A 184,385-nucleotide genomic window follows, 5' to 3' on the forward strand; every position below is an offset into this window, starting at 1 on the left:
GAACAATGTTTTCTCTGGGTGCTTAACTTGTAGTGCTGGCTGGGGTGTGATTTGTGCACTGGCCACGCCACCAAACAGTATTAGCGCACTCGCTATCGTTGTTTTTAACATGCTGAAACTACTCAAATAAAGGTGACAGGTGACGAGAACTCGTCGGAAATACAGAATTGCTAGCGATCTTACGACCGCTAGCAATATTTGGCTAAGAACCAGATTAGCGTTTACCCTCACGGCGCAGCGCACTTTGTGTAAACTCATTATCTTGGAATGACTGACTGAAATCGTACATCTGCTCTTCGTTATCCAAACCAATCGCTAGATAGCGACGTGAATTTAGGTCGTAATAAACGTCCAATGTACTCCAGTGAGTAGGAACTTCATAATAGTTAAGTCCATGAGCCATAGCTACACGATACATTTGGTCGCGGTTGTCATATAGATCCGCAATATGGATCTGCCAGCTATCTTCATCAATGTAGAAAACACGTTTTTTATAGATGTGGCGCGTACCTTCTTTAAGGTTTGCCTCCACAACCCATACACGGTGTTTTTCGTATCTAACATGTTCAGGATTAACATGGCCGGGCTTTAGAATGTCATCATACTTTAGCTTATCACTATGAAGCTTATAGCTGTTGTAAGGAATATATAATTCTTGCTTACCTTTTAATGTCCAGTCGTAACGGTTTGGTGAACCGTTAAACATATCAAAGTCATCTGTAGTACGTAGGCTATCTGAAGCTGTTCCTGGAGCATCGTATGCAACATTAGGAGCTCGACGAACTCGACGCTGTCCTGTGTTATAGGTCCATGCCTGACGTGGCGTCAGAATTTGGTCCATCGTCTCATGAACGAGCAACGCCGTACCTGCTAACCGCGCAGGTTCAGTTACTTTTTGCTTGAACTTAAACAGTACGTTTGACTCTTTTAGCTCTTCAGGTGTTGCATCTGTCGCCGAATATTTCACCAACAGTTTCTCATCAAAGCCTATCAAGTTGTAATCACCTGACTCTGTTGGCATCGCCTGACCACCAAAACGCGCAATAGAAAGACCTCGGTAGCGCAATAGATGGTTCCAGATAGCTTCTAAACCGTCTTTAGGAATCGGAAAAGGAATACCAATTGCCGTATTTTTTATACCGTTACCACCTTCGATAAGCTCCGCCGTAGACGCATATTGTTTTGTAGCATCATAAACGAATTGAGGATACGAGGCACTTCGGCGAGTTGGGTAGATGTTCATTTTGAACGTATCTGGATACGTTTCAAACATCGCTACCTGACCCGGGCTCAAAAACTCTTTGTATTTATCTACGTTTGACTTATCAATTGTAAATAGAATTTTATCATCCGCATACGGATCTGGATGGTGCATACCAGGTTTATAATTCGCTGGCGGCTTTGTAATACCTCCGTCCCAAGCTGGGATCGAACCATCTTTATTACCTGCTTTTTCAGCACCAATTGGAGTTAAGTCAACACCTAAACGTGCAACTTGTTCCGCCGTCATTTTTGCCATCGCGCCTGTTGCCGATAGCATTGTTATCATTGTTGCGGCAATGAGTGTAGGTTTTCTAAACATACTGAAAGCCCTTAAATTGAATACTTGATGTTAAAAGAGACAAAATCACGGTCTGCGAATGTGTTGGTGGCACCGCCACCCCAGAACGTGTTGTAGCCCACGTCAAACGACCACGCATTTTGATAATTGAAATTTAAAGTTACCCCTAACGACTTACGATCCTCGATGAACAAGAACATTGGATCAGGTGTAATACCGTTTACATCGTGGGAGAAAACAACTTTTGGTGAAAAGTTAACGCCTGAAAACAGGTTGTTAAACTCACCCTTTGCGATTAATCGATAACCCCATGCCGATGATGTCGGGAATGGGTTGACCTCAGGACCATTTGAAACAGCTTGGTGCAACAAATCGTAACTCTTACCTGAAATACCTTCAATCGTACCACTACGACCTGTACCAGAGACGTTTAGACGAAGCTGATCATAAGTAGGCATATCTTTGATAGTCACGGCACCTACTTCACCAACAAGTGCCCAGCTATCTGCACCTAATGATGGGCCAAATAGATGAGTCGCGGTAAATTGAGCCTGCAGGGTATCTCTTAAAATATAACCCTGTGCTACATCTCCTGGCTCCACATACGCTACCGTGTCACCTTCACTCAACTGAGATAAGCCTGCAAAGTCATCGCGACGTCCTGCATAAGCTAGCTGTTCTACCATACCGGCATAAAGTAACTCTACATCATCGATTTGAAGAGGTTCGTCTTCACGAAACGCAAATTCACCAGAAAATGCTGTTTCACCTAACGCAGTATTGAAGCTCAAACCGTAAAGTTTAATGTCTTCTGGATAGACAATTTTCGCTTGCGTAAAAGCATTTAGATTTGTGATGTTATCTTCAGTAATCGTATTAGTTGCAATATAAGCAAGGTCTTGCGCGACTCCAGCATTAGTGAAATTCGAAGCCTTACCTGAAATTAGTGGCCTGCGGCTATGATAATTTATGTAATAAAACGCAAACTCGGTATCATTTAGTGCAGGTGAATAGATACCTAAACGCAGACCATATTGACCGCCATCGTCTGGTTCAGTTTTACCCGCGCCTCCTTTGCCCTTAAGAGCTACTTTTGTAGGATAAGCCAGATACATTTGCGCTAACAGCTTTTGTGCTGATTGACTGCTCGTTACTCCCTCTTGCGTCACATCAAGGCCCTGTGCCGTCAATGCACCCAACCAAGTAGCTTGTAAAGCATTAAGCGAATCGCTCAAATGTTGAAGATCAATATCTGGGTTTGAAGTAAAACCTAACTGTACGTTTTGAGAAAAACCATTTGCTGAAGCAAAATCATTGGTAGAAAAGTAGCTCCCCGAAGCTGGCAAGCGTGTTTCATGCCAGTCATATTGGTAAAAACCTTCCAACGTAATATTTTCTGTGATTCCTAGTGATGCCCAAAGCATGCCGACAGGAATAAATGCCTCTTTTACTTCAGAGCCAGGAGCTTTCAAGCGGTCTATGTCAACTGGGTTAACATTAATACCATGACTGATTAGAGTACTCTCACCCCAGTTTACTACCTGCTGACCTAAACGAACTGATAACGGATTTTTACCATCATTAAGATCAAAATCGGCCCACACAAACGCATCTAATAAACGGAAATCTGAACAGACCTGCTCTTTTGTTTCATCGTATGAACATGGATCGACTTTTTTACCCGATACTGGGTTGTTATAAGCGAAATCACCATCTTCCATGGCAAAGTCATAAAAGTACATAAAGCGCGAGAAGAAACCATAGTTATCTTTACTAATCGCTAAATCATGTGTGCCTTTAACAAGCTGTGAAAAGGTCTCGCCTGAATCAAAATTTAAATTACCAGCATCACCATTATTTGAATAAGCACCTGGGTTTGCCCAAACCTCACTTGAGCTATAAACAGTATTCCCAGTCAATGCGTTATAGCCAGACCAATCAAACATAGGGTGATTGCTCTTACCTATATACTGAAAATCTCTATCTTCTACACGAATGCTCTGTCCGTAAGAAAATGTAGAATCAAACGTGATATCAAAATCACCGACTTGAAAGCTTGCAGCAAGTAAAGGTGCACTGCTCATCGACAAAGCAGCTGCACTAAGACCGAGCATGATTTTGTTCTTCACAAAAAGCGATCTTTTTATCATTATTTCTCCCCCTTCTGGCGGGTATTTTCTAATCAAGTTGTTGTTTTTTGTTGTCGTAACGATAGAAGCGAATTATCAAAATTACAAATGGAACGCGTTCAATCGGTGCTTTTTCAGCGTTTAGGGCGCTATTTTACTCTTGGTAAGACGTCCTACCAGATAATTTATAACACGTAATTTAAGTTTATAACAAACCCATTTAACAAAAATACAATGTGACAGTGTTAAATTTTCGGATTAAGCAATTTTTTCAAGCGAAACAAAGCCATTTTGGCCATCTAGACATAACCTAAAGCGCCCTCTTATACCTAGCGATGAAACAAACTTGCGAATGTGTACTGCAGGAAAGCGGATCGTTTTTCCGCCATCCTCGGTAACTTGAATATATTTGTAATAGCCTTTGTAATATTTCATACATTCGTCATAAGTCAGATATATTGAAAAAAAATACTCTTGCATTTGTATGTTTAGCTCAGTGCTTTGTCTACTTTTTCATATAAGTCGTCACTTAGATCGCTCATATCGGCCAAACGCTCCAATTGAGCTTTCATTAATTGCTGACGCCGCGAGTCAAATCGCTTCCATGACATAAATGGCGTTATCATACGCGATGCATTTTGCGGGTTAATAGCGTTGAGCTCAATCAGTAGATCACCCAACAGTTCATAGCCCTTGCCGTCTATACGATGGAATTGTTCAGGGTTACTTCTGGCAAAACTCCCAACCAAAGCTCGCACTCTGTTTGGGTTTGCTTTATCAAAGCATGGGTGTGTATATAAATGGTAAATGTGCTCAATGGCATCGTCACCTTTTCTAGTTGCTTGCAAAGAAAACCACTTATCCATCACTAATAAATCGTGGCGCCATCGCGAGTCAAATTCGGCCATTGCTGTTGCTGAGCTGTCCAATTGCGCATTAAGTACAGCTTTAAGTGCACCTAATACTAAGGTCATGTTATCTGACATTCTATGGGATTCTAGCCACTCATATACTTGCTCATCCGCACATATTGCCAAATAGTAAAGACAAGTATTTTTCAATGCGCGAGCTGATACAGCCTCGTGACCCAGTTCTCCATTTTCTGCACAAGCCATAAATGCATCTTTTAGTGCACTATTTAGCGTGTTGGCAATAGATAGTTCAAACTGAGCTATGCTTTCGTTTAGGGCATCAACTGGTACCTGCTCAAATGCTGTTGCTAACGTGTCAAAACTAGGCACTTTGATCAGCTCGGCCAAAAGGGCTAAATCTCCCTCACGCTCACGTAATAACTTATCGAATGTATCAAGTAATTCTGAGGATAGTATGATCTGCTGACCTTGCTCATGTTTTGTAACAGCTTCCCTCACCTGCAATGTAAACGCCTGCTGTGCCGCTTCCCAGCGCGCATAATCGCTACTTGCATGTGCGATTATATGAATAAGCTCCCCAAGTTGATAATCATAATTGACGATAACAGGCGCGGAGAAGTCTTCAAGTAATACCGCAACAGGACGTTCAGAGATCTTTTCAAAGACGATTGTTTGCTCCTTTTGGGTCAAATTAATGACCTTAGAAACACTCTCGCCATTAACGATAAGTGGTAACGTGTTACCGCTTTTATCCAGTAATTCAATCGCAAATGGAATATGTAAGGGACTTTGTATTGGGTCGTGCTTAGCATTTTGCTGAGTGATCGTACATACATAATGGCTTTGCTCTTCATTGAATGAAGTCACAACTTTCAAGCTAGGTGTACCAACTTGCTCGTACCAAAGCTTAAACTGAGTCAAGTCAGTCTTGCTCGCTTCCTGCATCGTCGCGACAAAGTCATCACAAGTCACCGCCTGACCATCATGACGTTGAAAATAAAGCTGCATACCTTTTTGGAAATTTTGCTCTCCTAATAAGGTATGCATCATACGAATAACTTCTGCACCTTTGTTATAAACAGTAACAGTATAAAAGTTATTCATTTCAATAACTTTATTAGGTCTAATTGGATGCGCCATCGGTCCAGCATCTTCTGCGAATTGGTGCATTCGCATCGCCATGACCGCATCAATTCTGTTTAAGCCGCGCGATCCCAAATCACTGCTAAACTCTTGATCCCTAAATACAGTAAGGCCTTCTTTTAACGAAAGTTGAAACCAATCTCGACAGGTAACACGGTTGCCGGTCCAGTTATGAAAATACTCATGACCCACAATTGATTCTATGGTGTGGTAGTCCCTATCTGTTGCAGTTTGCTGATTCGCAAGTACACAAGCACTATTAAACACGTTCAAGCCTTTATTTTCCATTGCTCCCATGTTAAAGAAGTCAACAGCGACAATCATATAAATATCAAGGTCATACTCAAGGTTGAAGCGTTCTTCGTCCCACTTCATGGCATTTTTTAAAGATGCCATTGCATGGGGCGCTTTTGACAGGTTACCCTTGTCCACAAACAGCACAAGCTCAACCTTCCTGCCAGAACAAGTGATAAATTCATCTTTTAGTTCGTCGAAATCACCAGCAACAAGAGCAAATAGATAGCTAGGCTTTTTGTATGGGTCATGCCAAGTTGTATAGTGACGGCCGTCTTCCCTAGTTCCTTGCGCAATTTTGTTACCATTCGACAACAAGAACGGCATGGACTGATCACCAATGACTGTCACTGTATATACGGTTAAAACGTCTGGACGGTCTAGGAAGTAAGTAATTTTGCGAAATCCTTCAGCTTCACATTGTGTGCAATATGCCCCGCCAGCCAAATAAAGTCCTTCCAAAGCGGTATTAGTCTGCGGTGAGATTTCAGTTACTATTTCTAATTCGAATTCGCTTGGCAGGTTGTTGAGTACTAGCTGTGTGCTATTGGCATGATAGTCATCAAAACTTTTGCCGTTAACTTTAAGAGAAATTAATCTTAAATCAACACCATCTAAGGTAAGGCTTCTTTGTGCTTCGAGTGCAAGATATTTAGCCTGTGCCGTTACTAAGGTTTGTGTTGGGTGTAAGTCAAAGGTAAGTTCTAACTTTTCGACCTGATGGCTAGGTGCTGTGTAGTCTTTTAGATACTTAGCTTGAGGTTTGGTTTCCATAATATGTCCTCAAAAAAACGCCCCGAGCTAGCGGGGCGGTAAAATTAAGCGCTCTGCTCTGCTTGTTTGGGTTCTATGCGTAATATTTTAATGCCTAGATACGCATAAATGACCGCCAGCAAAGGATTTATTAAATTAAAGAATGCATACATCGCATAGTCAAATGGATTAATCAATAAAACACTTTGCATGTATGCACCGCAAGTATTCCAAGGGATCAGTGGGCTTGTTATCGTGCCACCATCTTCTAGGGTACGTGACAAATTTACTGGTTTTAAGCCACGCTTTTTATATTCTTCTTTAAACATACGGCCTGGAACAACAATTGCGATGTACTGATCTGCTGCAATAATGTTGGTTCCAATACAGGTTGCAACTGTTGAGGCAATCAAAGAGCCTGTGCTCTTGGCTACTTTTAGAATACTACGGACAAATATCTCAAGGAGTCCCGTTTTTTCCATAATGGCGCCAAACATCAATGCGGTCATAACTAACCAAGTCGTAGTTAGCATACTAGACATGCCACCACCACTAAGTAAGTCGTCCATCTTGGCATCACCAGTTGTTACTGTAAAACCTTGATAAAATGTAGCCCAAACTAGTTTAAAGTAACCGACTAGCTGACCTTGTGACGCATCAATTTGGCTTTGAATAAGCTCGCCTTGAAATAGCATAGCCCATACGGCTCCGACTACTGCTCCAATTGAGATAGCTGGAAATGCTGGCATTTTCTTAAAAGCAAGTCCAAGCAAGACCAACAGAGGAACCAACATCACAGGGTTGATATTAAAATTTCCTTGTAAAATACTAACTATCTCTTCAATGCGACCTATATCACTATTTACATCTGCACTGAAACCCATAAAAGTAAATATTATCAACGCAATCACAAAGCTCGGTACAGTCGTCCATAGCATGTGTTGAATATGTTCGAAAAGGTCACTTCCTGCGACTGCGGGAGCCAAGTTTGTTGTTTCGGATAGTGGACTTAACTTATCGCCAAAATATGCACCTGAAATGACTGCACCAGCAGTTACAACCTGATCTAACCCTAAACCGGTGGCAACGCCGAGCAAGGCGACACCAATAGTGGCCGCTGTTGTCCAGGAGCTACCTATACTCATCGCAACAATGCCACAGATCAGGCAACTTGCCGCATAAAACCAGCTTGGACTGATGATTTGCAAGCCATAATAAATAAGTGTTGGTACTGTACCAGATAACAACCAAGTTCCTATCAAAGCTCCAACCATGAGTAAGATCAAGATTGCCCCAAGTGATAACGTGATCCCTTTGATCATTGCTTCTTCGAGGGTTTTCCAAGTATAGCCGTTTTTCAAACCTATTAGTGCAGCCGTAAAAGTCGCGAATAGTAAAGCTATCTGGTTGGGGCCGGATGACGAATTATCACCATAAAGATAAACAGCTGCGCCGAGTAAACAGACTAAAACTGATATGGGTAAAAACGCGTCAAAAAATGAGGGTTGTTTAGGTTGCTTCAAACTGAACTCTCCTATGCATGATATTCATGCTTATTATTATTTTACGCACAACCTTAGGTCGTGATAATTGCTATAAATTGTTATTCGTAGATTAACTGGCGTGAATCATAGCAAATTCATCAGCGAAGTCGTAACAAAAAAGGCGCCTAAGCGCCTTTTAACTTCGTGTTGAATAATATTTATACATCATTCTTTGCTAAACGGCCAAAGGAAATTAGGTCTTGGGTTATCAGTGCCGCTTCCTCTAAATAGGGGTCGAGTTCTGAAATCACCTCTGGTAAGTCATCCAGCTTTTCGACTTGCTCTAAACCGAGCCTTTTTAATCTCTCGTTGTTACGAGCTAAAGAGCGCTGTTCAGCTTCATCTCTCTCTTTTAAACGCTCTGCCTCAACCAAAGAAATCTTCTTATCGTCTTTTTGTTCGTTATAACGAGCTATATCATCATAAACATATTTAAACTCTGGCTCACTTTTAACACGCGCTGCGTGCTTAGACTGTATGTACTGAACCACAGGCTTTAGGTTGTCCAAAGTGTTATATTGTGCCTGCTTAATGCTATCCCAAGGTAACGCATTATCTTCTTGGCTTTCTCCCCACTCTTCTGGGTCAATTGCTGAAGGTAGCAGAATATCTGGTACTACACCTTTATTTTGTGTACTTCCACCATTGATTCGATAAAATTTAGCGATTGTGTAAGTGACACTGCCTAGCGCATTGCTGAATAAATCATAATTTTTACTCAACCCGCGGTGCTGCTGGACCGTTCCTTTACCAAAAGTTTGTTCACCAATGACTACACCACGTCCATAATCTTGAATTGCAGCAGCAAAAATTTCTGATGCTGAAGCGCTGTATCTATCTACCAATACTGTCATAGGGCCATCGTAGAACGTAATACCATCTCGGTCTTTTTGCTCTTCAACACGATTATACGCCGTATGGATCTGAACCACTGGTCCTTGGTCAATAAATAGACCAGTTAACTGAGTAGCTTCATATAAAGAACCACCACCGTTTTGGCGCAAGTCAATAACAATACCATCTACTTTTTGTTCTTTTAGTTTGGTCAGCTCTACTTTCACATCTTTAGAGAGATTATTGTAAAAGCTTGGAATTTCAATCACACCAATTTTGCTTGTTAAATCAGAGTATTTAGCTTCGAATATCTCTGATTTAGCTGCTCGGTCTTCTAAACGAATTTTGTCACGAACAATCTCAACGACTTTTGGTGTACCGTGCGTGTCTGAACCCTTGAGGTACTGCAACCTTACCTTAGTGCCTTTTGGACCTTTAATCAGATCTACCACGTCATCAAGGCGCCAACCAATAACATCGACGAACTCTTCTTTGTCTTGAGCCACACCAACAATACGATCATCCGGTTTAATTTTTTCAGACTTATCCGCTGGGCCACCTGGGACTAATGAGCGAATAACTGTGTAGTCCTCATCGTAGCCTAAAACAGCACCGATCCCTTCAAGTTCAAGGTCCATGTCCATTTTAAATTGTTCAGCACGACGTGGAGATAGATAAGATGTATGGGCTTCAACGCTACGCGCAAAAGAGTTCATAACAACTTGAAAAACATCTTCACTATTTGTTTGCACTAATCGTTTCAATGTATTGTTGTAACGCTTAGTAAGAATTTCTTTGATTTCTTTCCATTCTTTACCCGTAAGCTTTAAACGCAGCGCGTCAGATTTAACGCGTTGACGCCAGTACTCATCTAACTCATTTTCAGATTTGGCGAACTCGATATCTTCCCGGTCATATAAAAAAACATCGGGCTTATCAAACTTCATCTCGCTATCGAGCAAAGAAATGGCAAATTGAAAGCGTTCAAAACGACGCTTCATACTTAAATTGAAAAGCTCGTAAGCAAACTCTAACTTGCCATTTTTTATCGCGTCGTCAAATTGCTTACTATATTTTTTATATTGTTCAATGTCGCTTTGTAGGAATACAGAACGGTTATAATCAAGCGAGTCTATATAACGGTCAAATATTTCTTCCGACAAAGCGTCATCAAAACGAAATCGTTTATAGTGTTGTCGAGTAAAATAGTTGGTCACTCTTTTGCTTGCCGTTGTATGTTGGACTTCAGGTGCTAGCACCGGAATATCCTTCTCAGTCACGGTATTTGACGATGCAAATGTAGCTCCAGATAATAACGCGGCGATAACAGGAATGAGTGTCAACTTTTTACTCATACGCACAACTCCTTAAACGATGTATAGGCTATCTGCTTTAGTTTTAACCTGCATGCCAGTTACTAATTCAACGTGAACTTCATCTTTATTCACTTCAGTAATTGTGGCATTAACAAGTGCTTGGCCTAACTTAACTTTTACTTTGTTATTAACCTTGACCTCATTGGCTGGCAATGGTTCAACTTTACCTGAACTGCGTTTAGCCTGTTGTGGTGCTGGTTTTTTGTTAACTCTAGCGTTTTTATCGCTTGAACGGGGATGAGCTGGCCCTTTCTTTTTGTAAGATTTTGTTTCGCCATCCTGACGAGGGCGCTGGGGCTTCTTACGTTTAGCCATTTTAGCTCGGCTTTCTTCAAGCGCTTTTTGAGCATGTTCAATGTGCTCTTGCTCTACTTTTTCAGCATCGTTTCCGTCTAAGTCAATGCGAAATTCGTGTTTGGTAACAGCTTCAAGATAACGCCAGTTAGAAGTATATTTACGTAATGCTTGGCGAACCTGAGTTTTACTCACTTTATCTGAGCCTTCAATGCGCTCAGCGATATCTTTGAAGATACCGACCTTAAGAGGCTTTATGCCGTCTTTTTGTTTAAAACACTGAGGGAATTCTGAATATAGAAAATCCAGTACCTCATTAATATCTTTTAGCTTGTTTGTGGTTTCCATTTTTGAACCTATTTATGACATCTGTTCATCTAAAGATGATTGGATATAGTGTGTTACCCAGTCTGTTAACTCTTCAAACTCAGCTTCTAATAAAGCCAAATCACCACGAAGATGTTCCCATATACCGTTTATCAAATTATCGATGATTTCACATTCGAGATCATCTGGTATTTGCTGCCAAGCAAAATGAATGAGTTCATTCAAGGTCTCAGCAACATGTTCCTCTTCACCTTCCCAGTCTCCCACGTCGGCGATTGAAAATAAGTAATCTTGTACGTTCAGCAAGTCTTTCACGATAATGTCAACTCAAAGCAACTAACTAAAGCTTGCAGACCTTCCCTATCAGCTTCATCGAAACGCGCTAAACTCGGGCTATCAATATCTAAAACGGCAAATACTTCACCATTTTTGAATACAGGAATGACTATTTCTGAGTTCGACGCAGCATCACATGCAATATGTCCATCGAACGCATGTACATCGTCTACCAATTGAGTTTCTTTGGAATGAGCTGCAGTTCCGCAGACCCCTTTACCTACGGGAATGCGAATACACGCAGGATTCCCCTGAAATGGGCCTAAAACCAACTCTTGAGGGCTATCAACGAGGTAAAATCCTGCCCAGTTAATGTCCTCTAAAGAAGTAAACAATAAGGCACTAAGGTTAGCCATATTAGCGATAACATTGCTCTCGCCACTGATTAACGCTTGCGCTTGCTTCACGAGTGACTGATAAAAATCTTGCTTCTGCATTTAATAAATCACGGTTACAACATACAAAAGTCTAAGGTACTCTTTCAGGCAATTAAATGAAACCTTTTCTGGAGAAAAAGTATTAAATATCCGTAAATATAGTGCTACTTGGCTAAATATAGAGCAAGTGGTTATGCAAAACGCCTCAGACCATACAAAAATAGGCCTGCTGCCATTGTTGCCATGATTGAATTAACGACCAACCCTGCGCCGCTCTGAGCTGCAAACAGATAACTAGAAATCGCACCACCGAGCATTCCTAATGTTAATATCGCACTGTAATGGACCTTGTTCACTCTAAAAAGTAATAAATAGCCCGGCACGACAAACAATGCCATAGAGAGGCCGACAATATGAGCATTAACAATGGCGCCTGTAAGTAAACTTAGAAAAACGCCCACCCCTGCACCATGACTTGAAATAGTAAAATATATACCCAGCACGCAGCCGGTCAACAATGGTGACAAGAATGATAGTGCGACACTTTTAGCAAGTTGTTGTTTCATATTTAATAGAGTCTCAATTCATACATCTTGCTTGAGCTTGAAGCATCTATAGATATCTACAAGTGGACTTTGGTCTAACCTGGCCAAACTGAGAACAAAAAAAAGCCGCTGACTAGTCAGCGGCTTGCTATTCATAAGAATAGTGGCGGAGAGATAGGGATTTGAACCCTAGATACGCTATTAACGTATGCCGGTTTTCAAGACCGGTGCTTTCAACCGCTCAGCCATCTCTCCGAATGCGGTTATATAGCAGTTATGCTATATAAAAAATTTAGTGGCGGAGAGATAGGGATTTGAACCCTAGATACGCTATTAACGTATGCCGGTTTTCAAGACCGGTGCTTTCAACCGCTCAGCCATCTCTCCGCAGCGGGGCGAATAATAGGGAATCCTTTCGTCAATGTGAAGCTTTTTTTTCATAAAAGTGTTTAAGTGCTCAAAAAACCTCACATTTGTTCAAATGTAAAGCAATAAAACGCACTAATGGGAACTTTTAAGGATTTATATACTCTATTTGATCGACAATGTTTGCCGAACCATATAACTCTTGGTAATCTTAATCCAGTTTATTTATTGGAACATACGTTCATTAAGGAGTTTAACCATGGCGTTCAATCACTCGTACGATACCGCTAAGCCGGTAATGTCGACCGTTGAAACAAACAAGGTACTAAAGAACACATATTTTCTGCTTGCAATGACACTCGCATTTAGTGCTGTTACAGCAGGAATATCAATGACAATGGCGCTTCCGCGCTTCACAGGACTTATTTGTTCTCTAATCGGTCTTGGGTTAATTTTCGTTATTCACAAGAAGGCAAACTCGTCTTCTGCAATTGGTTTAGTATTTTTATTTACTGGTATTATGGGCTTTGGCTTAGGACCACTGCTTAACCACTATGCGGCAATGCCAAACGGTGGGATGCTAATTACACAAGCGTTGGGGTCAACTGCGTTAATTTTCTTTGGTTTGTCAGCTTACGCTTTAACGACAAAAAAAGACTTCTCATTTATGGGTGGCTTTTTGACAGTTGGTTTAATCGTGGTTGTTATTTCAAGTTTGGTTAACCTGTTTATCGGTAGCAGCATTGCCTTTATGGCATTAAACGCAGCCATCGTGTTATTGATGTCTGGTTTCATCCTTTATGATACAAGTCGCATCGTAAACGGAGGTGAAACCAACTATGTGCTTGCCACTGTTGGCCTATACCTTAATATCTACAACCTATTCACTTCATTGCTGGCTCTTTTAGGTGCAAGTGATGACTAACCAGCAAGTTCTGGTAAACTAAGCCCCATTATGGGGCTTTTTTTATAGGCGTATTTTGAGCAAGTTTGTATTATCTCTTCATACTGGTGTAGCAGATCAGCATTGTTTACAAAACCTATCGCGCTTTGCACACGCCGCTTTGCAAAGCGGCCATCAAGTTGACTGTATTTTTTTGTATCAAGACGCCGTCAGTCATGCATCTGAGCAATTACAGTTAGCAAGCGACGAACTTAACGTGAAAAAAGTTTGGCAAACATTATCAGAGCTTGGGATCCCTTTAATGCTTTGTGTGACCGCGGCTGAAAAACGAGCCATTGATATCAACAATACAGGTTTATTTAAAGTGGCTGGTTTGGCAGAATTTGCCATGCTCAGCGCGAAAGCTGATAAATGGGTGCAATTTAAATGAAAAATGTCCTCATAATTAGTAACGCAAGTCCTTTTGATGGCTTACGCATTCGCGATGCATTAGATACCACACTGATCTATGCTGCTATTGATCAAAACGTTTCATGGTTGCTGCTCGACAGTGCCCTACTTGCACTTAAAAGCGCTCAGTCAGCCGCACACTTAGGGTTAAAAGATTTTTTCAAGACCATTAAAGCCCTTGAAATATATGACGTTGAACAGGTGTATGTATGCGAGCTTGCAATGCAAAAGTACCAGCTTGAGCACCAGCAATTGAGCATTCCTGTCACGGTATTGAGTAAGGCACAGCAACAAGCATTGCTGCAACAACAAGATATGGTCGTTAACCTATGAACATAAATACTGTACATATATTTTCAAAACCACTCTCTTACTATAGTGCTTTACAGTTAGACGGATTGATAGCAGGTAATGACGCACTATTGCTCATTGGCGATGCCTGTTATGACTTCGCGTCGTACAACCACTTGTCGGATAAGCGCTATATGCTTGAAAACTGTGCTTTGGCACGTGCTATCACAGGTAATATCGAATTTAATTTAATCAATGATATTGAATGGGTAGAGCTAATCGATAACGCAAAAAAATCAATTACTTGGTAACATATGCTGGAATTTAATAATCAAATCATAGAAACCGATAAACAGGGCTATTTACTTGACCATACACAGTGGCACAAAGACCTTGCCCCTATCATTGCTGAGCAAGAAGGGATAACGCTTAGCGATGCCCATTGGGAGGTGATCAATTTCGTGAGAGACTTTTACGAAGAATACAATACCAGCCCAGCCATTCGTATGCTGGTCAAAGCAATGGCCAAAGCACTCGGTGAAGATAAAGGCAATAGTATGTACTTATACAAGCTGTTTCCTAAAGGACCAGCCAAGCAGGCAACAAAAATTGCTGGCTTACCAAAACCCGCTCGATGTATCTAACGTCAGTCAATATAAAAACAGCCACTCTTTAAAAGTGGCTGTTCGATTATATAGTTTATAAAAAACGATGTTAACTACTCGACAGCCGTACAGCCTTTAGGCGGCTCATTGCTACAGAATTCAGCAGCGACTGCACTGAATATTAAAGTTAACACCCTGCACACTCACAATGTTAACAAAAGGTTAATGATGCGTAATTATCATTACCTTGTCAATAAGCATTTTCTGATGTTCTAGCTAACTATCCGGCATCATTGTCTAACATGCCAACACCTAAAAACAAAAAACCCAGCACAAGGCTGGGCTTTCAACTCAAAGATACAGTTTAAATTAAAGTTCAACGAGTTACTGTTTTTCTTTACTAATAAAGTATTTACCCAAATTAATCCCAGGGATTTCGACAAACTTATACATTGCGAACGACACTAGAAGAACCAACACAAACAGAATGCTTGAATTTAGCACCCACTGTATAATACCCAAAGTTCCTGCGTCTAAAACTATTGCAAAAAATGGTAGCATGATTATCAAGTGCACGATGTAAACCGAATAGGAAATATCCGCTAAAAACTTATTTAACTTATTGTCTATAACAAACTTTAGCGAAGAAAATACTGGGTTTGATGATGTAGAGTCACTCACACGTAGCCACCACAAACAGAATAAAAATAACGATGCCATAACAAAGTTTTTATTGCATATAACTAAGAACACCAACGAAATAACAACTATATACAGATTATTTCTAACTTTTTCTTTGTTCAGCAAAATATGAGCAAGTGCCATTCCAGCAGCAAAGTTATGGAATTTCAAAACGATTAAGGTTGGCATCTGATATGTGATCCCAAACTTCTTAGTCAATAACCAAACCACCACCATTAATGGCAAAAGTATAGTTAAATATAATGCAAAGTTTTTCCTAAGAAATATGAAGATAAGTGGGAACAGAAAATAAAACTGCATTTCTAAGCCCAAACTCCAATCTGGCAGCGGTGTACTAAAGGCATACGAAGGAAATAAGCCGAATAGAAACGTAACATGCATTAAAAAGTTTTCAATCGGATCTGAAATATAGTACCTTTCCATGCTCGTCATCGTATGAGGCAGTACTTGTGCTATCGCCTCTCTTGATTGGCCTAGGTACTCGGCCAGTACAAGTGCAACCACTAAACACAAGTAATAAGCTGGTGCGATTCTAAAAAAGCGCCTAATTGCAAAGTTCTTAACTCCAGCCCTATTAGATAAGTTCTGATATGACTTGTTAATACTACACTGAAAATATATTAAAAAGCCTGATGCTAACATAAATGCATTTACAGCTTCATGGCCGATTGATCCGGACAGTATACTAGGCCCACCACCGAGTATTGCAGCATGGTGGAAGAATACTAGCAGCGCTGCCCACCCTCTTATAAAATCTAGCAGAGTTATATCATGTCTAATGGTATGTTCCATAATTCCTCTATTAAAATAACTAACCAAATAGCACGGCTACGTCAGGACACTCATCACACTGAAAAAACAGTCTAAATAGTACACATATGGCAAAGTTAACAGTACTTTCTTTGGGAGCTTTTTATCTTATGAGCAGATAACAAAAACGGCCCTTAAAGGGCCGTTTAAACCGAGTTCCATTTTATTCGAATATACTGGTTTGTTACAGTATATTTGACTCAATAGTCAAAAAAATAATGAAGCTCTACCGTATTGAAAATTACAATACGTCCAATAACTCAACATCGAATACAAGTGTTGAGAATGGTGCAATTGCAGCACCTGCGCCACGCTCACCGTAAGCTAGCTCATGTGGGATGTATAGACGCCACTTCGAACCTGCTGGCATAAGCTGTAATGCTTCTGTCCAACCTTTGATTACACCATTTACTGGGAATTCAGCTGGCTGACCACGATCGTATGAGCTATCAAATACAGTACCGTTGATAAGTGTACCGTGGTAATGAACACGTACTTTTGAATCAGCCGCAGGCTTTGCACCTTCGCCTGATGCAATGATTTCATACTGAAGACCTGATTCAGTTACCGTGATTTCAGCACGCTTTGCGTTTTCTTCTAAGAATGCGATGCCTTCAGCTGCTAATACTTTCGCTTCTTCTTCGCGACGAGCTTGAATTTCAGCATTGATTTTTTCAAATGCAGCTTGGATCTCTGGGATCTCAACACGGAACGCGTCTCCAGCGTATGCGTCTTTCATTCCCTCAAACACCGAATGCAAGTTAAGACCTTCGAATGGATTCGCTTTTAGTTGCTCACCCATTTGTAAGCCAATACCGTAGCTTGCTTTTTCAGCATCTGTATTAAATAAATCTGACATAAGTTAATTCACTTTTGTTTCTATTAAAAGACGAGGCGCAGTGTAACATAGCCAAAGACGAGTTTAAACGCGATCAAGTCGCATTATCCTGATGTTGCTTTTTTACTTGTAGGAGAAGAAACGTCGCAAAAGGCAGGCTTAGCGCAAGTCCAATAGCCAGCTCAAAGCTATAATCGACTAGACGCTCTGTGAAATAAAACCCAAAACCCACAACCCCAGTAAGGCTAATGACAATGGCTGCTAACATTGGCCAAAGGGTTTCATATTTTGTAACTAAGTGTGCGGCGAGCAAATTATATAAAAAGGTAAAAGCAAGGGTTTTTAGTAAGGTAGGATCTTGTTGACCATCAATAGCCAAACGCAATGCCATCTCTAGACCACTTAAATAAAAGAAGCCAAATACAATCCACAAACTAGCGTGTTTAACTACTACTGCTGACATAAATGCCCTCCAAACGAAAAAAACCGCCGTTAAGGCGGTTTTGGGAATGAGGTGGCGGAGAGATAGGGATTTGAACCCTAGATACGCTATTAACGTATGCCGGTTTTCAAGACCGGTGCTTTCAACCACTCAGCCATCTCTCCGTTGTTGGCGCGCATATTAGTGGTTTTCGTTGCGACTGTAAAGAGGGAAAGGGAATTTTTTGCTTATTTCAATAATATTGCTTTGGTCGCTTTGCTAACCACGCACAAATTACGCACAAAATAACCACGAAAAATAAAACCAGAGCCGCTTTGAATGCAGCAACTGCAAGTTCATTTAGGGGTAAAAAAATATCCGCCAGTGACGGAACACATGAAATTGCAACGACCAATAATAAAACCTTAAAGGCCCGAAAAAACTCAAAGCGCTTGCTATAACTCATCCAAACAGTAATGAAAACACTTAATAGACTGGGTACAACAAAAGCTAAGTGTTGTTGTTTAGTCGATACGAGTACGTAGGCACTAAGCACACAGCCTATAACTCCCCATATACACCAAACCCACCAACTTTCGCGTTCTTTTAAAAATAAATTCCCCATGACCGCCATCTATTGTTGTTGTTTGAGACATAATTAGCCTAACAAACTTTCACCCAAGATCACAACCATACTAACGCATAACGTTAGGTTGCATAAGCAACAAAAAGCCCCAACCAAGGTTGAGGCTTTTTTTATCATACTTTACATATGGTTATGCTGTTTTTGCTCTTTGAGCTTGTTTCTGAGCTTGTTTAGCTTCTTTACGCTGGCGCAGTACTTCTTGTGCTTCGTGACCAATATGACCTTCACCACGCGCCTGAGCTAGTTGCATTTGCTTTTGACGCTCAGCAAAACGAGCACGCTGTTCATCTGTCAATGAATCATGGCAGTGGTGACATGAAACACCTTCCATATATTCTTCACGCTGCATTTCTTCTTCTGTAATAGGCATACGACAAGCATGGCATTGCTCATAAGAACCTTTTTGCAAATCGTGATCTACCGCAACGCGGTTATCAAACACAAAACACTCACCTTCCCATAACGACTCTTCTTTTGGTACATCTTCTAAGTATTTTAAGATGCCGCCTTCAAGATGGTACACTTCTTCGAAGCCCTGCTCTTTCATGTATGCTGTTGACTTTTCGCAGCGAATCCCACCAGTGCAGAACATAGCTACTTTTTTATGCTTGCTTGGGTCTAAGTTTTCTTTTGCCCATTGCGGGAACTCACGGAACGTTTTGGTATTCGGATCAATTGCGTGTTTAAAGGTACCAATTTCAATTTCGTAATCATTACGAGTATCAACCACCATAACTTCAGGGTCAGAAATCAGCGCATTCCACTCATTTGGTTTTACGTAACTTCCTACAACTCTCAGTGGGTCAACACCTTCAACACCCATAGTAACAATTTCTTTTTTAAGCTTTACTTTGGTGCGATAAAAAGGACACGTCTCGTCAAATGACTCTTTATATACGATATTGTCTAAACCAGGCTGCTTATCAAGCCAAGTTAATAAGGCATCAATACTTTCTCGCTTACCCGCAACGGTACCGTTAATACCTTCTGCGGCTAATAACAAAGTACCTCGTACTTCATTTTGCTCCATAACATTGAGCAATGGTTGACGAATTTCTTCGAAGTTAGGCAGTGACACGAACTTATACATGGCACAAACCACAAATGGCTTAGACATAAAATTTTCCTAATTTTCAGCTTTTACTTCGCTTCGCACGTTAAGCACAACGCTAGAAGCACACAAACCGGACCGTAAATCCGGCGCTAGTGCGCGTATTTTACGGATTTTCCCGTTAATTGCAAAAACCCATTACACAAACCGCTTTATTGCTATCGGAGCAGTACATAGCTTTGCTATAATGGGCGGCTAATCATAAATTAAGTTTTGGAGAAAAACGCTTTGCACTTTACCGAATTAGGCATTGAGGCCCGCCTGGAAAAACAACTTGCTCATCAGGGGATCACACAACCGACGATGATCCAAAGTCAAGCGGTACCTACGGCAATTGCTGGGCACGATGTATTTGCACAATCAAAAACAGGTTCAGGTAAAACTCTGGCTTTCTTATTGCCAGCCGTGCATCGCGTGATGAAACAAAAAGCCCTCAGCAAACGAGATCCACGTGTTTTGATCATTGCCCCAACACGAGAGTTGGCAACGCAAGTATTCACTCAATGTCGATTGTTAATTGCAGGAACAAGTATCAGCGTAGTAAAAGTGCTAGGTGGTGAAAACTTCAATGATCAACTCAAAGCACTGCGAAAAGACCCACAAATAGTGATAGGTACACCTGGACGCGTAGCTGACCATTTAGAACAACGCTCTTTACAGCTTAGCGGCTTAGAGTTGCTGATTTTTGACGAAGCAGACCGTATGCTCGATCTAGGTTTTGCTGAGCAACTCAATAAGATAAACGATGAAGCTAATCACCGTTTACGCCAAACATTGTTATTTTCAGCGACATTAGATCACGCGCAGGTCGAAGTTACTTCTCGCAACCTGCTACGCGCGCCTAAAAAAATCATACTTAGTGATGCACATCAGCAACATGGTGATATCAAACAAACACTCTTTTTTGCCGATCACCTCGATCACAAGGATGCTTTACTGCAACATTTCGTAGCTCAACCAGATGTAGGGCAATGCATTATTTTTACCGCGACACGCTCAGATACTGTTCGAATTAGCGAGCTACTAGCTGCGCAAGGTATAAAAGCCACAGCGTTAGCCGGTGATTTACCACAGAATAAGCGTCTGGATATTATGGATGCATTTAGCCGTGGTTTGTTTAAAGTACTTGTCACCACAGATGTGGCTTCTCGCGGTCTTGATTTATTAAGCGTCACTCATGTTATTAACTTCGACCTACCTAAACAGGCTGAAGAATATGTTCACCGTATTGGCCGTACGGGTCGAGCTGGCTTCAAAGGGACCGCAATCTCTTTAGTCGGGCCCAAAGATTGGAACAGCTTTGTTGCTATAAAGAACTACTTAAATGACGAGCTTGAATTCAACAGTATTGAAGGCCTTGAGGCTAAGTTTAAAGGGTTCAAACCAAGAAAGCCTAAGGCAACGAAGCCTATTATAAACAAGCCTGTAGCAAAAAAAGCAGCTAAGAAAACAACTAAGCCTAAAGCTAAAATTAAAAAGGCTATCCCTGCGCCATTTGACGTAGACGGTAACACACCTCTGCGCCGTAAGCCAAAGCCGAAGCCAACGGAGGAATAATCATGTTAGGTAGTATTAATTCATTAATGATCAGCGAAATATGTGCTGAAGGCGCTTATTTAGATGGCAAAGAGCTAGGCGAAGTATTTTTACCAGCCCAAGAATTAGAAGATCATTTAGAAGCCGGTGACAGTGTTCAAGTATTTATCTTCCAAGACGCACAAGGACACCCAACAGCGACCACCAAAACACCAATAGCCCAAGTCGGCCAGTTTGCATTACTTCGTGCCAAAGCTTTGTCTACCGTAGGTGCTTTTATGGACATCGGTATTGATAAAGATGTCCTTGCACCATTTAATGAGCAAAAACCTAAAATGCGTGAGGGTCACAGCTACCTTGTCAGGTTATATTTGGACAATGCCAGCAAACGCTTGTGCGCTTCAAGCAATTTGAATAAGTTTGTTAACAAGACAGAACCGAATTACAGTAAATTTGAAGAAGTCGACATCATCGTTGCAGCTAAAACCGACCTTGGCTACAAAGTCATCATCAATGAACAACACTTTGGTGTGGTATTTTTCAACACGGTTTATAAACGACTGTTTGTGGGCCAACAACTTAAGGCTTACATAAAGTGCGTGCGAGATGACGGGAAGATAGATGTCGTCTTAGAAAAGCCGGGCATGGGTAAGGTCGTCGATTTAGGAGAGCAAATTTTGCAGGCTCTGACCGAGAACGGCGGACATTTACCTTTAGGTGATAAATCAGACCCAGAACAAATCAAAAAAGCCTTTGCTACCAGTAAAGCCAATTTCAAAAAAGCCATTGGTGGGCTATTCAAACAAGGCAAAATTGATATCGAAGCCAAATCGATTTCATTGAAAAAGTAACAATTGTGGGGAGTTGATCACTCCCCTAAACCGCACTACAACCCCTTATAAAACAAACACTTTACACGTTGCCTCTCTCATATTTATCAGTAGCTATTGTTATTTTTTTCTTAATTGCATAGGATAAAAGAAAAAGGATGATTTTTATGCAAAAAACCTCTCTTATCTACTGTCTCCCTTTTGTATGTGTCACTTCTCAAGCAGCCAATTTATATCATCAAAGCAGTGAGTGTACTGTCAACCCGGACCTCGAAACAATTCGAGTTTCTTCCCTTTATACCGACATAAGAGGAAAATCCCAAAAAACAATTGAAGAAGAAGCGAAACTGCTCACTCTGGAAAAGATCCAAGCGAAAATGAATGAGCATAACAGTGACTACGTGATTAAATATGTTTCTTTTAAATATGATGACAAGGAATTTGTTAATTCGTACGTATCACTGCAGCCAGTTAAGTCATGTAATAATGCTGTTGAGATCAATAGAAAATATGTTCATCGTTTACATAGTAAAATTATCAATTTTCAAGGTAAATTAGACTTAGATACGACTACTACCCTTAAATTAAGAGGGCAACCAAAAGCTATCATGCCGCTTTCAATCAAAGATGTTACTGTGACCCATACAGCTCCTTTTGGCATTGAACTTGGAGCTAGTTATGCCAGCGCAGAGAATAAAGTTGGCCATTTTAGTGCTTTATGGCCTGTTAACAACACCACTAAGATAGCCTTCCTTGGACGACAAAATGCATTCATTTTTCAAAATGACAAACTGACTGGTTATCAGTTTAATCGTTCCTTGTTACCTATTGATTTACGTAATCGTATAGAACTTATTCCACAGCAGCCTATTTTCAGTTTTATCCATAACAAAGAAGACGTCTCGGTAGATAAGTTCATCAATGCCGAGCAGCTAGATTCTCTTAAAAAGTATTACAATAATGTACAAACGGTTAACCTAAAAGTAAGTGATACTTCGGTACGGGCGCAATTAGAAGGCCTGTCAATTGGTACAGAGCTTAGCACCCAACTAAAAGTAAACATGATGCCTTGTTTTGATGGAAAAACCGGTATTGATCAGTTTATTGATGAACATGAATCGTCACTGCTACGGGTGATTGGGTTCGCAAACAAAGTGTCTTACATCACTGGCTGCTCTCAGAGTATACAACTTCATCATTCAGGTAAGGTCCATTCTATGGAACTGTTTGAACCACTCAGCCAAACTAACGGTTTTCTACATGCCCTAAGTAACCTCTTAGCGCCAATGCAAAACTGGTCTTATTCGGGTATAAGTTACGGAGATAGCCAACAAGCATTACGAGATTTCAAGACTAAAATCAAAGACAACGGCGTGATTGAGGTTGATTCTCAAAACTGGGTTGGTGTGTTTAATGTCTATGAGAACACTTTAGCAAACGCAACTCTCTACCCTAAATCCATATTATAATAGGCTTGGGAGGGATTCAGTTTCCTCCCATGTCCTCCAACCTTTACTTAAATCAAAACCTATAACTGACTTGGAAACGCAAATTTCGAGGTGCTTGAAGATATTTTACTGGGGATGTTCCGCGCGATCGAGTGCTTCAACATAACTCCCTCTTACACAAACATTCCCGAGCCTGCTTTTCAAAAACTCAATAAATACCCTTACTTTTCTTGCTACATACTCTCGATGAGGGTAAACAGCATGTAAATCGAACTGCATAATGTCATGTTCAGGTAACAACCTTTTAAGTTCACCTTTCTTAATCGCTTCTTCTACAACAAATATTGGACAGATAACAATACCTCCTCCATTTTTTGCCATCTCTCTAGAAGCACTAGGGCTATTAACACTGAGTCGCGATTTAACTTCAACCAAGTGGTCAGCTTTTGTATGCCGGTGCTTGAAAGGCCATAACGCAGCAATTCTATAATTGCTATCTACTATGCAAGTATGACCAGATAAGTCTTCTGGAGTATGAACTGGCCCATTGGTTTTTAAATAACCTGGCGACGCACAAATCACTAATGGATAACTCGTTATTTTTCTTGCAATTAAGGAAGAATCATTGAGTTGACCAACTCGTAAGCGAACATCTATGCCCTCTTCAACCATATTTACGCTGGCATTCGACATACTAAGCTCAACATTAAGTTCTGGGTGTGCTTCCATAAAATCAGGCATCACTTGTGCTAACTTGGTTTCGCCAAAAGCAAAAGGTGCACTAATTTTTAAGGTTCCACTTAAAGAGCCATGCATCGCTTGAGTGATATCAAGCATCTCTTGATATTGTTCCAATAAAACCACTGCGTGGTTGTAAAACTTTTCTCCAGCTTCTGTTAAATCAACGCGCCTTGTTGTGCGATTAAACAAACGCACATTAGCCTGTTGTTCAAGCTGCGCTATGTATTTGCTTACCAGAGATTTTGAAAGCCCAAGCCGTTCACTTGCGGTTGTAAATGAATGCGTTTGCGCTACAGCAATCATGGTCTTTAAACCATCAATTGTATCCATTATAACTGTCAACATTTTGGAATTAGTTAGTCAACAATATAGCCGTTTATCATCAAAATAGAAATAGTCATAATATTCCTATCGCTCAAAAGCACACTCTACAAAGTCGCTGGTGAGTATTTAAATTAAAAATAGTATAAATAGGATTACGAAAATGACTCAATCAAACAGCTCAACCTTTATCAAACAAGTAAAGAAAAGCATGGTGCTTGCCACTGCTGCGCTTGCAGTAAGTGTGGGTAATGTTGACGCATCCCCTACATTGCACAAAACAATCAAAGTAGACAAACAAACTATTTTCTATCGTGAAGCAGGCGATAAAAGTGACCCGACGATAGTGCTACTTCACGGCTTTCCTACATCTTCTCACATGTATAGAAATCTAATTCCTAAACTTGCAGATAACTATCATGTTATTGCTCCTGACTACCCTGGATTTGGTAATAGCTCGATGCCTTCGGTAAATGAATTTGAATATAGCTTTGACAACCTTGCAAAGATCACCGAACACTTCTTAAACCAAGTTGGCGTCGATAAATTTACTATGTATGTCATGGACTACGGCGCACCAATTGGCTTCAGAATAGCCCAAGCTCACCCTGAAAAGATCGAGGGCTTAATTATCCAAAATGGTAACGCGTATGATGAAGGGCTACGTGATTTTTGGCAGCCTATTAAACAATTTTGGGCAGATAAAAGTGATGCTAATAAACAGGCACTTGCCGAAGCCTTGCTAACTATTGATGCAACTAAATGGCAATACACCAATGGTACTCGTAATAGTGAAGCTATCAGTCCTGATAACTGGATTATGGACCAAGCATTACTAGATAGATCTGGAAACAAAGAAATCCAGTTAGAGCTATTTTATTCATATGGTACTAACCCTGCGCACTACCCAGTTTGGCAAAAATATTTTAGAACATATCAACCGCCTACGCTGCTGGTATGGGGTAAAGGTGATTATATCTTCCCTGAGGAAGGCGCTCACCCTTACAAACGTGACCTTAAAAACATTGATTTCAACATTCTGGATACCGGTCACTTTGCACTAGAAGAAGATTTAGATGTTATCTCGAGTAAAATCCTTTCGTTTATGCAAGAGCGCGTCCATAGCAAAGGAAAATAAATTAGAGCAATTGTAAAAGTTAGCACATGATTTAAAATAGCTGGCAATCTATAAACCTATCGAGCAAGCACTAAAACTTATAACTAAATTGGAAACGTATATTTCTTGGTGCTTGCAAGTATTTTATGGGAGATGCCCCCCTACCATTGCTGTGAAAGTACTCAGTATCAAAAACATTTTCGATATAAATACCATATGAATATCGTTCGGTTTGCTTAAAAAGGTGCATATTCAACGTGGTCCAAGCATCTATCTTTTCAATTCCCGTACCTTTTCCTGCAAATAAATTGGCCTCTGTATAGGTTGCAGCCCAATGATCAGCAAACCCAGCGATCCGCCATGTATCATTCAAACGGTATACCAAACCAAACTTCAATTTATATTTTGGCACATCCAGAATCTGTGATTGTGTGCCGACACGCTCTTCATCGGGCTTAATATATCTATAGCTTAATTGGCCTTGCCAATTATTGGCTTGAAACTTGAGCTGTGTCTCTAAGCCATAAATACGATGTTCACCGGTTATTTCTGTTTGCCATATACCTTTGGTCGGATCGAGTATTTTTTCATAGAAGTTTTCAGCTTTCATATGATAAAGCGCAGCAATACTTGCAAACTTAATGCCTTTGAATACAAAACTCTTACTCCAGTTTAGCTCAGTCATTTGCATCGTTTGAGACTCGAGTTCATCGTCAACAACCAAGTCAAATTCAAATATCGTCGGTGGCCTAAACGCTTCGCCATAGGTTAACTTTATCGCTTGGGATTCATCACTTTGATAAACCAAGCTCGCCCTCGGTAAATAGGCGGAATTAGTGAAATCTTGCTGGTTGTAGCGCAATCCTGCACTCAATTTTAAACTCTTTGTATCCCACATAAATGTTTTAGAATACTGACCGTACACAGCATGCTTGGTTGACTTTTCTTTCTCCTTTGCCCACTCTGGCGGGGTGAATAAAACAATTTCGCCATTAATGTCACGATACTTTATTTTTCTTCCTATTACCGTTCGCCAACCATCATAGCCAAAAATGAAGTCTTCACTTTCATTCACATTATATTGCCATTGGGTCGTGAATCTTACTCGGTCTGACGGACCAATGTCTTCACGCTCATTGTATTGAATAAGATCTTGATATCGTGTTGCACCATCAGGCACTTTAGTGGTCAGCCTGTCCTTCTCTTTGTATTCTCGAAAATAACTTACTTCTACGCTACCTCGCAATGCATCACTGAACTCAACCTGCGTACCAAGGTAATAGTTTTCATAGCCACGTCGAGAATCATCACCTGTTACATAGTCATAAGCGACCGCTTCAATGCCACTGACATTTTTAGAGCGACTAACATTTGCCCCCACATAAAAACCTCGATAATCCAACCTTCCATCTAGCGTATAATTTTGCTCGTCATTCCTGAAATTGGCAGGGTTAAGGTCGCGAACTTTGTCTTTGCTACTACGGCTAAACTCATCGGGGTTCATGACAAACTTCCTCAATTCGTCATAATCTTGGGCACTTTCAAAATAGCTAGCACTTAGCGCCACTGATAGCGCTTCATAGTGATGATTAACAAGTAGATGAGCATGTTTGGTGTCGGCTTCTGCGCCTATAAGTTGTAGTTCATTCTCGCCTTGTCCTAACCGTGTTATGACATTAATAACGCCTTGAGTTGCATTGCCCCCATAAAGTGTTGAGTTGGGCCCTTGCAATACCTCTACTCTCTCAATTCTACTGGCAGGGAAGTTATTCATAATAAAAGCTTCGTTGGCAAGTAGATTTTGCACTTCTCTACCATCTATTAGCATCAAAGTACCAGACATGTTACCAGTAAAGCCACGCTGTCCACCGGGCAACCAGCTCCATTGGTAAAAATAATCCATGTTTGGAATGCTCGCCAGGATCTCCTTTAAATCCCGCCATCCATAATTCTCAATCTCATTTTTCCCGATGACGTACACTGTGCCAGAAGAAGACAACCACGATTCGCTTTTTCTCGCTGCGACCGTAACCTCTATTTGCAATAACTCCTCAACAGGGAGCGAAAATAAGCTCTGCTGCTCGTCAGGATTAGTAGCCCTAACGCTAAAAGGCATAGCAACAAATAAGAATACAAGCGCACAAGGATAGTTCATAGAGCACTGAATTTGAAAAGTGTTGCTAGAGAGTATAGTACATCACCTTAAATGCTAAAGAGTTTGATTGTTTTCATGTTACCCAATCGTTCATGAACTACAGTTAAGTGGCTTAACCAAGCAAGGCTAGAAGTTGGAGCTTTGTCCTATGCCAATTCAAAGGAACTTAACATGTTAAGAACAATTACAAGCCCCACTCTCTGGTTTACACTCTTCTTTAACTTAATCAGTGGAAGTGTATTTGCAACGTTACAACCAACAACACCAGCCGACGACCAAAACACTCCACCTGTGATTAAGTGTCCGACTAATACACATGACTACAATCGGTTTGCTCTATGCGCTACCGCTACATGTTGGACATTAGATGGTATAGCTTATTGCAAATGCGAAGTGCTAAACGAGCCAAGCATTTCTATTAGCTTCGATTATCAAGAAAATGGACAGAACAAAAATATCTGTGACCTACTTTTACAAGGTAAAGATAACCAATTTACTGTGAGCACCTATGCGACCCCAAGACAAATTGAAAAGGACTACGACCCTGAAACTGAAAAATTAGGGCCACCACTTGGTTTTTACACCTGCTCAGGGCAAAGCAGTGAGGCGGCTTACAGTGCGCAATGTGATGGCGGGGTTTGCTTCAATAGTACTCAAGGCACAAATTTCCCAGGACTTGGCCACATTAGCGACAATGAAATTGTGTGTTCCTGCCCACCTAGCCAAAATCCAACCAAGCGATTTCAAATAGCTGGGCCATGGCTATGTAAACCAGGGGCTACCAACGACGATAACGAGTGCTGCGATCAGGATTACTATAACGAAATGTGTTCTGTCAGCAGCATATCTACAACAGGCACAAAACTAGCAGTTGGCGCACCAGCCGGGGGGGCTGCCACCCTTTCGAAACTGCTTGATGGCGCAGTTCCTTCTTTAAATGCCTGCAGATTTAAATAATCGAAAAGCCAGCAGACACAAATTAATGTTTGCTGGCTGTAGGCCTCTATATCATTTCGTCATATATCGATAACTCGTAAGTATTGCTGGACTCATACTTTTTTTCCTTTGCTCACAGCGTGCCAGAATGATTAAGCGCTGATTCTTGTCGGATTTACTCCATGCAAGGATCTCAGCTAAAGTTCTGCCACAACCAAGACATACGTCATGGTCATCAAGGCAACAGTTTCTAATGCATGGGGAGTCAATTTGTGCAGACTCATCAGCAATTCTATCGTTCATAACACACCTCCTATATAACTATAAAAGAGTTAATGAAATTTGAAACCTAACTAAGATGAAGATGCAGTTGAGATACTTTTAATCTAAAAAAGCCCCATTTAAAAAATAAAAAGTTACATTATTTTGATTTATTTATAACATATTTGGATATATAAAAATCTCGAAGCATCTAGTTGTTTCTATTAACTATTTACAATTTAAGGACAAAATATGAACAAGATATTGGCAACTTCACTACTTGCATTAGGGCTATTTTCAACTTCATCGCTGGCTGCAAGCGATGGCTCACTCAAATATTCGTATAGCTATGTCTACCTTAAGTGTCAATCAGCGTCTTGTGATGGCGCGGTGACCCGATGGCACAAAATGGAAGTGTTTTACAAACAGGCTGGCGGGATTCCACCACATAATGAAGTGCGCGTGTACTGGAACAAAAATGAGCCAGCAGATATTGCAGAAGGACGTTATTTTGCCCACACAAACGGCGACTTTTGCCCTGATGGCTCGCGCATGACGGCTAAATGGATTATCGGTAGTGATTTTAGACCAACTGCCGCAATCGCCACCGACTGCTCTGGTCAGGAGCACACGTATTCAGTACACGAGTTTCACTTCTAAACTCAAATAGCTGACAAAAAAACGCCCGTATCTAACGGGCGTTTATATATTTATCGGTTGCATCGAAGTTATTTAATAACTTCTAAGCCACCCATATACGGACGTAGTGCACTTGGTACTACAACACTGCCATCTGCTTGCTGATAGTTCTCTAGAATAGCAACAAGCGTACGACCAACTGCCAGTCCAGAGCCATTTAAGGTGTGCAGTAATTCAGGTTTTTTCTCACCTTGGCGGCGGAATCTCGCTTGCATACGACGCGCTTGGAAATCCCACATATTTGAGCAAGAAGAAATTTCACGGTAAGTGTTTTGAGCAGGCAACCAAACTTCCAAATCGTAGGTTTTAGTTGCACCGAAACCCATATCACCTGTACACAATACCACTTTGCGATAAGGCAACTCTAATGCTTGTAAGATTTGCTCAGCGTGGCCTGTTAGCTCTTCAAGTGCAGCCATCGAGTCTTCAGGTTTAACTAACTGAACAAGCTCCACCTTATCGAATTGGTGCTGACGAATTAGTCCTCTTGTATCACGACCATAACTGCCCGCTTCACTTCTAAAGCAAGGTGTATGTGCTGTCATACGGATAGGTAGCTCTTTTTCGTCAAAGATTTCGTCACGCGCGCAGTTTGTCAGTGGCACTTCTGCTGTTGGAATAAGGCTAAAACCGTCTTGCTCTACACCATCATCACTTACTAAGCCTTTAGTATGAAACAAGTCTTCAGCAAACTTAGGTAGTTGTCCTGTGCCATAAAGACTGTCTTTGTTCACCAAGTATGGAACGTACATTTCTGTATAGCCATTTTGATCGGTATGCGTGTCTAACATCAACTGTACAAGCGCACGGTGCATACGTGCGATACCGCCACGCATAACAGTAAAGCGTGAACCACTTAACTTAACACCCGCTTCAAAGTCCAGCCCTTTACCCAGAGCTTCTCCCAAATCAACATGATCTTTTACTTCAAAATCAAACTGCTTGGGCTCACCCCACTTTAATACTTCAACGTTATCGTTTTCGTCTTTACCTGCAGGCACATCTTCAGCGGGTAAATTTGGCAGTGCCATCGCGATATCATTCAACTGCTCAAGAATGCTGTCTTGCTCAGCTTTAGCTGCGCTCAATTGGTCACCCAAATTAGCAACCGCATCCATTAAAGGTTGTACGTCTTCACCTTTTGCTTTTGCTTGACCAATGGCTTTGGAACGGCTGTTGCGCTCGCTTTGTAATTCTTGGGTTTGTGTTTGTAGTGCTTTGCGCTTCTCTTCAAGCGCGGTAATTGCTTCAACATCCAGATCGAAGCCACGCTTTGCTAAGCGTGCAGCTGCTTCTGCAATGTCTTGACGTAAGTATTTTGAATCTAACATTTGCTATATTTAACCTTTTTGCATGACCAAGCAAAGGCCCAACCAAGCCATAAAAATACACACAACCACGTTGAGTGTGACATTAAGAGCCATTTTCACAATCTGTCCCTGTTGAAGCAACAGAACAGAGTCCATTGAAAATGTAGAAAAAGTCGTTAATGCGCCTAAAAAGCCAATACCGATAAGAGTCTTGGCTGGGCTAACGGAAATAATTTGTTTTTCTATTAAACCGAAAAGAACACCCATTAACAATGAACCGAGAATATTAACGGTCAATGTACCAAAAGGGAATCCCTTACCGAACAGTTTTAACATCATATCATTGATGAAGAATCGTAAACAGGCGCCTGCTGCACCTCCAAGCGCAATTGTGAGATACATTTTAATCATTTTGATATCTTTTTATGTCGCTTTGCAGGTTTTGTTGTTGCAGATACTCTAATTTAGATTTGATCTGTTTTTCAAGGCCTCGATCTGTAGGGTAATAATATTGCCTTTCTTTTATCTGTTCAGGAAAGTAGTTTTCACCGGCTGCAAAAGCACCTGATTCGTTGTGCGCATAACGATACTCCCCACCATACCCGAGTTCTTTCATCAAGGAAGTGGGGGCGTTTCTCAAGTGCAGTGGCACTTCATAATCGAGATCACTGGCCGCATCTTGCTGAGCCTGATTAAAAGCCGTGTAAACTGCATTACTTTTTGCTGCGCTGGCTAAATAAATCGTCGCTTGGGCAATTGCACGCTCCCCTTCACTTGGACCCACTCTTTGATAGATATCCCAAGCATTAAGGGCAACTTGCATAGCACGAGGATCAGCATTGCCTATATCCTCTGTCGCGATAGCAAGCAGTCTTCTTGCAACATAAAGTGGGTCTCCTCCACCAGCCAGTATACGGCTATACCAATACAAAGCAGCGTCCGGACTGCTGCCTCTAACTGATTTATGAAATGCCGATATCAAATCATAATAAATGTCACCACCCTTGTCGTACTTGGCCAAGTGGCGTGGCAACACATGGTTCAATACATTTGAGTCAATGACAACATGGTTTTCATTGCGTTCAGCCAAATCGACAGCTTGCTCAAACAAGTTCAGTGCCTTACGCGCATCTCCTGTACTCGCTTTTGCAATCGCCACTAATGCTTCTTGAGGAATCTTAATCACAAGCTGTTTGAGTTGATCATCATGCTCAATGGCTCTTGTTAACACTCTAACCAGTTCAACTTCTGTGAGCGCCTTTAAGGTATAGACGCGTGTACGTGACAAAATCGCGTTATTTAAAGCAAAACTTGGATTTTCAGTGGTCGCGCCTATAAAGATAAAAGTTCCATCTTCAATATGAGGTAAAAAGGCATCTTGTTGAGACTTATTAAATCGGTGCACCTCATCGACGAATAGCAAGGTCCGGCGTCCTTGAGATAGGCGCTCTTTTGCTTCAACCACAGATTCTCGAATTTCTTTTACGCCAGATGTAACGGCTGACAGCTGGGTCAATTCCGCATTTGCATGATGCGCTATCACTTGGGCTAAAGTGGTTTTACCAACACCTGGGGGGCCCCATACAATTAGGCTATGGCAATGACCTGCTGCGATGGCTTTATATAGCGGCTGTTGAGGGGTGAGAATATGAGATTGCCCGATATACTGCTCTAAGCAAGTTGGCCGCATTCTCGCGGCCAATGGTCTTACATCAGGTGCAAAGTTAAAACCAAGACTCGTCAAAATAATTACTCACCTTGGGTTTGATCATCTACAACCACGCCCTTAGGCACAGTGAAACTAAACAAGGCATCTTCTAATACCTTATTTAATTGACCATCGTGAAAGCTGAACTTTGAAGTTTGTCCAGAGACATCCTTTACGCTTACTGAGTGTAAATCATGCTGCTGTGAAAACTGCACTTCAAGCGTTTCAACTTGTGACTCGACCCCCTCATTTGGCGTTATTAGATAACCCAAATCAGTTTGGCTAACTTGGTACTTAGCCCACTGTTCGTCTGCTCTTGTCGTCAACAGCACAAAAGGCGTTGTATCAACAAGCCCTTGCGAATTCATGACCGTGACTTGCTCGGCAAACATATCATAGTAATAGGTTTTAGCACCATCAGAGACAAAAAGTGTTTCATCCGGCTGGATTTGCTGCCAACGAATTTTCATTGGGTGAGCCAGTGCGATGTTACCAGATCCTTGTTGCAATATATTGCCTTGTTCATCGAATACTTGCTGAGAAAAAGTAGCTTGAAAAGTATTGATATGTGATAGCTTCTCTTTAAGTTCGCTTGAAGCGTCAGCTATTGCAGTAGCGCTAAGGGTTAACCCCAAAACAACTAAAGCCGATTTAGATACATATTTTTTTAAGTTCATTAATTTGCTCCACCTCTTGGTACAAGGACTTCTCGCGCACCGTTATGTCCCGGCGCACTGACAACACCAGAAGCTTCCATTTGTTCTACTAAACGTGCAGCTCGGTTGTAACCGACACGTAATTTACGCTGCACACTCGACACCGATACTTTGCCCGATTCAATTACAAAACCAACCGCTTCATCATAAAGAGGATCGGATTCATCATCCCCACCTTCAGGCGATTCGCCAGGCAATAAAATGTCTTCCGCGGCGTCTCCACAGAGAATTTCCTCAATATAGTTAGGCTTGCCACGTGCCTTCCAATCACTCACCACAGCATGTACTTCATGATCATCAACAAATGCCCCGTGAACACGTATTGGTACACTGGTACCCGGTGGCAGATATAACATATCACCCATACCTAAAAGGTTTTCTGCACCTTGCTGATCTAAAATCGTTCTCGAGTCTATTTTACTAGATACTTGGAACGCCATACGAGTTGGGATATTAGCCTTAATCAAACCGGTAATAACATCAACTGATGGACGCTGTGTTGCCAATACTAGGTGAATACCCGCAGCACGAGCTTTTTGCGCAATACGTGCGATGAGCTCTTCTACCTTTTTACCAACGATCATCATCATGTCAGCAAATTCATCTATCACGACAACAATACTTGGCAACTTATCAAGTTCTTCTGGACCTGAGGCCATTGCGTCTGTGTCTTTAAATAACGGGTCAAGTATAGGGTGACCTGCCGCTTTGGCGTCCAGCACCTTCTGGTTGTATCCTTTAAGGTTCCTAACGCCCAGAGCTGACATTAATTTGTAACGACGTTCCATCTCACCGACACACCAACGCAATGCATTTGATGCTTCTTTCATGTCCGTAACGACCTCGCACAACAAGTGCGGTATCCCTTCATAAACTGACAATTCAAGCATTTTTGGATCGATCATGATCATACGTACATCTTCAGGCGGTGACTTGTACAGCAAGCTTAATATCATAACATTAACGCCCACTGACTTACCTGAGCCCGTTGTCCCCGCAACTAGCAAGTGTGGCATCTTTGCCAAGTCAGCAACCACAGGTTGACCAGCTATATCTTTACCTAACACCATGGTTAACGGTGAAGCATTTTGTTCAAACTTGGGGGCATTAATAACTTCTGATAAGCGAACAATTTCTCGATGCTTATTGGGCAGTTCTAAACCCACATATGTTTTACCTGGAATAACTTCGACTACGCGTACACTAACCGCTGACAGCGAGCGCGCTAAGTCTTTTGCTAGGCCACTTATTTTTGCCACCTTAATGCCAGGTGCCAAATCTAGTTCAAAGCGTGTTACAACTGGGCCAGGGTAAACTCCTACAACACTTGCCTGAATATTGAAGTCGAGTAATTTCACTTCTACAAGACGCGATACCGCATCCAATTCTTCTTTTGAGATTGGATTTTTCTGTTTATCTGGCCTGTCCAGTAAATCCAGCGAAGGCAACGGGTCCATAGGTGGACGTTCTTCAAGCAACGCTTCAAACTTCTCTTTGGCTGTTGGCGGTGGCGTGTAAGTTGAGCTTGGTTGCTCTGGTTTACTCTGTTTTAGAGGTCTTGCCGGAGACACTACGGTAGTCTGTTTAGCTTCAGGCTCAGAAGTAGAGGAAGCTGCAGATTCGTCCAAGGCATTCAGAGCAGACGCCGTATCAAAGCCTTCATCATCAATAGCAGAGAAGTTAATTTCCTGCTCCAAAATGTCATCCAGTTCGTCAAACACGTTTGATTGTGTATGTTGTTGGCTAGGACTTGACTGTGTTTCAGAGTCTGCTTTTTTAGAAAATAGTTTATCTTTTAAACTAAGTAATTTAGGTTTTGGCTCTGATTCAAATGCTTGTTCAGCATGAATGTCAAAGTCTTCATCTTCTATTGCACTATCAACAATACTAGTTGCGTCAGGCTCATGTTGACTTTCAGCAGTTGTACGCGCTTGTCGCTGAGCAATTTTGGCACACACCCAGCGGAAAAACTGAACGACTTTCTCCCCTAGATAATCAACAAATTCAACCCAAGACACGCCCGTTAGTAATGTTAACCCTGCAAAGAAAAAGCACAGTAGTAAAATAGATGTACCAGTAAAATTGAAAGCGGGCATCATCGCCCCCGCGACAACATCCCCAACTACTCCGCCAGAGGACACACTAAAAATATCATCAAAATTAATACTGCTGATAGCACTGGCTGAGGTGACAAACAAGGTTAACCCAATCACGCGTAACCCCAGCGTTGTGTAATCAAGCTGTAGAATTTTATGCGGCTTTTTGAATATCAGATAGCCAAGAATTTGAATCGCAGCTGGAACTAGAAAAGCTAGCCAGCCTAAGCTGACAAGTAAAATATCCGCAACCCAAGCTCCCGCTGAGCCCGTAATATTATTGACCTGAACATATTCACTTGTTTGTGACCAAGCAGGATCAGCAGGGTCAAAGCTAATCAAAGCACACAAAATGAAAATTGCGGCTGCAGTACTAATAATTAACCCAGTTTCAAGGAGGCGTTGTACACCATTTAGACGCATGCTGGCGTTTTCCCCTGTTTTTGTTCTTTTATTAACAATTTATAGCCACACCTTACCAAGAAATGGCTCATGGTGCATAGGGTTTTATCACCTCACCCTCTTCACCTTTAACTTCTTCCATCACCACATAGGTGCGACTCTCACTGACATTAGGTAATTTCAACAAAATTTCACCAAGCACTCCTCGATACTCGGACATATCTGTCACGCGAGTTTTTAGCAGGAAATCGAAGTTACCGGAAACTAGATGACACTCGATTATCTCGTCATGTTGACGTACGGCCTGATTAAAGCGATCAAACACATCCGGTGAATTCTTATTTATAGTGATTTCAACGTAAACAAGTAGCCCTTGTCCAAGCTTAGCAGGATCCACTACCGCTTTATAACCTCTAATAAAGCCTTCACGCTCCAGTTTTTTTACCCGCTCTAGACACGGTGTCGCACTCAAACCTATGCGCCGCGCTAGTTCTACATTAGAAATCCGACCATCTTTTTGTAATTCGACTAAAATTTTTCTGTCGATTCGATCTAATTGTTGATGCATTTAGTATAGTTTTTTCTACTGTTTGACTAGTTATATTAGTTTATATCACTACTGAAACAATGTAAAAAGGTAGGACACACTGGATATGCATATATATAATAGTCGAAAATTTTATCCGTTCTATTTTAGAGGCGATTTATTATGATTATCGGTGTACCTAAAGAAATTAAAAACCACGAGTACCGCGTAGGTATGGTTCCTGCGAGTGTTCGTGAACTAATTAACCACGGCCACCAAGTCATCGTAGAGACTAATGCTGGTATTGGCATTGGTTTTACTGATGAAGATTATGTTGAAGTTGGCGCTACTGTATTGAACACAGCGGCAGAAGTATTTGCTCAAGCAGATATGATCGTAAAAGTAAAAGAGCCTCAAGCTGTTGAACGTGCAATGTTACGTGAAGGTCAAATCCTATTCACATACCTTCACCTAGCACCGGATCTTCCACAAACAGAAGACCTTGTAAACAGCAAAGCAATCTGTATTGCTTATGAAACAGTAACTGACGCTCGTGGTGGTTTACCACTTCTTGCGCCAATGTCAGAAGTAGCTGGCCGTATGTCTATTCAGGCTGGTGCTCAAGCGCTTGAGAAATCTCGTGAAGGCCGTGGTATGTTGCTAGGTGGCGTACCAGGTGTAGAACCTGCTAAAGTTGTTGTTATCGGTGGTGGTATGGTTGGCCGAAACGCAGCGCAAATGGCGGTAGGTCTAGGTGCTGATGTAACTATTCTTGACCGTAACATTGATGTACTTCGCTCACTTAACGCTCAGTTTGGTAGCCAAGCTAAAGCAGTATTCTCAACTGCTGACGCACTAGAAAAGCACGTACTTGAAGCAGACTTAGTGATCGGTGGTGTTCTTATTCCTGGCGCTGCAGCTCCTAAGCTAGTTACGGCTGAACATATCAAAGCAATGAAGCCAGGCGCTGCAATTGTAGACGTTGCTATCGACCAAGGTGGTTGTATCGCAACATCTAAAGCAACTACGCATGCAGAACCAACATACATCGTTGATGAAGTTGTTCACTACTGTGTTGCTAATATGCCAGGTGCGGTACCACGCACTTCTACGTTTGCATTAAACAACGCAACATTACCTTATATCATCAAATTAGCGAATAAAGGCTACAAAGCCGCGCTACTTGAAGACAAGCACTTTATGGATGGCTTGAACGTACTTAACGGTCAAATCACTTGTAAGGAAGTAGCTGAAGGTTTCAATATGGAATATGTTGACCCGCGTACAGCCCTTGAAAATGCTTAATTTAGTAATCTAAAAAAACCCACGCAATTGCGTGGGTTTTTTTATGTTTAAAAGCCAAACTTAACAAATAACCTATCTTTTATTTACTTTCATTTACAAGCCAGCGCAAAATTTATTGCTAATCGTCCTATATTTGTTATGTTTTATGTGTTTATTTTTAAGGGACAAGCATGGATCGCCGGGCGTTTATTAACAAGTTAGCTTTTTTAGGGCTTTTAACGAGCGTTCCTATAGTATCCGCTGCGACGACTCGACAAAAAGCAAACTGGGTCAATAAACCCGGGTTGCCGAAACGATTACAAGAGCTTTATCCTTGTTTGTATGAAAACCACTTAATTGTGGCTGGAGCTCTCGAACAAAGTAGCGCTGATAAAGCTACAATGGGTATTATGAATGCCTCAGAAAATTGCTACTTATTTGATCTTACAAAACAAGTGTGGCATCAGGGTCCCTCCTTACCAGTAAAACGCCACCATCTCGGACTAGTCAGTTGCCAAAAAGGTATAATGGCTATCGGAGGTTTTGCCGCCAGTAAAGCAGACCCTTGGCAAGTTAGAAGTGATACTTTTATTCTTTCTCACTTGAACGACCATTGGCATCAAGCGAAACCACTACCCAACCCACAGGCTGAATCTGGGTATGCAAATATTGCAGGCAATGTGCATGTGATCTCGGGCCGAGGTATCTCCAACGGGAAATTAACGGATGTGGATAACCATGTCTTTTTCGATGGTACTGACTGGCAAAATGCTGCGCCTATCCCTATTGCCAGAAACTCAGGGGCCTGTGTCGAGCTAGATAAAGGCTGCATCTTCATAGGAGGACGTATTCAAGATGAACAGCATGAGAATCAATCTCGCGTCGACTTTTATGACAGCCGAGCTGATAAATGGTTTGAACTAGCTCCCATGCCAAGAGCATGCTCGGGGATTGCAGCAGCCGTGAGAGAGCACAAAGTCTATGTATTTGGAGGAGAGCAATATCAATATACGATTAATCAATTTGGTAAACCTATGATGCATAGCAAAACCTTTGACCATATCTGGCAATATGATTTTGCACTCGATAGCTGGAAAACACTACCACTATCGATGACCAGTACCAGACACGGTTTAGGTGCAGTTACAACTAAGGAAGGAATTTACTTGATAGGTGGTGCAGAGCGCGCTGGTGGCGAAAATACCACCAACGCGGTTGAATTACTTAAATTTGAAATGCTTTGTTAACAATCTTGCGCCTGCGCTAACTCATTTTCCAGCCGTTTAGTTTCATCAGCTCTTGGCTTTGCAAATCGCGCTAGACCCAAATAAATGACGGGAGTCAGGAACAAGGTATAAAATACCGAAATCCCAAGTCCACCAAACACTACCCAGCCAATAGCATTACGCGCTTCTGCGCCTGCTCCGACCGATAATATTAGTGGCAATGAACCTAATAACGTTGAAAATAAAGTCATTGTTATCGGCCTAAAACGGACCATAGCCGCACGTTGAATTGCCGTTCTCACATCATGACCATGATCCCGTAATTGATCAGCAAACTCGACGAGCAATATGGCGTTTTTTGCCAATAACCCGATCAGCATCACCAGTCCTATTTGTGAATAGATGTTTAAACTTGTGCCTGATAACTTCAACGCCAATATGGCCGCTGCAATACCAAAAGGCACTGTTATCATCACAACTATAGCACTGTTTAGACTTTCAAACTGTGCGGCCAGGACCAGTAATACGATAACAAACGCAAGCACATATGTAAGCATCACTTCATTGGCGGTTTCTTCATAAGTTAACGCTTCCCCCTTGAATGCCAAGTCAATGCCAGTGGGTAATTTCTCATGTGCCAAAGAGCGTAATATCTCAACCGCTTCACTCATAGCCATATCTGTTGGTAACTCTAAATCCATTTCAATGGCTCTGCGCTGTGCATAACGTTCAAGCTCTGCCGCTACGCCCTCCTCGCTTAAAGTCGCGACGCTAGCTAATGGAACCAGATTGCCAAAGCGACTGTTAACATATAAGTTAGCCAAATCAGTTGGAGTCTGAACCACATAGTTTTGTGCTTGGAGAATAATTGGGATGGATTGATCACCAATATTCAGATCTGCGACATCATCACCATTTATTGCAGCACGTAAGGTCACGGCGATGTCTTCTAACTCAACACCTAATTCCTCAGCTCTGCGGCGGTCGATGTTCACACGAATTTGCGGCTGAGAGGGTTGATAAGAAATATCAGCCTTACTGAACTGGGGGTAAGCACGTTCAAGCTCTGCACTAAATTGCTCGGCAGCCCTGAAAATATTCAAATAATCGTCACCTAGCAACGCCAGTTCTATACCACCACCTTGGCCACGCAAGTTAAGACTGTTTGAACCAAAAGGGCGTGCTGGTGCGCCAGGAATTTGTCCAAGAGGCCCTCTAATTTTATTAATGATCTGCTGTTGAGAAAACGCTCGCTCAGACCAGTCCTTTAGTGGAACCGTAATGAACACTATATTGGGGTCCCACTGGCCTACGACCGTGTATATCGACTCAATTTCTTTCTGTTCAACATAGGGCAAAAGCACATTCTCCATGGCTCTTGCCTGGCGGTCCATAAAGTTTAACCCCACGCCATCTGGGCCCCGCGCAAAAATACGAATACTTCCCCTATCCTCGTCGGGTAATAACTCACTTTCAATTTGGGTATATAACAAGCCTGAGCCTAACGCGCTTACGAAACATACTAATAAAGTTAGCCATGCGTGCTTGAGCACCCAAGCTATCAGTTTGCCATAAGCTTCCACACTCTTTTGCCCAAAACGACTTAAAAGATTTGCTCTTTGCGTTTTTTTCTTGGGTAAACGAGAAGTCAATGCGGGCACTAAAGACAAAGCGACAAAAGATGAAATAATTACAGCGCCCGCTAGTACCCCGCCGAACTCTCTAAATAAACGGCCCGCAGTAGAGGGCAAAAATGCAATAGGCACAAAAACTGCCACCAGCACTGCTGTTGTAGCAATCACCGCAAAAAATACCTCTCTCGTTCCCAGTACCGCCGCAGCTCGACTTGCTAACCCCTGTGCTTTACGCCTTTGAATGTTCTCGCTCACTACGATGGCATCATCCACAATCAATCCAGTAGCAAGTACTAATGCCAGCAAAGTTAATATATTAATTGAAAACCCAAACAACCATATGATTGCCACCGACCCCATCAAAGACATAGGAATCGCGATAGCAGGAACGATAGTGGCACGCCAAGAACCGATAAATACCCACAGTGTTATCACAACCAACAAAATCGTAATTAATAGTGACTGCAGTACTTCATCAACCGAACCTCGGATAAACTGAGCATCGTCTTGAGTGACGGTAATATCCAGTTCAGGAAAGCGTAATTTTTGTCTTGCGATAAGTTTCAGAACTTCATCAGAAATTTCAATGGTATTCGAGCGTGCCTGACGAATGACCTCGACTCCAATGACAGGCTTACCATTAAGTCTGACCATATTGCGTGGATCCGCAGGGCCAAAATAAACCGACGCCACATCGCCAATCCGCGTACTGTCCTTTATAATCATCGCACTGACTTGCTCAGCTGTCACAGATGTTGCGTCTGCCCTGACGATAAGTTGTTGGTCTTGCGATTTTAAACTACCTGCTGGCACATCAAAGGGAGCTTGTCTTAGCACCCTTGCTACATCCGCCACAGATAATCCATAACTTGTTAGTTTGATTGGTTCTAGTGCAACACGTAATACCCTTTCTCTGTCACCATTCAAACGCACATCAGCAACACCGGGAATAGTCAAAAATTGAGGCGCTAAATCCCGTTCAACTCTCGCTGTAAGGGACTCCAAATCTAGGCTATCACTACTGACGGTTAGACTTACTACAGCTTGCGCATCATTATCAGCTTTGATGATAGAGACTCGCTCTACCTCTTTTGGCAGTTCACGCTGTACTCTACTAACAGCTTCTCGCGTTTCATTCGCTGCATCTTCGATATTAGTACCCGGGCGAAACTCAACCACTATTCGACTCGAATTTTCTTCACTTTGTGCTCTGATCGATTTAACCCCAGACACACGTGCAGCAGCACCTTCTAACTTACTGGTTACTTCGGTATCAACCGTTTCGGGGGAACCGCCAGGAAAAGAAGCTGACACCGTCAGTCTAGGTCTATCGACATCTGGCAATTCACGAACTTCAACACCTCCAAGCGCTGCAATACCAGCAATAATTATCAGTAGATTTAGTACCACTATCAAAACCGGCCTACGAATAGCCAACGAGGGTAAATCAGAGAGCGTATTAGACAACTGTGGAATATTAGACATTAGTTTACCTTCGCCAATTGCGGATTGACGGCTTGCCCCTCGCGTAATCTCTGTACGCCTTCAACAACCAACATCTGTTGCTGTGCAATATTTCCATCTACTAATACATGACTTTTTTGACGTTGAATAACCTGCACATCAACCCGCTTTGCTTTACCCTGCTCGGCAACCCAAATGTAAGGACCTGTGGGCCCCCACATCAGCGCTGCCTCAGGTATAGCGGCATATTGTTGGCCAAAATTCATCAGTGCAACTTTGAAACTCATACCGGGAATAAACCTGTTCTGCTTATTGTTTATTGCGGCTTTTATTCTAATAGTACGGCTTTTACTATCTATCCGCGAATCGACATGAGCTATTTTAGCATCCAAGTGCCCCCCACTGTCATACCAAGGAGATACACGTACATGTGTAGTACCTTTAAGTAAATCAAGTGCCTGCTCCGGAGCAGTAAAATCAATATATAAAACGGAAGGGTCGTCCAATGTCGTTAACTTTGTTTGATTCGTGACCCAATCTCCCGCTTCAATATCCGTGAGTCCTACTACACCAGAGAAAGGAGCTACGACTTTGTGATCCGCAATATCATTTTGAGCTTGTATTAAAGCGACTTCGCCAAGTGCAACTTTAGTTTGTGCGTCATCCAACGCACTTTGCGTTGTTGCGCCATTTTTTATGCTGTTCTTGAGTCTGAGTAAATCGCGTTTAGCATTATCCAAGTGAATTTGAGCCTGCTTTGCTTGCGCCTGCTCCTTCCTGTCATCAAGCTGGAACAGAACATCTCCCTTATTCACTGTTTGAGCGCTATGAAAGTTCACTTTTGTGACTCTATCAGCCACAGCAGGAAACAAAACAACAGAACGGTGCGCTTCGCTTGTGCCAATAGCTTCAATCCTGTCTTGAGTCGCTAGAAATTTGACGGGAGCTGTAATAACAACAGCTGCTGGGCGTTTCTCATTCGCGTGTACCATGGAGGTTTTTGTCAAAATGCAAGAAAATAAAAGCGCTGATAATAAGCGATACTTCATAGTATTCCTTCGTTTAACTTTGCATAGTCGTGTCATTTTGTCTCTAACTTAACGTCGCTAGAGCCATTACTTTGCAAGCTCAAAATGGATTAATACGTAGTGACACGATGATTTAGATCTGTCTGCTAAGCTTTATAGCTGACTAAAGGTTAGCGTAACAATGATTTTTACACTACTTTACAAGCACTAACATTGGCTGCGTAAATAAATAAGCAAAGATAAAAAGAACCCAAAGGCTATCGCATTCTTTGGGTTCTCAAGTAAAGCGAAAGGTAAACTATTTAATTAAGATGCGCTCTCAAATGCCATTGTGACATCGGCACTCACCGCAAGCTCTTTTTGCTGATAAAGAGTGAAATCTGTGTCTTTAACTTCAACATCATCAATATGGCCTAAACAGCTATAACCAATCTGGTAGTTGTCAGCTGGAATAAAGCCTATCGCAAACTCATTGTTTTCGTCCAAAGTAGAGGTCGCTATTGGAGAGTTTGTATCAACAGGTTCCGTTTCAAAGATATCCTCTGGCTGCTCGGCCTGTTCACTGTATAAATAAACCACATGTTTGTACTCTCCTTGCTCAGGCGCAAGTTCAGAACTATCGGTGATACAAGCCTGTTTCAAATCTTCAGCAACTGAACCGGAGACCGTAAATGTGGTTTGGATATTTTCAAGCCTAATTGCCGTGGGTTTTAGATAAACAGTACTGCCATTTTGAGGCGTCACTAATGAACGATTAAGATCAAACTCCAATACAAAAGCGTTGTCTCCTTCGTTTACAACAACATTATTAATTTGAATTTCACCAACACCATCGTTTCCTTTTCGCTTTACATCCAATGCTACTTGAGAGTCATCATTGAATATTAGGTGTGAGCCTAGAGCCAGGTTATCTGCACTCGTACCATTAATAATGTTGGCTCGTAACCACTCATATTCTCCGCTCTCTAGTTCTACGTCAGTCAACAAAGGGAAAATTTCATCGCCCGTATAATCCAGTAGGTTGATTGATACTGGATTCCCATCTTCATCTTTAGTTTTAAACGACAGTTGCTCCTGCCCTTTTTTCAACACGATGCCATCAATTACTATGTTTACCGCTCTGACATTACTTACAGGTGCATCAGAAACCCCCAATGTCATTGTCGTTTTCTCCGAAGCTGTTGGTTGTGAGGTATCGGATCCACTATCTGAGCCGCTACCACCACACGCAGCTACCGCAACGGTGACAGCCAAAGGTAATAAAGTTCTAAATTTAGTCATGGTAACCTCTGTAATTACTGTAAAAAGCACAACAATCTTCAAAGTATAAAGAACCAATCTGAACACACCTTTAATCGGAATTTAGTATCAGTTTCAGCTACTTTGACAGCCCATTACAGACCAAATGAAAGCGAAATACATAAGCCTCTGAGGATAAGAATTCTGCCACTAAGGCGCGGCTGTGAGTATAGATAGCAATACAGCTCTGTATAGAACGTAACAAAGTTATTACAGTAATGTTCAATCGATTGGTAATTAGCTATTTAAAGTTTTGCCATATCTGGTACATTAAACTGAAACTAACATTGCAAGTTTTTGTTAATGTTTTACATTTATATGATGTCGGGTGTTGGAGATGTGCCGTGAAGTTCAAACACAAAATTGTTATTGTATCCTCGTTAGTCTTGTTTCTAGCGCTCAGCGTTTTATCTATTAAGCAATACTTTTCAATCAAAGAGAATCTAGAAGAGCAAGTCAGTCATAATGTAAATGAAATAATCCAAGGGATAAGTAACACTGTAACAGCACAGATGCAGGGCAGCACTGATTTGGCGTCCTTAGCAACTTCGTTGGTCGCAGGCACAGATTCATTACAAGATGCATACCCCATTTTATCTCAACCTAAGCTCACCGAGCAGTTTTTACTTATCGGTTATGGAGAAGAGAGTACCGGTAAATATGTTGCCAGCGACCCATCGTGGAATCCTGGCCCGACTTGGGACCCTCGTAAACGGCCATGGTATACAGATGCAAAGAATGCAGGAAAGCTCATCGTCACAGCACCTTATGCAGATTCAGTCAGTAAAGAAATCGTAGTTTCAATTGGCACACCCGTATCCAAACAAGGTCGCTTTCATGGCGCATTGTTTTATGACGTGAGTCTGGCAAAGCTTGGCAATATGATTAACTCCTTTAATCTTTTCAACGCTGGCTTTGCTTTTATGGTCAGTACCGATGGCACCATCATATCTCACCCAGATGTGTCTCTAAATGGAGATAAAGCTAGCAAGTTCTTGGGCAACACCGTATTCAGTCAACAGTTGCAACACATCACGTTGGATGGCAAAGAATACCTCATAGACTTTCAAAAAGTAGATGGCTTTGATTGGTTAGTTGGTGTTGCACTAGAAAAAGACAAAGTCTTTGCTGCTGTATCTGAGCTGACCCAAGACTCTATTTTGTTCACAACTTTGTTCGTAATCATCAGTATTATCGTATTATCTTTGGTAATAAACTTGCTGCTTAAGCCGCTTGCAGACATCAACGATGCAATGGCTAATATCGCCAAAGGTAACGCAGATTTAACCGTGCGTCTCAATACAAACAGTGACCCAGAGTTTGCGTCTCTTGCAGAAAACTTCAATTTATTCACTGCGCGTTTGCAACAACTCATTGCTGATATACAGGTACTTGGACATGAAATTTTAGAAGATGCGAAGCAAACATCTTCTGGTGCCAATCAATCAAGCAACGCTATTTCTAGACAGCTGGAATCTCTGACTTCCCTAACCGCAGCTACTGAACATATGTCAGAAACCGAACAACGGGTAGCAAACTCAGCACAAGAAGCAGCTGAAGCGATCCAAAAGACAGACAGTGCAGCTGTTGAGGGACAAAAAATTGTCGCACAGACTACAGATACCATCGCTCATCTATCAGAACAAATATCAACCGCTGTTGATGTTGTAAATGATCTGGAAGTCTCCACCAGCGGTATCGAGCAAATACTATCGGTTATCAATGGTATTGCTGAGCAAACGAACCTACTCGCTTTAAATGCAGCCATTGAGGCGGCTCGAGCCGGTGAATCTGGTCGCGGATTTGCTGTTGTTGCTGATGAAGTACGTACTTTGGCACAACGCACACAAGAAGCTACAACAGAAATAAAATCCATGATTGATCAACTACAAGCTGGCGCGGTGAATGCAGTTCAGGTTATGAAACAAAGCCAAAGTGTGGTTGAAAAGACCGTTGGCAAAGCTGATGAAACAAGTGACTCGTTACAAGCGATCCGCTCGGCAATCGAACACATTGTACAACTGAATCTGCAAATAGCAGATATGTTAAACGAGCAGCGACAAGTAGTAAGCGAAGTTAATAATAATGCTATGGAGATCAGAAATATCTCAGATATGGTATTTAATGAGGCAAAAACGGTAGATCACACCATGCAAAGTCAAGTTGAGAAAATCGCTGAACAAGAAAATATGCTCGAGCAGTTCAAAGTATAATTAAGCAATAAATAGCAAGGACGAACTCATCCTTGCTATTTATTCATATCAAACAAATGGGCAAAGGTTAAAATACACGCCGCTACCAATAAATTGAAACCACTGAGCACTAACAATGGCTCGCTGAAAATACCAACATACATCACATAACCGAGGATCCCACAGCCAATCTGCGAGAGCAGAACATGGTATACGCTAATGTTAGGGTAACGCAGTGCAGTAACATTCATCACCAACAATGAAAGTAGCCCTGTTAGAGCTCCTAGCAGGCTAATCAACGCAGAGAAACTGGCATCTAAGTCGCGTAAATATACAAAGACACTTATCAGGCTAACCCCAAACCAGCCGAAGCTGGCAGGCCAAATAAGTAACCGAAGAACATACTTGAAAAACATCACTTTCATTAAAGCTAATCACTTAAGATAAAATCACCAACATGGGTAACATAGCCACTGACAATGGCATCCACAATTTCGCTGCCGACACATTTCAATTCCACCTTAATTTCGCTAGGTCGATCTACAAACCGCCCCTGCCCAATGGAAATATCCGCCTGCGTTGTAAGACCTTGCTGATATAGATATGCAGCGACGGGCCCTGCAGCGCTGCCAGTTGCAATGTCCTCAATACTACCTAAGTTATCCCATGTACGCCCTTCGAAGTTATTAACATCGATAAGATATAGAAATTTGGCTTGATATTGCTCAAGCATTGACTCTAACTGATCCGTATTAAATGAAACTTTGCTCAAGCCATGCTCAATCGGCAAAATTAAATAAGGTAAGCCTGTACTAATCACTTGCGCTGGCAGCTCTTGTGGTTGCAATTGCTCAATCCCTAAGGCTGCATAGAAAGGTTCCGATTGCTTGCTAGTAAGGGTATGAATGAATTCAGGCGCTCCTTGATGCATAGTCGCTAAGAAATGTTTTCCTCGCCAGCGACTGCTCAATTCAACAACCTTTTGATTTAGCTCAATTGACCAAGTGTAAGTTTCATCAGGCACGCCAAACAGCTCATGTAAATGGTAGGCCAACCCAATTAAAGGATGACCCGCAAAATCTAGCTCTTCTTCCATGGTAAAAATCCACGCACGATAAGGCGTGACGCTCGTATCCACGAATATGGATTCAAATTGACGCATCTCTCTTGTCCATGCCTGCATTTGTCTTTTGCTTAATTCTTGGCAATCGTAAAATACTGCCAAACTATTGCCTTGTAACTTTTGCTTGCTAAATACATCGACTAGTTTGCATCGCATCGTTTGCCACCTTTACCGCTTTGCCAGTTCAATCATCAACATTTACACCGTGCCGAATATTTTGTCTCCAGCATCGCCAAGTCCGGGGACAATATAGCCGTGCTCATCTAAATGATTGTCTAACGCTGCTGTATATATTTCAATATCAGGATGCGCATCTAGTGTGGCTTTTACTCCCTCAGGTGCAGCAACTAATACAATTGCTTTGATGTGAGTACATCCTGCTTTTTTGAGCATGTCTATGGTAGCTATCATTGAACCACCGGTCGCCAACATCGGGTCGATAACAAGGCTCAAACGCTGTTCAATTTTCCCCACCAGCTTTTCAAAGTAAGGTACAGGCTCAAGGGTTTCTTCATTGCGCTGTAATCCAACAACACTCACTTTGGCAGATGGAATAAGTTCCATGACACCATCCATCATGCCAAGTCCCGCTCGCAAAATAGGCACTACGGTAATTTTCTTACCCTGCAATTTAAAAACTTTGATATCGTTGCCTTGCCAGCCCTTTATCGAGTGCTCTTGCAAAGGCATATCTTTAGTCGCTTCGTAGGTAAGTAATGTGCCTATCTCGCTCACTAGTTCACGAAAACTTTTCGTACTGATCCCATACTCTCTTAGTAAAGCAAGTTTATGCTGCACTAGTGGATGCTCAATCACGTGTAATGACATAGCTACCTCTTCTTATAAATCACTAAAAAAAGTTTCGGCTTTATGGCGCACAGGTTTTGTACAGGCCACAGTTGGCGTACCTAGGTATAGGTAACCTACAATTTCATCCTGCTCATTTAAACCTAGCAGAGATTTAACTTTTGGACTTTGTGCAAAATAACCGGTTCTCCAAACCCCAGATAAATGTTGTGCAAAAGCGGCCTGTTGCATTGCGAAAACGCTACATGCTGCACTTTCAATTTGCTCAATCCGTGGCACTTTTGGGTGTTCTTGATAAGGGCTGACCGCAATAATAATCATAGGAGCTCTTTGAGTTAACTCTTTTGCTCGACTTATTGTGCGCTCATCCTGATTTTCACTTACCGCCGCTTGATGATAAATTTCACCTAGCTTTTCTCTGCCCTCACCCTGTACCACGATAAACTTCCATGGAGTGAGACCACCGTGATCTGGCACTTTAAGCGCTGCTTTTTTGATAATCTCTAGTTGGTCTACGCTTGGACCTGGAAATGATAGGTTGCTGTCTGATTGACGAGTTGTAAGTAGCTCAATGGCATCCATAAAACCGTACCTTAATTACTATATTTAGTTGCCAGTGAGAATACCATCGTCTGCTCCTATCATCTATCAATGATATGATTTTTTGTTACTTTTCAAGGCACTTGTTTTTTGCATAACGCTTTAGCCAATGATCAACACTGACATACCTTCCACCGCCACTAAAAATTAGGCTAAGTAACATAGCAAAATAGATTGCTGCGAATTCAATACCGTTGTTTAAGATAACCACACTGCCTTTATCATATAAGTAATCTGGATAACCATGAGTTTCAATTAGTGATTTTATCTTATCTAGACGTTCAGCAACCTCGACGCTGTTTTCTAAACTCTCATTTGCTGCGGGTACACCTAGCCAACTAAATACTTGAGCTGCACTGGTTTGTGGGTTAGATGGTGCTACAGAAAACCAACCATTGTCCCAATGTACAGTTGTCGCCGCGACAAACATAGTAAACAGAAGCGGTATTGATACTACTCGCGTGAATAATCCTATTAGCAGTAACCAGCCTCCTAGGAATTCACTCCACCCAGCCATAAATGCCAGAAGATCAGGAAAGGGTAACCCAAGGCCCCATTGTTCATTTCCAAACCAATTGACGACATTTGGGTCTGCCAATAAGTTACTTGGAAAGCTGTGTTGGTCACTGGCTAAGTTGAGTTTGTTGTACCCTGCAACTATCATCACCGGCGCAAGAATGAGCCGAAAGAGTAAGGCTGGGAGAGCGTTGAATATTTGGCTTTTATTAATTAGAGATTGGTAGGAGTTGTGAAGTGTGCAAAGCATAAGCGGCCCTTAAAATAATCCATAGTTACTATAATTATTAGTCTAGACCGCTTTTGAGCTAAGTTTCTTGCAAAGGAAACTAATCAAACAGTTTTATATCAGCCGAGCTGCCTGTAAGGCCTCAAATATGGCTCTTTTTGCATCTATTGCGCTGGCAAGCTTTGCTCCACCTATCACGTGATGATTGTCTGGCAAATCCCCTTTGTCAAATAGCTGGTCATTAGAAACCTGACCGATACACGCGATCACCGTATCAACATCTAACCATTTTTCTTCACCCGCTTGCTTGATGAGTAGGCCTTTATCGGAAAATGCTAGATATTCACATTCTGCGATTTGCTCAACTTGATGCTGCTTAGCTACCTGGCGATGAATCCAACCCGTCGTTTTTCCTAAGTCACTACCAAATCGTCCAGAGCTACGTTTTAGCATGTATAGTTTACGAGGGTCTTTAAGCGGCTGCGCTTCGCATTCAATACCCCAATGATGCTTAAACTCTTCAATTGATTGCTCACTTTTCTCCGCTAAGAACGCCACCATATCGAAGCCTATACCACCAGCACCTAAAATAGCTATCTTGTCACCCAGCTCAACTTCTTTGCGGATCACCTCGTCGTATGCAAACACACGTTTCCCATCACTGCACTCAATGTTGGAGAGTCTTGGGCTTACGCCTGTGGCAAATACCACGTCGTCATACTGTTTAGACATCGCAGCCTGATACTCGGTATTTAGCTGCAATTCAACATTTAGTCGCTTTAACTCTGATAAATAGTAGGCTAGTGTTTTCTTGAAATCTTCTTTACCTGGTATGCGCATCGCCAGGTTGAACTGTCCCCCAGCTTGGGAATTTTTGTCGATGAGTTTAACGTCATGCCCTTTGCTCGCAAGGTAATAACTCGCTGATAACCCAGCAGGACCTGCACCTACGACCAACACGCGCTTTTTCTTATTGGCTGGAAGCAAAGGGTAATCTAACTCAAAACCAGCTTGGGGGTTGACCAAACAGGTCGCTCGTTTGCCTTTAAAGACATGATCTAAACAGCCCTGATTACAGCCAATACAGATATTAATCTGTTCACTTTGCTGGGCAGCATATTTATTAAAAAATTCAGGGTCTGCAAGTAAAGGCCTCGCCATAGAGATCAAGTCTGCTTCCTGATTCTGCAAAATACTATTTGCAATTTCAGGCGTATTAATCCTATTAACCGCGATAACTGGTATATTGACAGCATCTTTCAAGCGTTTAGACGCTTCTTTAAAAGCCCCAGGTGGAACCATGCTAGCGATTGTCGGTACTCTAGCTTCATGCCAGCCTATTCCTGTGTTTAAAATATCAACGCCCGCAGCTTCCAATGCCTTTGCCTGAACGGTGACTTCTTCTGGTGTAGAGCCATTAGGGATCAAATCCATCACCGACAGCCTGAAAATGATAATAAAACTATCTTCTACAACTGCACGTACCGCTTTAACAATTTCCACAGCCAAACGCATACGATTCTCTAAAGAGCCACCGTATTCATCGTCTCGCTTATTGGTGTGGTTAGCCATAAACTCGTTGATCAGGTAGCCTTCTGAACCCATTATTTCTACACCATCGTAGCCGGCTTTTTGGGCTAGTTTGGCTGAATGGGCAAAGTCTTTGATAGTACTTTTGATCATACCCTTTGACATTGCTTTTGGTTTATAGGGATTAATAGGTGCTTTTATTGCACTTGGAGCTACGTTAAAAGGATGATAGGCATAACGACCGGCATGTAATAACTGAAGACAAATCTTCGCACCATGCGTATGAACTGCTTTGGTGTAAGCTTTATGTTTGATTACATCATACAAAGTGTTAAACGAAGACGAAATCGGCGTCAATTTCCCACGCAAATTAGGACTGTATCCTCCAGTGATTAATAATCCTGTGCCTCCTTTCGCTCGCGCTTCATAAAATGCACTTAAGCGCTTACGGTTGTGCCATCCTTCTTCTAGGCCCGTGTGCATCGATCCCATCACCAAGCGGTTTCGCAGCTCAGTGTGTTTTAATTCTAATTGTTTTTCTAACATTACTTGCCCCGACTAACTGGTCTAACCTGTGCAACATTAACAATTTTTTGTGATTTAGCAAGCATCGGTTAAAGTAAATTTTTTGTTTCTTGGCTAACTATCAATGCTAACTTACTCTTTTCATGTGAAAACCGTTCAGTTTTCAGTCTAAATCGTTTTGTTAAATACTTCGTTACGTTTTTGAGGTAACAACCAAATATAAACTGAGTTATGATATTCACATATCATAATTAGCAGTTCGTTCTGATGAGGATTAGTTTTGAATCTGATTGGTAAATTTTTTAAAGCATTATGGCACGGCTTAAACTTTTCACGCCGTTTGCTCTTAAACATCATCTTTTTCATTATCATTATTGCAGCGCTTATCGCAGCATTTAGTGGTAAAGAAGAAATTACAGTCTCTGAAAATAGCGTACTCAGGTTAAACTTGAACGGCTATCTGGTTGAAGAATTGACTTACATCGACCCGTTGGATGCAGCATTGCAAGATCTCAGCGAGTCCAATGATCAGCCTCATGAAATACTGCTAGATGATGTCTTGGAAGTCATTAACAGAGCCCGTAAAGATGATAGAGTTCAGGTTCTTTGGTTAGACCTTGAAAACCTCTATGGGGGCCATCTGGATAAACTTGAAGTCATTAGCCAAGCGATTGATGAATTCAAAGAGGCCGGTAAAAAAGTCATTGCTCATGGCTCTTACTACTCTCAATCTCAGTACTATCTGGCTTCTCACGCTGACACTATTTCACTACATCCTTATGGTGCCGTGAAGATCCGCGGCTTTGCTTCGTACCCTCTTTACTTCAAAGATGCATTAGATAAGTTGAAAGTAACCCAGCATATTTTTCGAGTAGGCACCTACAAATCAGCAATTGAGCCGTTAATTCGCAACGATATGTCTGAGGCTGCAAAAGAAGCCAATCGTCTATGGCTTGGAGAACTTTGGCAACAATACAAACAAGAGATTGCTGATGCTCGCCCATTCGGGATAGAAAATTTTGACGAAACACTCAACGAATATGAAATGAAAATGCATGCGGTTAAGGGTGACTTTGCGCAATACGCATTGAACAACGGTTGGGTCGATGAACTTAAAACAGATCAACAACTACAATCAGAGCTTATTGAACTGGTTGGTTTAGATAAGCTCGGCAAATCTTTCAATCAGATCTCATTTGATGAGTATCTAGAAATGATTAAGCCTCCAGTACAGTTTGAAAACCCTGTAACAGAGAAAGTAGCTGTCATCGTTGCACGCGGCACCATTGTTGATGGAAAACAAAAAGCAGGAAAAATTGGTGGTGACTCAACTGCAGCGCTACTTAAGAGAGCCCGCTTAAATGACAAAGTAAAAGCGGTTGTATTGCGTATAGACTCTGGCGGCGGTAGCATGTTTGCATCAGAAACCATTCGCAATGAAATTCTTGCAATTAAAGCTGCAGGTAAACCAGTTATTGCCTCTATGGGCTCAGTGGCAGCGTCAGGCGGCTACTGGATTGCGGCTTCTACTAACGAAATTTGGGCTGCACCAAGTACAATTACCGGCTCAATTGGCGTGTTCGGAGCAATACTAACATTTGAGAATTCTTTAAAAGAACTGGGTATTTATTCTGATGGTGTATCCACAACAGAGCTCAATGGTATGTCTATTGCCCGCGGTATTGATAAACAACTAGTAGATATTTATCAAATGAGCGTCGAAAACTCTTACGACAAATTTATCTCATTGGTTGCCAAAGAGCGCAATATGACCAAAGAAGCGGTTGATAAAGTAGCTCAAGGCCGCGTCTGGACGGCTACACAGGCTAAAGAGTTCGGCCTAATCGATAACCTTGGCTATAAGAAAGATGCCATAGAAGCCGCTGCAAAACTTGCGAATCTCGACTTCTATGAGGTGATAACGATTGAGCAAGAGCTATCGGAAAAAGAACAGTTAATCCGCGAGTTTTTAGGTTCTGCTATGGTGCAATCTGCCCTCGCAGGGTTAACGCCAAATTCACCGATGGCCACATTGACCAACGGTTACCTGTCGCCTATCACATCTCAAGTTGAGCAAAACCTTCAGTTACTTAACCAGTTTAACGACCCAAATGGTACTTATGTGCGCTGTTTAGTGTGTGAAGTGAGCTACTAAACTGCCAAAGTAACTCAGCAATTGATATACTAAGCCCAGAATATATTCTGGGCTTTTTTTATGAAAAGAAAAAAAATATATATCGCCTATACTGGCGGTACTATAGGTATGAAACAATCTAGTCGTGGTTATATTCCTGCTGAGGGTTACCTGACGGAAACCGTTAAAAACAACGCAGAGTTCACCCGTGAAGAAATGCCTCTGTTTGATATCCATGAATACTGCCCGTTGATAGATTCATCAGATATGTCGCCATTACATTGGCAAATGATAGCCGACGATATACAAGAAAAATACCAGCAATACGATGGCTTTGTTGTATTGCATGGCACTGATACAATGGCATATACAGCATCAGCGCTATCTTTTATGTTTGAGAACCTCACAAAACCTGTGATAGTCACTGGCTCACAAATTCCGCTGTCGCAGTTGCGCTCTGATGGTCAAGTTAATCTACTAAATGCCATGTATTTGGCTGCCAATTACCCTATTGCCGAAGTCAGTTTATTCTTCAACAACAAACTATTTCGTGGTAACCGTGCAACTAAAGCGCACGCAGATGGTTTTGACGCATTTGCCTCTCCGAACCTACAACCCTTGGCCCAATCAGGCATTAATATTCAGCTCAAAGAAGGTAAGTTGAGTCCCTATGTCGACCAAGCGTTGCAAATTACTCCCGTTGTGCAACAGCCGATTGGTATTCTATACCTCTATCCCGGGATTAGCATTGAGATCATCAACAATGTTATCAGTAGCAATATCAAGGCTCTGATCTTGCTTAGCTTCGGGGTGGGTAATGCACCACAACAAGGGGAGTTTCTAGCGGCGCTTAAAGCAGCCAGCGAGCGTGGTGTAGTCATTATAAACCTCACGCAATGTATTCAAGGCCAGGTAAACATGGGCGGCTATGCTACGGGCAACGCATTACTCAACAGTGGAGTACTTAGCGGCTTTGATATGACTCTTGAGGCTTGTATCGCAAAGCTACACTATTTATTTAGTCAAAAACTAGAAATAGAAACGGTACGACACTTAATGCAAGATAATTTACGCGGTGAGCTCACTCGCTAAAAAAAAGCCGGCTAATGCCGGCTTTTTTCATCTATACACGCTAATTAGCGTACTTTTGCCGCTAACTCAACCAAGTCGGTTATATGACATGTCTCACCACTGTGAATCTTAATGCCATGCTCACCAAAGTAGTCACGCTGCGCCTGAACTAAATGTCCGTTACTAGGCGTGCTCAATGTAGCAATATATGTTTGTGTAGAAGACAAAACAGGGAATGCCAGACCACTGGCCACAGCTAGCCCTGTTACCTTGCGAAGTGCAGCACCCTCTTTCTCTAGAGTGTCAATAAACTCAACACCTTGGGCAACATCGTCTAGATAATCAGCACGAATGATACAACCAGCTCTCCAAGTTTGTAATGTTTTGGCTAAGTCAACTTTCCATTGATGTTCACGTGATGCTCCCTTAATAAGCGCCAGACCCTGGCGATAACACAGCAAGCTTGCCATATAGAAGGCATCTTTTAATTCATCAAGATCAACCTCAACTTTTATGGTCGCCTTATTTGCATAAGTCATTTCTTTGGCTGCGTGAGTATCTATGGTATTAGTGAGATGTCTAGCCTGAACAGCTGCAACCAAAGAAGGAACTGCAATACCAAGCTCTAGAGCATTCTGCGCAGTCCACAAGCCTGTGCCTTTTGCCCCGACTTTATTATCGATTAGATCAACCAAAGGCTCAGATTGTTCTGTCTCAAGACTCAGTATATGGCTAGAGATCGATAACAGGTAACTGTTTAGCGTTCCTTGAGACCACTGCTCAAATATCGCTGCAACCTCTTTTGGCGAACGACCTGTCCCATGACGCAATAACTGGTACATCTCTGCGATTAGCTGCATAAGGGCATATTCAATGCCATTATGTACCATTTTTACGAAGTGACCACTGGCTGATTGCCCTACACGCGCGAAACAAGACTCACTGTTGTAGCTTGCTGCCACTTTTTCAAACCACGGTTCAACACGCTCCCATCCGCCCTCAGACCCACTGGCCATCATAGCAGGACCATGACGAGCCCCTTCTGCACCACCTGAGATCCCCATAGTAGCAAACTCAAATTTATTCTGATATTTAAGCTTACGTGTGATTCCATCTTTATAATTACTGTTACCACAGTCGACGATAATATCTTCTTTGGCAACCCCTGCTTCGACTAAGTCAGTGCACACGCGATCAACTAACTCACCTGCTGGTACTAGTAATAAAATCGAACGAGGTGATTCTAGGCGTCGTACCATATCACCGAGATCTGAAACTATGTGTAGACGCTCGGCTAGGCCCAAAGATTGAGCACAGCTAATCAACTCAGCGCCTGCGTCAGGGTTTTTGTCATAGGCAACAAGTGTTAACCCCTTTTCGATAAGATTCAGCGCGAGGTTTTTACCCATCACACCCAAACCAACTAATGCAACCTGCATTTAGTTTCCTCCTCGGTAACTACAATTTAGTGAGTATTTAGACTTCAAAAAACATTATACCTTAGCGCCGATAAGATGCTAAGGGCCAACTATTACACAACACCCTATTGATCTCACATATCAACACAGCAATAATCAGCGACAAGCGACTCAAGTCGACTTATTATAATAACGCATTGCCAACGACTTTCGCCGTATGTGGCATAAAAAAGACTCACAAGTAAACTTTTTGACCACAATATCAGTGATTGACCTGCACTGACACCGGTGTCATAATGATGTCATACAGATCATATAATTTAATCTCGCTGTTAAAAAGAGTTTTGAGTTAAATCTTTCTATTTATAGCGATTAGTTTGCAGCAAATATGCTCACTATATAGGCTTGTTTGCAGACAAATGATCTTATAATTGATTTGCACAAATAACATAACCCTATGGACATAGGCCTACAGGAGCTCCAGATGCTTAGACGCACAAAAATCGTAGCCACACTTGGACCGGCAACGGACAAAGATAACAACCTAGAAAAAATCATCCAAGCTGGTGCCAATGTGGTCAGACTGAATTTCTCCCATGGTGTTGCACAAGATCATAAAGATCGTGCGCAAGCAGTACGTGACATAGCGCAAAAGCTAGGTAAACATGTTGCTATCTTGGCTGACTTACAAGGCCCAAAAATCAGAGTGTCAACTTTCAAAGAAGGTAAAGTTACACTTGACGTTGGTGCACAGTTCACACTTGATGCGAAAATGGAAAAAGGTCAGGGAACCGTAGAAGCCGTAGGTATAGACTATAAAGAACTTCCTCAAGATGTGAGTAAAGGTGACTTACTGCTTCTCAATGACGGGTTAATTCAGCTAACAGTTGACAGTGTAGATGGTCATCTAGTGCATACCACAGTAACCGTAGGTGGCGTTCTATCAAACAATAAAGGTATTAACCGCCTTGGTGGAGGCTTAACGGCTCCAGCATTTACAGATAAAGACAAAGAAGATTTAATCACGGCCGCTGAAATTGGCGTAGATTACATCGCGGTATCTTTTCCCCGTTGCGGCGATGATATGCGTTATGTACGCTCTTTAGCTGAAAAAGCAGGTTCAAATGCGCAACTGCTTGCCAAAATTGAACGTGCAGAGGCCGTAGAAACTCAAGAAGCCGTTGATGATATTATATTGGCTTCAGATGCCGTAATGGTAGCTCGTGGTGATTTAGGTGTAGAAATTGGGGATGCGGCTCTCGTTGGCAAACAAAAGTTGATAATCCGACGTGCACGTTCTCTTAACCGTACTGTTGTTACTGCCACGCAGATGATGGAATCAATGATAGATAACCCAATGCCAACACGTGCTGAGGTTATGGACGTTGCAAACGCGGTATTGGACGGTACAGATGCGGTTATGTTATCAGCTGAAACGGCTGCAGGTGATTACCCCGAAGAAACGGTAGCAACTATGGCTCGAGTGTGCCTTGGTGCAGAGTCACAACCAGAAATACACGTCTCTAAACACCGTTTGGATAGCATGTTCTCAGATACCTCTGAAACTCTGGCATTGTCAGCCATGTATGCTGCAAACCACTTAGACTGCGTCAAAGCCATTGTCGCGCTAACAGAGTCAGGTAAAACAGCCAAACTGATGTCACGTATCAGTTCAGGACTACCTATTTACTCACTATCTAGACACAAGAGCACATTAGGCCAGACAGCTCTTTATCGCGGTGTATATCCAGTATTCTTTGATTCAACAAAGTGCTCGGATCAAAGCATGGTGCGTGATGCCTTAAATACACTCGTTGAAGCAGGCTCGCTTGCAAAGGGTGATACGGTAATTCTCACGCACGGTGATGCAATGGAAACAGTGGGTGCCACCAACACCATGAAAATTGTCACCGTTTAAGTTAAGCATTATGTGGGGTGGCTTTTTAAGCTTCCCCCCTCTTATCTCGGGGTGAGTTGCTCGGTCTAAATAAAAATAGCTACATGCAAGCTTTAAAACGCTCCGTAATATGTAAGTAAGTCACATTTGCTAAGTAAAATCAAACGCCACAAAACATAACTGCAACATAGATAGCCAACTAGCCGACGGAAAAACTTCTCACTATTAATATGTAATGCATACTCCAACAGGTATGGATAACAAAATCAGTAACTTAACTAGTATTTGCTTAAATTTCTATGCTAGCTTGCCAATGCTGCTTTGACCTTATCACGGTAACTGCGGCTTACTTTTAACTCTTGTCCGTTTTCTAATACTAACAAATACTCACCGCTACTTTGAGTGACCAGTTTGCTAATCTGCTTGGTATTAACAATTGCCGAGCGATGGACGCGAACAAATAAAGCTGGATCTAGTTCTTGTTCAAGCTCTTTCATCGTTTTGCGTAAAATGTGTGTTTGACCATCACTACAATGCAAACACATATAATCTCCCGCTGCATCGATCCACTGAATCGTCGCCGTCGACACGCGGATAATTTCGCCCTGCTCTTTTACAGCTAGAGACTCGGGGTATTTTTTATCAACTAAGGTGTCGCCTGTTGCTAGTTTCTTTAAAATCTCTTCGCAGTTGTTTCCTGTGATACCTGCCACGAAGCTAGCCAGCTTTTTCTTATGCACGTTGTCTTGTTGTGTTTTTAAATAACTTTGCACTTTTTCCACCGCCTGTTTTAGTCTGTTGTCATCAACGGGTTTTAAAATGTAATCCAATGCATGAATTTCAAACGCTTGCACTGCGTACTGATCAAATGCAGTCACGAACACAATTGCAGGGAGTGGCTTAATACTCTCGCTCAATGCTCTTGCCACTTCGAAACCGTTCATTCCAGGCATTTGGATATCTAAGAAAACTAAATCTATATCTTGTGTCTGACAAGCATCTATTGCCTGCTGTCCACCACTGCATAACTCTACGACTTCAATTTGCGAAAATGACTGTAAGCGCACAGCCAGGCCTTTTCTTGCCAAAGGCTCATCGTCGACAATCAATGCTTTAATTTTGCTCATTACTTCTTAGCCTTTTCAAAAGGAACACGAATATTCACTTTCAAACCATTTGGTTCATTATGTGACAACACAAATGAATAGTTATTTTCGTAAAGTGTTTTCAATCTATCTATGGTATTTGCAATACCCACACCTTGGGCACTTTTGAGTTGTCCATTATCTAATTCTGCACCAGGACCATTATCTCCTACTTCAAGTAATAGCTCGTTGGCGAAAACTTGTGCTTTTATCTCTAGCTTACCGCCTTCTGCTAAATGGGCAATGGCATATTTAATAGAATTTTCAATAATGGGTTGTAAGATCAAACTCGGTACCATTGCCTGTTTTGCTTCTTCACTCACATCAATATCAATGGATAGACGCTCATCAAAGCGGACTTTCTCAATTTCTAAATATAACTGCAACGCATGTAGCTCTTGCTCGAGTGCTACTTTCTTGATGGGATCAGTATTTAAGGTGTAGCGCAAGAAATCGCTTAATCTGGCGACCATCAAATTCGCGTCCTTATTTTCTTCAACCAATATCAACGTAGAGATAGCATTGAGTGTGTTAAACAAAAAGTGAGGATTTAGCTGATAACGCAACATCTTCAATTGCGCTTCATGAGCCATAGTATTCGCTTTGAGCGCTTTCTGACGTTCGCTTTGTAACAACTGATAGTATTTGATACCAAAATACAAGCCGCTCCAACACAGTACAATGTAGACCGAATCTAGCCCCTGCTGGAGGTAATAAAACCATTCTTCAGGGCGATAACCATGTCGGTATATTTCCCAAAGGTTGAACTTTTGAACTACCGCCCATAACGTGCCCGTTACGTAAGAAGCGCCAAACACTACCAGTATCAACACCCAAGGTGATGCATTCCATATTTTGCGATACAAATATCGCAATGGCACAGTCATAAGGCAGCCTGCATAAGCATTCAGCACGATAACAAACACATAAATATCGCGCATTTCAAATACTTTAGAGCCTATATAATTAACCAGCGCATAACCTAACCAGCCAGCTATTTGTAAGACCCAAAAAAAACGTTGTCGATTATCGACCAGTGCTTGCCATTTCAAAAGCTTATTAAACTCCTCGTGTTCTGCCCCAATTATATCCTAGTGCTGTCAATAGGATCACTGTAAATTGTCTTAGTTTTCTTACTGTCCAGCGCAAATAAAAAAGGCACCTAAGTGCCTTTTTTAATGATTTTCTATGCGAGCTTTATGCAAGTTTATCTGAGGCAACCTTATATTTCGGGTCCTCGATGACATTCACTTCGACAAGATCACGCGCTTTTTCTAACAAATCTAAGCAGTCTTGGCTTAAATGTCTCAAATGAAGCTTCTTGCCGGCTTTCGTATAACGCTCTGCCAAATTATCAATCGCTTCTATTGCACTGTGATCTGCGACACGACTGTGTTTAAATTCAATAATGACATCTACAGGGTCATTGCTAACATCGAACAAATCTGCAAAATTCTTTACCGAACCAAAAAATAGCGGGCCATGAAGTTCATACACTTTTGAGCCTTCTTCATCTATATAGTTGTCAGTATAGATATGTTTTGCGTGTTCCCATGCAAATACCAAAGCCGATACTATCACACCAACACATACCGCAATTGCAAGGTCAGTGGCGACCGTCACACCTGACACTAGTACAATAACAAAAGCATCTGTTTTTGGGACTCGGTTCATTAATCTAAAGCTTGACCATTCAAATGTTCCCAGCACAACCATGAACATTACGCCAACCAATGCAGCAAGTGGAATCATCTCGATAAGACCTGCTGCAAATAGAATGAAACCCAAAAGTAACAAAGCCGCCGTGATACCAGATAGACGACTACGTCCACCTGAATTGATGTTAATCATTGATTGACCAATCATGGCACAACCACCCATAGCGCCAAATACACCACAAGTCATGTTCGCCGCGCCTTGGCCAATGCACTCACGGTTACTGTTACCACGCGTTTCGGTAATTTCATCTATCAGTGTTAAGGTCAATAACGATTCGATTAAACCAATCGCAGCCAGTACTAAGGCATAAGGGAAAATAATCGTGAAGGTTTCCCAATTAAAAGGCACCATTGGAATGTGAAACTGCGGGAAACCACCAGCAATCGTAGCATCGACATTACCTGACATATCCTTGAGATAATCTAATACATTACGAGCATCAAGGTCTAAGCCAATAACCAAACCAGTTACAACTAAAATAGCAGCCAATGAAGACGGTATTGCGGTAGTCACTTTTGGTAAGAAATGGATAATAAACATCGTTAGCGCAACCAGCCCCAACATAATGTACAGCTGCGAACCTTGCATCCACTGCAACTGCCCCAGATCATCAGAGACTTTAAATTGACCCAACTGGGCTAGGAAAATAACAATAGCTAGTCCGTTTACAAACCCTAACATAACCGGATGCGGTACCATCCGAATAAACTTTCCGAGTTTAAATACCCCAGCCAGCACTTGTAGAATTCCCATGAGTAAAACCGTAGCAAACAGGTATTCAACACCATGTTCCACAACGAGGCTTACCATAACAACAGCAAGTGCACCTGTCGCGCCAGATATCATGCCAGGACGACCGCCAAAGATTGACGTAATTAAACCAACAATAAACGCAGCGTATAAGCCAACTAACGGATCAACTTGCGCAACAAACGCAAATGCAACTGCTTCTGGTACCAGCGCAAGTGCGACGGTTAAACCAGATAAGATGTCATTTTTAGCAGAGCTCGGCGCCTTGCTGATTAAATTAAACATTCACATCCTCTTACAACATACAGAAAAGCGCTGGATTTTAACAAAATACAGCGCTTTTAACAAATTGGATTAATACGTATCGCCCAGATTGACGACAGCATCATGACACAGCTTTACTGTGTTTCATTACAACGGTAAAGCTGTCGTTCTTTTCACACACGTCATAGTCACATTCGAATGTACTTCTTGCACGTATTCAAGGTTCAGTAAATTATCTCTAACAAACAGTTCATAACCTTCAATACCACGAGAAATTATCCGTAGCATAAAGTCCATAGTACCTGCCATAGTGTAGCATTCTGTGACTTCATCATAGCTCATTATAAGCTTTTCGAATTCGGCCAGATTGTTCCGTCCATGGTTAGACAAGCGCACATGAGCATATACCAGCATATCAAAACCCAGTTGCTTTTCATCCAATAACGCAACTTTACCCTTGATATAACCATCTTGCTCTAACTTGGCAATTCTTCGCCAACACGGTGATTGAGAAAGCCCAACTTTATCTGCAATTTCTGCTGTTGAAAGGCTCGCGTCTTGCTGTAATAGTGCCAATATTTGGCGATCAACCTGATTTAATGACATTGTTTTTTCTTTAAATTTTAGTCAGTGGAAAAAATTATACATGCAGACAAGTAATTTGTCCGCCCCTTTGCTCACCCAAACTGCCCACTCACAAATGGGTTATTATACTTTTCATAGCCAATTGTGGTGTTCTCACCATGCCCGGATAACACTGTTGTTTCATCGGGTAAAGTAAACAACTGTTCCAGTATAGATTGCTTTAACTGGCTTGCATCACCTTTAGGAAAATCAGTGCGTCCAACGGATCCTTTGAATAACACATCCCCGACAAGAACTTTTGATGAATTAACATGATAAAACACTACATGACCTGGAGTGTGCCCAGGGCAGTGTCGTACTTCCAATTGCAGCTTACCCACGCTAACAGACTCTTTGTGTGATAACCAGCGATCGGGATAAAATGTGACTTTAGGCGCGAAACCAAACATTTGCGACTGCATTGGAAGCGCATCGAACCAAAATTTCTCATCTTGATGAGGGCCTACAATCTCAACCCCAAGTACATGTTTTAGTTCATCAGCAACACCAACATGATCCAGATGTCCATGAGTCAGCAGAATACGTTCTACATTCAGCTGTTCATCTTCAATACATTTTAGGATTTTATCTACGTCTCCACCGGGATCGACAATGGCGCTTTTACCTGTATCTGGACACGTAATTAACCTTGAATTTTGCATAAATGGTGTCACCGGAATAGTTATCACATGCACCTTATTTCTCCTTAAACAACATTAAGATAGGATATTTTAGGTAAGCCTGATCATAGAACGGTGTCTTTGCGTACAACCACTCCATGCGAGCATTGGGATCGTCCGCAAACGCTTTATCTTCACGTATCTTTCTATCAAACTCTAATGCTATCGTTGGGTTCTCTTTTAACATAGAACGAGCAAAAGGCTCTAATGCATAATTTTCAACATACTCAGTACGCTGAAAAATAGTATTAAACTCCCCCCAACTAAAAAATGAATCTGGTGCCTGTGGATGTAACAAATGTGTGGCAAGCTTGCCTCGCTTTTGCTCAGTACTAACCTTATACCAACCGCTAAGCTCAGGTGCTTTTACCTTATCAAAGCTAAAAGATGCCTCAACCATAAAACGCCCTTCAAAAGGTGCTTTAGCAAACTCATAATTGGTTACATTGGCACTTATTAAGGTATCTATCGACTCTGGTGATTGTTCAATTTTAGTCACTTTAATACCATGTAACTGCAACTTTTCTACAATCTCAGGATACGCAGGGGGAATATAGAAAGCATCCGGAACTTCAACCTGAGTTACCACATCTTTTTGCCAATAAATAGGCAGTGCGTCATATTGTATTTTCTCGCCAAGATACTTCGCTTCTGTTTGACCTGAGATAGCACTTTGAAATAGCTTATATGTGATCCCTTTGAACGGGATCGTATCTGGTTGTTTGGCATACGCCCTTTTTACGATCAACTGTTCCGGTCTATTATTTTGTTCTGCTGTGACCGCCTCATCTAACTGTGTCTGATATTTTGACAATGCAGAGATCAAGCCATCGTATAACACATAGGTTCCCAGTACACGCTGCTTGTAAGGCTTCAAAGAGTGGTTCTCAACCAAAATCGTGGGCACTCCCGCTAAATCGCCCCAGCCATTAGAAAAACGTGGTGTAGCAACCCAACCCGCAATGCCTTTTTTAAAGTCACGCTTATCCATTGCAAACACCAATGGGCCTGGAATATGGCCTTGTTGCTCTAACGCCTTATCAATAACGGGCTTAATCTGTGTCTCAAGCACGCGAGCTATGGCTGGTGACTCACTGGCAAATTCTGGATTAAAGCCGTAAGTAATATCGTATTGATAGTCAGCGCCATCAGTAACATGTACGTCCAAGTAAAGATCTGGTTGATACTCATCGATCACCTTTAATATCGCTTGCACTTCTGGTGTATCGAGCTTGGTGTAGTCTCTATTCAAATTCAAGTTATTGGCATTGGTTCGAAAGCCCATTTCCACGGGTCCACGCTGATTGATCCTATTGTACTTGCTACGTCGCTCATGACCATCCACATTTAAGATGGGTATAAATAGGATGTTTACTTTGCTCAATAAATCTCTACGCTTACCCAATGCGATATCTCTGAGCATCATAAATGCAGCATCTTTACCGTCAATTTCCCCAGCATGGATGCCTGCTTGGATAAGTAAAGTTGGCTTGTTATTATTCTTTATCATCGAGGCCGTGAAATGGCTCTGCTCAGAAGCTATTAGCATTTTTACTGCTCGCCCTGAGTTACTATAGCCTATATTTATTGCTTTAAATTGAGTTGGATTTGCGGCGACTAAACGTTCAACAAATGCCATTGTCTGCTGATAGTCGGGCGAGTTCATCCCCTTACTAAGTTCAAAGTCAGTGGTTAAAGGACCTTTCATTTGCATCAACTGCTCACTTTGCCCTTGCCAAGGCGTCAGTGGCGGCAAATGAGCGTCTAATGACAAGCTTGCGGTTAACATAATCATGCTTGTTATCATTTTTATTTCTCAATTTTCAGCCTAGATAGCACAATTATATCAATATTTTAGTTAACATCTTACAATGTGCGGTGATTCAACAAAAATATGCAGCTAATAACATCTCGCTCACACAAATTGAGTTTATTTTTCTTAAGAAGATACTTATGACGACAACAATACTCATTACAGGATGCTCAACAGGGATTGGATACTACTGTGCTCATGCGCTTCACAATGCTGGATTTCATGTGATCGCATCATGCCGAAAGTTGGAAGACGTATATCGACTGACCAACGAAGGACTAACTTGCATTCAACTAGACTTGAATGATGAGCAAAGTATCATCGGTGGATTTGAGCAAGCATTAAAGTTAAGTGACGGAAAACTGGACGCCTTGTTTAACAATGGTGCATATGGACAACCTGGTGCAGTTGAAGATCTGCCTACAACAGTTCTAAAGCAGCAGTTTGAAACGAACTTTTTTGCTTGGCATACTCTAACGAATCTCGCCATTAAACATATGCGCACGCATGGCTCTGGTCGAATTATCCATAACTCATCTGTTCTAGGGCTTGTCGCCTTACCATTTAGAGGGGCGTATAATGCCAGCAAATTTGCACTTGAAGGTTTGACCGACACACTGCGCATGGAACTCAAGGGCACTAATATTCAGATCAGCTTAATTGAGCCTGGCCCCATTGCTTCAAAGTTTAGAGAAAATGCTAAGCAGGCTTTTACTGATAACATTAATATTGAAATCAGCCCCCACAAGAAGGATTATTTGGCTCAATTAGAGAGACTTGCTGCGCGAAATGCCCCCCAACCCTTTACTCTAGAACCGCAGGCTGTATACAAAAAACTTTTACATGCACTGACAGCAAAACACGCCAAGCCAAGATATTACGTTACATTCCCCACCTATCTTATGGGTTATCTTAAGCGTATTCTTAGTACTCGCTGGCTAGATAAGATGTTGATAAGAAATCGTTAAGATCAAAAAAAGGAGCCGTTGGCTCCTTTTTCAGGGAATAAGCTTTATTGCTTATTAAGCAGCTAGACCGTCTTTTGCTTTAGCAACTAGTGCTGCAAAAGCGACTTGGTCGTATACTGCGATATCAGCTAGGATCTTACGATCGATTTCAACAGATGACTTTTTAAGGCCATTGATGAAGCGGCTGTAAGAAAGGCCGTTTTGACGTGCTGCAGCGTTGATACGTGCGATCCATAATTGACGGAAAGTACGTTTCTTAGCGCGACGGTCACGGTAAGCGTATTGACCTGCTTTAGTTACTGCTTGGAAAGCTACGCGGTAAACACGTGAACGTGCTCCGTAGTAACCTTTAGCCTGCTTTAATACTTTTTTGTGACGTGCACGTGCGATAACACCGCGTTTAACTCTTGCCATTTCTGATATCCCCTATTAAGCAAATGGTAACATACGGTCGATAAGACCAATGTCGTTTTTGTGAACCATAGACTTAGCACGTAAGTGTAGTTTACGCTTAGAAGACTTCTTAGTCAGAATGTGACGAAGGTGCGACTGTTTACGCTTATAACCGCCTGAAGCAGTCTTTTTGAAACGCTTAGCTGCGCCTCTGTGTGATTTTAGCTTATAAGCCATTGCAATAACTCCAAATGTATTGCTTTAAACAATGTAAGCAGGCGGATGTAAACATCACTTTAAAGGCCTAACTCACAACCAAATCCGGTGAAGACTCGCGTCTTTCTTTAAAACCGGTTAATACAGGTGACCTTAAGGTACTTTAGACCTGCATTAAATTCGCGCGCATTATGCCGTGTTTATTACTTTTTAGCAATAGGCGACATCATCATGACCATCTGACGCCCTTCAACACGATTTGGGAATGATTCAACAACTGCTAAATCTTCTAAATCGGTCTTAACACGGTTAAGTAATTCGATACCAATTTCTTGGTGAGCCATTTCACGACCACGAAAGCGAATAGTGATTTTAGCTTTGTCACCGGCTTCTAAGAACTTTCTTAGGCTGCGTAACTTAACCTGATAATCACCCTCGTCCGTGCCAGGACGGAACTTGATCTCTTTAATTTGGATCTGCTTTTGCTTTTTCTTTTGTTCTTTTTGTAATTTTGCTTTTTCAAAAACGAACTTACCGTAGTCCATCACCTTACAGACAGGAGGTTCAGCATTGGGACTAATCTCAACTAGATCCACCCCTGCTTCATCAGCAATCGCTTGAGCTTCTTTCAACGACATAATGGTCGCTTCCTGACCTTCTACGCCAGATAAGCGAACTTCTTTCGCAGTTATTTCTTCATTGATACGATTTTTTTGAGCTGTAGTTTGCCCTTTTTTTCCGCCTCTAATGGTACGTTCCTCCAAGAAAATCAAAATATGTTGTGTGTGGCAATCGTAAGTATTTATGCCACACACAGGCTTTATTACTGTCGATGTTTAATTTCTTCACTGATTTTAGCGATAAAATCTTCGACTGAGAACTTACCAAGGTCTTCACCTTTGCGAGTTCTCACTGCTACTTCTTGTTGTTCAACTTCTTTATCACCAACAACAAGTAGGTAAGGTATACGTTTTAAAGTATGCTCCCGAATTTTAAAGCCAATCTTCTCATTTCTCAAGTCAGCACAGGCCCTAATTCCAAGTTTATTTAACTTTTGTACAATTTCATGCACGTAATCAGCCTGTTTATCAGTGATATTCATGATCACTACTTGTTTAGGCGCTAACCAAGTTGGGAATAAGCCCGCATATTCTTCGGTAAGAATACCAATGAAACGTTCGATTGAACCCAAAATTGCACGGTGGATCATTACAGGTGTCTTACGTTCGTTGTTTTCAGCAACATAAGTCGCACCTAAACGACCTGGTAGAGCAAAATCTAGCTGCACGGTACCACACTGCCAAGCTCGTTCCAAACAATCATACAAAGTAAATTCAATCTTCGGACCGTAGAAAGCGCCTTCACCCGGCAAATATTCAAACTCAATGTTATTAGCTTTAAGGGCTTCAGCTAGCGCAAGCTCTGCTTTATCCCACATTTCGTCTTCACCGATGCGCTTCTCTGGACGGGTAGAAAGCTTAACAACGATTTTTTCAAAGCCAAATGTTTCATAGGTGTCATAAACCATTTTAATACAAGCTGACACTTCATCCATGATTTGCTCTTCTGTACAGAAGATGTGCGCATCATCTTGGGTAAAGCCACGTACTCGCATTAAGCCATGTAATGCACCAGAAGGTTCATTACGGTGGCAACAGCCAAACTCAGCCATACGCAGTGGTAAATCGCGGTATGACTTCAAACCCTGATTGAAAATCTGCACGTGTCCTGGACAATTCATCGGCTTAATAGCATATTCGCGCTTTTCAGACTCAGTGGTAAACATCGCGTCTGCGTATTTATCCCAGTGTCCTGACTTTTCCCAAAGCGCACGGTCCATCATCATTGGACCCTTCACTTCTTCATAGTTGTACTCGCGTAACTTTTCACGCACAAAGTCTTCTAACTCACGGTATATGCTCCAGCCATCGTTGTGCCAAAACACCATACCAGGCGCTTCTTCTTGCCAGTGCCACAGATCTAACGCTTTACCAATTTTACGGTGGTCACGTTTTTCAGCTTCTTCTAGGCGCTTCAAGTACGCTTTAAGCTGTTTCTTATCAGCCCAAGCCGTACCATAGATACGCTGCAGCATTTTGTTTTCAGAGTTGCCACGCCAGTATGCACCAGCCACTTTCATAATTTTAAAGTGTTGGCAGAATTTCATATTAGGTACGTGAGGACCACGACACATATCAACATATTCTTCATGATGATAAAGGCCTGGTCTATCATCTTTGTCGATATTCTCGTCTAAGATTTCGATTTTATAAGTTTCGCCACGTGCCGCAAATGCCTCACGTGCTTCTTGCCAAGAAACAGTTTTCTTAACAACATCATAATTTGTTTTCGCAAGTTCAAGCATACGTTTTTCAATCGCATCTAAATCTTCTTGCGTTAAAGAATGGTCTAAATCAACATCGTAATAGAAGCCATTATCGATAGTTGGACCAATCGCCATTTTTACATCTGGAAATAATTGCTTGATGGCGTGACCGATTAAGTGCGCACAAGAGTGACGGATGATCTCTAAACCGTCTTCATCCTTTGCAGTTATAATTTCTAAACGCGCGTCTTCATTAATAATATCGCACGCATCAACGCGCACCCCATTCACTCGTCCAGCAATAGTTGCTTTTGCAAGGCCTGGACCGATATCTTGAGCGACTTGTAACGTTGACACTGGGTTTTCAAAGACACGCTGACTACCGTCAGGAAGCGTAATAATTGGCATGATAAATCCTATTTACAGTGGTGACACCTACGACGCATCACATGTATTAATTAATTAGTTTTTTAAAATGAGTGCCCAACAACGCTTTTACGAATAAGCATTGGCTCCGGCAGCGATTTAGCATACCGTGTGCTTGGGGACTTTCAAACCGACAGGTATTTTGACCGTGCGCGTGACGAAATTCAAGGGAAAGACTAAAATTGATCCAATAAATTGTTAAATTTATATGCCTTAACGCTTCTCACAGTGAGTAAAACATGACGAAACCGACGCGCTACTGCTTTGCTTCTTTAAACCTGTTGAACTTTGCAGCGCCACCTTTTTCATTTTATCAGCTCGATGAGCACTATGACCAAACCCAATGGCAGTCTAAAACTCAATTCGTTACAGGGCTCATTGAACACATCGATCCAACCCTTATTGTATTTCAAGAGGTGTTTAGTATTGATGTACTCAAATCACTTTGTGAGGAGATGGGCTTGCCCTATTTCGCAACCGTTGATACGCCTCAATTAGATGCAATTTACCCCAACGTGCTATTTAATCCAGTTGTGGCTGTGGCTTCTAAAATTCCCTTTCAGCAGACATGTGCATTTGAACCTTGTCCAGAGCTTTTAGAATACCTCAATAATCAACACCAATTTCGTTTTAACCGCACCCCCATCAAATGTTCTATTGAGATTGATGGGTTTGGCCCTATCACCTGTTACGCCGTACACTTTAAATCTCAACGCGTTCATTCAATGGCACACATGATAGATGGCTCAGAGCAAGACGACCCGTTACTTGCATTACTACACAAAACCGTAGGTACCATGCAATCACAAATTTCTCGCTCTCTGGAAGCATCTATCGTGTATTACGACGCACTCAAAACTCAGCGAGAACAACGCCATGCAACTCTAGTCATGGGGGATTTTAACGACCATTTGACCAGCCCTGCGCTCTCGTTTATGACGCAGGCTTTCCCACCTCAAGTTAACACTCATAATCGCTTTGATAGTGTTGGATTATTTGACAGCTTTTCATTTGCAGATAATGCACACACTTTTGCGCAAAAGCCGGCCAGTCACTACTATCAAGGTGCGGGTAATGTCTTAGACTATATCTTGGCATCGCAACAGTTTAACCCAAATAACGAAACACCATCGATCAAATCTCTGACCTATCATAATTACGATGCGCATTTGGACCCCAAGCGCGATGAGGAAGATATTCGCTATTCGGATCATAGCGCGATTGCAATCGAGATTATGTTGTAAGCTTTTGCTTTATCGGTGAGATTGCTATACTGCGTCGATAATTAAATAGATTGGAAATATACAATGAGAACATGTGGCGTTGAGATCGCTGGCAGCGAAGTGCTTTTGTGTCTGCTAACAAAAGAAGATGACGTATTTGATATACGTGATGTACGCCAAACACGCTTTACACTAAACAATGTTGGACAAGAAACGGATCAAATGCGTAAGTTTCAGTTCGACTTTGCAAAATTAATGGCTGATTATCAAGTTGACTCTGTTGCTATTCGTCAACGAGCACCTAAAGGTAAGTTCGCAGGCAGTGCTACCGGATTTAAAATGGAAGCTGCCATACAGCTAATTGAAGGGTTGGATGTGCGTTTGTTATCTAGCACTGAAGTGAAAGAGCAGCTTAAGCGCAACCCCTTACCTATCGACTTTGAAGATACTGGGCTTAAAAAATATCAGGAAAATGCCTTTGTTAGTGCCTATGTCTACATTATGAAGAAAACTTACCGCCCTGACGAATAAGTTTAAATACAGCAATAAAAAATCCGACTCAAGTCGGATTTTTTATTGGGTAGTGATCCACTGCAAACGCATAACATACTTTTATCAAAAATAACGCGCAAACCAACTTATACCACCACTGTACATCTAAGCCACTAACCACGAACAACCCAATAAAGATGACTAATAAGGCAAAGCCTGGCTGCTTTGGGTGTTTAAAAAAGAAGTTTAAAATACTTGAGGCAAGGATCACATACATCCAAAACAATAAAGAAGGTAGTAGTGGCTGCTCGAAAAGTAATGCAACAACCAATAAATGAACATGAATTAAAATAAATATCCGACGTGCGCGGCGACTTCCTGCGTAATATTGATTGGTTCCATGAGTAAAATTCGCGGCACACCCAGCAACAATATCAACGATTATCACTCCTCCAAACAGATATTGCCACCAAACATATGATTTCTCGGGAGTTTGATAATACATTAATAAGAAAACCACTACCGAGCCAAGTAGCATAAAAGCACTTACGCCAAGCAATGCCACTTTACTTTGTCGAGCTCCCAATATTTCGTGCAAATATTTAGGCATATCCATATATTCGAGACTCCATGTTGAGCAAATTAATTGCTAATATTTTTCTAACTCATATAGTCTGTCTGCCAGCACTTCAAAGTGCTGTTCTAAGTGCGATTTTGCATCACCTATTGCTCGGTTATAAACTTGCTTGCCAATTTGTTCAACAAAGAAATCAACCAAAAAAGCCGCATCAAATTGCTCTAAATCCAAATCTAGATTTTTCCTACAGTAACTCTGTGCTTGCAATACCAAGGCATCGTGCTGCTCTGATGTTAAATCAATTTTATGACTCATGTTCTGCCTCTAGCTGATATAATTGGTCTGACACCGCTTTGAGATCGACATTGCCAATAAAATCGTCGCTCAATGTTAAAATAGCATTGAGATTATGAGTCAATTTCTCAGTCTGTAGCTCACCTGGCTTTAATGCTGTCTGTAACAAGTGCAGTGCCATATCAGCCAGCAGTAGCCTCTGCTTATCAGGCCATTCTTTGTCTGTTTTACTAGCGGGATGTCGCAGCACAGCTTGCTCAACTTCATCGTGAATACTCCAGCTGAGCGTTAAAATGTCTTGTCGTTGTTGTTTATCCATATCCTTGATTCCTGAAAATTCTCATATGCGGTACTTTGAATAAAATACCACGCCAATGCAATGGTGAATATTTCAACTTACCCAAGCTTCTATACAAATAGGTTAACTACTTAATGTGTCAGCCTTTGGGTTTTTTGGATAATAGTACTCACCTTGTTGTGCACACAAATTGAACTCACGGGTATTCTTATATGGCAACTTCATAAACCCCGCTACACCCACATCTTCAATACTCATTGCGTACTGCATAATACGGTTCAGCAATGCTTTAAATTGTTCTTCTTTACTGGCATCCAACAGTCGATAGTAATGATGTATCTTAAGACGATTCTCTAACGACTCAAAAATGATACAACCTGTATGGTGAATTTGGTTTAACTCAAATACACACTTAATGATGCTTTTTGGCAACTGCAATTGCTCATCAGGGTCTTTACCATCTTCAAAATAGCTATGTGGTCTTGTCAATTCATTACTAGAAACATCCACCACGGAATATGACAGTTGGGGGAGCTGGTCAAAAATAAATGCGCCTGTTCCATCCCGCTCTAACTGAATGGTTTGCCTAGCATCAAACAAGCAGCATTTAAATAAACCCTTTTGCGTGATCCCCTGTGCGAGCATCACTGTGGCATTGATAGCGTCTGTCAGTGCTTTTTGTAGCTCGCTATCATGTAGAATTAAACTGGATTCTATATATAGTGAGTCTTCTTTCCAATGAAAGCTCAACCCACCTACAACTGGATATTTGGCCAAACGGCTGATTGAAGCAAGAAAGGCTTTTTCAATATCACCCGTATCAAACAAAAACTCTTTATAGTATCTGTCTAACTGTGCATCGTTTACATCGTGTAGCTGTTGATTATGATCGGCACGGCGCAGAAATTCTTTTCGCGAGCTGTACACTACCGTATCAGGTTGCTCATCGGTGTTACTTACCCAAAATGGTATATTTGCTTTAGAGTCTTTTCGCGACAGGCGAGGCAAGTAGGCTCGCGCCATTGCAGGCATATTTCGCATGAAATAATCACCTGCTTGATCTCGTGTATGCTTATCTTTGCTTAACATAGCATCAATCACGGCTGCAAACTCTTTTGGTAGGCCTAGACTTTTAGCAGGAATCACCTGCGCACCAAAACGGCAGGACTGTGCACTGGCGAGCGCATAAATAGTTGATGCAACTCCTTGCTCATCAAAACGCGGCGACGATTGCGCCCCTGACATTTGCTCATCACCAATGAAGTAAACATCTCCCATTCTTGCGTTGGTACTAGCAACATCAGAAGACATTAAGTCCATGATATTACTCGCCACAGGTTCACCATGTTCATCTATCTGTGCATAAACAGAGCTTCCCCAATCCACCAGCGAGAAACATTTAGTCTGTTCATCCCACACTATGTTTGATGGCTTAATATCTCCATGAACTATAGGCTGAGGAGACATACCATTTCGATGAGCACGTAAGTCACGTAATACATTACGCAACTTCAAAGCCAGCGCAACTAGTTCATCCGCATAAAACCGGCCACGCTTAAGGGATATTTTTTCTAAATCTTCCCCTGGGGCACGTTCCATCATTAAAATACCTTGCTTTTTAACACGTTCAAAAGCAAAAAACTTCGGTACCATTGGATTGCGTATTTGTGAAAGCATGTAAGCTTCGTCCTCAAGCCTATCACGCACAGCCTGAGATAAAGTAATACGAGAAAATTTAAACACCCATTGTTGGTTATCAGGACTGACCCCCGCAAACACAAACCCAAATGCCCCTGACCCTATAATATCAACGTCACGATAGCCCAACATAGTGAGTTGCTTTTTACAGATATTCAGCCACTGGCGGTGTTTTTTTGCATCATGATGCGACAACAAATAGATTGATTGTTGCTCATTGATATAGAAGTTATGGATGGACTTGGCGCTTTGTTTAACTGGAGCTGGGTTTTTCATAGTGCCTTTCACTGACGAAAAAAGGCCGAATTAATCGGCCTTTTTAATGATGATTTACTTAGGCGTTTTCAATTTTCGCCCAAGAATCCCTTAATCCCACAGTTTGGTTGAATACCAATTCAGTCGCTTTGCTATCACGGCAGTAATAACCCATCCGCTCAAATTGGAAACCCTGTTCAGCTACTGCTTGAGCCAAAGATGGTTCTAACTTAGCTTGATTGATAATAACCAATGACTCCGGGTTAAGTGTTTGCGTAAAGTCTTCCGCAGCTGCAGGGTTTGGTACGCTAAACAATCGATCATATTGACGCACCTGTGCTTCAACACAATGTGTTGCTGAAACCCAATGGATCACCCCTTTAACCTTACGTCCATCACTTGGGTTTTTCCCTAAAGTGTCAGCGTCATAGCTACAATACAAAGTGGTAATGTTACCCTGCGCATCTTCATCAAAGCGCTCCGCTTTGATGACATAAGCATTACGCAAACGCACTTCTTTACCTAGCACCAAACGCTTGAACTTTTTATTCGCCTCAACACGGAAGTCCTCGCGTTCAATATAAAGTTCTTTTGTGAAAGGCAACTCGCGGGTTCCCATAGACTCATCGCTCGGATGATTAGGCGCTACAAGTTGCTCCACCTTCGCATCTTCAAAGTTTTCGATAACAACTTTAATTGGGTCTAATACAGCCATCGCACGTGGCGCATTTTCGTTTAAGTCATCGCGGATACACGCTTCTAACATGCCCATTTCAACCATGTTATCTTGCTTGGTGATACCGATACGTTTACAGAACTCACGAATTGATGCAGGGGTATAACCACGGCGACGTAAGCCAGCGATAGTAGGCATACGAGGGTCATCCCAGCCCTCTACGTGGCCATTGACAACCAAGTCGTTAAGCTTGCGCTTTGACATTACTGTGTATTCAAGATTTAATCGAGAAAACTCAATCTGCTGTGGATGGCAGCCAATACTAATATTGTCCAATACCCAGTCGTACAAACGACGGTTGTCTTGGAATTCAAGCGTACATAATGAGTGAGTGATCCCCTCTAACGCATCTGAAATACAGTGCGTAAAGTCGTACATGGGGTAAATACACCACTTATCACCCGTTTGATGATGATGAGCAAAGCGAATACGGTAGATGATAGGGTCACGCAACACCATAAATGAGCTGGCCATATCAATTTTTGCACGCAGTACACACTCGCCTTCTTTGAATTCACCTTTACGCATCTTTTCAAATAATGCGAGGTTTTCTTCAACTGGCGTATCACGATAAGGGCTATTCTTACCTGGCTCAGTTAATGTACCACGATATTCACGCGCCTGATCTGGTGACAGAAAACAAACGTAAGCTAAGCCTTTTTCAATCAGTTCTACAGCATAACCATGTAACTGTTCAAAATAGTTAGATGAGTAACAGATATCACCATCCCACTTAAAGCCTAACCAACTAACGTCTTCCTGAATCGACTTCACGTAATTGATGTCTTCTTTTTCTGGGTTGGTATCATCAAAACGTAAGTTACAAAGACCCTTATAATCTTGTGCGATGCCAAAGTTAAGGCATATTGATTTAGCATGGCCAATATGTAAAAACCCATTTGGCTCAGGCGGGAAACGCGTGTGCGTTTGTTGATGCTTACCACTAGCCAAATCAGCATCAATAATTGTTCTAATAAAATTCGTTGGGCGATTTTCGATTTCCGCCATGGGCATGCATTCCTCTGAAATTTAGCACTGAATAACTTCGGCATTATTACAAAATCCACCGTGAACTTACAGCAAATCCTGCTTTAGATCAGAATAATTATTTTTAGGTAGCATAATATTTCAGCACGAACTTTAAAATTTCATGACACTTTTTGTTCTATCGCAATAAAAAAGTCATGAAAGGTATGTATAGTGATCCCATACAGTGATGTAATCCAAGGATAATATAAATGGCTTCAATGACACTTAATCGCGTCTATATTCCAACTAACGCGCGAAACAATCAGTATATCCTCGCAGAGTTCAAACCAACTGATGAATTTTATGATTGCTTTGATGATCTGCAAAGTTGTTACGAACGCTTAGCACGCCAGCTTTTTGCGCTTTGCGATGAGTATGAGCTTCACAACGTTCACTTAATTGCTAATGATAAGTTACCGGTTGTACGTTTTCACGAAGAATCATACTGCCTACAAACTCAAAAGCAGATGCTGTTTTTTTATAACCCTAAGTATCATGAAGCCCATAAGTCTTATTGGGAAGATGGCGTAAAAGCACGCAAAATTACGCTGCTATTCTTGGCCACTGGCAGTGACATTAGAGCCAACGCGGCCCATTTCCATGGCAAAGTCAAACGCACACTAGAAGCCTTATTAGAAACTTCAAAAAACATTGGTGAGAATGCGCTCAGAATTAGAGATCACCAGCACTTAACTTACGACATTTTTGCCAAAGCTAAAGATGTCAAAGAAAGCTATGGCTATAAATTAAGAAGTTTATACCCTAGATATCAGGCTAGAAACTGCTCGTTACCCGATGAGCACTCTGAAATGACCTATGCTACATTTAGTCTACCTGTGACTCGTGCACTAAAAACTGAGTACCAACATCTGTTGCGCCCAGGGGATTATAGTCAGTTTTACAAACATATCGAGGATATTTTCTTCTCTGGATGTGCTGACAAACAACTGTCATTATGTGCGTTCGTCGCCGACGGTCGCCTACCATTAGTACGTAACAGTCAAATTGAGAAAACTAGCGAAAATAGTGAGCTACAAAAACTAAGCTTCGATACAGAAAGTGACAAAGTACAAATTACTTCAGTTTGGGATGGCGACAAACTAGTTGATACCATGAATTTTGTCATCGTTGCACACGCATCCAACAAAAAAGATATGGGCTATGGTCGCTTTATGAACAGTGTAGAAAGCGTGATCCACTCATTTAGCACAAAATTACACATTAACCCGGCTAAACAAGATGTAAATGTACGATTCTTTCAGCACATTAGTTATCAATTTTAATTGACTAGCCCTTGGTGCCAGTTTCAGTTTCTGCGAACTCGATAATTGGCACCTTTATTTTGACCTTAATTCCTTGCTCTAGCTCCGAGAAGCAACGGATCTCCCCTTTCAATAGCTGAGTTACCAAGTTGTAAACTATATGCATACCCAAACCACAACCACCTTGACTACGTTTACTTGTCACAAATGGATCAAATACGGTTTTAAGCATACTTTTTGACATGCCTTCCCCGTTGTCTTGATAATTCATGTACCAGTAATTTTCATCTATCGAAAACTCTATGTTCACCTCTCCACTGTGGCGTTTTTCAAACCCGTGAATAACCGAGTTGTTCAGCAAATTGGTGAGAATCTGATACACAGCCCCTGCATAGGTGTTGATTTCAACATCATCTTTGCCAGCTATTTTAATCTCAATATTTTTCTTTTTGATTAGCGGTTCTAAAGATGTCAACACATCCTGAATATACGTTTTTAAGTTAATGTGCCGACAAATTTCACTAGATTGATCCACAGCCACTTGTTTAAAATTGCATATCAGATTTTGTGCTCTATCTAAATTCCTAAATATTAATTGATACCCTTCAGCCTGTTCTCTCAACGCCTTGCTCAGATCTTTTTGACTAAGCGTTTTGTTTTGCAACTTTTTCTCAATTTTTTGCGCGCTCTCTTCATTGTACGTCAAGGCTGTTAACGCAACACCCAATGGGGTATTTATTTCATGAGCAATTCCTGCAACCAAACTGCCCAAAGACGCCATTTTCTCGCTTTCTATTAATTCATCCTGGGTATGCTTGAGCTCCAACATCGCCTGTTCAAGCTTTTGATTTTTCTTATATAACTCATCTGTGCGTACTGCTACTTTTATCTCTAATTGTTCATTGAGAGCTTGCAGTGCATTTTGATGCTGCTTCAATTCTGCGATGTCTTTAAGCGCTCCTGCAATACGTATTGCCTTGCCATTACTATCGCGTTTTACAACCTTGCCTCTATCAAGTACCCATGCCCAGTGACCATCTAAGTCTTTTACGCGAATTGCTATCTCGTAACTTTGTACTTCTCCATGAATACACAATTCAACTTTATCCTGTAGGTATGGACGATCTTCTGGGTGTACAAACTGCCCCAAATCATCCAATGTCATGCGAGTTTGTGTGACTCCATAATCAACTCGTGGAGAAACACTATGCCGATAAATCGTGTGATCAGTTAAATGCCAGTCCCATAACTCGTCTCCACTGGCCCATAATGACAGTTCAAGTCGCTGCTGTAAGTCTTGCATTTTTTTGTTCGCCCGCACGACTTGGCGATAGCGACGCTGTCTAGCCTGAACAATAAAAAGCACAATCAGCAATATACTCAGCCCATATGCGGCTTTTGAGTAGTTATTCCACCACCAAGGTGCATGAACCTTAATCACAAAGCGATGCTTGGGAGATTGGATATTAAAGCGATTCAACGTATACGCTTCGACTACATAGTCTGAGGGCTCTAAGCGAAGCAAATTAACTTGTCGAACGCCGGAGGCCAACTTAAGCCACTTGTTACTTAAGCCCAATACCCGATAGTAAAACTGCTGCTGTTCCGAGCCATAATCCAAACTTGAGTATTGTAGTGAAATGATATTTTCATCGTGAGCAAGGTTCAGCTCCTTAGCAAGCTCTGCTGAGGTATTCAAATGCCCTTCTGTGCTAGGCAGTAACGCTTTTCCCAGCAGTTCAATATTACTTATGAGAAGTGGTTTTTCAGTTTTATCTATGTCGACTTTTTGTGGGTAAAACTGATTGAAACCTTTTGCTCCGCCAATAAAAACACGTCCATCTGGTGCTAACCACGCCGCGTTATAATTGAATTCATTATCTTGAATACCATCTATTGGTGAAAAATTATGTATTTCAAAATTAGCGGTATGAATTTGGCTCAACCCTCCACTACTGCCCACCCACAGGTGGTCAAAACCATCATAAACAATCGCCCATATTGCGTTATTCGCTAATCCATTCTCTTGTCCAATGGTACGAACTAATTCAAATTCAGCATTAACGAGCGATAGTCCCAGTTCACTAGCAACCCAGACATTGCCGTACTGATCGCGCTCTAGCATAAACACCAGATCTGACACTAAGCCATCCTGAGTGTTGATATTATCTAGTTGACCATTGTTGTATCTGAACAAGCCATTACCGATAGAGCCAAACCACAGTGCACCTTCTATACTCTTCATTGAAGAAACATGACTCGGAGCCTTAATAGTCGGTGAAAAATATGGCTCAATTGCATCTTTATGATCTACATATTTGAGCAAACCAGACGTACGTGAACTAATCAAAATCTCGCCGTTGTGTTTTATTAAACTATTAAAGGTGAGCTCCGGGCCATTACCAAAGTCAGGCTTCAGGTGTTCAACATGACCACTGGTTACATCGAACTTAATAACGCCATTTCCTCTGGTTGTTACCCACATTTGCCCATCAATAAATGTAACTTGTGTAATAAAGCTTTTCTCTATCAAATCAAGCGCGGGGTATAATTGATGAGCGGCAAGAAACCCTTTTCCATCAAATGCGTACAAACCACTCGAAGTGGCAAACCAAAGTCTATCCTGGCTATCTATAGCAAAACTTCTAATGTCAGGGCTTCCTAAAGGAGCTTGCGGATAGCTAAATTGGCTAACATGGCCAAATGACTCGCTAAGTTTACTAAAAAAATGTAGTCCTCGAGTTTCCGTTCCTAACCACAAGTCCTGATTTAAGTCCCGCATCACGGTAATGACATTGTTATCCATAAGCCCACCAGCCTGCAGAGGCCGTTTGTACCAATGGTTTATGAGCTGCCCTTGCCTATCAAGTAAATACAAACCGTTACTACTAGATACCAGCACCTCATCACCATTTACGGTAACATTATGCAAAGTCACACTATTGTCCTTGGTAAAGCTTCTGGACCACAACACCCTTTCGTACAAAGTATCAAAGTAGATCAATTGCTGCATTTTACTGATCAGTACAACGCGTTGCGCCGAGAAACTCATTTTTTCATATTCACCACCCAGCAATAACTGCACTTCGCCTGACTCTTTTAAGAATTTCATTAAGCCTTGATCGCTGAGATAATAGTAACCATCTGGACGTTCAATGACATTACGAATAAAACGCCCAGGCAATAACACTTTACTCGGTATTAACGTGCCCTGATTAATTTGATAAACGACCCCATCTTCAGAAGAAACGACAACATTAGGACCATTACAGTCGAGCGAAATAACCCTGTCTGATGGAACATTTTCATGTTGTTCAGACAAAAATGAAGTAAATGTGCCTTTACCACTGTGATAAACACTGAGCCCTGTGCGAGTACCGATCCAAACCTTATCAGCGCTAATGCACAAATCGGTTACAAAGCCGCCAGCAAGACTACCTGAGTCTTGCTGCTTTGGCGTAAACTGTTTAAATTCATGGCCATCAAAACGGTTTAGACCCGCTTGTGTACCTATCCAAATATAGCCGAATTGATCTTGTGCAAGTGCAGTTACCGTGACTTGGCTGAGCCCACTACTATAGTCGTAATGACGCATGATCTGGGCTGTATCCGTAAATTGCGGTACCGCATGAGCGACATTAAATAGCAGCGCGAAGCATAAACACCATCTGAAATGCATATGATACCGAGTGAGAGGGCTTTTTATAAATATAGCAAAAAGTTATGAGTTATGAAGTGTAGGACTTAATTGCCGCCCCCCATAGCAGTCGTACTTAATCTACCTCTAAAGTAAACTCTCTTACCCTGCCATCATTATGCAACAGCTGATAACGAGCGAGCTTGCCTTGTTCAAGCGTTATTAAACTGATAGCGCTATCTGAAATAAGATAAGGTTGCTTAGCTGACTCAGTCATCAAGGGATGCTTGTTAACCTCCATGTGCCAGCGTTTAGTGAAATAATTCAGAGGGCTCCATGGTGAGTAGAGAATTGAGTCTAGCCTATCCAAGCACTTGATTAATTTCTTTGGGAACTCGTTTTTAATCCCTGATGCTGTCAATTGCCAAATTCTATTGTCGTGTTTACCAAAACGACTTTGTACAGAGAAACAAAAAGAGTAATGTACGTCACCTGAAAGAATGATGGTTTCTTTTGGGGTATCTGCGCGTCTGAATATTTCAAGCAGCTTACGTGCTGAACCTTCATGCGCCATCCAGTTTTCCACATCGACCAATAACGGCTGACCACAGAAATTAAAAATAGATTGAATTGCTTCTATGGATTTTACGCCAAATACCGGTGCGGGTGAGACCAAAATTACTTCTCGTTCATCAAGTAAAGTATCTTCGAGCTCCATAAGCATTTCCCAATCTAACAAGCCACTTGGCTCATTAAAGTTATGCTCATTTCGCCAGCGATGTGTGCGAGTATCTAGCACCACAACCTTGGGCACAGTATTCAAACAATAATGCCAGTTGGTGAACCGATTAAGAGCTTTATCCATCGCTTTAAAATGCCAAGTATCTGCATGCAGGCTTCGCTCAAATTCAGCACATAAGCCACCACTTTGCTCCATGGCATCATTACCCAACCCTTGAAACAGCCAATAGCTCAATAGACCACTGTTAATTATCCTACGACTACTGTTATGTGCCGCTATCGCCTGCTCCCATCGTGCCGTTAGGTTCCAATCATCCGTCACATCATGATCATCGAACATCATCAATGTGGGGACATTAGCAAATAAGCGTTGCGCTTTTGGTAAATCTTCAACAAAGTGCAAAATAGCTTCAAGCTGCGCAGCAAACGATTTTTGGAATTTAGTATTAGTTCCCTGATACTGAAGTTGATCATTATCAATCAATTGCCAGCATGTGGCGCTAAAATTGAGCAAATAACAGGCAATAAACTCCTGAAAGTACACCAAGTGATTACCAGCGCTTAAACTGGTAAAATGTGCCTCCCCCCGTTTAAACCAATAGCTAAAGCTAAACTTAGAGCACTCTTGCCATGGCGTTTTCGGTAAAAAATGTTGTCTGTTATATAGCTGCTGCTGAATATCGTCAGGCAGCTCAGCGATGTGAGCTTCCTCTTTATATAGCCCCAATATTGCGACCAACTGATTGATAGCCAGCAACATTGGACCGGCGACATCATCCGCATAAATTTGATCACCGGACATCAAAAGCAACCCAGGTGTAGGCTTTCCTGTTTTTATATTTCGCGCAAATAAGTCGTCCGCAGCGGCTAATGAATCTCGGCTAGGATGATGAGGGTTGCGACAAGAGCCATGTAATACTTGTTCAAGTTGTACAGGTATCACAAGCTGCGCCGAAGTCCCTGATGTATAGCTAAAGTCTTCGAGCGAATAAACATTATTATCTAGCAATAACTGATAACTCAACGGCGTGTCAGCTTCAAACAACCCGGACATTGGCTTAACTAGGAGTATTTTAAGAAAACAGTGCTCACCAAGCTTTAAGGTTTTTTGCTCGGTAGTGCACTGATAGCCCTCAACTAATACAGTTACGTCATATTGTTTGCTAGTTACTAATTGCAAACAAACTGCCGCTTGCTCAGCTCGCCTAAGCATGGGGCCAAGCAAAACGTTGGGTAGTAACTTATCGTGTTGCATCCGAGCGCGTCGCCAAACTAAACAAGTTATAGAAGTTATCGGTTGTCGCTTCTGCCAACTGGTTGAAACTGATCCCTTTTAGGTCCGCAATATAATACGCCACATCCTGTACATAGGCTGGTTGATTGGTTTTCCCTCGATGCGGAACCGGAGCCAGATACGGAGAGTCCGTTTCAATCAACAACCTGTCCAATGGAATTTTCCTGACCACATCTTTCAATTCAGTGGCGTTTTTAAATGTGACTATACCAGATATTGAGATGTAAAAGCCCAAATCTAAAGCTTGCTTAGCCATTTCCCAATCTTCGGTAAAGCAATGTAGCACACCACCACAGTTTTGGGCATTATGTGATTTCATTAAGTTTATTGTGTCAGCTTTGGCATCACGGGTATGAATAATCAAAGGCTTATTTAATTCGTTAGCGACATCAATGTGACCGACAAAACTATCTTGCTGAACCTTGTGTGTATCTTTAGAGTAATAATAATCTAACCCTGTTTCACCGATAGCTACCACTTTAGGATGAGTAGCCAAAGCACTTAATCTTGCTTTATCTAATACATCTTTCTGGTCAAGTGGATGAACACCACAAGATGCCGACACATCATCGTACATTGAGATAGCCTCTAGCATAGTTGGAAATTGATCCAACGTTACGCTGACGCATAAAAAGTGTTCTACTTGTTTGGCACGAGCTGCTGCAAGGATCTCAGGCAACTGTTGGCCCAGCTTATCAAAATCTAGTCTATCTAAATGGCAATGTGAATCTACAATCATAACTACTCTTACATGGTGTAGGTGGGTTTATCAGAATTTAACGCTGTTCCCAAGTGCTTAATTATTCGGTCATTTACTTGGTCAGGATCATCAACGAAACTTACTCCAGCACCTGGTGGATTAGAGTTTTGTGCGCCTTGTGGAGTAATCCAGACGACTTTACCAGTTATCTGATGCTCCTCGAGTTCATCGGGTAAAGTAACCCGTAGAACTACGCTTTGGCCTAGCTCGAAACGCGCGTTGCTTTTAACAAAAAGTCCACCCTGCTTTAATGTTGCCATATAGCATCGGTATAACTCATCAAGGTCTTGAAGGTCTATGAGCAATTCTTGCACGAGTTTTCCTATTCAATGATATTTTTTATTGTATTCATTAGCTTACTGAGCCCCAGCGATTGATTTAACCCCAATATCTGGCGCGTATCAGCCATAAATTGATTCAAAGCCGTCTGTCCTTTACTATAAGCTTGATACGCAAGTCCCTCTAACAGTTTTGCCTTAAGCCTTTGTTGAATAAACACACAAAACACTTCAAGCAATTCAGGGTGTTCATTTAAAATACCCTGTACCTGATTGAAATTATGACTTGCTTTGATATCACATGCAAATCTGTATAACACATCAACTTTTTCAACTACACCTTCATTGAACCACGCTTCTATCTTTAATGGCTGATGAAAGAAATGTGTTAACCAAGGAAATGCTATTCCGCCAGGAAGCACATCCCGCAACCAATCTTGTGCATATTGAGTATCATTCACTGATACTTGCACTTTACTACAACGGCTCAAAATAGTTGCTGAAAGCTGGCTGATATCATCACTGGTGAGCAATAAGTATCGACCTGCATTTGGTTCTTCTAATGTTTTGAGCAAAGCATTTGCTGCAGAATGTGTCATTTTATGGGCATTTACAATCACAGCGACCTTGCGCCCACCTTGTTGAGCAGAGTGATGCACAAAATCAGCAAGACCCCGAATCACATCAACAGAAATACTTTGCCCTTGTGCAGCGATGAACAACAAGTCAGGATGAGTCTGAGCCACTATTAACGCGCAACTTTTGCAACGACCACACGCTATGAGCTGCTGATGTTGCTCACAGAGTATCGCCTGAGCTAATTGTTTGGCAAGAGGCTGCTTACCGACACCAGATGGACCATGGAGCAACTGAGCATGATGAAAACGCCCCTGCTGTTGGCTTAGTCTGAAGTTCTGCCAAAGCGGTTCATGCCACTGGTACATTATCCGCTTACCTGAATAAAAAACTGCTCCAATGCACGGATAATATCAGCATGAACTCGTTCGATACTCTGATTCGCATTGATTGTTACACAATGTTCGTCCTCTTCAGCTAGTTGCAAATAACGGGTCCTTGTGCGTTCAAAAAAGCTCAATGCTTCTAGTTCTATTCTATCCAACTCCCCTCTACCTTTCGCCCTTGCCAGTCCGACTTCTGGTGGGATATCTAAATACAGCGTAAGATCAGGTTTAAGTCCCTTCAATACTATATTTGCTAAAGAAGATAAAGTGCTCTTTGGCAAGCCACGGCCACCCCCTTGATATGCCTGAGAAGACATATCATGTCTATCTGCTAGCACCCATTGGCCCTTTTCTAATGCGGGGCGAATGACATTATGTAGCAATTGAGCGCGAGCCGCATACATCATAAGGAGTTCTGATTCTGCAGCTACTTTTTCTACATGTTGCTGTTTAATAAGCTCTCTCAAAGACTCAGCTAAAGGTGTGCCCCCAGGTTCTCGGGTTTGCACAAAATCAACTTCATGCTGATGCAAGAATTGTTGACATATGGCCATTGCCGTTGACTTTCCGGCACCTTCAAGGCCTTCTATTACAATAAATTTAGCTGTCATTATTACTCTTTAAAATATACTTTTTTACCGCTTGATTATGTTCGCGTAAACTTTTCGAAAATTGGTGCTGTCCGTTACCTTTTGACACAAAATAATAATACGGTGTCTGCTCAGGTTGCGTTGCAGCATAAATAGCTTCTGCCGAGGGCATTGCAATTGGAGTTGGTGGCAGCCCTTTTATTCTATATGTGTTGTAAGGTGTGTGCTCTTTAAGATGTCGACGCTTTATGTCTCCATCAAATGCATCTCCCAAACCATAAATCACCGTGGGGTCTGTTTGCAAACGCATATTACGATTTAAGCGATTAATAAACACCGATGCGATGGTAGCCCTTTCAGGTGCATACCCTGTCTCTTTTTCAATGATAGAGGCGAGGATCAGTACCTGATAAGGCTCTTTTAAGGGCAAAGCTTCCATACGCTGTTGCCATGCTTGCTGCAACACTACTTGCATTTTTTCTTTTGCTCGGTTCAACACTGAGCTTGCGCTCGTATAAGCTTCGTAATGATAGGTTTCAGGTAACAACCACCCCTCTGGCGCGCTATCCAATTTCATTTCTTCTATGAGTTTTTGCTCATCGTTTGGATATACAACAAATGGACTGTTCTTTAATTTTTTTAAGATATTTTGAAACGTATCACCTGCTATGATTGTAAAACTAAACTGTTTTTGCTCACCACGATGTATTTTGCCAATCGCCTCTAAAACCGTCATTCCTTTTAGTTCATATACGCCAGCTTTTAGGTGAAATAGCTCTGGTACAAATTTAGCGTAAACCTGATATTTAAGGCACGACTCTAGATACCTCTTAACTTGCCAATCTTTGCACAGGCGGTTAAATCCCATTCCCTGAGTGACTTCGTATATTTCGCTTGTTATTGCGAGCGGCTCACTTTTGAGTGTCTGAACACTGTGATAAACATAAGCTGATATTCCTAACAACATCAGTAGGAAAAACAAAAGTAATTTTTTAATCATAATACCCCAGACTCTAATTGAGACTTGAGTGCGCGCGCAAGGGATAAATTAAATAGATGCTCATCTAGAGATCTCACAAATACACAACCCATCAGACTATTACAAACGAACAACGCATCCATTGTTTGTAAATCTTCGCGTCTGAGGTCTACCTTTTCAATATGGTTATTACGTTCAAGGTGCTGTAAATACACTCCTAAAATACCACTATTTTGCAGTATGGGTGTGTACACTTTACCATCTCTCACACAAAGCAAATTCCCGACAGACGTTTCAATTACATTGCCAGCGATGTCTTCAACCAATACGTCATCACAGTCATATTGCTGTGCCTCTTGCTTGATAAGCACTTGCTCTAAACGATTAAGTGTTTTTAGTCCAGCAAGCAAAGGCTGATGACCCAGCCTGGTTTGCGCATACTCTAAGCGGAGGCCACTATTGATTAGCGCAGGATAGTGTTCAGGGTACGGTGACGTCTGAACTATGACCTTGGGCTTTGCATTGTGCGGTGGTAAGTATCCTCTTCCCCCTTCACCACGCGTGATAACAATCTTAAGTACACCTTGGGCTATATTCACACATAGCTTACTGCAATACTCATCAAGGCTCTGCCAGTCTAATTGAGGGAAATTTAGGCGTTGCTGGCAGGTCTGTAGTCTTTGCAAATGCAGTCCCCACAATAAAATTTCACCATGGCGAACATGAGCCGTGGTGAAAAAGCCATCACCGTATAATAGCCCACGGTCGTAACTGGATACCGATTTTTCTTGTGTAATTACCATATCCTACCCACAAAAAAGCCCGGCATCGCCAGGCTCTTTATTATATGCCTAGACGGCATTATACCTTTTTAAATAGCAGTGAGCCATTGGTTCCACCAAAACCAAACGAGTTACATAAAGCATACTCTAGCTTTGCATCACGTGCGGTATGAGGCACATAATCTAAGTCGCACCCTTCATCCGGATTATCCAAATTAATGGTCGGCGCCACTTGCTGATCCACAAGCGATAGTGCGGTAATGATAGACTCAACTGAACCTGCAGCACCTAGCAGATGTCCCATCATAGATTTAGATGAACTCACCATAACTTGTTGTGCCGCAGCACCAAACACAGATTTCACAGCCTGAGTTTCCGCTTTGTCACCTGCGTGTGTCGATGTGCCGTGAGCATTAATATAGCCAACTTGCTGTGCATTAACACCCGCATCATTTAGAGCATTTTGCATTGCTAGCGCAGCACCTGCACCGTCTTCTGGTGGAGATGTCATATGGTAGGCGTCGCCACTCATACCAAACCCAACCAGTTCAGCGTAGATTTTTGCGCCACGAGCCTTTGCGTGTTCATACTCTTCGAGCACCATCACACCTGCACCGTCAGCCAATACAAAACCATCACGGTCTTTATCCCAAGGACGAGAAGCCGCTTGGGGGTCATCATTACGAGATGACAAGGCACGGGCTGCACAGAATCCGCCCATACCAATTGGTGTTGACGCTTTCTCGGCTCCACCTGCGACCATAGCATCAGCATCGCCGTATGCTATCATACGCGCAGCATGACCAATGTTATGTAAACCAGTTGTACACGCAGTAACGATAGAAATATTAGGGCCACGCAAATTGTGCATAATTGAAAGATGACCAGAGATCATATTGATAATGGTCGATGGCACATAAAATGGCGATAATTTTCGAGGGCCACTGTTTAGCAGCTTAATGTGGTTTTCTTCAATTAATGTTAAACCACCAATCCCAGAGCCAACGGCTACGCCGATGCGGTGGGCATTTTCATCAGTCACTTCCAAACCCGAGTCTTGGATTGCTTGCACCCCTGCCGCGATACCATACTGGATAAATAAATCCATTTTTTTGGTTTCTTTTTTAGGCATATACAGGGTTGCATCAAAGTCGTTGACCAGGCCCGCAAATTTGGTTCCGAAAGATGATGTGTCAAAGTGAGTGATGTTTTCGATGCCACTACGGCCATCTAATAAGCCCTGCCAGGTTGACGTTACATCGTTACCCAGCGGCGTCAACATACCCAAGCCAGTTACTACGACTCGACGTTTAGCCACGGTTTCCTCCAAAAAGGGATTATTATTTTATGAGGGGAATAAAAAACTAAGGGCAGCGAGTGCTGCCCTAAGTGTTCGCTAATTACTCAGCGTGAGCAGTAACGTAATCGATCGCTGCTTGAACAGTAGTGATTTTCTCTGCTTCTTCGTCAGGGATCTCAGTATCGAACTCTTCTTCAAGAGCCATAACAAGTTCAACAGTGTCTAGAGAATCAGCACCTAAATCGTCAACAAAAGACGCTTCTGATTTAACTTCTTCTTCTTTAACACCTAGTTGCTCGATAATGATTTTTTTTACGCGTTCTTGAATATCGCTCATTCTTCTTTCCTTTATTAAAACGCATTTGCGTTATTTTCAGATTGCGGCGTAGTTTACGGCGCATAATACTGTGATTCAAGGATTTGCTCAGAATTTTTTGTCTGGTCAAACCTCTTAGCTAATATTTTCTACTTTTATCGCTTATTTTAATAGCAATTTCAAGTATGTTTGCAGCAAGATCACAAAAAATTAAACAACCATTGTGACCTGTACCTGTTTTATACCATGTACATCGCGCCATTTACGTGCAATGTCTCGCCAGATACATACGCAGCTGCATCTGACGCTAAATAACAAACCGCTGCTGCAATTTCTTCTGGCTGACCCAAACGTCCAGCTGGCACATTTGCAAGCGTGGCTGCTTTTTGTTCATCGGTTAACTCGTTGGTCATATCTGTTTGGATAAAACCTGGTGCAATTACGTTAACTGTGATGCCGCGAGAGGCAACTTCACGCGCTAGAGACTTAGAAAAACCAATTACGCCGGCTTTCGCTGCAGCATAGTTGGCTTGCCCAGCATTCCCCATTGTGCCCACAACTGAGCCAATATTAATGATACGACCAGATTTCTTTTTCATCATTGGACGTAATACAGCTTTTGACAAACGATAGATAGAGCTCAGGTTAGTGTCAATAATATCGTCCCACTCACTATCTTTCATGCGCATCAACAAGTTGTCACGAGTAATCCCCGCATTATTAACGAGTACATCGATGTCACCTAAATCGGCTTTGATGGCTTCCAAAGTAGCTGCTATCGAGTCTGCATCGGTCACATTCAGCGCGTAACCTTTACCGTTCGTGCCAAGATAGTCACTGATCTTACCAGCCCCTGACTCACTTGTTGCGGTGCCTGCCACCTTAGCGCCTTGCGCCACCAATGCTTGTGCGACAGCTTTACCTATACCTCGGCTCGCACCTGTCACTAAAACGACCTTACCTTCTAATGAAAATAGTTTACTCATGGTATTTTTCTTCTCTAATTATTTTGCTGCTGATATAGATGCAGTGTCATTAACAGCACTGCACGCAACTGATTTATCAATACGTTTTGCTAACCCAGTGAGTACTTTCCCTGGCCCAAATTCATAAGCCTGAGTGATACCTTGTTTTGCAAGTAATTGTACCGTTTCAGTCCAACGTACAGGGCTGTACAACTGGCGAATAAGTGCATCTTTAATTTCTTGCTCCGTTGCAGCTACGGTAACATCCACATTATTGATAACGTCAAATTTTGCTTCAGCAAAGTTTAAGTTTGCTAAATCCGACGCTAGCTTTTGTGCTGCTGGCTTCATCAATTCACAGTGAGAAGGTACGCTTACAGCAAGTGGCATCGCTCTTTTGGCTCCAGCCTCTTTACAAGCTTCTGAAGCGCGCTCAACAGCTTCCTTATGACCTGCAATCACTACTTGACCAGGAGAATTATAATTAACTGGAGACACAATCTGTTCAGCTGCTGCATTGCGACAAGCAGCTTCAATTGCAGCATCGTCTAAACCAATAATCGCAGCCATTGAACCAACCCCAGCAGGAACCGCCTCTTGCATATATAAGCCACGGTTCTCGACTAATTTAACCGCCTGAGCTAATGACATCACACCAGCACAAACTAAAGCAGAATACTCACCTAAACTGTGACCTGCCATCACGACTTCTTGCTCTTGGTTTTCACTCAACCAGTGGCGATAAATAGCCACACTTGCAGTCAATAATGCAGGTTGCGTACGGTGAGTTTGATTTAACTCTTCTTCTGGACCGTTGGACACCAATGCAGCGAGGTCATAACCCAATGCCTCTGACGCCTCAGCAAACGTGTGTTTTACAATGTCTGAGGACTCTAATAATTCTGACAACATGCCAACGGCTTGTGAGCCTTGGCCTGGAAACAAAAGTGCAATTTTTTGTGACATATTGTGCTCTTCTAGATAATAATTACGCCACGTAAATTCGGTTACGACAACATTGCTATTTGCCGAATGACGATGGCTGATGTTCTGATTTTGCTGCTATCTGTGCAAAAGTTGCTTGAATTTTTTCTGGAATGCGGCGCTCTACTTCTCTGGCAGCTTCCTCAATCGCAGCAAGGAACGCTTTGTTCGTAGCATTTCCATGACTTTTCACTACAATACCCCGCAATCCTACCAGACTTGCGCCGTTATACTGGTCGGGGTTCACCCTTTTATATAGTTTTTTTATCACTGGCCGTAAAGCGAATGCTAATATCCGGTAAAAAGCGTGCTTTTTAAGCGCTTTTGTAAACTTATGCATAATAAGTTTGGCAATTCCCTCGCAGGTTTTTAAAGCAACATTACCAACAAACCCCTCACATACGATCACATCAGCCTTGCCGGAGAACATATCACTGCCTTCACAGTAGCCTTGGTAGTTGATATGTTCGGTGCTTTTCATCATTTTGGCGGCTTGCTTAATGCCTTCATGACCTTTGATGTCTTCTGAACCAATATTTAGTAAGCAAACTTTTGGACGTTCAATAGATAATGCTTGGCCCGCAACAATGGAGCCCATAATGCCGAATTGAAATAGGGTTTCTGCGTCGCAATGAACGTTCGCTCCAAGATCGAGCAAATAAACTGGTTGTTTCTTTTCAGTGGGTACAGAAGAAATTAAGGCTGGCCGCTTAATACCTGGTAGCATTTTTAATACATAATGCGCCATAAAGAACAATGCACCAGTATTACCTGAGCTTACGCAAGCTTGCGCTTCGCCACCTTTAACTAGGTCCAATGCAATACGCATTGAAGACGCTTTTTTATTCCGTAAAGCTAAAGCGGGTTCACAGCCATTGGTAACAACTTCAGGACAATGTTTTATGATCAGACGAGGATGGTTAAGTGAATCTAACTTCGATAAGCCATCTCGGATAACGACTTCGTTACCACAAAGGAGTAGCATTAAGTTGGGATGCTTGTTGACAGCATTGACTGCTGCAGGGATAGATGAACGGGGGCCGTAATCGCCCCCCATCATATCTAACGCTATGGTTAGATGAGTCAGCATAAAGCAATCTCTTATTTAGAAATTACTTTAACGCCTTTGTAGTAACCATCTGCAGTCACGTGGTGACGACGGTGAGTCTCACCTGAAACTTGATCTACAGTTAAAGCTGGTCCACTGATTGCATCGTGTGAACGACGCATGCCACGACGAGCGCGAGACTTTTTGCTTTTTTGTACTGCCATTAGCCTTCTCCTAAGAATCTTTCTTAAGTTGTTTTAAAATTTCAAATGGATTTGGTTTGTTCTCTTGCGACTCTATTTTTCCGAAGCTGGCAGGCTCGTCAGAATAGGCGCATGATGCTTCGTTGTGTGTAGGAACAATTGGAATAGCTAAAATCAATTCGTCTTCAATAAGTTGACGAAGATTGATTTCACCTTCTTCATTTAGCTCCACCACATCGTAGCATTCGGGAAGATCATCCGACTCTGTACCCAATCCAACAGGAGAATAAGCAAAGTCTTGTACCAAATCCAACCCTAATTCATCATTACATCGCTGACAAATAACAGTAAGGTGTGCGCGAATACTTCCGCTAACAACAACTAACCCTTGATCATCATTTTTGCAATGAATGTTTACCGCTATTTCACCTGATTGATCTTGTACAACTTGCTCTAAACGAGAAAGTTCTTCAAGCTGAACAACTCCGTCATAACTTAAACGACGCTGAGCGGCTCTACAAGGATCAAGGGTGATGGGAATTTTCACCTTTTGCATAGGGGCTGCATCATATAGATAGTTAGTAGCTTAGTCAAAATAAAAATCAAACTTTCCTTTGTTTTTCGCGTTATTGCGCCCTATCCTACCGACATTGTTAAATTGACCCGTGAGTATTTATGAAAATACCCCTTATTCTAGCCTCTAGTTCTCCATTTAGGCAGTCTATTTTAAAAAAACTCAACTTACCCTTTAACAGCTTCTCTCCCGATATTGATGAATCACCAATCGGTGACGAGTCTGCTGAGCAACTGGTATTGCGACTCAGTGAACTAAAAGCCAAAAGCGCGCAGCTGCATTTTAAAAAAGGCCTAGTAATTGGATCTGATCAGGTGGCTCTGCATAACAACATGATTTTAGGCAAACCCCACAATAGAGAAAACGCTATCAAACAATTATGTCGTTTTAGTGGCGATAAAGTTACATTTTTAACGGGGCTTTGCTTATATGATATTGAATCTGATAAAGCTACAACTATCGTAGAGCCATTTCACGTGCACTTTAAAATATTAACCAAGGCGCAAATTGAAGCTTATTGCGATGCAGAAGAGCCCTATCAGTGTGCGGGTAGTTTTAAGAGCGAAGGGTTGGGAATTTGCTTATTTGAGAAGCTTGAAGGAGACGACCCTAATAGTTTGATCGGTCTCCCTTTAATACGTCTAAATCAATTATTCGCAGAACACGGTTTCGATGTTTTGAGCTTGCAGCCTAAGCGCTAACTGAGCATAGTCCTCACAAATAGTCAGTGCACAGCTTTGCTCAAGCTGTGCGATACTAGCTGCACCACAACTCATGGCTATGGCATCAATGCCTGCGTTGTATGCCATTTTCATATCTAGTAATGAGTCGCCTATCATTAGCGCATCTTGTGGCTCAACATCAAGTTCGGCTAAAATTTGCTGGATCATATCTGGGTTAGGTTTAGATTTAGCATCATCCGCCGTGCGAGTCGTCACAAAGCAGTCACCTAACCCAGTTTTTGCAAACATATTCTCTAGTCCTGCGCGACCTTTCCCTGTTGCTACAGCTAACAGTACCCCTTGCGCTTTTAAGCTGCGAAGGTAGTCTTGTGCACCGTCAAAAAGTGGTGTCTCTGTATTATCACCATACTTATATTGATGCTGATACGCTTGTGCAAGTGAAGGCCAATGCTCATTGTCATGTGGAAACAAGGTTGCAACCGCAGTATCAAGCGATAATCCAATAATTGCAGCGGCCCTCTCATCACTGGGAACAGTCACCCCAACACTCTTTGCTGCAAGTTTCAACGTGTTGACTATTTTCGGCACAGAATCCATTATGGTTCCATCCCAATCGAAAATAACTAACTTATATTGCATCTACTCTCCCTTTAGGGTCTTTAAACAGTTTATCAGTGCCTTATCCAATGGCGCCTCAACATGTACCGTTGTTTCTGTTTTAGGGTGTAAAAAACGCAAATCATGCGCGTGGAGAAACAACCTGTTTAAGCCTCGTTGTCTCATTTTTGCATCAAATACTTGATCACCATACTTATCATCACAGGCAATTGGATGTCCCTTACACTGAGTGTGAACACGGATTTGGTGAGTGCGTCCGGTCACCGGAGATGCCTGCACTAAAGTACAACCATCAAAGCGTTCTAACACTCTAAAACGAGTGTGTGACTGCTTACCTTGCTCCTCATCCACCCGCACTACTCGCTCGCCTGATTGCAATGTATTTTTGCGTAGCGGCTCGGTGACATTTTTAATCTTTGCAGCCCACTCGCCGCTGACCAATGCCCAGTAGTTTTTTTCCATGGTTTTTTCGCGCAACTGCTCATGAAGCCCCTTCAAAATTGAGCGGCGTTTCGAAATTAATAAACAACCTGACGTGTCTCTGTCCAAACGATGCACTAATTCTAAGCTCTTTTCATCTGGCCTGAGCACGCGCAGAGCTTCAATCAAACCATAGCTTAAGCCACTCCCCCCATGCACCGCCATTCCTGATGGCTTATTTATAACTATCAGATATTTATCTTCAAAAATTATGGCATCTTCCAGTGCCGATATTTTGTCTAAATTGCGTGGTACGAACTCCTCACGTTCAGCTGTTTTGATTGGCGGAATACGCACCTGATCGTCAATTTGTAATCGATACACCGGTTTTACGCGCTTTTTATTGACCCGTACTTCGCCTTTGCGCAAAATTTTATATACAGCACTCTTTGGTACACCTTTTAAATGGGTAAGCAAAAAGTTATCAATCCTTTGACCCTCTTGATCTTCGGTAATTGTAACGAAGCTAACTTTTAAACCGGACTTTTCTGACATTGCCTAATCACTGATTTGAGTAATAATTTAGTTGCTATCACGAGGGTATTAGTGGGATAATCGGCTCGAAATTTTGCGAAACCGCTTTTTTAATCGCAAAATACTAATCGTGAAGCACATCATGGGTGTCAGATCATACAGATTGAAGCTGGGATTTCCAAAGCTTTTGTCACACCCGAGAAAACACGTGCGTTTAACCCCTTACGATGCGCGTAATAGATCGTAAGTGAGATTGAGCACGATTAAAAATAGAAAAAGCAAGAAATAAATATATTTGTCTGATAGTTAGCAACGCCGAGCCATTTAGCCCGTGCGAAAACCAAATGCAAATGCATAGCCCAATACAGAGCAGAGTTTGGCAAAATCCAAATCTGGTATTGCAAGGCAGGTTACTGTGAAATGTTCTTATTTTCCCCAGTCGTGAGACTGCATTAAAACCTATAGAACACTAAATTGGCTCCCGCTGAAACAGTCAGGCTCGACTAAATTTGAAAGTAGAGTAACAATATGAAACGTATGCTGATCAATGCCACGCAGCAAGAAGAAATGCGCGTAGCACTGGTTGACGGCCAAAGGCTATACGATCTTGATATCGAAAGCCCAGGTCACGAACAGAAAAAAGCCAATATATACAAGGGTAAAATTACCCGTATCGAACCCTCTTTAGAAGCCGCCTTTGTTGATTATGGTGCAGAGCGCCACGGTTTCCTTCCTCTTAAAGAAATTGCCAAAACATACTTCCCTAACGGTTATACCTTCAATGGTCGTCCGAATATAAAGGACGTTATTAGAGAAGGTCAGGAAGTCATCGTTCAGGTTGATAAAGAAGAACGTGGTCAAAAAGGTGCTGCATTAACGACCTTTATCAGCGTCGCTGGCAGTTATTTGGTATTGATGCCAAACAACCCTCGAGCTGGCGGTATTTCTCGTCGAATTGAGGGAGATGAGCGTATTGAGCTTAAAGAAGCCTTGAGCCGATTAGAATTACCTAAAGGCATGGGGCTTATTGTACGCACTGCCGGTGTAGGCAAATCGTATGAAGAGCTCGAATACGACCTTAAAGCCCTGCTAGTTCACTGGCAAGCTATTCAAGAAGCCGCGAACAGCGGTAAAGCACCTTTCTTAATCCATCAGGAAAGTAATGTTATTTTCCGCGCTATCCGCGATTATTTACGTCGTGATATCGGAGAAATTCTTATTGATAAAGCACGAGTGTTTGAAGAAGCAAAAGCTCATATCGAACGCTTTAGACCCGATTTTATGAGTCGCGTTAAGCTTTATCAAAATGATGTGCCTCTATTCACGCATTATCAAATAGAAAGTCAGATCGAATCCGCTTTCCAACGCGAAGTGAGACTACCTTCAGGTGGCTCAATTGTAATTGACCCAACCGAAGCACTAACGTCTATCGACATCAACTCCTCTAAAGCAACCAAAGGTGGAGATATCGAAGAGACCGCACTAAACACCAACTTGGAGGCGGCAGATGAAATTGCTCGCCAATTACGTTTGCGCGACTTAGGTGGTTTGATCGTTATCGACTTCATCGATATGACCCCCCCACGCCACCAGCGAGAAGTTGAAAACCGCTTAAAAGATGCGGTTCGCCCTGATCGTGCGCGTGTTCAAATCGGTAAGATTTCACGTTTCGGTTTGTTAGAAATGTCACGACAGCGTTTGCGTCCAAGCCTAGGTGAAGCAAGTCAGCATTCATGTCCTCGTTGTAGCGGTCAAGGAACTATTCGCTCGAATGAGTCCATTGCTCTTTCAATTTTACGCTTGATAGAAGAAGAAGCTATTAAAGACAATACCGCCCAAGTCAATGCGCAAGTGCCTGTGGCTGTCGGAGCATTTCTCCTAAACGAAAAGCGTAAGTCTGTACATCGTATCGAAAAACGTCACAACTGTGATGTGGTGATCATTCCAAATCAACATATGGAAACGCCACATTATGAAGTATTACGCCTGCGTAAAGACGAAACGTCACAAGCGGCAAGCTATGAGCAAATAACTGTACCAGAGCCAGAGTCACTAGACGTTTCTCGTACAATAGCTGTTGTAAAAGAAGAGCCTGTGCTTAAAGGTGTTGTGATGCCTACAGCTCCAGCGCCGGCACCAGTTACTGAAAAGCCAGCTAAACCCGTTGCTACCAAGTCTGAACCTGGGCTACTGACAAGAATTGGTAATTGGTTGAAAGGCTTGTTTAGCCCTGCTTCTGAAGAAAAAGAAACAGAAAAAGAGCAGAAAAAGCCATCTACACATAAGCCTCGCCGTGACAATGACAACCGTCGTCGTGGTCAAAACCGTCGCCGTAGTAATACGAAGAAAAGAGACGAGCAAGCGCCAAGTGGTAATACTGAGCAGGAAACTCGCAGTTCAGATAACCGTTCAGCAAATGACAACCGCGAGAAAGGCGAAGGTCGCAATAAGCGCCGTCGTCAGAATCAGCGCAAGCGTAATGACTCCAATAAGCCTGACTCGCAAAGTAGTAGCGAGCCGCTAAAGGTTGCGAACACTGAAGCTCCTCAAAACGCTGAAGTAGAAACTAAAGAGGTCAAGGTTAAGCCTCGCCGTCAACGTCGCAACTTACGTAAAAAAGTGCGCTTAGACGACCAAGTTGATACTACCAATACCGCTAAAGACGAATCAGCAGTTACAGCACAAGATGCAAAAGCGCTAGAGAAAACGCCTGCTCAAACAGAACCTTCGCAGCCTGAGGTAAATACTTCACAGGCAGACGACTCTGTGGTTCAAAATACTAAAGAACTGGATAAATCAGTTGAAGTAAGCGAACCTGCTGAGCAAGTAGCAAAAGATGAAGAATCGAAAGATGACGCACCAAGAACGCGCTCTCGTCGCTCTCCTCGTCACCTTCGTGCCGCAGGTCAACGTCGTCGTAAACCTGAAGGCGATAAGGAAAATGAACCTGCATTTATACCCGTTGCTGACCAAGCTGCAGCTGAGTATGAAGCCCAATTGAAGGCACAAGAACAACAGACATCAACACAGCATACAGATGTAGCTATTACTTCTGAAACAGAAGTGGATGCAAAACAACAAGCTGATCATGATGCTGTACCAACTGAGGTTACCTCAACTAGTGAAGTAACAGAACAACAGAATCCTGAAACGCAGGACTCTGAAATTGTTTCCGATACTGGTGAAGTGACTGAATCAATAGCTAATGCACATGATGCTGTAGACTCGGATGTTAAAACGCCAACCGCTGAAGCTATCTCAGATAAAGCTGAGTCGAATGTTGAAACACCAACTGCGAAAGCTGTTGCAGATAAAGCAGAAACGGATGTTGAAACACCAACCGCTGAAGCTGTTGAAGATAAAGCAGAAACCGATGCTGAGGCACCAACTGCGGAAGCTGTTGTAGATAAAGCAGAAACCGATGCTGAGGCACCAACTGCGGAAGCTGTTGTTGATAAAGCAGAAACGGCTGTTGAAGCTCAGCCTGCTAAATCAGATACTGACGCTGATGCACAAGCCGGCACGCAAAACGTTGAACATGCTTCAGAAGCTGTGGAAGCAGAAGCTGCTGTTGTTAACGCTGAACAGTCGGAGCTGAGTCAAAGTGCTAAAGCCCAAGAGAAACCTCGAGTACGTTATACTAATAACGCGAGCTCTCCAATGACCAAAGCAAGCAGTGTTGATGAAGCTCTTGAGGTTATCACCCCTTCAGCCATGCCACATGAAGCACGCGAAGTTGTGGCTAACTCTGGTATGTCTGCGGGTTCAAAAGCACCATCAGGCAAAGCAAGCTCAGCAATGGCTTCAACTATGACGAGTACTCCAACGGCGTCATCTGAAGTTCAAGCGAGCCACGCCGAATAGTAATATTCAAAAACGAAAAAGGCCGCGAATGCGGCCTTTTTACTTTATAAAGTGGTGATATGCTCTAGTTAATATCAACCCTGTTTTAATTCACTAGCCTGGTTATTCAAATAGCTAACTCTGTTACCTAAACCGCAACATAGCAGTTTCGCTTTACATTGATTTACAGTAGACACATACAGCTATTGCATTGATTTACAAAATATTTTATTCACTCACCTCAGAAATTTCGATGATATCCGGTACGGATACCAAGTTTTCATTATTGCTATAGTTATAATACTTTATTCTTTAGTGTAAAATTCCAACAAAATGAAGCTTTATGGAATGAAGTGCTTTTAATGTTCGCACTTACCTCAACATGGATTACTCCCTGAAGTCATTAATACACACCTTTGGTTACTTTTTCTTAGATATAAGATAGGAATAATTTAGTTATGTTTGATCATTTGAATACAAACAAAAAACTTGTTTGTATCGCTGTGGCTATGTCACTACTTAGCGCTTGCGGTGGCGGGGAATCTGGCTCAGCAACCCCAACACCTGATACCGAAACAGGTAAGAATACAGAGGTTTCGGAAATTACTTTTCCTCTTCGGGGTGTCGCAGTAAAAGGGCCGCTGCAATTTGCAGATGTAAAAATATATCAGTTTGACAAACTCGCACCAAATGGTCTTGGTAAATTGTTAGGCACCGCCGAGACAGATGCCACAACAAACATTAGAAACCTATCTTTAAAAGGTGAACTACAAGACTTTTTTGTCATCGAATATTCTGCCAATGAAAGAACTGTAGATATCACTTCAGGTAAAAAGCCTGTTTTTGATACCCTACGTGGTATCTTTAGTGCCGCACAAATCAAAGCAAAACAACCATTATACGCAACCCCCTTATCCACATTAACAGTTAAGCTGGCACTAAGTAAAACAATCTCTGGTTTGGGTACTTCACAGGCCATTAATGATGCCGAAAATGAAATAAAATCTCTATTCTCATTCGGTATGGACCAGAATGTTAGTCTTTTAACTACACCTCCACTTTTAACAGATGCAACCGTGGAAAGCATTCAACAGCAGAACGCTTGGTACGTGCGAACTGTCAATGAGATAAATGCAGCTTTAGTGCATCAATTACGCCTAGCTATTGCGGACAATCAACTCTCTGTTGACCGCTTGCTTGATGAACTTGTTTCTGATCTAAAAGATGGTAAGTTAGATGCTCAATCAGATACTGATAGCCTTCCATACAACAAAGACAATATTTCGGTATTACTAACGCCAATTCACACACTAAATATACCGGGCACTGAGCTACAGCTAATGCCGCAACTGGCCCGTGTCATGGCAGAAGAAACAACCGTTACCGGGAATAGTACTTTGGATACATCGGCGATGACTAACCCAGAACTGATGCTACGTCATTCAAATATCTTAATGAGTACAGATATTGATGGCGATGGTATCAACAATGCTAACGATCTAGACAATGACAACGACGGTATCATTGATGATGCTGACGCAGATGATGATAATGATAGCTATAATGACACACTTGATGCTTTCCCATTAGATCCAACTGAATGGTTAGATACAGACTCAGATGGGCTAGGTAACAATACTGATTTAGATGATGACAACGATGGTGTTGCTGACGAACTAGACGCATTTCCTCTCGATCCTTCAGAGTGGCTAGATACCGATAATGATAACATCGGAAACAATTCTGATACAGATGACGATAACGATGGTTATGAAGATGCTGCTGATGCATTCCCGTTGGACCCAGCAGAGTGGCTTGACACAGATGCTGATGGGACTGGTAATAATGCAGATACGGATGATGACAACGATGGTGTTGCTGACGAACTAGACGCATTTCCACTTGATGCTTCTGAATCACATGACGCGGACAGTGATGGAATTGGTGATAACCAAGATCTTGACGACGACAATGATGGCACGCCAGATACGCAAGACCACATTCTGTTAAATGGTGCACAGAGTAGTTATCTTACTGGGGAGCTTATTAATCTAAGAATTAAGGGGTTTGGAGATAATTTTGAGGTATTGTCAGCAAATGACGGTTGGCATTTACAATACTTTACCTATGATCAAGCTTCTCCTAATTCATACCTAACTAAATATATTGATAATGGTTACTACAACGGGGTATTTGACTACAATGCGATGGAATGGGTAGTTTCTTTTCCAGCTGTTGAATATTCAGGCAGTTTCCAAACAAAAGTTTCAGTGTATTGCTCAAAAGAAAATGGCATATGCGGTGATCATCATAATTCTGATGGCTGGCAACAATATATATCTTATACCGTAGAGTGCGCTTCTGGAGGAACTTGTGAATATGAGCCAGATCCAGAACCTGGCGTCAACCTCACTAATCAAACCACTGAAACCTCTTACGCTTCATCTTTAATTACACGTCGTAATGGAGATTTACTCGCACTATACACATCAGGTTTTGGTTACAGTCGCGTAGTAATGAGTACTTCAACAGACAACGGTCAAACATGGTCTGCTGGCCCATCGCCAGCATCTCCACAGAACACATCCAGTAGTGGTGGTTTCTTGTTTGAAGACTCAAGCAACAACCTATTTCTGACCACCAGCTGTAATGTCGCATCGATATGTGTATTTAAGTATGAATATAATAACTGGTCTGCACTTTCGGAGATCGATTTATCTGGATACACAACATGCGAAACTATCGAAGGGTGTATGATCAATACATTTGAACCACGGTCGATGGTTCAACTTCCCAGTGGTAAGTATGTTTTGAGTTATATAGCCGCTCCAGGTGATGACTATCGACAGACCAATGTTTACGTTAGAACGTCTTATGATCTGAGAAGTTGGACTGACGAAAAGTTAGTGGGTGGTTACGAAGGCTCTGACAGCAGAGCACGAACAATACTATTGCCAGATAGCAGAGTACTCATGACCTATTACTCTAGTGACCTTCAGGCAATTATTGTTTCTATTTCAAGTGATGGAGAGCTTTTTTCTGAGATTCAAAGACTTCCGTCTAATGCTCCGTCTAGCCCTTCATTGATTGAGCATAACGGTGTTATAAGATTGTTTTATACAAATTACGATGTTATCTATATGCGTAAATTTAATGACAATGATCAGTTCTCTGATGGTGAGAATATTAAAAATATAGATTCTTTTGCACCACTAATAACTGAGCTTTCAGACGAAACACTTGGTATCATATACAGTAAAAGTCTAAACGAGCAAGTAGATGTTTTTTATGAAAACATTGGCAAACTAGAGAACTAGACCTCAAAAAAACCGGGCAATTAGCCCGGTTTTTTATAATTTCTTAAGCAGATATCTTTCATTGTTGATTTCTACTTCTGAACTTAAATTTCTTGATAAAGTGATTCACGCTCAAGTACACGCTTTAAATAGTGCTTCGTTTCATCATAGGGCAATTCACTTTCAAGCGCTTCTAGCACTCGCTCAGGCGTCATTGAGTTAATAATACGGCTGGCGTTTCGAATATTTCTCGAACCATCACTGTTAAATACTCTGGCCACGTTACCTGCTCCGGTATTATATGCCGCTATCATGCAATACTTCCTACTCAATGGGTCGTTAATATACTTCAAATAGCGCTGATCAAGTATATGTAGATATGCTGTTCCCGCTTCAATATTGTTATTTTCTATATATAAATAGGTACTGGGCATAGGCTCATCGCGACGGTATAAAAAGCGGTTAACGTCTACACCAGCACTGGTGGGCACAATTTGCATAAGTCCATATGCAGGGATTGCTGACTTAGCCAGTGGATTAAAGTGACTTTCAGTGTGCATTACCGAAAAAACAAGGCTAGGTGCAATATCAAAGCGTTTACTCTGCTTTGCTACTGCACCAATGTAAGTTTTAGCTCTAGCTGGACGTTTAGTGGCTTCAGATAATTTAAATGTAAATTCACTTACCTTTTCTTTTGTTGGAGTCGCTTTTGCTAATTCTCTAATATTGGCTTTTAGACGTTCAAGACGCTTGGTCTGTAATAACTCTAACTGTTGTCGTTTTTGTTTAAGCAGTCTTTTAGCCTCAGCTTCTTGCGTGGGCGCTGTAGGTTGTGCAAGTTTGTCATCTAGTTGACGTTCTACCAGCCGGATCTGCTGCTGAGTTTGCTTCTTAATTTGCTGCTTAGCCCGAAGTAAAGATTTAGCTCTATGACCGTTATCTATTTCGTATTCAGTCACAACTTTAAAATCAGCTTGTTTTATCTGAGTAATAAAGTCCTGAAAAAATACCTCCAGCACGGCGTTGTCGATAGCGGGCAAAAGCCTATGAAACTCCTGATAAGCGTCCTCTGAAGTAAGCTTATTTTTATCTGAGTGACGCACACTGATGGTCAGTGTATTGTTCTCAAAATCAATATTCAATCGAGCATTATTTTCTTGATTATAATGCACGAAACGGGCTTGCTCAGAAATTTGTGCCTCTCCCCAACTGGAAATTAGCTCATTCCTAAACCTATCAAATTCAGCGAAATGTTGCTCTACATAGTCATCAAATTGCTGTAAGTGGTTTAATTTGAATTGCTCAAATTCATCCTTGGTAGTTGGGTTTTGATAGCTACTTTGCCACTGTGACATCGCCTCATTCAACTCACTGAATAGAATCGATTGAGATGCTAGTGTCTGCTCACTCATTGTCGCAAAAGCGAGGCAACTGATAGCCCCAAGCATTAGATTTTTATTCACCATTGCTGCTCCTTTTATAGCAATAATGACCACACTGGGTGGCACACAACCATATACTAAGTTACGCTTGCGTGCCCCCTTGAATTTGACTTAATTTGTTAGTCGTTCGATCTCTTTTTCTAAATCTTGTTCTGCTTTAAAAGCTTTAAATTCTTGATACAAGAACTGTTCATCTCGTGGATCGATTGAAGGTTTCGCTGACTTGATCAAATCTTTAAATAATGTTTTGGTCAACTCTGGTGATAAAGTAGTTAACGCACAAAAATAATCTTTTCCTGCTATATCAACTACATCAGCTTTTACTACGCGAGAGCCATTAAGTGTTTGCTTAGTAAGTTGCTTTGATACAGAGCTGAATGTGCTTCCTACCGTCGTCGCGTCATTAGCGTCGGTACGGTTAGCAAAAGTTTTGTCTAGGCCTTCGATACGTACTTCAATTTGCTGTGCCAATGCTAATCGCGCATTTGCTACAGCCATTTTCTGATCGACTGAAATATTACCTGAATATTTAATACAATCCGCTGCAGCAATGCCACTTTCTACAACTGGGTTAAGCACCCAATCAGGAATATTCACTCTTGAGCTTGATGCGCTGTTGTCTTTGGTAGAACTACAGGCTGATAGCATCCCAGCAAGTACAAGGGTAGTGATCAGTGGTTTAATTTTCATTTTCTTTCCTTTTGGCCTGAAGTGTTTATTATGGTGTAATCTAGCAGACTATAATGCACCTAACAGTAATAAATTGTAAAAACGATTTTTAACAATTTATTGCTTTTCAAACGCTTTGAGTTTATTTAAGTTAATTACAATATTTATTCAAATCGTCTCTTTACGACTAAACATAGGATGTGTCATTGAGTGCCCGCATTAAAAAAGCTGTAACATTGTGTATCGTTTTTATTCAAGCTTTCTTACTCAACGCATGTAGTATCACGCAGTTTAACCACCTTTCCCCTGCCCAACTAGCGCAACAAGGTGATTTTGTGCAGGCGAAACAAAACGTTATTAAAAGTTACAGTAAAACTGGTAACGATAGACTACTGTACCATCTTGAAATGGCCAGTCTATTCCATCTTGAAAAAAACTACTTAGCAAGCAACGAGCAGCTCGCAATTGCGATAACATTGATTGAGTCGTTTTACACACAAAGTGTTTCGGAATTGGCGTTAGTACAGCTCAGTGGCCCTACATATTCCACATATAAAGGCAAAGCATTTTACCTGCCGCAAATTCATATTATGAAAGCGCTCAACTATAACGCTCTGGCAAAACTTAGTTCGGACAATGCTCAGTATTACTATGATGCCGCTCTTGTTGAAATGCGTCAGCTAGACGTTTTTTTAAACCAACTAAAAGAGCAAAGCGGTGGATACAATACGGAGCAAGATAACGACTTTCTTGCTAAAAATGTCTACCAGATCCTCAAACCAATTTTTGCCCCTACTGATTTACTGGAAAACATTGACTACAAAGATGATGCATTTGCTCATTTTCTCAGTGGCGTATTATTTGAGCAAAGCGCAGAGTGGGATTCGGCTCGGTTACAGTATGAGCGAGCTATGTTCATGTATGAAAATGGTTTTGCAAAACAATACCAATTGCCTGAACAAATATCTGAACAGGCCCGCTCTGGATTAATCCGGGTGATGCGCAAGGCTGGCGGCTATGAAAATGAATTACGAGCGCTTAAACCAACAAACACAGGCGAAACAACCCAAAGTGCCAATGTGACGTTAGTACAAAATATTGGAATAGCGCCAAAGCGAAAGCAACTCAACTTGATGTTGCGTGCTAACAGTGAATCAAAAGCACTCGTAATGACTCCTATTCTTCTTGGAAACTATAAAGAACGACAAGCACAAATGCGTTGGTTTCAGATGCTCCACGCAGATACGAGCCTATTTGATATAATGCAGAACTATATGCTTGGAGACTTAGGAGATGTTGCGATGGGCGCTCTGACAAAGCGTCTACCTTTGGGGCCGTTATGGGATGACGCAGTTAAATTAGGTATCGTTGACGCACTCCAATTTGGCGCAAGGATCTCTGTTACTTATCTTGAACCATTGGACAATCAGGTAACACATAGTGAAGTGTGGTTAAATGGCCAGCCTCTGACAACCCTACTTCCCTACCACTCTGTGAGTTTATTGACGTTACAAGATGCACTCAAACAGGCAAATGCCGAGATCCATGCTGCGCTTAGTAGAGAAATCATAAAAGCACTGTCTGCCCGAAAAGCGCTAGATAAAGTGGGTTTTGAACAAAATAATTTATTAGGGAACCTAGCAAAGCTCACTACTTCTGTTGTAAATGCTATTACGGCCTCCGCCGATACTAGACAATGGCAAACATTGCCAGCAGAGATACGCGTCGCCCAGGTTTCATTACCCCAAGGTGAACACGACGTTATAATTAAAACCTATTTTCGCTCAGGACATATTATTGAACAAAGTGAGCACATCACCGCCAACAATGTCATGAGCCTTTGGCATACTCGCACCTTTGCGAATGCACCAAGCGAGCAAGCCGCACTCACCAACTCAACCTTGAATATGGAATAATGGTATGAAATATAATCGCAAATTACTGAAGCTAGTCCCTTTTGCGGTGATCTCGACACTTGCACTGAGTGCCTGTCAAAGCACCAAAGTACAGCGAATAGATGCAAACCAAGAAGTCGCGTTGTCTGATAAATGGAATGGTAAAGATTCTCAGCTAGTTTCCGAAGCGATGATCAGCGACATGTTGAGCTTCCCTTGGGTAAATGATCATCTCAAAAAAGAAGGCACTCGTCCCGCTATCATCATTCAATCTATTCGCAATAAGTCGCACCAACATATCGCAGTAGATACGTTTTTAAATGACCTAAAGCGCGCTATCTTACGCTCTGGTCAAGCTGACTTCGTTGCCAATAAAGAAATCAGAGAGGAAATTAGAGACGAGCGAAAAGATCAAGAACTCAACGCCAGCTTGGAAACTCAAAATGAGATGGGACAGGAGCAAGGAGCTGACTACGCGTTATCGGGCACTATCAATTCTTTTGTAGATCAACAAGGTGGCACTCGCGTGACATTTTACCAAGTAGACTTGCGTCTCATTGATATGACCAGCAATCGTGAAGTCTGGAATGGCCAGAAGAAAATTCAAAAATTGCAAGAGCGATCAGGTTATGGCTTCTAAACTAACAAGCATATTATGCATTGGCGCTTTGCTACTTAGTGGGTGCCAAACCACAGCAGACAAGCCCTCTACTACTCAGCCTGCATGGCTGACAGACACACCGAGCTCTGATTTTATGATTTATGGTGTTGGCTATGCAGATAGCGTCGGGGATATGCAAAATGCAAAACTTGCCGCCCAAGAGTCTGCTCGACTCGCCTTGGCTAAACAGCTTAACGTCACCATTTCTGCACACACCACGGTTTCGCAATCTGCAACCGAAAAATCGATGCAATATCATGTTGATGAGTTGATCAGTAGCCGTGTTCCTAATATTTTACTGCAAGGTGTGAAGATAGAAGACGAGTTTTGGCATAATAACACTGCATATGCCTTAGCTTCGTTTAATCGCACAGAAGCGATTATGCAAACAGAGTTGAGTATTAATGCTGTTGATGAAGAAATTATGCAAATTTCATTATCGGATAAAAGCAAGTCGCAACGCCTCAAAAAGGCAATCACATTACGCACCCTAGCAGTGAAAAGACAAAAATTGAATGACTATTTGCAGATGTTGCAAAGCCCCAAGCTACCATTGTCTAAAGATTTAGTATCGCAACTTTCACTCAGCGAGCAAGTACTCAATACACTCAGTTTTAGTATTGTCGCCGACTCCTCAGAACACGATAATATCCGAGATATCATGGCAAGTTCACTAACTAGCAATGGTATTCAGATCACTGCGAATGACGCAGACTTTGAGCTGACCTTTCGAGTTAATTGGCAGCAGATAGTCAAATCTGGCACCCATTACAGCATCGCGGAAAGTTTTATGGTGATCAAAGAACAAGGTATGGAAAAAGCACACTTCAATGACAAGGTAAAAGCGGCTTCTTCATATGCTCAAACAGCAAAGCACAATGCCATGCAAAAACTGGCCGACAAACTGTCACTACAATTGGCGCAGTTTATCGTCTACGGCGGTATATAACCGACCTCCAGTTTAAAATGTTTAGTGCCACAGTTTAGTTAATGTGGCACTAAAACCTTGAAAATATTATTCATTTTCTTCGTAAAAACGTTGTAACTGATCTTTTAGATTCGGTGGGATCCCTTTAATCGTCAAGGTATCACTGCGAGCATCATAAACAACCCTTTCTCCCAAATGCTTACGCTCGAATCCTACACTTACGCCACCTCCTAAACCAGAAAACTTAACCATAGTACTCACTGTTTTCTTATCAACAGGGAAAGACTCAGCAAGATCATAGCCTTGCTCCTTGTAAAAATCTTCAAATGGCGCATCCGAAGACTTAGATAGTGTTTGTGACAAGGATTCGATGTTAGCGTCTTCCCCAGACACAACACAGTCGTTACAATAATCAAATACTTCCTTGCGTAAAGTATCCTTTTCCTGCTTATTATACTGTTGCTCACTCAAGTAGTCTTCCACAGCATTGAGCATCACTTGTGACTGCTGTTTAGGATCGATCCCCTCTTCGCAGCCTAAAAAGTCTAAGAAGAAGTCAGCAACTTTACGCCCTGCTCTGCCCTTAATGAAAGAGATATAACGTGCATCATCAGGCTGTGTATCCCAAGCGGTTAAATCCACGCGAGCAGCTAGTTGCATACGCGATATATCTAAGTGTCGCGAAGCTGATAAATCCAACTCTGAGGTAATCGAGTAATGTTCTTTGATATTAATTAATGCGATTAGAACATAATCTGTCGCCACATACTGATAGTGGCAAAACACTAAATAGCCAACCTCATTAAATGCATATTTATTGAGCTCTTCTTTTAAAACTTCTGTTGCTTGCTGTGTAAAGTGCCAAAACCCCAGTTCATTGTTACGATAGCTCTGCATGGCAGCAGACACTTGACTGTTTTTTTCACCACTGAATGCACAGTACCCCTTACCTGGTTTGCCATTGTAAGCATGATGTAACTGTTCAATGAATACATTTACTTTATCGTTAATTTGCATTTCATCTTCACGTAAATGGATCTGCGTATCTTCATCGTGCTTGTCGACATAATGTACAACTAGCTTATTCACCGCTATGCTCATGTTTGTTTTTCACGCCTCTGGTGTTAAAATGAAAAAATTATAACTCTTTAATATTGAACCAACTGATGCCTATCCAATCTAAATATTCCAACGAACAAGTTGAACAAATTGTTGACCAGCTAATTGATGTGCTCACTCAAGCGCAGGCACCGGTTGATTTGAGTCTTATGTGTTTAGGAAATTCTATCACGCATATTTTAAAAGAACATGTGCCTGAAGCGAAAAGACAAACAGTTGCGGATAACTTCTCTAAAGCGCTCGTACAATCGGTAAAATAACTGGATGAATTTAACCCCACAAAGCCCGTTTTCGTCTAAAGCTAGCCAACTTCTTAGTTGGGGGCACTGGTTTACCTTTGCTAACATAGGCTTAGTCTTACTGATTAGTACTAGCTATTTACTTGCTGACAAGCCACCTGTATCTACGCTGGGTGGTTTTTACATGTTTATTACTTGGCTAAGTCACACTAGCTTTATCACGTTTTGCGCATTTGTTTTAACCATATTTCCTCTGAGTCTCATATTTCCTTACCCTAGGCATATAAGAGGCATGGCAGCACTACTGGCTACCTGTGGGGTGTCAATTCTTTCTCTTGATGCTTTTGTATATTTTCAGCTTGGCTACCATTTAAATATTCAAGCGCTACCAGAGATCATATCGTTACTGTGGGGTAAATTTAGCGGTTCACCATTACTTGTAACTATTTTAGCGGTTGGCTTTATTTTAGCGGTGTTAGTATTCGAGTTACTGGCGGGTAACCGTGCTTGGCGACACCTAGCTGAGTTAAAAACATATCGGTTTCCAAAATACGCCACCGCGATTTTAGTGAGCAGCTTTGCGGCAAGTCACAGCATTCATATTTGGGCAGATGCCAATGCCTATTTTGATGTCACCAAACAAGATAATGTACTCCCACTATCTTACCCTACGACCGCAAAAACTCTGTTAGCTCGCCATGACCTATTAGATATTAAACGATATGAACAAGCACGAGATATTAGTCTAACAAACGTGCAAAGCCAGTTTGCATTTGATAGGCCTCTACCACTATGTCAGCCACAAAAAGTGACACCGGCAACAATCGTTGTATTTGAACAACACTCCGAGTTAACAACTTTTGTAGGCAAATACAAACTGCAGCCAACGGCGCAATTATTACAACCATCTAATCATGAGGATGCAGTTTTTAACTTGGTGTTTGGGTTACCTGCGTATTATAAATCTGCGATGTCGCAAAATTCACAACCTCCTTGGAGTTCAGAAGGCCAGCTTGTAAGTGTAATGGGTTTAAGTTCTATCGTTGATATAGATGTACAATCGGCACCCATAAAAATTATTGGCGCTAATCAACTTGATGATGAAAAAAATATTGAAGGCCCTGTTATTGCATTTTCTCTAGCGCCGAATAGTACCGATGTCATTTACAATAGTGTGTTCTACAGTAACTACTTTGACTCTACCGATCAAATTACGTTTAAGCAATTACATGACATCACACACACACTTGTCGCCAGTCATTTAGGTTGCCCTCAACTTGCCACCAGCACTATGTTAGGTAGAGATCTCAAGCACTCTAACAGTAATGAGGGAGTTAACTATACGCAAGGTGTACTTGTTGCTTTTCGTAAAGACCGCATCACACTAGTTAGTCAGGACGGTAGTTATAAGAACGTTTCAGGCACTGAAGGGTTTGCGATTGATCAGAAGTTAGATATTCCATTTTTAATCAATAATATCAAAGTATTGAAAAAGTTTTCACCACAGAAACACTCTCAGTAATTTGCCATTTCTTAATGTTTGTCTATCTTTGAGTTAGGAGATTTAACAAAAGGAAAACCTATGATACGCGGTATATTTGTTCTGGCACTATTACTTTCCCTTCCTAGCCAAGCTAAAACTATCGTTAACTACTACAAGTGCGTTTCTGAGCGAGGAACGGTTTACAGTCAATTTCCTTGCGCTGGTAATAGCACTCAGCATACTATTACCAATATTGATCCAAAGTCAGGCACCTCATCAGAGCAACATTACAAAGCTCTCAATAAAATTGAAAAGCAGCAAATCATCCGTAATTTGAAAAACGAATTAAGAGCGAAAAAACACCAAGCAGCCATTTTAACTCGTGAACGAGATCAAGATACGCGAGATCAACAGCTACGAGTCAATCGCATTATGGATGACAACGAGCGCAAAGAGACACTTGACGATATCAAACGTCAGCTTAAAGCGATCAACAAGGATTACCACAAACAAGCTAGAAAGCTGAACAAACAAATCGCTCAATTAGAGAAAAAACTAAAGCGCTATGAATGAGTGACACGCACACTAAAAAAAGCTAACCTACAAAGAGGTCATACCACTTAGGGTGTTAGAGTGCATTCTTATACTATCGCAGAGCTGATTTTGGCTGGATTTACTGAGCATTATCAGCGCTTTCAGAGCATTACAAAACAGACTGGACACGCTTTTTCACAACAGGACTGGTCACGGATCCAGCAAATAAGTAAGTCTAGGATCAGTCATTATGACCAGCGGGTTGAAGAAACTGTCGACCGACTAAAAGCCTCTTTACCCTGTACAAAACTTAATGAACCCCTTTGGTATCAAATTAAAAAAGACTATCTAGAGCTGCTTAGTTTCCACCCTCAAGCTGAACTGGCAGAAACCTTTTACAATTCCGTTTTTTGTCGTCTGTTCCACCGACGCTATTTTAATAATGACTTCATTTTTGTTGAGACCACTTTAAAAGATGCACCTGCGCTTCCGGTTGAAGCTGAATATCGCAGTTATTTTCCCGTTGTTTCAGGGCTGAAGCCAACTATAAAGCAGATCATCAAACAGATTGACTTCAAGTGTGACTTTCAAAACTTAAATAGAGATATCAAACTATTAATGAAAGCCTTTATACGTCAGGCACCCGATACACACCACCGAAGTCATATGATGCGTTTTGATATACTACAGGCCCCTTTTTATCGCAACAAAGGGGCTTATATCATAGGTCGTGTCGTTTCAAAAAGTGGTATACAGCCGTTTATTATTTCAGTGCTTCACCATGCAAAAGGTGGGTTATACATAGATGCGCTGCTAACTAACTCATCGCAAATGAGAGTTATCTTTGGATTTGCCCGAGCCTATTTCATGGTGGAAACTCATGCACCTTCTGCTCTAGTTAGGTTCTTGAATCAACTAATGCCTAATAAAACGCCGGCTGAACTTTACAATGCGATTGGTTTTCATAAGCAAGGAAAGACCGAGTTCTACAGAGAGTTCCTGTACCATTTAGAGAACAGCCAAGATCAATTTACCATAGCTCCGGGCACGCCTGGAATGGTGATGATGGTATTTACACTTGAAAACTTTCCCTATGTATTCAAGGTAATTAAAGATAAATTTTCCGAAAGCAAACCTTTTGGTCGAGACACCGTACTTGCACGCTATCAACTGGTTAAAAATCACGACCGTGTTGGTCGAATGGCAGACACAATAGAGTACTCCGACGTTGTTATCCCTAAATCTCGCATTGCTCCTGAACTGCTAACTCAACTACGCAACACCATTTCTGAGAGCTTGTTAGAAGAAGGTGATATGTTGGTTATCAAACATTTGTACATTGAACGGCGTATGACACCTTTGAATCTATACTTGCACAATGCTAGTCCTGAACAAACTGAAATTGTCATGATGGATTACGGTAATGCGATTAAGGAAATGCTCCAAGCGAATATCTTCCCAGGCGATATGCTCCTTAAAAACTTTGGCGTCAGCAAGCATCTACGAGTTATTTTTTATGATTACGATGAGGTTCAGTATCTCACCGACATGAATTTTAGAGACATGCCAAAAACCAACTTATCCGACCTATATTCAGGTATTGACGAGCATTCCGCCGCTCCACAAGACGTATTTCCAGAGCAACTGTGTACATTTGTTCTCACAAACCCTACACTCAGGTCCATATTTGAGAAAGCTCACCCAGAGCTTTTATCAGCAAGTTACTGGCAACAGGCACAGCTCGATGTTAAAAATAAGGTTGTAAAACATATATTTCCTTATCCACAAGAGCAGCGCTTTATCCACTTAGATAAAACCATAAAGGAACGCCGTGAACATTAGTAAAATCGACCTAAACCTATTAGTCTACCTAGATACCTTACTGCGCGAGTGCAATGTTACGCGCGCCGCAAATCAGTTAAGCATCACTCAGCCTGCTATGAGTAATGGACTAAAAAGGCTGCGTAATTTATTTAATGATCCGATTTTGGTTCGCACCAGCGAAGGTATGGTTCCCACTGAACGCGCACTTGAACTGCAACCAGTTATACGCGGTATCCTAATGACGCTAGAAGAAACATTGGCGCCAAATCGTGAATTTGTCGCCAGTCAAAGTAATCGCGTTTTTCGGATCATGGCCAGCGACTACGCAGCTAGCACTCTAGCACCTAAGCTATTGAATAAACTCCATGAAGAAGCTCCTGACACTACGCTTGATATTCTCACGCCAAGTGATGTGACCTTTCATGATGTTGAAAATGGTAAGGTAGACATGGCTATTAACCGTTTTGAAAATTTACCTCAATCGTTTCATCACAAACAAATTTGGAAGGATAGTTTTTGTTGTCTGATAAAATCTGACAACCCTATTATCGACAACTTTAATCTAGATGCATATTTAAAAGCACGCCACATTTGGGTAAGTAAGACCGGTTTTGGCGTCGGTGTGGGTATGGACCCTGCAGATGTACAAAAACTTGGCTGGGTCGATGAGGCGCTGGCTCACTTCGGTAAGCATCGTAATATTGCTACTTTTACCCGTAATTATCACGTTGCAATACATTTAGCAAAAGAGCAAAACTTGGTAGCTACTTTGCCGTCAAAAGCTGCTAATATCTACAAAAATGATCCAACGATAGCAATTTTGGAACCCCCTTTCCCTATCCCACCATTCGAGCTAGATATGATATGGAGTCCACTGTTACACCGTGATGCTAGCCATATTTGGTTAAGACAGAAAATAGCGGAAGTAGCGCAAGAGCTTAAATAGTTTTAGGTAGCCATAAATAGTAGTGTGATACTGAAGGTTTATCAGCATCACACCACGTATATTACTCTTCTGCGGGCCAACCCAACGGAATTACAGGTACACTCAAGCCTCTAGCTGCGATAGCTTCCGGTACTGTCATAGTTGAATCAGTCGGTGTCCATAAGTCATTGGTGAAGGCTAACGTACTGTCTTCTAATGCAATATCTCCAAGAACACCACTGGCGTCTATATCAAACAAAAACGTGCCTAAGCCATCATAGTCGCAGCTTACTGTCGGTGCATATTCAATATTAGCTCGATGGTCAGTCCCCAAATAAATGCTTAAGGTGGAGTCAAACTCAAAAAATTGTCTTTGCGTTTTACTCACCAAGGTATGGTCAGCACCAGGGCCCGCCCAGTTACAAATAAAGCCAGATATAGTGCCGTCAGTGTTGTCGATTGACGCGCCATAGCCAAAATGAGACTCTCCATTATCAAGACTGGCATCGTTAAAACCAATATTAAATACTCGACTGTTTCCATCTCCAGCACCAGCTTGCCAAACGTGAGCATAGTCACCCGCTAAGGTTGTTAGGTCAAAATCTGCGCCATAGATTGAAAAGTTCTCACTCCAACCATCGGGATTCGATACAGCATCATAGATATTATCAACATCAACAATATTATTGCTGTTAAATACATTGGCCACGCCATGACCACACAACGTGCCACTGCGTGATTGCAACACCATATTGTCGCCATCTCTTTGATAAGCTATTGACCCTGCTAAAGTTCTCTCATTTTGCGAGCAATTCATACCGGGAAATTCAATACCTGATACGCCGACCTCACCCTCAACGGTGTATCTTAAATACCCTTCATACTGCTCACTGTCTGAACTCGGAACATGTGTCATATCCAAAGTAATGGCGTACACATCACTGCCTACTTGATAGCTCAGCTCTATTTGATACAGCCATTGTGTGGCTGTTTGCTCGATGCTGGCGTTGCTGAAGGTAACATCAGTAACCCCTGCATCATTCATTAATCCAGTTACATCAAGCGTGCTACCTACCTCAGGAAGGCTACTTCCGTCGGCTGTAGCGGCGGCAACCATACTGGCCAGTGTCATCAGCGACATAGTTGTTTGAGATTCAACACCTTCGAGCAAGGCATTCGTTTGCGCTACAGCACAAGCATCGCCGCTGCTATCTGATGCCAACCAAAGCCCAAGATCTCCACTAGGTAAGCTGCCACTTGCACTGCTAGGGCTAGATGCATCTGGGTGACCACTGTACATGACGACAGGCCCAAAACAACTAGCGTTATGCCCGGTAACATAAAAGGCATTGACATCAAATGTATCACTGATTGAAGTATCGCCTTTTAAAATAGCGTCGATCAGTTCAGTCGCTGAAAAATAACTAGGTACGGTAGCGGTCGTCTCTGTAAGCGAGCCACTAGCAAGACCTTGGTTTTCCTGACGTCTTGAAAAAGGTGAAGTCGTCATAAGTTGTGTTGGAAACACCATTGCTACCTGTGTGTCCGGGTCGGGGTCTGGCTCAGGGTCTGGCTCAGGGTCTGGGTCTGGCTCAGGGTCCGGTTCTGGCTCTGGGTCTGGATCAGGCTCTGGGTCCGGTGTTGGATCAGGTATATCACTATTATCACTAGGTACTTGAGGCTGTTCATTATTGGGCGTGTCATCAGATGAACACGCTACACATAACCAACTTACTAAAAAACAGAGCAATAGCTTCTTCATATGGTTAGTCCCTTTGCAACAGAGTCTTATAGGCTTAGCAAAAGCATTGAGTAAGTGCAAAGTACATTTTGAGGAACAAATCAGAGTGATTTTGTCTAAAACTCTGAATCAATACGCTATCGCTATATAAATTAAGACTATTTTTTGACCTAGCTTGGAGTACAGGCTTGCTCATTACGGCTAAAAAATAACTCATAACAGCTCCTTCACCTCCTAACTGATAAAGATTTGATGAAATACATCAGCTCGTCGCAAGGTCTTCATTAGCAGTAATTAAAATCAGTTACTGATCAACATCCTTAAGGTGGGGAGAAACTACCAATATGAAAGTCACTCTAAGCGTATTCAACATTTTATGTGTCGCTTTTTCTGCACATGCTGAACTGGTTACCTCACTGTCCAGTGAAAGAAGTGAATATAACTTAAATTTTCATCCTTCCTTTAGTCGTGTTGTGTTGGCACGCTCAGAACAAGATTTCGAAAACGCTGAAGTCTGGGAGTATCAGGTACGAAATAGTAGCTTTACACACCCTCATAGAATAAGCCTTGGACCAGCCGAATTTAAATACTCAGATCCAATGTATTCCCCTGATGGGAAAAAATTATTTTTTATTTCTGATAGGCCAATAGAAGGTGAAAAAATTCGCCAAGACTATAATATCTGGCGAGCAACGCTCATGAGCCAAAAGGCTAACGACATTATACCGTTAGCTAAGGACATCAATTCTGCTGACGATGAATTTGGCCCTGAAATCCATCAAGGGACACTTTATTTTTCAAGACGCAAAGAGCGAAATTACATTCTTATGTCTGAAGATAGAAAAACTCACAAAGCCAGGCAATGGACAAACATACCCAAAGCACAAGACATAGAAATGCGCAGTGACCTTAGCCTTTCTCCAGATGGAAAGGTGGCTGTTTTTTGGCAAATATCTAAAACCATCCCCCAAGCTGATATTTATGCGAGTCGCTATATTTCTGGGCATTGGAGTGCACCTATCAAGTTGTTGGCGGATGTAAATTCAGAGCATCATGAGATTAGCCCACAGTTTTCACCCGATGGCAAATGGCTCTATTTTAGCAGTGAGCGCCCAGAATCTGGCTATGCCTTGTTTAATATTCACAGAGTCAGTACCGAACAAGCGTTTCCCAAGAACTGGTATGAGGCGCACTTTGCTCCTAAGCGACTAAATTTATTGGCAGAAATGGCCACTATACAAGACATTGAGCAGTTTGCTTACACGCTCACTTTAAATAGCTCAGGCAAAACAACGCAACAGCATGTTTTGGTTGATTACCAGCCTTTTAGTTTGAAGATCGTTCGAGATCAAACCAAATACGACATAAATCACGAAACAGGCTTAAAAACAGACTTAAATACACAGTACAAAACCACTATGGACAGCAGTGAAATTAACAAGGAATTACGGAGTTTGCGCTTGAATTTCTTAGATTTATTTAAGCAAAAAGACACGCTGATATACAGGCAATATAGTAAAAACAGAAATAATGAACACCTTTATCGTGTAGAGTCACCCGAAATAGAGCCATTTAGTATATTGGTCGACAAAAGTAAACAAAAAATATTAAAGTTATTCTATGATGACTCTAGTTTTGGTATTGAGTCTGATTATCAAAAAATCAATGGGATATGGTGGCCGCATAAGTTCTCATTCCATTCTGACAACAAAGAACTAGCCACTGGATTATTTTCAAATATGTGCATTTACTTTGCGAAAGATAATACCAACAAATGTGCACTTATGGGAGAAGATAAATAAGCTGTAGAGCAGTTTATTCCGATAGATAGGGGTGATGGTGGGTGAAAATTCAAGCTACATAAGTACTGTTTTTATAAAACTATACTTGTGAAAAATGAGAGGCTTGTGCAAAGCCTCTCATATCATATTAGCGAATATATACTCGCGTATAACTAATCGTTCTCGCATATGACGAAGATGGGTAATAGGCTCGATCAAAGGTTATATTAGGCACGATACCCGTGAATATTTTTGAATGCGAACCAGCAGCAGAGCTATTTGATAATACTAATGCAGCACTGTTTGAATATGGTGAACCAAACAAGTTAAGTGTAGCACTATTGGTTTCTAAAGAATCTGCAAGCGAATTTCTGATCTTACTTACACTAATGAAGCTCCGATGCCTAGGTTTTGAGTCAAAAACTCGGTACTCTTCAACCATAATTGAACCCGTGTCGCTCTTCAAGGCTTGCCAATATTCGTCCTCAAGCACCCCTTCACTATCATACTTAACTGAATTAGTAGGATTTAATGGTTTTGACATTCTATCATTTGCAAATAAAGTCCACCCACCTCCTTTGGTGGTCATATCACAATACACAGATATTTCGAAAGCATTACCTGTAGGCCCATCTACATCAATGTGATAGAAACCATCTCCAATGCTTTTGCCAGCATGCAAAATTTCTTTACACGAACTATATTTAGGTTCAGAACTTTGTTTAGCAAACTCAAACTTGGTATTTTGTATCTCACCTGTATCTTCATCAAAGGCTGAGAACACATATTTATAGATCCCCAACCCATATGTCTGCGGCACATTGATGTAGCCATTTGACTTATCAATGCTCTCATTCGGCATTAAGATGGTAGATTTTGGCGCCGAGCGCGTCATTATTTTCCCATCTGGAAAAATAATATAATCGTAGTATTTTACATTTCTAACTTGCTCGCTGTTGTTTTTTAACATGCTGGAGAAATAGAGCCTACCGCCCTCTTCACTTACCACTGGTTTTTGCTCATGTGCAGAAGCCGTAATATTTAATTGTGCAAAAACCCCAGGGCTAGAAAGTAGTAATAAACTAGAAATTGCAATTGCTTTTTTCATATCAAATCCTTTTTTTGATCGTGTTTTATCGCGCAAAGGATTATACATCTTTCTTTTGTAACTAAAAAGGGTACGCTAATATCAAAGAATATTTTTATAATCGTAGGTTGGCAAATTGGGAAGGAGGCCAGAGCCTGTGCTTAACGTACAGGATGGCCTTAGTTGGAGAAAGGAATCGTTGGTAGGGTATTAGAAGAGAGGTACACAAACGAACTGCACAATTATGGTGCGGTTCGTTGGCGTTAAATGGAATTCTCAATAGATGTTATGTTGTTAGCTCAAGTGAGTTGCTCACAAACCAAGTGAGAGCGAAAACCCTGTTTATTGATACAATGCTCAACTTCACAGACAAACCAACTACCGTCCAAGTCACTTTTAGTGTTGGCTATTTTAACAACGCCACCTGCAACGATTTGAGCATTTCCTATGCATGAGATTTGAGTACTGGAACTTGCACGTTTTAGGCGATTGAGTTTAGCCTTTGCAACTCTTGTTGCCATGGCTTTGCCCGCGTACACATAGGGTAATACTACACTTGGACTGCCACTGCCGATTTTTACGGGCACCCGTAATGCGGTGTCAATATCGTAATAAAATGCGGTTACATCACCTACTTCGCGACAGGCATCTTTGTCATATCGCCAACTCAGAATGTCTGCCGGGGTAAGTACAACTTCTTTTAACGCTTGACCAGTTAACGAGCGTCCCGTGCCTCTGGCCATAAAAATCAGTTTGTCATGTGAGATTTTTAAAATGGCATCAAATTGTTCAGCAAGGGATGTAAGCAGTTGAGCGTCACTTTCATTTTGCTCAATATGTGGCAGCTCAATGTTGATAAATGCTGCTCCCACTTTAGCGTCAAGACCGTACTCGCCAGCAATATCAGATACCAGCTCCCCCAGCTTTTTGGGTTTTTTAGGGTCTTCAGGCCAAGAGCGTTGTTTGGGAGCTTTGAGCGCGGTATGCCACAGCAGTTTATTGCCAAATAGCTCCAGTGATCGCACAGGACCTGTTAAGCTAAACTCCCCCACCTCAAACTGGCCAAGAGGGTGAAGTGTAGCGCTTTTGTCTTCATTGCCTTTTTTGTAGCCCATCGCAATCTCGATGATATCCGTAGGCTTTGGTTGTTGAATTGGCGCTACTTCCAAGTTATCAAAACGCACGTAACAACTATCACTGGCCAAGCCTGTTTTGAGCCTGACTGTGACATTAACAACTCGGTCTATCAAACGCTGAGCGACTTCTTTTCCATTCGTTTTGATAGAAAACTGAGGTTGAATATCCATGATTAGCTCCTCAGTCCCAGATATTGATTATGTTCTGCTGTACAGGCTTTTCAATTACCTCGGGGAGAAAAATCGCGATATTTTCTGGATAAATAGCTCCCAATTCAGCTAAACCATGATTTGCTTCAAGCACCATTTCAACCATCGTGCTGCTGCGACCATAATGATGCCAACAGATATTGTCTAGGCAATCGCCATCACGCGTAATATACGTTACCCCGCTCATTGTTCATCTCCTTACTTAGTATTGCCGTCGTAACGATCTAAGGTCATTTGAAATTGGATCTCTCTGGGAATACCATCATTGAGAAATAATGAACGTTCTTCATTGATTGATTTGATGATCCATTTTCCTAAGATCCTGCCCACGGAGGCGTCAGACTTGCCATTAACTTTGACATAGCCAAGCGTGAGTGGTTTTCCTTTGGCAGCTTCAGCCCTCATATTGTCAACCTGATGGAGGCCATCTTTGACGAGCTGAGGGTAAATCGTGCCATCTAAATTGATCGTTTGTGCGCCTACCCCAACAAACTGCTGAACCGGGCTTTTACCTTCTGTTTGAGAATCTTGGGTCTTCCAGCGATACTCTGTCGCATAAGATAATTTGCTAAACGCCGCACTACTCACCGAGAATTTATAGTCCCCCAGCTGCATCATGTGCGACGCGTGACTTACTTTAGCCATTAAGCTACCTCATCAATATATCGCAAGCGTATATCACGCTGCGCTTGCTGTTGTTTTTCCTCAAGAACCAGCTTGATTTGCTCAGCGATTTCCAATGCCGACATATCTGGTGTCGCATTGACCGTAATATTGGCATTAACGGTCACGCTACTATTCACATGCTGCGCTGGTGATTTATCGCTAGTTGTTTTTTGCCCTAGCGCATTAAGCTCATTTGGATTAGCAATCAACACATCATTTTGTTGATCTGTAAGTTGCTGTGCTAAGGCTGATTTTCGATTTACATGTGCTTGCCCTGCCTTTGCGTTTCGTGAACTATCCCCAGCTAGCTCTTTATGCGATCCCCCCAGCTCAAACCTTGGGTCATTCGCCGCGCCACCTAAAGAGGCATCTACATTGGCAATATTCAAAGATTGTTCTGCAGCGGTTTCTTTTACATCACTATCTTCCAGTGAACTGCCGAACCAATCGCCTAAGAAGCCACCTAATGACTCACCTCCAAACGAACCTATTGCGCCACCAATCGCACCACCAATCAATGTGCCAACACCAGGAATGATAGAGCCAATGGCAGCCCCTGCTGCGGCACCTGCAAGCGCCCCACCTGCTCCGCCCGCTGCGGATCCAATTTGTTTCGATTTCTCGCGTTTGCTTAGGCTGTCATCGGCCAATGTACCGCCAATATCCGCAGCGCTCATAATGGTTCTAAGCGGGCCAGTAAAGCGGCCTAATGTTTTAGCTAGCGGGTTTTTCATTAATCTCTTAACAAAACCACCCACTTTAGGCTTTGCTTGTTTGTTGCCACCGAAAATTGGGTCATTCGCGGCAACGCCTTTGCCCAGCTTTGCTTGGTTGGCTGACTGAGACTTGTTCGGCGTAGCGGCTTGCTTAGAGTTATCTTTACGACCTCCATCCAATACCTTCAGTGCGGGTTTTGGTGATTGTGCTAGCTTACCTTTGTGTTTATTGGACGAGGATTTATCAGTGTCATCCTGTGTGTCTTTCACCCATGGCTGGGTATTACTACGCGGCTGAAACTGACGGCTTTTCGCCCCCTTGCGTTTGGCTTTGTTGCGCCTTCTATTACGCTTTTTGTTACGTTTGCTCGGCTTATCTTTTTGCTCTTCTGGCGCGTCTTCAGTGCCTAAGTTCTCAAAGAAATCAGTGGCGGCATCACCTATAGATGATAAATCGCCATTAAGGATCCCTTTGAAATCAAGCTTGCCAATAGCAGACGAGTGCTTTTCAAAAGCTGAAGCCGCATCGTTTAGACCGAAAGAGTTAAGAAGATCTGGACCCGCTTTAACCAATGATTGAAGATCGCCACCCATAATGCCTTTCATGTCTAGCTGCTTTAGAGCAGGCAAGGACTTTTTAAGTGCATCTGCGGGGCCCTGAAAGTTAGCCACTTTGAGTAAGTCTGGACCGACATCTAACAGCGATGACATGTCTCCCGAGGCAATACCTTGCAAATCTAATTGCTTAAGTGCTGGCATCGCAGTTTTCAGCGCTTTGGCTGGGCCTTTTAAATTGGCCGCTTTGAGTAAATCTGGGCCTGCATCTAATACCGAAGACAAGTCTCCCGAGACAATACCTTGCAAATCTAATTGCTTAAGTGCTGGCATCGCAGTTTTCAGCGCTTTGGCTGGGCCTTTTAAATTGGCCGCTTTGAGTAAGTCTGGGCCGGCATCTAATACCGAAGACAAGTCTCCCGAGGCAATACCTTGCAAATCTAATTGCCTAAGTGCTGGCATCGCAGTTTTCAGCGCTTTGGCTGGGCCTTTTAAATTGGCCGCTTTGAGTAAATCTGGGCCGGCATCTAATACCGAAGACAAGTCTCTCGCAGCAATACCTTGCAAATCTAATTGCTTAAGTGCCGGCATCGCAGTTTTCAGCGCTTTGGCTGGGCCTTTTAAATTGGCCGCTTTGAGTAAATCTGGGCCAGCATCTAATACCGAAGACAAATCTCCCGAGGCAATACCTTGCAAATCTAATTGCTTAAGTGCTGGCATCGCAGTTTTAAGCGCTTTGGCAGGGCCTTTGAGATCGGCGGCTTTCAAAAGCTGTGGCGCAAGGTCTAAAATTGAAGCCAAATCCCCTTCAACAGTGCTTTGCACGTTCAACTGATTGACGGCTGGCAGCTTGATAGGTGCCTGTTTTTTAGCAGCCGGATTTTGTGCCAGTACAGTGCCTTGTTCTTTACTGACTCGTTTGTTTTTACCAAGTGGCTTGTCGTGCAGTTTAGTGCTGGTTTTAGATGTTTTAACCTTTTCAAGAATTGGGTTGGCCGGTGTTTTGGCAATCAATTTATTCACAGAAGGCACGGCTATATGCTTGTCTGACGGTATTCCTCTGCTAACTACCTTTTGCTGTTTTTGTGCGGTTTTGTTTGCTGCAGTGTTTTTTGTTACGTTCTTTATTTGTTGTGTACTAGCACCTTTTACTTTGAGGCCTGCAACTGTATCAAGCAACTCTCGTATTGCGTTGCTGACCCCCTCTTCTACGCCACCTGACAACTCATTCGTAAGGTGCTCAATCGAATGGGTAACCGCGCCGATAGACCAGTCCAACGATGTTAAGCTGTCATCAAGAGATTCCACATTCATCGCTTTGAGCAAACCAAGCGTACTGGCTCGTACTGAAGACAAGTTCTCGCTCATGATACTTTGTGTATCAAGCTGGTGTACCACTGACTCTTGAACACTAAACAAGCCAGCTTCTACATTAGAAGCATTATCTCGCCCTGTATTACTGGCATTTGATGTCTCTTGTGAAGGATTCTTGAGATTTGCAGGTAATGAGCCTGAACTCATCTGTAAAGATGCATTTAATTCCAACAAATGCGCACGAAGGTCTGTGACATGGTTTGCGAGCAAGTCATTAACATTAAACGTTGCAAGCAAGCTAAGTAGTGACTCTAGCGGTTTGCTGTCAAATGCCAGCGCTTGCGATTGAAGCTGCTGCATCACCTGTCCAAGTAATTCGGCACTAGCGCTAATATCTTCATATGGCTGAATTTTTGGTAGCTTGTTTTTCACTTTATTTTCAGCAGTTCCCTGCAAAGTTGATGCACCCTGTTGTGTGGCGCGATTTTGATCAGAAGGATCCACAAATGTCATAGCAATACCTGAGAAATACATAGAAGTGAGCGAAGTGCCTGTAATAACTCTGCATTGATTACCAAAGGAGGGCTGGCGGTGCAGTGACAGGCGTGGTGTTTGTATTTTGTACGGCAAATAACACTAAATAATGCTATTTGCCGTACAAAAAAAGGCAGGGGTTACCCTGCCTCTGTGGATTGTTTGTATTCAACGGCTGACTCGAACCATTCGCATAGCTCAGGCTCGGTCAGCGCGTTTAACTCGTTTAGGCCCCACCCAGTATATTTAGCAAGGGCAATAACCATAGCTTTTAAGCGTTTGGGCGGGATACGAGAAAAGCCTGTAGCTTTTCTCGTAACTTGACAAAGTCGCTCCAGTCAAGTTCTTCAATTACGTCTGGAGAAACTTCACACAAATTCGAGAAGTAGCGAATTTCACTTTCTGACTCACTCAAATCTGTTTTGTCCACCATTAAACGATCACGTACTTTTGGTCGTCTCATCTTTAGTTCTGCATACTCATGCGCATCGACCGTGACTGGGAAGTTCAGTTTAATGATATCTGTCATAATTTATTACGCTCCAATTGCAGCACGTAGAAGTGCCATTTGATCTTTACCGTTGATAATACGAGTGTCGTTTTGTAGGTCGATGTCGTAGATAACATCCTGACCGATTTCTAGCTTGTATTTTTGAACCGCGTATTGAAGCGTCAATTTCGCTTCTTCGCCGTCTTTCCAGTTGCCCATGTCAACTTCTTTGAAGAAGCCTTCTAAAGTCACTTTAACTGGAACAGGCTCTTCGCCTTGTGCTTGAATCGCACCACGTGCTGTTAGTGGTGTTGTTTTACCACTCCAGTCACCTAGTAGCTTCATCATGTCGGCACTGTACTCAAGCAAAGTTACTGAGCCTTCAAGCTTTTCAAGTTGGCCTACATCAAGTTCGATTGGCGCTTGGAAACCTGAAGTGACTTCACGTGTTTTCACCGTTACTTTTGGCAACGTGATTTCATCAGCAATACCTAGATAGCCTTTACCATCAACGAATAGCTTGAATTTTTTTAAGATTTTAGGAGACATTGCCATTATACGATTTCCTCTAGGTAGTTGTTGGTTAGAATGCTCTTGAAGGTGATGTGCTCAGCCGGTGTTGGTGGTGTAAAGTCAAAGCTAAAGTACACTTTACCTGCCTGAATATTTTCAGGTGTGTTCAAATCTGCATCAGCCCAGATTTGACCGCCGATAATCGCACCCTGCGCTTTTAAGCTATCAAGGTATGACTGCACGCTTTGCGTTACATCTTCGATGTAAGTCTTTGTGATGTTGCGGTCAACCGCCCACATGTGAGCACGTAACAGCGAGTCGTTGATCATGTCCGCTGTACGAACCACTGACAGGAATGCCCATTTAGGGTCGTCAGAACACGTACGGTTACCCCATAACTTGAAGCCATTTTGACGGATAATCGTCGCAACTTCATTTTCGTTCAGTAAGTTAGCTCGGGCGCTTGCATCACCTAGCTGGAAGTCGATTGGGCGCTCAGTTGCCACGATACCATTCATGTTGGTGTTACTTGGGCTCCACCAGAAACCACGATCGTTATCTGATTTTGCAATCATACCCGCAACACGTGAACTTGCAGGCTCTACCACTGATTTACCGTCACGGAATACTTTAACCGCCGGGTCAACCACAAACACACGGCGTGAGCCGAAGTCTTTACGATATGCTTTTGCTGCGTTGTCGTCTGTACTTGGTCCATCAGCGATAATCACAGCGCGTAAACGCTCTGCAACTGTAACCATGTTAGAAACCACTGGGTTCTTCTCAGTGCCGTTCTTCTGGTGCGTGTAACCTGGAGCAATTAGAATACGTGGTGCAACACCCACGACTGACTCAGCGCCTAAGAATGCTTGCATACCTGTGTAAGCACCGTCGCTGTCAACACCACCTATGATGTTGTTAGTCACAGTTGCTTCGTCACCATCTGCAACACGTACCACAATCACAACAGCACCAGCTTGGTCGAAAACACCGTCAATCGCAGGAACTAATGAACCCTTAAGACCATACTCAACATCAGTGATTGTTTTCTCAACTTTGTCCTGAATTGCTTTTAACTCATCAGCCGTTGGCTCAACATCACCATTTGCCGCTTTGTGAGCTGCAACCGCTTCTGCTTCTGCAGCTGCACGTAACGCTGCCAAACGCGCTTTGAAATCAGCATTGTCTGGGCTCACTAATTTCGCAGCTTCTGCTCGTTTACCTGCAATTAATACAGGTGTATTGAGTGGAAACGCTTCTTCGTCAGCGAATGGCGCTGTACCTACTAAGCCAATTACTGAGCTTTTTACTGTTTTGATTGGACGAGTGCCTGATTGCGCCTCGATCACCTCTACACCGTGTAGAAATTGTGACATATGATTCTCCTTTAAGGGTATGTCAGTTAGAAACAAAAAAACCACGCTAAGCGTGGTTTTGAGATTTAAAAAATATGAGTTTTGTGTTGTTACACTTGTATGCCTTCAATGATTACTGGTTCGCCATTAATTAAATACAAACCATTAATATCTATAGACAACTTTCCGCTGCCAGCGGGGTGCACCGCAACCGATTCAAGACGAAAGCGAGGTTCCCATTTTTCCAGTCCCTCTGAAATCGCCAGCGTAATATCGCCCACCAAAGAGCTGGAAAATGGACTATCGAGTAGGTCGAATAAACCGCACCCATAATCACGCCGCATGACACGACTGCCAAGTGGCGTTGTGACAATGTCCCGAATACTTTGTTTAAGATGGTCAACGCCCGAGAGCGGCCGACCTGTTTGCGCGTTCATACCTATCATTTCGTAACCTTTTGCATTAACCACCGACAGTGAAACTACTTACTCCCAGTGCTATTTTTCCGCCACAACTGGTTGGGTCGCCAAGACGTGCAACCGCCTTACCTGCTATCGTAAAACTCCCAGCTCCCTGAGCGACCATCGCACCAACGTGTTTTACTTTGGGGTCTGTAGCTAGATTATGCGTGCTTATTGAATCGCCTTGGCGCAGCACGGGTTTTCCCGCCACGGTAAAACTGGTCTGCGATGCACTGATGGAGCCTGGTAAAAATCCCACGTGCAAGTCCGTTATGTGGGCATCAACTGAAATTGCCGGCATAACTTACTCCTGAGCGCTGATCTTACTACCGTTAAGTTTTAGCGTAGCCGATGATTTAACCGTCAAGTCGCCGCCCGTAGCTTCAAGAGCAAGGGTTTTTCCCTTTAAACTGAGGTTGTCGGCAGCCGTTACTGCGATATTCTTGTCAGCATTGACCGTAGCATTCCCCGTTACATTAACGGTGGCGTTATTTTTGACTGTGATGTTTAAGTCGTTATCACATTCTAAAATAATGTCTTTGGCAGATTTGAGCTTGATAACCGCAGAGTCTTGTTTAACGTCTATCAGGTATTGGTGCTTCTTGCGGTCATATTCCACCATGGAACCATCCTGATATTTGGTTCGCTGTACATTGACCCGTTCATCCTTGCCCACATCACTGGCCACACTTTCTAAGTTATGACCATTTTGATACAAGCTGCCAAGCACTACGCCTTGCGCTAAATCACCACAAGGGGCAAGTACCACAACCTGTTCACCCACCTCTGGTGCTTGCCAAGTTAAGTCGTTAAATGCCTGATTAGTCAGCCAAGGTAGCCAAGTTGTGAGCCAGTCACCAATTTTTACCCGTACTTTGGCCTTTTCGTAATCCACCTCATTCACAGTGCCAAGTGAGATAAGCTTAGCCAAACGGCTTTGCATATCTGCCTGTGCTAGATTACTTTGTAGAGGGTTAGCCTGCATTTTCCACCTCCGCGATTACCACTTCACCCTCAGCATTGACCGTGGCCACATGGTGATGTTCTCCACCGTGTGGACCGAGATATACATCGGTGATCACAGGGCCAGGTGCTTCTTCAGGAGGCTCAACTTGATAGTAAAACTCCCAAATCACCTTCGCTTTACCTATCACGGTGTCGCTTTGTTTGGTAAAGGCAAACTCGCTACTATGAGCGACAAAGTGTTGCCAAGGAACGGGCACATCGTCAGCCTGCATCAGCGCTTCACTACTATCAATCACCCCGTCTAACCGCTTAAGTAGCGCGATGTTATCGGCATCTTCGGCTTCGATGTCTAGCTGCAATTTCAGCACTCGTCTGTCGAGTGGATTTGGGCTTAAGTTTTTGTTTGACGTAGGCCCATAAGTGACACCTGAGGCGGCACCTGTACTTTGCAACTCACTGGCTTGACGTTCTGATACCAGTGTGACACACAGCTGCGCCACTTGGGTTAAGTCTGGATAAGGCATAACAGGTTTTATCAAACCAACCTGTGCGACGCCTTGTAATCCAGAGCTCAGGTACTCAAGCACCTTTTCAACTAGGGTACTGCGATGGTTCATAGTGATTCTCTGATAAAAAGCTCAGCCCTTCATAAAAAAGAAAGGCTGTATAATGAATGGCGGACAATGTGCCCGAAGAGGGTTAAACTGGTAATGGGTAACGTGTTTTAATTTCAGCCACTTTATCCATCCAAATTTGTTTTGCTTCGTCTGTTTGGTCATATTGCCACTCGATAAACAGTGGATCTGACTCACTTTGATAAGCGTGCTTTCTAGCTGCAATTACCTCTTCGTATTCCAGCACGATTTCCAGTTCATCTGTAGGTAAGTCAATTTCATTTACATATAAATATTCACCAACCTGCTGTCGGTTTAATACATTGCCAAATGTGGCTACCACTGTGCCACTATGTTTAACTATCATTGTGTCACTCCTATACTGCTGGAATATCTGAAGGACGGGCAAATTCTGGATATAATGCCCAACCAGTCCGTTCTAAATCCACATAACCACTGGCCGTACCAAACAAGCAAATTAACGCTTCTCCCTGTTCGGAGTTAAATACCAACTTTGAATGATTAGTATGAAAAGCAGCCGATGAGTTTACCGCTTTTCTACGCTCAGCGTATAAGTGCCAGTCATTTCCGCAATCAACCACTGAAGTCATCGCGCCAGAAACGCTACCTGAGAGTAATTTTAGGTAACATGCAGAAGTCAATGCTCCTTGTTGATAGCCCGACGACCAATTATTGTCTATGCGAGAAGGGTGTGAAGTATTGGTTCTAGTCCACTTTAAACGCAAAATATTAAAGTAGCCATTTACATATCCGTCATACACTGTAGCCCTAAAATCAGCAGCAACCCCATTGCCAGTATGGTCCGTATCATAGGCAGGAATACCATGTATGGTTGCTTCTTTAATTACTTCTAGATTAGTGTAAATCGTATTGAAGCCTTTAATGGCAGTGCCGCTAGCAGGCTCCATTCCCTGATTCCGACTGAGCAATATGTGAGACGATTCACTACGTGCACCACTGATGTAGCTATCTACTTTTGTGCTTGCCTGCGCGATAGTTGTATCCACCTCACCCATCTTGGCACTAACGGTACTATTAATCTGCCCAATTTGGTCCTGTACGGTTTGGGTTAAGCTATCCGCTGCAGTCACCACTTCGGTTAGGCGCTGCGTCATCGTTTTTTCTGACATGAAAACTCCTTAGTTATTGAGCTTGCTCTAAAGCCACTAAACGCAGCTCTTGTTCGATTTGACGTTGCATGGTGTTAAGCTGTACCAACGCCATATCGGCAAGCTCTCTGTCCACAATGATATTGAGGTTGTCGACACCCACTTTGACTTCCACACTGTCTGATGGAATTTGTGCCAGTGACAAGGTTAGCCACTGCAACACTTTTACATCGGGGGTGCGATAACCCAAAGTGGTGTTTTCTTGTGAGTACACGCCCAATAAAATCAGCTCAGGCTCACCTTCGCCACTGTGATCAGGGGACTCAATAAATACGCCAATTTCGCGAATGGCATATTCCAATGGCGCATCAAATTTAGCGGCAATTTTTAGCTCGCTGGTTTCACCATCGCTATAATCAGTATCAACAATAGCAACACGCTCTTTTTCGCCCTTAAGCGCCGTTTGTGTTTTGCTTGGTGTATATGCAGCATCACCAAAGGCCATATGACTAATTTTGCCTTTAAAGCCACGCTGTGTAGCGCTGAGCAAAGCGTTTAGCCCCGCTTGAGTAAACTGCAAGGTTAATGCAGACATTAAGTCGCTCCTTGTAAGGTTAAATGGTTAAACTGAATGCGTGTTAATAGCGCAGAAATGCCCTGAGAAATTGCAGCGGGTTCTGGTGCTAACCCCAACCAAGCGGCCTGATATTCACAACGAGCCAAGGTACTTTTTCCTGCTAATACAACCGCTGTTTTTCCATGCGTTTGTTCCGGTGTAACCCCTTGGAATTGAGCGTGTTTATCTACACTGGCAAGACCATGCTGGGTCGCTATAGAAGCGCCGGTTTTAAGTGCAATGCTATCTGGACGAACCCCTTTAAATGCCCCATCCTTGCGGGCGAGTCCAATCCTTGCACCACTAAACAACCCAGTTCCAAAAGATTCTTTTAATGAGATACCAAGCTGAACCTCAACATGTACCGCGGCACGTTTCGCGGTATCTACAATACGTTTAACCTGCTCCAACATAGCTTTAGTAAGCAATCCCTGCTCATTGCTATCTAGGTTCTGATTCACTAGTGCGTGTACTATCACGGTCCCGCGCTTGGCACCTTCGCTTTGCCACCATTCTTGAATATCCGTTTCAATACCTAGACTATCCAATGCTTTTTTGAGCGCATAAGGCGTTGCTTTATAACGATGCACTTCAAATGCATCAGCAATCACTTGACGTTTATTCTTTTCACTCCAAGCGTCGTTCCAGTCATCGACAGATAGCGACCATGCTAACCACGGCAATAGCTGTACCGGACATTTTTGCGGGTGCCAAATGTCATGCAACAACTGGGTTTTATCTGGGTAGGTCAATAACTGAGTCAAAGCCTCCAATAACCGACTGGCATTACTTGGCAATAACTTTGGTAAGTTTTCAAAATTATCCATTACTCGCCCTCTACAACCACCGCATGAACTTTAATATCAGTGCATACAGCAACCTCATTGGCTGCAACCTGAATGTCATCAGCAGGGCTTATAATCCGGCCACTTTCAACACCGCTTTGGTTAAGCGCTGCAAACAGACCCATCTGGTTAATATCTCTACCCAATAAACTTTGCTGTGCCAAATATTGATTCAATGCTGCTTTGACCGTCTGCGCTACAACCGATGCAGCGGGGCCTGGTGCAATATTAATTGCGACTTCCAGTGCAAATTTCTTCGTAACGGGGCCTACTATTGCCACCCTGTCACCCAGCGGCCTTACTTTGGAAGCATGATTGCTCATGCTTCCATCAGCATTTAATCCGAAGTAGCTATATAACGTGTTCAACAAATCGTCCGATGGTTGACCGTCTTGCTCATGACTTAAAACAGTCAAGTGAATATCACAAGGTTCGGGGCTTATTACATAAACATCTTTTACTCTCGTATCCGCCGAAAGTGCATGAAATTGATATGCCTGCCTACTGCCTGCGGTGTTCAACCCTTCAAATACCATTTGAATGCGACGTTTAAACCGCTCATCAGTTTCATTATCTTGCCGTGCTAAGTTGTAACGTGCAGCGATAGCATCCAAGTCATTTCCTTTGGCACTGGCTAGCATATTAGCTTTGATAGCGTCGTTGAGTTTACCGTCAAACAATAGCTGCTGATAAGCCATCATTTCTAACATGACTTGCATAGGCTCCGACTCAAAGCTCAATGCCTCAGCATATTGAGGGTATTGAGATAACAACCGCCCTTTGAGCTGTGAAAGTTTTTGTTCAAAATCCAGCTCTGTAATGGTGTCAGGTAATGGCACCTTGGACATATCTAATAAATTAAAAACGCGCATAAAGTACCTCTGATGGCCCATAAAAAAAGCCTGCACCGAAGTGCAGGCCAATTTGCTTGGATAATGGAGCTTGTTGTAACCAAACGCTGTACTAAAGCATTTAGCTAATCATTCAGCATATATGTATCTTACTGATTTTTATGATATAAAACAGGTCAAGATTGTCCTATTGTAACGATTTAGATTAGAGCGTACACCGTGTACTTATTTCTCAGTGTAAACATTTAGGTAAGCACCTGGTAAAAAAGTTTCATATCACTTTCATTTTTTGCCTTTTAAGCAACCCCATCACTGAACAGGTTACTTAATTACATACCCAGAAACTCTATTACTGTAGTCTCTAGGCATGTAACACGCCACTTTATTTTTGCCAATAAAAAGCCTGCTCAAGCGAGCAGGCTTTTTATACAAAGATGGGTCTGTACTTGCTAAATAACTTAGCTTTTTTAACTAACTTTATTAATCAGCATATGTGTATCTTACTGATTTTTATTATTTAAAACAGGTCAATCTCGTCCTGTGATAACAGCTTAGACTAAGGCTTACATCAAGGATTTTAAAACATTTAAACGAATGCTATCTAACATCACACATCATTGTTAAACTATTGAAAAATTTAGTAATACTTTACTTTTAGCCAGGCACTTCAGCCTTGACTGGGTTGCTTTGTTGCATACCTAGAGACTTCATTGCAGCAATCTCTAGGTATATAACACACCATTTTATTTTTGCGAATAAAAAAGCCTGCTCAAATGAGCAGGCTTTTAAAACAAGTTGGGACTGTGTTTGCCAAGTAACGACTCACTCTTGATTGAGTTGATTAATCAGCATATGTGTATCTTACTGATTTGTTTGACTTAAAACAGGTCAATGCTGTCCGGTTTTAAAAATCAGTATCTCATTCACCCAAACTAACTCGCAGTTTGCACCGCTCGCACTACATAGAATGTAATGTGGCTGATGCTAAACCGTGGCTCCATAAACTCTTCATTTAGTAACGCAGAGAATACTTCAAAGCGACCAGACGTAGGAAAGTTAAAAGTCGCACTAAACTGACCACCACTTACTTCAATTGGAAAATAAATTCGACGACCATCATCGCGCAGTACAGGCAACAAAAATGATTCATCAGCAATGTCCAATTGACCGCTCAAGGTGACACTTTGCCCCTCCTCCACGGTAACTTTTATTACCTGTTGCGATGTAAGATCACTGGGCACTTTAATTGCTCCCGCAACGGAGTGCAATTGAACGTCGGCTAATACCGGCTCTTGTGACTGTTCAGCGAGTTCCTTTTGCTGTTGCTCTGCATGATACTGTGAATACCAAAGCTGTGCTTGCTCTTTGGACTCCCAGCGCTGTCCAGATTCAGGGTGAGTGAGTAAATAAGTGCCATTTAATTTAATGGCTTGTTTTTGATTGCACCAGTTAAACATAAAGGCTCCTTAAGCAAAGTAAACGCGTGACAATGAATCGGTTTTTATGTTGCTTCCGCTGTAATAGAACTGAAAGTACTGATACACCAGTAAAGCATTATGAATAGGTGAGTAGGCGATAAATTGTGGATGACCGTGCCCGTGATATGCGGCGGTTGTACTATTGTTATTACTTGGAGACACGGACTCCAACGTTGCCCTAATAGTATTCCCAAACGCTGGTAAGTGAACCCTACCTTTAAAGCTCCTAGTAATAGCATAATTTGTTGTTTGTCCACTAACCAAACCCTCGTTATAACGAACCAAGTTCTGCTGGGTAATGACGGGCATATCATGATATTCGTTATTGTGAACCGCCAGCTCTTTTCGATTAGGTGGCCTTGTCACAGGTAACGCAGAAAACGTTGTACCAAAACCTGTTTGCGCATTAATTGCTTGCTGGACACTAGTGGGTGTGATGGTTTGCGTATGCAGTGGTAATAAACCATTACTGATGGCCCAGCTCTCAAACGCGCTTTCACTGACAAACGTTTGTGCCACCTTTTGTACCCAGTTTACCCCATCAAACTCATGTAAGATGCCCGCATCTACCGAATATAACTTTTTGCTATCTTTGTCTTGATATAGCTTAAAGTAATCTAGCTCTTGTAGCGACTCAACGGTAAAGCTCCCCGCCTTGTAAGTTGTTAACTGCTTAGAGCTGGCTGTATAGCTAAACAAGGTGGTGTTGTTATCTGGTAATACAAACATACCGATTTGCGCAGTACCATCCGATGGCACTAGCGCAGGGATCCTTGTAGCTTTTGCGACATCCCCTTTAGCGTCAATTGTTACAATAGCGGCTGGGTTAGCAGTGCCCACACGAGTCCCCGCGTCGTAATACACACTGAAGGTACCAGCATCATAATTCGCCATGCTAAGCATATGGCATGCACCAAACGCTTGGGAGCCACTGGCTATTTCTGCGGCGGTATTATCGTAGTAATCCAGCCTAAACTCTGGCTCACCTAGACGGTACGTAGGGTCTATCAGCCTGTCAGGTAAATTACTTAAGCTTTGCTCAACATTGGCCACAAGGTTTGCAGTAATTTCATTAAACTTAGCCTCAAGACCAGGCAGCAAGCTCAAATGCGCACTTTGCTCAAGCAGTTTAGCTTGTAGTTCTTTAACCAAGTCACTGGCATTATTAATCGTATCCGTCGCGTCATCCAAATGCTCTTCTGCCACCGCCACTAGGGCGGCCTCTAAATTAGCGCTGCTTGAGAGCTTTTGAATGGCATTGCTGACTAAGGTTTGCTCTTCTGCGCTGAGCTTTTCATTGCTGCGCATTTTGGTCACTAAATGGTCGACCATTTCCTGAATGGCGTTATTGATGGTTGCCATAATGTCCTCTTAGAGTGGGTATAAAGACTCACCTAGTAGGTGATTGATTTTTTGTTTACGGTGAAGTTCTGAGTGTTCAGCGCGCTGTTCACTCATGGTCTGTACGATTGCCGCCAAAGCTTCGGTGGTATCGAGTTTTTGTTGCTCCAGTTTCTGCTGCTGAACTTGCAAAGCGTGTTGTTGCAAAGCTATTGCTTGTATCTGATCAGCCATATCCTCATCAATTTTACCAAGTGCGCTGATCAGTCTTAAAACATCTTGCTCGAGTAAGTTGCTTTGGTGTGGCAGAGGGTACGAACGGTGAGGTGTGTTAATTTCAACGGTCATCTTCGCTCCTTAGGTTGAAAATGCGCGCAGATTCGCGATGCGGGGACGATTAGCAGCCGTGCCAACGAGCAGAAGCTTAACCCGCGTGCCTTTGGTAGCTGGGTCTTGCTCTGAAGATGGGGCAAAACTATGTACGTAATCATACTGTCGCCAGCCATTATCACTGCTGTGCTGTACACTTAAGGGCACGGTTAACCAGCTACCATCGTCCTGTTCAAGCTGTACTTCTACAGTGGCGCTATCTTGTAATACCGCCTCAAAACTTACCGTAAATCGACCGCCAACGCGGTAGCTGATCTGACGGCTGATGTAATCTGCACCAAGCATGACTTCGCCCGCCGCGCACTGGCTTCCCGCAAATAATACCGGGCTCAATGTGCTAGAACCTGATAATGTGGCGCGCACATTAACATTGCCGTTAAACTTCTTGGTTAGCTGCTGTGGCGTCCACTCTTGAATATTTTCTAGGGTAAAACTATCCGCACTACTGCCCCCCGTACCCGTTAGAGTGAAGTTCACCGATGTGTCTGAACTTGGTCTTTGCACAACGGCAAGCGCCATTAAATCAGAGGCTTGAGTAACTGATATATCACCCAAATTGACCGTACGTTGTGTGCTGGTAAACTTGGCAGCCTTAAGGTTAAAGGTCAGATCTTTATCCTGATGTGGTGTCCAAGTACTGGCGTTACTTGAAGACAGTAGTACCCCAACTTGATAAGGCTGACTGGTTACCCAACCATGTTGTTGGTCATATTTTCCAAGTTCGGCTATTGCCACTTCATGGGCTGCGCCATCGGTCAGTACCACAATGGCGTATTCTTGGCCAGACTGTAGTAGCACCGGTGTGAAGCTAAATAATGTGGCATCAGTCAAAGAAATAGCACTGCTTTGAACACGGCTTTGCGCCAACACGGTTTGCGTTGGAATACCTTGTACAACTTCACGAATTTGCACCTGTACTGACTCTTCTCCCTTGGCAGTAAAGAACAGCTCGACCGCGGCTATAAATCGGCTTTGCTGTAATGTGAAAGTTTGTGCCAGTGGGTCAAAGCGCTCGGTGGTAATGGTGGTAACCTGCGCCAGCGTTTCTGTGCGAATTTGACCACTACTAGTATAGGTGGCTGTCCCTCTTGAGCCGCCTTCACCTTGGAAAATAACGGATTTTGTACCCGCTGGGATCTGCACCTCGCTTTGCGGTGGTATGGTAAAGCGTCCTGTTAACTGACCACTTGAATCGGCTTGAACCATTAGATCTCCTCCGCGGTTAGTGTAATGCCATCGAACAATACAGATTCAAGTTGCTCTCCTGGGCCAAATCCTGAGATAGAGAACTGTACTGTCCGTGGGCGTAAAAATTCCACTTGCTGGGTTTGTACACCCACTCTTTGCGTCTCAACTCGTGTGCTAATTCTGCGAATACGACCACCGCCACGGTTGAAACGTCTCGTGATTGGGCTGCTCCAACGCTGTGTGGTGACTGTCCAGTGATCCACATTAGGCGATAAAGTAACCTCTGCTGGAACAGGCTCAAACGCTTGATAAGGGTTAACCTTCATTTGTCCTGTGCGTTTTGGCTGAGTCAGCACATCTTCAAGTTCATAGGGTAATAACTCAGTGCTACTTGCATTGAGCGTGCTGACGATGGCATCAACTGGCAGTGTTAGCTCACCATCAATAATGGCTGCGTTTTGTTCTTGGCCTTGGTCACGCAAGTCATCATCAAGAAATGGGTCCACAAACACCCCGTACTTACTTGCAGGGTCTTGGCTGTTGGCATCATTTCGCAATCGCTCAATGGCAAGCAATTGGTACAAATCACCTATCTGCCTTTGCATATTTTGTAAATCCAGCATGCTCAGAGAATGAATCGCAACAGACTCCACCCGCGGTACTGACTCACCCCAATATTGATAGACATATGCCAAGGGTAAATGCTGCTCAGGTACATGAGGTGGCTCTGGGTGTTCTAATACAGAGGCCCCTTTGATGCGTTTAACCTGCCCTTGCGCATTTAAAACTATCAAATCAATACGCGGTGAATATCGCTGATAATCGACACGAATTTGCTCTGGTAAAACCTCATTGCCACTGTCTATAAATGACTTATCAATGCTGTAGTGGGTACTGTTAAATGTGATTGGAACACTGGTGCCATGGGTATAAGTAACCTGATAGCTACTGCCAACAGGCGGGCGTTCACCCGCAAGTTTCCAAACAATATGATTGCCCTCAAACTCATAATCGTCATGTTCAACGTAAGTTTTATCTTGATAAGAGATCTGTTCGACCGTATCTACACTGGTATTTGGAAAACTGTCTTGAAGTTGGTCGCTACGCGTGAGCATCGCTACTTTACGCACCACCGCATAAACACGCTCAACTTGTTTAACCGGAGGGTAGTCAAATTTGATTGGCGAGCTGGCATCTTGTACATCACTTAACTCGGCTTTTTCGGTTTTGATGCTTTGTACATCAGGGTCATACAAAAATGAAACCGGCAGTGCTGTTGCATAGCTTAATTCAAACCCCGAAATATGCGCTTTGCCAGCCTGTAAGCTAAAGTGTTGGTTATTCTCAGCGGTTTTAATGTAGTGTAAGCCTAGTCCTTCAACGACATAATTGCCGCCATTAGACTCTCTATCATAGCGCGCCAGCGCACGTGTAATTGAATCTTGCTCTGGTGGAGCCTCCTTGATAACCAACACGCCCTGATTAATTTGATACACAGGATAAAACTCTGTGTTAGTACTTTGTGCCTGTGTTAATAACCCCCAGCGCGCAGTCACTTTTAGTCGTGCAGCGCCCGCTTCATTATAGTTTTGCGATAGCATTGGCGAGTTACCGCCCGCGGGGTCTCGTAGTTCACCGTCATCTTGCTCGGTAATAACCTCACTATCTAGCAATACACCAATGATCGCATCACCACTGGTGTCAAAGTCAAATGATCGCTCCGCAAGCTGACGCACTGCACCGCGAATGTAAACGGATGCTTGCGCAACACGAGCTTGTTGCGCTTCTATTCTGACCCCTCCGCCTGCGACAATATCACCATCTTTAAGTAGCGCATCGGCAACGCCCTTTAACTGATGACTAACCTGACATTGCACATCATTGAGTTCACGGCTTTGCAGCCCTTTACCAGCTCGAAATAGTATTTGCTCGTATTGTTTTGAGGCATCAAATTTTTGATAAAAATCTGGATGCTCTGCCACAATTTGATTGTATATATGTTCTTGCATAATGCTCCCTTAGAAGCTTATTACAAATTCAAAAGACTCACGTACCCCTTGGTCGCGATAAATCGCAGGGCGATGCTCTAACAGCAGCAAGGTGCCTTGTTGTTCGATGTCTTCTGGTTGAAAATACAACTGCCCTGAAGGAGTGCCGGCTTTAGGCACTGTCCCCACCATCAGACCCAACTCACGGATTGATTTTGATAACCCGTCATTAAAGTCGTAATTAAATTGGCAATAAAGGTGAGGGGTTGGATGATTGACGACTTTATAGCGACCATTAGGGACTTGTATTTCACCCTGTTCATCTGCTTCGCAATAAAGCACACGTGTGGCTTCGCGATAACCAAGAACGGAAGTGAGTTCTGTACTGGTACTGGGCTCAGAGGGCAACTGCGTATCCCACTCAATTGCGCCTTGACCCCAGGCTAAATAAATAGATTTTTGCTTTATCGCATTGGCGAGTTCTATGCGCCCAGCGCGGGTTAGTATAGCCACCCTGTACTCCTATCAATGTTCATTAATGTGTAAGTAACATGCATAAAAAAACCCGCCTAAGCGGGTTTTTCATTGCGTTTTTATCTGCGTTACTCGCCTATCCACAACGCGGTTTGTTGCTCTGATGCGAGTTTGCAAGCGCTAAATAGCTGCTCTTTGCTCACTTGTACAACATCATTATTTGCCAGTACCCAAGAGGTTAAACTCTGCTCTTCCATCACCAATAACTTGCGTGCCATGCGCTGTTGACTCAGCTCATCGGCGTCAAACATCATGCCATCAACTTCTACCGTTTGCTGCGCGAGCAACGCGCTACGTGATTGCTTAAAACGCTCGCGCTTAACCATGGCAATCTGTTCTTGTGAATGAGCTTCAGTTGCCGGGTAAAAACGTACCACGCAGGCGTCGTCATCATACTCAGTACGTGCTGGAGCTTGTTCAGTGCTCAAAGCTAAGTCAACCTCCACATACTCCTTACGATAGCAGGCTCTGCGCAGCGACATATCAATTTGTGGGGCCGCTGGCAGTTCTGGCACTTCCACCGCCTCACCTTCGCTCCCCTCATTAAGACTCGCATTGTATGCTAGCGCCTCTTGGCGTTGCTCTTGGGCTTCGACAACATCTAGCTCCCACTGCTGATAAGCCGCTGTATAAGCCGCTTGCTCCTGCTCAATGGCTTGTTGCAACGCCTGTTCGACCTGCTCCTGAGGATGGCGAAGTGCTATTTTGGTAAGTACATCTTCATAACTCATTTGTGGCTGTTCAAAAGTAGCTTCAACCTCCAAAGTGGTGCTGCTTGGAGATACTTGTTGCTCTGTTTGCTGAGCGTCAGGCACAGTTGTTTCGACCGCTGAAGCAGTCTGCTCGTTTGTTTGTTCCATAAAATTGTCCTTAGTGGCTGGCAATACCCAGCGGAAGTTGTGTGTGGTGGCAAAACACTTTGACTGTGTTGCCATTTAAATCGGTTTTGGTGTTTTCACCGTTGATGATTGGTATGGTTTGGTCATCGCCCCAGTTAAAGCTATCGCTGAAAAACTTAAATGAGTAATCCGTATTGGTGCGATATTTCAAACCAATATCATCTATTGACCAGTCAGCGTCGTTAAAAGGCACCGCCGTTGCTGTACTGTGCATTCGTTTTAATAGTCGACCTTTAAGCGGCCCGTCAATCAGACGATAAACGCCGTATGCCGTTTTCGGTTCTGTTGAACTCTCAGAAATATCAATTATCGGTTTTTTATCGTATTGCAGTTCAGTTCCGTTAAGCTGCAAATACAGCAAGCCATTTTTTTCTACTATTGTGCTTAGTATTTTAACCGCACTGGACGGCTCTTCTTGACTGTCTAGACTAAGCGGCGCATGCCTTGGCTCATCACCAGCCCTGTTGGTCCAAGTTAGTTTACTTGACGGATAGTGTTTGCCTATTTTGGTCACTACAAGCTCTTCTTGAAAGTGCGGACTATTCGCTCTAGTACCGATTGTTTTATTAAGACTAAATTGCAAACGGTTTCCGTAGTCTAATCGATGAGATTGTGTAGCGTATACGTTACTCATGCTGCCTTTGATTGATAACACGTTGTTTGGCTGAGTAAAGTTAGCTAGTGTTTGATAACTCAGTAAGGCTACAGAGCCATTCGAAATAACCCATGGATCTGTCGTGTTACTCACTACATCTACTTGTTGAGCACCCGACTGCCAAGATACACCGTCATCAAGCGTCCATATGACTTTAACATCTGAGCCATTCACTAATTTTCTATTCAGTTGCTTGCGTCCATCCTCTAGACTTGGTAACCACCGGCCAACAACGCCATCAGGGAATGTGGCCGCAATACGTTCTGGGTGACCGATTATGTCCACCCATGGAAGTGAGTCGAATTCAGCCGACAGCTTTTTGGAAAACACAATTTGAATCACATCAGTAGACGCAATCGGTTTATCCGCTTCAAAATAGATGTGTCTTGGCCCAGCTGAGCTTTCATCAAAAGCCACTGGGTATTTATCTTTATCTATTGTTGATATCCAACCCTGAGTTACGTTCAATACATGATATTGATCGAACCCAACGGGTGAGATAACAGAGCGACTACTTTCATAAAACTGGGTTACTTCTATAATTACTTTAAGCGTAGGATAGGTCTCTGAAACAACAATATCACGCTGTGATATGTCGATGTTCACCGTCGGATTCACTTTGCTGAAGTAAACCAGATCCTTTCCTCGCAATGTCCCTGATACGGCTTTACTTAACGCATCTTCTCGTAGTTGGTTTCTATCTAGCTTATTAGCATTTAGGCGTAAATCTTCAACTTGTCCTGCATAGATAGCATCGTGGTACTTATATTGATCAGGACGCCCCGAAAATGTAGCGCCCCGTGCTATTGAACCACCATTCGTTTGTGAACTATACAAAAAGCAATCTAGCGTGTTTTTGGGTGTTACAACATCTGCGTGATACCAGTATTGCTCTGACTGCGGTGCAGACTTAAACTGCAACATCGCTGTTCCCAACGGATTATAAACAGGATGAAAGGCACCTTGATTTAAACGTTGTACAAGAGCAATGGGGATTGCTTGGCAATGTGCTCTTTTACCCCATGCGCCATTATCCTTATCACGATATTTACTCACCCCAGTATAAGCCAACATACCATTATCTGGACCTATCGCTTCAACCGAAGGTAAAGACCCTTGCAAGCGTAAACAGTGTGGGTAAACATCTCGAATAACAGAGCTGTCGGTAACAGTGCCTACACTCAACGGCCCTTTCCATTGGGCTCCACATCCTTCTATCACCCTTATTCGATACCTAACTTGAAAATACGCCTTAGCTTCAGGGTCATAATAAATATTGTGTTCAGGATTTTTTAAAAACTTAACGCGGTTAGCATCTGAAAGTGTTGACCACTTTACGCCAAAGCCTTTGGTGTTTTGATCCCATTCACCGAAAGCTGAATAGCTTTGCGCGACGAGGTTGTTTAGCAGTGGTATATCTTGATATGTACTTGCACCAAATTGCATATTACCCAGCGGATACACCACATCTTTGTCAGCTATCTTTTCGTGCCAAGATTCTAAAAAGACTAAGTCTTTACGAGAGGTGATCACTTGCTCTGAACTTGGCAGCGTTTGCCAGCTATGAATAGTGACCTTTTGTCCAGCCTGAGGTAATGGAAGGCGAAAATATACGCCAGAACCCGAAAACTCTTGATTGATACGAACCGTTTGCGGGGTATTGGCTGCAACATTAAGCATTCTTATCAGCGGCGTATCACCTACCGTGCCATTCGCATCTCGCAATTCAACGGTCGTATCAATACTACTTGAAAATTTGATCTCAACCTGATGCTCACCTGCCGATGTTTTATTAGCAAAATATAATCCCCCCGCTGCGGTCTGCTCAACGTTAAACTCTTCCAAATTCACATCATAATTACCTGAATGAATGGCATTTGGGTGCTGATTTTTTTTCTCGTTAAACGCCTCAGCTGCACTGGCATGTTGCGTTACCTTGCCAGTTGCTGAGTCATAGATTTTGGTGCCATCTGGGGCCGATGGAAAGCGTATATCACACCAGTTGGTGTTTCTTGCAACATAGTCTATGCGTAATTCAACACCATCTACCAAAGCAACGGGGTATTTTGTGGCAGAATCCCCTTGTCCTGTAGAGCTCGAGTTAATGCCCATATACAGCAAACCATCGGTTTGCTCCCACATTCCTTGGTTTACAACTCGATGTGCACCGGCGCTGGCCCAATGCTGACCCCACTGGATAAAACCACTGCCCGCAAACTGCTGCTTACGTAACTTACGTAGCGCATCAAATTGAGCTTTGCTCATCACCTCTGGATGTGGACTAATTTTTTGTGCTTCACCTATCAAGCTTGGCAGTGTATCCACTTGATAGCTTTGGCCGCTAAAGTCTTTTAAGGTGACTTTACCGGTTTTGGTCTGCCAGTCATTAATGGCTTGATGATTACTTTTAATAAGCTCATGTGTTTGCGTGATATCGACCTTTACTTGGTCGATTTCATTAATACTCTCAACTACATCATTGGCCAGTTTTAAACTGGCATCAGTTTGCTCAGCGGCAGCTTGCTGCAACTGAGTAATTTGTGCTTCGATTGTCATTTCCCTTTCCTTTGTATGGCTTTATAGCCGTTGCTAAAAAGTCATACATCCAACGATTAAAATAGAAGGCTTAGTTTCGCTTCCAACAGACGAAATTCAACCATTGAACCAAAACGCGAGCGCGTTCGGGCATAAACTGTGGGCAAGGGTTATTAGCTTTGCCCACAATAACGACACTTTAACCAGATAACGGAAAAAATATCGGTCAAGTTTGCCCTGTGGGCAGTTGGTACTACCCACGCGTTTGGTTATGTCTCTATTTCACTCATTGTTTAGAAAAGAATTTTGCTAGTTAGTGACTGGCAATACCCAGTGGCAATAGGGTGTGATGGCAAAATACCTTCATTGTGTTGCCGTTAAGGTCGGTTTTAACATTCTCGTTGTCTATCACAGGGATAGTTTGGTCATCACCCCAATTTGTGATGGTGACTTTGCGATAATGCACCAAACCAGTCGCTACCGAGACCATATTGCCATGCTGGTCAGCCACTAAATCACCAGCTTGTAGGTAACTGTCATAACTTGAAGTTCCGAAGTTTCGTACCTTTTGATACACGCCTTGCATATGGCTTGTCGCTATCTTGATGTAAGCTTTGTCATCAACAAGACCCACTTTATCGCTGCCTAAAACTAACGTGGGCTCGATGTTATCCAGTTGCAACTGGGCACCATGAAACTGCATATATAATAAACCTCTGTAATTTGTGATGCTCGGCAGTGCTTTGCAAGCATAAGCGCCTTTGACACCACCCAAAGACGGCGGCACTGCGTGCTGTGGAAATTCATCTTTAATCAACTTTTCATCAAGCAAGTTTTTAGCGTTAAGAGGAACATAGGTATTGCTGGTATACGACACTGTTGTGGCAATACTAGATGTTAATGACTGCTGTAATCGAGCGCCAAAATTGCTGCGTGCGTCATTGCCAAGCCAAACATCCCCAACTGCTCCTAACACCTGTGAATTAACTGCTGGCGCAGTAAAGCCCGCATCAGCACAATAATAAATAAGTTGAACACGCGCCGCTTCAACAGGAGACACATAGGCGTTTTTTGTACTGTTAATAGCCAAACTACCCGAACTCCAGCTACTGCCATCATCCAGTGACATTGCCCAAGTTAAGGGCTGACTTGCTTTTCGATTGAGCTTGAAGTCTTGACTGCCACCATTTGGTAACTGTGGGATCCACTGACCGACCACGCCGTCGGGGAAAGTCTCTGCTATTCGCTCTGGGTGGCCGATAATATCGACCCAAGGGAGTGAGTCAAATTCTGCTGACAATTCCACCGCATCTATTAAGTAAACGTCTATTTTTGTACCTATTGGAAATAAGCTATCTATTTCGTCCATAGCCATTTGTCTTTGTGGCGTTATCACGGAACCATTAACGTCATCAGGGATCCATGGCAAAAAGTAATGTTCATTATTTTCATAAGCACCATGGACGATAGAAGCAGAAATTAATTCCTTTCCATTATCTCCCTTATATAGTACCCAGCTCCCGTTGGGTTTATGTCTTCCTGTTTTATAGCCATTAAACCCTTTGCTCGTTGCACCTATTGATGAGTCACTCACATTAAAAATAAGCCGCCATGGTGAGGGGTTCACTGAACTTGTACCTTGATACCTAGTGTTACTTTGTTTGGTAAATGAGATAAACTTCTCTATTTTGGTGAACAGATTGCTATCTTTACCCCGCAATGTACCAGCAACCGCTTTACGTATTGTTTCTTCACGAAGTTGATTTACATCTTGCTTATTGGCGTTTAAGCGTAAATCTTCTACTTGACCTGAGTAAATGGTATCGTGATATTTATCACTCCATGGACGTATTCCGTTATAGCCACTACTAAAGCCAATTTTGCCGGTTTCTCCATATCGACCTACTCTAAAAGGCTCTCCATAGTCTGCTGATTGTACAAAACACTCTAACGCAGAAGTGATATTTGAGCCATTCAATATACCTGACAAGCTTGTGGTTGAAGTCACCGTTCCGTTAACCGATTTTATTGCCGGTGAAGCAGTGCCACTGGGGTTATAGACTGGATGAAAAACCCCTTGGTTTAGGCGTTGAACGAGGGCGATTGGAACAGCACGTGCGGTATTGTTGTGAGACACATACTCCCCAAAATTGCGCTGGATCCAGACGTGAGCATCTGCTTCGGCGTTTATATTCGCCGTAGGCAAAGAAGTCCACGCTTTGTTGTGATAGAAATTATTGCCATCAACTGAGTAATCTTCATTATTTATTCTTGCACCTCGAACAGCAATTCGCTCTGCATTTGGACCATATCGGTAACCCATTATTACTGCGTCAAAATTTGCTCTAACGGTATTTGGCGTCCAATTGTCTCCTTTACCCTCCACAACACGAATACGATACCGCACCTGAATATAGGCTTTGGCTTCTGGGTCGTAGTAAATGTTATGCTGAGGATTTTTTAAAAACTTAACGCGATTAACATCAGAAAGTGTTGACCATTTGACGCCATAGCCTTTGGTACTGCTATCCCATTGGCCGAACGCTGAATAACCTTGAGCAACAAGCGTATTGGCAAGGGTAATGCCCTCGTAGGCGCTAGCGCCATACTGTACATTGCCCAGCGGATACACCACATCTTTATCAGCAATTTTTTCATGCCAAGACTCTAAAAAGACCAAGTCTTTGCGCGAGGTAACAACTTGTTCGGTTACAGGCATTGCCGATACATTATTGATCTGTAGTACGTTGCCTGGGGCATTGTCATGCTCAAACCAGATGTAGTGAGCACTATGATCAGCAATATACTCAACCGTGTATCGCCCCATTCCTTTATCTGTCAGCAAGGTTTTGATGTTTTGATGGCCTAAGTTTGATGATGAGTAGCGAAGTGTTTTAACCTGCCCTGATGTCACACTAAACTCAAAACGCACCCGAGTACCAACAGGAAAGTTAAGCCCGACTTCATTAATGGCAGCCGCTGGATATTGGTTGCCCGTTGATACGCTTTGTAAGCTACCATCAACAATACTTAGCTCTGAAGATGTGCTGTAGGTTTTCCATCCAGTGGTGTCCCCTAAACGTAGTGAGCCATTAACGAACTGCCCTTCAAACGCACTGGCTGGACTGTCATGTTCAGTCAATATACCCTTTGCAGAGTCATAAGTTTTGCTGCCATCGGGGGCAGGTGGAAACTTCAAAAGGTTTTGCGTCGATGCATGTGCCACTTTAGATACATGGTGAATCACATTATCTACTAAAACTTTTGGATACAATGAACTAGAAATACCGTCATGGGCATTGGATGACGCTTCCCCCATAATTATAGCGTTGATGTTGGTTTGAGAAATATATTGCCATATCCCAACGTTGACATTTTTTGTTGCAGTTCCTCGGTTATGTCTTCCCCACTCAACAAACCCTGAGCCTGCATATTGCTGCTTACGCATTTCACGCAGTGCATCAAACTGGGCCTTAGTCATCACCTCAGGGTGTGGGTTGATTTTTTGTGCCTCACCAATCAGGCTTGGCAAAGTATCAACTTGATAGCTTTGACCGTTTAAGTCTTTTAAGGTGACTTTACCGGTTTTGGTTTGCCAATCATTAATCGCCTGATGGTTGTCTTTGATAAGCGTATGAGTTGCAGCCATATTTTGGGCAACGGTGTCGATTTCCGTTAACCCTGCGGTGATCTCACCGGTTAGCTTAGAATATTCGGCGGTCTGTTCGGCCACCAGCTTATTAATATCGGCAATTTTTGATTCTAAAGTCATATTGATTCCTTATAAGCCAGCTTTTCGAAGGCGTAAATTGAGCAGCATATTTTGATGTGCTTGTTTAATGAGGTTTTTACTTTGCAGGGTTTGTGCGTAGGTCATGGTAAGCAGCTCTTCGGTTAGAAAGATATTGGCGTTGTTAACCCCGACCGAACAGGTCACATTTTGGCTGGGTAAAGTCGATACATTGAGGGTAAATACTTCCAACCAAGCCGCATCGGCGGCCTTGTAGTTCAGCTGCTCGTTGGCGACACTGTAGAGCGCCACTAAGGTGGAATCTGACCAAATACCCACTTCTTTGACTGGGTATTCACTCGGGCCGTCGAATAAAGCACTAAAGCGCAGTTGGTTGCTGTTTAAAATCTCTGCACCACCAATGAGCACTTTTTGTTGCTCGTTGCGCAGCGCAGTTTGGGTGGCACTGGGGGTATAGCTTTGATCACCCGCCGATACATGGGTGATTGCCATGCTAATACCCTGTTGCGAGGCACTGAGTAACTTACTCAGGCCTTGCTCAGTCCACACTACAGGGGTAAATGTGGTTGGGTTGCTCATAGTTTGTTCCAATAAAGGTTGGCAACTTAATTCAGTTGCATGATGACAAAGGTAAGAAAACGCTAGCTAAAGTCAGTGAAGATAGGCCGGCCGTTGAAATTAACTGGATGACGTGCCGTTGAGGTTTAACCGGCCAAAGTTTAAGCGCCCTGTACTGGCACCAGAAAAGGCAAGAGATGGTACATTCAATGTACGTACGTGGTTAACCTGTACGCGACACAGTTGTTGCGATTGCCACTGCGCGTTTTGCCAGCGATCATGCCACGGGCCAAGCCACACTCGTTGCGCAAGCGTTCGCTGATAAGCGTGAATGCGACCATGCACCAAAGTTGTCGGTAATTTGGAAGGCTCACTGGTGGTTAAGCAGTAGCGACCCTCTTCTAACTTATCTAGGTGTTCACTGATCTGGCTGCGTTTGCGCTGATGACCAAAAGCGATTTGCTCTGGGCTGGCATCATGGGTTACCTGCAAGGTACGACCAAAACTGGCCTTAACCAATTGATTGTCTTGATGAGTAAACACCACACCAGAGTAATCACTAAGAATATGGCCAAATCTACATCGTGGCCCTGATAGTGTCTGGTTACGAATATCGTAATCGTGATAAACACGTGTCAACTGGCTACGTGCTGGGGCAGATAACTGCGCGAGCTTAACCACTTTGGCCAACCTATCATCACCGGGGATATCGCCGCTGTCTATTTGATAGGTGTAATAGTGTCGCTCTGGCGGTGTATTTTCTATTTGAGCTTTATTCAACTCGAGCCAGCCGAGCGCCGTTGTTAAACTTTTCGGCGTACCGCGAATTCGCTGCCATGCGATACCATCTTTGAGGGTTTTCCTTAAGTCCTGACTATAGGGCAAAATGCTTTCAAGGCCATACTCCCACACTAACCACATGAGCTGCGCATCATGTGGATGCGCTTTGTTACTGGTAAGCTGCTTAATGGCATTACTATATTCATCGACCGAAAACTGGCTGCGTAAGCCTTTTAGTTGCAGCGGACTATGATTGGGGGGTAACAGTTGTTGCATCACTACCTCATGTGCGTAATGTGAGCGTTATATTCCCCGGCACAGCACACTGGGCATGGCTCATTTTTTGTAAACCCGAAGGGCTGTGAATATCAACATGCCGCACCCCTTTTTTATGCAGCTGAGCGGCTATCCAACTGGGCGCTAAATCCCACTCCAATCGTGCTTGCTGTTGCCAAGCGGTACGAAGGGCGCTTTCTAGTTCATCAAACACCGAACGTGGCGTGTCATCTTGGAGATAAACATCTGCTGTGACGTCAATCTCAACCAATTGCGCCGAGTTAATCTCGAGTTTGTCAGTCAACATTTTTACCGCATCATCGGTAACCGCTGTTTTTACTTTCTCAAGCGTTGCTGCAGCCTTGGTTAGGTCCTTAGCTAAGATGGTGATGATCACCTCGCCATTGCCAGGGCTAAATACCGACACATCGTTAATGTCGCTGGGCGCGGCATTAATTGCGTGATTGCGATAGTGCTCCGCACTGCCTGCGGTGCTGGACGCTATGGTATTGTTTCGAATTCGTGTGCGATATTCATCATCAGACTCGTTCGCCACACGTTCTACGCCATAAAAAGCACCTAAGTGCTCTAAATCAGTGCTTTTAGCAAACGCCAGTAAATTTGACTGCGCCGCTTCGTTGATCCTTTGGCGTAGTAATAGTTCTTGATAACTCTCTACCTGCAACCAAACATTAAGGGGATCACTTTCAAGTTCAAGCGCCTGAGCAAACTCAGGCGCCAGCGAGATAAAACGCGCTTTGCGTGTTTCATAAATATCTTCAAAAGAGAGTGATTCGATAATGTTGGGGTCAGGGAGTTTGCTTAAATCGATATGGGTACTCATCGATCAGACTCCTAAGGTTTGACTCAACCAATGGTTAAGGGCTGAAATACTGTGTGTTTATAAAACTGAATTAGTTTATTGTGGTACGTAAGCATCGAATTCAAGCGCTTCAAAGACAAAGCGATATGATGCACCAATGCGCTCAAGCCCCGCATTGAGTCGCTGCGCGGTAATTAGATAGTTGCCACTGAGCTCAAAACAACCTTGCATAGTGAGTACTCCATTAACGACATTTGCCACAAAACGCATGTCATCCACCGGTTGCTCTGCGTTAACAACCCGTTCGACCATCACCATTAACTGGGTATCTGGCAAGTCGCTCACATGGGCACTGAGCGTGAAGGCTTGACCTCTTGGCAACCACCAGATGTTACCCACCAACTGCGCATGTTCGCAGGCCACCTCGACATTTGAGAGCACCGCCTTCGACAAGCGAGGTTTAACTTGCTTACACCAACGGTCATTTCCCGCATACACCGCTACCTCATGCTCGTTTAGCTTTGGGGGGGCCATAGGTGTTGAACGGGCAGGACGAAAACTATCATGCTCTAAAACTTGCATTCCTGCATATTGACGCTGTTCATCATATAAATAAACTGTTTGCATTTATTACTCCGCTATAATGCCGTATTTGAGATACGAACCATTTGGGCTTGGCATGTTCTCTAATACCATCTCTGTGTTTGGGTCAACCGTTAGTTCTGCAAAACCATTTGCTGTATGTAACACATCACCCTCAAAAAGTGGATTGTCAAACACCAAAGTCGCAGAGCTCAATATGGGCACTTTTAAATTGGTATTAGGGTAACTAATACCTGCAACTTGTGGTTGTAAAAATAGTTCGGTAAATCTTGCGCCTTGTGCGTAAACACCACCATTGTCAACCGTCAGTTCGGAGGAAATGCTTGATAATATATGGTTCACCGGATAGCCATTAACCCTGCTGCTGTCGACCTTGGGACCATTATCATTGACTAAGCGCATCGCCGCCAACACCTGACCATGGGAGTTTGAATTATTTGTTTTTGTAGATAGGTAGGTCATACAAAACGCACTGTCTGTAACAACCGCGGTAGTATCTAAATAACTGTTTGATACAGAGCCCGTATATGCATCAAATAAACTAAAATGCCCTCTGTCGACTAACGTATTTGTGCTCAATTCACACGTTCGATAGTAAACGATTTCACGTTGTCGCCTATGAACAATAAATAAATGCGTGCTGTTAGCACAAAGTGACATGCCAGGAATAGCACTTAGCTCTTCCTCTTCGGGAAACGGAGATACCCCAGCGGCGCCACGGCCTCCAATCATCTGCCAACTAAGTCCATCTTCAGATTTGAGAAGGTTGGTCGTCACACTTTGCAGAGTCTTTGTAGCAGGGTTAGGAAACACAATATAAAAAGCGCTTCCAGCGTACAAAATTTGCATCCGCTGCATATAGCCTCTGAAGATTGAAGATGTCTCGCTGTATTTACTCTGGGGCAAGTCGGTAAAATGCTGCAAAGATATAAATTGCCAGCTCCGACCATGATCTTTAGACACCCTAACACCATAGCCACCAGGTTCTGTGGTACCTAACGCTACAAATGTTTGCTGTTCATCACTCGCACACCGTGTCCGAGAGAGAGTTAACACCGGCTCTGGTTCGCGATCAGGGAACCCATGCGGTTGATAATTAACCCCATCAACACTGGTAAAATAATCTATACCTGCATCAGTGTGAATTGTACTTGACGCAAACCGGAGCAGTCCTTCATTGCCTTTTGTAGGCACCGTATTGTTGGGCTGAACAATATTGCTGTTGTTCAAATTGTTAAAGGTATAACTGCCATATGCCAACGTTCTGGGGATCAACTTCGATAATTCAGGATAATTGGCGCGTTTCACCACTCGCCCATCCATGGGTAAAACGTTGTCTGGCATTAAATGATTTTTACTGTATTCAACTATTGTACCGACTGGCATCCCTAATGCGTTGGGTAAAGCGCTTACCGCTGTTGCTTCAGACATATTGTAGTTCCCATTGTTTTTCGCTGTTGAGAATAAAAGTTAAGGTACAATGCGTATCAAATTGCACCGAATCGTTTTCTATCATCTGACCTTTTTTAATCATCTTAATAGTTTCACTTGCTTCACCATGTACTCGAATGGTGGGCTGCGCGGCCATCGCTTTTGACACCACCACTGCGGTTCCTTGCGTTAAGTTCGTCACTGAGGGTAAATAGAAGGTATTGCTGGCTGTTATGTAATGTTTACCATTAGCATCCAATACCCCGTTAGAGATAACCGTTCGCTTTTCTGAGTGCTGTGAGATGTTCCCACTGTGGTAAACAGTTTGATTTTTATATGAAAACCCGCTATCGCTGACTTTAATGCCGCTGTTATATGGGTATTCTCCAGTTCCCATATACGCGTATGAGCCAGCTCCATTACCATTAGGGCTGTACACGCCTAAGCCGCCTACTAGCTGCGCTCCTGTATTACTCCAAACACGAACGCCAATAGCATTTGGCGTATCAGCCAGTTTACAGTTCCAGCTACGCCCAAGCGTTGCAAATACATCGCCTGCGAATGTCCCGCCCGTTACCTCTGCCGCACTGGGCTTGTTGCCTGTGTGGTAAACGCGTTGATTGTAGTTGGCACCTGCGTATAGCTCCCCTCTAACCTTTATACTGGCATTAAACCAGTGGCTCGGCCTATCCGTGTCATAATGACAGAAATCAGGGTTTTGCGAACCAATGTGAAGCGCACCAGAATTAGTTTGAATTTTGACCGAGTCGTTGCTTCCTTTTGCGAGCTGAGTTCTTGAGTTTTGCAAATAAATGCTACTGCGAAATTGCACCCAAGTTCTTTGGTAATGCATTTTCATGGCCCAGTTATCGGGTATGTTGTCCTCCCCCAAGTTACCCATGCCGATATAGGAGTAGCCATTACCGATATAGCTAAGATGAAGTGATGCATCTCCATAAATGCGAGCCGACTCACCCAAGGAGATACCTGCGGCTTGTTCACTGTTATCACTCCCAACATTGGTGCTATCCAATGTCAGCCAAGGGTTGTTTTTAGTGATAGTGATGTCTGTATTTTCAGCTAATGCGCCTATTTCGCTTGGGGTGGGTTTATTGCTTGTATGATAAACGCGCTGGTCGTTAGAGGGCCCCGCATATATCTCGCCACTGACAAGAATATTTTTGTTAAACCAATGAGCTGATCTGTCCGTTTTATAATGACAATAACTGTAGTTTTGTGCGCCAATATCTACAAAACCATAATTAGTTTGAAGCCTTAATGAGTTACTCGTCCCTTTACCTATTTTAGTTTCAGAGTCTTGTATGTGAATTGAACTTCTAAAACGCACCCAGCTATTTTGGTAATGCATTTGCATCGTCCAGTTATCGGGTATGTTGTCCTCCCCCATGCTGCCCATGCCAATATAGGAGTAACCATTGCCGATATAGCTAAGATGAAGTGATGCGCCTCCATAAACTCGACCTGACTCACCCAAGGAGATACCTGCGACTTGTTCGTTGATATAACTCCCAGTATTGGGGCTATCCAATGTCAGCCATGGATTGTTTTTAGTGATGGTGATGTCTGTATTTTCAGCTAATGCGCCTATTTCAGTCGGTGCAGGTTTGTTGTATGTGGTGTATGCATTTTCATAAAAATCAAAGGGTTTTGCACGGCCACTTTTTTGAGTTGCTATCTGACAATAGAGACTGTAAACGTAATCAGAGCTGTGAGCAGTAGTGAAATGCGGCTTGCCATTGATAACAGAAACATTTGGCCGATTTGACGCTATTCCGTATGAGTAAATAACGCTCGAATTCCACTCACCATCTTCTTTGTGGAATCTGGCAACTAAATTAGTCTGCGTCAATGTGTTTTGAGTCGTGCAAAAAACTAAAATATCCGATGCATCAGGCGGCAAATCTGGAAACTCACGCGGAGTGTTGTTGTTCATGACTAAATCAAAAGAACGCGTCATAAAGTAGTCTGACTGATGACTCACCCTGTTGCCAAGGCCATGCATTACCATCTCTTGGCGTACTTTATTGTCTCCCGCTGCTGCAGCTTTCGGTGTAACAACTAAGTCCGCACTTTCCCCTGTGAGCACATCATCATCTTCGCAAAGTCGCTTATCAGTCAGTATGTTACTGCCGTTTAGCGCCATGGCATTTTCAAAAATGATTGAGCTATCAAAATCGAGTGAATCCGCAACTTCACTATTGAGCGCGATATTGTCCTTTATATCAAAATAGTCGAGGCCAAACGGTGTAAACGTCCCAACTCCATTGCATGTGACATAATTGTGCTCTGGCGCTGAAAAATGGAACTCAACACCACCATATTTTTTGCCGTTATACATAAACGTGCACAATTTTGCGGCGTTTTTATGCCCGATTGTTTTTATGAACCCCCTCATTCTATCTGAGTTGTACACATAGCCAACCGCCACATCTGCAATCACAGGGCTGATGATGTTATTAACTCTATGAAATGAGAGCCTGCAATGCGTCCATGAGTCCCAGCCCCATTTCGTAACCTTCAATTCGCACAACGCGATTACGCTTCGTCTGAATGGTTTTGTTTGCACCTGACTAGACAAGTTCACAGCAATGTTTTTTGAGTGTGTGCGCGCCTCCAGCGGCATAATCGCGCGGGTGAAAATTTGCTCGCTCACCCACTCCTTGGTGGCATAGATCATCGACGGATCGATTTTCTCACTAAGAACCTGACCGTCAATAACATCAATAACGGCTTTAATCCCAAGTTCTGCGGCAGCATTGTCCGCTGAGGCAGGTTTGTAAGTTTCAGGATATTTAATGATGGCAAAGGCTTTACCGTCATCGGTGTAAAATGCGGCTTCACGAACATAAAAGCCACCTTCACTGGCAGGCACAACTCCCACAACTTCCACCAAAGGTTGCTCTGGCAATTGTTTTAGATAATTAACGTCGCTGCGGTAAACAGGCTGGCGTAGGTCTGTGTCATGTTCAGAAATACTACCCTGTCCTACCGCAAACTCGCTCAGATGAATAGATTGTTTATTGGCAATGGCGGCCAGCACTTTTTCACGACCAGCAGCGGTTAGCTTGGTCCAATATTGTGTATTTGACATATATAACTACTTGTAAGATTAAGAAAGTGGAAAAATCGTGGTCATGGTTGAGGAGCAAAACACTCCTGTAGTAGCAACCCCCAAATTCCCCTGCAAATGCATTTGTATGCTGTAATCGACCGACTTGCGTTTAACGCTGTCTATTCTTCTGCGGGTTTCTTGGATTAAGGGTAAATCAATACCTTGATTAGAGACGTACACATCAACATGAAATGTTCCAGCCTCACGCATCGGGCTATGCTCAAACCACTCGGTGATCTGTGCCCCTAAGTTAAATGGTTGCAGTGCTTTGGTGATTGCATAGCGAGTCCCTAAGTGACGATGCTGATCAAAGCTGTTGGCGACCACCTGACGCTTTAAATCTAATGACCACTGCTCATCCCACTCTTGAACGCTCTGACTCCATGCAAGCCAAGGTAATAATGGCTCCGGACAAGTCTGTGGCGTCCATAACGTTGCAATATCCTCTACCCCATTGTTGAGCGACGTCAGTAACTGATTTGAGACTTGTTGCAAAGTACTTTGCAGTTCGCTACCTCGCAGAAGTCCACTCATATCAGCACCTCAAAGGTGAGGTTATCTAAACCGTTTTGGCACCAAGCGACTTCGTCATCAGCAACGATAATATTGTCTTGCGGTGAAACCAACTCAACTTCTTCTACACCAGCTTGGTGTAACATGGCAAAAAGTGCAGAACGCTTAATATGTTTACCCAAGCCACTACGTTCGGCTAGGTAATCAGTGACTTTATCAATCACTTGTTGCTTTACCTGTGCGTGTCCTGGGCCTAACTCCAATTTTACATGCGCTTGTAAGTCAAACACCTTAACCTTCGTGGGTACAATTTCTACGCGGTCGCCAATAGGGCGTACTTTTTGCGCTTCAAGTATTTCAGACACCGAACTTTGATCGCCCTGTTTTAAGCCAAAGGTGTATTCCAGCTTATTTATGAGCTCAGTAGAGGGCTGGCCGTCAGCTGATTCATTACTCAAAATCGTCAGTACAATATGGCATGGTGAAGGGCTATTAACACGCACATCCTTCACTCTCGGGTCTGCCGTGAGCGTATGATAGATATAACTTTTTTCTGTACCTGCCGTATTAAGACTATGAAATGCCAATTGCACCCGCTCACGCAAACGTTGATCGCTTTCGCCCTCTAAGCGCGCAACCTGATAACGGCTGGCAATATGTTCCAGATCACTGCCAGTGGCACTGCTGAGCATGGTAGATTTAGCCGCATCATTGACTCGCGCGCGCAATAGCATGGCTTGATAAGCGTAGCTATTGAGCAATTGCGTCAACGGTTCTGATTCCAAAGACAGCACTTCTGCCAAGTCAGGGCTACGCGCAATTAGGTCTTGTTTGAGTGTGCTCAGTAGCTGCTCATAATCTACTTTTTCCAACACATCAGGTGGTGGTAATTTAGATAAATCAATAAGTTGAGATTTTGACATGGGTCTTCTTAGGTAACGGATATAATGGATAACAAAAAGCGAAGCGCAAACAAATATGGCGCGATGGTTCTTTCGTGTTCTGGTGAGTATGGGGCACAGAGATCGATACAAAGTGAAGCCGTATGGCCACCAAACCAGAACAAAAAAATGGGCATAAGGTGATAACCTCATGCCCTCTTAGTACGGGAAAGATTACTTTTTCAATTTAGCGAAATAGTAGCAAGTATTTAGAAATGAAAACGGTCAACTTTGACCGTTTTATATTGGATAAGAAAATAACCATCACAGAAGGCCATTTATCGTTGGTAGCCTTGTTGTATATCGTGCAATCATATTTGATTGGATGTATTCACCAAGCTCTTATATTGAAATCTTAATACGTAAGGTCAAGTGATGCTTTGATTCTCAGTAAACAAAGGCTGAGTCTAACCCAGCCATATTCACTAATGGTTGTATGCATTTACATAAAGTAAAATAGGAGACTGCCGCCTCACATTTTGCTAGCAATGTGATATTAGCTTTGTTTTAAGATTTGGCTTACACCTTGCGCACGTGCACAAATTTCGCTCATTACCTGTGCCTGACCTTTCACTTGATAAGGGAACTCAAGAGTGCCATCTGTCATTTGCTGTTCAATATTGCCAATCGCTGCCTTTAACGACTCAGTAGAGGCACGCATTTCTGCAAGACTTTGTGCTTGGCTTAGCTTGTTTATAAAGCCACTAAGCTCATTGAGTAAAATATGCGTGGTATCTGAGGTGGTACCAAGTAATGAGGCATTGTCTGCAACCTGTTGGTTGATGTTGCCTCGAACAAATTGCTTTTGTTGTTTTTCTAAAATAGCTGCTTGTTGTTGCTGTGAAACTAACCCTGCGACATTTGTTTCCATCTTCATACTCCTTATAAAGTTTCTAGTTCTGAGCGAATGATTTCTATATCACCATGTTTATACAAACGACCATTGCCGACACGCATCGTATCGACAGAAATGGTCAAGTAATACTGATTAGAAAAGCTTAAGCGGCCATAAATATATCCGTCAGCGCCTTTGTATACGTGAGGAGCATGTGTACCAACAACATCAACATTGATGACATTCTCTACAGCTTTGTAGCAATAGCCGACCATAGTCGCATCAACAGCCTTTCCTTCGCCGTATGCATAACCTTTAATGTGCAAGTGAAACATTGCATGGTCCGCATCAGCCTTAAACGGAAGCTTAAAATGTAAGTGTGTTGCCCCTGTATCATTGGTAAAGAAGTTTGCAACATTAATTGCACGGGAGCCGTAGCCACCATCTCCAATTACCGAAAGTTGGTTTAATTTACTATCAACTTTATTGTTAGTACTCGCAATTAAAGAGTCTACTTCCGCACTCTTACTTGCAACTTTCGCATCTATATCAACGATTTTATTATCTACAACTGTGGTGAGGTCATTCGAGGCCTCAATTAATTTGGCAATATCTTGTTCTAAAGCCATTTTGTTCTCCAACTAATGGTTTGCCATACTGCGAAATTGGCAGGTTTTAAAATAAAAAAACCAGCTATAAAGCGCTGTGACATTCGTATAAGAGGTCCTGACCTGCGTCAGGATGACGAAAGGCGCACATTGAGCACGCCTCGCCGCCCAAAATAGGCCATCCTGAATAACGTCACCCTGAATTTATATCAGGATTATTTCAGGGTATCTTCAGAGTCTCATACGATGGGTATTGCGCTATAAAGCAGGTTTTATGTGGTTTGAAATGATTTATTCAGGTTTTGGATAGCGTGCTTTAATGGCACTACGTGCTGCAAGCCAAGCTGTTTTTGCCGCTTCTGCTTCTGCACTGTCTTTGCCAAACTCTGCTTGCGCAGCTAAGTAGTCAAATGCTAAACCATCAGACTCACACTGATATGCGTAGGTTCTGGCATGTTGACACTGTGCTTCAAGCTGTGCTTGTTTTGCTTGTGCAAGTAGTGCAGGAATGTCTGTTTTTGATATCCCTAAATCTAGCAACGTTTTTTCGTCCGCTGGCACATTTACTAACTCATTACCTGCCACGGTTAATTTATTTAATAACATGATCTTTCCTTCTCTTGATTATTCAGTCACTGGCGGTGTGTATGGATGGTTTACGTATGGAATAGTATTGGCGATTGGTGCTTTACGTGCTGCAAACTCTATTGGCTTTACAAACCATCGTACTGTCCAGTCACCTTGCGCACTTGAATAAGTATCGCGGCGCTCCATATCACTACCATCGTGGAAATCCACATCACCTTGCCAATTTTTAGTAATGCGATAGGTTAAACCGCCACCACGCAGATACAGGCCACTTCGTGTACAGTGCCATGGGCCCAAACTGCCATCTTCGCCGCCCCCATAAAAGCTTTTCGCTGGATCCATTTTTTCTGCATAACACTGTAGACGGTAATCAACGTGACTCACGGTGTTATTGTACCTCTCATGAAAACGCTTGATATTCATATAATTAGCGTCACCACTCCATGCTGATGCATTACCTTCTAGTTCCAATAGCAAGGCTGCTTGGTGAGCAGATGTCGAATTAAGCGGCCGCTCACTTACACCGCCGTTCCAAGCGTAGTTTCTGTGAATGGTTAATTTTCCGGTACCAAAACTGTTATCAGGAAATTTCCACCATACTGGATATAAATAATCCTTTGAACCGCCTATGGTGATGGTTTGTACATAGCGACTTTCTGGGGTTGCGTCCTGAATGAACTGATCTACCTGCGCTTCTTTTGCTTTAACGCGGTTATCCAGTTCAACCATTTTGTTATCGATTACGGTTGCTTTGCTATCAACCATGTTTGTGAGCTCGTCTGCACGGTCGACGAGTTTTGCGATATCTTGTTCTAATGCCATGTTAAAAGTCCTGTTATTTGAAAATTCCCGCATCCATCAGAGCAAACTTTTGCTTGAGGTGGCGGACCATGTTACCGATTTGCGCTGCGCCTAACTTGGCAAGCTCAGGGGCTATCAGAATGTTGAGGTTGACGCCTTGGTCAATCACGGTGACTGAATCAGCAGGCACCCCGGTTAACACCAAGTCAAACGCCAGCAGCAAGTCCACTTCGGCTGATTTATATGCGATGGGTTTGTCTGGGTTTGAATAAACCGCAAATAAAGTGCCGTCTTCCAGATAGAAACCGACTTCGTTCACCCAAAAATTGTGACTGCTGTCGTCAATCACACTCATATGAATTTGCGCGGTGCCTTTGTCTTCACCGCTGGCAACGGAAATACGATGCACCTCTGATTGCAACGCACTGCGGCTTTGATCAGGGGTATAGTTACCCGTCCCTAAACCGATTTTGTTAATTTTGGCTTGAAAACCATTTTTATCTGAATTAAACACCGCCTCTAATCCTGCGGTGGTTATGGTTGGCCGTAAGATTGTGCTCACTGCACTTACTCCTTTTTACGATAGAAATAAAAGCAGTTACACGGCATGACCTGTGGTCAATTACACCTGAATTTGAGTGCCGCTAGGCGATGTGTGTGAGTAAACCAAATGTCTGCTGCCAAGTGGTAACTACTTAGTTGGATGTAAATAAAAGCGCCCAACGCTCATGCGTCGGTTATTTAGATGTACAAGCGCTTGCAGCCCAGCACAGAGCCTGCCTTCAACTGCCTGCGTGTAACCATGTTGTCGGTTTACACCAAAACGCCTTTGACTCACCACCGTTAAACCAGCTGTTATTTCACTGGGCGCGGCTTTTACTGGTACGGTATCGTAGTTAAATCGACCTACTTGCAAGGCGCTACTGGTTGATGCAACCGCTAAAGCGCTGTTCATCTTTATGCCGACTAAAAAATCAAAGTGGGCACGCTGTGGCTTGGTATGATTGGTCACGCGATAAATGTCATCATACAACTGCTTGGAAAGCGTGACGCTCTGGCTGGTGTACGCACTTTCATTGGCCCACGCAATAAAAGTGAATGTATTTGGCTCTTTACTATGTATTGGTACCAGTACAGCATCATCAACATCCTCAAACCACTCGAAAAACTCCATCACCACACCCAGTGATGCTAAAGCGCGCTTTACAGCTCCCACTGTTCCTTTATGCTTGTGAATGGCCACCGAGTTTTGAATAAGCGTTCGTTTTGCCTCTATTGGCCATTGTTCATCCCATTCATCTACTGATAGACTCCATGCGAGCCAAGGTAGCAACGACTCTGGACAGGTTGCTGGGTGCCAATGATTTGCTACATACTCAGGAATTGACTTGCTAGTACTAAAGTGGCTTGCGCGCTCATGTGCTTGCTCAAACTTGCTGGCGTTTGGCGCAAGTAATGACTTAAACTCATCAACCGCTTGTGTTTTTGACATCAGTCACTCCTACAAATATTCAATACTAATTGAATCTGCTATGGCTGCTTGGTCAATCAAGCAGCTTATGTCATCGACGGGTGTTATTAATTTCACTTTGCGTACACCTGCTTGATGTAACATATCAATGATCCCTGATTGCGGCACTTCTTGCCCCAATTTGTAATGCTCAGCGATAAAGGTCTTTAACTTGCTATTAATTTGTTCGTCTACCTTCGCTCTATCGGCGATTTCATTGAGGTAAACTTGGGCTTTAACCTGATATTTTTTTGGCACCACTTGATGCACGCGAACCAAATCTGTAAGTGGCCTAATATCTTCATCGTTTAAATGAGTTCGAACTTGACTGATCACTTCGATGGGATCAGTACCTTGCTGAGGAAGCACCTTGACATCCACGACCCCCGGTTGACTCGAATAGACGTAAACATCTTTTACATCTTGCGTTGCTGCCATGGTTTGGTATTCATATGCTCCCATAGTACCTGCCATGCTGTGGCTTTCTAGTGAAAGTGGGATGCGTGCGCGATAGCGCTCATCACTTTCATTTTCAGAACGTTGCACGCCAAAAAGCACACCCAAATGATCTAGGTCTTTGCCTTTTGCATAAGCAACCATTACTGAACGTGCCGCATCATTGATGCGCTGGCGCAACAGTAGTTCTCTGGTCGCGGCAATTTCTAGCAGCTTGGTAGCTGGGTCAGACTCAAGCTGTGAGTACGTAGGCATTGCCTCTAATAGCGCGCTTTGCATTTGCTGATAAATGGTTTCAAATTCTAAGCTTTCAATCACATCTGGCACCGCCAAGCGTGATAGCTCAATTGCATTGTTCACAGATTACTCCTTAAATGGAAAACTCGGTGCCGTGTGCTTGATTTTGCACACAAATGAGAGAATAGTTACGGGATGATGTTTAGTGGTGGAACACCAAGTAGATACTTAGTCTTTTCGCAGGTTGCTGCCGAGCAAAGTATCAAGTTTTTTATCTATTGAATCTAATCGCTTTTCTATTCGTTTTTGGTCTTCATTGCGGATCTGCTTTAAGTGGGTCAGTTCTTGCGTATTAGTGGTAATACGCTTATCTAAGTCTCCCAGATAAAGAATTCCTGATACCAGCAATGTTACCGTAGTAATAATATGGGCTAAATTGAGCTCCTTTTTCATTTGCCAATGTTCTGGTTGACTCACTTGGCAACTCCCTTCACTTTTTCAACAGTTCTTAACCCTGCCAGGCCTAACATCCCTAAAGTCAACTCAAGCATCACCTCTAAAGGTAGTTGTGGTGCACCAACATCTGGCCAAAGCCATTGCAGTATTGGATTAATTACGAATGAAAATAAAAAGCCCAAGCCACAAACCCATAGCAAAAAAGGCCTTGCTCCAGCGACAAAAACACTTCTGTGCGATGCACTAAGTGCGTTAATTTTAGCTTGTACCTGAGCCGATTTAGCGACTAATCGCGCTTTCAGTAAGTCTTGTTTAAGCACTTCTTCTTCGCTAGTAAACAGCTCATCAAGGATATTTCCGACAGTCTGAATAGGATCCTGTGTCGTATTGCCAAATAGTGTTGCCAATAACCCCATTATTGCCACTCCCCTGTCAACATTTGCTTGGCAAGTTCGTTAGCTCTATTTGGTACTTGATTTGCCCAACGACTGTTAAGCATCTCCAATGCAGCTTGCTCGTAATTGCCCTGTTCAACATATGCGAGCATTTTCTTAAAGCCCATCAATCCACTTAACCCCAAGTTAAATGCCATGTTAATCAATACAGCTAAACGCGCTTCATTACACTTGCTAACATCAATGCGGCGCTTAACACCCGCTCTGGCTTCTTGTACGTCATGCGCTAATAACTGCTCGGCTTCTTCCTCGCCGACCCCGTTATCATCAAGATTTCGACCATACCCGATAGTCAGTTTTCCTCCTGTACAATAATAAGGGTACTGCTTGTACCCTTCGTGCTTTTTGATCTGTTCGACCGTGATCATCAGCGACATAGTTACCCCTTATTCACTATTAAGGTTGGTCGAGAATTCGACCAACAAACTGCGCTCAGCTTTGACTAACCAAAACTCTGCTGAACGTTTTGAGTCAAAGCCAACTAACTTTGCGGCCTCAGCCAAAGTGCCAGACATTAAATAACGTGCCCGAATTGCACGTATGCACTCTGGCCTTAGTGCAGCTATTAGTTGGGTAATTAACTCAATTTCCTGAGGCACTGACATTGCATCAGCACCCATAACACCGCCCGTTGGTCGGCCCGATGAATCACTAATCGAGCTACGCTTAAAGCCTTTTCCATATTCTCTGGATTGCCAAAATTTACCCCAACGTTTCAAAGCACTACGAACTTGTTTAATTGTTATGTGTGTCGTCATGGTTAATTTTTCCTATCACTTCTAAAATATCCAGTAAATACACGTCTTCAACTAGGCTGATAACGTCGTTCCATTTGGGGTCAAACTCACGATTTTCCCAGCGTCTTAATGTTCGCTCTTCAATACCATAGCTCGCAGCAGATTCCGCCTGAGTATACCCACGCATTTGACGAGCAAAGCGCAAGATCTCTCCACCTCGAGGGGTTCTCTTAGTTGTGAAGATTCTTGCTGGCTTAGAAGGTGATTGATTCATTACTGTACTGTTCCCTTTAATTTCTTAATTAACTAAATCACCGCTGGTTACGCGCAATTGCTAGGAATCTAACAATCAAATAGAGTAAGGACAGCGAGACTGTACAATTGAGCGGTAGCCAAAGTTCAGTAGAGACTGCTTCTAATGTAGACACGCTCCCTTAGTGCCCACTAAACAGACTTTACGATTGGCCATCTAGCAAATCCTTGGAGCATAAAAATATGAAAATGAGTCGCAACGTTTGATCAATATAAATTGCTGCTATTTTCGTCTGGGTTAGGTTTTGCTCTATTTGGTATTTATTTACAATTTGTCTAAACAACTGTTCTCAATGTAGGCTAATCTTACCGTTTTATTGCCCCTGAAACAGGTCAAATATGACCTATTATTATTAAGTTATAATTTATAAGCCCACTCTTGGATGTCTTACACTAGAACACACAACTCATACACATTTGTAAAATAATGATGTGACTTAGATTCGCGCAAACTTTCAGATATCTTTGCCAGAGTAATTGAGCTAAAACATTGCTCCAACGCTTTGCATTCACTAAAATAACGCCAAACTATACAATCAAATAATTGGAACCTCATGGCTCAATATATTTATACAATGTCAAGGGTGAGCAAAGTTGTGCCACCTAAAAGAACCATCTTAAAAGACATTTCATTATGCTTTTTCCCAGGCGCTAAAATCGGTGTTCTTGGCTTAAACGGTGCGGGTAAATCTACCCTGCTACGCATCATGGCTGGTATAGACAAAGAATTTGAAGGTGAAGCACGCCCACAGCCAGGTACTAAAATAGGTTACTTACCTCAAGAACCCGTATTAGACGAAAGCAAAACCGTACGTGAAACCGTTGAAGAAGCAGTTAGTGAAGTAAAAAATGCGCTGGCACGATTAGATGAAGTGTATGCTGAATATGCAATGGAAGATGCTGACTTTGATGCATTGGCCAAAGAACAGGGTCAATTAGAAGCCATTATTCAAGCTCATGATGGTCACAACATTGACAATGTACTTGAACGTGCAGCTGATGCTCTTCGTTTGCCTGAATGGGATGCTAAAATCGAGCATTTATCAGGGGGTGAGCGTCGTCGTGTTGCAATTTGTCGTCTATTGCTAGAAAAACCAGATATGTTGCTACTCGATGAGCCAACCAACCACTTAGATGCTGAATCAGTGGCTTGGCTTGAACGTTTCTTACATGACTATGAAGGCACTGTTGTTGCGATTACCCACGACCGTTACTTCCTTGACAATGTTGCTGGTTGGATATTAGAACTTGACCGCGGTCACGGGATCCCATGGGAAGGTAACTATTCATCATGGCTTGAGCAAAAAGATGCTCGTTTAAAGCAAGAAGAAAAGTCAGAAAAAGCCCGCCAAAAGTCAATTGAGAAAGAGTTGGAATGGGTTCGCTCAAATCCGAAAGGTCGCCAAGCTAAATCTAAAGCGCGCATGGCTCAATTCACCGAATTACAGCAATCTGATTACCAAAAGCGTAATGAAACCAATGAACTGTTCATTCCGCCTGGGCCACGCCTAGGTGACAAAGTAATTGAAGTAAGTCACCTTAACAAGCGCTTTGGAGATAGAGTACTCATTGATGATTTGAGCTTTACTGTGCCTAAGGGGGCAATTGTGGGCATCATCGGTGCCAACGGAGCGGGTAAGTCAACGTTATTCAAAATGCTAAGCGCTCAAGAGCAGCCAACAGCAGGCGAAATCGTAATTGGTGATACCGTTGAACTGGCCACTGTTGAGCAATTCCGCGAAAACATGGATGAGAATAACACTGTTTTCCAAGAAATTGCTGATGGTCAGGATATCCTAAAAATTGGTAACTTTGAGATACCAAGTCGTGCGTATGTGGGACGTTTTAACTTTAAAGGTAACGACCAGCAAAAGTTTGTCAAAGAGCTATCAGGTGGTGAGCGTAACCGTTTGCATCTTGCCAAACTATTAAAAGCAGGTGGTAACGTTATTCTGCTAGACGAACCGACAAACGATCTTGACGTAGAAACACTGCGTGCTTTAGAGAATGCCATTTTGGAATTCCCTGGTTGCGTGATGTGTATTTCCCACGACCGCTGGTTCCTAGACCGTATTGCTACGCATATTCTTGACTACCGTGATGAAGGCCAAGTTAACTTCTTCGATGGCAACTACACAGAATATGAAGAGTGGCTGAAAAAGACCTATGGTGCTGAAGCCGCCGAACCGAAGCGAATTAAATATAAAAAGATAGGCTAACCTTATCTTTAAGCCCTGATGATTCAGGGCTTTTTTATATTTGGTATTGGTTACAATATGCAACTATGCTTAGCATAAACATGTAACTGTGGAGCTGTAATGGAAGATCGTAGAAAGTTTACACGAGTACTATTTTCAACACCTGCATTATTAATGACAGCAAGTGGAGACTATCATTGTCAGTTACTTGATTTGTCACTTAAAGGTGCACTGGTCACTGTGCCAAAAGGCTATGTGCCTCTCAAAGATGAACTAGCCAGTATTAAAGTTTGCTTGCCAGACAGTGATATCGTTATTTCCATGGAAGTAGAAATCAGACACGTTGAGCATGATCATTTAGGGTTGCACTGTACTCAAATTGACTTAGACAGCGTGACACACCTCAAACGCCTGATACAGCTGAATGTTGGAGACGAACATGTACTTCATAGAGAGCTAACACAATTGATACACCTTCCTGAATAAACGCATTACTGCCCATGGGCAAGCACGACTCCCCTTAATCATGCTCTAATTCAGTGCACTGAAATTTTCAGCAACATATTTTCTCAGCAAAAAGGATGATAAATCCCCTTATCTCCATATTTCGTTCACTTTGTTTCATTATCCTGAACGAACTTAATAACAACCACTCAGTAAATTAATATGGTAAATAGAACAATGAGAGAGCTTAGGCTACAGATTAATGTAACCTTCTATGCAACTGTGGCTATTATAGTGATGAGTCTGCTAACGATCTCACTGTTTGTCACTAAAGGTCACGACGACACTCTTCTTAAGAGCGCGATGCTTTTATCTTTTATTCTTATTGGTGCAATTAACTTAAACCTAGTAATGACACTTTCTGGAAAGCGTCAAGCAAGTATGTGTAACAACGGATTGTACTATATATCAACACTTGGCCGCCGTGTTTACATTCCTGTGGAAGGTATTACTAATATTCGAGTTCAAAAGCTCTTTGGCATCAAAATCACCAAAGTATCAACCACTGACGGTAGCGTACATTTCTTAACGATGCAGTTTTCAAGCACTCAAGAAAACAAGCTAAGAAAGTTCGGTTATCTAGCGCAGTAGTTTGCGCTGATTAAACAAACCACTTAGGATTGGGTTTTGTTCTCTTATTTGAGGCTCTTATGTCAAAACCCTATCCTATCGGTGAAGCTAATCAACCTTGGCAAGCACAGCATAAGCAACAGTGGCTCGCTCAGCAACAAATAAAGCGTAGTTATTTAGACGACGTTGTTACACAAATCCAGCAATTATCAGATTCATTTTCTATCATCGAATACGGTGTTTTGGAATATAGTCATCACACATATCCATTATTCGCCATCAAAACCAAAAACTGGCAAGAGCATAAACCCACAATATTGGTGACAGGCGGCGTACATGGATATGAAACCAGCGGCGTACATGGTGCTTTAGCCTTCGCACGAAACGACGCACAGCAATATGAAACACACTTCAACATCATTGTGTTACCGTGTATTAGTCCGTGGGGCTATGAAACAATTAACCGCTGGAACCCCGATGCGATAGACCCAAACCGCTTATTCTATAAAAACTCACCAGCTAATGAGTCTCGCTTTGCAATGGACTTCATGCAAGCATACAACCACAATATCCTCTGCCATGTTGATTTGCATGAAACTACTGACACTGACAACAGTGAATTCAGGCCAGCACTAGCTGCACGAGACGGTGTACAAAATCATAACTGGAATATTCCAGATGGGTTCTACCTCGTTGGGCATACACAAAAACCGCAACCTGACTTTCAAGAAGCAATTATTACCAATGTAGCTAAAGTCACACAAATTGCGCCAGCTGATAATGAAGGCAAACTAATCGGGGTTCCATTGGAGCAATTTGGCGTAATTAATTACGATGGCACGGCGCTAGGCCTATGTATGGGGATGACTGATGCACCTTATGTGACTACTACAGAGGTGTATCCTGACGGGCTCTGTGCAAGCGCACAAAACTGCATTGACGGCCAAGTTGCTGCCGTAAAAGGCGCGCTAGAGTACCTAATAAAGCACAACGCACAGTAGTAAACTCTTATAAACGGGTGCACTGGGCTACCGGCTGCACCATTTTTCATAACACCTAATCATGCCGACATTTCCTCATATTCTTGAATAATGGCAAAAATTTCCTTAAAAGAGTGAGCTTTTGATAAAAGCACATGCTACTGCCCTATTTCCTTGAATGTTTGGAGGATATCACCAATTTTTGCCCCTTCTATTGCGCTGTATGGCAGCGCATGTAAATCGGCTTTACTTGTCATCACATCTTCAACGCTCAGATCACTTCTCAATTGGCTACATTTTTGAACCGTGCTAAGCACTTTTCTACCCGTCAAATCACGAGAATCTACCCCCTCCAAAAACGTATCATCATGTATAATGTGTGCTCGATATCAACATCCTTTAAGATCACCTATGGTGCTCTGCGGGCAAAGTAGTCACAAAAGTTATATACTCCAGCTAGTTTTACCGTATTCATTTTTCTGAACTCGCCCATTTTACCCTCGCAAATGACAAGTCAAATTGTGTTTTAAAAGATGGCCCAACCTGCAATAATGCTCAAGACGGAATTAAACAACGTATGTAATACCGTGTAATTGGCGAGCTAGCCTAAATTCTCTAAACTATTTAATGTAAAGATTAAAATAGATTTTTAGCCAATAAATTTTAACTCTCAGAAAATAACTGACGTTGATTTTTTCTCACAATGGTTTGAAGTTGTATCTGGTATTTTGCAACCCATTTTTTGGGCCCGTTGAACTAACCAAAATTCAAGTTAAAACGACTTTTGTATTGATAAATAGCGCAGTTAAAATTACAAAGGGATCTGAGCTTGTTAAACTTGTGTCGCGCTTAATGACAACAGTAAATGGTAATGTAAGGACATATTCATGGCTTATCTTATTGATGAACATAAACTCACAAAAGTATATTTGAAAAGCTATCATACGATCGGCCGTTATAAATTTAATGTCGATACATTGATTGACCAGCCAGGCGTTTCACGCCATCACGCTATCATTGAGCTTGCCCAAGGTAAGTGGCTCATAAGAGACGTGAGCACCAATGGAATTTGGCTTAACGATAAAAAGATTGATAAAAACCTACCGTATCAATTGTCTGAAAACGACAAGCTAGATTTTGCCGCTCCTGGACAAAATTCTTTTGTCGTAGGTAACTTAAACGCTGAATGTCAGTATCTAGTGTCTCAATCTGATGACCAGCAGGTTATTGAAGTTTCAGATCAATTACTGCTTCCTGATGAAGAAAATCCAACACATATTATCTACTTTGATAAAATGCTTAACTATTGGTTCTTAGAAGACCTTAATTCTAACGACCGCCAAGCACTTATTGACGGTGGTTTAGTTAGTATTTTCAATAATCAGTGGGTTTTTTATTCTGCAGGTACCGCTGCTATGACCAAGCACCTAGACAGTCAACCCGTTGTAAAGCCGTGCGGTTTATCCTTTTCTGTTAGTCAAGATGAAGAAGCCACTCAACTATCCGTTACGCTCAACGGCAACCTGATCGATTTGGGTATCCGTAGTCACCACTACTTGTTGTTACTATTGGCTCGCCTGCGCATCCAAGACAAAGACGATGGCGTGGAGTTAGATCAACAAGGTTGGATTTATCGTGAAGACTTGATCAAAGCACTAGGTGTACAAATGAACCACATGAACATAATGGTTCACCGTGCTCGTAAACAATTAACCGACGCGGGAGGAGAAGATTTTCCAGAGCTTAGTTATCTGATTGAAACAAATAACGGTAAGTTACGCCTCAACAGTCAAGATATAACCATCATCAAAGGCCATAAACTTGAAACTCGTATCTCTTTGTAATAATTTATAATGGAAATAGACTGGGTGGTCATGCCCAGTCTAACGATACTCCCCTGCTTGGGATATAATTGTTTGTTCAAGTGATTTGTATAGCCCAATCATGAACAATAACTCGACCACTACAAATAATGGGCCCGTCACCAACCCCCTTAAATCATCAATAAACGCTGGTTTTTTACCTTCATAGTAATGACCAATAAACTGAATCACCCAGCCCACAAAAAATACCGCTGCGCCGCCAATATAATACCAAATATGATCTATCGGCCAATTGAGGTAGATGTTTTTCGCTCCAGTGTAAAACAATGCTAGCAATAGCGACATCAAGGCTCCCAAGCGATAATTTAAGCGTAAGTAATATATACACAAAAGCACCGCGATGACTAAAGTTGGAGTCAACATTATAGTGCTCACCTGAGCGATGGGGATGTAAAGTAACCAAGCAACTGCAAAGACAATTAATGGAACGCCAAAAAAATGCGTGGCAATATTGCGCCTATCGCGGTGATATCTTGCATAGGTGACCAATTGTTGTTCTAAGTTTTTCATTACGACCGCCAAGTTAAAGTATTTACTTTAACTTGTTAAACCACATTGGTTAAATATTGTCAATTTATGCCTTTATCTCAAAGCAATGGTATAAAGGTAAGGACTGGGTTAGGCTAGCCAAAATATAATAAAAATTAATAATAAGGACGTCTTTCATGCGCATTCTCACCGTCTTGGCAACTTGTTTGAGCTTACCTCTGAGCTTCTTTAGTGTCGCCGAACCAAATGCTTCTATCGGACTTGAAAAAATAGATGAAAAGGTTATCGAGTGGCGTCGCCATCTTCACCAATACCCAGAGCTGAGTAACAGAGAATTTAAAACCGCAAAGTATATTGCCGAACACTTACGCTCCCTTGGCCTTGAGGTAGAAACAGGTATCGCTCACACTGGTGTGGTTGCTAAACTCATTGGAGGCAAACCAGGTCCGCTAGTGGCACTGCGTGCAGATATGGATGCTCTGCCTGTTACTGAGCAAGTCGACCTCCCTTTTGCCTCCAAACAAACGGCTCAATACAGAGGAACGGAAGTTGGCGTCATGCATGCCTGCGGCCATGATACCCATGTTGCTATGTTGATGGGGGCCGCAGCGGTGCTAAAGCAACAACAAGCACAACTTGCAGGCTCAGTGCTGTTTATCTTTCAACCTGCTGAAGAAGGTGCACCGGATGGCGAAGAAGGTGGAGCAGAACTAATGCTCAAAGAAGGTTTGTTTTCAAAACAAAAGCCTGAAGCAATTTTTGGCCTGCATTCTACAAGCCACTTAAAGGTGGGCCAAATTGGTTACCGCAGTGGTCCAATGATGGCCAGTGAAGACTCATTTGCAATTACCGTCAAAGGCAAACAAACCCATGGCTCCAGACCATGGAACGGTGTTGACCCGATTGTTACTGCGGCACAAATCATTATGTCTGCACAAACCATTGCATCACGACAAATAGATGTAACTAAAGCCCCATCAGTGCTTTCTTTTGGTGCGATTAACGGTGGTATACGTTCGAACATTATCCCAAATGAAGTCGAGTTAATTGGCACCATCAGAAGTTTTGATCAAGCTATGCGTGCGGATATTAAGACCCGCTTGCAAAACACGGCATCACTGGTGGCACAATCTGCTGGCGCACAAGCTATCACACATATTGATGCTGGCTATCCTGTCACTATCAACGACCCCGACCTAACACAAATGATGCTACCAACGCTTGAAGGCCTTGTCGGTAAAGATAACCTTAAGGAACTGGACTTGATCACAGGTGCTGAAGATTTTTCATATTATGCACTACAAACCCCAGGATTATTCCTAATGCTCGGTGTTACACCCAAGGATAAACCACTTAGTGAGGTTGCCAGTAATCACTCCCCTAATTTTTACGTCGACGAAAGTGCACTAGCGGTTGGGGTATCGACCCTGACTAGCTTAGTAAATGACTACCTAGACAAACACTAAGCAAAAGGTAAAAAGCCGCCACAAGTTATTGCGGCGGCGTGCTGACCACTGGGCAGTGGAGTACTTAGGGAAGGTAAGAATTTGCACCGGTTCAATGTGCAAAACTTACCTTAAAAACTATAGGTTAATTTACAAAAAATTCAAGACAACACCAACTTGTTAATTTCTCATTAACCTTTCTCTCATACCTGAACACCGCGATACAGATCGACCCATAGCATTCAATAACACTTGTTCTTGCGCCACAAGTTCGAAATATTGCTTCGCTCTTGTAATTCCTGTGTACAGTAACTGTCGATTAATACCCGCTGAAGCTCGTTGCACAGGCGGCAAGATCATTGCGGTATTTGCAAACTCCGAGCCTTGGGACTTGTGTATGGTCATCGCATAGACATTTTCATGCCTTGGTAAGCGAGCCGGATAAAATGAGCGCAAACTTCCCTGCTCATCAATAAATGTCGCTTTGAGCTGCATTTGCTCATCCATTAGTAAGATGCCTATGTCACCGTTAAATAACTTTAACTGATAGTCATTCTCAATGATCATAATGGGCTGACCGGCATAATGTCGATTAATCGGTTGAATAAGGTTTCTCACATATAGCGCCTGCTCTATACGTTTATTAAGTTGCTCAACACCGTACGGGCCCTCTCTTAACGCAGCCAAAAGCTGATATTCTAAAAAGGCATGATGAATTTCTTGTGCTGATGCGCCATTATGCATTAGCGTTAAGTAGCGACTATAGTGCCCGGCTACACGCTGAATTAAACTTTGATACTGTTCATTGTTCAAAGGGCGTACTGAAATATCCTCATAACCATGTTGCAAAGTCTGGGTGAGGAGTTTGCGGTCATTGGTATTTACAGCCAATGCAAGTTGGCCAATACCACTTTGACTATCGAAGCGGTGGCTTTTTTGCAAAAATGCCACACTGTCACTCAATGCAAAATCACTTTCCTGCCCTAACAACTTTGCTTGAGAAGCAAAACAAAGACGATTTAAGCGGTCACACAAAACCTGGCTATAACATGGCAGAGTCCCCAATGTCAGCTCCTGACACAAGTCGCTAAGCACACTGCCTGTATCAACCGATGCGAGTTGATCTTTATCCCCTAACAAAATTAGCCGGGCATGGCTTGGCAGAGCTTGTACTAACTTAGCAAGCAAGGATAAGTCAACCATGGATGCTTCATCTATGATCAATAAATCAAGATGAAGCGGATCATATTGATTGTGACGATATTGATTGCTTTGCGGAATAACGCCTAATAACCGATGAATTGTTTGTGCATGTTCGGGGATCAACTCACTCAATTGCGTACTGAGTTCAAGCTTTGCCTTTGCTCCCAATATTGACTCGCTTAATCGCGCCGCGGCTTTACCCGTTGGTGCCACCAGCTTTATAGTCAAAGGAGCCTTGATATAAAGCGACTGTAAAATGGCCAGCAATTTAGTTACGGTTGTCGTTTTCCCTGTTCCTGGGCCTCCTGTGATCACACAAAACCCTCTGGTTGCTGCCATCGCACAAGCGACCTTTTGCCAGTCAATCATTTCTTTGTTCTGAGTTGGAAAATATTCATCCAGCAAAGTGCTTAAGTGACTTTCATCTACCACTAAGTGCTGATTTTGCATTGCCAAGAAACGTTCCGCCAATAGCGCTTCATAATTTGCCAAACGCGATAAATACAGTTTTTGCGCGAATAATGTGAGCGGCTTGTCTGCTCCAACCGCTGGATGACGTTGCAACTTTTGCCAGACTTTAAGATGTGTTGCCTCTTGCCATGGAGCTGTACTGTCAGCCTGACAATGAGCCTGTATCGTAAACGGGTCTTGCCAGTCTATATCTTCATATGCCAAACAACTATGTTGCTGCTGCTCAGCTCTGAGTAGCAGTAAAATCAGATAGAAAATATCATCGATGATTTGCTTGTTTAACAATTTTGCTAACGCCACATCAGCGTGGCGAATTCTCGACTCTTTTAGGAGCAACTCGATGAACGCATTATGATCAAAGTTGTTTTGTGTAGTGTCGTCGAATAGGTCTAACTGGCTCATAACAGGCGACCTTGTGTAAATAATGCGTCAAGCTCTAATAACTGCTCGATAGTTAACTGATTAAAGTACACTCCAGTCCCATCAGGGAGTGCTCGTAAGAATAGATAATACACGCCACCCAAATGCTTGTTAGGGTCATAGTTACTCAGTCTCTGAGACAAGAGACGATGCAAAGCGACTGAATAGATCATGTACTGTAAATGATAGTGATGAGCGTCCATTGCGAGCTGTAGGTTACTGTGATCGTAATCTTTGGCCTTGTCACCCAAGTAGTTCGACTTATAATCCAAAATGTAATATCGCTCTTGGTAAACAAAAATCAAGTCAATAAACCCTTTAAGTAACCCTTTAACTTGCTCAAACTGAAGCTGACTATGCTGCCCTGTTATCTCACTCACCAAACGGTTCAATTGCCCTGCTTGGAGCGGTTCAAGTGGTAGATGAAATTCCATTTCTACCAAGCATTGGGCTGGGCTTAACTGACACAGACTAAGCTCATTATTTGAATCTAGCTGGCATTTTAAACAAGCTAAGATCCAGTCTTTAACAGGTTCTTGCCATTGCTCGTCAATGTGGTATTTGGTCAAACTCTTCTCTACAGCTTCATGTAACCCTAGCTGCTCTATACCTGGATTTAGAGGATCAGAAAAGTCAATCAATTCAAAAATTTCGTGCAAACAACTACCTGGCTTCGCACCCTTTGGGAAAGTGTATGAATTAAACACTTGCTGTGCAACGCTAGCTATGTGTTCTGGTAAATCAAGTTGGTGATTTTCATCTAAAGCACCCGCTGGTCGCTCATCTGAATGACTGTGATAGCTCAACTGACTGAAGCTGGTGGCGCGCCAATCTCGCTCTATTTTTATTGTCACAGGCTTGACTGCTAAGCTAGATGACTCAACATGCTGAGTATTCATAACACTGGGCGCACTATCTTCTGCAGATATCCAACTTAGTGTTATATCCTCCTGTCCATCACAAAAAGTTTGCAGCCTCTGGTGCCAGTTTTGCGCATCTTGAAAGGTCTGATCACCAAACAGTACATAACCTATTGCCGTTTGCGTAATACCTGGCTTTTTACTGCGCCCCGCTGCAATGTTAAACAATCCTACATCGCAAAAATGGATTGCTCGAGTCAAGGCAACATATAACAATCTGATATCTTCAGCCAAGCGCTCTTGTTGCGCCAAAGCTTGTTCACCCTCTGTAGCATCAAGGCTATAAATAAGCTTACCATCTTTGTGATATACCGCTTCAGTAGTTTCTCTGTAGCTACTAGCAAAAGGCATATAAACAATGGGATACTCTAGCCCCTTTGACGCGTGCATCGTAACAATTTTTACCAAATCTGCGTCACTTTCTAGGCGCACTTGAGCACTGTCTTGCTGAGCTTGCTGGCACTGACCCGAAAACCACCGCAATACCCGCAAAGTACCATCCAGCTCTATCTGTTTTTGCTGCAATAACTCTGCTAAATGTCGATAGTCAGTCAACCAGCGTTCAACGTTGTAGCCTTTGGCTTTCCATAGTGCAGGCAAACGATTCTGAACTAAAAGTTGCTCTAGCATTGCCATAGCACCTTGCTTCGACCATAACTTGTGCAATTGACTGAACTGGTCAAGGTAGCTTTGCCACTGCTGCTCCTGTGTTCGAAGCTGGTAAATCTGTTGATAATTCAGAGCAAACAATGGGCTTACTAAAATACCTCGCAGCGCTGCTTCATCATACTTACCGTGCAACACCTCCAAAAAGTTCAGTATTGCATAGGCTATTGGCTGACTAAATATACTGTCTCTGGCCAAGTAAACACTGGGCACTGCACATTGCGCCAACGCTGATTTGATCATGCTGGCTTCATTACGATCCCGCACGAGCACACAAATATCACCTGCTTTTACACTTTGCTCGCCAATTCGCGCCTCTCCACGCTGCGCTTCTAATAATAAGTTCACTATTTTGTCAGCGTAAGCGCGCGCTAATACTGGTAATGCCTGAGTTTTACTAGTAACAACGGCCTCATCTGTGTAAACACTAAACACCAATGATGTCTGTTCCGTTGAAGTGCGTGAAAAGCTGTGTTGTGCACTTTTACCTTTTGCTGCTACACCTGCAAACGGAATTGCTTGATTGTAAATGAAGCTGTGTTCGTGACATGAAAAAATTGCATTGACCGCATTGACCATACCCGTTGCAGAGCGAAAATTGGTACCAAGGGTATACTGGTTATGTGTATTTACTTGTTGTTTAGCATGAATATAAGTAAATATATCGGCACCCCGAAATCCATAAATCGCCTGTTTGGGGTCACCAATCATCGTCATTGTGGTATCAGGGTTTTCACCATAAATTGCATCAAAAATGCCGTATTGAACAGGGTCAGTGTCCTGAAACTCATCAATCATTGCGATTGGAAATAACTGCGCTATTTTCTGCCTTAATACCACACCTTGCTCGGATTGTAGCGCCCGATATAGTTGGCTAAGCAAATCGTCAGGGCTGATCAATCCATGTTGAGCTTTATGTGCTTGCAACAACTTACGTACTTGCGCAACACTGTATTGCAAAATAGCCAGCGGCATACCCTTACTGACTTTTTCGTGTAATCTCGCCATCTCATCAAAACTTGCTATCAAAGGGTGCTCAACGATAGCCCCGCCTTTTTTGTAATTATTGGTATTCGATAACGACGCCTCTCCCCACAATGAAAAGGAATGTTTGGCACTACCAAACTCAAAATACCAATCCTCGCTTTGACAATACGCTATCAGCGCTTCAATATTCGCAACCCTCCCTGGCGCTTTATTTTTTGCCAAAGCACTTTGCGAGAGCACTGTGAAAAAATCGCTCTCAAGCAATGATTGTTTGAATCGACTTGCTTGCTGCTGATAAGCTTCTCGCGCTTGAAAAACGTCTTTAAGATCAAGCCTTGGTGTGATCAGTGCTTGCTCTTTGCTAAGTAACTTTATGACACTTCCTGCCAGCGCTTGAGGGCTTGCAAAGTGTTCTATCACCGCTTGGGTGGTGTCTTTATCTAACGGGTAAACAAAACTGCGCCAATGATCTTTGATAGCCTCTAGAATAAGTTCCGATTCATCCAGTACAAACTCAAGATTAAACGCAACATTTGATTCGAATGCGTGCTGCTTGAGCATTCGTTGGCAAAAACCATGAATTGTAAAAATCGCAGCTTCGTCGATTGATTTTGCAGCCGCATCTAGTAATGTAAATGCCTGATGTGAGTCTTCAACTTGCGATAATACGCTGTTGATCAGCACATCATCGCAATGGGCACCCAATAGTGTATCTCTGGCCAATAAAATTCTTGAGCGTACCCTGTCTTTAATTTCTTGCGTTGCAGCTTCTGTGAATGTTACGACCAATATTTGTTCTACGGTCAATGGAGATTGTTGCTGTGGCGGAGTTTGTAGGCCTAGCAAACAGCGTAGATATAAACCCGTTATCGTATAGGTCTTCCCAGTGCCAGCACTCGCCTCGATGAGGTTTGCGCCAACTAAGGGCATACTTTGGGGCTTAAGCGTCTGCATAACGTTGCTCCTGTGCTAAGTCAACAATATCTCTAAGTAAATTGTCGCCAATCGCTTGAAGCGGCTCTATCACTTCATCTAATTCGCTAAAGTCTAACGCTACATATGGGTCTTCACTTTCACCAAATCCGATGTACTGACCCCCATTAAACTTTGCTGCGGCCTTGCTGATATCTGCGGTCGCTATGAGCTCGTATGCGGTACTGACAAAAAATGGCATCGGCTTAGATAAACACTGTTGATAAAAATCAAGCCAATTAGCCAAGTGCTGACGTGCCATTGACTCTTCAATTGGAGCAAAGCTAACTCGCTCATCTAGCCCATAAATATGCGTATGTACGCTTTGATGAGTGCATTGCGCAACACAATGCATTAAAAAGCCTTTTACCTTGTCTTTGGCTTTAATACTCGCACTGCGGTAAAAAATTTGTTTGTCGTCATATAGTTTATCCAACCAACCAAGTAACGTTTTTTCTCCTACTTTAAGGCGCACTTCAAGCGGTTCTCTTCGTTGGCGAATGTATGTATTTAGTTGCTCAACCATGGGCTGAACACGTTGTTGCATTTTCGCCAACTGAATTTCCCCTACCGCCGCTTGAGGTAAATTGCCTCGTTGTACCATTTGTTTTAAGTTAACCGTATCACCTCTAAGCTGACACTCTAACAACTCATCAAGATAGAAGTAACGCTCTAAAGTATCGAGTAAAAATGGTTCTTCATCTTTATCTACCAAGGTCTGCTCATGCAATCTCAAACCAAGTGTTTGGGTATAAAATGCTTTTTGAGGATTGAGCACGGTAAAAATAAACTGAGAAATATCAATTTCAAGGTCGCTATCTATCTCAAGCGCTGTCGCGGGGGGTTGCACAATTTCACTATCTTCTACCAACCAAGTAGGGTTGAAACTTTGTAGCGCACTATGTTCATCATAATTTTGGGGGTTAAACGGCTGCAGCGATGCCTGCTCTAAGAGTTGCTCCGATGGCTTTAGATTGGGATCTGAATAACAAAAACTGCGGTCAACATATTCCATCAACTCGCTCACCAAAATCGACGGCATCTGTGGTTCATTATTAAAACACGAACGTCCAATATAACTCAGATAAAGGTGCTCCCTTGCGCTTAGCAACGCTTCAAGAAACAAATAGCGGTCATCAAATTTTCGTGACCGGTCACCTTTTTGCCGTTTAGAATGGGGAACCAAATCAAAGCCAATGGGTTGTACAGTTCTTGGGTAATCAGCATCATTAAGCCCGAGTAAGCATACAACCTTGAAAGGTACTGCACGCATAGGCATCAATGTACAAAAGTTAACGGGTCCGACTAAAAACCTTTGCCCAACTCCTTTTTCCTGCACCCCTTGCTTCACCAGATAACTCAAAACTCTCGCCGAAATAGGTGATTGCATGTCCAAATTGTCGTCATGCTTTTGCAAATCATCAATCACACGTTCAAGAGTAAGCAGATCCCAACTCTGTTCGGTTTGCGCGTCATAGAACTGCGCTATCATTTGTCGAAGTAATTGAGCTTTATCGTATAAACGTGCCTCTTTATTGAGCTTGTGCTTAAAAAGCTCCAGTGTGCTGACAAAGTGGAGCAACTTACTCAAACTATTTACTGCCATCCCCTCAACCAGATCTGCTGGGAAAATGTCATTATAATCATTTTGCTCATCGCTTGAGGCAATCCCAAGTAATAAGCGATTCAAGCCATGTTGCCATGTATTTAATGGCAGTGCAGGTAAGTCATGATCCAACTTATGATTTGCATCCAGCCCCCATTTTACGCCTACACGTTCTAGCCAATATTTCAGTTGAGTAAACTCATGTTCTTCAACATTAAATTGACTTGCGATAGGCGTCACAGCTAATAAATCAAGTATGTCTGACACACCAAAACGACTAAACGGCAAATTCACCAAACTGACAAATGAACTTAGAATTGGTTTTTCTTGTTCTATGGAGAGGTCGGCCAATGCATACGGAATGTAACGTTGCGAAGTAGCAGAGCCAAATACCGCCTCGATGTAGGGGCTGTATGCGCCTACATCGGGCATCATCACGATAATATCTTTAGGCGTCAGGCTTGGGTCGGCATGAAACAACCTCAGTAGATGGTCATGCAAACATTCGACTTCGCGAAGCGGCGTATGACAATCTTGAAGCTGAACCGATCTATCACTTAGCTCAACTGGCAACTTTCCTTGCTCACTGATAAACCATTGTTTATCAGGAGTTAATGACTTTCCCTTGAATGCGAGCTGATATATCTCCTGCTGAATTTTACCAAGTAATGTATCGTCAAAATCATCAACAAAACCATCTATCCATTGTGCATCGACTTGCACCAGTTGCTCAAAATAATCACGTCCCAATTTACCCCAAGATGATAGCAGTGGATTACCAATAAAATAGTAGTCTTGTTGCTCCTGCTGAGCCTCAACTTCTGGCATTTTAATATACTTGGCAGCAATTTTAGCTTGCGTTTTTTCATCCACTAAATCCCCCCAATAATGCTCACTGGGGTTACAAAAGAACAGCAGTACCGTGGTTTTTTTAGCGAGTGCTTGGAATATTTCTAACTGGCTTGATGCCATGGCTGATAAGCCGAAAATACATACTCGCTCTGGTAATGTGCTTGCATCTGCATGTTCTAATTCACTAACTAGTAATTGATGCATATTGGCGCGATGATAATCACTTTGCCCGAGTGACTGTGTATGCTTTACCAAACGTCGCCAAAGGTCAGGCTGCCAAGCTGCAATAGACACATCAACATCTTCTAGCTCGTCCACCCCACTATCCCATAGCGCTATCCAATGTGGTCGATACATTAAGTATTGGTCATACACATCGGCAATTTTTTCACAAAGCGCAAACAGTTTTAGACCATCTGAGTCTTGTTGTAAGTATTGTTGCAACTGCACATAACGTGGATCATGCAAACAAGTAGGCAAGATGCTCACCAATTTCCAAGTCATATTAGCCTTGTTGTAAGGTGACTCTGAGGGCACATCAGGCAAAAACTGTTGATACAGTCTCCAAATAAAACTAGAAGGTAATGGAAAGTCAACTTGTGCTGCTATTCCCAGCGCCTCACTAAGGCCTATTTTCAGCCACTGCGACATCCCAGGTGATTGTACCAACACCACCTCTTTACTAAAGGGTGAACTCAATGGCGCACTTTTGAGCAGAGTATGAAACTGCGCCTGTAGAACTTCCATGCGGTTAGATTGAATGATGTGCAACATTATGTATTTCCGAGCTATTTACAACCAGAATAACCGGATGAACCAGCTGAATTTGAGTTTTTATATGCACCTAACAGTGTAAGATATTTAATAGCTTGAAGATAGACTCAAAACAAGTCCACTCCATCGTCTTCATTTCCTTTTGGTTGCTCAGGACAATGAGTGAGGCTATCAAAGAAACAAATTTGGTCACGACCATTGTCCTTTGCAGCATACAAAGCCCTATCAGCATTTTCCAGCACATGGATTGGGAAATCATAAGGCCCCACTTTTGAAACCCCGATACTGACCGTGAGTTTATCGACAAACGGAAACTTTGTGCGCCGTACTAAGGCAACAAAATCACTGAGTAGGCTTTCAATTTCTTCAAAGGTGACCGGTTCAAACACCAACACAAACTCCTCACCTCCAAAACGAAATAACAAGTCGGTTGGACTAAAAAAGCGCTCCATGGTCTGTGCCAATATCAATAGCACCTCATCTCCACATACATGGCCGTAACTGTCATTTACCTGCTTGAAGTGATCTATATCCAACATCGCTAACCACGAAACGCTCTCTTTGTGCTCTAATCTATCTTTATTAGATTTAAGGGTTTTGTGATGCTTTACGACTTGCTTTTCTATTAGCTGCTTTAATTTTTTATCAAAAGTCTGTCGATTTAATAATCCAGTTAGTTTGTCTCGTTCGTTTTCATGAAGAATGGTGAGGTAGTTCTCATAAATACAACAAAATGCATTGAGCAGCACCTGATCTGCACTGCTTAGCGCCTGACTAACTATAGTAATGGCACCTATGGGTTGATCCGATAATGTAATTGGGATCCATCTTTTTTCAACACCATCATGGCTTTGAATAGCGATGATACAGGCTGAATTTAAACAAGATAAAAGCTCTGAACTTGGCTTTTCTATTATCTCTGATTCTTTCCAGCAATATTGTTTTTGGTCGATAACCTCAAGGCCTAAGCTACATTCCACCACAAGCCCTGTTTTTACTGCTGTGGACTTGTAAATTGATACCTGTTGACAACCTATAAACTCATGGATAGTAGACAGTAAGCTTGACTCTAGTGAGTCAACATCACGGGTTTTGGTTAGTTTAACAACAGAGTGAAGTAGCTCTTCTTGCATGGTTTGCCCTAAAGCTTAGGCGACTTAATCGTCGTGTTTAATCACTAGTTTAAGTTGGAGTTAACTCAAATTAGACATAAGGCAAGTATAGACATATTTTTTGCGCTTGCTGATGTTAAGTCAGCTTTGTTTTTTAAAGTATTCGTTTTACAAAAATTAAAGAGGCAGACATTCGCCTCCCTCTTCAAACACCTAATCAGCTTTGATTTGCTAAACCAGTTCAGCCAACATCTCTTCACTGTACTGTGCAAGTTCTTGCTTGTTTTTTACTCTGCTAACATAGTCTGGATTAGCAATAAATGGACGCCCTATCGCCACTAAGTCAAACCGCTTCTCACAAAGAGCCTGTTGCGCGGTATCTGGGGTAAAGCCGCCAACACCAACAAGGGTGCCTTTGTAGTGCTTGCGCATATAGTCCGACACGCGACCACCGAGGTGCTCAAACTCCATGCTATCGTCAAAAATACCCACGTGTATAAATGCTAGCTCTCGGGTATTGAGTTGCTCAAGTAAATAATCGAATACTTGCGCGTCGCGTGTGTCAGGTTCCATATTGAAGTATGCGCCTGGTGATAGGCGTAAACCAACACGCTCACCACCTATCGCCGCGACGACTGCATCAACGACTTCTAGTGCAAAACGTGACATATTTTCAGGCGTTTCGCCATATTCATCTTGACGCTGATTGGCTGCATAATGCAAAAACTGATCGATTAGATAACCGTTTGCACCGTGGATCTCCACCCCATCGAAACCAGCTTCAATAGCGTTTTTAGCAGCCTGTGCATAATCCGCAACTAACTGTTTAATATCTTCAACTGTCGCAGCTTTTGGTGTTTGATAACTTAAGTCACGCATTCTTGGTACCGTGCCTTCTATGCCAATCGCCGATGGTGCTAATACATCGCCCTCACCAAAGAAATACGGATGGGCTACACGACCCACGTGCCATAACTGGGCAAAAATCTTACCTCCTGCATTGTGAACCGCGGTTGTCACATTTTTCCAACCGTCAATCTGTGCCTGAGTGAATAACCCGGGTGTGTTTGGGTAACCCTGAGCATCGGGGCGGATAATTGTTGCTTCGCTGATAATTAAACCTGAGTCCGCTCTGCGTGCATAGTAAGCCGCCATTGCCTGTGTTGGGACCAGTTCATCATCTGCCATACAACGTGTCAAAGGAGCCATTAGAATGCGATTGCTTAAAGTCAGTGTGTCGTTAAGTTTTAATGGCTCAAATAAAATTGGTGTCATAGTTCCTCTCTGATATGCTTAGCAGTAATCTTGAATGTGCGTTCAAGATTACACATACTTGAATGAGTGTTCAAGAACTATTTTTGAATAGCCAATCAAATTAGGTTACCATTTGAGGACCCAAGCTAGATTACACGCCCCTATGAGAAGTGCTGAATTCGACAAAGAACATGTATTACGTCAAGCCATGACGGCCTTTATGCAGCATGGTTACAGCAAGACGAGTATGCAAAAACTAACGCAAGCCACGGGATTGCACCCTGGGTCTATTTACTGTGCGTTTAACAATAAAAAAGGACTATTGCTGGCGTCTGTTGAACAGTATCAAAAAGATAAGAACGCGCAATTTGCGCAGCTGTGCGCAAGTCACGACAACATAAAGTCTGCATTACAAGCATTTTTAACCGACATTGCACACCCTTGTGCAAGCAATGAAGCGACCAAGGTATGCTTGCTCACTAGAACCCTTTCTGAGGTCGATGGGCAAGATGATGAAGTCACTCAAGTACTTTCAAATAACCTAAGTGCCTTTGAACGTTCATTGGAAGATGTTTTAAATAAAGCGATGAAAAAAGGTGAAATTAGTTCTAAACCTAGCGCAAAAGAGCGTGCTCAATTCCTAGTGATGGGTATTTATGGTTTGCGAACCTATGCCAGTACAGGCAACGATACACAAGCACTCAATCGCCTCAGCGAACAGCTGTTGGAATATGTACTTAGATAAGCCTTAAAGCCAAAATTCAAGCATAAAAAAAAGCGCCTGTGAGCGCTTTTTTTCGTCATTCTGTTGTAACACTAAAACATGGCGGAGAGGGAGGGATTCGAACCCTCGATAGGGGTTAGCCTATACACGAGTTCCAGTCGTGCGCCTTCAGCCACTCAGCCACCTCTCCGTCGCACCTAAAGTGCGGGGCTAATACTATGAAAAGCAACGCACTTTAGCAAGCAGTTTTTGGCTCTAAGTAATTAGTTGCTCAACTAACGAGCATTATCTTTGCAAGTTTGCTGAAAAATCCAACATACGATTAAGTGAGCGTAATGCTCCTTCACGTAAATCCATATCCACAAACACTTCTTTACCTTGCGGGTCAACAAGCGCTTCTTCTATCGCTTTTAAGCCATTCATTGCCATCCACGGGCAATGCGCACAACTTTTACAAGTTGCTCCCTCTCCAGCAGTTGGTGCTTCAAAGAACTCTTTCTCAGGGCACAGCTGCTGCATTTTATAGAATATGCCGCGATCAGTAGCCACTATAAACTTGTTGTTTTCCATAGTTTGTGCGGCTTTAATCAACTGGCTGGTGGAACCTACCGCATCGGCAAGCTCTACTATTTCAGCGGGTGATTCTGGGTGTACCAGCACTGCGGCATCTGGATGCAGCGCTTTCATATCTTTTAATGCTTTGGTTTTAAACTCATCATGAACGATACAGGCACCGTTCCACATAATCATATCAGCGCCCGTTTTCTTTTGGATGTACGAACCCAAGTGTTTATCGGGGCCCCAGATGATTTTCTCACCTTGTTCATCCAAATGCTCAACAATCTCAAGCGCACACGATGAAGTTACAATCCAATCGGCTCGAGCTTTAACTGCTGTCGATGTGTTAGCGTAAACCACAACTTTTCTATCTGGGTGTTGATCACAGAATGCCGAAAATTCATCGATAGGGCAACCAACGTCCAGCGAACAAGTTGCTGCCAGTGTTGGCATCACCACCGTTTTATTTGGTGTTAAGATTTTTGCCGTTTCACCCATAAAGCGCACGCCAGCGACAACAATCACATCTGCATCGTGCTTGGCACCAAAACGCGCCATTTCTAATGAATCAGCCACACATCCACCAGTTTCTTCAGCCAACGCTTGAATCTCTGGATCGGTATAATAGTGAGCAACCAATACGGCATTTTTCTCTTTTAACAAAGATTTAATGCGCGCTTTATATGCCAGCTTCTCGTCATCAGACAAAGGGGCAGGCTTTGGAGGAAAAATATAATCCTCAGGCATGATTTGTTCAGCTAAACTCATTTTTCGACCACTGTAGTCATATTGCATAATTGCAGCGAATTATACGTAAATGAGCGCAAGAATCCTAGTCAATGACGGCTATAAGACAGAATAATTAAGAATATATTAAGAAGAGGATATTTAAGGAGTGGTGGGTCATGATGGACTTGAACCATCGACCAATGGATTAAAAGTCCACTGCTCTACCAACTGAGCTAATGACCCGCTCGGATAACATTTACAAAATAAGTGGTGGGTCATGATGGACTTGAACCATCGACCAATGGATTAAAAGTCCACTGCTCTACCAACTGAGCTAATGACCCGCTCTGAGTAAAAGTGCCATTTATTCTTCCTGAAGCTTGGCTGCGGCTCGTCGTCCTGACTCACGTTCTCAACACTGCGAAACTGCGTTTCGGTTGTTGTTCACCCAACTGAGCTAATGACTCGCTCAAAAATGAGAATAGGTTTTGAATGGTGGGTCATGATGGACTTGAACCATCGACCAATGGATTAAAAGTCCACTGCTCTACCAACTGAGCTAATGACCCGCTCTGGATTCAAAACTGATTTTGTAAATGGTGGGTCATGATGGACTTGAACCATCGACCAATGGATTAAAAGTCCACTGCTCT

The 184,385-nt window shown here is 42.6% G+C and carries 164 protein-coding genes and 7 tRNA genes (1 of these 171 cut by a window edge); 40 read left to right on the forward strand and 131 right to left on the reverse strand.

Annotated features, from left to right (window positions below; all coding sequences use genetic code 11):
* The 13 genes from BIW53_RS05095 to BIW53_RS05155 form a co-directional block, all read right to left on the reverse strand.
* Positions 1–111 carry the start of a WD40/YVTN/BNR-like repeat-containing protein gene (locus BIW53_RS05095; RefSeq protein WP_070990793.1) on the reverse strand. It extends 888 nt beyond the left edge of the window, so 111 of the gene's 999 nt are visible here — the first part of the coding sequence; the start codon lies at positions 109–111; its stop codon lies off the left edge, out of view.
* Positions 112–214: 103 nt separating this feature from the next.
* Positions 215–1,582: a DUF1329 domain-containing protein gene (locus BIW53_RS05100; protein WP_070990794.1), complete on the reverse strand. Its 1,368-nt coding sequence runs from the start codon at positions 1,580–1,582 to the stop codon at positions 215–217.
* A gap of 11 nt (positions 1,583–1,593) precedes the next feature.
* Positions 1,594–3,711 (reverse strand): DUF1302 domain-containing protein, encoded by a 2,118-nt coding sequence (locus BIW53_RS05105; protein WP_070990795.1) that lies wholly within the window; start codon positions 3,709–3,711, stop codon positions 1,594–1,596.
* Positions 3,712–3,948: 237 nt separating this feature from the next.
* Positions 3,949–4,170 carry a DUF2835 family protein gene (locus BIW53_RS05110; protein ID WP_070990796.1) on the reverse strand — a complete coding sequence of 74 codons (222 nt, stop codon included), beginning with the start codon at positions 4,168–4,170 and terminating at the stop codon, positions 3,949–3,951.
* Positions 4,171–4,178: 8 nt separating this feature from the next.
* On the reverse strand, positions 4,179–6,773 hold the full coding sequence (gene pepN / locus BIW53_RS05115; protein ID WP_070990797.1) for an aminopeptidase N: 2,595 nt from the start codon (positions 6,771–6,773) through the stop codon (positions 4,179–4,181).
* A 44-nt stretch (positions 6,774–6,817) separates the two neighbouring features.
* Positions 6,818–8,275 (reverse strand): Na+/H+ antiporter NhaC, encoded by a 1,458-nt coding sequence (nhaC, locus tag BIW53_RS05120; RefSeq protein ID WP_070990798.1) that lies wholly within the window; start codon positions 8,273–8,275, stop codon positions 6,818–6,820.
* A gap of 179 nt (positions 8,276–8,454) precedes the next feature.
* Positions 8,455–10,485, reverse strand: a complete 2,031-nt coding sequence (gene prc, locus BIW53_RS05125; protein ID WP_070990799.1) for a carboxy terminal-processing peptidase — start codon at positions 10,483–10,485, stop codon at positions 8,455–8,457.
* 12 nt (positions 10,486–10,497) lie between these two features.
* Complete coding sequence (gene proQ, locus BIW53_RS05130; RefSeq protein WP_070990800.1) at positions 10,498–11,148, reverse strand: RNA chaperone ProQ; 651 nt, start codon at positions 11,146–11,148, stop codon at positions 10,498–10,500.
* A gap of 12 nt (positions 11,149–11,160) precedes the next feature.
* Positions 11,161–11,442 carry a hypothetical protein gene (locus BIW53_RS05135; protein ID WP_070990801.1) on the reverse strand — a complete coding sequence of 94 codons (282 nt, stop codon included), beginning with the start codon at positions 11,440–11,442 and terminating at the stop codon, positions 11,161–11,163.
* A complete protein-coding gene (locus tag BIW53_RS05140) occupies positions 11,439–11,900 on the reverse strand; it encodes a GAF domain-containing protein (protein ID WP_070990802.1) in 462 nt (153 codons plus the stop codon). Before BIW53_RS05140 ends, BIW53_RS05135 begins: the two co-directional genes overlap by 4 nt.
* 131 nt (positions 11,901–12,031) lie before the next feature.
* The gene (locus BIW53_RS05145; RefSeq protein WP_070990803.1) at positions 12,032–12,406 is read right to left on the reverse strand and encodes a hypothetical protein; all 375 of its coding nucleotides are present in this window, start codon (positions 12,404–12,406) and stop codon (positions 12,032–12,034) included.
* 143 nt (positions 12,407–12,549) lie between these two features.
* Positions 12,550–12,640 (reverse strand) — tRNA-Ser (locus tag BIW53_RS05150).
* Between the two features lie 41 nt (positions 12,641–12,681).
* Positions 12,682–12,772, reverse strand: a tRNA-Ser gene (locus tag BIW53_RS05155).
* Between the two features lie 238 nt (positions 12,773–13,010).
* Here BIW53_RS05155 and BIW53_RS05160 point away from each other — a divergent pair.
* From BIW53_RS05160 to BIW53_RS05180, 5 genes are read left to right on the forward strand one after another with little or no spacing between them, the layout of a single operon-like run.
* Entirely contained in the window at positions 13,011–13,676 is a 666-nt protein-coding gene (locus BIW53_RS05160; RefSeq protein ID WP_070990804.1) for a Bax inhibitor-1/YccA family protein, read from the forward strand.
* Positions 13,677–13,731: 55 nt separating this feature from the next.
* The gene (gene tusD, locus BIW53_RS05165; RefSeq protein ID WP_070990805.1) at positions 13,732–14,085 is read left to right on the forward strand and encodes a sulfurtransferase complex subunit TusD; all 354 of its coding nucleotides are present in this window, start codon (positions 13,732–13,734) and stop codon (positions 14,083–14,085) included.
* Positions 14,082–14,438: a sulfurtransferase complex subunit TusC gene (gene tusC / locus BIW53_RS05170; protein ID WP_070990806.1), complete on the forward strand. Its 357-nt coding sequence runs from the start codon at positions 14,082–14,084 to the stop codon at positions 14,436–14,438. The genes tusD and tusC overlap by 4 nt, the downstream gene beginning before the upstream one ends.
* A complete protein-coding gene (locus BIW53_RS05175) occupies positions 14,435–14,707 on the forward strand; it encodes a hypothetical protein (RefSeq protein ID WP_084228073.1) in 273 nt (90 codons plus the stop codon). The genes tusC and BIW53_RS05175 overlap by 4 nt, the downstream gene beginning before the upstream one ends.
* A 3-nt stretch (positions 14,708–14,710) precedes the next feature.
* Positions 14,711–15,040 carry a TusE/DsrC/DsvC family sulfur relay protein gene (locus BIW53_RS05180; protein WP_070990807.1) on the forward strand — a complete coding sequence of 110 codons (330 nt, stop codon included), beginning with the start codon at positions 14,711–14,713 and terminating at the stop codon, positions 15,038–15,040.
* Between the two features lie 345 nt (positions 15,041–15,385).
* On the opposite strand, the gene BIW53_RS05185 is transcribed toward BIW53_RS05180, so the two are convergent.
* The 5 genes from BIW53_RS05185 to trhO form a co-directional block, all read right to left on the reverse strand.
* Positions 15,386–16,495, reverse strand: a complete 1,110-nt coding sequence (locus tag BIW53_RS05185; protein WP_070990808.1) for an acyltransferase family protein — start codon at positions 16,493–16,495, stop codon at positions 15,386–15,388.
* 259 nt (positions 16,496–16,754) lie between these two features.
* Positions 16,755–17,372: a BamJ family beta-barrel-assembly machinery protein gene (gene bamJ / locus BIW53_RS05190; RefSeq protein ID WP_070990809.1), complete on the reverse strand. Its 618-nt coding sequence runs from the start codon at positions 17,370–17,372 to the stop codon at positions 16,755–16,757.
* Between the two features lie 73 nt (positions 17,373–17,445).
* The gene (locus BIW53_RS05195) at positions 17,446–17,814 is read right to left on the reverse strand and encodes a hypothetical protein (RefSeq protein ID WP_070990810.1); all 369 of its coding nucleotides are present in this window, start codon (positions 17,812–17,814) and stop codon (positions 17,446–17,448) included.
* A 52-nt stretch (positions 17,815–17,866) separates the two neighbouring features.
* Positions 17,867–17,957: transfer RNA gene (locus BIW53_RS05200), tRNA-Ser, on the reverse strand.
* Positions 17,958–18,548: 591 nt separating this feature from the next.
* Positions 18,549–19,535: an oxygen-dependent tRNA uridine(34) hydroxylase TrhO gene (gene trhO / locus BIW53_RS05210; RefSeq protein WP_070990811.1), complete on the reverse strand. Its 987-nt coding sequence runs from the start codon at positions 19,533–19,535 to the stop codon at positions 18,549–18,551.
* 222 nt (positions 19,536–19,757) lie between these two features.
* Here trhO and BIW53_RS05215 point away from each other — a divergent pair, with 222 nt between their 5' ends.
* From BIW53_RS05215 to BIW53_RS05225, 3 genes are all read left to right on the forward strand, one after another.
* Complete coding sequence (locus BIW53_RS05215) at positions 19,758–21,086, forward strand: DEAD/DEAH box helicase (RefSeq protein ID WP_070990812.1); 1,329 nt, start codon at positions 19,758–19,760, stop codon at positions 21,084–21,086.
* Positions 21,087–21,088: 2 nt separating this feature from the next.
* Positions 21,089–21,916: a CvfB family protein gene (locus tag BIW53_RS05220; protein WP_070990813.1), complete on the forward strand. Its 828-nt coding sequence runs from the start codon at positions 21,089–21,091 to the stop codon at positions 21,914–21,916.
* A 146-nt stretch (positions 21,917–22,062) separates the two neighbouring features.
* Complete coding sequence (locus tag BIW53_RS05225; RefSeq protein ID WP_139158780.1) at positions 22,063–23,364, forward strand: hypothetical protein; 1,302 nt, start codon at positions 22,063–22,065, stop codon at positions 23,362–23,364.
* A 105-nt stretch (positions 23,365–23,469) separates the two neighbouring features.
* Here BIW53_RS05225 and BIW53_RS05230 read toward each other — a convergent pair whose 3' ends face one another.
* Positions 23,470–24,414, reverse strand: a complete 945-nt coding sequence (locus tag BIW53_RS05230; RefSeq protein ID WP_070990815.1) for a LysR family transcriptional regulator — start codon at positions 24,412–24,414, stop codon at positions 23,470–23,472.
* A gap of 154 nt (positions 24,415–24,568) precedes the next feature.
* On the opposite strand from BIW53_RS05230, the gene BIW53_RS05235 reads away from it, so the two are divergent.
* Positions 24,569–25,543, forward strand: coding sequence for an alpha/beta fold hydrolase (locus tag BIW53_RS05235; RefSeq protein WP_084228075.1), 975 nt, complete (start codon positions 24,569–24,571; stop codon positions 25,541–25,543).
* A 70-nt stretch (positions 25,544–25,613) separates the two neighbouring features.
* Here BIW53_RS05235 and BIW53_RS05240 read toward each other — a convergent pair whose 3' ends face one another.
* The gene (locus BIW53_RS05240; RefSeq protein ID WP_084228076.1) at positions 25,614–27,677 is read right to left on the reverse strand and encodes a TonB-dependent receptor plug domain-containing protein; all 2,064 of its coding nucleotides are present in this window, start codon (positions 27,675–27,677) and stop codon (positions 25,614–25,616) included.
* Positions 27,678–27,848: 171 nt separating this feature from the next.
* Between BIW53_RS05240 and BIW53_RS05245 the strand changes: the two genes are divergently transcribed.
* Positions 27,849–28,634 (forward strand): hypothetical protein, encoded by a 786-nt coding sequence (locus BIW53_RS05245; protein WP_070990817.1) that lies wholly within the window; start codon positions 27,849–27,851, stop codon positions 28,632–28,634.
* A gap of 51 nt (positions 28,635–28,685) precedes the next feature.
* On the opposite strand, the gene BIW53_RS05250 is transcribed toward BIW53_RS05245, so the two are convergent.
* Complete coding sequence (locus BIW53_RS05250; protein ID WP_070990818.1) at positions 28,686–28,916, reverse strand: DUF1289 domain-containing protein; 231 nt, start codon at positions 28,914–28,916, stop codon at positions 28,686–28,688.
* A 210-nt stretch (positions 28,917–29,126) separates the two neighbouring features.
* On the opposite strand from BIW53_RS05250, the gene BIW53_RS05255 reads away from it, so the two are divergent.
* Positions 29,127–29,534 (forward strand): hypothetical protein, encoded by a 408-nt coding sequence (locus BIW53_RS05255; RefSeq protein ID WP_070990819.1) that lies wholly within the window; start codon positions 29,127–29,129, stop codon positions 29,532–29,534.
* Positions 29,535–29,602: 68 nt separating this feature from the next.
* Here BIW53_RS05255 and serS read toward each other — a convergent pair whose 3' ends face one another.
* The 6 genes from serS to lrp all read right to left on the reverse strand — a co-directional run bounded on the left by serS (position 29,603) and on the right by lrp (position 36,373).
* Entirely contained in the window at positions 29,603–30,904 is a 1,302-nt protein-coding gene (gene serS / locus BIW53_RS05260) for a serine--tRNA ligase (RefSeq protein ID WP_070990820.1), read from the reverse strand.
* 9 nt (positions 30,905–30,913) lie between these two features.
* A complete protein-coding gene (gene crcB / locus BIW53_RS05265) occupies positions 30,914–31,294 on the reverse strand; it encodes a fluoride efflux transporter CrcB (protein ID WP_070990821.1) in 381 nt (126 codons plus the stop codon).
* Entirely contained in the window at positions 31,287–32,627 is a 1,341-nt protein-coding gene (locus BIW53_RS05270) for a replication-associated recombination protein A (protein ID WP_070990822.1), read from the reverse strand. Before BIW53_RS05270 ends, crcB begins: the two co-directional genes overlap by 8 nt.
* A gap of 5 nt (positions 32,628–32,632) precedes the next feature.
* Positions 32,633–33,268, reverse strand: coding sequence for an outer membrane lipoprotein periplasmic chaperone LolA (lolA, locus tag BIW53_RS05275; RefSeq protein ID WP_070990823.1), 636 nt, complete (start codon positions 33,266–33,268; stop codon positions 32,633–32,635).
* Positions 33,268–35,826, reverse strand: coding sequence for a DNA translocase FtsK (locus BIW53_RS05280; RefSeq protein ID WP_070990824.1), 2,559 nt, complete (start codon positions 35,824–35,826; stop codon positions 33,268–33,270). Before BIW53_RS05280 ends, lolA begins: the two co-directional genes overlap by 1 nt.
* Positions 35,827–35,893: 67 nt before the next feature.
* Positions 35,894–36,373 (reverse strand): leucine-responsive transcriptional regulator Lrp, encoded by a 480-nt coding sequence (gene lrp, locus BIW53_RS05285; protein WP_070990825.1) that lies wholly within the window; start codon positions 36,371–36,373, stop codon positions 35,894–35,896.
* Between the two features lie 141 nt (positions 36,374–36,514).
* Between lrp and ald the strand changes: the two genes are divergently transcribed.
* Together ald and BIW53_RS05295 are read left to right on the forward strand one after the other, a co-directional pair.
* Positions 36,515–37,636 carry an alanine dehydrogenase gene (gene ald, locus BIW53_RS05290; protein ID WP_070990826.1) on the forward strand — a complete coding sequence of 374 codons (1,122 nt, stop codon included), beginning with the start codon at positions 36,515–36,517 and terminating at the stop codon, positions 37,634–37,636.
* A gap of 170 nt (positions 37,637–37,806) precedes the next feature.
* Positions 37,807–38,862, forward strand: a complete 1,056-nt coding sequence (locus BIW53_RS05295) for a Kelch repeat-containing protein (RefSeq protein WP_070990827.1) — start codon at positions 37,807–37,809, stop codon at positions 38,860–38,862.
* Here the strand turns inward: BIW53_RS05295 and BIW53_RS05300 are convergent.
* The 3 genes from BIW53_RS05300 to BIW53_RS05310 all read right to left on the reverse strand — a co-directional run bounded on the left by BIW53_RS05300 (position 38,859) and on the right by BIW53_RS05310 (position 44,248).
* Positions 38,859–41,960 (reverse strand): efflux RND transporter permease subunit, encoded by a 3,102-nt coding sequence (locus BIW53_RS05300; protein ID WP_070990828.1) that lies wholly within the window; start codon positions 41,958–41,960, stop codon positions 38,859–38,861. The two genes, BIW53_RS05295 and BIW53_RS05300, sit on opposite strands and share 4 nt — an antisense overlap.
* Positions 41,960–42,988 (reverse strand): efflux RND transporter periplasmic adaptor subunit, encoded by a 1,029-nt coding sequence (locus tag BIW53_RS05305; RefSeq protein ID WP_070990829.1) that lies wholly within the window; start codon positions 42,986–42,988, stop codon positions 41,960–41,962. Before BIW53_RS05305 ends, BIW53_RS05300 begins: the two co-directional genes overlap by 1 nt.
* Positions 42,989–43,273: 285 nt before the next feature.
* Positions 43,274–44,248 (reverse strand): DUF4382 domain-containing protein, encoded by a 975-nt coding sequence (locus BIW53_RS05310; RefSeq protein WP_070990830.1) that lies wholly within the window; start codon positions 44,246–44,248, stop codon positions 43,274–43,276.
* Between the two features lie 362 nt (positions 44,249–44,610).
* Between BIW53_RS05310 and BIW53_RS05315 the strand changes: the two genes are divergently transcribed.
* On the forward strand, positions 44,611–46,479 hold the full coding sequence (locus BIW53_RS05315; protein ID WP_070990831.1) for a methyl-accepting chemotaxis protein: 1,869 nt from the start codon (positions 44,611–44,613) through the stop codon (positions 46,477–46,479).
* Positions 46,480–46,514: 35 nt separating this feature from the next.
* Here BIW53_RS05315 and BIW53_RS05320 read toward each other — a convergent pair whose 3' ends face one another.
* From BIW53_RS05320 to BIW53_RS05345, 6 genes are all read right to left on the reverse strand, one after another.
* Positions 46,515–46,874 carry a hypothetical protein gene (locus BIW53_RS05320; RefSeq protein WP_139158782.1) on the reverse strand — a complete coding sequence of 120 codons (360 nt, stop codon included), beginning with the start codon at positions 46,872–46,874 and terminating at the stop codon, positions 46,515–46,517.
* 14 nt (positions 46,875–46,888) lie between these two features.
* The gene (locus BIW53_RS05325; RefSeq protein WP_070990833.1) at positions 46,889–47,737 is read right to left on the reverse strand and encodes a PhzF family phenazine biosynthesis protein; all 849 of its coding nucleotides are present in this window, start codon (positions 47,735–47,737) and stop codon (positions 46,889–46,891) included.
* A 42-nt stretch (positions 47,738–47,779) separates the two neighbouring features.
* Entirely contained in the window at positions 47,780–48,409 is a 630-nt protein-coding gene (gene upp, locus BIW53_RS05330) for a uracil phosphoribosyltransferase (protein ID WP_070990834.1), read from the reverse strand.
* Positions 48,410–48,421: 12 nt separating this feature from the next.
* A complete protein-coding gene (locus BIW53_RS05335) occupies positions 48,422–48,970 on the reverse strand; it encodes an NAD(P)H nitroreductase (RefSeq protein ID WP_070990835.1) in 549 nt (182 codons plus the stop codon).
* A gap of 85 nt (positions 48,971–49,055) precedes the next feature.
* Complete coding sequence (locus tag BIW53_RS05340; protein ID WP_070990836.1) at positions 49,056–49,754, reverse strand: HvfX family Cu-binding RiPP maturation protein; 699 nt, start codon at positions 49,752–49,754, stop codon at positions 49,056–49,058.
* A 93-nt stretch (positions 49,755–49,847) separates the two neighbouring features.
* A complete protein-coding gene (locus BIW53_RS05345; RefSeq protein WP_070990837.1) occupies positions 49,848–51,809 on the reverse strand; it encodes an FAD-dependent oxidoreductase in 1,962 nt (653 codons plus the stop codon).
* Positions 51,810–52,074: 265 nt separating this feature from the next.
* Between BIW53_RS05345 and sppA the strand changes: the two genes are divergently transcribed.
* Together sppA and ansA are read left to right on the forward strand one after the other, a co-directional pair.
* Positions 52,075–53,943, forward strand: a complete 1,869-nt coding sequence (gene sppA, locus BIW53_RS05350) for a signal peptide peptidase SppA (RefSeq protein ID WP_070990957.1) — start codon at positions 52,075–52,077, stop codon at positions 53,941–53,943.
* Between the two features lie 60 nt (positions 53,944–54,003).
* Positions 54,004–55,014: an asparaginase gene (gene ansA, locus BIW53_RS05355; protein WP_070990838.1), complete on the forward strand. Its 1,011-nt coding sequence runs from the start codon at positions 54,004–54,006 to the stop codon at positions 55,012–55,014.
* A gap of 44 nt (positions 55,015–55,058) precedes the next feature.
* Here the strand turns inward: ansA and gndA are convergent, their stop codons facing one another.
* The gene (gene gndA / locus BIW53_RS05360; RefSeq protein ID WP_070990839.1) at positions 55,059–56,432 is read right to left on the reverse strand and encodes an NADP-dependent phosphogluconate dehydrogenase; all 1,374 of its coding nucleotides are present in this window, start codon (positions 56,430–56,432) and stop codon (positions 55,059–55,061) included.
* 463 nt (positions 56,433–56,895) lie between these two features.
* Here gndA and pyk point away from each other — a divergent pair, with 463 nt between their 5' ends.
* Positions 56,896–58,329 carry a pyruvate kinase gene (pyk, locus tag BIW53_RS05365; RefSeq protein WP_070990840.1) on the forward strand — a complete coding sequence of 478 codons (1,434 nt, stop codon included), beginning with the start codon at positions 56,896–56,898 and terminating at the stop codon, positions 58,327–58,329.
* 281 nt (positions 58,330–58,610) lie between these two features.
* Here pyk and BIW53_RS05370 read toward each other — a convergent pair whose 3' ends face one another.
* From BIW53_RS05370 to BIW53_RS05395, 6 genes are all read right to left on the reverse strand, one after another.
* Positions 58,611–59,435 (reverse strand): LytR/AlgR family response regulator transcription factor, encoded by an 825-nt coding sequence (locus BIW53_RS05370; RefSeq protein ID WP_070990841.1) that lies wholly within the window; start codon positions 59,433–59,435, stop codon positions 58,611–58,613.
* The gene (locus BIW53_RS05375) at positions 59,435–60,505 is read right to left on the reverse strand and encodes a sensor histidine kinase (protein ID WP_070990842.1); all 1,071 of its coding nucleotides are present in this window, start codon (positions 60,503–60,505) and stop codon (positions 59,435–59,437) included. Before BIW53_RS05375 ends, BIW53_RS05370 begins: the two co-directional genes overlap by 1 nt.
* 145 nt (positions 60,506–60,650) lie before the next feature.
* Positions 60,651–62,207 carry a SulP family inorganic anion transporter gene (locus BIW53_RS05380; protein WP_070990843.1) on the reverse strand — a complete coding sequence of 519 codons (1,557 nt, stop codon included), beginning with the start codon at positions 62,205–62,207 and terminating at the stop codon, positions 60,651–60,653.
* A gap of 126 nt (positions 62,208–62,333) precedes the next feature.
* A complete protein-coding gene (locus BIW53_RS05385) occupies positions 62,334–62,792 on the reverse strand; it encodes an Lrp/AsnC family transcriptional regulator (RefSeq protein ID WP_070985187.1) in 459 nt (152 codons plus the stop codon).
* A gap of 71 nt (positions 62,793–62,863) precedes the next feature.
* Positions 62,864–63,505 carry an MBL fold metallo-hydrolase gene (locus tag BIW53_RS05390; protein ID WP_070990844.1) on the reverse strand — a complete coding sequence of 214 codons (642 nt, stop codon included), beginning with the start codon at positions 63,503–63,505 and terminating at the stop codon, positions 62,864–62,866.
* 1 nt (position 63,506) lies between these two features.
* On the reverse strand, positions 63,507–65,297 hold the full coding sequence (locus BIW53_RS05395) for a M14 family metallopeptidase (protein ID WP_070990845.1): 1,791 nt from the start codon (positions 65,295–65,297) through the stop codon (positions 63,507–63,509).
* A gap of 146 nt (positions 65,298–65,443) precedes the next feature.
* Here BIW53_RS05395 and BIW53_RS05400 point away from each other — a divergent pair, with 146 nt between their 5' ends.
* Positions 65,444–66,271, forward strand: coding sequence for an SDR family oxidoreductase (locus BIW53_RS05400; RefSeq protein WP_070990846.1), 828 nt, complete (start codon positions 65,444–65,446; stop codon positions 66,269–66,271).
* 54 nt (positions 66,272–66,325) lie between these two features.
* On the opposite strand, the gene rplT is transcribed toward BIW53_RS05400, so the two are convergent.
* From rplT to thrS, 4 genes are all read right to left on the reverse strand, one after another.
* Positions 66,326–66,685 carry a 50S ribosomal protein L20 gene (gene rplT, locus BIW53_RS05405; RefSeq protein ID WP_070990847.1) on the reverse strand — a complete coding sequence of 120 codons (360 nt, stop codon included), beginning with the start codon at positions 66,683–66,685 and terminating at the stop codon, positions 66,326–66,328.
* A gap of 15 nt (positions 66,686–66,700) precedes the next feature.
* Positions 66,701–66,901: a 50S ribosomal protein L35 gene (rpmI, locus tag BIW53_RS05410; protein WP_070985175.1), complete on the reverse strand. Its 201-nt coding sequence runs from the start codon at positions 66,899–66,901 to the stop codon at positions 66,701–66,703.
* 182 nt (positions 66,902–67,083) lie between these two features.
* Complete coding sequence (infC, locus tag BIW53_RS05415) at positions 67,084–67,644, reverse strand: translation initiation factor IF-3 (protein ID WP_084228078.1); 561 nt, start codon at positions 67,642–67,644, stop codon at positions 67,084–67,086.
* A 59-nt stretch (positions 67,645–67,703) separates the two neighbouring features.
* A complete protein-coding gene (gene thrS, locus BIW53_RS05420; protein WP_070990848.1) occupies positions 67,704–69,614 on the reverse strand; it encodes a threonine--tRNA ligase in 1,911 nt (636 codons plus the stop codon).
* Between the two features lie 257 nt (positions 69,615–69,871).
* On the opposite strand from thrS, the gene BIW53_RS05425 reads away from it, so the two are divergent.
* A complete protein-coding gene (locus tag BIW53_RS05425) occupies positions 69,872–70,876 on the forward strand; it encodes an endonuclease/exonuclease/phosphatase family protein (RefSeq protein ID WP_070990849.1) in 1,005 nt (334 codons plus the stop codon).
* Positions 70,877–70,939: 63 nt separating this feature from the next.
* Positions 70,940–71,386 (forward strand): DUF3010 family protein, encoded by a 447-nt coding sequence (locus BIW53_RS05430; protein ID WP_070990850.1) that lies wholly within the window; start codon positions 70,940–70,942, stop codon positions 71,384–71,386.
* 28 nt (positions 71,387–71,414) lie between these two features.
* Here BIW53_RS05430 and BIW53_RS05435 read toward each other — a convergent pair whose 3' ends face one another.
* The 5 genes from BIW53_RS05435 to glnS all read right to left on the reverse strand — a co-directional run bounded on the left by BIW53_RS05435 (position 71,415) and on the right by glnS (position 76,213).
* Complete coding sequence (locus BIW53_RS05435; protein WP_070990851.1) at positions 71,415–71,963, reverse strand: hypothetical protein; 549 nt, start codon at positions 71,961–71,963, stop codon at positions 71,415–71,417.
* Between the two features lie 33 nt (positions 71,964–71,996).
* Positions 71,997–72,239, reverse strand: coding sequence for a DUF2164 domain-containing protein (locus tag BIW53_RS05440; protein ID WP_070990852.1), 243 nt, complete (start codon positions 72,237–72,239; stop codon positions 71,997–71,999).
* Entirely contained in the window at positions 72,229–72,537 is a 309-nt protein-coding gene (locus tag BIW53_RS05445) for a hypothetical protein (protein ID WP_070990853.1), read from the reverse strand. Before BIW53_RS05445 ends, BIW53_RS05440 begins: the two co-directional genes overlap by 11 nt.
* 102 nt (positions 72,538–72,639) lie before the next feature.
* A complete protein-coding gene (locus tag BIW53_RS05450) occupies positions 72,640–74,490 on the reverse strand; it encodes a protein kinase domain-containing protein (protein ID WP_070990854.1) in 1,851 nt (616 codons plus the stop codon).
* Positions 74,491–74,548: 58 nt separating this feature from the next.
* Positions 74,549–76,213, reverse strand: coding sequence for a glutamine--tRNA ligase (gene glnS, locus BIW53_RS05455; protein WP_070990855.1), 1,665 nt, complete (start codon positions 76,211–76,213; stop codon positions 74,549–74,551).
* A gap of 230 nt (positions 76,214–76,443) precedes the next feature.
* On the opposite strand from glnS, the gene BIW53_RS05460 reads away from it, so the two are divergent.
* Positions 76,444–77,517, forward strand: a complete 1,074-nt coding sequence (locus tag BIW53_RS05460) for a DUF3083 family protein (protein WP_070990856.1) — start codon at positions 76,444–76,446, stop codon at positions 77,515–77,517.
* 4 nt (positions 77,518–77,521) lie between these two features.
* Here BIW53_RS05460 and BIW53_RS05465 read toward each other — a convergent pair whose 3' ends face one another.
* From BIW53_RS05465 to yceD, 15 genes are all read right to left on the reverse strand, one after another.
* Positions 77,522–81,175, reverse strand: coding sequence for a sensor histidine kinase (locus BIW53_RS05465; RefSeq protein ID WP_070990857.1), 3,654 nt, complete (start codon positions 81,173–81,175; stop codon positions 77,522–77,524).
* Positions 81,176–81,269: 94 nt separating this feature from the next.
* Entirely contained in the window at positions 81,270–83,129 is a 1,860-nt protein-coding gene (locus BIW53_RS05470) for an alkaline phosphatase D family protein (RefSeq protein WP_070990858.1), read from the reverse strand.
* A complete protein-coding gene (locus tag BIW53_RS05475) occupies positions 83,116–83,907 on the reverse strand; it encodes a TatD family hydrolase (RefSeq protein ID WP_070990859.1) in 792 nt (263 codons plus the stop codon). Before BIW53_RS05475 ends, BIW53_RS05470 begins: the two co-directional genes overlap by 14 nt.
* An 8-nt stretch (positions 83,908–83,915) precedes the next feature.
* Positions 83,916–84,242, reverse strand: a complete 327-nt coding sequence (locus BIW53_RS05480; protein ID WP_070990860.1) for a PilZ domain-containing protein — start codon at positions 84,240–84,242, stop codon at positions 83,916–83,918.
* 8 nt (positions 84,243–84,250) lie between these two features.
* Positions 84,251–85,150 (reverse strand): DNA polymerase III subunit delta', encoded by a 900-nt coding sequence (holB, locus tag BIW53_RS05485; RefSeq protein WP_070990861.1) that lies wholly within the window; start codon positions 85,148–85,150, stop codon positions 84,251–84,253.
* Entirely contained in the window at positions 85,150–85,779 is a 630-nt protein-coding gene (gene tmk, locus BIW53_RS05490) for a dTMP kinase (RefSeq protein ID WP_070990862.1), read from the reverse strand. Before tmk ends, holB begins: the two co-directional genes overlap by 1 nt.
* Positions 85,769–86,755, reverse strand: coding sequence for an endolytic transglycosylase MltG (mltG, locus tag BIW53_RS05495; RefSeq protein WP_070990959.1), 987 nt, complete (start codon positions 86,753–86,755; stop codon positions 85,769–85,771). The genes tmk and mltG overlap by 11 nt, the downstream gene beginning before the upstream one ends.
* Positions 86,755–87,540, reverse strand: a complete 786-nt coding sequence (pabC, locus tag BIW53_RS05500; protein ID WP_070990863.1) for an aminodeoxychorismate lyase — start codon at positions 87,538–87,540, stop codon at positions 86,755–86,757. The genes mltG and pabC overlap by 1 nt, the downstream gene beginning before the upstream one ends.
* Positions 87,541–87,598: 58 nt before the next feature.
* Positions 87,599–88,837 carry a beta-ketoacyl-ACP synthase II gene (gene fabF, locus BIW53_RS05505; RefSeq protein ID WP_070990864.1) on the reverse strand — a complete coding sequence of 413 codons (1,239 nt, stop codon included), beginning with the start codon at positions 88,835–88,837 and terminating at the stop codon, positions 87,599–87,601.
* 82 nt (positions 88,838–88,919) lie between these two features.
* The gene (gene acpP, locus BIW53_RS05510; RefSeq protein ID WP_070985135.1) at positions 88,920–89,156 is read right to left on the reverse strand and encodes an acyl carrier protein; all 237 of its coding nucleotides are present in this window, start codon (positions 89,154–89,156) and stop codon (positions 88,920–88,922) included.
* Positions 89,157–89,374: 218 nt separating this feature from the next.
* Complete coding sequence (fabG, locus tag BIW53_RS05515) at positions 89,375–90,121, reverse strand: 3-oxoacyl-ACP reductase FabG (RefSeq protein WP_070990865.1); 747 nt, start codon at positions 90,119–90,121, stop codon at positions 89,375–89,377.
* 18 nt (positions 90,122–90,139) lie between these two features.
* Positions 90,140–91,066 carry an ACP S-malonyltransferase gene (gene fabD / locus BIW53_RS05520; RefSeq protein ID WP_070990866.1) on the reverse strand — a complete coding sequence of 309 codons (927 nt, stop codon included), beginning with the start codon at positions 91,064–91,066 and terminating at the stop codon, positions 90,140–90,142.
* 55 nt (positions 91,067–91,121) lie between these two features.
* Positions 91,122–92,174: a phosphate acyltransferase PlsX gene (gene plsX / locus BIW53_RS05525; protein ID WP_070990867.1), complete on the reverse strand. Its 1,053-nt coding sequence runs from the start codon at positions 92,172–92,174 to the stop codon at positions 91,122–91,124.
* 11 nt (positions 92,175–92,185) lie between these two features.
* On the reverse strand, positions 92,186–92,356 hold the full coding sequence (rpmF, locus tag BIW53_RS05530; protein WP_010374010.1) for a 50S ribosomal protein L32: 171 nt from the start codon (positions 92,354–92,356) through the stop codon (positions 92,186–92,188).
* A gap of 10 nt (positions 92,357–92,366) precedes the next feature.
* Entirely contained in the window at positions 92,367–92,891 is a 525-nt protein-coding gene (gene yceD / locus BIW53_RS05535) for a 23S rRNA accumulation protein YceD (protein ID WP_070990868.1), read from the reverse strand.
* Between the two features lie 119 nt (positions 92,892–93,010).
* On the opposite strand from yceD, the gene BIW53_RS05540 reads away from it, so the two are divergent.
* On the forward strand, positions 93,011–93,610 hold the full coding sequence (locus BIW53_RS05540) for a Maf family protein (protein WP_070990869.1): 600 nt from the start codon (positions 93,011–93,013) through the stop codon (positions 93,608–93,610).
* Here the strand turns inward: BIW53_RS05540 and BIW53_RS05545 are convergent.
* On the reverse strand, positions 93,560–94,231 hold the full coding sequence (locus BIW53_RS05545) for an HAD-IIIA family hydrolase (RefSeq protein WP_070990870.1): 672 nt from the start codon (positions 94,229–94,231) through the stop codon (positions 93,560–93,562). The genes BIW53_RS05540 and BIW53_RS05545 overlap by 51 nt on opposite strands.
* A complete protein-coding gene (gene rluC, locus BIW53_RS05550) occupies positions 94,232–95,185 on the reverse strand; it encodes a 23S rRNA pseudouridine(955/2504/2580) synthase RluC (protein WP_070990871.1) in 954 nt (317 codons plus the stop codon).
* A 507-nt stretch (positions 95,186–95,692) separates the two neighbouring features.
* Here rluC and rne point away from each other — a divergent pair.
* Positions 95,693–99,028, forward strand: a complete 3,336-nt coding sequence (gene rne, locus BIW53_RS05555; protein WP_070990872.1) for a ribonuclease E — start codon at positions 95,693–95,695, stop codon at positions 99,026–99,028.
* Between the two features lie 437 nt (positions 99,029–99,465).
* A complete protein-coding gene (locus BIW53_RS05560; protein ID WP_070990873.1) occupies positions 99,466–102,324 on the forward strand; it encodes a sialidase family protein in 2,859 nt (952 codons plus the stop codon).
* A gap of 83 nt (positions 102,325–102,407) precedes the next feature.
* Here the strand turns inward: BIW53_RS05560 and BIW53_RS05565 are convergent, their stop codons facing one another.
* On the reverse strand, positions 102,408–103,769 hold the full coding sequence (locus BIW53_RS05565) for a transglycosylase SLT domain-containing protein (protein ID WP_245699360.1): 1,362 nt from the start codon (positions 103,767–103,769) through the stop codon (positions 102,408–102,410).
* An 87-nt stretch (positions 103,770–103,856) separates the two neighbouring features.
* Positions 103,857–104,435 carry an LPP20 family lipoprotein gene (locus BIW53_RS05570; RefSeq protein ID WP_070990874.1) on the reverse strand — a complete coding sequence of 193 codons (579 nt, stop codon included), beginning with the start codon at positions 104,433–104,435 and terminating at the stop codon, positions 103,857–103,859.
* A 185-nt stretch (positions 104,436–104,620) separates the two neighbouring features.
* Between BIW53_RS05570 and BIW53_RS05575 the strand changes: the two genes are divergently transcribed.
* Genes BIW53_RS05575 through BIW53_RS05585 form a run of 3 tightly spaced genes read left to right on the forward strand, consistent with a single transcriptional unit; the run spans position 104,621 to position 107,919 of the window.
* The gene (locus BIW53_RS05575; RefSeq protein ID WP_070990875.1) at positions 104,621–106,330 is read left to right on the forward strand and encodes a COG3014 family protein; all 1,710 of its coding nucleotides are present in this window, start codon (positions 104,621–104,623) and stop codon (positions 106,328–106,330) included.
* Between the two features lie 4 nt (positions 106,331–106,334).
* Positions 106,335–106,949: a penicillin-binding protein activator LpoB gene (locus BIW53_RS05580; RefSeq protein WP_070990876.1), complete on the forward strand. Its 615-nt coding sequence runs from the start codon at positions 106,335–106,337 to the stop codon at positions 106,947–106,949.
* On the forward strand, positions 106,939–107,919 hold the full coding sequence (locus tag BIW53_RS05585; protein WP_084228079.1) for an LPP20 family lipoprotein: 981 nt from the start codon (positions 106,939–106,941) through the stop codon (positions 107,917–107,919). Before BIW53_RS05580 ends, BIW53_RS05585 begins: the two co-directional genes overlap by 11 nt.
* Positions 107,920–107,985: 66 nt before the next feature.
* Here BIW53_RS05585 and yejK read toward each other — a convergent pair whose 3' ends face one another.
* On the reverse strand, positions 107,986–108,999 hold the full coding sequence (yejK, locus tag BIW53_RS05590) for a nucleoid-associated protein YejK (protein WP_070990878.1): 1,014 nt from the start codon (positions 108,997–108,999) through the stop codon (positions 107,986–107,988).
* 65 nt (positions 109,000–109,064) lie between these two features.
* Here yejK and BIW53_RS05595 point away from each other — a divergent pair, with 65 nt between their 5' ends.
* From BIW53_RS05595 to BIW53_RS05615, 5 genes are read left to right on the forward strand one after another with little or no spacing between them, the layout of a single operon-like run.
* Positions 109,065–109,277, forward strand: a complete 213-nt coding sequence (locus BIW53_RS05595; RefSeq protein WP_070985102.1) for a YejL family protein — start codon at positions 109,065–109,067, stop codon at positions 109,275–109,277.
* Between the two features lie 4 nt (positions 109,278–109,281).
* Positions 109,282–110,778: a DUF3413 domain-containing protein gene (locus BIW53_RS05600; RefSeq protein WP_070990879.1), complete on the forward strand. Its 1,497-nt coding sequence runs from the start codon at positions 109,282–109,284 to the stop codon at positions 110,776–110,778.
* A gap of 60 nt (positions 110,779–110,838) precedes the next feature.
* Positions 110,839–111,312: a hypothetical protein gene (locus BIW53_RS05605; protein WP_070990880.1), complete on the forward strand. Its 474-nt coding sequence runs from the start codon at positions 110,839–110,841 to the stop codon at positions 111,310–111,312.
* 60 nt (positions 111,313–111,372) lie between these two features.
* Positions 111,373–113,115: a bifunctional isocitrate dehydrogenase kinase/phosphatase gene (gene aceK / locus BIW53_RS05610; RefSeq protein WP_070990881.1), complete on the forward strand. Its 1,743-nt coding sequence runs from the start codon at positions 111,373–111,375 to the stop codon at positions 113,113–113,115.
* Positions 113,105–114,043, forward strand: a complete 939-nt coding sequence (locus BIW53_RS05615; protein ID WP_070990882.1) for a LysR family transcriptional regulator — start codon at positions 113,105–113,107, stop codon at positions 114,041–114,043. The genes aceK and BIW53_RS05615 overlap by 11 nt, the downstream gene beginning before the upstream one ends.
* Positions 114,044–114,104: 61 nt before the next feature.
* Here BIW53_RS05615 and BIW53_RS05620 read toward each other — a convergent pair whose 3' ends face one another.
* Complete coding sequence (locus BIW53_RS05620) at positions 114,105–115,784, reverse strand: hypothetical protein (RefSeq protein ID WP_070990883.1); 1,680 nt, start codon at positions 115,782–115,784, stop codon at positions 114,105–114,107.
* Between the two features lie 323 nt (positions 115,785–116,107).
* On the opposite strand from BIW53_RS05620, the gene BIW53_RS05625 reads away from it, so the two are divergent.
* The gene (locus BIW53_RS05625) at positions 116,108–117,565 is read left to right on the forward strand and encodes a PD40 domain-containing protein (protein WP_070990884.1); all 1,458 of its coding nucleotides are present in this window, start codon (positions 116,108–116,110) and stop codon (positions 117,563–117,565) included.
* A 127-nt stretch (positions 117,566–117,692) separates the two neighbouring features.
* Here BIW53_RS05625 and BIW53_RS05630 read toward each other — a convergent pair whose 3' ends face one another.
* The 46 genes from BIW53_RS05630 to BIW53_RS05855 form a co-directional block, all read right to left on the reverse strand.
* Complete coding sequence (locus BIW53_RS05630) at positions 117,693–118,652, reverse strand: fibrinogen-like YCDxxxxGGGW domain-containing protein (RefSeq protein WP_070990885.1); 960 nt, start codon at positions 118,650–118,652, stop codon at positions 117,693–117,695.
* 278 nt (positions 118,653–118,930) lie between these two features.
* Positions 118,931–119,938 (reverse strand): phage late control D family protein, encoded by a 1,008-nt coding sequence (locus BIW53_RS05635; protein ID WP_070990886.1) that lies wholly within the window; start codon positions 119,936–119,938, stop codon positions 118,931–118,933.
* 10 nt (positions 119,939–119,948) lie between these two features.
* Positions 119,949–120,164, reverse strand: coding sequence for a tail protein X (locus tag BIW53_RS05640; protein WP_070985079.1), 216 nt, complete (start codon positions 120,162–120,164; stop codon positions 119,949–119,951).
* Between the two features lie 11 nt (positions 120,165–120,175).
* The gene (locus tag BIW53_RS05645; RefSeq protein ID WP_070990887.1) at positions 120,176–120,622 is read right to left on the reverse strand and encodes a phage tail protein; all 447 of its coding nucleotides are present in this window, start codon (positions 120,620–120,622) and stop codon (positions 120,176–120,178) included.
* Positions 120,622–123,741: a hypothetical protein gene (locus BIW53_RS05650; protein WP_070990888.1), complete on the reverse strand. Its 3,120-nt coding sequence runs from the start codon at positions 123,739–123,741 to the stop codon at positions 120,622–120,624. Before BIW53_RS05650 ends, BIW53_RS05645 begins: the two co-directional genes overlap by 1 nt.
* A gap of 292 nt (positions 123,742–124,033) precedes the next feature.
* Positions 124,034–124,291 (reverse strand): phage tail assembly protein, encoded by a 258-nt coding sequence (locus tag BIW53_RS05655; RefSeq protein WP_070990889.1) that lies wholly within the window; start codon positions 124,289–124,291, stop codon positions 124,034–124,036.
* Between the two features lie 6 nt (positions 124,292–124,297).
* Entirely contained in the window at positions 124,298–124,807 is a 510-nt protein-coding gene (locus BIW53_RS05660) for a phage major tail tube protein (protein ID WP_084228081.1), read from the reverse strand.
* Positions 124,807–126,141, reverse strand: a complete 1,335-nt coding sequence (locus BIW53_RS05665) for a phage tail sheath subtilisin-like domain-containing protein (protein WP_070990890.1) — start codon at positions 126,139–126,141, stop codon at positions 124,807–124,809. Before BIW53_RS05665 ends, BIW53_RS05660 begins: the two co-directional genes overlap by 1 nt.
* 89 nt (positions 126,142–126,230) lie before the next feature.
* Positions 126,231–126,566, reverse strand: a complete 336-nt coding sequence (locus BIW53_RS05670) for a GPW/gp25 family protein (protein ID WP_070990891.1) — start codon at positions 126,564–126,566, stop codon at positions 126,231–126,233.
* A 16-nt stretch (positions 126,567–126,582) separates the two neighbouring features.
* On the reverse strand, positions 126,583–126,882 hold the full coding sequence (locus BIW53_RS05675; RefSeq protein WP_070990892.1) for a PAAR domain-containing protein: 300 nt from the start codon (positions 126,880–126,882) through the stop codon (positions 126,583–126,585).
* Positions 126,883–126,885: 3 nt separating this feature from the next.
* A complete protein-coding gene (locus BIW53_RS05680; RefSeq protein ID WP_070990893.1) occupies positions 126,886–127,566 on the reverse strand; it encodes a phage baseplate assembly protein V in 681 nt (226 codons plus the stop codon).
* Entirely contained in the window at positions 127,556–128,164 is a 609-nt protein-coding gene (locus BIW53_RS05685; protein ID WP_070990894.1) for a hypothetical protein, read from the reverse strand. The genes BIW53_RS05680 and BIW53_RS05685 overlap by 11 nt, the downstream gene beginning before the upstream one ends.
* Before the next feature lie 82 nt (positions 128,165–128,246).
* The gene (locus BIW53_RS05690; protein ID WP_070990895.1) at positions 128,247–128,528 is read right to left on the reverse strand and encodes a hypothetical protein; all 282 of its coding nucleotides are present in this window, start codon (positions 128,526–128,528) and stop codon (positions 128,247–128,249) included.
* 10 nt (positions 128,529–128,538) lie between these two features.
* Positions 128,539–129,312, reverse strand: coding sequence for a hypothetical protein (locus tag BIW53_RS05695; protein ID WP_245699363.1), 774 nt, complete (start codon positions 129,310–129,312; stop codon positions 128,539–128,541).
* A gap of 13 nt (positions 129,313–129,325) precedes the next feature.
* Positions 129,326–129,886 (reverse strand): phage tail-collar fiber domain-containing protein, encoded by a 561-nt coding sequence (locus BIW53_RS05700; RefSeq protein ID WP_070990896.1) that lies wholly within the window; start codon positions 129,884–129,886, stop codon positions 129,326–129,328.
* The gene (locus BIW53_RS05705; RefSeq protein WP_070990897.1) at positions 129,886–130,734 is read right to left on the reverse strand and encodes a phage tail protein I; all 849 of its coding nucleotides are present in this window, start codon (positions 130,732–130,734) and stop codon (positions 129,886–129,888) included. The genes BIW53_RS05700 and BIW53_RS05705 overlap by 1 nt, the downstream gene beginning before the upstream one ends.
* Positions 130,734–131,624, reverse strand: coding sequence for a baseplate assembly protein (locus tag BIW53_RS05710; protein ID WP_070990898.1), 891 nt, complete (start codon positions 131,622–131,624; stop codon positions 130,734–130,736). The genes BIW53_RS05705 and BIW53_RS05710 overlap by 1 nt, the downstream gene beginning before the upstream one ends.
* A 911-nt stretch (positions 131,625–132,535) precedes the next feature.
* Positions 132,536–133,060 (reverse strand): hypothetical protein, encoded by a 525-nt coding sequence (locus BIW53_RS05715; RefSeq protein ID WP_070990899.1) that lies wholly within the window; start codon positions 133,058–133,060, stop codon positions 132,536–132,538.
* 9 nt (positions 133,061–133,069) lie between these two features.
* A complete protein-coding gene (locus BIW53_RS05720; RefSeq protein ID WP_070990900.1) occupies positions 133,070–134,443 on the reverse strand; it encodes a hypothetical protein in 1,374 nt (457 codons plus the stop codon).
* Between the two features lie 9 nt (positions 134,444–134,452).
* Positions 134,453–134,770 (reverse strand): hypothetical protein, encoded by a 318-nt coding sequence (locus tag BIW53_RS05725; protein ID WP_070990901.1) that lies wholly within the window; start codon positions 134,768–134,770, stop codon positions 134,453–134,455.
* A gap of 9 nt (positions 134,771–134,779) precedes the next feature.
* On the reverse strand, positions 134,780–136,018 hold the full coding sequence (locus BIW53_RS05730) for a hypothetical protein (RefSeq protein WP_070990902.1): 1,239 nt from the start codon (positions 136,016–136,018) through the stop codon (positions 134,780–134,782).
* Entirely contained in the window at positions 136,018–138,009 is a 1,992-nt protein-coding gene (locus BIW53_RS05735; protein WP_070990903.1) for a DUF4815 domain-containing protein, read from the reverse strand. The genes BIW53_RS05730 and BIW53_RS05735 overlap by 1 nt, the downstream gene beginning before the upstream one ends.
* 9 nt (positions 138,010–138,018) lie before the next feature.
* Complete coding sequence (locus BIW53_RS05740) at positions 138,019–138,501, reverse strand: hypothetical protein (protein WP_070990904.1); 483 nt, start codon at positions 138,499–138,501, stop codon at positions 138,019–138,021.
* A gap of 89 nt (positions 138,502–138,590) precedes the next feature.
* Positions 138,591–139,382 (reverse strand): DUF4376 domain-containing protein, encoded by a 792-nt coding sequence (locus tag BIW53_RS05745; protein ID WP_070990905.1) that lies wholly within the window; start codon positions 139,380–139,382, stop codon positions 138,591–138,593.
* A gap of 10 nt (positions 139,383–139,392) precedes the next feature.
* Positions 139,393–142,632, reverse strand: a complete 3,240-nt coding sequence (locus BIW53_RS05750) for a hypothetical protein (protein WP_070990906.1) — start codon at positions 142,630–142,632, stop codon at positions 139,393–139,395.
* Between the two features lie 292 nt (positions 142,633–142,924).
* Complete coding sequence (locus BIW53_RS05755) at positions 142,925–146,383, reverse strand: hypothetical protein (RefSeq protein ID WP_070990907.1); 3,459 nt, start codon at positions 146,381–146,383, stop codon at positions 142,925–142,927.
* A 9-nt stretch (positions 146,384–146,392) separates the two neighbouring features.
* Complete coding sequence (locus tag BIW53_RS05760; RefSeq protein WP_070990908.1) at positions 146,393–146,941, reverse strand: phage tail-collar fiber domain-containing protein; 549 nt, start codon at positions 146,939–146,941, stop codon at positions 146,393–146,395.
* 99 nt (positions 146,942–147,040) lie between these two features.
* A complete protein-coding gene (locus tag BIW53_RS05765) occupies positions 147,041–147,976 on the reverse strand; it encodes a phage tail protein (protein WP_070990909.1) in 936 nt (311 codons plus the stop codon).
* 7 nt (positions 147,977–147,983) lie between these two features.
* On the reverse strand, positions 147,984–148,820 hold the full coding sequence (locus BIW53_RS05770) for a baseplate assembly protein (RefSeq protein ID WP_070990910.1): 837 nt from the start codon (positions 148,818–148,820) through the stop codon (positions 147,984–147,986).
* 75 nt (positions 148,821–148,895) lie between these two features.
* Positions 148,896–149,426, reverse strand: a complete 531-nt coding sequence (locus tag BIW53_RS05775; RefSeq protein WP_070990911.1) for a hypothetical protein — start codon at positions 149,424–149,426, stop codon at positions 148,896–148,898.
* A gap of 3 nt (positions 149,427–149,429) precedes the next feature.
* The gene (locus BIW53_RS05780) at positions 149,430–150,833 is read right to left on the reverse strand and encodes a hypothetical protein (RefSeq protein WP_070990912.1); all 1,404 of its coding nucleotides are present in this window, start codon (positions 150,831–150,833) and stop codon (positions 149,430–149,432) included.
* Positions 150,826–153,945, reverse strand: coding sequence for a phage tail-collar fiber domain-containing protein (locus BIW53_RS05785; RefSeq protein ID WP_070990913.1), 3,120 nt, complete (start codon positions 153,943–153,945; stop codon positions 150,826–150,828). Before BIW53_RS05785 ends, BIW53_RS05780 begins: the two co-directional genes overlap by 8 nt.
* A gap of 18 nt (positions 153,946–153,963) precedes the next feature.
* Complete coding sequence (locus tag BIW53_RS05790) at positions 153,964–154,500, reverse strand: phage tail protein I (protein ID WP_070990914.1); 537 nt, start codon at positions 154,498–154,500, stop codon at positions 153,964–153,966.
* Positions 154,497–155,402 (reverse strand): baseplate assembly protein, encoded by a 906-nt coding sequence (locus BIW53_RS05795; protein ID WP_070990915.1) that lies wholly within the window; start codon positions 155,400–155,402, stop codon positions 154,497–154,499. Before BIW53_RS05795 ends, BIW53_RS05790 begins: the two co-directional genes overlap by 4 nt.
* A gap of 514 nt (positions 155,403–155,916) precedes the next feature.
* On the reverse strand, positions 155,917–156,291 hold the full coding sequence (locus BIW53_RS05800; protein WP_070990916.1) for a hypothetical protein: 375 nt from the start codon (positions 156,289–156,291) through the stop codon (positions 155,917–155,919).
* Positions 156,292–156,302: 11 nt separating this feature from the next.
* Positions 156,303–156,884, reverse strand: a complete 582-nt coding sequence (locus tag BIW53_RS05805; RefSeq protein ID WP_070990917.1) for a hypothetical protein — start codon at positions 156,882–156,884, stop codon at positions 156,303–156,305.
* A 270-nt stretch (positions 156,885–157,154) separates the two neighbouring features.
* Entirely contained in the window at positions 157,155–157,469 is a 315-nt protein-coding gene (locus BIW53_RS05810) for a hypothetical protein (protein ID WP_070990918.1), read from the reverse strand.
* Positions 157,470–157,487: 18 nt separating this feature from the next.
* Complete coding sequence (locus BIW53_RS05815; protein WP_070990919.1) at positions 157,488–158,273, reverse strand: phage tail protein; 786 nt, start codon at positions 158,271–158,273, stop codon at positions 157,488–157,490.
* 13 nt (positions 158,274–158,286) lie between these two features.
* Positions 158,287–158,814 carry a phage tail-collar fiber domain-containing protein gene (locus BIW53_RS05820; protein WP_070990920.1) on the reverse strand — a complete coding sequence of 176 codons (528 nt, stop codon included), beginning with the start codon at positions 158,812–158,814 and terminating at the stop codon, positions 158,287–158,289.
* Positions 158,815–158,943: 129 nt separating this feature from the next.
* Positions 158,944–159,744: a phage tail protein I gene (locus BIW53_RS05825; RefSeq protein WP_070990921.1), complete on the reverse strand. Its 801-nt coding sequence runs from the start codon at positions 159,742–159,744 to the stop codon at positions 158,944–158,946.
* Between the two features lie 9 nt (positions 159,745–159,753).
* Positions 159,754–160,578, reverse strand: coding sequence for a baseplate assembly protein (locus tag BIW53_RS05830; protein ID WP_070990922.1), 825 nt, complete (start codon positions 160,576–160,578; stop codon positions 159,754–159,756).
* Between the two features lie 105 nt (positions 160,579–160,683).
* Positions 160,684–160,932, reverse strand: a complete 249-nt coding sequence (locus BIW53_RS05835; protein WP_070990923.1) for a hypothetical protein — start codon at positions 160,930–160,932, stop codon at positions 160,684–160,686.
* Positions 160,929–161,327, reverse strand: coding sequence for a 3TM-type holin (locus tag BIW53_RS05840; RefSeq protein ID WP_175442093.1), 399 nt, complete (start codon positions 161,325–161,327; stop codon positions 160,929–160,931). Before BIW53_RS05840 ends, BIW53_RS05835 begins: the two co-directional genes overlap by 4 nt.
* The gene (locus tag BIW53_RS05845) at positions 161,327–161,743 is read right to left on the reverse strand and encodes a glycoside hydrolase family protein (protein WP_070990925.1); all 417 of its coding nucleotides are present in this window, start codon (positions 161,741–161,743) and stop codon (positions 161,327–161,329) included. Before BIW53_RS05845 ends, BIW53_RS05840 begins: the two co-directional genes overlap by 1 nt.
* Positions 161,744–161,752: 9 nt before the next feature.
* On the reverse strand, positions 161,753–162,124 hold the full coding sequence (locus BIW53_RS05850; RefSeq protein WP_070990926.1) for a hypothetical protein: 372 nt from the start codon (positions 162,122–162,124) through the stop codon (positions 161,753–161,755).
* Entirely contained in the window at positions 162,102–162,377 is a 276-nt protein-coding gene (locus tag BIW53_RS05855; protein WP_070990927.1) for a helix-turn-helix domain-containing protein, read from the reverse strand. Before BIW53_RS05855 ends, BIW53_RS05850 begins: the two co-directional genes overlap by 23 nt.
* 592 nt (positions 162,378–162,969) lie before the next feature.
* On the opposite strand from BIW53_RS05855, the gene ettA reads away from it, so the two are divergent.
* The 4 genes from ettA to BIW53_RS05875 all read left to right on the forward strand — a co-directional run bounded on the left by ettA (position 162,970) and on the right by BIW53_RS05875 (position 166,688).
* A complete protein-coding gene (gene ettA, locus BIW53_RS05860) occupies positions 162,970–164,634 on the forward strand; it encodes an energy-dependent translational throttle protein EttA (protein ID WP_070990928.1) in 1,665 nt (554 codons plus the stop codon).
* A gap of 99 nt (positions 164,635–164,733) precedes the next feature.
* Positions 164,734–165,099, forward strand: a complete 366-nt coding sequence (locus tag BIW53_RS05865) for a PilZ domain-containing protein (RefSeq protein ID WP_070990929.1) — start codon at positions 164,734–164,736, stop codon at positions 165,097–165,099.
* Between the two features lie 321 nt (positions 165,100–165,420).
* The gene (locus tag BIW53_RS05870; protein ID WP_139158785.1) at positions 165,421–165,708 is read left to right on the forward strand and encodes a hypothetical protein; all 288 of its coding nucleotides are present in this window, start codon (positions 165,421–165,423) and stop codon (positions 165,706–165,708) included.
* Positions 165,709–165,767: 59 nt separating this feature from the next.
* The gene (locus tag BIW53_RS05875) at positions 165,768–166,688 is read left to right on the forward strand and encodes a M14 family metallopeptidase (RefSeq protein ID WP_070990931.1); all 921 of its coding nucleotides are present in this window, start codon (positions 165,768–165,770) and stop codon (positions 166,686–166,688) included.
* Between the two features lie 137 nt (positions 166,689–166,825).
* On the opposite strand, the gene BIW53_RS21055 is transcribed toward BIW53_RS05875, so the two are convergent.
* Positions 166,826–167,023 carry a CBS domain-containing protein gene (locus BIW53_RS21055; protein ID WP_070990932.1) on the reverse strand — a complete coding sequence of 66 codons (198 nt, stop codon included), beginning with the start codon at positions 167,021–167,023 and terminating at the stop codon, positions 166,826–166,828.
* A gap of 531 nt (positions 167,024–167,554) precedes the next feature.
* Between BIW53_RS21055 and BIW53_RS05885 the strand changes: the two genes are divergently transcribed.
* On the forward strand, positions 167,555–168,511 hold the full coding sequence (locus tag BIW53_RS05885; protein WP_070990933.1) for an FHA domain-containing protein: 957 nt from the start codon (positions 167,555–167,557) through the stop codon (positions 168,509–168,511).
* A gap of 39 nt (positions 168,512–168,550) precedes the next feature.
* Here the strand turns inward: BIW53_RS05885 and BIW53_RS05890 are convergent, their stop codons facing one another.
* On the reverse strand, positions 168,551–169,060 hold the full coding sequence (locus BIW53_RS05890) for an Mpo1 family 2-hydroxy fatty acid dioxygenase (protein WP_070990934.1): 510 nt from the start codon (positions 169,058–169,060) through the stop codon (positions 168,551–168,553).
* 155 nt (positions 169,061–169,215) lie between these two features.
* On the opposite strand from BIW53_RS05890, the gene BIW53_RS05895 reads away from it, so the two are divergent.
* Positions 169,216–170,505, forward strand: coding sequence for an amidohydrolase (locus tag BIW53_RS05895; protein ID WP_070990935.1), 1,290 nt, complete (start codon positions 169,216–169,218; stop codon positions 170,503–170,505).
* A 159-nt stretch (positions 170,506–170,664) separates the two neighbouring features.
* Here the strand turns inward: BIW53_RS05895 and recD are convergent, their stop codons facing one another.
* The 5 genes from recD to BIW53_RS05920 form a co-directional block, all read right to left on the reverse strand.
* On the reverse strand, positions 170,665–172,560 hold the full coding sequence (gene recD / locus BIW53_RS05900) for an exodeoxyribonuclease V subunit alpha (RefSeq protein WP_070990936.1): 1,896 nt from the start codon (positions 172,558–172,560) through the stop codon (positions 170,665–170,667).
* Positions 172,557–176,105 (reverse strand): exodeoxyribonuclease V subunit beta, encoded by a 3,549-nt coding sequence (gene recB, locus BIW53_RS05905; protein ID WP_070990937.1) that lies wholly within the window; start codon positions 176,103–176,105, stop codon positions 172,557–172,559. Before recB ends, recD begins: the two co-directional genes overlap by 4 nt.
* Positions 176,092–179,355, reverse strand: a complete 3,264-nt coding sequence (gene recC, locus BIW53_RS05910; RefSeq protein ID WP_070990938.1) for an exodeoxyribonuclease V subunit gamma — start codon at positions 179,353–179,355, stop codon at positions 176,092–176,094. Before recC ends, recB begins: the two co-directional genes overlap by 14 nt.
* Before the next feature lie 107 nt (positions 179,356–179,462).
* Positions 179,463–180,488, reverse strand: a complete 1,026-nt coding sequence (locus BIW53_RS05915; RefSeq protein ID WP_070990939.1) for a GGDEF domain-containing protein — start codon at positions 180,486–180,488, stop codon at positions 179,463–179,465.
* A gap of 210 nt (positions 180,489–180,698) precedes the next feature.
* On the reverse strand, positions 180,699–181,742 hold the full coding sequence (locus tag BIW53_RS05920; RefSeq protein WP_070990940.1) for an alkene reductase: 1,044 nt from the start codon (positions 181,740–181,742) through the stop codon (positions 180,699–180,701).
* 142 nt (positions 181,743–181,884) lie between these two features.
* Between BIW53_RS05920 and BIW53_RS05925 the strand changes: the two genes are divergently transcribed.
* Entirely contained in the window at positions 181,885–182,466 is a 582-nt protein-coding gene (locus BIW53_RS05925; protein ID WP_070990941.1) for a TetR/AcrR family transcriptional regulator, read from the forward strand.
* Positions 182,467–182,545: 79 nt separating this feature from the next.
* Here the strand turns inward: BIW53_RS05925 and BIW53_RS05930 are convergent.
* The 5 genes from BIW53_RS05930 to BIW53_RS05950 form a co-directional block, all read right to left on the reverse strand.
* Positions 182,546–182,635 (reverse strand) — tRNA-Ser (locus BIW53_RS05930).
* 95 nt (positions 182,636–182,730) lie between these two features.
* The gene (gene nadA / locus BIW53_RS05935; RefSeq protein ID WP_070990963.1) at positions 182,731–183,771 is read right to left on the reverse strand and encodes a quinolinate synthase NadA; all 1,041 of its coding nucleotides are present in this window, start codon (positions 183,769–183,771) and stop codon (positions 182,731–182,733) included.
* A 128-nt stretch (positions 183,772–183,899) separates the two neighbouring features.
* A tRNA-Lys gene (locus BIW53_RS05940) sits at positions 183,900–183,975 on the reverse strand.
* 25 nt (positions 183,976–184,000) lie between these two features.
* A tRNA-Lys gene (locus tag BIW53_RS05945) sits at positions 184,001–184,076 on the reverse strand.
* A gap of 149 nt (positions 184,077–184,225) precedes the next feature.
* Positions 184,226–184,301, reverse strand: a tRNA-Lys gene (locus tag BIW53_RS05950).
* Positions 184,302–184,385 lie beyond the last annotated feature (84 nt).

The organism is Pseudoalteromonas byunsanensis, from assembly GCF_001854475.1.
Lineage (GTDB): Bacteria > Pseudomonadota > Gammaproteobacteria > Enterobacterales > Alteromonadaceae > Pseudoalteromonas > Pseudoalteromonas byunsanensis.

Coding starts and splice junctions, on each gene's coding strand:
- BIW53_RS05685 (WP_070990894.1), bottom strand. CDS start 128,164: ATGAACCATCGCAGTACCCTAGTTGAAAAGGTGCTTGAGTACCTGAGC.
- BIW53_RS05885 (WP_070990933.1), top strand. CDS start 167,555: ATGGCTTATCTTATTGATGAACATAAACTCACAAAAGTATATTTGAAA.
- recB (WP_070990937.1), bottom strand. CDS start 176,105: ATGCAGACGCTTAAGCCCCAAAGTATGCCCTTAGTTGGCGCAAACCTC.
- BIW53_RS05780 (WP_070990912.1), bottom strand. CDS start 150,833: ATGTCTGAAGCAACAGCGGTAAGCGCTTTACCCAACGCATTAGGGATG.
- BIW53_RS05730 (WP_070990902.1), bottom strand. CDS start 136,018: ATGGTTCAAGCCGATTCAAGTGGTCAGTTAACAGGACGCTTTACCATA.
- ansA (WP_070990838.1), top strand. CDS start 54,004: ATGAAAAGAAAAAAAATATATATCGCCTATACTGGCGGTACTATAGGT.
- BIW53_RS05680 (WP_070990893.1), bottom strand. CDS start 127,566: ATGCAGGCTAACCCTCTACAAAGTAATCTAGCACAGGCAGATATGCAA.
- BIW53_RS05625 (WP_070990884.1), top strand. CDS start 116,108: ATGAAAGTCACTCTAAGCGTATTCAACATTTTATGTGTCGCTTTTTCT.
- BIW53_RS05775 (WP_070990911.1), bottom strand. CDS start 149,426: ATGCAAACAGTTTATTTATATGATGAACAGCGTCAATATGCAGGAATG.
- rpmI (WP_070985175.1), bottom strand. CDS start 66,901: ATGGCTTATAAGCTAAAATCACACAGAGGCGCAGCTAAGCGTTTCAAA.
- BIW53_RS05845 (WP_070990925.1), bottom strand. CDS start 161,743: ATGTCGCTGATGATCACGGTCGAACAGATCAAAAAGCACGAAGGGTAC.
- BIW53_RS05600 (WP_070990879.1), top strand. CDS start 109,282: ATGAATTTAACCCCACAAAGCCCGTTTTCGTCTAAAGCTAGCCAACTT.
- yejK (WP_070990878.1), bottom strand. CDS start 108,999: ATGAGCATAGCGGTGAATAAGCTAGTTGTACATTATGTCGACAAGCAC.
- BIW53_RS05370 (WP_070990841.1), bottom strand. CDS start 59,435: ATGAGCAAAATTAAAGCATTGATTGTCGACGATGAGCCTTTGGCAAGA.
- BIW53_RS05840 (WP_175442093.1), bottom strand. CDS start 161,327: ATGGGGTTATTGGCAACACTATTTGGCAATACGACACAGGATCCTATT.
- rne (WP_070990872.1), top strand. CDS start 95,693: ATGAAACGTATGCTGATCAATGCCACGCAGCAAGAAGAAATGCGCGTA.
- BIW53_RS05280 (WP_070990824.1), bottom strand. CDS start 35,826: ATGCGTCTAAATGGTGTACAACGCCTCCTTGAAACTGGGTTAATTATT.
- BIW53_RS05160 (WP_070990804.1), top strand. CDS start 13,011: ATGGCGTTCAATCACTCGTACGATACCGCTAAGCCGGTAATGTCGACC.
- ald (WP_070990826.1), top strand. CDS start 36,515: ATGATTATCGGTGTACCTAAAGAAATTAAAAACCACGAGTACCGCGTA.
- BIW53_RS05250 (WP_070990818.1), bottom strand. CDS start 28,916: ATGAACGATAGAATTGCTGATGAGTCTGCACAAATTGACTCCCCATGC.
- BIW53_RS05635 (WP_070990886.1), bottom strand. CDS start 119,938: ATGGATATTCAACCTCAGTTTTCTATCAAAACGAATGGAAAAGAAGTC.
- BIW53_RS05110 (WP_070990796.1), bottom strand. CDS start 4,170: ATGCAAGAGTATTTTTTTTCAATATATCTGACTTATGACGAATGTATG.
- proQ (WP_070990800.1), bottom strand. CDS start 11,148: ATGGAAACCACAAACAAGCTAAAAGATATTAATGAGGTACTGGATTTT.
- bamJ (WP_070990809.1), bottom strand. CDS start 17,372: ATGTCAGATTTATTTAATACAGATGCTGAAAAAGCAAGCTACGGTATT.
- BIW53_RS05795 (WP_070990915.1), bottom strand. CDS start 155,402: ATGTCAAAATCTCAACTTATTGATTTATCTAAATTACCACCACCTGAT.
- holB (WP_070990861.1), bottom strand. CDS start 85,150: ATGTACCAGTGGCATGAACCGCTTTGGCAGAACTTCAGACTAAGCCAA.
- pepN (WP_070990797.1), bottom strand. CDS start 6,773: ATGGAAACCAAACCTCAAGCTAAGTATCTAAAAGACTACACAGCACCT.
- pyk (WP_070990840.1), top strand. CDS start 56,896: ATGCTTAGACGCACAAAAATCGTAGCCACACTTGGACCGGCAACGGAC.
- recD (WP_070990936.1), bottom strand. CDS start 172,560: ATGAGCCAGTTAGACCTATTCGACGACACTACACAAAACAACTTTGAT.
- BIW53_RS05325 (WP_070990833.1), bottom strand. CDS start 47,737: ATGCGATGCAAACTAGTCGATGTATTTAGCAAGCAAAAGTTACAAGGC.
- BIW53_RS05340 (WP_070990836.1), bottom strand. CDS start 49,754: ATGCTTTGCACACTTCACAACTCCTACCAATCTCTAATTAATAAAAGC.
- lrp (WP_070990825.1), bottom strand. CDS start 36,373: ATGCATCAACAATTAGATCGAATCGACAGAAAAATTTTAGTCGAATTA.
- BIW53_RS05235 (WP_084228075.1), top strand. CDS start 24,569: ATGACTCAATCAAACAGCTCAACCTTTATCAAACAAGTAAAGAAAAGC.
- BIW53_RS05540 (WP_070990869.1), top strand. CDS start 93,011: ATGAAAATACCCCTTATTCTAGCCTCTAGTTCTCCATTTAGGCAGTCT.
- BIW53_RS05700 (WP_070990896.1), bottom strand. CDS start 129,886: ATGTCTGCATTAACCTTGCAGTTTACTCAAGCGGGGCTAAACGCTTTG.
- BIW53_RS05440 (WP_070990852.1), bottom strand. CDS start 72,239: ATGAGTCATAAAATTGATTTAACATCAGAGCAGCACGATGCCTTGGTA.
- BIW53_RS05450 (WP_070990854.1), bottom strand. CDS start 74,490: ATGAAAAACCCAGCTCCAGTTAAACAAAGCGCCAAGTCCATCCATAAC.
- BIW53_RS05720 (WP_070990900.1), bottom strand. CDS start 134,443: ATGGCAACCATCAATAACGCCATTCAGGAAATGGTCGACCATTTAGTG.
- BIW53_RS05770 (WP_070990910.1), bottom strand. CDS start 148,820: ATGAGTACCCATATCGATTTAAGCAAACTCCCTGACCCCAACATTATC.
- yceD (WP_070990868.1), bottom strand. CDS start 92,891: ATGCAAAAGGTGAAAATTCCCATCACCCTTGATCCTTGTAGAGCCGCT.
- BIW53_RS05185 (WP_070990808.1), bottom strand. CDS start 16,495: ATGGAACATACCATTAGACATGATATAACTCTGCTAGATTTTATAAGA.
- BIW53_RS05605 (WP_070990880.1), top strand. CDS start 110,839: ATGATACGCGGTATATTTGTTCTGGCACTATTACTTTCCCTTCCTAGC.
- BIW53_RS05765 (WP_070990909.1), bottom strand. CDS start 147,976: ATGCAACAACTGTTACCCCCCAATCATAGTCCGCTGCAACTAAAAGGC.
- BIW53_RS05195 (WP_070990810.1), bottom strand. CDS start 17,814: ATGTCAGCAGTAGTAGTTAAACACGCTAGTTTGTGGATTGTATTTGGC.
- BIW53_RS05430 (WP_070990850.1), top strand. CDS start 70,940: ATGAGAACATGTGGCGTTGAGATCGCTGGCAGCGAAGTGCTTTTGTGT.
- BIW53_RS05645 (WP_070990887.1), bottom strand. CDS start 120,622: ATGGCTAAAGTAAGTCACGCGTCGCACATGATGCAGCTGGGGGACTAT.
- BIW53_RS05570 (WP_070990874.1), bottom strand. CDS start 104,435: ATGAAAATTAAACCACTGATCACTACCCTTGTACTTGCTGGGATGCTA.
- BIW53_RS05715 (WP_070990899.1), bottom strand. CDS start 133,060: ATGTTTAACTGGTGCAATCAAAAACAAGCCATTAAATTAAATGGCACT.
- BIW53_RS05670 (WP_070990891.1), bottom strand. CDS start 126,566: ATGATAGGTATGAACGCGCAAACAGGTCGGCCGCTCTCGGGCGTTGAC.
- fabG (WP_070990865.1), bottom strand. CDS start 90,121: ATGAGTAAACTATTTTCATTAGAAGGTAAGGTCGTTTTAGTGACAGGT.
- BIW53_RS05655 (WP_070990889.1), bottom strand. CDS start 124,291: ATGACAGATATCATTAAACTGAACTTCCCAGTCACGGTCGATGCGCAT.
- BIW53_RS05335 (WP_070990835.1), bottom strand. CDS start 48,970: ATGGATGCCATTGAGCTACTTACAACTCGTCAATCAGACAGCAACCTA.
- BIW53_RS05640 (WP_070985079.1), bottom strand. CDS start 120,164: ATGAGCGGGGTAACGTATATTACGCGTGATGGCGATTGCCTAGACAAT.
- BIW53_RS05565 (WP_245699360.1), bottom strand. CDS start 103,769: ATGGTGAATAAAAATCTAATGCTTGGGGCTATCAGTTGCCTCGCTTTT.
- BIW53_RS05710 (WP_070990898.1), bottom strand. CDS start 131,624: ATGCGCGTTTTTAATTTATTAGATATGTCCAAGGTGCCATTACCTGAC.
- BIW53_RS05695 (WP_245699363.1), bottom strand. CDS start 129,312: ATGTCAGAAAAAACGATGACGCAGCGCCTAACCGAAGTGGTGACTGCA.
- BIW53_RS05760 (WP_070990908.1), bottom strand. CDS start 146,941: ATGAGCAACCCAACCACATTTACCCCTGTAGTGTGGACTGAGCAAGGC.
- BIW53_RS05255 (WP_070990819.1), top strand. CDS start 29,127: ATGAACAAGATATTGGCAACTTCACTACTTGCATTAGGGCTATTTTCA.
- BIW53_RS05800 (WP_070990916.1), bottom strand. CDS start 156,291: ATGGAAACAAATGTCGCAGGGTTAGTTTCACAGCAACAACAAGCAGCT.
- pabC (WP_070990863.1), bottom strand. CDS start 87,540: ATGGTAATTACACAAGAAAAATCGGTATCCAGTTACGACCGTGGGCTA.
- tmk (WP_070990862.1), bottom strand. CDS start 85,779: ATGACAGCTAAATTTATTGTAATAGAAGGCCTTGAAGGTGCCGGAAAG.
- BIW53_RS05100 (WP_070990794.1), bottom strand. CDS start 1,582: ATGTTTAGAAAACCTACACTCATTGCCGCAACAATGATAACAATGCTA.
- BIW53_RS05545 (WP_070990870.1), bottom strand. CDS start 94,231: ATGCAATATAAGTTAGTTATTTTCGATTGGGATGGAACCATAATGGAT.
- prc (WP_070990799.1), bottom strand. CDS start 10,485: ATGAGTAAAAAGTTGACACTCATTCCTGTTATCGCCGCGTTATTATCT.
- plsX (WP_070990867.1), bottom strand. CDS start 92,174: ATGCTGACTCATCTAACCATAGCGTTAGATATGATGGGGGGCGATTAC.
- BIW53_RS05140 (WP_070990802.1), bottom strand. CDS start 11,900: ATGCAGAAGCAAGATTTTTATCAGTCACTCGTGAAGCAAGCGCAAGCG.
- BIW53_RS05380 (WP_070990843.1), bottom strand. CDS start 62,207: ATGTTTAATTTAATCAGCAAGGCGCCGAGCTCTGCTAAAAATGACATC.
- BIW53_RS05180 (WP_070990807.1), top strand. CDS start 14,711: ATGCTGGAATTTAATAATCAAATCATAGAAACCGATAAACAGGGCTAT.
- BIW53_RS05595 (WP_070985102.1), top strand. CDS start 109,065: ATGCCTATCCAATCTAAATATTCCAACGAACAAGTTGAACAAATTGTT.
- ettA (WP_070990928.1), top strand. CDS start 162,970: ATGGCTCAATATATTTATACAATGTCAAGGGTGAGCAAAGTTGTGCCA.
- BIW53_RS05920 (WP_070990940.1), bottom strand. CDS start 181,742: ATGACACCAATTTTATTTGAGCCATTAAAACTTAACGACACACTGACT.
- glnS (WP_070990855.1), bottom strand. CDS start 76,213: ATGGCGGAAATCGAAAATCGCCCAACGAATTTTATTAGAACAATTATT.
- fabD (WP_070990866.1), bottom strand. CDS start 91,066: ATGTCACAAAAAATTGCACTTTTGTTTCCAGGCCAAGGCTCACAAGCC.
- BIW53_RS05690 (WP_070990895.1), bottom strand. CDS start 128,528: ATGATAGTTAAACATAGTGGCACAGTGGTAGCCACATTTGGCAATGTA.
- BIW53_RS05705 (WP_070990897.1), bottom strand. CDS start 130,734: ATGGATAATTTTGAAAACTTACCAAAGTTATTGCCAAGTAATGCCAGT.
- BIW53_RS05855 (WP_070990927.1), bottom strand. CDS start 162,377: ATGAATCAATCACCTTCTAAGCCAGCAAGAATCTTCACAACTAAGAGA.
- tusC (WP_070990806.1), top strand. CDS start 14,082: ATGAAAAATGTCCTCATAATTAGTAACGCAAGTCCTTTTGATGGCTTA.
- BIW53_RS05585 (WP_084228079.1), top strand. CDS start 106,939: ATGGCTTCTAAACTAACAAGCATATTATGCATTGGCGCTTTGCTACTT.
- rplT (WP_070990847.1), bottom strand. CDS start 66,685: ATGGCAAGAGTTAAACGCGGTGTTATCGCACGTGCACGTCACAAAAAA.
- BIW53_RS05175 (WP_084228073.1), top strand. CDS start 14,435: ATGAACATAAATACTGTACATATATTTTCAAAACCACTCTCTTACTAT.
- BIW53_RS05310 (WP_070990830.1), bottom strand. CDS start 44,248: ATGACTAAATTTAGAACTTTATTACCTTTGGCTGTCACCGTTGCGGTA.
- BIW53_RS05395 (WP_070990845.1), bottom strand. CDS start 65,297: ATGATAACAAGCATGATTATGTTAACCGCAAGCTTGTCATTAGACGCT.
- BIW53_RS05755 (WP_070990907.1), bottom strand. CDS start 146,383: ATGACTTTAGAATCAAAAATTGCCGATATTAATAAGCTGGTGGCCGAA.
- BIW53_RS05735 (WP_070990903.1), bottom strand. CDS start 138,009: ATGCAAGAACATATATACAATCAAATTGTGGCAGAGCATCCAGATTTT.
- BIW53_RS05865 (WP_070990929.1), top strand. CDS start 164,734: ATGGAAGATCGTAGAAAGTTTACACGAGTACTATTTTCAACACCTGCA.
- BIW53_RS05435 (WP_070990851.1), bottom strand. CDS start 71,963: ATGGATATGCCTAAATATTTGCACGAAATATTGGGAGCTCGACAAAGT.
- nadA (WP_070990963.1), bottom strand. CDS start 183,771: ATGAGTTTAGCTGAACAAATCATGCCTGAGGATTATATTTTTCCTCCA.
- BIW53_RS05850 (WP_070990926.1), bottom strand. CDS start 162,124: ATGACGACACACATAACAATTAAACAAGTTCGTAGTGCTTTGAAACGT.
- BIW53_RS05875 (WP_070990931.1), top strand. CDS start 165,768: ATGTCAAAACCCTATCCTATCGGTGAAGCTAATCAACCTTGGCAAGCA.
- BIW53_RS05305 (WP_070990829.1), bottom strand. CDS start 42,988: ATGAAGTATCGCTTATTATCAGCGCTTTTATTTTCTTGCATTTTGACA.
- BIW53_RS05470 (WP_070990858.1), bottom strand. CDS start 83,129: ATGCAACACGATAAGTTACTACCCAACGTTTTGCTTGGCCCCATGCTT.
- BIW53_RS05145 (WP_070990803.1), bottom strand. CDS start 12,406: ATGAAACAACAACTTGCTAAAAGTGTCGCACTATCATTCTTGTCACCA.
- BIW53_RS05650 (WP_070990888.1), bottom strand. CDS start 123,741: ATGACATTTGTGGATCCTTCTGATCAAAATCGCGCCACACAACAGGGT.
- BIW53_RS05245 (WP_070990817.1), top strand. CDS start 27,849: ATGTTAAGAACAATTACAAGCCCCACTCTCTGGTTTACACTCTTCTTT.
- BIW53_RS05560 (WP_070990873.1), top strand. CDS start 99,466: ATGTTTGATCATTTGAATACAAACAAAAAACTTGTTTGTATCGCTGTG.
- BIW53_RS05725 (WP_070990901.1), bottom strand. CDS start 134,770: ATGACCGTTGAAATTAACACACCTCACCGTTCGTACCCTCTGCCACAC.
- BIW53_RS05895 (WP_070990935.1), top strand. CDS start 169,216: ATGCGCATTCTCACCGTCTTGGCAACTTGTTTGAGCTTACCTCTGAGC.
- BIW53_RS05870 (WP_139158785.1), top strand. CDS start 165,421: ATGCTTTTATCTTTTATTCTTATTGGTGCAATTAACTTAAACCTAGTA.
- BIW53_RS05660 (WP_084228081.1), bottom strand. CDS start 124,807: ATGGCAATGTCTCCTAAAATCTTAAAAAAATTCAAGCTATTCGTTGAT.
- BIW53_RS05925 (WP_070990941.1), top strand. CDS start 181,885: ATGAGAAGTGCTGAATTCGACAAAGAACATGTATTACGTCAAGCCATG.
- BIW53_RS05385 (WP_070985187.1), bottom strand. CDS start 62,792: ATGTCATTAAATCAGGTTGATCGCCAAATATTGGCACTATTACAGCAA.
- BIW53_RS05220 (WP_070990813.1), top strand. CDS start 21,089: ATGTTAGGTAGTATTAATTCATTAATGATCAGCGAAATATGTGCTGAA.
- BIW53_RS05400 (WP_070990846.1), top strand. CDS start 65,444: ATGACGACAACAATACTCATTACAGGATGCTCAACAGGGATTGGATAC.
- lolA (WP_070990823.1), bottom strand. CDS start 33,268: ATGAACTTAAAAAAATATGTATCTAAATCGGCTTTAGTTGTTTTGGGG.
- BIW53_RS05225 (WP_139158780.1), top strand. CDS start 22,063: ATGCAAAAAACCTCTCTTATCTACTGTCTCCCTTTTGTATGTGTCACT.
- gndA (WP_070990839.1), bottom strand. CDS start 56,432: ATGCAGGTTGCATTAGTTGGTTTGGGTGTGATGGGTAAAAACCTCGCG.
- BIW53_RS05745 (WP_070990905.1), bottom strand. CDS start 139,382: ATGGAACAAACAAACGAGCAGACTGCTTCAGCGGTCGAAACAACTGTG.
- BIW53_RS05790 (WP_070990914.1), bottom strand. CDS start 154,500: ATGAGTGGACTTCTGCGAGGTAGCGAACTGCAAAGTACTTTGCAACAA.
- BIW53_RS05665 (WP_070990890.1), bottom strand. CDS start 126,141: ATGTCACAATTTCTACACGGTGTAGAGGTGATCGAGGCGCAATCAGGC.
- crcB (WP_070990821.1), bottom strand. CDS start 31,294: ATGATTAAAATGTATCTCACAATTGCGCTTGGAGGTGCAGCAGGCGCC.
- BIW53_RS05300 (WP_070990828.1), bottom strand. CDS start 41,960: ATGTCTAATATTCCACAGTTGTCTAATACGCTCTCTGATTTACCCTCG.
- BIW53_RS05825 (WP_070990921.1), bottom strand. CDS start 159,744: ATGTCAAAAACACAAGCGGTTGATGAGTTTAAGTCATTACTTGCGCCA.
- BIW53_RS05785 (WP_070990913.1), bottom strand. CDS start 153,945: ATGTCAAATACACAATATTGGACCAAGCTAACCGCTGCTGGTCGTGAA.
- BIW53_RS05675 (WP_070990892.1), bottom strand. CDS start 126,882: ATGCCGGCAATTTCAGTTGATGCCCACATAACGGACTTGCACGTGGGA.
- BIW53_RS05295 (WP_070990827.1), top strand. CDS start 37,807: ATGGATCGCCGGGCGTTTATTAACAAGTTAGCTTTTTTAGGGCTTTTA.
- upp (WP_070990834.1), bottom strand. CDS start 48,409: ATGTCATTACACGTGATTGAGCATCCACTAGTGCAGCATAAACTTGCT.
- thrS (WP_070990848.1), bottom strand. CDS start 69,614: ATGCCAATTATTACGCTTCCTGACGGTAGTCAGCGTGTCTTTGAAAAC.
- serS (WP_070990820.1), bottom strand. CDS start 30,904: ATGTTAGATTCAAAATACTTACGTCAAGACATTGCAGAAGCAGCTGCA.
- acpP (WP_070985135.1), bottom strand. CDS start 89,156: ATGAGCGATATTCAAGAACGCGTAAAAAAAATCATTATCGAGCAACTA.
- BIW53_RS05475 (WP_070990859.1), bottom strand. CDS start 83,907: ATGATTGTAGATTCACATTGCCATTTAGATAGACTAGATTTTGATAAG.
- BIW53_RS05230 (WP_070990815.1), bottom strand. CDS start 24,414: ATGGATACAATTGATGGTTTAAAGACCATGATTGCTGTAGCGCAAACG.
- BIW53_RS05320 (WP_139158782.1), bottom strand. CDS start 46,874: ATGTTTTTCAAGTATGTTCTTCGGTTACTTATTTGGCCTGCCAGCTTC.
- rpmF (WP_010374010.1), bottom strand. CDS start 92,356: ATGGCAGTACAAAAAAGCAAAAAGTCTCGCGCTCGTCGTGGCATGCGT.
- BIW53_RS05425 (WP_070990849.1), top strand. CDS start 69,872: ATGACGAAACCGACGCGCTACTGCTTTGCTTCTTTAAACCTGTTGAAC.
- BIW53_RS05805 (WP_070990917.1), bottom strand. CDS start 156,884: ATGGCTTTAGAACAAGATATTGCCAAATTAATTGAGGCCTCGAATGAC.
- BIW53_RS05810 (WP_070990918.1), bottom strand. CDS start 157,469: ATGTTATTAAATAAATTAACCGTGGCAGGTAATGAGTTAGTAAATGTG.
- BIW53_RS05345 (WP_070990837.1), bottom strand. CDS start 51,809: ATGTTAGAAAAACAATTAGAATTAAAACACACTGAGCTGCGAAACCGC.
- BIW53_RS05445 (WP_070990853.1), bottom strand. CDS start 72,537: ATGGATAAACAACAACGACAAGACATTTTAACGCTCAGCTGGAGTATT.
- BIW53_RS05465 (WP_070990857.1), bottom strand. CDS start 81,175: ATGCATTTCAGATGGTGTTTATGCTTCGCGCTGCTATTTAATGTCGCT.
- BIW53_RS05750 (WP_070990906.1), bottom strand. CDS start 142,632: ATGACAATCGAAGCACAAATTACTCAGTTGCAGCAAGCTGCCGCTGAG.
- recC (WP_070990938.1), bottom strand. CDS start 179,355: ATGTTGCACATCATTCAATCTAACCGCATGGAAGTTCTACAGGCGCAG.
- BIW53_RS05630 (WP_070990885.1), bottom strand. CDS start 118,652: ATGAAAAAAGCAATTGCAATTTCTAGTTTATTACTACTTTCTAGCCCT.
- BIW53_RS05105 (WP_070990795.1), bottom strand. CDS start 3,711: ATGATAAAAAGATCGCTTTTTGTGAAGAACAAAATCATGCTCGGTCTT.
- rluC (WP_070990871.1), bottom strand. CDS start 95,185: ATGTCAGAAAAGTCCGGTTTAAAAGTTAGCTTCGTTACAATTACCGAA.
- BIW53_RS05580 (WP_070990876.1), top strand. CDS start 106,335: ATGAAATATAATCGCAAATTACTGAAGCTAGTCCCTTTTGCGGTGATC.
- BIW53_RS05240 (WP_084228076.1), bottom strand. CDS start 27,677: ATGAACTATCCTTGTGCGCTTGTATTCTTATTTGTTGCTATGCCTTTT.
- BIW53_RS05890 (WP_070990934.1), bottom strand. CDS start 169,060: ATGAAAAACTTAGAACAACAATTGGTCACCTATGCAAGATATCACCGC.
- BIW53_RS05815 (WP_070990919.1), bottom strand. CDS start 158,273: ATGGCATTAGAACAAGATATCGCAAAACTCGTCGACCGTGCAGACGAG.
- BIW53_RS05915 (WP_070990939.1), bottom strand. CDS start 180,488: ATGCAAGAAGAGCTACTTCACTCTGTTGTTAAACTAACCAAAACCCGT.
- BIW53_RS05460 (WP_070990856.1), top strand. CDS start 76,444: ATGGCTTCAATGACACTTAATCGCGTCTATATTCCAACTAACGCGCGA.
- BIW53_RS05620 (WP_070990883.1), bottom strand. CDS start 115,784: ATGAAGAAGCTATTGCTCTGTTTTTTAGTAAGTTGGTTATGTGTAGCG.
- trhO (WP_070990811.1), bottom strand. CDS start 19,535: ATGTCTAAGCCATTTGTGGTTTGTGCCATGTATAAGTTCGTGTCACTG.